The 230,686-nt window shown below is 50.6% G+C and carries 198 protein-coding genes and 1 pseudogene (1 of these 199 cut by a window edge); 114 read left to right on the top strand and 85 right to left on the bottom strand.

The genetic code is table 11. The annotated features are described in order from the left end of the window. Positions 1 to 949, top strand: the final stretch of a protein-coding gene (locus L9G74_RS05880; RefSeq protein WP_238895373.1) for a TonB-dependent siderophore receptor. The gene continues 1,151 nt to the left of window position 1, outside the view; only the last 949 of its 2,100 coding nucleotides appear in the window; its start codon lies off the left edge, out of view; its stop codon occupies positions 947 to 949. Between the two features lie 43 nt (positions 950 to 992). Here the strand turns inward: L9G74_RS05880 and L9G74_RS05875 are convergent, their stop codons facing one another. From L9G74_RS05875 to L9G74_RS05865, 3 genes are all read right to left on the bottom strand, one after another. Continuing rightward, complete coding sequence (locus tag L9G74_RS05875; RefSeq protein WP_238895372.1) at positions 993 to 1,706, bottom strand: hypothetical protein; 714 nt, start codon at positions 1,704 to 1,706, stop codon at positions 993 to 995. Between the two features lie 72 nt (positions 1,707 to 1,778). Continuing rightward, positions 1,779 to 3,392, bottom strand: a complete 1,614-nt coding sequence (locus L9G74_RS05870; protein ID WP_238895371.1) for an alkaline phosphatase — start codon at positions 3,390 to 3,392, stop codon at positions 1,779 to 1,781. Between the two features lie 19 nt (positions 3,393 to 3,411). Further along, the gene (locus tag L9G74_RS05865) at positions 3,412 to 4,935 is read right to left on the bottom strand and encodes an alkaline phosphatase family protein (RefSeq protein ID WP_238895370.1); all 1,524 of its coding nucleotides are present in this window, start codon (positions 4,933 to 4,935) and stop codon (positions 3,412 to 3,414) included. A gap of 461 nt (positions 4,936 to 5,396) precedes the next feature. On the opposite strand from L9G74_RS05865, the gene L9G74_RS05860 reads away from it, so the two are divergent. Continuing rightward, the gene (locus tag L9G74_RS05860; RefSeq protein ID WP_238895369.1) at positions 5,397 to 6,050 is read left to right on the top strand and encodes a DUF6198 family protein; all 654 of its coding nucleotides are present in this window, start codon (positions 5,397 to 5,399) and stop codon (positions 6,048 to 6,050) included. Positions 6,051 to 6,315: 265 nt separating this feature from the next. Further along, positions 6,316 to 8,040: a ubiquinone-dependent pyruvate dehydrogenase gene (gene poxB, locus L9G74_RS05855; protein WP_238895368.1), complete on the top strand. Its 1,725-nt coding sequence runs from the start codon at positions 6,316 to 6,318 to the stop codon at positions 8,038 to 8,040. A 178-nt stretch (positions 8,041 to 8,218) separates the two neighbouring features. Here poxB and L9G74_RS05850 read toward each other — a convergent pair whose 3' ends face one another. From L9G74_RS05850 to L9G74_RS05840, 3 genes are all read right to left on the bottom strand, one after another. Continuing rightward, entirely contained in the window at positions 8,219 to 10,093 is a 1,875-nt protein-coding gene (locus tag L9G74_RS05850; protein WP_238895367.1) for a DEAD/DEAH box helicase, read from the bottom strand. A gap of 236 nt (positions 10,094 to 10,329) precedes the next feature. After that, positions 10,330 to 13,155 carry an excinuclease ABC subunit UvrA gene (gene uvrA / locus L9G74_RS05845; RefSeq protein ID WP_238895366.1) on the bottom strand — a complete coding sequence of 942 codons (2,826 nt, stop codon included), beginning with the start codon at positions 13,153 to 13,155 and terminating at the stop codon, positions 10,330 to 10,332. A gap of 132 nt (positions 13,156 to 13,287) precedes the next feature. After that, complete coding sequence (locus L9G74_RS05840) at positions 13,288 to 14,160, bottom strand: LysR family transcriptional regulator (protein WP_238895365.1); 873 nt, start codon at positions 14,158 to 14,160, stop codon at positions 13,288 to 13,290. Between the two features lie 159 nt (positions 14,161 to 14,319). On the opposite strand from L9G74_RS05840, the gene L9G74_RS05835 reads away from it, so the two are divergent. The 22 genes from L9G74_RS05835 (at position 14,320) to L9G74_RS05730 (ending at position 38,252) form a co-directional block, all read left to right on the top strand. Next, a complete protein-coding gene (locus L9G74_RS05835) occupies positions 14,320 to 15,435 on the top strand; it encodes an NADH:flavin oxidoreductase/NADH oxidase (RefSeq protein ID WP_238895364.1) in 1,116 nt (371 codons plus the stop codon). A gap of 315 nt (positions 15,436 to 15,750) precedes the next feature. Further along, complete coding sequence (locus L9G74_RS05830) at positions 15,751 to 17,118, top strand: MFS transporter (RefSeq protein WP_238895363.1); 1,368 nt, start codon at positions 15,751 to 15,753, stop codon at positions 17,116 to 17,118. Between the two features lie 39 nt (positions 17,119 to 17,157). Beyond that, complete coding sequence (gene ssb, locus L9G74_RS05825) at positions 17,158 to 17,850, top strand: single-stranded DNA-binding protein (RefSeq protein WP_238895362.1); 693 nt, start codon at positions 17,158 to 17,160, stop codon at positions 17,848 to 17,850. 547 nt (positions 17,851 to 18,397) lie between these two features. Then, positions 18,398 to 18,760: a hypothetical protein gene (locus tag L9G74_RS05820; protein WP_238895361.1), complete on the top strand. Its 363-nt coding sequence runs from the start codon at positions 18,398 to 18,400 to the stop codon at positions 18,758 to 18,760. A 199-nt stretch (positions 18,761 to 18,959) separates the two neighbouring features. Continuing rightward, the gene (locus L9G74_RS05815; protein WP_238895360.1) at positions 18,960 to 19,466 is read left to right on the top strand and encodes a MarR family winged helix-turn-helix transcriptional regulator; all 507 of its coding nucleotides are present in this window, start codon (positions 18,960 to 18,962) and stop codon (positions 19,464 to 19,466) included. Further along, a complete protein-coding gene (locus L9G74_RS05810) occupies positions 19,463 to 20,932 on the top strand; it encodes an efflux transporter outer membrane subunit (RefSeq protein ID WP_238895359.1) in 1,470 nt (489 codons plus the stop codon). Before L9G74_RS05815 ends, L9G74_RS05810 begins: the two co-directional genes overlap by 4 nt. Positions 20,933 to 20,953: 21 nt before the next feature. After that, positions 20,954 to 22,147, top strand: coding sequence for an HlyD family secretion protein (locus L9G74_RS05805; RefSeq protein WP_238895358.1), 1,194 nt, complete (start codon positions 20,954 to 20,956; stop codon positions 22,145 to 22,147). 9 nt (positions 22,148 to 22,156) lie between these two features. Continuing rightward, positions 22,157 to 23,656 (top strand): DHA2 family efflux MFS transporter permease subunit, encoded by a 1,500-nt coding sequence (locus tag L9G74_RS05800; protein WP_238895357.1) that lies wholly within the window; start codon positions 22,157 to 22,159, stop codon positions 23,654 to 23,656. Between the two features lie 629 nt (positions 23,657 to 24,285). Continuing rightward, a complete protein-coding gene (locus L9G74_RS05795) occupies positions 24,286 to 24,627 on the top strand; it encodes a hypothetical protein (protein WP_238895356.1) in 342 nt (113 codons plus the stop codon). A 151-nt stretch (positions 24,628 to 24,778) separates the two neighbouring features. After that, positions 24,779 to 25,030, top strand: a complete 252-nt coding sequence (locus L9G74_RS05790) for a hypothetical protein (RefSeq protein ID WP_238895355.1) — start codon at positions 24,779 to 24,781, stop codon at positions 25,028 to 25,030. A 450-nt stretch (positions 25,031 to 25,480) separates the two neighbouring features. Continuing rightward, complete coding sequence (locus L9G74_RS05785; RefSeq protein WP_238895354.1) at positions 25,481 to 25,885, top strand: hypothetical protein; 405 nt, start codon at positions 25,481 to 25,483, stop codon at positions 25,883 to 25,885. 148 nt (positions 25,886 to 26,033) lie between these two features. Beyond that, the gene (locus L9G74_RS05780; RefSeq protein ID WP_238895353.1) at positions 26,034 to 26,195 is read left to right on the top strand and encodes a hypothetical protein; all 162 of its coding nucleotides are present in this window, start codon (positions 26,034 to 26,036) and stop codon (positions 26,193 to 26,195) included. Then, positions 26,182 to 26,799 carry a Fic/DOC family protein gene (locus tag L9G74_RS05775; protein WP_238895352.1) on the top strand — a complete coding sequence of 206 codons (618 nt, stop codon included), beginning with the start codon at positions 26,182 to 26,184 and terminating at the stop codon, positions 26,797 to 26,799. Before L9G74_RS05780 ends, L9G74_RS05775 begins: the two co-directional genes overlap by 14 nt. Positions 26,800 to 27,274: 475 nt before the next feature. Further along, complete coding sequence (locus tag L9G74_RS05770) at positions 27,275 to 30,484, top strand: TonB-dependent receptor domain-containing protein (protein WP_238895351.1); 3,210 nt, start codon at positions 27,275 to 27,277, stop codon at positions 30,482 to 30,484. Between the two features lie 138 nt (positions 30,485 to 30,622). Further along, the gene (locus L9G74_RS05765) at positions 30,623 to 32,530 is read left to right on the top strand and encodes an alpha/beta hydrolase family protein (RefSeq protein WP_238895350.1); all 1,908 of its coding nucleotides are present in this window, start codon (positions 30,623 to 30,625) and stop codon (positions 32,528 to 32,530) included. A 307-nt stretch (positions 32,531 to 32,837) separates the two neighbouring features. After that, positions 32,838 to 33,806 (top strand): Fe-S cluster assembly protein NifU, encoded by a 969-nt coding sequence (gene nifU / locus L9G74_RS05760; protein WP_238895349.1) that lies wholly within the window; start codon positions 32,838 to 32,840, stop codon positions 33,804 to 33,806. Further along, a complete protein-coding gene (gene nifS / locus L9G74_RS05755; RefSeq protein ID WP_238895348.1) occupies positions 33,796 to 35,034 on the top strand; it encodes a cysteine desulfurase NifS in 1,239 nt (412 codons plus the stop codon). The genes nifU and nifS overlap by 11 nt, the downstream gene beginning before the upstream one ends. A 34-nt stretch (positions 35,035 to 35,068) precedes the next feature. Continuing rightward, positions 35,069 to 36,253 carry a homocitrate synthase gene (gene nifV, locus L9G74_RS05750; protein WP_238895347.1) on the top strand — a complete coding sequence of 395 codons (1,185 nt, stop codon included), beginning with the start codon at positions 35,069 to 35,071 and terminating at the stop codon, positions 36,251 to 36,253. Further along, positions 36,240 to 36,515, top strand: coding sequence for a nitrogenase-stabilizing/protective protein NifW (locus tag L9G74_RS05745; RefSeq protein WP_238895346.1), 276 nt, complete (start codon positions 36,240 to 36,242; stop codon positions 36,513 to 36,515). The genes nifV and L9G74_RS05745 overlap by 14 nt, the downstream gene beginning before the upstream one ends. Before the next feature lie 19 nt (positions 36,516 to 36,534). Then, positions 36,535 to 37,023, top strand: a complete 489-nt coding sequence (locus tag L9G74_RS05740; protein WP_238895345.1) for a nitrogen fixation protein NifZ — start codon at positions 36,535 to 36,537, stop codon at positions 37,021 to 37,023. Further along, positions 36,996 to 37,826 carry a peptidylprolyl isomerase gene (locus L9G74_RS05735; RefSeq protein ID WP_238895344.1) on the top strand — a complete coding sequence of 277 codons (831 nt, stop codon included), beginning with the start codon at positions 36,996 to 36,998 and terminating at the stop codon, positions 37,824 to 37,826. The genes L9G74_RS05740 and L9G74_RS05735 overlap by 28 nt, the downstream gene beginning before the upstream one ends. Positions 37,827 to 37,907: 81 nt before the next feature. Beyond that, positions 37,908 to 38,252 (top strand): hypothetical protein, encoded by a 345-nt coding sequence (locus L9G74_RS05730; RefSeq protein ID WP_238895343.1) that lies wholly within the window; start codon positions 37,908 to 37,910, stop codon positions 38,250 to 38,252. Positions 38,253 to 38,303: 51 nt separating this feature from the next. Here the strand turns inward: L9G74_RS05730 and L9G74_RS05725 are convergent, their stop codons facing one another. After that, a complete protein-coding gene (locus L9G74_RS05725) occupies positions 38,304 to 39,764 on the bottom strand; it encodes an RICIN domain-containing protein (RefSeq protein WP_238895342.1) in 1,461 nt (486 codons plus the stop codon). Between the two features lie 425 nt (positions 39,765 to 40,189). Here L9G74_RS05725 and L9G74_RS05720 point away from each other — a divergent pair, with 425 nt between their 5' ends. The 6 genes and pseudogenes from L9G74_RS05720 (at position 40,190) to ppnP (ending at position 48,714) form a co-directional block, all read left to right on the top strand. Then, positions 40,190 to 41,137: a ketopantoate reductase family protein gene (locus L9G74_RS05720; protein ID WP_238895341.1), complete on the top strand. Its 948-nt coding sequence runs from the start codon at positions 40,190 to 40,192 to the stop codon at positions 41,135 to 41,137. 304 nt (positions 41,138 to 41,441) lie between these two features. After that, a pseudogene (locus L9G74_RS23515) lies at positions 41,442 to 42,206 on the top strand (PAS domain-containing protein); the annotation flags it as partial. A 6-nt stretch (positions 42,207 to 42,212) separates the two neighbouring features. Next, on the top strand, positions 42,213 to 42,737 hold the full coding sequence (locus L9G74_RS23510) for a methyl-accepting chemotaxis protein (protein ID WP_438944553.1): 525 nt from the start codon (positions 42,213 to 42,215) through the stop codon (positions 42,735 to 42,737). Between the two features lie 44 nt (positions 42,738 to 42,781). Continuing rightward, complete coding sequence (locus tag L9G74_RS05705; protein ID WP_238895340.1) at positions 42,782 to 47,245, top strand: PAS domain-containing hybrid sensor histidine kinase/response regulator; 4,464 nt, start codon at positions 42,782 to 42,784, stop codon at positions 47,243 to 47,245. Further along, positions 47,242 to 48,219, top strand: coding sequence for a diguanylate cyclase (locus L9G74_RS05700; protein WP_238895339.1), 978 nt, complete (start codon positions 47,242 to 47,244; stop codon positions 48,217 to 48,219). Before L9G74_RS05705 ends, L9G74_RS05700 begins: the two co-directional genes overlap by 4 nt. A gap of 180 nt (positions 48,220 to 48,399) precedes the next feature. Then, entirely contained in the window at positions 48,400 to 48,714 is a 315-nt protein-coding gene (ppnP, locus tag L9G74_RS05695) for a pyrimidine/purine nucleoside phosphorylase (RefSeq protein WP_238895338.1), read from the top strand. 76 nt (positions 48,715 to 48,790) lie between these two features. Here the strand turns inward: ppnP and L9G74_RS05690 are convergent, their stop codons facing one another. From L9G74_RS05690 to nifL, 5 genes are all read right to left on the bottom strand, one after another. Next, the gene (locus L9G74_RS05690) at positions 48,791 to 49,342 is read right to left on the bottom strand and encodes a nitrogen fixation protein NifQ (protein WP_238895337.1); all 552 of its coding nucleotides are present in this window, start codon (positions 49,340 to 49,342) and stop codon (positions 48,791 to 48,793) included. Further along, complete coding sequence (locus L9G74_RS05685) at positions 49,339 to 49,611, bottom strand: 4Fe-4S dicluster domain-containing protein (protein WP_238895336.1); 273 nt, start codon at positions 49,609 to 49,611, stop codon at positions 49,339 to 49,341. Before L9G74_RS05685 ends, L9G74_RS05690 begins: the two co-directional genes overlap by 4 nt. Beyond that, positions 49,589 to 50,929: a nitrogenase cofactor biosynthesis protein NifB gene (gene nifB / locus L9G74_RS05680; protein WP_238895335.1), complete on the bottom strand. Its 1,341-nt coding sequence runs from the start codon at positions 50,927 to 50,929 to the stop codon at positions 49,589 to 49,591. Before nifB ends, L9G74_RS05685 begins: the two co-directional genes overlap by 23 nt. Before the next feature lie 161 nt (positions 50,930 to 51,090). Further along, on the bottom strand, positions 51,091 to 52,662 hold the full coding sequence (nifA, locus tag L9G74_RS05675) for a nif-specific transcriptional activator NifA (RefSeq protein ID WP_238895334.1): 1,572 nt from the start codon (positions 52,660 to 52,662) through the stop codon (positions 51,091 to 51,093). A 7-nt stretch (positions 52,663 to 52,669) separates the two neighbouring features. Beyond that, entirely contained in the window at positions 52,670 to 54,199 is a 1,530-nt protein-coding gene (gene nifL / locus L9G74_RS05670; protein ID WP_238895333.1) for a nitrogen fixation negative regulator NifL, read from the bottom strand. A 414-nt stretch (positions 54,200 to 54,613) separates the two neighbouring features. Here nifL and L9G74_RS05665 point away from each other — a divergent pair, with 414 nt between their 5' ends. From L9G74_RS05665 to L9G74_RS05625, 9 genes are all read left to right on the top strand, one after another. Beyond that, the gene (locus L9G74_RS05665; RefSeq protein WP_238895332.1) at positions 54,614 to 55,624 is read left to right on the top strand and encodes an alpha/beta fold hydrolase; all 1,011 of its coding nucleotides are present in this window, start codon (positions 54,614 to 54,616) and stop codon (positions 55,622 to 55,624) included. 293 nt (positions 55,625 to 55,917) lie between these two features. After that, positions 55,918 to 56,493: an electron transport complex subunit RsxA gene (rsxA, locus tag L9G74_RS05660; RefSeq protein ID WP_238895331.1), complete on the top strand. Its 576-nt coding sequence runs from the start codon at positions 55,918 to 55,920 to the stop codon at positions 56,491 to 56,493. A gap of 12 nt (positions 56,494 to 56,505) precedes the next feature. Next, the gene (locus L9G74_RS05655) at positions 56,506 to 57,036 is read left to right on the top strand and encodes an RnfABCDGE type electron transport complex subunit B (protein ID WP_238895330.1); all 531 of its coding nucleotides are present in this window, start codon (positions 56,506 to 56,508) and stop codon (positions 57,034 to 57,036) included. A 9-nt stretch (positions 57,037 to 57,045) separates the two neighbouring features. Further along, positions 57,046 to 58,524, top strand: a complete 1,479-nt coding sequence (gene rsxC, locus L9G74_RS05650) for an electron transport complex subunit RsxC (RefSeq protein ID WP_238895329.1) — start codon at positions 57,046 to 57,048, stop codon at positions 58,522 to 58,524. Next, positions 58,521 to 59,519, top strand: coding sequence for an RnfABCDGE type electron transport complex subunit D (locus L9G74_RS05645; protein ID WP_238895328.1), 999 nt, complete (start codon positions 58,521 to 58,523; stop codon positions 59,517 to 59,519). The genes rsxC and L9G74_RS05645 overlap by 4 nt, the downstream gene beginning before the upstream one ends. Further along, positions 59,516 to 60,154 carry an RnfABCDGE type electron transport complex subunit G gene (locus L9G74_RS05640; protein WP_238895327.1) on the top strand — a complete coding sequence of 213 codons (639 nt, stop codon included), beginning with the start codon at positions 59,516 to 59,518 and terminating at the stop codon, positions 60,152 to 60,154. The genes L9G74_RS05645 and L9G74_RS05640 overlap by 4 nt, the downstream gene beginning before the upstream one ends. Next, complete coding sequence (locus L9G74_RS05635; protein ID WP_238895326.1) at positions 60,141 to 60,857, top strand: electron transport complex subunit E; 717 nt, start codon at positions 60,141 to 60,143, stop codon at positions 60,855 to 60,857. Before L9G74_RS05640 ends, L9G74_RS05635 begins: the two co-directional genes overlap by 14 nt. Positions 60,858 to 60,867: 10 nt before the next feature. Then, positions 60,868 to 61,137: an RnfH family protein gene (locus tag L9G74_RS05630; protein ID WP_238895325.1), complete on the top strand. Its 270-nt coding sequence runs from the start codon at positions 60,868 to 60,870 to the stop codon at positions 61,135 to 61,137. Positions 61,138 to 61,360: 223 nt separating this feature from the next. Beyond that, positions 61,361 to 61,897: a flavodoxin gene (locus L9G74_RS05625; protein WP_238895324.1), complete on the top strand. Its 537-nt coding sequence runs from the start codon at positions 61,361 to 61,363 to the stop codon at positions 61,895 to 61,897. Positions 61,898 to 61,968: 71 nt separating this feature from the next. Here L9G74_RS05625 and L9G74_RS05620 read toward each other — a convergent pair whose 3' ends face one another. Together L9G74_RS05620 and L9G74_RS05615 are read right to left on the bottom strand one after the other, a co-directional pair. Next, entirely contained in the window at positions 61,969 to 62,391 is a 423-nt protein-coding gene (locus L9G74_RS05620; protein ID WP_238895323.1) for a hypothetical protein, read from the bottom strand. A 336-nt stretch (positions 62,392 to 62,727) separates the two neighbouring features. Then, complete coding sequence (locus L9G74_RS05615; RefSeq protein ID WP_238895322.1) at positions 62,728 to 63,003, bottom strand: DUF3861 domain-containing protein; 276 nt, start codon at positions 63,001 to 63,003, stop codon at positions 62,728 to 62,730. A gap of 80 nt (positions 63,004 to 63,083) precedes the next feature. Between L9G74_RS05615 and L9G74_RS05610 the strand changes: the two genes are divergently transcribed. Further along, complete coding sequence (locus tag L9G74_RS05610; protein WP_238895321.1) at positions 63,084 to 63,503, top strand: MarR family transcriptional regulator; 420 nt, start codon at positions 63,084 to 63,086, stop codon at positions 63,501 to 63,503. 194 nt (positions 63,504 to 63,697) lie between these two features. Here the strand turns inward: L9G74_RS05610 and L9G74_RS05605 are convergent, their stop codons facing one another. From L9G74_RS05605 to L9G74_RS05595, 3 genes are all read right to left on the bottom strand, one after another. Then, the gene (locus L9G74_RS05605) at positions 63,698 to 65,962 is read right to left on the bottom strand and encodes a TonB-dependent receptor (RefSeq protein ID WP_238895320.1); all 2,265 of its coding nucleotides are present in this window, start codon (positions 65,960 to 65,962) and stop codon (positions 63,698 to 63,700) included. A 92-nt stretch (positions 65,963 to 66,054) separates the two neighbouring features. Next, on the bottom strand, positions 66,055 to 66,525 hold the full coding sequence (locus tag L9G74_RS05600) for a PA2404 family protein (protein ID WP_238895319.1): 471 nt from the start codon (positions 66,523 to 66,525) through the stop codon (positions 66,055 to 66,057). Further along, a complete protein-coding gene (locus L9G74_RS05595) occupies positions 66,525 to 67,691 on the bottom strand; it encodes a PepSY-associated TM helix domain-containing protein (protein ID WP_238895318.1) in 1,167 nt (388 codons plus the stop codon). Before L9G74_RS05595 ends, L9G74_RS05600 begins: the two co-directional genes overlap by 1 nt. A gap of 335 nt (positions 67,692 to 68,026) precedes the next feature. On the opposite strand from L9G74_RS05595, the gene L9G74_RS05590 reads away from it, so the two are divergent. Then, entirely contained in the window at positions 68,027 to 69,952 is a 1,926-nt protein-coding gene (locus tag L9G74_RS05590) for a S9 family peptidase (protein ID WP_238895317.1), read from the top strand. Between the two features lie 85 nt (positions 69,953 to 70,037). Beyond that, on the top strand, positions 70,038 to 70,718 hold the full coding sequence (mtgA, locus tag L9G74_RS05585) for a monofunctional biosynthetic peptidoglycan transglycosylase (protein ID WP_238895316.1): 681 nt from the start codon (positions 70,038 to 70,040) through the stop codon (positions 70,716 to 70,718). A gap of 40 nt (positions 70,719 to 70,758) precedes the next feature. Here mtgA and L9G74_RS05580 read toward each other — a convergent pair whose 3' ends face one another. From L9G74_RS05580 to crp, 6 genes are all read right to left on the bottom strand, one after another. After that, positions 70,759 to 71,190 (bottom strand): FKBP-type peptidyl-prolyl cis-trans isomerase, encoded by a 432-nt coding sequence (locus tag L9G74_RS05580; protein WP_238895315.1) that lies wholly within the window; start codon positions 71,188 to 71,190, stop codon positions 70,759 to 70,761. A 101-nt stretch (positions 71,191 to 71,291) separates the two neighbouring features. Further along, a complete protein-coding gene (locus L9G74_RS05575; protein WP_238895314.1) occupies positions 71,292 to 71,906 on the bottom strand; it encodes a glutathione S-transferase family protein in 615 nt (204 codons plus the stop codon). 188 nt (positions 71,907 to 72,094) lie between these two features. Continuing rightward, positions 72,095 to 73,429, bottom strand: coding sequence for an ATP-binding protein (locus L9G74_RS05570; RefSeq protein ID WP_238895313.1), 1,335 nt, complete (start codon positions 73,427 to 73,429; stop codon positions 72,095 to 72,097). Between the two features lie 3 nt (positions 73,430 to 73,432). Continuing rightward, positions 73,433 to 74,104 carry a response regulator transcription factor gene (locus tag L9G74_RS05565; protein WP_238895312.1) on the bottom strand — a complete coding sequence of 224 codons (672 nt, stop codon included), beginning with the start codon at positions 74,102 to 74,104 and terminating at the stop codon, positions 73,433 to 73,435. Then, the gene (locus L9G74_RS05560) at positions 74,085 to 74,399 is read right to left on the bottom strand and encodes a PepSY domain-containing protein (RefSeq protein WP_238895311.1); all 315 of its coding nucleotides are present in this window, start codon (positions 74,397 to 74,399) and stop codon (positions 74,085 to 74,087) included. The genes L9G74_RS05565 and L9G74_RS05560 overlap by 20 nt, the downstream gene beginning before the upstream one ends. A 130-nt stretch (positions 74,400 to 74,529) precedes the next feature. After that, positions 74,530 to 75,165, bottom strand: a complete 636-nt coding sequence (gene crp, locus L9G74_RS05555; protein ID WP_037442706.1) for a cAMP-activated global transcriptional regulator CRP — start codon at positions 75,163 to 75,165, stop codon at positions 74,530 to 74,532. A 370-nt stretch (positions 75,166 to 75,535) separates the two neighbouring features. Here crp and L9G74_RS05550 point away from each other — a divergent pair, with 370 nt between their 5' ends. Next, complete coding sequence (locus L9G74_RS05550) at positions 75,536 to 76,318, top strand: tetratricopeptide repeat protein (protein ID WP_238895310.1); 783 nt, start codon at positions 75,536 to 75,538, stop codon at positions 76,316 to 76,318. Positions 76,319 to 76,457: 139 nt separating this feature from the next. On the opposite strand, the gene L9G74_RS05545 is transcribed toward L9G74_RS05550, so the two are convergent. From L9G74_RS05545 to L9G74_RS05520, 6 genes are all read right to left on the bottom strand, one after another. Next, positions 76,458 to 77,387 carry a phosphoribulokinase gene (locus L9G74_RS05545; protein ID WP_238895309.1) on the bottom strand — a complete coding sequence of 310 codons (930 nt, stop codon included), beginning with the start codon at positions 77,385 to 77,387 and terminating at the stop codon, positions 76,458 to 76,460. Positions 77,388 to 77,496: 109 nt separating this feature from the next. Continuing rightward, the gene (locus tag L9G74_RS05540) at positions 77,497 to 77,751 is read right to left on the bottom strand and encodes a YheU family protein (RefSeq protein ID WP_238895308.1); all 255 of its coding nucleotides are present in this window, start codon (positions 77,749 to 77,751) and stop codon (positions 77,497 to 77,499) included. Next, on the bottom strand, positions 77,745 to 78,707 hold the full coding sequence (locus L9G74_RS05535; protein WP_238895307.1) for a hydrolase: 963 nt from the start codon (positions 78,705 to 78,707) through the stop codon (positions 77,745 to 77,747). Before L9G74_RS05535 ends, L9G74_RS05540 begins: the two co-directional genes overlap by 7 nt. An 85-nt stretch (positions 78,708 to 78,792) precedes the next feature. Next, positions 78,793 to 79,362 (bottom strand): hypothetical protein, encoded by a 570-nt coding sequence (locus L9G74_RS05530; RefSeq protein WP_238895306.1) that lies wholly within the window; start codon positions 79,360 to 79,362, stop codon positions 78,793 to 78,795. A gap of 68 nt (positions 79,363 to 79,430) precedes the next feature. Beyond that, positions 79,431 to 79,874 carry a DUF2390 domain-containing protein gene (locus tag L9G74_RS05525; RefSeq protein ID WP_238895305.1) on the bottom strand — a complete coding sequence of 148 codons (444 nt, stop codon included), beginning with the start codon at positions 79,872 to 79,874 and terminating at the stop codon, positions 79,431 to 79,433. Positions 79,875 to 79,916: 42 nt separating this feature from the next. Then, positions 79,917 to 81,827 carry an ABC transporter ATP-binding protein gene (locus tag L9G74_RS05520; protein ID WP_238895304.1) on the bottom strand — a complete coding sequence of 637 codons (1,911 nt, stop codon included), beginning with the start codon at positions 81,825 to 81,827 and terminating at the stop codon, positions 79,917 to 79,919. A gap of 143 nt (positions 81,828 to 81,970) precedes the next feature. Here L9G74_RS05520 and L9G74_RS05515 point away from each other — a divergent pair, with 143 nt between their 5' ends. The 7 genes from L9G74_RS05515 (at position 81,971) to L9G74_RS05485 (ending at position 89,926) form a co-directional block, all read left to right on the top strand. Continuing rightward, positions 81,971 to 82,171 carry a YheV family putative zinc ribbon protein gene (locus L9G74_RS05515; protein ID WP_438944549.1) on the top strand — a complete coding sequence of 67 codons (201 nt, stop codon included), beginning with the start codon at positions 81,971 to 81,973 and terminating at the stop codon, positions 82,169 to 82,171. A gap of 196 nt (positions 82,172 to 82,367) precedes the next feature. Continuing rightward, positions 82,368 to 86,045, top strand: coding sequence for an ATP-binding protein (locus L9G74_RS05510; protein WP_238895302.1), 3,678 nt, complete (start codon positions 82,368 to 82,370; stop codon positions 86,043 to 86,045). Then, positions 86,042 to 86,680 (top strand): hypothetical protein, encoded by a 639-nt coding sequence (locus L9G74_RS05505; protein ID WP_238895301.1) that lies wholly within the window; start codon positions 86,042 to 86,044, stop codon positions 86,678 to 86,680. Before L9G74_RS05510 ends, L9G74_RS05505 begins: the two co-directional genes overlap by 4 nt. A gap of 1 nt (position 86,681) precedes the next feature. Continuing rightward, complete coding sequence (locus L9G74_RS05500; protein ID WP_238895300.1) at positions 86,682 to 87,899, top strand: phosphoenolpyruvate carboxylase; 1,218 nt, start codon at positions 86,682 to 86,684, stop codon at positions 87,897 to 87,899. Positions 87,900 to 88,174: 275 nt separating this feature from the next. Further along, positions 88,175 to 89,311 carry a transglutaminase domain-containing protein gene (locus tag L9G74_RS05495; protein WP_238895299.1) on the top strand — a complete coding sequence of 379 codons (1,137 nt, stop codon included), beginning with the start codon at positions 88,175 to 88,177 and terminating at the stop codon, positions 89,309 to 89,311. 16 nt (positions 89,312 to 89,327) lie between these two features. Further along, positions 89,328 to 89,636, top strand: coding sequence for a mercuric transporter MerT family protein (locus L9G74_RS05490; RefSeq protein ID WP_326521506.1), 309 nt, complete (start codon positions 89,328 to 89,330; stop codon positions 89,634 to 89,636). Between the two features lie 5 nt (positions 89,637 to 89,641). Next, positions 89,642 to 89,926: a heavy-metal-associated domain-containing protein gene (locus tag L9G74_RS05485; protein ID WP_238895297.1), complete on the top strand. Its 285-nt coding sequence runs from the start codon at positions 89,642 to 89,644 to the stop codon at positions 89,924 to 89,926. A 370-nt stretch (positions 89,927 to 90,296) separates the two neighbouring features. On the opposite strand, the gene L9G74_RS05480 is transcribed toward L9G74_RS05485, so the two are convergent. After that, complete coding sequence (locus tag L9G74_RS05480) at positions 90,297 to 90,725, bottom strand: CBS domain-containing protein (protein ID WP_238895296.1); 429 nt, start codon at positions 90,723 to 90,725, stop codon at positions 90,297 to 90,299. Positions 90,726 to 90,942: 217 nt separating this feature from the next. On the opposite strand from L9G74_RS05480, the gene L9G74_RS05475 reads away from it, so the two are divergent. The 8 genes from L9G74_RS05475 (at position 90,943) to L9G74_RS05440 (ending at position 99,215) form a co-directional block, all read left to right on the top strand. Further along, a complete protein-coding gene (locus L9G74_RS05475; RefSeq protein WP_238895295.1) occupies positions 90,943 to 91,992 on the top strand; it encodes an endonuclease/exonuclease/phosphatase family protein in 1,050 nt (349 codons plus the stop codon). A 738-nt stretch (positions 91,993 to 92,730) separates the two neighbouring features. Continuing rightward, positions 92,731 to 94,506, top strand: a complete 1,776-nt coding sequence (frdA, locus tag L9G74_RS05470; protein ID WP_238895294.1) for a fumarate reductase (quinol) flavoprotein subunit — start codon at positions 92,731 to 92,733, stop codon at positions 94,504 to 94,506. Next, entirely contained in the window at positions 94,506 to 95,231 is a 726-nt protein-coding gene (locus L9G74_RS05465; protein WP_238895293.1) for a succinate dehydrogenase/fumarate reductase iron-sulfur subunit, read from the top strand. The genes frdA and L9G74_RS05465 overlap by 1 nt, the downstream gene beginning before the upstream one ends. 12 nt (positions 95,232 to 95,243) lie before the next feature. Next, complete coding sequence (gene frdC, locus L9G74_RS05460; protein ID WP_238895292.1) at positions 95,244 to 95,627, top strand: fumarate reductase subunit FrdC; 384 nt, start codon at positions 95,244 to 95,246, stop codon at positions 95,625 to 95,627. A 12-nt stretch (positions 95,628 to 95,639) separates the two neighbouring features. Further along, positions 95,640 to 96,005 carry a fumarate reductase subunit FrdD gene (gene frdD, locus L9G74_RS05455; protein ID WP_238895291.1) on the top strand — a complete coding sequence of 122 codons (366 nt, stop codon included), beginning with the start codon at positions 95,640 to 95,642 and terminating at the stop codon, positions 96,003 to 96,005. Positions 96,006 to 96,172: 167 nt separating this feature from the next. Then, positions 96,173 to 97,864, top strand: coding sequence for an ATP-binding protein (locus L9G74_RS05450; protein ID WP_238895290.1), 1,692 nt, complete (start codon positions 96,173 to 96,175; stop codon positions 97,862 to 97,864). Then, a complete protein-coding gene (locus L9G74_RS05445; protein ID WP_238895289.1) occupies positions 97,833 to 98,534 on the top strand; it encodes a response regulator in 702 nt (233 codons plus the stop codon). Before L9G74_RS05450 ends, L9G74_RS05445 begins: the two co-directional genes overlap by 32 nt. 189 nt (positions 98,535 to 98,723) lie before the next feature. After that, positions 98,724 to 99,215, top strand: a complete 492-nt coding sequence (locus L9G74_RS05440; RefSeq protein WP_238895288.1) for a glutathione peroxidase — start codon at positions 98,724 to 98,726, stop codon at positions 99,213 to 99,215. 88 nt (positions 99,216 to 99,303) lie between these two features. Here the strand turns inward: L9G74_RS05440 and L9G74_RS05435 are convergent, their stop codons facing one another. Both L9G74_RS05435 and L9G74_RS05430 read right to left on the bottom strand, forming a co-directional pair. Beyond that, positions 99,304 to 100,488, bottom strand: coding sequence for a M56 family metallopeptidase (locus L9G74_RS05435; RefSeq protein WP_238895287.1), 1,185 nt, complete (start codon positions 100,486 to 100,488; stop codon positions 99,304 to 99,306). Then, complete coding sequence (locus L9G74_RS05430; protein ID WP_238895286.1) at positions 100,485 to 100,862, bottom strand: BlaI/MecI/CopY family transcriptional regulator; 378 nt, start codon at positions 100,860 to 100,862, stop codon at positions 100,485 to 100,487. Before L9G74_RS05430 ends, L9G74_RS05435 begins: the two co-directional genes overlap by 4 nt. A gap of 313 nt (positions 100,863 to 101,175) precedes the next feature. On the opposite strand from L9G74_RS05430, the gene L9G74_RS05425 reads away from it, so the two are divergent. Then, complete coding sequence (locus L9G74_RS05425) at positions 101,176 to 101,463, top strand: hypothetical protein (protein ID WP_238895285.1); 288 nt, start codon at positions 101,176 to 101,178, stop codon at positions 101,461 to 101,463. 23 nt (positions 101,464 to 101,486) lie between these two features. Here L9G74_RS05425 and L9G74_RS05420 read toward each other — a convergent pair whose 3' ends face one another. Beyond that, the gene (locus L9G74_RS05420) at positions 101,487 to 102,266 is read right to left on the bottom strand and encodes an EAL domain-containing protein (protein WP_438944552.1); all 780 of its coding nucleotides are present in this window, start codon (positions 102,264 to 102,266) and stop codon (positions 101,487 to 101,489) included. A 414-nt stretch (positions 102,267 to 102,680) separates the two neighbouring features. Here L9G74_RS05420 and L9G74_RS05415 point away from each other — a divergent pair, with 414 nt between their 5' ends. Then, complete coding sequence (locus tag L9G74_RS05415) at positions 102,681 to 105,995, top strand: ankyrin repeat domain-containing protein (RefSeq protein ID WP_238895283.1); 3,315 nt, start codon at positions 102,681 to 102,683, stop codon at positions 105,993 to 105,995. Between the two features lie 210 nt (positions 105,996 to 106,205). Here L9G74_RS05415 and L9G74_RS05410 read toward each other — a convergent pair whose 3' ends face one another. Continuing rightward, the gene (locus L9G74_RS05410; RefSeq protein WP_238895282.1) at positions 106,206 to 106,754 is read right to left on the bottom strand and encodes a hypothetical protein; all 549 of its coding nucleotides are present in this window, start codon (positions 106,752 to 106,754) and stop codon (positions 106,206 to 106,208) included. Between the two features lie 498 nt (positions 106,755 to 107,252). On the opposite strand from L9G74_RS05410, the gene L9G74_RS05405 reads away from it, so the two are divergent. Continuing rightward, the gene (locus L9G74_RS05405; RefSeq protein ID WP_238895281.1) at positions 107,253 to 107,675 is read left to right on the top strand and encodes a hypothetical protein; all 423 of its coding nucleotides are present in this window, start codon (positions 107,253 to 107,255) and stop codon (positions 107,673 to 107,675) included. A 469-nt stretch (positions 107,676 to 108,144) separates the two neighbouring features. Here L9G74_RS05405 and L9G74_RS05400 read toward each other — a convergent pair whose 3' ends face one another. From L9G74_RS05400 to L9G74_RS05355, 10 genes are all read right to left on the bottom strand, one after another. After that, the gene (locus L9G74_RS05400; protein ID WP_238895280.1) at positions 108,145 to 108,474 is read right to left on the bottom strand and encodes a hypothetical protein; all 330 of its coding nucleotides are present in this window, start codon (positions 108,472 to 108,474) and stop codon (positions 108,145 to 108,147) included. 9 nt (positions 108,475 to 108,483) lie between these two features. Next, positions 108,484 to 109,002, bottom strand: coding sequence for a hypothetical protein (locus L9G74_RS05395; protein WP_238895279.1), 519 nt, complete (start codon positions 109,000 to 109,002; stop codon positions 108,484 to 108,486). 350 nt (positions 109,003 to 109,352) lie between these two features. Then, complete coding sequence (locus tag L9G74_RS05390; RefSeq protein WP_238895278.1) at positions 109,353 to 110,576, bottom strand: ankyrin repeat domain-containing protein; 1,224 nt, start codon at positions 110,574 to 110,576, stop codon at positions 109,353 to 109,355. 54 nt (positions 110,577 to 110,630) lie between these two features. Continuing rightward, positions 110,631 to 111,374, bottom strand: a complete 744-nt coding sequence (locus L9G74_RS05385) for a hypothetical protein (RefSeq protein ID WP_238895277.1) — start codon at positions 111,372 to 111,374, stop codon at positions 110,631 to 110,633. 63 nt (positions 111,375 to 111,437) lie between these two features. Continuing rightward, positions 111,438 to 113,234, bottom strand: a complete 1,797-nt coding sequence (locus tag L9G74_RS05380; protein ID WP_238895276.1) for a hypothetical protein — start codon at positions 113,232 to 113,234, stop codon at positions 111,438 to 111,440. 21 nt (positions 113,235 to 113,255) lie between these two features. Continuing rightward, positions 113,256 to 114,365 carry a VWA domain-containing protein gene (locus L9G74_RS05375; RefSeq protein WP_238895275.1) on the bottom strand — a complete coding sequence of 370 codons (1,110 nt, stop codon included), beginning with the start codon at positions 114,363 to 114,365 and terminating at the stop codon, positions 113,256 to 113,258. Beyond that, a complete protein-coding gene (locus tag L9G74_RS05370; protein WP_238895274.1) occupies positions 114,350 to 116,572 on the bottom strand; it encodes a DUF5682 family protein in 2,223 nt (740 codons plus the stop codon). The genes L9G74_RS05375 and L9G74_RS05370 overlap by 16 nt, the downstream gene beginning before the upstream one ends. Beyond that, positions 116,560 to 117,615, bottom strand: coding sequence for an AAA family ATPase (locus L9G74_RS05365; protein WP_238895273.1), 1,056 nt, complete (start codon positions 117,613 to 117,615; stop codon positions 116,560 to 116,562). The genes L9G74_RS05370 and L9G74_RS05365 overlap by 13 nt, the downstream gene beginning before the upstream one ends. A gap of 88 nt (positions 117,616 to 117,703) precedes the next feature. Further along, positions 117,704 to 121,423 carry a DUF4132 domain-containing protein gene (locus tag L9G74_RS05360; RefSeq protein WP_238895272.1) on the bottom strand — a complete coding sequence of 1,240 codons (3,720 nt, stop codon included), beginning with the start codon at positions 121,421 to 121,423 and terminating at the stop codon, positions 117,704 to 117,706. Between the two features lie 224 nt (positions 121,424 to 121,647). Beyond that, on the bottom strand, positions 121,648 to 122,154 hold the full coding sequence (locus tag L9G74_RS05355) for a GFA family protein (protein WP_238895271.1): 507 nt from the start codon (positions 122,152 to 122,154) through the stop codon (positions 121,648 to 121,650). Between the two features lie 198 nt (positions 122,155 to 122,352). Between L9G74_RS05355 and ggt the strand changes: the two genes are divergently transcribed. Then, a complete protein-coding gene (ggt, locus tag L9G74_RS05350; protein ID WP_238895270.1) occupies positions 122,353 to 124,137 on the top strand; it encodes a gamma-glutamyltransferase in 1,785 nt (594 codons plus the stop codon). A gap of 78 nt (positions 124,138 to 124,215) precedes the next feature. On the opposite strand, the gene L9G74_RS05345 is transcribed toward ggt, so the two are convergent. The 5 genes from L9G74_RS05345 to L9G74_RS05325 all read right to left on the bottom strand — a co-directional run bounded on the left by L9G74_RS05345 (position 124,216) and on the right by L9G74_RS05325 (position 127,003). Next, entirely contained in the window at positions 124,216 to 124,683 is a 468-nt protein-coding gene (locus tag L9G74_RS05345) for a DUF2127 domain-containing protein (RefSeq protein WP_238895269.1), read from the bottom strand. A gap of 242 nt (positions 124,684 to 124,925) precedes the next feature. Then, positions 124,926 to 125,318: an SMI1/KNR4 family protein gene (locus tag L9G74_RS05340; protein ID WP_238895268.1), complete on the bottom strand. Its 393-nt coding sequence runs from the start codon at positions 125,316 to 125,318 to the stop codon at positions 124,926 to 124,928. A gap of 48 nt (positions 125,319 to 125,366) precedes the next feature. After that, a complete protein-coding gene (locus tag L9G74_RS05335; RefSeq protein WP_238895267.1) occupies positions 125,367 to 125,882 on the bottom strand; it encodes a M23 family metallopeptidase in 516 nt (171 codons plus the stop codon). A 39-nt stretch (positions 125,883 to 125,921) separates the two neighbouring features. Further along, positions 125,922 to 126,206, bottom strand: coding sequence for a hypothetical protein (locus tag L9G74_RS05330; protein ID WP_238895266.1), 285 nt, complete (start codon positions 126,204 to 126,206; stop codon positions 125,922 to 125,924). Positions 126,207 to 126,376: 170 nt separating this feature from the next. Beyond that, entirely contained in the window at positions 126,377 to 127,003 is a 627-nt protein-coding gene (locus L9G74_RS05325; protein ID WP_238895265.1) for a hypothetical protein, read from the bottom strand. Positions 127,004 to 127,917: 914 nt separating this feature from the next. Here L9G74_RS05325 and L9G74_RS05320 point away from each other — a divergent pair. Continuing rightward, positions 127,918 to 128,967, top strand: coding sequence for a DUF3626 domain-containing protein (locus L9G74_RS05320; RefSeq protein ID WP_238895264.1), 1,050 nt, complete (start codon positions 127,918 to 127,920; stop codon positions 128,965 to 128,967). Positions 128,968 to 129,035: 68 nt separating this feature from the next. On the opposite strand, the gene L9G74_RS05315 is transcribed toward L9G74_RS05320, so the two are convergent. Further along, the gene (locus tag L9G74_RS05315) at positions 129,036 to 130,604 is read right to left on the bottom strand and encodes a DEAD/DEAH box helicase (RefSeq protein WP_238895263.1); all 1,569 of its coding nucleotides are present in this window, start codon (positions 130,602 to 130,604) and stop codon (positions 129,036 to 129,038) included. A gap of 280 nt (positions 130,605 to 130,884) precedes the next feature. On the opposite strand from L9G74_RS05315, the gene cydD reads away from it, so the two are divergent. Both cydD and cydC read left to right on the top strand, forming a co-directional pair. Continuing rightward, positions 130,885 to 132,687, top strand: a complete 1,803-nt coding sequence (cydD, locus tag L9G74_RS05310) for a heme ABC transporter permease/ATP-binding protein CydD (protein ID WP_238895262.1) — start codon at positions 130,885 to 130,887, stop codon at positions 132,685 to 132,687. Beyond that, positions 132,687 to 134,408 (top strand): heme ABC transporter ATP-binding protein/permease CydC, encoded by a 1,722-nt coding sequence (gene cydC / locus L9G74_RS05305; protein ID WP_238895261.1) that lies wholly within the window; start codon positions 132,687 to 132,689, stop codon positions 134,406 to 134,408. Before cydD ends, cydC begins: the two co-directional genes overlap by 1 nt. 53 nt (positions 134,409 to 134,461) lie before the next feature. Here the strand turns inward: cydC and L9G74_RS05300 are convergent, their stop codons facing one another. Continuing rightward, positions 134,462 to 134,638 (bottom strand): helix-turn-helix domain-containing protein, encoded by a 177-nt coding sequence (locus L9G74_RS05300; RefSeq protein ID WP_238895260.1) that lies wholly within the window; start codon positions 134,636 to 134,638, stop codon positions 134,462 to 134,464. A 239-nt stretch (positions 134,639 to 134,877) separates the two neighbouring features. Between L9G74_RS05300 and L9G74_RS05295 the strand changes: the two genes are divergently transcribed. Then, complete coding sequence (locus L9G74_RS05295) at positions 134,878 to 136,107, top strand: dicarboxylate/amino acid:cation symporter (RefSeq protein ID WP_238895259.1); 1,230 nt, start codon at positions 134,878 to 134,880, stop codon at positions 136,105 to 136,107. A gap of 63 nt (positions 136,108 to 136,170) precedes the next feature. Here the strand turns inward: L9G74_RS05295 and putA are convergent, their stop codons facing one another. The 4 genes from putA to L9G74_RS05275 form a co-directional block, all read right to left on the bottom strand. Continuing rightward, a complete protein-coding gene (gene putA, locus L9G74_RS05290) occupies positions 136,171 to 139,347 on the bottom strand; it encodes a bifunctional proline dehydrogenase/L-glutamate gamma-semialdehyde dehydrogenase PutA (RefSeq protein WP_238895258.1) in 3,177 nt (1,058 codons plus the stop codon). Positions 139,348 to 139,596: 249 nt separating this feature from the next. Further along, on the bottom strand, positions 139,597 to 140,175 hold the full coding sequence (locus L9G74_RS05285; protein WP_238895257.1) for a TIGR04211 family SH3 domain-containing protein: 579 nt from the start codon (positions 140,173 to 140,175) through the stop codon (positions 139,597 to 139,599). Positions 140,176 to 140,303: 128 nt separating this feature from the next. After that, positions 140,304 to 141,572, bottom strand: coding sequence for an inorganic phosphate transporter (locus L9G74_RS05280; protein WP_238895256.1), 1,269 nt, complete (start codon positions 141,570 to 141,572; stop codon positions 140,304 to 140,306). 28 nt (positions 141,573 to 141,600) lie between these two features. After that, on the bottom strand, positions 141,601 to 142,281 hold the full coding sequence (locus L9G74_RS05275) for a TIGR00153 family protein (RefSeq protein WP_238895255.1): 681 nt from the start codon (positions 142,279 to 142,281) through the stop codon (positions 141,601 to 141,603). Positions 142,282 to 142,485: 204 nt separating this feature from the next. On the opposite strand from L9G74_RS05275, the gene L9G74_RS05270 reads away from it, so the two are divergent. Beyond that, complete coding sequence (locus L9G74_RS05270; protein WP_238895254.1) at positions 142,486 to 143,472, top strand: CYTH domain-containing protein; 987 nt, start codon at positions 142,486 to 142,488, stop codon at positions 143,470 to 143,472. A 19-nt stretch (positions 143,473 to 143,491) separates the two neighbouring features. Here L9G74_RS05270 and L9G74_RS05265 read toward each other — a convergent pair whose 3' ends face one another. From L9G74_RS05265 to L9G74_RS05230, 8 genes are all read right to left on the bottom strand, one after another. Beyond that, positions 143,492 to 144,310 (bottom strand): ion transporter, encoded by an 819-nt coding sequence (locus L9G74_RS05265; RefSeq protein WP_238895253.1) that lies wholly within the window; start codon positions 144,308 to 144,310, stop codon positions 143,492 to 143,494. Positions 144,311 to 144,373: 63 nt separating this feature from the next. Then, the gene (locus tag L9G74_RS05260) at positions 144,374 to 144,703 is read right to left on the bottom strand and encodes a hypothetical protein (protein ID WP_238895252.1); all 330 of its coding nucleotides are present in this window, start codon (positions 144,701 to 144,703) and stop codon (positions 144,374 to 144,376) included. 6 nt (positions 144,704 to 144,709) lie between these two features. Beyond that, complete coding sequence (locus tag L9G74_RS05255) at positions 144,710 to 145,363, bottom strand: hypothetical protein (protein ID WP_238895251.1); 654 nt, start codon at positions 145,361 to 145,363, stop codon at positions 144,710 to 144,712. Between the two features lie 2 nt (positions 145,364 to 145,365). Beyond that, complete coding sequence (locus tag L9G74_RS05250) at positions 145,366 to 146,058, bottom strand: PspA/IM30 family protein (RefSeq protein ID WP_238895250.1); 693 nt, start codon at positions 146,056 to 146,058, stop codon at positions 145,366 to 145,368. Positions 146,059 to 146,069: 11 nt separating this feature from the next. Then, on the bottom strand, positions 146,070 to 146,483 hold the full coding sequence (locus L9G74_RS05245) for a YjfI family protein (protein WP_238895249.1): 414 nt from the start codon (positions 146,481 to 146,483) through the stop codon (positions 146,070 to 146,072). A gap of 79 nt (positions 146,484 to 146,562) precedes the next feature. Further along, a complete protein-coding gene (locus L9G74_RS05240) occupies positions 146,563 to 148,281 on the bottom strand; it encodes a polyamine aminopropyltransferase (protein WP_238895248.1) in 1,719 nt (572 codons plus the stop codon). A gap of 3 nt (positions 148,282 to 148,284) precedes the next feature. Then, positions 148,285 to 149,184 carry a DUF350 domain-containing protein gene (locus L9G74_RS05235; protein WP_238895247.1) on the bottom strand — a complete coding sequence of 300 codons (900 nt, stop codon included), beginning with the start codon at positions 149,182 to 149,184 and terminating at the stop codon, positions 148,285 to 148,287. A 24-nt stretch (positions 149,185 to 149,208) separates the two neighbouring features. Next, on the bottom strand, positions 149,209 to 150,159 hold the full coding sequence (locus L9G74_RS05230) for a hypothetical protein (RefSeq protein WP_238895246.1): 951 nt from the start codon (positions 150,157 to 150,159) through the stop codon (positions 149,209 to 149,211). Between the two features lie 222 nt (positions 150,160 to 150,381). On the opposite strand from L9G74_RS05230, the gene glnE reads away from it, so the two are divergent. Together glnE and L9G74_RS05220 are read left to right on the top strand one after the other, a co-directional pair. Beyond that, complete coding sequence (gene glnE, locus L9G74_RS05225) at positions 150,382 to 153,243, top strand: bifunctional [glutamate--ammonia ligase]-adenylyl-L-tyrosine phosphorylase/[glutamate--ammonia-ligase] adenylyltransferase (protein ID WP_238895245.1); 2,862 nt, start codon at positions 150,382 to 150,384, stop codon at positions 153,241 to 153,243. Positions 153,244 to 153,415: 172 nt separating this feature from the next. Next, entirely contained in the window at positions 153,416 to 154,222 is an 807-nt protein-coding gene (locus tag L9G74_RS05220) for an N-acetyl-ornithine deacetylase (RefSeq protein WP_238895244.1), read from the top strand. A gap of 61 nt (positions 154,223 to 154,283) precedes the next feature. On the opposite strand, the gene L9G74_RS05215 is transcribed toward L9G74_RS05220, so the two are convergent. Continuing rightward, a complete protein-coding gene (locus L9G74_RS05215) occupies positions 154,284 to 155,195 on the bottom strand; it encodes a L,D-transpeptidase family protein (RefSeq protein WP_238895243.1) in 912 nt (303 codons plus the stop codon). A 417-nt stretch (positions 155,196 to 155,612) separates the two neighbouring features. On the opposite strand from L9G74_RS05215, the gene L9G74_RS05210 reads away from it, so the two are divergent. After that, positions 155,613 to 157,340, top strand: coding sequence for a potassium/proton antiporter (locus L9G74_RS05210; RefSeq protein WP_238895242.1), 1,728 nt, complete (start codon positions 155,613 to 155,615; stop codon positions 157,338 to 157,340). Between the two features lie 8 nt (positions 157,341 to 157,348). Here the strand turns inward: L9G74_RS05210 and L9G74_RS05205 are convergent, their stop codons facing one another. Next, complete coding sequence (locus tag L9G74_RS05205) at positions 157,349 to 158,275, bottom strand: LpxL/LpxP family Kdo(2)-lipid IV(A) lauroyl/palmitoleoyl acyltransferase (protein WP_238895241.1); 927 nt, start codon at positions 158,273 to 158,275, stop codon at positions 157,349 to 157,351. A 105-nt stretch (positions 158,276 to 158,380) separates the two neighbouring features. Here L9G74_RS05205 and hldE point away from each other — a divergent pair, with 105 nt between their 5' ends. The 7 genes from hldE (at position 158,381) to L9G74_RS05170 (ending at position 164,167) form a co-directional block, all read left to right on the top strand. After that, positions 158,381 to 159,811, top strand: coding sequence for a bifunctional D-glycero-beta-D-manno-heptose-7-phosphate kinase/D-glycero-beta-D-manno-heptose 1-phosphate adenylyltransferase HldE (hldE, locus tag L9G74_RS05200; RefSeq protein WP_238895240.1), 1,431 nt, complete (start codon positions 158,381 to 158,383; stop codon positions 159,809 to 159,811). Further along, a complete protein-coding gene (locus L9G74_RS05195; RefSeq protein ID WP_238895239.1) occupies positions 159,812 to 160,660 on the top strand; it encodes a hypothetical protein in 849 nt (282 codons plus the stop codon). A gap of 109 nt (positions 160,661 to 160,769) precedes the next feature. Further along, positions 160,770 to 161,243: a TetR family transcriptional regulator gene (locus tag L9G74_RS05190; protein WP_238895238.1), complete on the top strand. Its 474-nt coding sequence runs from the start codon at positions 160,770 to 160,772 to the stop codon at positions 161,241 to 161,243. Positions 161,244 to 161,341: 98 nt separating this feature from the next. Next, entirely contained in the window at positions 161,342 to 161,896 is a 555-nt protein-coding gene (locus tag L9G74_RS05185; protein WP_238895237.1) for a hypothetical protein, read from the top strand. Between the two features lie 10 nt (positions 161,897 to 161,906). Beyond that, entirely contained in the window at positions 161,907 to 163,007 is a 1,101-nt protein-coding gene (locus tag L9G74_RS05180; protein ID WP_238895236.1) for a rhomboid family intramembrane serine protease, read from the top strand. 175 nt (positions 163,008 to 163,182) lie between these two features. After that, the gene (locus L9G74_RS05175; protein ID WP_238895235.1) at positions 163,183 to 163,527 is read left to right on the top strand and encodes a hypothetical protein; all 345 of its coding nucleotides are present in this window, start codon (positions 163,183 to 163,185) and stop codon (positions 163,525 to 163,527) included. Positions 163,528 to 163,576: 49 nt separating this feature from the next. After that, positions 163,577 to 164,167: a CBS domain-containing protein gene (locus L9G74_RS05170; protein ID WP_238895234.1), complete on the top strand. Its 591-nt coding sequence runs from the start codon at positions 163,577 to 163,579 to the stop codon at positions 164,165 to 164,167. 76 nt (positions 164,168 to 164,243) lie between these two features. On the opposite strand, the gene pntB is transcribed toward L9G74_RS05170, so the two are convergent. Beyond that, a complete protein-coding gene (gene pntB / locus L9G74_RS05165) occupies positions 164,244 to 165,728 on the bottom strand; it encodes a Re/Si-specific NAD(P)(+) transhydrogenase subunit beta (protein WP_238895233.1) in 1,485 nt (494 codons plus the stop codon). Positions 165,729 to 165,739: 11 nt separating this feature from the next. Beyond that, entirely contained in the window at positions 165,740 to 167,266 is a 1,527-nt protein-coding gene (locus L9G74_RS05160; RefSeq protein WP_238895232.1) for a Re/Si-specific NAD(P)(+) transhydrogenase subunit alpha, read from the bottom strand. A gap of 415 nt (positions 167,267 to 167,681) precedes the next feature. Between L9G74_RS05160 and L9G74_RS05155 the strand changes: the two genes are divergently transcribed. The 3 genes from L9G74_RS05155 (at position 167,682) to L9G74_RS05145 (ending at position 171,978) form a co-directional block, all read left to right on the top strand. Then, positions 167,682 to 169,469 (top strand): assimilatory sulfite reductase (NADPH) flavoprotein subunit, encoded by a 1,788-nt coding sequence (locus tag L9G74_RS05155; protein ID WP_238895231.1) that lies wholly within the window; start codon positions 167,682 to 167,684, stop codon positions 169,467 to 169,469. 66 nt (positions 169,470 to 169,535) lie between these two features. Then, positions 169,536 to 171,230: an assimilatory sulfite reductase (NADPH) hemoprotein subunit gene (cysI, locus tag L9G74_RS05150; RefSeq protein ID WP_238895230.1), complete on the top strand. Its 1,695-nt coding sequence runs from the start codon at positions 169,536 to 169,538 to the stop codon at positions 171,228 to 171,230. Next, on the top strand, positions 171,223 to 171,978 hold the full coding sequence (locus tag L9G74_RS05145) for a phosphoadenylyl-sulfate reductase (RefSeq protein ID WP_238895229.1): 756 nt from the start codon (positions 171,223 to 171,225) through the stop codon (positions 171,976 to 171,978). Before cysI ends, L9G74_RS05145 begins: the two co-directional genes overlap by 8 nt. A gap of 318 nt (positions 171,979 to 172,296) precedes the next feature. Here L9G74_RS05145 and L9G74_RS22375 read toward each other — a convergent pair whose 3' ends face one another. Together L9G74_RS22375 and L9G74_RS05135 are read right to left on the bottom strand one after the other, a co-directional pair. Continuing rightward, positions 172,297 to 173,718, bottom strand: a complete 1,422-nt coding sequence (locus L9G74_RS22375) for a S41 family peptidase (protein ID WP_238895228.1) — start codon at positions 173,716 to 173,718, stop codon at positions 172,297 to 172,299. 143 nt (positions 173,719 to 173,861) lie between these two features. Further along, a complete protein-coding gene (locus tag L9G74_RS05135; protein ID WP_238895227.1) occupies positions 173,862 to 174,782 on the bottom strand; it encodes a phospholipase A in 921 nt (306 codons plus the stop codon). A gap of 249 nt (positions 174,783 to 175,031) precedes the next feature. Here L9G74_RS05135 and cobA point away from each other — a divergent pair, with 249 nt between their 5' ends. Beyond that, positions 175,032 to 175,856 (top strand): uroporphyrinogen-III C-methyltransferase, encoded by an 825-nt coding sequence (gene cobA, locus L9G74_RS05130; protein ID WP_238895226.1) that lies wholly within the window; start codon positions 175,032 to 175,034, stop codon positions 175,854 to 175,856. A gap of 66 nt (positions 175,857 to 175,922) precedes the next feature. Here cobA and L9G74_RS05125 read toward each other — a convergent pair whose 3' ends face one another. Beyond that, the gene (locus tag L9G74_RS05125; RefSeq protein ID WP_238895225.1) at positions 175,923 to 176,765 is read right to left on the bottom strand and encodes a TIGR03899 family protein; all 843 of its coding nucleotides are present in this window, start codon (positions 176,763 to 176,765) and stop codon (positions 175,923 to 175,925) included. A gap of 241 nt (positions 176,766 to 177,006) precedes the next feature. On the opposite strand from L9G74_RS05125, the gene hemG reads away from it, so the two are divergent. From hemG to L9G74_RS05110, 3 genes are all read left to right on the top strand, one after another. After that, entirely contained in the window at positions 177,007 to 177,528 is a 522-nt protein-coding gene (hemG, locus tag L9G74_RS05120) for a menaquinone-dependent protoporphyrinogen IX dehydrogenase (protein WP_238895224.1), read from the top strand. 9 nt (positions 177,529 to 177,537) lie between these two features. Continuing rightward, entirely contained in the window at positions 177,538 to 178,053 is a 516-nt protein-coding gene (locus tag L9G74_RS05115; protein WP_238895223.1) for a cytochrome b/b6 domain-containing protein, read from the top strand. A 176-nt stretch (positions 178,054 to 178,229) separates the two neighbouring features. Beyond that, positions 178,230 to 178,847 (top strand): LysE family translocator, encoded by a 618-nt coding sequence (locus L9G74_RS05110; RefSeq protein ID WP_238895222.1) that lies wholly within the window; start codon positions 178,230 to 178,232, stop codon positions 178,845 to 178,847. 12 nt (positions 178,848 to 178,859) lie between these two features. On the opposite strand, the gene L9G74_RS05105 is transcribed toward L9G74_RS05110, so the two are convergent. Next, a complete protein-coding gene (locus L9G74_RS05105) occupies positions 178,860 to 179,753 on the bottom strand; it encodes a LysR family transcriptional regulator (protein ID WP_238895221.1) in 894 nt (297 codons plus the stop codon). Between the two features lie 124 nt (positions 179,754 to 179,877). Between L9G74_RS05105 and L9G74_RS05100 the strand changes: the two genes are divergently transcribed. Beyond that, entirely contained in the window at positions 179,878 to 180,894 is a 1,017-nt protein-coding gene (locus tag L9G74_RS05100; protein WP_238895220.1) for a zinc-binding alcohol dehydrogenase family protein, read from the top strand. Between the two features lie 101 nt (positions 180,895 to 180,995). On the opposite strand, the gene L9G74_RS05095 is transcribed toward L9G74_RS05100, so the two are convergent. Beyond that, on the bottom strand, positions 180,996 to 181,319 hold the full coding sequence (locus tag L9G74_RS05095; protein ID WP_238895219.1) for a DUF3144 domain-containing protein: 324 nt from the start codon (positions 181,317 to 181,319) through the stop codon (positions 180,996 to 180,998). A gap of 105 nt (positions 181,320 to 181,424) precedes the next feature. Then, positions 181,425 to 181,814: a tautomerase family protein gene (locus L9G74_RS05090; protein ID WP_238895218.1), complete on the bottom strand. Its 390-nt coding sequence runs from the start codon at positions 181,812 to 181,814 to the stop codon at positions 181,425 to 181,427. Between the two features lie 148 nt (positions 181,815 to 181,962). Here L9G74_RS05090 and ung point away from each other — a divergent pair, with 148 nt between their 5' ends. The 6 genes from ung to L9G74_RS05060 all read left to right on the top strand — a co-directional run bounded on the left by ung (position 181,963) and on the right by L9G74_RS05060 (position 187,102). Next, on the top strand, positions 181,963 to 182,631 hold the full coding sequence (gene ung / locus L9G74_RS05085) for a uracil-DNA glycosylase (RefSeq protein ID WP_238895217.1): 669 nt from the start codon (positions 181,963 to 181,965) through the stop codon (positions 182,629 to 182,631). A 24-nt stretch (positions 182,632 to 182,655) separates the two neighbouring features. Next, on the top strand, positions 182,656 to 183,360 hold the full coding sequence (folM, locus tag L9G74_RS05080) for a dihydromonapterin reductase (RefSeq protein WP_238895216.1): 705 nt from the start codon (positions 182,656 to 182,658) through the stop codon (positions 183,358 to 183,360). A 28-nt stretch (positions 183,361 to 183,388) separates the two neighbouring features. Continuing rightward, entirely contained in the window at positions 183,389 to 184,099 is a 711-nt protein-coding gene (locus L9G74_RS05075; RefSeq protein WP_238895215.1) for a 16S rRNA pseudouridine(516) synthase, read from the top strand. Between the two features lie 727 nt (positions 184,100 to 184,826). Beyond that, entirely contained in the window at positions 184,827 to 185,825 is a 999-nt protein-coding gene (locus L9G74_RS05070; protein WP_238895214.1) for a FlxA-like family protein, read from the top strand. Positions 185,826 to 186,247: 422 nt separating this feature from the next. Then, positions 186,248 to 186,688, top strand: a complete 441-nt coding sequence (locus tag L9G74_RS05065) for a hypothetical protein (RefSeq protein WP_238895213.1) — start codon at positions 186,248 to 186,250, stop codon at positions 186,686 to 186,688. Positions 186,689 to 186,745: 57 nt separating this feature from the next. After that, on the top strand, positions 186,746 to 187,102 hold the full coding sequence (locus L9G74_RS05060) for a hypothetical protein (protein WP_238895212.1): 357 nt from the start codon (positions 186,746 to 186,748) through the stop codon (positions 187,100 to 187,102). A gap of 76 nt (positions 187,103 to 187,178) precedes the next feature. Here L9G74_RS05060 and L9G74_RS05055 read toward each other — a convergent pair whose 3' ends face one another. Together L9G74_RS05055 and L9G74_RS05050 are read right to left on the bottom strand one after the other, a co-directional pair. Next, positions 187,179 to 189,260: a methyl-accepting chemotaxis protein gene (locus L9G74_RS05055; RefSeq protein WP_238895211.1), complete on the bottom strand. Its 2,082-nt coding sequence runs from the start codon at positions 189,258 to 189,260 to the stop codon at positions 187,179 to 187,181. A 29-nt stretch (positions 189,261 to 189,289) separates the two neighbouring features. Next, positions 189,290 to 190,453 (bottom strand): ABC transporter substrate-binding protein, encoded by a 1,164-nt coding sequence (locus L9G74_RS05050; RefSeq protein WP_238895210.1) that lies wholly within the window; start codon positions 190,451 to 190,453, stop codon positions 189,290 to 189,292. A 245-nt stretch (positions 190,454 to 190,698) separates the two neighbouring features. Here L9G74_RS05050 and L9G74_RS05045 point away from each other — a divergent pair, with 245 nt between their 5' ends. From L9G74_RS05045 to fdhE, 10 genes are all read left to right on the top strand, one after another. After that, a complete protein-coding gene (locus L9G74_RS05045; protein WP_238895209.1) occupies positions 190,699 to 190,977 on the top strand; it encodes a DUF3601 domain-containing protein in 279 nt (92 codons plus the stop codon). 426 nt (positions 190,978 to 191,403) lie between these two features. Beyond that, positions 191,404 to 195,183 carry a S8 family serine peptidase gene (locus L9G74_RS05040; protein WP_238895208.1) on the top strand — a complete coding sequence of 1,260 codons (3,780 nt, stop codon included), beginning with the start codon at positions 191,404 to 191,406 and terminating at the stop codon, positions 195,181 to 195,183. Positions 195,184 to 195,546: 363 nt separating this feature from the next. Beyond that, positions 195,547 to 196,077: a hypothetical protein gene (locus tag L9G74_RS05035; protein ID WP_238895207.1), complete on the top strand. Its 531-nt coding sequence runs from the start codon at positions 195,547 to 195,549 to the stop codon at positions 196,075 to 196,077. Between the two features lie 170 nt (positions 196,078 to 196,247). Beyond that, on the top strand, positions 196,248 to 198,152 hold the full coding sequence (locus tag L9G74_RS05030) for a peptidase U32 family protein (RefSeq protein WP_238895206.1): 1,905 nt from the start codon (positions 196,248 to 196,250) through the stop codon (positions 198,150 to 198,152). Positions 198,153 to 198,558: 406 nt separating this feature from the next. Continuing rightward, on the top strand, positions 198,559 to 198,888 hold the full coding sequence (locus L9G74_RS05025; protein WP_238895205.1) for a hypothetical protein: 330 nt from the start codon (positions 198,559 to 198,561) through the stop codon (positions 198,886 to 198,888). A gap of 135 nt (positions 198,889 to 199,023) precedes the next feature. After that, positions 199,024 to 199,629, top strand: a complete 606-nt coding sequence (locus L9G74_RS05020; RefSeq protein WP_238895204.1) for a HupE/UreJ family protein — start codon at positions 199,024 to 199,026, stop codon at positions 199,627 to 199,629. Between the two features lie 1,289 nt (positions 199,630 to 200,918). After that, positions 200,919 to 203,936: a formate dehydrogenase-N subunit alpha gene (gene fdnG / locus L9G74_RS05015; RefSeq protein ID WP_238895203.1), complete on the top strand. Its 3,018-nt coding sequence runs from the start codon at positions 200,919 to 200,921 to the stop codon at positions 203,934 to 203,936. 2 nt (positions 203,937 to 203,938) lie between these two features. Continuing rightward, entirely contained in the window at positions 203,939 to 204,847 is a 909-nt protein-coding gene (fdxH, locus tag L9G74_RS05010) for a formate dehydrogenase subunit beta (RefSeq protein WP_238895202.1), read from the top strand. Then, a complete protein-coding gene (locus L9G74_RS05005) occupies positions 204,844 to 205,473 on the top strand; it encodes a formate dehydrogenase subunit gamma (RefSeq protein ID WP_238895201.1) in 630 nt (209 codons plus the stop codon). The genes fdxH and L9G74_RS05005 overlap by 4 nt, the downstream gene beginning before the upstream one ends. Positions 205,474 to 205,475: 2 nt before the next feature. Further along, positions 205,476 to 206,375, top strand: coding sequence for a formate dehydrogenase accessory protein FdhE (gene fdhE, locus L9G74_RS05000; protein ID WP_238895200.1), 900 nt, complete (start codon positions 205,476 to 205,478; stop codon positions 206,373 to 206,375). A 68-nt stretch (positions 206,376 to 206,443) separates the two neighbouring features. On the opposite strand, the gene L9G74_RS04995 is transcribed toward fdhE, so the two are convergent. The 6 genes from L9G74_RS04995 to L9G74_RS04970 form a co-directional block, all read right to left on the bottom strand. Further along, positions 206,444 to 206,884, bottom strand: coding sequence for a SufE family protein (locus L9G74_RS04995; protein ID WP_238895199.1), 441 nt, complete (start codon positions 206,882 to 206,884; stop codon positions 206,444 to 206,446). Between the two features lie 5 nt (positions 206,885 to 206,889). Further along, positions 206,890 to 208,113, bottom strand: coding sequence for an aminotransferase class V-fold PLP-dependent enzyme (locus L9G74_RS04990; RefSeq protein WP_238895198.1), 1,224 nt, complete (start codon positions 208,111 to 208,113; stop codon positions 206,890 to 206,892). Between the two features lie 105 nt (positions 208,114 to 208,218). Then, positions 208,219 to 209,256: an NADP(H)-dependent aldo-keto reductase gene (locus L9G74_RS04985; protein WP_238895197.1), complete on the bottom strand. Its 1,038-nt coding sequence runs from the start codon at positions 209,254 to 209,256 to the stop codon at positions 208,219 to 208,221. A gap of 86 nt (positions 209,257 to 209,342) precedes the next feature. Continuing rightward, entirely contained in the window at positions 209,343 to 209,909 is a 567-nt protein-coding gene (locus L9G74_RS04980; protein WP_238895196.1) for a GNAT family N-acetyltransferase, read from the bottom strand. A 114-nt stretch (positions 209,910 to 210,023) separates the two neighbouring features. Continuing rightward, on the bottom strand, positions 210,024 to 210,554 hold the full coding sequence (gene yjjX, locus L9G74_RS04975; RefSeq protein ID WP_238895195.1) for an inosine/xanthosine triphosphatase: 531 nt from the start codon (positions 210,552 to 210,554) through the stop codon (positions 210,024 to 210,026). 5 nt (positions 210,555 to 210,559) lie between these two features. Beyond that, positions 210,560 to 211,009: a GNAT family N-acetyltransferase gene (locus L9G74_RS04970; RefSeq protein ID WP_238895194.1), complete on the bottom strand. Its 450-nt coding sequence runs from the start codon at positions 211,007 to 211,009 to the stop codon at positions 210,560 to 210,562. Between the two features lie 214 nt (positions 211,010 to 211,223). Here L9G74_RS04970 and L9G74_RS04965 point away from each other — a divergent pair, with 214 nt between their 5' ends. Beyond that, entirely contained in the window at positions 211,224 to 211,448 is a 225-nt protein-coding gene (locus L9G74_RS04965; protein ID WP_238895193.1) for a hypothetical protein, read from the top strand. A 25-nt stretch (positions 211,449 to 211,473) separates the two neighbouring features. Here the strand turns inward: L9G74_RS04965 and L9G74_RS04960 are convergent, their stop codons facing one another. Further along, a complete protein-coding gene (locus tag L9G74_RS04960) occupies positions 211,474 to 211,902 on the bottom strand; it encodes an META domain-containing protein (RefSeq protein WP_238895192.1) in 429 nt (142 codons plus the stop codon). A 120-nt stretch (positions 211,903 to 212,022) separates the two neighbouring features. Continuing rightward, the gene (locus L9G74_RS04955) at positions 212,023 to 213,000 is read right to left on the bottom strand and encodes a GGDEF domain-containing protein (RefSeq protein WP_238895191.1); all 978 of its coding nucleotides are present in this window, start codon (positions 212,998 to 213,000) and stop codon (positions 212,023 to 212,025) included. A 137-nt stretch (positions 213,001 to 213,137) separates the two neighbouring features. On the opposite strand from L9G74_RS04955, the gene L9G74_RS04950 reads away from it, so the two are divergent. The 3 genes from L9G74_RS04950 to L9G74_RS04940 all read left to right on the top strand — a co-directional run bounded on the left by L9G74_RS04950 (position 213,138) and on the right by L9G74_RS04940 (position 214,670). Next, positions 213,138 to 213,656 (top strand): GNAT family N-acetyltransferase, encoded by a 519-nt coding sequence (locus tag L9G74_RS04950; protein WP_238895190.1) that lies wholly within the window; start codon positions 213,138 to 213,140, stop codon positions 213,654 to 213,656. 26 nt (positions 213,657 to 213,682) lie between these two features. After that, positions 213,683 to 214,033, top strand: coding sequence for a hypothetical protein (locus L9G74_RS04945; RefSeq protein ID WP_238895189.1), 351 nt, complete (start codon positions 213,683 to 213,685; stop codon positions 214,031 to 214,033). A gap of 166 nt (positions 214,034 to 214,199) precedes the next feature. Next, positions 214,200 to 214,670 carry an energy transducer TonB gene (locus tag L9G74_RS04940; RefSeq protein ID WP_238895188.1) on the top strand — a complete coding sequence of 157 codons (471 nt, stop codon included), beginning with the start codon at positions 214,200 to 214,202 and terminating at the stop codon, positions 214,668 to 214,670. Positions 214,671 to 214,820: 150 nt separating this feature from the next. On the opposite strand, the gene L9G74_RS04935 is transcribed toward L9G74_RS04940, so the two are convergent. Both L9G74_RS04935 and L9G74_RS04930 read right to left on the bottom strand, forming a co-directional pair. Further along, on the bottom strand, positions 214,821 to 216,329 hold the full coding sequence (locus L9G74_RS04935) for a fumarate hydratase (protein WP_238895187.1): 1,509 nt from the start codon (positions 216,327 to 216,329) through the stop codon (positions 214,821 to 214,823). Between the two features lie 67 nt (positions 216,330 to 216,396). Further along, positions 216,397 to 217,800, bottom strand: a complete 1,404-nt coding sequence (locus L9G74_RS04930; RefSeq protein ID WP_238895186.1) for an anion permease — start codon at positions 217,798 to 217,800, stop codon at positions 216,397 to 216,399. Positions 217,801 to 219,034: 1,234 nt separating this feature from the next. Here L9G74_RS04930 and L9G74_RS04925 point away from each other — a divergent pair. The 8 genes from L9G74_RS04925 to L9G74_RS04890 all read left to right on the top strand — a co-directional run bounded on the left by L9G74_RS04925 (position 219,035) and on the right by L9G74_RS04890 (position 230,633). Then, entirely contained in the window at positions 219,035 to 220,690 is a 1,656-nt protein-coding gene (locus tag L9G74_RS04925; RefSeq protein ID WP_238895185.1) for a ribulokinase, read from the top strand. Continuing rightward, entirely contained in the window at positions 220,690 to 221,382 is a 693-nt protein-coding gene (locus tag L9G74_RS04920; RefSeq protein ID WP_238895184.1) for an L-ribulose-5-phosphate 4-epimerase, read from the top strand. Before L9G74_RS04925 ends, L9G74_RS04920 begins: the two co-directional genes overlap by 1 nt. Before the next feature lie 35 nt (positions 221,383 to 221,417). Beyond that, positions 221,418 to 222,920 (top strand): L-arabinose isomerase, encoded by a 1,503-nt coding sequence (gene araA / locus L9G74_RS04915; RefSeq protein ID WP_238895183.1) that lies wholly within the window; start codon positions 221,418 to 221,420, stop codon positions 222,918 to 222,920. A 573-nt stretch (positions 222,921 to 223,493) separates the two neighbouring features. Next, positions 223,494 to 224,078 carry a beta-phosphoglucomutase family hydrolase gene (locus L9G74_RS04910; protein ID WP_238895182.1) on the top strand — a complete coding sequence of 195 codons (585 nt, stop codon included), beginning with the start codon at positions 223,494 to 223,496 and terminating at the stop codon, positions 224,076 to 224,078. Positions 224,079 to 224,319: 241 nt separating this feature from the next. Then, positions 224,320 to 225,396: an aldose epimerase family protein gene (locus L9G74_RS04905; protein WP_238895181.1), complete on the top strand. Its 1,077-nt coding sequence runs from the start codon at positions 224,320 to 224,322 to the stop codon at positions 225,394 to 225,396. Positions 225,397 to 225,511: 115 nt separating this feature from the next. Next, complete coding sequence (locus L9G74_RS04900; RefSeq protein WP_238895180.1) at positions 225,512 to 227,443, top strand: glycoside hydrolase family 97 protein; 1,932 nt, start codon at positions 225,512 to 225,514, stop codon at positions 227,441 to 227,443. A gap of 13 nt (positions 227,444 to 227,456) precedes the next feature. Continuing rightward, complete coding sequence (locus L9G74_RS04895; RefSeq protein WP_238895179.1) at positions 227,457 to 229,286, top strand: family 43 glycosylhydrolase; 1,830 nt, start codon at positions 227,457 to 227,459, stop codon at positions 229,284 to 229,286. Positions 229,287 to 229,994: 708 nt separating this feature from the next. Further along, positions 229,995 to 230,633 carry a hypothetical protein gene (locus L9G74_RS04890; protein ID WP_238895178.1) on the top strand — a complete coding sequence of 213 codons (639 nt, stop codon included), beginning with the start codon at positions 229,995 to 229,997 and terminating at the stop codon, positions 230,631 to 230,633. Positions 230,634 to 230,686 lie beyond the last annotated feature (53 nt).

The raw sequence follows: 230,686 nt of genomic DNA, 5'->3' as shown, positions 1-230,686 counted from the left end.
CGTGGTGGGGCTCAGTTATCAAGATCCGCAGTATGGCGTTACCGACCCAGACAGCTACAACATGCGTTTGGCCGGTGATAACAATACCGAAGCGCTGCGCTACGGTGTCTATCTGCAAGATCAATGGCGTATCACTGAAGCGTGGGATGTGACGGGCAGCGTCAGCCTCGACGGGTTTAATGATGAAGCACAAGATCACATGGCGGACTCCGAAGAGAAGTTTAACGACCAAGGTTTCTCTTACCGTTTGGGCAGTACCTACAAGATCAATGAGCACTTCCATCCGTACTTGAGTTGGGCTACCGGCTTTACGCCACAAACGGTTTCATCCCAACTGGCAACCAACGGTGGCCCATTTGATCCCGAAGAGAGCAAACAAGCGGAGATCGGTTTACGTACCTTCTGGTTTGACGACGCAGTTAATATTAACTTTGCCGGTTACCACATCGTGCGGGAAAACATTTTGCAGGTAGATCCGAACGATACCGACAAGCAGCAAGCGTTAGGTAAAGTGCGTGCGCGCGGTTTTGAAGTGGATCTGATGGGCGATGTCACCGATAACTTAGTGATCAACGCTAACTACGCCTATAACGACACTGTGGTGAAAGACGCCGTTGATGGTATCAGCCGTGCGGTGGGTGACCGTTTTGCTAACGCGCCACGTCATCAGTTTGGTTTGTGGAGCCGATATGATCTGAGTGCGATTAACTCGTCTATCGCGTTCGGCGCGGATTATGTGTCTGAGCAGTTTGACCAAGATGGCGGCAAGATTAAGCCGTACACCGTGTTTGACCTGTCATGGCAAACGCAGTGGCAAGCGTGGCAGTTCCAGTTGAACGTGAAAAACTTGTTCGATAAAGAATATGCCGTCAGCGGTTTGTTGAATCGCACCGGCTTGTATCCGGGCGAACACCGCCGTGTGTATGCCTCGGTGTCTTACGCGTTCTAAGTGCTAACAACGCCGAGCATTGCTCGGCGTTGTTGTCTCTAGCTTAGTGCTGATGCGCGCCCTGTAGCGGTTGGCCTTGGCTGTTGTACACCGCATGTTCGCTGTGTTCGACAAAGCCTTGGTTGATCATCTGCGCGAGGAACGGATCAGTCTCGTTGTCACCAATATCGGCGTAATCCGTATCGGTAAACTGTTGCCATTGTTGCAGTTGCTGCGTGACTTGTTCACCACTTAACACGGCAGTGGCTTGCCATTGCTGAGTGCGGTCATTACGGCGGGTGCTGAGTGACAACGGCAGCTGCAAGCTGTTACTCCACAGCAACTCATAATGCACGCCTTGGTAATCGCCTTGATAGCGTTGGCTGTCAGCACATGCACCATCACCCACTAACGTCAGTTGTTGGCGCAAGTTGTTAGCGGCAAAGCTTTCAATCTCGGTTTGTGACACGTGGATATTCAGCGTGCGCAGATCGCCGGTGTAATAGTCGATGCGGCGTTGCTGCTGGCTAAACACACGGTAGAAGTTGGGATGGCTAGCTTGCTTGAAGTCCCACCATTCGCCGACGCCATTATCAGGGTTGTAGTAAGCGGTTTGCGCGTGGCTGCGCAGCAGTTGCAAGTTGCCCTGTTGTGCACCTTGCAACTGATATTGCAGGCCGAAATTTTGGCTGTCGGCCACTGTTGGGCAAAAATCAGCGGCACTGGCGTGACCGCACCACAGCGCGAGTGCGCCGACTAAAAATAGGTTACGTGGCATAAAGCCTCCTTAAAACGAGTGGTCGAGCAAGGTGCGATGTACGCGCACCTTGCTGACACCGGCGACAGCGGATTACTGCTGGTTCGCTTCGGCGCGATTGACCAGATCGGCGGCATAGTTCATCACATGGAACAGCATATTTTGCTCCACTGAACCGGTGACTAACTGCGCACCCGGGCCGCGAGCGTATACCGCCACGTCTTCACCTGCGTGAGTTTCGCTGTCCATCGGCACGGTGGCTTCTTGACGGAAGTTCACGTCAGTGACGTTGTACAGGTTGAGATCGGGGCGATAGCTGTCGCTGTTGATGGGGTCGTTACCAAAACCAAAGCCCGGGCCGTTGGCATAACCTAAGGTGGTGTACGGCATGCCGTTGCTGTCGGTGCTGTAGGTGGTTGAGGCACTACCGTTGTCATCCACACCGCGCACTAAGCCGAGGATCGGGTTACCACGCACCGGATAACCAGCAATGGTAAATACGTGGCTGTGGTCGGCGGTAACCAGAATCAGCGTGTCGTCATCAGCTTTTTCCATCGCGACGCGCACCGCTTCAGACAAGGCTACCGTGTCTTGCAATGCCCGAGCGGCGTTACCGGCGTGGTGGGCGTGGTCAATACGACCTGCTTCCACCATCAGGAAATAGCCTTTGTCGTTCTGCTTGAGCATGTCCAACGCACGGCTGGTCATCTCTGCCAGCGAAGGCTCGCCCGCCACATCATCTTGACGGTCGGCTTCATACTGCATATGCGAGTTTTCAAACAACCCCAGCAGATGTTTCACGTTACGAGTATCCACCGCGAGGAACTGCTCGCGGTTCCACACGTAGGCGCTGTCGCTGTATTTGCTAGTCCACTCACTGGTGAGATCGCGGCCATCGTTACGGCGACCATTGCTGCCGTTTTCTGGGTCAGTTGTGCCGTTTGCCATAAAGTAGGTGCGGCCGCCACCTAAAGCGACTTCAATGCCGTCACCGTAAGGAAAGTCGATCAATTGCGCGGCAATATCGGTACAACCGGCATCAATCGCGGCCTGTGGCATGTTGCTGTCAGCTTCCCAGTTACGTTCTACTGCATGAGCGTAAGTCGCTGCTGGCGTGGCGTGGGTTAAGCGTGCAGTTGACACTACACCCGTACTCATACCGGCAAGCTCTGCCAGTTGCAGCGCCGACAATACCGACTGGTTTTGGCCAGAGGCACAGTTACCACGAATCGCTTGGTCATCAATGCCGATGATGCCGTCTTTAGTTTTTACGCCAGTGACAATCGCCGTCATGGTCGGGGCTGAGTCCGGCGTTTGTTGGTTGGCGGAATAAGTTTTCACTAAACCAGAGTAGGGAAAGGTTTCAAAGCTGAGGCGGTTTTCTTCACCGCTATGGCCTTGCTGTTGCCCTTGATAGATGCGTGCGGCGGTGAGGGTAGAGATACCCATGCCGTCACCCACAAACAGGATCACGTTCTTCGCTTTGCCAGCAGGGTCGCTGACGCTGCGTTGGCTGGCTTGGCTCACAGTGGCTTGGCCTTCGACAAACCATTGGTTAACGGCGGTGTAATCACGGCCATTTTCACCGGTGCTACCATCTTGTCCAGCGGGACCGGCCGCGCCAGTATCACCATCATCACCACAACCGGTGAGCGCTAGCGCCGCAAGGGCGGTGGTCATCGCCAGTACAATTGCATTCAGTTTCATTATTGGCATCCTTTCTAAATTAGTACTTAGTCGCGCCCAGTGCGGCAGCTTGGTTAATCACATGGAAGATCACGTTCTGCTCAACAGAACCTTGGAACAGATACGCACCCGGACCGGCGGCATAAATCGCCACATCTTCAGCCGCGTGGGTTTCACTGCTGAGTGGCACTTGCGCCTGCTGCAGGAAATTCACTTCGGTGGTATCGATGGCACTAAGATCTTCGCGGGCGCCGGTTTTGGCGCCGGGGCCGTTGGTGTAACCCAGCGTGGTGTATGGCAGTCCATCAGCAGCGAGGGTCGGATTGGTGTCGATCTGTTCATCGTCAGGCGCGTGGACTAACCCTAGAATCGGGTTACCACGTGCTGGATAACCGGCGATAGTAAAGGTGTGGCTGTGGTCGGCGGTAACAATGATCAGCGTGTTGCTCATATCCACCTTGTCCATCGCTGCTTGCACCGCATCAGAGAGCGCCACGGTATCTTGCAGGGCGCGTGCGGCGTTACCGGCGTGGTGGGCGTGGTCGATACGGCCCGCTTCGACCATCAGGAAATAACCTTTATCGTTTTTGGCTAACAGGTCGATGGCTTTGTTGGTCATCTCGGCCAGTGATGGCTCGCCACCCACGTCATCAGCGCGGTCAGCTTCGTACTGCATATGCGAGCTTTCAAACAGACCGAGCAAGTGATCAACACTGGCGGTATCTACCGCATCAAACTCGGCTTTGTTCCACACATACGCGGCGTTGCTGTAGTTGGTCGTCCATGCGGAGGTGAGATCTTTGCCGTCGGCGCGGCGACCATTGCGGCCTTCACCATCCACGACGGTATTTGGTAAGAAGTAACCACGGCCACCGCCAAGTGCTACTTCCAGACCATCGCCAGGGGCTTCCATTACCATTTGATACGCAATGTCATGGCAACCGTTGGCAAGTGCTTCGGCGGGCATGTCGCTGTCAGCTTCCCAGTTACGCTCAGGTGTGTGCGCATAAGTGGCGGCTGGCGTGGCGTGAGTTAACCGAGCGGTAGAGATAATGCCGGTCGATTTACCGGCTTCCTCGGCGTATTCCAGCGCGGTTTTCAGCTCGTGGCCTTGGCTGGATAAACAGTTACCGCGAATCGCATCGGCTGATACTGACAACATGCCATCTTCGGTTTTCACGCCGGTGACCATGGCGGTCATGGTTGGCGCTGAGTCAGGCGTTTGCTGGTTAACTGAGTAAGTTTTGGATAAGGCGCTATAAGGGAAATTTTCAAAGCTTAAACGGTTTTCTTCACCGGTGTTGCCAGCGGCTTGCCCTTGAAAAATGCGCGCTGCGGTCAGGGTGGAAACCCCCATGCCATCACCAACGAACAAGATCACGTTTTTGGCAGTACCGCTATTACGGGCGGTGGCGACCTTGGCGGCTACCGCCTCTGCGCCAGCGGTATACCAGCTACTTTGGCTTTGTGATTCAGGTAACACTGCGGCATTGGCGCTATGGCAGACAAACGCTGCGGCAATAGCCGTTGCTATCGCGGCCTGTACGTGGGGTAGGGTTTTCATTGCTTTCCTCGCGTTATTATTCCTGTAGGGTGGAGCCGATGGCAGCTGCTTCGGCCTGGGCAAGATTGTGCGCAAGGGAAATGACAGAAATGTTTCTTAAAGGTTAATTTTTATGTGCGGCAAGATGGTGGTTTTTCGCAGCGGGCTTAAAACTCCAGTGCACGCACCATTTGAATACGACTATGGCAGGGTGTAACAACAAGTTTACATGGTACAAAGGGGTGAACATAATGTGAACAATGTTGCGCAACCGTGCATGTTGATTGAACTTTTTCTGAGATACGACCAAAGGCGTAGTTGGCATGTGCCAAGACTGTCCATGAATCATTCCAGTCTGCCGCAGTGGCTGGCGCAGTTATTTATCGATACTTGATTGACTAATATATGCCTGATGGCGCATTTAATGGGTGAAAAACAAAAAAATAACGACCCCCCATTAAATTTATCTTAGGTACCTTGCTATGAAGGCTGAACAATCGATAAAGGCTGACCATTCAGTGAAGCGTGATAAAACAATAACAAAAACAGTAGGGCATTCGGTTGTTGAAGACGTAACCGGTTTGTTTGTCGGCTGCTGCTTCGTATCGCTAGGCGTGTTCTTTCTGCGTCAAGCGGGTTTGCTCACCGGCGGCACTGCGGGAGCGGCGTTGCTGTTGACGCATTTGAGTCATTTGAGCTTTGGTACGCTGTTTGTGCTGCTCAATCTACCGTTCTTTTGGTTGGCGTGGGCTCGCATGGGCAAAGATTTCACCGTCAAAACTTTTATCTGTATTGTGGCCGTGGGCGCGATGACCGATGCACTCGGCTTAGTGCTGCATTTTGACTATATCAATGTCATCTACGCTGCGGTGATGGGCGCGTTGTTACTTGGCAGTGGTTTGCTGATCCTGTTCCGCCACAAAGCTAGCCTCGGCGGTTTCAATATCTTTGCGTTGTACATGCAAGACCGTTTCAACATCCGTGCCGGCAATATTCAGATGTTGCTCGACTCGGCCATTGTGGTGGCGTCGTTCTTCATTATCTCACCGTGGTTATTGGCATTGTCGGTACTTGGGGCAGTGATCACCAATATTGTGCTGACCTTCTACCATAAGCCAGGGCGTTACACTGCCTAAGCTGTCGAGCGGTGGTTAACGCCGTTCATGCCAAAAAGTTATGCAGGCCATTCATGGGAATGGCCTTTTTTATTCCCTAATGGCATCTATCCGGCCGATTTTAGAAGAACATCGCCTAACTTAGGTCTAAGTTTGATATTGATCACAATTTTTTAGCGGAGGATACTTTGTATTGTTAGCTTAAAAGGTATTTTTTCAATCAGCATATTTATTAATTGCCACATAAATTACTAAATATTCTGATTCAGACAGTGGAGTATGTTGTATGAGTCAGAGCGTTGCACACTTTATTGCAGAAACCCTGGCGCAAGCTGGTGTTAAACGGATGTGGGGAGTCACTGGTGACTCGCTCAACGGCATCAGTGATAGCCTACGTAAACTCGGCACCATCGAATGGATGGGCACTCGTCATGAAGAAGCCGCAGTATTTGCCGCTGGTGCAGATGCGCAAATCTCAGGAGGTTTGTCGGTATGTGCTGGTTCCTGCGGTCCAGGTAACATGCACTTAATCAATGGCTTATTTGATTGTCACCGCAACCGCGTGCCAGTGCTTGCCATTGCTGCCCACATTCCCTCTGCCGAAATCGGCACTAACTATTTCCAAGAAACCCATCCGCAAGAGCTATTCAAAGAATGCAGCGTGTTCTGTGAGCTGCTGTCTAACCCTGAGCAGATGCCCTACATGCTCGAAACCGCGATGCGCCAAGCGATTTTACACCGTGATGTGGCGGTGATTGTGCTGCCGGGCGATGTGGCCCTAAAAGCGATGCCAGAAGGCGTAAAACCTAAATGGAGCCTGCCCGCCCCTGCAATTTACACACCTGCGGCGGCGGATATTGAAACCTTAGCGCACGAGCTTAATAGCAGTAGCAAGGTGACCATTCTGTGTGGTGCTGGCTGTGCTAACGCCCATGATCAAGTGGTCGCGCTAGCGGCTAAACTGCAAGCGCCGATTGTGCATGCACTGCGCGGTAAGGAGTACGTTGAGTACGATAACCCGTACGATGTGGGTATGACGGGGTTGATTGGTTTTGCCTCTGGTTATCATGCGATGGGCCAAGCCGATACCGTACTGCTACTCGGCACCAGCTTTCCGTATCGCGCGTTCTATCCTGAAAAAGCCAAGATCTTACAGGTCGATAATAATCCTGCGGCGTTGGGCCGCCATGTGCAGATTGATTACGGCGTGCTGGGTGATATCTGCGCCACTTTGGATGAACTGGTGCCGCAGATCAACGATGGTCGCTCGCGTGCTCACCTCGATCAATGTTTGAAGAACTATCATGAAGCGCGCAAAGATCTTGATGATCTGGCCAATGGCAAAACCAGCCATAACTTGATTCACCCACAATACTTGGCGCGGCTTATCAGTGAAAAAGCGGCCGATGATGCGGTGTTTACCTGCGATGTGGGCACCCCCACCGTGTGGGCAGCGCGTTATCTGCAAATGAACGGTAAACGCCGTTTGATTGGCTCGTTTAACCACGGCTCGATGGCTAATGCGTTATCACAAGCGATGGGCGCACAGGCAGTTGATCGTAACCGCCAAGTGGTAGCCATGTGTGGCGATGGTGGTTTTTCTATGCTGATGGGGGATTTGCTGTCGCTCCGGCAGTTAGATCTGCCGTTGAAAATCGTGGTGTTTAACAACCGCTCACTTGGTTTTGTGGCGATGGAGATGAAGGCTTCTGGCTATCTCTCTAGCGATACTGATTTGGATAACCCAAGCTTTGCCGAGATTGCTAAAGCCTGTGGTTTACATGGCATTCATGTCAGCAAACCAGAACGGTTGGAAGGCGCGATTTGCGAAGCGTTTGACCATCCCGGCCCGGTAGTGATTGAAGTGGATACCGCTAAACAAGAGTTGGCGATGCCGCCGCAAATCAAGTTTGAACACGCCAAAGGCTTTAGCTTGTACATGATGAAAGCCATTATCAATGGCCGTGGCGATGAGCTGGTGGAACTGAGTAAAACGAATTGGTTTAGATAGGGGGAGATGCGAGTTGCGAGTTGCGAGAAGCGAGACAGGTAGCTAGAAACCCGTAGCTCGTAGCTCGAGCGGTAAGCTGTAAGCGATAAGTTGTAAGTTCAAAGCAACGGCTAAAAGCATAAGTAAAAGAGCAAGCCTAGGCTTGCTCTTTTTTGGTCAACCGATGTCGGAGACGGGCTTATTTGCTGTCGCGACGACGTGGTTTACGCTCACCACCTTCGCTGCGGCGTTCACGGCGTTGGCCATCACGACCTTCGCTGCTACGGCCTTCACTGCGACCTTCGCTACGACGTGGTGCACCACCGTCACGGCGTGGACGACGAGCTTGGGCCGCTTCCACTTCGCTACCCGCTTCACGGATATTGATTGGACGACCACACACGCGCACGTTACGCAGATGGCTCAATACTTCTTTTGGCATGCCGGTAGGCAGGTCAACAGTACTGATTTGATCCAGCAGTTGGATCTGACCGATGTAACGGCTGTCGATGTCGGCTTCGTTAGCGATAGCGCCAACAATGTTACCTACACCCACACCGTGGTCACGACCTACTTCAATCACATAGCGGGCCATCTTGATGTCTGGATTGTCTTTCAGCTGTTCAGCGCTACCCAGCTCACCCGTTGAACGTGGACGACGTGGTTTGCGATCGCTATTACGGTCGCCACCGCGATCATCACGACGACTGCTGTCACGGCCTTCACGGCTATCACGGCTATCACGTACGCGTTCTTGAATTGCTGGTGGTTGCAGTGGACGTTCTTGCTGTACCAAGTACAACAGTGCCGCAGCCAGCGTTTCGGTTTCAATTTCCAGCTGTGAACTCAGGGTACCGATAGCACTCTGCATAAAGTCCAACTGTTCATTGTTGATCACAGTGCCGATCTGCTCGCCCAAGCGTGACAGACGACGTTCTGCAACCACTTCTGGACCAGGGATCTTCATCGGTGAAATACGGCTGTTAGTGGCGCGCTCGATGGTGCGCAGCATGCGCATTTCGCGGTTGGTCACAAACAGGATCGCCATACCGTTACGGCCAGCACGACCCGTACGACCGATACGGTGCACGTAGGCTTCGGTATCGTATGGAATATCGTAGTTGATAACGTGGCCGATACGTTCAACGTCCAAACCACGGGCGGCAACGTCAGTCGCAATCAGAATATCCAGCTTGCCAGATTTCAGTTGTTCAACCGCACGCTCACGCGCTTGTTGGTTCATATCACCGTGCAATGGAGAACTTGCATAACCACGGGCTTCCAGCTTCTCAGCCAGTTCCACACATGAGTTACGAGTACGCACGAAGATGATGATACCTTCAGTGTTTTCCACTTCCAGTACACGTACCAGTGCTTCCAGTTTGTTGTGCTGCGACACTTGCACAAAACGTTGTTCGATAGAATCAACGGTAGCGTGGCTAGCAGCAATACTAATGTTCACTGGTTCGTTCAAATGTTTGTTAGCCACACGCTTGATCTGCTCAGGCATGGTGGCGGAGAACAGCGCCAGTTGGCGTGTTGCTGGAGTGTGCTCAAGAATCCATTCAATGTCATCGATGAAGCCCATTTTGAGCATTTCATCGGCTTCGTCGAGCACTAAAGCTTGCAGATTTTCTAGTTTAAGAGTGCCGCGACGCATATGGTCCATCACGCGGCCTGGGGTGCCTACAACAACCTGAGCACCACGACGCAGAGCTTGCAACTGTTGATGCATGCTTTGACCACCATAAATAGGCAGTACGTGGAACCCTTTGATGAATTTTGCATAGCTGGAAAAGGCTTCGGCAACTTGTACAGCAAGTTCGCGTGTTGGTGCCAGTACCAGAATCTGCGGGGCGTTGAGGTCACGTTTGATTGCGTTCAATAACGGCAACGCAAATGCACCGGTTTTACCGGTACCAGTTTGAGCTTGACCAAGGATATCCTTGCCATCCATCAGCGGTTTGATACTCGCTGCTTGGATAGGGGTTGGGTGCTCGTAGCCTAGCTCGTTAAGCGCGACCAAAAGCTCCTCGGACAAACCGAGTTCACGGAAAGTAAGTTCAGATGACATTGAATTTTGTAGCCTTGTGGATGTGTCATAATTGACACAGGAATGGTTTCACACAGACGGAAAATCCGACCCCGCGCCGACTTTTCCGTTAAAAGGGGGCGGATTATAGCGCTGTGACCAACAAATATCCACAAAATTGTAGTGCAAACCGTTAAATTTACCAGTTTGCACTACAGATAACTGTCATTTTTGCTGTACTAGCTTAAACAATTAACTAATTGTTTAAGCGTAAAAAATCAGTCCAGCATTGGCTTCAAAAATCGCGCTGTATGCGATGTTGGGTGTTGAGCCACTTGAGCCGGCGTTCCTGCCGTTAAAATGGTGCCACCACCTGCGCCGCCTTCTGGGCCTAAATCGACAATCCAATCTGCCGTCTTAATGACGTCAAGATTGTGCTCAATCACCACGATGGTATTGCCTTGGCCTTTGAGACGGTGCAGTACGTCCAGCAGCAATTGAATATCGGCAAAGTGCAGACCGGTCGTTGGCTCATCAAGGATATACAGCGTTTTACCGGTATCGCGTTTCGACAGCTCTTTGGCTAGTTTGACCCGCTGCGCTTCACCACCCGAAAGGGTTGTGGCGCTTTGGCCGAGTTGAATATAAGACAAGCCCACTTCCATCAGCGTTTGCAGCTTACGGGCAATGGCCGGTACCGCATCAAAGAACCCACGGGCTTCTTCAACGGTCATCTGCAGCACTTCGTGAATGCTCTTGCCTTTGTATTTCACTTCCAGCGTTTCGCGGTTATAGCGTTTGCCTTTACACACATCACATGGCACATACACATCCGGCAGGAAGTGCATCTCCACTTTGATCAAACCATCGCCCTGACACGCTTCGCAGCGGCCGCCTTTAACGTTAAACGAGAAACGCCCCGGCTGATAACCGCGCGTACGCGACTCTTGCGTGGCGGAGAACAGCTCACGGATCGGCGTGAAAATGCCGGTATAGGTGGCTGGATTAGAACGTGGCGTTCGGCCAATCGGGCTCTGGTCAATATCGACTACTTTGTCGCACTGCTCCATGCCTTCAATGCGTTCATACGGCGCCGGTTCGTTGACCGTCGCGCCGTTAAGCATCTTATGGGCGATGCGGAAAAAGGTATCGTTAATCAGTGTCGATTTACCTGAGCCAGACACACCGGTAATGCAGGTGAGCAGGCCGATAGGAATTTCCAAATCGACGTTTTTCAGGTTATTGCCGGTGGCGCCGAACAGTTTGATCATCTTGTCGGGATCGCACGGTGTTGGCAGCGAGCCGACCTGAATTTTCTTTTTGCCTGACAGATATTGGCCGGTGATCGAATCATCGCAAGCGATAATCTTGGCCAAATCGCCCGCACACAATACTTCACCACCGTGCACACCCGCGCCGGGGCCGATGTCGATGATATGGTCGGCCATGCGAATTGCGTCTTCATCGTGTTCCACCACAATCACGGTGTTGCCGAGATCGCGCAGGTGGGTCAGGGTGCTCAGCAGGCGTTCGTTATCGCGTTGGTGCAAACCGATTGACGGCTCATCCAGCACGTACATCACGCCCACCAGACCGGCGCCAATTTGGCTGGCAAGACGGATACGCTGTGCTTCACCGCCGGACAGGGTATCGGCCGAGCGCGACAAACTGAGGTAGTTCAAGCCGACGTTGACCAAGAAACCTAAACGATCGCCGATCTCTTTCAGCACTTTTTCGGCAATCTGGGCGCGCTGTCCTTCAAATTGCAGTGTGGTGAAATAGTCACAAGCTTCGGCAATTGACCAATCACTGACGGTAGGCAAGTTGATGTTGCCGATAAACACGTTACGTGCTTCTTCGCGCAGACGTGAACCACCGCAGCTGGCACATGGGCGAGTGCTAATAAATTTGGCTAGCTCATCGCGTACTGTGCTGGATTCGGTTTCGCGGTAGCGACGATCCATGTTGTTGAGGATGCCCTCAAACGGATGATTACGCACCACTACATCGCCGCGATCGTTGATGTATTTAAAGGCGATGTTTTCACTGCCGGAGCCATAAAGCACCGTTTGTTGGATCTTATTTGGCAGCTCAGCAAAGGGCGCTTCCACGCTGAATTTGAAGTGCTCACCGAGCGATTTCAACATCTGGAAATAATAGAAATTACGCCGATCCCAACCACGAATAGCGCCACCCGCTAGTGACAGCTCATCGTTAGTAATCACCCGTGCTGGATCGAAGAATTGCTGCACCCCTAAACCGTCACAGGTTGGGCACGCGCCAGCAGGGTTGTTAAAGGAGAATAAGCGTGGTTCCAGCTCGGCCATCGAGTAACCACATTGCGAGCAGGCAAAGTTAGCCGAGAACAACAGCTCAGGCGCCTTTTCGTCGTCCATGCTCACTACGGTGGCGATACCGCCAGACAGCTCTAGTGCCGTTTCAAACGATTCCGCCAAACGTTGTTGCAGGTCATCGCGCACTTTAAAGCGGTCAACCACCACCTCAATGGTGTGTTTGATCTGTAACTCCAGCGCCGGTGGATCGGACAGATCGCACACCTCGCCGTCGATACGGGCGCGAATATAACCCTGTGCCGACAGACTTTGCAGCAGCTTAACGTGTTCACCTTTACGTGCTTGTACCACTGGCGCCAGCAGCATTAAACGCTCGCCTTCTGGACGGGTCAGCACTTGGTCAACCATCTGGCTCACGGTTTGCGCCGCTAAGGTTTCACCGTGAGTAGGACAGCGCGGCTCGCCCACACGGGCATATAGCAAGCGCAGGTAGTCATACACTTCGGTAATGGTGCCTACGGTGGAACGCGGGTTATGCGAGGTAGATTTCTGCTCGATCGAAATGGCTGGGCTGAGGCCTTCAATATGATCGACGTCAGGCTTTTCCATCATGCTGAGGAACTGGCGCGCATAGGCTGACAGTGACTCAACGTAGCGACGTTGCCCTTCGGCATAAAGTGTATCAAAGGCTAACGACGACTTACCCGAGCCGGATAACCCCGTGATAACAATCAGTTTATCCCGAGGAATGGTCAGATTGATATTTTTTAGATTATGGGTGCGGGCACCGCGGATCTCGATGTTTTCCATGTTGAAAAGACTGTTACTGCTAGCTGGAGGAAAACGAGCAGTATTGCATAAATTCAGCGCAGCTGATAGCGGCAACTGTAACGAAAATAGGCAAGCTGGTAACAGAACAACGCAGTGCCGTGGCGCAATTTTTTAGCAGTTAAGCTGGCTACGCAGATAGGCAACCACGCGTTCGGCGCGGCTGGAAAGGGGCCATTCACAGCGATGGATCAGCCATAAGGTATCGACCACCGCCACATCGGTTTTAACCACAGAAATCGCCTCTTGCTTGGCAAAACTGCTGCGGGCGAAGTGTTGCAACACGGTAAAACCTAAACCGCGCGCTACCGGTTCCAGCAGTAGGCTGACTTGGTTGCTAAAACCGCTGATCGGCAAGCTGCTGATGCCGGGATTTCCGGGAAAGACCCGGCTTAGCAGGCGTGTTGCCATGGCGCGTCCATCGGGATGATCGATAAAGCCTAAATTAACTAAGTCTTGCCAACTGTTGATGTTCTTGCCCGCTGGCACAATTAGCTCGAGCGGTTCCTTGGTAAAGCAGCTGGCGCTGATGCGTGAATCGTCGGGTTTGACGCTGGTGATGCCCAACTCAAACTTGTTGCTAAGCACCGCATCGAGCACTTCGGTATCAGGGGCAAAACGATGGCGTAATACTAAGCCTGCATGCTGTTGCTGCATGTCTAGCAATAGCGGGTACAGCCGTAAACCGATACTGCCGGTCGATACCAACCCCACATCGCCACGGGTGGACTCGCAGGCGGTTAAACGGATCTGCAACCGATTTTCGGCATGTTGTAACTCCTGTTGATATTGCAGCAACGCCATGCCCGCTGGTGTCATGGTCATTTCGCGGCCTCGGCGCACCAGCAGTTGGCCGTACTGCTGTTCGAGCTGACGCATCTGCTGGCTTACTGCCGCTTGAGTAATGCCCAACTGCTCGGCGGTGCGAGTAAAATTTTTCATCTCACTGAGCACCGCAAAGGTGTGCAGCCATTGGGGATTAATCATAAGTAGAATTTATCGAAACAATAATTTATCGGCAGTTCATATTATAGTTGCAGCAGCATACACTGTGGCAAATCCTTTTCTCCTATCGCTGTGGTGCAGGGCAATGCGCAGCGAGGGGAACTGGCTATCTCTGTTCTGTTGTCAAAACGAGGAAGCTTTATGTCTGCTATTTTTCAGCCGTACACGCTCAAAGGCGTGACTTTGCGTAACCGTATCGCTGTGCCACCTATGTGCCAGTACAGCGCAATTAACGGTTACACCACGGATTGGCACCAAACTCATTATGGTTCTATTGCCCGCGGTGGGGCGGGATTGGTGATTGTGGAGGCTACCGCCGTATCGCCAGAAGGTCGTATCACGCCAGGATGTACTGGCCTGTGGGAAGATGGTCAAGTGCAAGGCATGGCGGCGGTGGCGCAAGCCATCAAAGCGGCGGGAGCAGTGCCGGGGATCCAAATCGGCCATGCTGGCCGCAAAGCCAGCGCTAACCGTCCATGGGACGGCGATGATCATATCCCATCAGATCAGCCAGACGGTTGGGATACCATTGCGCCATCGGCTATCGCCTTCGGTAGCAATTTGCCGAAAGTACCGCAAGCAATGACCATTGCTGACATTCAACGCGTGAAAGCCGATTTTGTTAGCGCCGCTAAACGTGCGCTGGATGCGGGCTTTGAATGGCTCGAACTGCATTTTGCCCACGGTTATCTGGCGCAGAGCTTTTTCTCTCGCGAAGCTAACCAACGTACTGATGAATATGGTGGCGATGCGGCTGGCCGTGGTCGCTTTTTGCTGGAAACGCTGCGCGCCGTGCGTGAAGTTTGGCCAGAAAATCTGCCGCTGACCGCCCGTTTTGGGGTGATTGAGTTTGATGGCCGCGATGAACAAACACTGGCGGAGTCGATTGAGTTAGTGCGCCAGTTTAAAGCGTCCGGGCTGGATATGCTCAACGTGAGCATGGGCTTCTCTACTCAAAAAGCGGATGTGCCATGGGGCGCTGGTTTTCTGGTGCCGTATGCCGCACAAGTGGCTCAGCAAGCAGCGATTCCAGTGGCCACCGGTTGGTGCATTGATGATCCAAAACTGGCTAACCAAGCCATTAGCGATGGCAGCCTTGAGTTGGTGATGATTGGCCGTGCGCACTTGGCAAATCCGCACTATCCGTTACAGATCGCACAGGCGCTGGGTGAAGAGCAACCCACCGCGGTATTGCCTGAGCAATATGCGTACTGGTTAGCACGTTATCACGGCGCCGCAACCTCTACGGCGCAGTAATTTCCCGCTAATTGCGTTTGATAAAAGCACTCTAGCCAGAGTGCTTTTTTAATGGGGAAATAGCCACACGTCAGCACCATGCAATGGTGAACGTTGTGCCGGTGAGTGAGCGTGTACCGCATAAATCATCACTTAACGTGAGCACTGGCCTGCTCGATTAACAGAATTTAATTCAGCTATCTAACTGATAAATTAAGTTTTAATTAATTTTTATTGTCGCGACCTCGCAACTGACAGATTTTGCTTTTGGGCGGAGATTAGCCTCGTGTTAACATTTGCTTTATTAAGTTTTTAATTATTAAAAGGCATTAGCAAATGGCCAAAAACGGGCTTTCCGGGACCGAGAAACGGGTCGCGTTTTCGCTCGCGAGTGTGTTTGGATTGCGGATGATGGGGCTGTTTATGATCATGCCTGTGTTCGCACTCTATGGTCAGCACCTGCAGGGTTTTACTCCATTTTGGGTTGGTATTGCGATTGGCGCATATGGGCTAACTCAAGCGATTCTACAAATTCCGATGGGCATGCTCTCCGACAAAATCGGCCGTAAGCCGGTGATTTTGGGCGGCTTGCTGCTGTTTGCCTTTGGTAGTGTGGTGGCGTGTATGTCGGACACCATTTACGGTGTGGTAGCTGGCCGTGCATTGCAAGGCATGGGTGCCATCGCCGCCGCGGTGTTGGCCTTGGCCGCTGACCTGACCCGCGACGAGCAACGCACCAAAGTGATGGCGATTATCGGCATGTGCATTGGCGGCTCGTTTGCGTTGTCTTTGCTGGCGGGGCCGGTAATTACCCAATATTTGGGCTTGTCGGGGCTGTTCGGCTTAACCGCCGGTTTGGCGCTGATCGGCATGCTGATCATGTATCTGTTTGTGCCCAATCCTGTGGCGTCGGCACCGAGTGGTGATACTACGGCTGACGCTGGCAAACTGCTGAAAATGCTGCGCGACCCACAGTTGTTCCGCTTAGATGCGGGCATCTTTTTACTGCACTTAACTCTAACGGCGGTGTTTGTGGCGTTGCCGCTCGATTTGGTCGATGCGGGCTTAGCTAAAGAGCAACACTGGATGTTGTACTTCCCGGCATTTGTGCTGTCGTTTCTGATGATGGTGCCAATGATTATCATCGGCGTTAAACGCAACAACACTAAACAGATGTTCCAAATCGCCTTGGTGATTATGCTGCTGGCGCTGACCATTATGGCGCTATTTACCCAGTCGCTGATTGCGCTGTGCATCGCCATTGTGGCGTTCTTCACCGCCTTCAACTATCTGGAAGCATCACTGCCAAGTTTGATCTCTAAATTCTGCCCGATTGGCGCCAAAGGCTCGGCCATGGGCGTGTACTCGACCAGCCAATTTTTAGGGGCGTTTTGTGGTGGTGTTTTAGGCGGCGGCGCTTATCAGTTGGTTGGCGCACAGGGCGTTTTTTGCGTTGGCATCGTACTGATGTTGCTCTGGCTGTCACTTACCTTCGGTATGAAAAATCCTAAACTGCTAAAGAGTTATACGCTGCAGGCTAAGGTTTCTGGCCGCGATGAAGCGCAAACCATGGCGGCACAATTATCCCAGCTAAACGGCGTGGCAGAGGCCATTGTGGTGCTGGAAGAGAAGGTCGCTTATCTCAAGGTTGATGACGAATTTGATTTAAGACAAGCGCGAGCTGTGTTAGGCTCTGCCAGTTAAAACGATTCAGCACAGCTAAGCAAAATTCAGGAGAGTTAAATGGCCAGTCGTGGTATTAACAAAGTCATTCTGGTAGGTAATCTGGGACAAGATCCAGAAGTCCGTTATATGCCAAACGGCAATGCTGTTGCCAATATCACGGTCGCTACCAGTGATACATGGAAAGACCAGCAAGGTCAGCAACAAGAGCGTACCGAATGGCACCGTGTGGTGTTCTTTGGCAAGCTGGCTGAAATTGCAGGCGAGTATCTGCGTAAGGGTTCCCAAGTTTATCTGGAAGGTAAACTGCAAACGCGTAAGTGGAAAGATCAAAGCGGTCAAGATCGTTACACCACGGAAATTGTGGTCGATCAAGGCGGCACCATGCAGATGCTGGGTGGTCGTAACCAGAACCAAGGTGGCGGTCAACAAGGCGGCAACATGGGCGGCGGTTACAGTGCACCACAACAAGGTGGCGGCAACCAATACAACGCGCCACAACAATCTGCGCCAGCGCCACAATACAACAGCGCACCACAGCAGCCACAATATAATGCGCCGCAGCAATCTGCCCCTGCTTACCAACAGCCACAGCAGAACAGTGGTTATGCACCAAAACCGCAACAACCAAACAGCGGTTATGCGCCTAAGCCACAGCAATCTGCGCCAGCGCAACAAGCACCGGCACAGCAGCCACAACAAAACTACACACCAGATTTGGATGACGGTTGGGACGACGATATCCCGTTCTAGTCGTTATCAATGAAGCACTTGCTTCATTGCACTGGGTGAAAACAAAAAAAGCCACTGGTCGCAGTGGCTTTTTTGTTATGTGACGGCTTGCGGTTATGGTTGTGCTGATTCGCTCTAGCAGCATCTTTACCGTTGCGCCTATATCCACACAGCATAATGCGGCTTATTGGGCAAGTTTTGTCAGAAAGCAAATCGCTGCTCTAAAGGTCAATAACGATAACGCATGGTATGTGTCGCAGATCGTTGAGTTTTTGGCTTCAATTTTCCAACAGGAGCTTAAACATCTTTAGCTCAGCGTGTATAAAGATGGCTCTGCGCCAGACATTGATGGCTGCATATTTGAAACCGGCGGTGGCTATTTCTTTGAATTACAGCAAAACGGCCGCAAAGCTTGAAGTGATTGCTGGGCAATACAGCATTCTTTAATGTAAACCGTTCTGTGTAAGCATGTTGGCATCAGCTCTAAGACCGGATTAAACCAGCGTAACCAGAGTGATCAGCAGTAATGGGTGATACCGCCAATCTTCGTCGTTGAGGTAAAAGTAAAATGCACCGAAAAGGACCACCGTATGCCGTAGCGTTTGGTGCCGAAGGCGCTATTCCACCGCCATATGTTCGCGCTATAGCTGCTGATAAAGTGCTATTGGCGGGCAATCTGCAACCGCTTGGTCTGGCCGCTGAGCTGTCATTCCCTGAGACTAATGCACTTGATAGTAACCCAGCGTTAATCGACATTATGCTGAACCTTAACGCTATGGGCGTGGTGTTTAGTTACGATCCTAAGGCTGCTGTTTCACCGTCATGGTTTATGGCAAATCTGCAAGATAAAGGGTTACTGATTGAATCCTATCAAGAAATTTCGTGGCGAAGTCCCAAACTATGGCATCTGACCACCTATGAACTGTTGTAAAACGCACAGCAAGCATCTGTTGTGAATTAACCACCTAAAAAGATCGCTGGCGCAAGCGCGCTTGAATCATTCGCAAAGCTCGTCCAATCCACAAAGCTTGTTTTATTAAAATAGTCTTAAGAATTGATTGACTTCCTGACGCGAGATCTCTACATTTAGTTGCTTAGTCAACAGTTGCGCTAGCAACTAATGGTGGTGAATGATGTCAACTCAACCTGAAACGTCGGAAGAAGTTCCATTAATACTTGATAATATTGGTTTTTTAATCGGTAAAACGGAACACATTAAAGATCGCTTGCTGGAAAAGTACTTAGCGTATCCTGCGTTGGAGGAGGAGTTGACCTCGTCTCAGGCCAAGGTGCTGTTTCAAATCCACAAGTTTCAGAGTTATCGCCCATCAGATATCGGCAAGATGCTGAATGTCGATAAAAGCAATATCACCCGCATGGTGGAACGCTTGGAGAAAAAAGATCTCATCGAGCGTCACCCCGATCCAGACGATCGCCGTTCATTTCTGCTGTATCTCACTGACAAGGGCCGCGCTACGGTAAACCGCGCGATGCCGTTGGCGGTCAATGCATTGGCGGAACTTGAGCAGGCACTCACCGATGAAGAAAAAGCACAACTGCGGCACTGTTTGCGGAAGATTGTCACTGCCGCTATCGACGAACAATGTTTGGCACAATTATTAAAAGGAACAAAATGAGCAAACTAACGGCTCTGGCTGCATTGATTCCTGTAGCCATGCTCTACGGGTGTGCGGCACCCGGAGACATTACCCCCACTAATCAGCTGAATGATAAAAGCGTACTGCAACACAGCGTCAGCTTGGCATCGTCCGATTTTTCTGCAGCTAACTGGCCGCAAAGCGACTGGTGGACGGCACTGAATGATGCGCAGCTTAATGAGTTGATCGAGCAGGCGCTGCAACATAGTCCCACCTTGCAGCTGGCCAATGCCAACCTGAGCAAAGCTTCGGCGGCGGTGATGGCGGCCGATGCGCAGTTTGATCCGCAGCTAGCGGCCAACGCTGGCGCAACTCGCTCGCGCTTATCCCGCTCGGAAGATTACAGCTTTCAAGGCAATCAGTACGGCACCATCTACAACTTGGGCCTGAGCGGCAGTTATAACGTGGATTTATGGGGTGGCGAACGTGATGCATGGGAAGCCAGTGTTGATGCACAGCGCGCCGCACAAGTGGATCATCAAGCGGCGCGGATTTCGCTCTCCAGTGCGATTACCAGCAGCTATATTCAACTCGCCAACGCCTACCGTTTGCTGGACATCGCCAAGCAAGATCAAGCGCGTACTCAGGGCATTGTCACGATTACTCAACGATTGCTGGATAACGGGTTGACCTCAGATGACCGCCTTTATACGGCGCAGAGTAATGCTGCTCGGTCACAGCAGACGGTGAAACAGCGTTTACTGGCGATCAAACAACTTAACAATGCATTAGCCACTATGGTCGGTGCTGGTCCCGATTTAGCCAACACCATTAAACGCCCTACGGCGTTGATGAATACTGCATTGGCATTACCAACTGAGTTACCAGCTAATTTACTGGCTCATCGTCCCGATCTGGTCGCGGCTAAATGGCGCGTAGAAGCTGCCAGCAAAAATATCGCGTCAGCGAAAACCAAGTTTTATCCCAACCTGAACTTAACCGCTATGGCGGGATTTAGATCGGTATTAGGCGACGCCATGTTTGAGGATGTCAGCCGCCAATGGCGTGTGGCTCCGGCGATTTCCTTACCGATTTTTACGCGTGACCTAACCGCCAACTTGATTGAAAACACCGCCGAGTACGACGCCGCAGTGGCGCAATACAACCAAATTCTGGTGACCGCCCTTGGCGACGTGGCCGACACGGTATTAGCGCTGCAATCGGCCGAGCAGCAGTTGACTGATGCACAACAGAGTGTGCGTTTAGCCAGCCAAAGCTATCACATTACGGAAAAACGTTATCAGTCGGGCATGGGCAGTCAGTTGGAGGTGTTGATGGCCGAAAATCAACTGCTGCAAGCGGAATCGGCCCTGACCACGCTGGAAAACCAGCAACAAGAAAAGCAAGTGACCTTGGTGAATGCCTTAGGCGGCGGTTTTTACAACGCGCCTGTTAACGGCTCATCAGACATTTCATCAGCCAATGGCACTGCTGCCATCCAATAAGTTTTCTGAGGTTTAAGAGATATGCAACAACATCCTAGTGACAACGCGTCTGCTGACAATAAAAGCAAACGCAAAAAAGGCCTCACCATCTTTGCTGGCGTGCTGATCGCCGCTGCGGCCTGTTCTAGCTACTATTACTTCAACTATGTGGTTGGCGAAGAGAGCACCGAAGATGCTTATGTCAGCGGCAATTTAGTGCAAATTACGCCAGAGATCACTGGCACCGTCACCCGCATTGATGTGGACGATGGCGACTATGTTAAACAAGGTCAGCCGCTGGTATACCTTGATGATGCCGACACCAAAATTGCCTTTGAAAGTGCCGAAGCCAATTTGGCACAAACGGTGCGCCAAGTGCGCGCATTGTTTAACGACCTTGAACAAGCCAAAGCCGTGGTACAAACCCGTAGCATCGCCTTAGCGCAGGCCAAAAGCGACTATGAACGCCGTAAAAACATGGTGGAAGCGGGCGGTTTGTCACGCGAAGAACTCAGCCACGCCCGCGACGTGATGAACTCTGCCAACCAAGATTTGGTAGCCGCCAAGCAGCAACTGCAAGCGCGCGAAGCGGCGGTACATAACACCACGGTGGCCACTCACCCAATGGTGAAAGCGGCCATTGCGCAAGTGAAACAAACCTATCTGGCGCAGCAACGTACCGTGCTGATGGCGCCGGTGTCTGGCTATGTGGCGAAGCGCAATGTGCAGGTGGGACAACGTATTTCGCAAAACTCAGACTTGATGGCCGTGGTACCGCTGCATCAAGTGTGGGTGGATGCCAACTTCAAAGAAACCCAGCTGCAAAATATGCGTATCGGCCAAAAAGTGGCGCTGATTTCTGATTTGTACGGCGATGACGTGGTGTTTCACGGTGAAGTAGAAAGCCTCGGTATCGGTACTGGCAGCGCGTTCTCCGTGTTGCCTGCGCAAAACGCGACCGGCAACTGGATTAAGGTGGTGCAACGTTTGCCAGTACGCATCAAATTGCATGACGATGAACTGAGCGCTCACCCGCTGCGTATCGGGTTGTCGATGGTGGCTGAAGTGAATACTGAAGATCAATCGGGTGCCTTGTTGCCACAACACAGTGAGACCAAAGCCTTGTACAGCACCAATGTTTACAGCCAGACATTGGCCGGAGTGGATTCGCTGGTGGCGCATATTATTGCCGCTAACGATGCCAGCGATAACGGCTACATAGCCAAAAAATCATAAGGTTCGGCAATGAGTGAACAGCAACAATTTCGACCAGCGAACATGGCATTGTGCGTCTTTGCCATTTCGCTCGGCGTATTTATGCAGGTACTCGACTCGACCATTGCTAACGTGTCGCTGCCGACCATTGCCGGTAACATGGGCGTTAGCCTTAGCCAAGGCACTTGGGTCATTACCTCGTTTACAGTGTGTAATGCCATTGGCTTACCGATCACTGCGTGGTTGAGTCGCCGCGTAGGTGAAGTGCATCTGTACGTGGGCGCGTTAGTGCTTTTTAGTTTGATGTCCTTCCTCTGTGGTGTATCGCAATCGATGGGTGAGCTGGTGCTATTCCGTGCCTTGCAAGGCTTGGTCGCGGCGCCACTGTTCCCGATGAGCCAAGTGTTGTTGATGTCGATTTTTCCCAAAGAGAAACGGCACATGGCGTTGGCGCTGGTTAGCATGGTGGCAGTGGTTGGGCCGATTTTAGGGCCGATCCTCGGTGGTTGGCTAACCTACGACTACAGCTGGCCGTGGATCTTCTTTATCAATCTGCCAATCGGTGCATTTACCGTGATGGTGGTGCTAAAGCAGCTCAAAGAACGGCCTCACAAACCAGAGAAAGTGAAACTGGACGTGATGGGGCTGGCAACCATGGCGCTGGGTGTCGGCGTGCTGCAAGTGGTGCTCGATAAAGGCAACGACTTAGACTGGTTTGCCAACTCGTGGATTGTGGCGGGGTCAATCTTCGCCGTTATCATGCTGACCTTTATGGTGATTTGGGAACTGACTGACGATAACCCCATTATCAACCTGAGACTGTTTAAGAACCGCAACTTCTGCATCGGCACTATTTTGCTGACGTTAGGTTATGCTGGATTCTTCAGTATCAACCTGATTTTGCCGCAGTGGCTGCAAAGCCAAATGGGCTATACCGCACTGTGGGCGGGGTTAGCGTGTGCACCTATGGGCGTGCTTCCGCTGTTTTTGACACCAGTATTGGGGCGCTTTGGTCATAAGATGGATATGCGCATGTTAGCCGCTGGTTCGTTTCTGGTGATGGGGCTGAGTTGTTATGCGCGCGCCCAATTCAACTCCGAGGTGGATTTCGGTTCGATTGCCATGGTGCAGTTGTTTATGGGCATCGGTATTTCGCTGTTTTTTATGCCGATAACCACCATTTTGCTATCGGATTTGTCAGGGCCAGAAATTGCGGACGCTGCGTCGCTATCGACCTTTATCCGTACCATTGGCGCCAGCTTCGCCTCATCGTTAACCACTTGGTATTGGTCGCATGATGCCAGCTTGCATCACTCGGTACTGGCGGAACATATCTCCAGCTATAACCCGTTGGTTGCTGGTGATATTCAGCAGGGCGGATTATCGTTCCTTGAGCGTATCAACGGTACTATTACCTCGCAGTCATTCATGATGTCGACCATCGACCTATTCACTTTGTTGATGGGCATGTTTGTGCTGTTGGTGCCACTGATTTTCTTGACTAAGAATATGGCCGCCGCGCGCGCTTGATAGCCAGCACGACTTAAAACCACTGCATTGTCAGTGGTTTTTTCTTGCCGTCATTCCTGATTGCGCTGCTCGCCATGGACGGCGCAACGCGATAGATTTTGGCGATATTTATCGTCACTACATGGAGTATCAGTGGCAATATGGACACTTATATTATTTACTTAGCACCGCACTAGGTGTGGATTGTGCGCCGCGCGGGTAAATGTTTTATCCGCTATGATGCGGGTGCACATGCTAACATCTGGCGTGAAGATGAGATCGCCGCTGCTGACGCCGAGGCGATTTTATCCGCCGCTCCAATACCGTGATGGGCGCGATAACCAAGGTGCTGTGGCAACTGCAACAACAGCAGGTTAACGCACCCAAGTCCAATTGGTTGAGAGAATAGCTGTTGCTCGATCCGGTGATGGGCTTAAGTCGCGTGTTTTAATTAAGTGCGCTGCGTTGCCCCTCATACTATTTACATCCCTTTTTCGAGGTAACCATCCTCGTTAACATTTGGCGGTTGCGGTTTGACGTTGGCTATTGATTTGTGATTCAGTGACGCGCTTAATTTGGTACGCCGTTAATAAGCCAGAAATAACACAAGGAGTTATTTGCGCTTGGTGTAATCATTAAAAGGGAATCCAATGAGACACTTTACTGCGATTTGTATCGCCTTGCTGTTTGCGTTATTTCTTACTGCCTGTGGGCAACCTGTGCCGCCAGAGAAAGCTGCTTATGTCGGTGAGTGGCAGAATAAAAGCATGTATTTACTCATCACTGAAGACGGTAGCGTCAGTTATCAACGTCTGAAAAACGGCGGCAATGTTTCGGTAGATGGCCCATTGAAGGAGTTTACCGATGAGGGCTTTGAAGTGGGCATTGGCCCGATGAGCACCACTTTTGTGGTCAATCAAGCGCCATTTCAACAAGATGGCGAATGGCACATGATGGTAGATGATGTGTTGCTTATCAAAACCGCCGATTAAGGACTTTCCGCCCAGCGGTCTATCACTAACCAACAAGTATTGAGTAACATCATCGAGTGGACAGTTGGCTTCGGTCAGCTGTTTTTTTATGAATCTTGAGGCAATTTAACGTGAAGCGGTGCCAAACCGGTTTGACTGCGCGAATGTGACTATGGCACAACCCAACAAAAAACTCCCCACCCGCACCGTTGATATCAGCTGCGCCAAATGTAACGCCGCCATTTTTAAGTACCATAAAGGTGGTAAAGGCGCGTTGGTAAAATGTTTTATCGAACGGATTGCCGAGAATTACACCGAGCAAGCCTGCCATTGTCCCGGTTGTGGTCAAGCATTTGCCCGCGAAACGCTGATCCGTGGTGCGCCTGCCTATAAAATCATTGGCGGCAAAGTCCGCATGAAGTAATACTGCCGCTTAAAAGTCGTTGTTTCTTCGTACGGTTGCCAACATCAACTGATTGAATTTTTTAGTCATTTACCCTCATCAGCGATTGTGTAGTTCACAAAATACTTATATTCGTTACTCACCTCACAACCACGCAATAAACCCTTTAGTGCGCCTATTAGCCAATGGTCTATAAGTGACCAATATCGCGGAATCAACATGGAAAAAGGCGTCTACTGCGACCACACTTGAGGTGGCAATAGATGTAAGCATTAAGTGATTGATGCAGTATGGCATTTTTATCGGTTTTCGCCGTTTAAACGGGTTGAGATTGACAGGAATTACCGAATCAAGGACGCACCAAATGCCATGTAGCCACAAGGTTTGTGTCGTGGGGACACAAGCTGACTCAGACGATGGGCAACATTTCTTATGTTCTTACGCCAATTGGGGTTGGCATTTGGAGGATATATGACAGTAGGTAAAGTTCTGGCCGCAGTTTCACCGGTTTTTTTGGCGCTAACACTCACAGGTTGTGGTAACCAAGTACAAAGTCAATTTAACGCAGCGGATATCTGTAAGGGCAGCATGGCAACTGCACTGGAAAAAAATGTTAACGACATTACTGTGGTGGACCGTAATGGTCGTCTTATTTATTTGAAATACACCAACAAAGAGGATTGGAAAACCGATTTCTATCGTTGCCGTGTTGATGATAATCATGTGGTTTGGGGCCCCAACAAAGGGGAATGGCAAAATGAGAAAACGGGCATCATCACCGTTAGTGGTAACCGCGATCAGTTAACTGTGACCGAAGCGACTGAGCAAGGTGATGTGACCAAGCAATACAGTTTAGATGAACTGCGCGGCTCATAATTTTTGAGCTAATGAGTAGGCTAAGAAGGCAACCAGCGGGTTGCCTTTTTTATTGGCCAATCGCCACTGCTAAGGCGTTGTGCCGCGGCCAGTGCCATGACAAATAGCGCCATTTGACGTATAATTTAGCAGCAATTTAGGAGGCTATATGACAGCAAGCGCTACGGCGAAATCCCCTCAAAGCAAGACCAAATTTACGCCGAACATGGAGAATTATAAAACCAGTTTGATGTACGAAGGACTAGCCCTAAACAAAGCCGATGAAAACCTCACCATTGAGGAGCTAAAGCGGAAATATGCAAAGACATGATGTGGCACAAGACAAGTATGGCGTCGCCCAAGACAAATACTGTTATCCCAACTCAGGCGTATTAATCAACCTGCTGCATATTCATCGCGCCGATGAGTTGGCTGCTGCCGAAGCGGCATTCTCCGCTGAACGTTACCGCACTTACAATGCCCCAATACTTACCATTGAAGATTTTACCTTTCATCACCTGTGTGAATTACACTATTACCTCTTTCACGATGTGTACGCTTGGGCTGGCAAAATCCGCGATGTCGATATTGCCAAAGGTACTACCCGTTTTTGCCATTGCGACCGCATTGCGCCAGAGGCTGACAAACTGTTTGCCCAAATCCCATCATTAGCTTTATTGAGTTATTCCAGCACCTTGATTGAAGCGATTGCCGATCTCTATTGTGAGATCAACTTGTTGCACCCATTCCGCGAGGGCAACGGCCGTGCACAGCGATTCTTTTTTGAAGAGATGCTGTTCTGTTTAGGCTTTGAGGTGCACTGGCCTCATATCACCAAAGCGCAGTGGGTGGACGCCAATATTGCTGGTGTCCATCTCGACCTTGGCCCCCTGATTGAGATCTTCGAGCAAAGCGTCACGCCGTTGGTAGATTAACTGCACTGTACTCGTTCAGTGGTATCCACTAGGTAACAGCTTAGCATTGCTTATCAATCCCACATCCAGCGAACAGGAAGGAGTGTTTTCCCTTGTTCGCACCTTCACTAGATCCTCCCATCTCTTTGTTTATAGCTCTTCATTATCAAATATTTAACAAAGTTCACTAAACTATTTGCCTTTTCGTTGTTGGGTAAACTGGATTTATGTGTGAATACAGCAAGATAGTAATAGGTTTCTAGCTTGGTGAAATATGTATTTTGTTAAATATCAATTAGTTAATCTTTTCTGTTTTTCGGGTATTCGTTTGGCTATTTCGATATTTAACAAATGTATCATTTGTTATCAATTGGTGTGTTTTTGTTAAAAATACGACGTTCACAATGCTAGTTTGAGCACGTTTTCTCCTAATGCTCATGCTGGCGAAACACAAAAAATAAAAGTGAAACCTATAACTTGTGGGAAGGTGAACGATATGTTTAGGACAAGCATGCTCTCAACCGCAGTCCGCTACTCGTTGCTGCTCGGCTGTGTTGGTGGCTTTTCTGTCTATGCGGCGGAGAACGACGCGGCAGTCGAAAGAACAGCAATGGCTGCAACAGCTGATGCGGCAACACCAATGCTAGAAGAAGAGCCAATTGAAAAAGTAGTCGTTACTGGTAGCCGTATCCGTAAAGCGGAGTTTTCCGAAGCATCGCCAGTACAAGTGATCGATGGTGACATCTCACGCGATCTGGGGATGTTTGACGCGGCATCTATGCTGCAAAGCTCAACCCAGATTGCTGGTGTGCAAATTGATAATACCTTCGGTGGTTACGTCACCGATAACGGCCCTGGCGCTGCAACCATTGGTTTCCGTGGTTTGGGAGCGGAGCGTACCTTGGTGATGCTCAATGGTCGCCGTATGGCACCAGCGGGTATTGGTGGTGCGCCAACATCGCCAGATCTGAATATGATCCCTGGGGTGATGATCCAGCGGATCGAAAACCTGTTTGACGGCGCGTCTACCGTTTATGGTTCGGATGCGGTGGCTGGTGTGGCCAACGTTATTCTGAAAAAAGACGTGCAAGGCTTTGATATCACGGCTTCTCGTTCACAACCGAAAGGTGATGGCGGCGAAGAAACTGTGCTATCTGCTATGTGGGGCTCTACCTTCGATAATGGTTTCGTTACCATTGGTGCGGAATACAACGATCAAAAAGCGATCTCTCGCGGCGGTTATGACTTTACTAAAGGCTGTGAAGAGCGCATTTGGGAAACCGAAGATGGTCGTCGTATCACTCGTGCTAGCGGCTACGGCCCGACCGCTCGTGGCGATGTTGATACCTGTGACATTTTCCCGCTGACCAACCGTGTTCAGTTTGATAACTTCTTCGGTAGCCTTTATGCCACACCGGGTTATACCAACGTGGATGTGCCGGGCTTCTCTGAGAGCAACTTACCTAATGCTTACGCTGGCTACATGCCAACATGGGTAATGGCTGACTCCAACGGCGATGGCATTCCTGATGCGGTGATTGTTGATGGTAACGGTGATGGTTACACCGACGTTGATCTACAAGATCCGTTCTACGCCTTCCAGAACTCTGATTACTACAAATCTGGTGATTATCGCTCGCGCAACAAGCGCTATTCCTTCATGTTGAATGGGGAATATAACTTCCAAGACGCCAATAACACCACGGTTTATTACGAAGGTTTATACGCTAAGCGTAAATCGCCAACCTTTGACCCAGGCGCGCAGATCTTTGAATGGGTACCAGATAGCAACCCGTTTAACCCATGTGGCGTCTACGGGGTTAACTGTATGGCCGCTGCGGGCACTGATTGGGGCCCAGTGTGGGCTCGTCCTATCATCAACATTCGTGGTGACCGTGATCGCTCTGACATTGAGTTAAGCCAGTATCGCGGTGTGGTAGGCGTGACCGGTGACTTGCATGCGCTGGAAAATATCGGTCTGCAAAACTGGTACTACGATACCTATGTTTCTTACAGTGCCTCCAAAGGTACTAACAACATGATGGGGATCAGCGAAGAACGTCTGCTGAACTCTCTCTATACCACAGTCGTCAATGATGACGGCTCAATCACCTGCGGTGACGGCACCGACGGCTGTGTGCCAGTGAACCTGTTTGCTAGCAACATCTACCAAGCCGGTGGTGGTACGCTGACCGATGCTGAATACGACTACCTAATGGTAGAACGTAAGATGGAAACCAAGGTAAATCAGGCGATCGTCAACGGCTACGTGGGCGGTGATCTGTTCCACCTGCCTTGGAACAACGAAGCCGTATCCTCCGTTTTCGGGGTGGAATGGCGTCGTGATGAGATTGAAACCAATGCCAACGACGTCGCCTCGCAAGGCTTGTTGTGGGGCTGGTTTGCTGATGCCGGCGCTGACGGTTCACGTATTCTGCGCGAAGCTTTCTCTGAAATGGAATTTCCATTACTGAAAGGCCAACCGGGCGCGGAAGAGCTGACCTTTACCGCTTCTGGTCGTATGTCGAAAGAGACCTATTACAACACCGCTAAAACTTACAGTTTGAAAGGTGTGTACCGCCCGGTGGATTGGTTTACTATTCGTGGTACCAAAGGGACTTCGTATCGTGCGCCTAACCTGCGTGAGCATTTCCTCAATGGCCAAACAGGTTTCAGCACGTTGATGGACCCATGTGTGGTGCCTGCCGATGCGCGCGTCTCTGATCCACTGAATTCAAACGTGCCAGCCACCTATGATCCAAGCTTAGACGAGCGTGATGCCGCAGTCCTGCAACGCTGTGTCGCTTCTGGTGTTGACCCAACCTCATTGGGCTTAGGCCAAAACGGTGAAACGTCATTCAGCAACTCTTACAGCACTGAAGTGACTAGCGGTGGTAGTGAAGAGTTAGACCCAGAAACTTCAGTCGCTAAAACCTATGGCTTTATCTTTGAACAGCCATTTACTGATGCGTTTGAGCTGACCTTGTCTGCCACCCGCTTTGATATCGAAGTGACCAACAGTATTGCCGAGCCAAGCGCGAGCTACAGCATTGGCCAATGCTACTCAGCTGACGGTAACGCGGCGTTCTGTGACCGTTTGAGCCGTGGTGAAGACGGTACCTTCGACTTCATCGACTCAAGCTTTATCAACATCGGTTTGATTACCTCTAAGGGTTACGATTTCAACCTGTACTACAAAAAAGACGTAGTGCTGTTTGATAACAACCTGCAGATCGGCTTGGATGTGACCGCCACCAAGATGACTGAGTCAGTCTACGACGTGCTGGGCACAGTGGATGACAACGTTGGCGAGCCAGACTATCCAGAATGGCGCGGTAAAGCCCTGTTGACCTTGCGTTATAGTGACTTCTTCATGAACTGGCAGACCGTGTATATCGGCAAAGGTGAAGAGGATGATCGTGGTGAGTTTTTGGAAAACACCATTGGTTGTACCGGTTTGTATAACGACGATGGCAGCCCGTTGCGTTGTCGCCCTGTGGCATACACCGATGATTACTGGACGCACAACCTGTCGATGGGCTACGAGTGGAACAACTACACCATCAACTTAGGCGTGCGCAATGTATTCAACGACAAGCCACCAAAAGTTGACCCAGATGGTACGTTGTCTAACACCAACATTCCTTTGGGTGTGGGTTATGCCTCACCTAGGACGGTGTTCCTGAACTTGAATGCTAAGTTCTAACCCACTAGTTCCTGAACTTGAACGCTAAGTTCTAACCCCTAGTAATACCTATCAATGGCCCTGCAAAGGGCCATTTTTAGTAAGGACGGTGCGAATAATGTGAGCTAATGCTCTCGCATCCTCTTAAGGAAGATTAAAATGAGCGGTTATTTGAAATTTCTGATGTTATTCGCGCTGGCATTTGCGGTATCTGCGGGCGCCAATGTGGCTACTGATAATGTGGATGAAGTTGAGCGTTTTGCGACGCTGCCGTTCATCCGTACAGTGAATGTTTCCCCTGATGGCAAGCACCTTGCCGTGATTCGTTCTACCTCGAAAAATGGCGATTATGTCATTGAAATTTATGATGCTAACAACCTCAAGCAAGCACCTGTCACCTTAGGTGCGAACAAGATGTTGGTCTCCAGTGTCACTTGGCTGAATGACCAGCGCATTGCGGTAAACTTTCGGCAGATCCTCGAAGATCGCGCCCACCGATTTTGGGTAAGCAAACTAGCCATCACCAGCATTGATGGCAAAAGTGATTGGTTAGTGCCATTTAGCAAAAATACTCGAGCGGGCTTTCAACTTTTGGATGTGCTAGCCGATGACCCTCAGCATGTTTTGGTTTATGGCGACGCCAACGATAACTACATCCCTGACGTAATAACGCTGAACGTTGATACCGGCAGCAGCGCTATTGTACTGCGCGGTTCCGACAAGATTAACGGCGGCTTTATGACTGACCATACTGGTCAAGTGCGCGTTGGACAGGGTTGGAATCTCGCCAATAACACCATTGATATCTATGTCAGAAAATCGGCCAGCGATGAGTGGTTATTGTTAAAAGAGGTTACCGCCACCAGCCGAGAAAACTACAGTGTGGTGGGCTTCAATAAAAGTAATCTCAACCAGCTGTATGTGCTGATGAACTACGGCGAAGATACTGTTGGCTTGTATCAATACGATATTGATAAAGGCGTGTATTCCGATCGCTTATATGGGCTGGAAAACGTTGATATTGATGCGGTGCAATTCAATAAGCAGCACGAATTGATCAGTTTTAGCTACACCGAAAAGCAGCCGGTCAGTTACTTTATTGATAAGCAAGAGGCAGCACTAAACCAACAGTTATATCAGTTGTTCCCGCGGCAATATGTGCGTATTAGCAGCCGCAGCGTTAACAATGATGTATTGGTAGTGAGTGTGTCTGCAGACAAAAATCCCGGCGAATATTATCTGCTTAACCGAGGTGGCCAACTGCAAAAAATCGGCCCGACTCGGCCACTGCTCACAGAAGAGATGCTGTCGTCGGTGAAATATATCGCCTACGAAGCACGCGACGGTAAAAAGATCAGAGCTTATGTCACGGTGCCTAGCACTGGCAAAGCGCCTTATCCAACGGTCGTTCTGCCGCACGGCGGGCCGTGGGCACGGGATGTGGTGGTGTTTGACGAGTGGTCGCAGTTGCTAGCACATCATGGCTTTTTAGTGGTGCAAGCTAACTTCCGTGGCTCCACTGGTTACGGTTTAGACTTTTGGAAAGCTGGCGATAAAAACTGGGGCTTAAAGATGCAAGATGACCTCGATGATGCCGCCGAGTTTCTGGTCGAAAAAGGTTTGGCTGATCGCAATAAATTAGCCATGTTTGGTTGGAGTTACGGTGGTTATGCCGCATTTGCTGCGTCGATGCGAACGCCGAACATATACCAGTGCACCATTGCTGGCGCAGGGGTGAGCGACCTGAGCCGTATCAATGCCACTCTCAATGACAGTCGTTATTTGAGTCTCTTACAAGAACCCACCATCAAAGGTGTTTCACCTATTGAACAGGTGCAGCACGTCAATGTGCCGATTATGGTCGTGCATGGTGACATTGATAGCCGGGTGCCGATTGAGCACAGTCGGGCATTTGTCAAAAAGCTCAAAGATTTCCATAAAGACTATCAATATATTGAGCTAAAAGATGCTGACCACTTCTCCGATACCTTGTTCTACGATCACAAAGTGGAACTGTATAACGGCATACTGAGTTGGTTAGATAATAAATGCGGTTTTAAGTCTTAGACGGTGCGAGCAAGTTTTCGCTATCAACCGTTGTCAGCACGCTTGTCGAGTATGCGACAAGCGCATCCCCGACAAAATTGTTGGCTTTACAACAAAATGATGACATTGCACAAAACTTCAACATTGACCTCATTGGCATACGCCAAAAAAGTTTGATGAATGTCGCATTTATTCAATCAGTTAGTCCCTGCATAAAAAATAAACTTGGCTGGTGTGCCATTTGCACTAACCCCTAAACCAATGAGAAATCGGTGCAGCTTGTGAGCAAGCAGTAGCTAGCACGTTACCCAGGTTAGGGAGTGAGTATATGTGGGACTATTCAGAAAAAGTGAAGCAGCATTTCTTCAATCCGAAGAACGCAAAATTGGTGAGTGACGCCAACGCGCGTGGCGATGTCGGCTCAATCAGTTGTGGCGATGCGCTCAGTCTGAGCCTCAAAGTCAACCCTGACACCGAAATCATCGAAGATGCAGGGTTTCAAACCTTTGGCTGCGGTAGCGCGATTGCCTCATCTTCCGCGTTAACTGAAATCATTATCGGCAAAACCTTAGATGATGCATTAAAGGTCACCAACCAAGAGATTGCCGATTTCCTCGATGGTCTGCCTCCCGAAAAAATGCACTGCTCAGTGATGGGCATGGAAGCGCTGCACGCCGCTGTGGCGAACTATCGCGGTGAAGTCATGGAAGACGACCACGAAGAGGGCGAGCTGATCTGTAAATGCTTCGCTATTGATGACTTGATGATCAAACGCGTCGTCAAAGCCAACGGCCTGCAAAGCATTGAAGAGGTGGTTAACTACACCAAAGCGGGCGGTGCCTGTACTTCTTGCCATGAAAAAATTGAGTGGGTGCTGGACGAAGCCTTAGCCGAAACGGCCGAAGCAGGCATTGATGTTGCCGCGGTTGCGCGTGCTAATCAGAAAGTTGCCGCCGTACCGCAACCCATTGCCGCGACTGCCAAACCGAAAATGGCAGTGGTGAGTGAAACCAGCGATCCTGAACACGCCAAACGGCTAGCGTTGATCGAACAAGTGATCGATGAAGTGCGCCCCGCGGTACAAGCTGATGGCGGCGATATTCAGCTGGTGGATGTGGAAGACCATTTGGTGTTTGTCAGCATGTCGGGCAACTGCTCTGGCTGTGGTTTGTCTGGCCTGACGTTAGCGAATTTGGAAATCAAAATTTCTGATGCACTCGGGGAAACTGTGACGGTATTCCCGCTGCAACCAAGCAGCGAAGATGCCGAGAAAAAGGAGGCCACTTATGATCTATGAAGCCGTTAACACCGAGGCGTTGCCAAAAACTGTTTATTTGGACAATAACGCCACCACCCGCATTGATCCCAAAGTGCTGGAAACCATGTTGCCATTTTTGAGTGATTATTATGGCAATCCATCGTCTATCCACCAGCTGGGCGCCACCGTTGGTCATGCCATGGCCAAGGCGCGGGAACAGGTGCAGATGTTATTGGGCGCCGAACATGCCACCGAAGTGGTGTTTACCTCCTGCGCCACTGAAGCCACCGCTACCGCGATTATGTCCGCCGTTGAAGCGATGCCAGAGCGCAAAGAGATCATCACCTCTGTAGTGGAACATCCGGCCACACTGCAACTGTGTCAGCACCTCGAGCGTAAAGGTTACAAGGTGCATTGGATTGGGGTGGACAACAAAGGTCGTCTCGATATTGATGCCTTCCGCCAAGCGCTGAGCGAGCAAGTTGCGGTGGTGTCGATCATGTGGGCCAACAATGAAACTGGCACGCTGTTCCCAGTCGAGATGCTCGCCAAACTGGCCAAATCTGTTGGCGCGCAAATGCATGTCGATGCGGTGCAAGTAGCGGGTAAATATCCGATTAATGTGCAGCATACTGATATCGACATGATGTCGATTTCCGGTCACAAGTTTCACGCCCCTAAAGGCATCGGTGCCTTGTATCTGCGCCGTGGCACCCGTTTCCGGCCACTGCTACGCGGTGGTCACCAAGAGCGTGGTCGCCGTGCTGGCACAGAAAACGCCGCCTCGATCATTGGCTTAGGCATGGCGGCGGAGATCGCTTATCACGTGATGGCCGGTGAAAACGCCCGTCAATCTATGCTGCGTGACCGCCTCGAACAAGGCTTGCTGGCACGTATTCCTAGCTGTTTTGTCACTGGCAATCCGCAGCAGCGGGTCGCCAACACCACCAATATCGCCTTTGAATATATCGAAGGGGAAGCGCTATTGCTGATGCTCAATCAGGTTGGCGTGGCCTGTTCATCTGGCTCTGCCTGTACCTCGGGTTCATTGGAGCCATCGCACGTGATGAAAGCGATGAACATTCCGTTTACCGCTGCCCACGGCACGTTGCGGTTCTCGCTGTCGCGTTTTACCACCGACGATGATATCGACGCCGTGCTTAACGAGTTACCCGCCATTGTCGCGCGGCTGCGGATGTTATCGCCTTATTGGGATAATGATACCAACACTGGCTCCGCCGAGATGTTTGCTCCGGCATATGCCTAATGGGTTGGTCATGGATGGTAATGAGGGTGAGCGAATGAGCCATACGCTGCCATATGTACGAGTAAACGACACCACGCTGCGTGATGGTGAACAAACCCCCGGCGTGGCGTTTACTACCGATGAAAAAGTGCAGTTAGCCTTGCTGTTGCAAGCTGCGGGGGTGCCGGAGTTGGAAATTGGTATTCCCGCCATGGGCGCTGCCGAGCAGCAAACCATGTTGGCGATCACCTCGGCACTGCAAGCAGCCAAACCTAAGACAACGCAAACTATGGCGTGGTGCCGCATGACCGAGTTTGATATCAGTCAGGCGGTCAATCTTGGCTTGGATTGGGTTGATCTTTCCACGCCGGTGTCGCGCCAGCAGATCCGCAGCAAGCTCAATAGCACGCCGGAGCAAGTGTTAGCGCGCACTGACCGTTTGGTGAAACACGCGCTCGATTTTGGTTTTCGCGTATGTGTCGGCATGGAGGATGCCTCGCGCGCCGACATGGATCTGCTGTGTGCCGTCGCCGAAGTCGCCGAACGTGCTGGTGCCAGCCGCATTCGCTTTGCTGATACGCTCGGGATTCTTGAGCCGTTTCGCACGCAGCAAATGATCAGCCAACTCCGTGCCCATACCGGGTTGGAGATTGAGATGCACGCCCATAACGATCTCGGCCTTGCCACCGCCAATACCCTCGCGGCGATCGACGCTGGCGCCACCTCCATTAACACCACTACCAACGGGCTAGGCGAACGCGCGGGCAATGCGCCGTTGGAAGAGGTGGCGGTGGCGCTCAATGTGCTTAGCAAAGGCACGACGGGCATTGACTTGTTACAACTGCCGCACCTCTGCCAATACGCCTTGCAAGCCTCAGGGAGGCAAGTGTCGCTACAAAAAGCGATTGTCGGTGCCGGAGTGTTTACCCATGAGTCCGGCATACATATCGACGGTTTATTAAAGGATATCAACAATTATCAGGGTTTTTCCCCAGCATTAGTCGGCCGGGAGCACACGCTAGTGCTGGGAAAACACTCTGGTGTTAACGCCATTAGCACTGTGTATCGTCGCCTTGGGATTGAGCTGGACAGCCAACAATGCCAACAGCTGCGTACTACGCTGCGGCAATGGTCAGAAACTCACAAATGTAGCCCTGATGACGTTGCGCTGCGGGCTTTGGCGCAATCGGTGGCGATCCTCGGTGTCAGCTCAGTAGGAGAAGAATATGGAAGCAACTAATACCGATGTTCTGCCAGAGAATTTGCAAACGGCGGAAGATTTTCTCAACTTCTTTAACGTCCAATATGACCCCGAAGTGGTGCAAACCAAACGGGTGCAGTTACTGCGGTTATATCACGGCGTATTGGAGCGTTACGATCCGCCACTGACCATTGAGCACTATCGCAAAGCGGTGCGCATTGCCTACGGCAGCATCAAGCTCGGCCAAGAGTTGGCGTTTGCCGATATGGGCTGCGGCACTTGCAGCGGTTGTGACGTGTAATCAGCGCGAGGAGATCCGCATGGATGAAGTGCGTTTTGCCCCCGGTGCCGAGGTGCGCGTGGTACGCAATGTGCGTAATGACGGCAGCTTCTTTGGTATCGACAAAGGTGAACTGATCGTCGAGGAAGGTAGCATCGGCGTGGTGCGTAAACATGGCTGGTTTCTGCAAGAGCAGATCATCTATGACGTGTTTTTTCCTGACACTGGGCGGCTGGTGGGGCTGCGTGATGTGGAGGTGATCGATGCCGCATTACCGTTTACGCCGTGCCGCTTTCACTTGCTAGATTACGCCTGTTTAACCTTGTCCTTAGTCAGCCAAGGTGAGTTACTGGCACGCAAGGGTGACCGCGTGCAGGTTACGTGGATTGATCGTTCGCTTGATAGCGGCGAGTTGCAGTTTACGGTCAGTATCGGTGACACCGAAGTGACCGTACCCGATCGGGCGCTGGAAGATGTGCCGCCGGAGCAAGAGGGAAACCGATGGAGACGCAAAAGCGCCGTTATCTAACGGCTAAAGTCGCGACAGAGATGTTTAAACTCAACCCTGAGTTTTTAAAACCTGAACAACAGCAGCAAGTGGCTAGCCAAGTGCAGCGCGTGATGCAGTTGCAACAAGCGATACTCGGCAGCCGTGAAGCGGCGGAGATTAGCGTCTCGGCAGCGCAGCTGGAGCAAACTTGGGCGCAATGTTTAGCGCAGTTTGATGGCGAAGCCAGCTTGGTGCAGTCGCTGCAAAACCAAGGTCTTGATGCCGAGGGATTACGCTCAGCGCTGTATGATGAACTGCGCTGTGAGCTGGTGCTTGATCGAGTCTGTGGTGATATTCCGCCGCTGGCGTTGGAGCAAGCACAGGCCTATTTTGCGGGGCATCGTCAGGAGTTTAGCCGGGCGGCAATTTGGCAACTGAGCCAGATCCTCATCACCGTGAATCATGATTATCCCGAGAACCGCCGCCACGCGGTGTTAAAGCGCATCTGCCGAGTGCGACATCTGGCACAAACGCAAGATTTCGCCGCGCTGGCACTGCAACATTCCGAATGTCCGAGCGCGATGGAGCAAGGTTTTCTCGGTTGGTGCGAGCAAGACAAACTCTACCCACAAATTGCCGCGGTGCTGCCAACGCTGGCACACATGCAGGTGAGCGACCCGATTGAAACCGAGTTGGGTTTTCATCTGGTGCGTTGGCATCAATATAAACCCGCTAAAGTAGCCAATTTTGATGAAGTGCTGCCATTATTGCAGCAACGCCATCATGAACGGGCGAAAAAGTATCTGCAAAAGCAGTGGCTTAACCGTGTCTTAACCAACTAACACTCACGCTAGATGCGGGTTGGTTTGCGCTTAGCTGCATGCTAATCTGCGCTGGCTGTTACTTTTGCGAAGTTGGATATTTTGAACCGTTTCTTTTTGTGGCGTTGGCTGTCTTACCTTGAAGCGCCGCTGATCAGTCTATTGCTGCTAGGCGTTGTTATTCCCATCGCGTTGCCCATCTATCTGCAATCGCTCGACATCCACTATTGGCTAAAATTGGCGATTAATGCGCTGCCGCTGGTGGGCTATGTCTGCTTCGCGATTGGCTACGCTCCATTGAAGCATAATCGTATGCTCGCATGGTTTGATGATCCGTTGGGCCGTCGGCCGCAGGAGAAAAAGGCGGGATTAGGCATCACCATGGCGATGGCGCTAGGCATGGTCACCCAGTTTATTTCGGTAGTGGTGTTAGCCTTCATTGCTTAATTGTTGGCGCTGAAAACAGACGGCGCAGTGACGCGCCGTCTGCAGTATGGGTTAGTCAACGTAGTTCACATTCCAAAGCTGACCATCTCCGCCCCAAAAGTCCCACTGCACCACATCTGCACCGTTGTCGGTACTCATGTTGTACACATCGAGCGTTAATCCGCTCCAGTAACTGTAAATGGCGTAATGGCCGTTGCCCGCATATTGCAGCAGCCAACGTTGGCCTTCGCCACCCCAGAAATCCCATTGGCGGATCTCACCGCCATTGACGGTACTCCAATCATAAACATCCATCGACTTACCGCTGAGCACATTGATGATGCTGTAATAACCGCCGCCGACATGCACTATATCCCACTGCTGATTGGTGCCGCCCCAGTAGTCCCACAGGATAATGTTGTCACCATCATTAAGGCCGGCATTGGCAACTTCTAACGCCTTGCCACTCAACACTGAGCTAATACGCACGCGACCATCACGCAAGCGGGTATCGGTACTCAGATTGTAGTTACGGTTAAAGTACGGCCAGCCATCATTACCAAACTGGATGCGCAACAGATCGAGCCTTGCAGGCCAGCCAGTTGAGGTGGTGCCGTCATAATAGTGAATGCTGGCTAAGTCTTGCGAGCCGCGGCGAATATAACCGAAGTGACCGGGGCCGATATAATTGCCTGAAGTTGATAGCACGGTACTGCCACCGTAATTCCACATATTGACGCCGTTTTTATCAAGAAACGGCCCCGTAGGAGAGGTGGAGCGACCCATTACAATGTAATAGTTGCTATCGCGCCCTTGGCAACAATCGGCAAGGTTGGCAAACATGTAGTAGTAGCCGTTGAGGTATTGCACCTGCGCGGCTTCAAACTCATGCCAATTGCCGTTATTGCCGACCACCGCATAACGGTTATTGTTCGCCAGCAATCCGGTATCGGGATTGATTTGGCGCACATAGATCCCCGCATAATGTGAGCCATAAACCATCCATACTTTGCCGGCCGTATCGCGATATAACCCCGCATCAATGGTGTTTACCGCAAAGCCACCAGAGGAGTGCGGGTCATCCACTGTGGAAACCACCATACCGAGATCGCGCCAGTTCGGGTTATTAAGTGAATCCGTCACCATCACCCCAATGGCAGAGTGCATGCCACTGCTGTCGGAAAATGCTGAGTAATACAGGTAATATTTGCCCTTCATCTCAATCAGATCTGGCGCCCAAAAGTTGCCATCAAAGCCCGGCACTTTAGCGTTAATCCAGCTCGGATAACTGTTGGGTGCTATCGGTGAGACACCGCGGTGCCAGTTGACCATATCGGTAGAATACAGCGCATTGATTGGCATAGTGGACGCGCCGCCACCAGTGCCAAAGGTCCAATACACACCATCTTCACGGACAATGGTGGACGGATCGTGAATATCCGTGGTGCCAGTTAAAACAACATTAGCGTTAACCAGGGTGCTTACTACCACACAGAGTAAGCCAAGTAGATAGGTAAGTGATTTACTTATCATATTGTTATTCCATTATATTTTACTGTTCATCATGAACTAATTTGGCTCGGTACTGACAAGTGCTTTTACCAATGCAAAGCAGGCAATAACTTGTTGGTTCAGTGTGTTAACGCCGACATACCCCAATATGACTCACGTTAACGGTTTACCTCTCCATCCTGCTTCTGGTCACACTTGTGTGTCCCTCGCTGAGCCCCCTGAACGAGCACAAGCAACGATCGTTCGCGCTAAAGATAGTTCAACTTGACCAAATTTGTATGATAAATACGTGTAAAGGTTGATGCGGTGGGGCGGCAATGGCTAAACGGTTTGCTATTGCCAACGCAGAGCACGCACTGGGCAGCCTTAGCGTTTGACTATTTATCCACAGCCACGTTGGCTAAATAGTGCTAAGTTAAGCCATCAGTAATGCAGGGAGCTAATGAATGAGATTTGTGGTGTTAGGTGCTGGTGGCATTGGTTGTTACTACGCGGCCAGATTACAGGCGGCAGGCCATCGTGTGGTGCTGGTCGCACGTGGCGAACATCTGCAAGCGATGCAGCAACAGGGGTTACGTGTTGAGCATCCGCAGTTTCATTTCCAACAAGCCGTGGTCGCCACCGATGTTGCCGGGCTGATCAGTGAGCATCCCGCCACCCGTTTTGATTGGGTACTGCTCACCGGTAAAAGTAGTGCGACTCAGCCGATGATGCAGCAACTGGCACCGTGGCTGGCTGATAACGCCGCGCTAGCCGTGGTATCGCTGCAAAACGGCGTGGATAATGAAGCGCATATCGCTGCCGCAATCGGTAAACAACGTACGGTTGGCGGCTTAGCGGTGAAGATTGGCGCCCATATTGTGGCGCCGGGGCTGGTGAGTGCGACGGGTATCGCGCAAGTGGATTTTGGGGCTTGGCCTAAAGCAAGCGAAAACCCGCTATTACAAGCCAAGTTACCGCTGCTATCGCAAGTGTTATCTGAAGCCCAAATTCCTAACACCATTTATGACGATGTCAGCTACGCCTTGTGGCGTAAGTTAGTGATTAACAATGGCGTGAATCCTCTGACCGCATTAACCCAGCTCGACACGCGTGCGCTGACACAACATCCAGTATTTACCCAAACCGTCAAAGCGATGATGCAGGAAACTGGCCGCGCCGCCAATGCCGAAGGTGTGCCATTGACCGACACCGATATCGAGGAGATGTATCAGCTAATTTGTAGTTTTGATGCCATTAAAACCTCCATGCTGGTGGATAGGCTTAAAGGCCGCCCCATGGAGTTAGCCGACATCTGTGGCCCCGTGCTCCGCGGTTGCCAGACTGCCGGACAGCCCGCCAAAACCACCGAACTCATTCAAGCCTTGCTGCTCAATGCAGTAACGCCTGTCTAATGCTAGCGGCTGTCTAAACCTGCCGTTGTTTGCTGTATCTTCGCAGCGCTTTTCCTGTCTATTTGCTCGCTAATGTAGGCGCGTCGTCCGCTACAGACCATGGCGCGGGATGCGATCAGATTGCACTAGCAATCAATGAATTACCTATTGCTACAGCTTTGTTATTCCTGTGCTATAACTTTCTAACGGGGATTTTTTGTACAGAGACTCGTTATGCGCTCGAACAAAACCACTCCGAGGTGAGGATCTGCTCAGTTGGGCAGACGTTGTTATCAGAGATTTATTGTTGGTAGGGGATAAACCTATGTGGTTTGGTCAAGGCGCAAATAAAGCTAAAAACGTTGCTATTGTTGAGGAAGGCAGTAAAAAAGCTTTTGAACTCAAAGCTATTCTGGAACACACCGCTTATATCAGTTTTACGCCAGACGGCACCATTTTAGATGCTAATCAGAACTTTTTAAGTGTGGTTGGGTATGACCGCAACGCCATTGTGGGTCGCCATCACCGCATCTTTTGTGAGCCAAAATATGCTGAGTCAGAAGCATATCGCCAGTTTTGGAAGCATTTAGCCCAAGGTCGTGGCGAAAGCGGTTTGTTTAAACGGCTCAAAAAAAATGGTGAGGTCCTCTATCTGCAAGCCAGTTATTTCCCAGTGACTGATGACAATGGCGTGGTCATTCAAGTGTTTAAGATTGCCAGCGATGTCACCAAAGATACGCTCCAGCGAAAATCCCAAGAAGCGATTCTCACCGCGTTAGATATTTCCTTAGCGGTCATCGAATTTGCGCCCGATGGCACCATTATTGATGCCAATAAAAACTTTCTCGACATCATGGGCTATAAGCTCAGCGATATTAAGCAGCAGCACCACCGCATGTTTTGCTTCAAAGAGTTTTATCAAGAATTTCCGCGCTTTTGGGACACCTTGGCCCGTGGTGAGCATTTGTCTGGCCGCTTTAAACGTAAAAATGCGATGGGGCAAACCATTTGGGTCGAAGCTACCTACAATCCGATTTTTGATGAAAATGGCAAAGTGAGTCAAGTGATCAAGTTTGCTACCGATATTACGGATCGCATGACCAAGGCCATGCAAGCGATTGAAATGGCTGCGGCCACATCGGAGCAGACCTCACAAATTACTACGTTAGCGATTCAAGTTTTAGAAGAAGCTGTGGATACGTCTGACAGCATTGCCAAAGAGGTTGTCGCCGCCAGTAGCATTGGGCAGGAGTTACAAGTGCAATCGCAAAGTATTGACAATATCGTGACTACGATTCGTGGCATCGCCGACCAAACCAACTTGCTGGCGCTTAATGCGGCGATTGAAGCGGCGCGTGCCGGCGACCTTGGGCGCGGCTTTGCGGTGGTGGCTGATGAAGTGCGTAAGCTGGCACAGCGTTCCTCGACCGCCACGGAAGAGATCACTCGAGTTGTGAGCGGTAACTCCAACAAAATTGCCGACATCGACCGACGGCTACAGCTGATCAATGGCATCGCGTCCCAAGGACAAGAGAGTATTCATAATGTGTCGATGGGGCTGACGGATGTCGGTAGAGGGGTGGAACGGTTTGTGGAAATGGTGGAACAGTTGAAACCATAACACTAAAGGTCAACAGCCGCTGGCAGCTCAGGGAGAACAACATAGTGGGTTTATGGCTATCGCGTTTGCATCATCACCGATGGGTAATTTCCACCTTGATCAGCGGGTTGCTGCTGACATTTTTTGCATCGTTTACCATCCGCGATCTTAACCAGCACCATATTAATGAAGCGGTACTTGATAGCGCCAATCCATTGTTTGAACGCATCACCGACCGTTTCAACCGTTTCAACTATGGTTTGCAAGAGGCGCGTACTGCGGTGCTTGCTGGCGGCGCACGTTATGTCGCGTTGGAAGATTTTCGTCGTTTTGGGCAAACGCTCGATTTAGAAGAGAGTTTTCCGGGTAGCCGAGGTTTTGGTTTTATTCGGCGCGTGCCCGCCGACGAGTTATCGGCCTTTATCGACGGTGCTCGGGCGGATGGTCGGCTCGATTTTAAGATACAAGAGTTAGCGCCGCATACTGGCGATCATTTTGTACTGCAATATCTCGAACCTTATCAAATCAGTACCAACTATCAAGCCATTGGTGTCGACATTGCTTCTGAACCTAGACGACGCGAAACCGCATTAGCCGCTATGTTGTCCGGTGATGTGCGTATCACACCCACCATTGAATTAAGTTTGGACGATAGCCGTGCTCAAAATTCATTTCTGATGCTGATGCCGGTGTACGAACGTGGCGTCACTCCAGCGAGTTTTGAGCAACGTAACCAAGCTTGCTTTGGCTGGTTGGTGGCGCCGATAGAGTCAGATCGTGTCTTGGATGATCTGGCGCCTGATCCCCAAATGCTGCGGTTTTTGCTATCTGATGCCACCGAAGGTACTGACGTCGAGCCATTTTATAGTAACAGCGACATAGAGGGCGAATATCCGCTAGAACGGGATATCGTAATGATGGGGCGCGTATGGCGTTTTCATCTCAGCGTAACGCCGCAATACGTTAAACAGCTCCATCTGTTTCCGCAACTGCTTATCACGGTGGTGGGGATATTAATCAGTATTCTGGCGGCGGTATCGGTCAATCTGTTCATCGACCAACTGCGCAGTCGGCAGCGGTTAACGCAAGAGCAAACCAAGCTGCATGCCATTGTGGAAAGCTCCGCCGACGCCATCATCGGCAAAACCATTGACGGCACCGTGATGAGTTGGAATAGCGGCGCGGAAAAAATCTTTGGTTACAGCGCCGATGAAGCCATAGGTAAGCCTCTTAAATCATTGATTATTCCCGAACGGTTGCGGTTTGAAGAAGATGAAATTCTCAGCCGCATTCGCAAAGGGGAAAACGTCAACGTCTATGAAAGTATGCGCCGTTGCAAAGACGGCCATGAGATCCCGGTCGCTTCAACGGTATCGCCCATTTTTGCTTCTGATGGTCGAGTGATCGGCGCCGCTAAAACCGTGCGCGACATTTCACGCCAGAAAAACGCCGATGCCAAAATCCGCGAACTCAATACCAACCTTGAACATCAAGTGGCGCAACGAACCGCTGAGCTGGCCGAGGTTAACCTGCTATTTAAAACCGTGTTAGCTGCTGCCTCTGAGTTTGGCATCATTGCCACCGACACCCGCGGTGTGATCCAATTTTTCAACCAAGGTGGCGAGCGCATGTTGGGTTACAGTGCCGCAGAGTTGGTGGGCATTCGTACGCCAGAGATTTTTCATGATAGGCAAGAGTTACAAAACCACGCCAAGCGATTACAGCAAGAAGTGGGCGAATCGGTGAGTGGCTTTGATCTGTTTGTTTATAAAGCCAAAAATGGTCGTCGTGAAGCGGAATATCAAGAGTGGACGTACATCGCTAAAAATGGCCGACGTTTCCCTATCCGCCTAGTGGTTACCGCCATGCGTGATGAAAAGAACGATATTGTTGGTTATCTTGGTATCGCCTCTGATATTACCGATGAAAAGGCGGCTCAAGCGGCGCTGCATGAAGCGCAAGAGCAGCTAGTGACCTCTTCACAAACCTTGCTTACTGCCTCGCGCACTGCGGGATTGGGGATTTGGCAGATCCAATACAGTGACTATTCGGTCACTTGGAACGACAAAATGTATGAGCTGTACCATCAGCAAAATAGTGTCGAACCAATGACTTTTGCACGTTGGTCGGCGATGGTACATCCCGACGATATTGAGTCGGTACTGACGTCGCTCAAAAATGCGTCGGAGGAAGGGGTGGAATACACGCTCGCCTTTCGCGTGCAGTTAGAGGATGGCTGTGAACGCATCTTCCAAGGCGCTTCGACCATTGAATGCAGCGCCAATGGCACCCCGCTGCGCATGATTGGTATCAATATCGACATCACCGAAGATCGACGCTTAAAACAAAGCCTGATTGAAGCCAAAGAACGTGCCGATGCTGCCAGTGAAGCCAAATCGATGTTTTTGGCGAACATGAGCCATGAAATTCGCACGCCGATGAATGCGGTGCTGGGCATGTTGCAATTGCTGCTGAAAACGTCACTACAACCCAAACAACGGGACTTTGCCGCCAAAGCCCGCATGGCCGCGACATCACTGCTCTCTCTGCTTAACGACATCTTGGATTACTCGAAAATTGAATCAGGCAAATTAGAGATAGACCCCTATCCATTTGATTTGAATGAGTTGATGCAGCACCTCGCGGTCGTTATGAGCGGTAATCTACGTGATAAGTCGATCGAGCTGCTGTTCGACTTTGATGAACGTATGCCACCTCATCTGGTTGGCGATGAGCTAAGGATTCAGCAAGTGCTGATGAACCTGCTCAGTAATGCCATCAAATTCACTGACGAGGGTGAAGTGATTGTGAAAACGCGGCTGGTAGATCTAGATGAGGGCAACGCCACCATCACCATCAGCGTGAAAGATACCGGTATTGGGATTTCGGCGGAGCAACAAGCGCGCATTTTTGATGGTTTTACCCAGGCGGAAGCCTCCATTACTCGGCGTTACGGTGGCACCGGTTTAGGGCTCGTCATCTGCCGTCAGTTGGTGGCGTTAATGGGCGGCGAGTTGCTGCTCTCCAGCGAGTTAGGCAAAGGCAGTTGTTTCAGCTTTACGCTAACGCTGCCAGTGAACAACAACATCGACTGGCAACCTGAGCGCATTGCCAGCCAGCCTAAATTGCTGGTGGTGGATGATAATCCGGTATCGCGTCGGCTGGCGACCGAATCGCTATTACGGTTGCAAACCAAGGTTGATGCGGTGGATAACGGTGATGCGGCGTTGCACTTGCTTAAACAAGCAGAAACCCAAGGCGAACCTTACGATTGCGTGTTGTTAGATTGGCTAATGCCGCAGATGGATGGCGTCACATTAGCTGGCAGTATTCGTGAGTTGTTGGCCCCACAAAATCTACCCAAAATGATTCTACTCAGTGCGGCTAATCATGAAGATCTGCCCACCTTGTCTAACAGTAGCCCATTTGATCTGGTGCTATCCAAACCGATTACCATCTCTCATCTTGCGCAAGCGGTGACCAATGTACTGGCCGGCATCAGCATGATAGAAGCCGATATTGCCCATGAAAGCCCAAGCGCCAGCTTGCAGGGGCTGCGCGTATTGCTGGTGGAAGACAATAGCTTTAACCAAGCGGTGGCAACCGAGTTACTGACGGGCGAAGGCGCGGAAGTGACGTTGGCGGTTGATGGTCAAGATGGGGTGAATCAGTTACGGCAAAATCCCAGCGCATTTGATGTGGTATTGATGGATATGCAGATGCCAAAAATGGATGGCCTCACTGCCACTCGGCTGCTGCGACAAGATGAACGCTTTGCCAGTTTGCCGATTGTGGCGATGACCGCCAACGTCAGTCAGCAAGATCAAGATGCCTGCCGCGCCGCGGGCATGAACGAACACCTCGCTAAACCGTTAGATTTTCCTGAAGTGGTTGCCACCTTGCAGCGGGTGACGGCGCGCGCCCTTGTGCCAGTGAGTGATGCAGATGTTGCCAAAGACCCTTTGACGAAAGTGTTGCAGCGTTTTGGTGGCAATACCGCGCTTTATCGAAAATTGCTGGTCGAATTTAAGCAGTCATTTACCGAGTTGTTACAGCAGTTGGACGGCGCGATTAACGCGCAGCAGTGGCCGCAAGTTCAGACTATACTGCATACCATGAAAGGCACGTCTGGCACGGCGGGATTGGTGTCGCTGTATGACGCAGTGGTGGAATTGGAGCGCCATAGCAAACAGCAATCAGCGGCGGAGTTGCCATTGACCATGGCGGACTGTGTGGCGCAACTGACCAGCTTATCGACGCAGGAATACCAACAGTTGCAGCAGCAATTAGCTGCGAGGGCCGAGCAAGACAGCGGTCCAGTGGCAGAGGTTGAACTGTCGCAGCTGCTGGAGGAGCTGTTGGAGAGTTTGCAGGCGGGCAACATGAAAGCTATCGAGCTGGCGGAGCAACTCGTGGCTCAAATCGATGACTCGCAGCGTGATGCGGCGCAGCAGCTATTACACATGACGGAGAATCTGCAGTTTGACCTAGCGTTACAGCAACTTAAAGCATTGATGGAGCAGTTATGAAACGTAATGCCGTGATTGAGCAATATTACCGTAATGGATTAAGGCCAGTATTGCTGGTGGTTGACGATCAACCGATTAATATCCGCGCGTTACATGAAGTCTTTAAAGCGGATTTTGATGTGTTAATGGCCACCAACGGCGAAAGCGCCATTCAACAAGCGATTCAACACCGCCCCGATGTAATTCTGCTCGACATCGTTATGCCGGGAATGGATGGCTACCAAGTGTGCGAAACGCTCAATCACACCGAAGCTACCCAAGATATTCCGGTGATTTTTGTCACCGCCGAAACCGAATCCGACGTGGAAGCGCGCGGTTTTGAAACCGGCGCGGTCGACTTTATTACTAAGCCGTTCAATCCGCTGATTGTCAGCGCGCGGGTCATGACCCATCTCACCCTCAAACTGCAAATGGACCTGATGCGTAACATGGCCTTGGTCGATGGTCTAACCGGACTCTACAACCGCCGCCGCTTTGATGAAGCGTTAAACATCAATTGGCACCTGTGTTTACGCGAGCAACGTAGTCTGGCGTTGTTGATGCTTGATGTGGATTTTTTCAAACGTTATAACGACAACTATGGTCACCTCGCGGGCGACCAGTGTCTGCGTAAAGTGGCTGATGCGATCAAGCAATCGGTGCGCCGCTCGGCGGATATCTGTTGTCGTTACGGCGGTGAAGAGTTTGCTTGCTTAATGCCATTTACTGATGCTGTCGGCGCGCGTGCCTGCGCACAACGTATCCTTACCAATATCGCCGCATTACAGTTACCTCACGAAACCTCCGATGTCTGCTCCATCGTGACCGTGAGTATCGGTATCAACTGCGTGACCCCCAACGAAGCCATGAACGCCGCGCAACTATTGCAGAACGCGGATTCGGCCTTGTATCAAAGCAAACAGCAGGGGCGTAACTGCATCAATATGTGGTCTGGTCCTGCGGCTGACCAATGCTTAGCAGTATCATCTCACTGATAATGCACCGCTATCTTTAAGCTTTTCCCTATTAAATGTTCGCTTTATTGGATTATGTTCAGTAAAGTCGGTTTTTTATTGTGTTATGGCAGCGGCGCTATTGGCGGTCATTGATGGCTACGGCACACTGCTGCGCGATAATGAAGCAATAGCTAACTTGATAACTTTTGGGGAGTGGTAATGTCGCAATTTGAAAATGTCAGCGTGACCAAACAGGCCAATGTGTATTTCGATGGTAAGGTCACCAGTCGCAAAGTGACCTTTGCTGATGGTACGGTAAAAACCTTAGGCATTATGCTGCCGGGCGAGTATGAGTTTGGCACCGCTGCTGCTGAGCTGATGGAGATCACCGCAGGCGAGCTGGAGATTTTGTTACCGGGCAGTAGCGCATGGCAACAAGTGGTGGGTGGCGAAAGCTTTAACGTGCCAGCTAACGCCAGCTTTAAACTGAAGATCCATCAACTGACCGATTACTGCTGCTCTTATCTTGATTAATTCGCCGCACTGCACGTGCATTCGTGCGTAATGCGTCCTGCTTAAGCCGCCAATAGTCTCATGGGCTGTTGGCGGTTTAGCTTTCTGGCCCAAAACATTCGGCATAGGTGCTGCACTGCTCACAACTCGGTGCGCGACAAACATAGTCGCCGCCGCTTTCACATAGCTGTTTATACAAAAAGCGTTTCCAACGCATATTGCGATCATTGCGCTGAAACAGGGCTGGAAAATACCACGCAAATAGTTGGCTTAATCTCGGCCGCTCAGGCAGACCGAGATCTTTCCACAGATGCTGGCTTCCCAAACAGCCGTAGGCAATGACCGTGGCGGCTAACTGCTGATAATGGGCGTCGGGGTTGCTGTGTTGATGCAGTAAATCTAATAACTCCTGCAGCTCCGGTTCACGCATCACCAGCAAGTCATTGCGCAGGCGGCGCACTGGGCTGTGATGTTGAGCGGTATCGACAATCACAGTGAGTCCGACACTGGCAAAGTCATCGCACAAGGCTTGAAAGCCCTCAGCACTGAGGCCTAAAAATGGTGGCAGTACCGTTAGCCCTTGCTGGTAACTGTGGCAAATTGGCTGCCAAAACTGGCTTAACTCTTGGGCGCGGGTCAATGCGGTCATTGCGCTCTCCCAACATGCAGCGGCACGATGCCGGTTAAACTGCCAATGGGATTCACGGCAATCATCAATTCATCCACAATGGCGGTTTCTACCGGGCAGATAGTGGCGCATTGCGGTGTGTCATATTGGTTTTCACAGCCCGTGCAACGGCGTGGGTGGATCATAAACTGCTGCGGCTTATCTGGGTCAGCAAACACCGCATTGTTGGGGCAGACCAAGGCACAAGCATGGCAGCCAACGCATTGCTCAGTAATGGCATACTTCATCATTGCTCTCCTGTGGTTGGCTAGGTTGCTGTTGCCGCGCCAACCGCTGCAGCGCATCGCTAATGGCCTGATAGGCAAAGTCGACATTGGGCGTGACGCCCATCTGTTCTAATGTGCGCCAAGGGCTGATGCCAATACGGGCGCTCAGTACAATCTGACAATCGCTAATGGTGTTAAACAGCGCTTGTTTATCATTTTCCTCTTCCGGGCATTCGCTGGCGCCGCTGCAATATTGCGCCACTTGGCGGCGTTCGAGCAGATAGAACTGACCACTAGCTTGATCAAACTGGTAGATCTCAAACTGGCGTGCATGACCAAAGTGGGTACTCAGTAGCGGCTCACCATTGGTGGCGACCGCCACACGCACGAGTTTGTCCGCTGTGGCGGGAGTGTCGTCGCTTGCCTCGCTGCCGCAGCCACCTAAGGTGCCCACCGCATCGGCGCGGCATTGCTGGCAATGGGTCATCTGCGCCATAAATTGCCCTGAAGCGTTGCGGGCGTTAGTGAGTTCAGCTTCGGTCGGGCCGCGTTGGCCGGTCATGCCAAAATAGGTGCCGTGTTCGGCGGCAGAAATCAGCGGCATGATGTTGTGTAGCAATGCGCCGCGCGCTTTTACCGCGTCCGACAAGGCGGCAATGTGCTGGTCATTAATACCGGGGATCAGCACGGTATTGACCTTGACCAACATGCCCAGTTTGGCGGCGGCTTCCAGTCCAGCCAACTGATTGCTGATCAATCGCTCTGCCGCGGCCAAACCACGTAACCTCTGGTGATCGTAATAAACCCACGGATAGATCTTCGCCGCCACATGCGGGTCAATGGTATTGATAGTAATCGTCAAATGATGCACGCCGTGGGCGGCGAGTTCGCTGGCGTACTCGGCCAACATCAAGCCGTTAGTGGAAATACACAGCTGCGCCGTTGGGTCTGCTTCACGGATCAGTTTTAGCGCACTAAAGGTGGCTTTTGGATTGGCCAGTGCATCGCCGGGGCCAGCAATGCCAACCACGGTCAGATTGGGTGCGCGCTTTTTAATGGCGCGAAACTGTTTTAGTGCGCCGTGCGGATCAACCAGATGCGATACCACGCCGGGGCGGGATTCGTTGCTGCAGTCATATTTGCGGTTGCAGTAATTGCACTGAATATTACACGCCGGAGCGACCGGCAGATGCATGCGAGCATATTGATGCGCCTGTTTGGAATAACAGGGATGACGCTCGATCTGTTGTTGTATCTCCTTGGGTAGCAAGTGACTCACCGAACCGCCTTGATTGGCGCCTGTGGCACAAGCTGACTTACGCTCATCGACGTGATGTTCCATAAAGACCTCTGGCATGCAAAAAACACTATACATCCTCAGGTTGCAAGCCCTGTTCCGTTATACCTGCTTATATAAATCATGCAGTTAGCTCACTTTGTCGGTTGTTGTGTCGTGTCCGTTGATGACAATTGTCGCAAAGGCGACAAGTACTCAAAACAGGCTTACAACTCCTTCATTTCGATATCCATTATCTGAATGCGATAAGCGATTTGCCGTGGCGTCATGTTGAGTAACCGCGCCGCTTTGGCTTTGACCCAACCTGAGCGCTCCAAAGCATCAATGACCTGCTCGCGTTCATCCAATACCCGCTCCCGCACCATTGGTGCGCCATTGTGCGCGCTGGCAGGCAGCGGCGCTTTGCCAATACTCGATTGGCTGGGGGCTTCTAGCTGACTAAAACTGACCAAATCGGGGCCAATAACTCCAGATTCACTCAACACCGATGCGCGCTCGAGCGTGTTTTCCAACTCGCGTACGTTGCCGGGCCAGCTGTAGGCCATCATGGCGCGCACCGCGCTATCGGTGAGCGACAGTTCACGCTGCTGCGCCATACCTAAGCGTTTGATCATGTGTTCCGCCAGCTCGGGCAGATCTTCGGTGCGTTCGCGCAGTGGCGGCAGATACATCGGCATCACGTTGAGGCGATAGTAGAGATCTTCACGAAACGTGCCCTGACTCACTTCCTCTTCGAGGTTACGGTTGGTGGCGGCGATAATCCGCACATTGACCGATATGGTGCTGGTGCCGCCGACCCGTTCAAACTCTTTCTCCTGCAATACTCGCAGCAGTTTGGCCTGAAACGCTGGGCTGGTTTCGCCAATTTCATCGAGGAAAATGGTGCCGTTGTGTGCCATCTCAAAGCGGCCTTTGCGCTGCTTAACCGCGCCAGTAAAGGCGCCTTTTTCATGACCAAATAACTCAGATTCCAGCAGGTTATCGGGCAGGGCGGCGCAGTTGAGTTTGATAAACGGATTGTTGGCACGTGGTGAGTTGTAGTGGATTGCATTGGCGACCAACTCTTTGCCGGTGCCGGATTCGCCGCGCAGCAGCACGGTGGAGTCCCAGCGTGAGACGAGACGGATCTGTTCAAAGATCTGCCGCATCGCCTTGGTGTGGCCGACCAGATTTTTAAAGCTGTAGTTGTTGCGTACTTTGCGGCGCAGGCCGTCGCGTTCATCCACCAGCTGTTTTTCTTTGGTTTCGACTTTGTAGGCCAGTTGCACGTTTTTGGCGATCAGGTTGGCGACCATCTCCAAAAAGCGTGATAGTGCGCTGAGTTCGGCGTCACCACACATTGGCGGCTGTGCCGACAAGGCACCAATCACCTTGTTACTGCCGTCGCGCAGTGGCACACAAATGTACGGTTTGTCGTAGTCGTACAGCGCTAACTTGTCGGCAAAGCGCGAGTCGTGGCCGATTTGGCGAATCACGATGGCGCTGCCGTGTTGCAGCACTTCACCAACAATGCCTTCGCCCACTTTGTAGAACACCGCTTTGTCTGCGCATGGTGAAGACTGGCTTGGGTTGTGCAGCGACTTAATCATCAAAATGTCGCGTTCTTCATCCAGCAAGGTCAACATGCCACACAATAACTTGCATTGATTGTGCAGTATTTTCAGCACGTTATTGGTTGACTCAGCATAGTTTAAGCTGCTGTTTAGTTCGCTGCTGATGCTGTACATCGCCGCTAGCAGTTGGCGCTCTAGGTCGAATAAAGAGATCTCTAACCCCATATGCACCTCACCAGCTATGTTTTGGGAATGTTAGGCAGATACTGGCGCCGCCGAGCTGGTGACTCTCAGTGATTGAGATGGTCGCCGAATGCTCGTTCAGCACCTGCTGCACAATGGATAAGCCGATGCCGCGACAGCCAGATTGATGCCGCGGTTTAGTGCTATAAAACGGTTGAAACACCTTGAGGCGGATCTGCTCATCCACACCGGCGCCGCTATCTTCCACGATGATGCTAATGTCGTTGTCGTCTTCGATGGTGCTGATAAGCAGCGTGCGCTCATCCTTTTTCGACGCTTGAATGGCATCAATGGCGTTGTCGATGATCTGTTTGAGCGCTAACACCAAGCGGTGCGGCATGCCAGAAATCGACGCCAATGTGGGCGACAGGGACAGTGCTAAATGGGTGCTGGTCAGCAGTAACTCATCGGTGCTGATGGCGGTGGCATCACGCACCACTTGGTTGATATTGACCGGTTGAAACGCCTCGTTACTGCGCTCGGGGATCGCTTGTTTGATCTCGTTCATGGCATCAACGGCGTTGATCATCGCCTCATCCATGGCGGTCAGCCCTGGGCAGGCGTGGCTGGTTTTCTTGAGAATTTTCACCGCCGATTCAATCATATTGAACGGGCCTTGTAGCTGATGCAGCGTTGCCATTAAGGCTTCTTGCATGGCGTGCACGTAGCGGTTGTCGCTGGCCATCAGTTTGACCGAGTGAATGCGACGCTCCTCCACCAGCAGTTTTTCTTTGGTGCGGTCGCTAATCGCCACGACGTTGTAGTATTCATCGGCGGGATGGAAATAGGCCTCGGCGGTGGTGTCTGTCACCGGAATTTTTGCCAGCGCATAATCAAACCAGCGCTCGCCTGATGGCGCATCTTGCTCAATGTGAATCCCTTTGTAACGGCTGGGGCGTGAGCCGATGAAGGCATCAATACTGCTGATACCGCTTTCTTCTTTGAGGCTATCCGCCAGCAGGGTAATCGGCGATTGTTGAATACTGCTGGCGAGCTGTTCAAAGCGCCGGTTGCTGAATAGCACATTGTGTTGGTTGTCGATCATCGCGATGGCAATCGGCACCGAGTTGAGCACCGCTTGGAACATGGTGAACTGGTTTTTTTGATGAGTTTGCAGTTCGTGCTGTTCGGTAATGTCTTTATGAATCGAGTAATACAGCTGTGAGCCATCTGGGCAACGAAAACCGGAAATGGAGATGTCGGCAATGTAAGGTTGGCCGTTTTTGCGGCGGTTGATCAGTTGGCCGTGCCAATGTTCACCCCGAGTAATGGCGCCCCATAAACTCTCGTACACGCTGCGCGGGGTGGCTTTGTAAGACAACATTGAGCAGTTATTACCAATCAGCTCATGTTGTTGATACCCGGTGATATCGGCAAAGGTTTTATTGATGCGCAGCAACTTACCAGAGCGATCGGTAATGCTGATGGCAATTGGCGCAAACTGCAGGATCTGCTCGAAGGCCTCTAAACCGATTTCCGGCGTTTGCAACAGTTGCTGCATGTCATTGGGTTGTTCCATTAGCCTTCCTTATGTGGTCGCGCTCGCTGATACGACAATAAGTGCATAAATCAGACCATTATCTGAACAATGCTTGGCTAACATGCTGATCTACATGAGTTAACGCGGATATTTATCCATTGTTTGATTTAGCACAATTTTGCTTAGCCAAAATGACTTTGTCGTAAACCCGACAAAACTATCTCTCAGCTCGGTTCAGGTGATTTGAACAGCCGTAGGCACAAATTTTGTGCGGGTAATGAGCTGGATTGGTGCAAAAATGTACTGAGCGATAGCGAGATCGTCGACAGCCAGCAAGCGTTATCCTTTTGGACTGATGCGTATCTTGCTAAGCTAATCTGCTAAATTAGCTTTCATCTTCGGCTAACCTGTGGGCGTTAGTCTGTTCCCTCCCAGTAACCAAGGAGCTGTGTAATGTTAAGGAAATGGCGAGTGCTGTTGGCGTTGACCCTTTGGGCAAGTTTTTCGAGTCAGGCGGCGGAACCCGCCGTGTATGGCGCTGAATTAGAAGGCTTTGATTACCCTTGGCCGGTAAAACAGTTTCAATTTGAGTCACAACGCACTCAGTTGCATATGGCGTATATGGATGTGCCCGCCAAGCAGCCGAATGGTCACACGGTGGTGATGTTGCATGGGAAAAACTTTTGCGCCGCCACTTGGCAAGACAGCATTACCGCATTGACTGATGCTGGCTATCGGGTGATTGCCGCCGACCAAATCGGCTTTTGTAAGTCGAGCAAACCTGAAGCTTATCAATACAGTTTTCAACAATTAGCGGCGAACACGCATGCGCTGCTGGCGTCACTCAACATTGATAAAGCGATTGTGATGGGTCACTCCACCGGCGGCATGTTAGGCATCCGCTATGCGTTGCTTTATCCCGAAGCGACTGAGCAGTTGGTACTGGTGAATCCCATCGGCTTAGAAGACTGGAAAGTCAAAGGTGTGCCATTTAATGATGTTGATGCGTGGTATCAAAGCGAGCTGAAGAAGACCGACACTGGCATCCGCAATTATGAGCGCAACACCTATTATGCTGGTGAATGGCGTGATGACTACGAGCCGTGGGTGCAGATGTTGGCGGGCATGTACCGTGGTGATGGCAAAGAGATTGTGGCGTGGAACTCTGCCTTGCTGTACGACATGATCTACACCCAGCCAGTGTATTACGAGTTTGAACAGCTCAAGGTGCCGACGTTATTGATGATCGGTGAGAAAGACACCACCGCGATTGGTAAAGCGTTGGCGCCAGAGCCGATTCGCAAAACCTTAGGTAACTATCCGGTATTGGCGCGCGAAGCGGCAAAACGTATGCCGCAGTCCACGTTAGTGTTGTTCCCTAACTATGGTCATGCGCCACAGATGCAGGCGCCCAAGGAGTTTCATCAAAAACTGTTAGCGCAGTTGGTCGGCAATAAATCTTAATCACTGAATCGCCCAGGCGGATGATTCTTGTAGCTTAAACTCATCGCCACAGGCGGCCACCTCGGTCGCCTGTTTTTTTATATCAGCCCAGCGTTGTGTTATCTCGTCTTCCGTTGCCCTCATTGGCTGTCGCAGCTTTGTTACCTTTACGACAATTTCTGTGTTGTTTAAGCCTTGGTGTGATTTTATAAAATATTTAAATAACAGTTTGTTACGTCTATTTGTGACCTAATTTTTCACTGGCATAGGCTATGCAGTTAGCCTCTGCAAGTGACGTATTTGGGAGATAGGCAATGTCTGACGGGCTGTTAATTTTTCTTGGTGCTGCCTTTGTCAACAACGTGGTGTTAGCCAAGTTTCTGGGACTATGCCCGTTTATGGGGGTATCCAGCAAGGTTGATAGCGCGGTTGGCATGGGGCTCGCCACCACATTTGTACTCACCTTAGCGGCCATGCTCAGCTGGTTGCTGGAGGTGACAGTGCTGCAACCACTGAACCTGCAGTTTATGCGCATCATCGTGTTTATCTTGGTGATCGCCGCCGTGGTGCAGTTGACTGAACTGTACGTGAAGAAAAGCTTTCCCGCGCTTTATCAATCCCTTGGTGTGTTTCTGCCGTTGATCACCACTAACTGTGCGGTGCTCGGTGTGGCGTTGTTGGCGGTGCAGGAACAACTCAGTTTCATGCAGACCTTTATGTACAGCTTTGGCTCCTCCATCGGTTTTATGGTGGTGCTAGTGCTGTTTGCTGGGCTACGTAGTCAGCTCAGTCTCAATCGTGTACCCGCTGCGTTTAAAGGCAACCCGATTGCTTTTATTACCGCGGGATTGTTGTCAATGGCCTTTATGGGCTTTGCCGGCATCGTATAACGGGAGCGACAGATGATGATAGCAACGGTGATTTTCTTTGTACTGCTGGGGGCGGTACTCGGTGCGGCGTTGGGTTATGCCTCACAGGTATTCAAAGTGGAGAGTAATCCGCTGGTAGACAGCATTGAGGCGATTATGCCTGGTGGTCAATGTGGCCAATGCGGCGTGGCGGGGTGCCGACAAGCGGCCGAAGCCATGGTACGCGGTGAGCTTAACCCTAACGCATGCCCGCTTGGTGGGCAGTCATTAACGCAGCAAATTGCTGACATGCTCGGTGTGTCGGTCAGCATGAGTGACGATGACATAGAGTGGGTGGCGCACATCCAAGAAGCGCAATGTTCCGGCTGTGGTCGCTGTTATAAAGCCTGTCCATTTGATGCCATTGTGGGCGCGGCTAAGCAGATGCACACCGTCATTAGCGATGTGTGTACTGGCTGCAAACTCTGTACTGAGAGCTGCCCGCAAGGATGTTTAACTATGGTGCAAGTTGCGCCTGATACTCGCACTTGGTTCTGGCCCAAACCGCAAGCGTCGGCGGCTTAAGGAGGCGCTATGTTGAAGTTTCTCAGTCGTCGTTTTCGTGGTGGTATTCACCCAGAAAGCTATAAAAATCTCACTAATGCGCAGGGAATTGATCAGCATTTTTGGCCGCGCAATGTGTTTCTGTCGTTGCAACTGCGCAATGGCGCAATGTTAATGCCGTTGGTCAAACCCGGTGACACCGTAAGCCGCGGCCAGTTGGTAGCCAAAGGGCGTAATGACATGGTGGCGCCGATACATGCGCCAGTAAATGGCGTGGTCACAGGTATTACCCAACACTTTAGTTCGCATCCAGCCAAGCTGAAATGCGACACCATTATCATCCGCGCTAATGGTGATCGCCGTTGGGGCGAGTCGCATAAGCCGCAAAATTATCTGTCGCTTGATGCCGAAGAGATCATTGCACGCGTGCGCGATGCTGGCATTGTCGGCTTGGGCGGCGCGGGGTTTCCTACGGTGGCGAAGATCCAGTTTGCCCGTAAAGGTGGCGCGCACACGCTTGTGATCAATGGCGGGGAGTGCGAACCCTATTTGACCTGTGATGATGTGGCGATGCAGCAATATGCCGCCGAAGTCATCGCTGGCGTAAAACTGCTGCTCAAAGCCAGCGGCACGCACAAGGCGCTAATTGGTGTGGAAGACAACAAACCTGCAGCGCTAGAGCAACTGCGACTGGCGGCCGCCGAGAGCGATGAGATTGAGGTGCATGCAGCACCGAGTATCTATCCCATGGGCTCTGAGCGGCACTTGATCAAATATCTCACTGGCGCCGTGGTGCCCGCCGGTGGTCACGCGGGCATGTTGGGCATTCTGGTGCATAACATCGCTACCGCGCGTGCGGTTTATCAAGCGGTACGGTTTCAACGGCCATTGGTGAGCCGAGTGATCACTGTATCTGGCAAAGGTATTGCTGCCCCGCGTAACGTCGAAGTGCCGATTGGTACACCGGTGAGTGAACTGCTGGAATACTGCGGCGGCGTTAGCGATAGCACCGCGCGGCTGCTGTTCGGTGGGCCGATGATGGGGCAGGTGATCTCCTCGCCCTATATTCCGATTGATAAAACCGTGGGTGGCATTCTGGCGCTGACCGAAGAGGAAGTACGGCCACGACCCCAAAGTGAATGTATTCGTTGCGGTCAGTGTGTGCGCGCTTGCCCAATGGGCTTGATGCCGTTCCAAATGGCAGCCTATGCACGCTTGTCCGATTTCAGCAAAACCGAAGCGCTGGGGGTGGGCCATTGCCTCTCTTGTGGCGCTTGCAGTTATGTTTGTCCATCAGCGCTGCCGCTGGTGCAGTATTTTCAATTTGCCAAGGGCTCGATCAACGCCAATCGGCTCAAGGCACAACGCTCGGCCACCGCCAAACAACTCAATGAAGAACGGGTACAGCGGCTTGCCAAAGAAGCCGAAGCCAAGGCCGCTGCGAAAGCTGCCAAAGCGGCTGCGCGTAAACGTCCCGCCAGAGCGACCGCACAGGAGAGCGAATCATGATTGATTTTGAACCTAAATCTGGGCCGTTTGCTCATACCAGCAATAGTAGCAACCGCATCATGTATACCGTGGTGCTGACCTTGTTGCCAGCGGCGTTGATGGGCGTGTATCAGTTTGGCTTAGCCAGTTTGCAAACCTTGTTGGTGTGCAGCGTGGTGGCGATCATCGCTGAATATATCTGCCTTAAATTGCTCGGGCGGGCAACCAGTGCCTGTTTGGATGGTTCGGCGTTGCTGACCGGCTTGTTATTAGCCATGAGCCTGCCCGCGACCGTGCCGATGTGGTTAGCCGCGTTTGGTAGCGTGTTTGCCATTGTGGTTGGCAAACAGATCTACGGCGGCTTAGGGCAAAACTTATTTAATCCCGCGATGTTAGCGCGAGTGATGCTGCTGATCTGCTTTCCGGTGGAGATGACCACTTGGGCGGTGCCAACACCGATTGATTTCAGCGGCAACCAAGTCACCGTACCGCAAGGCTGGTTGCAGTTTGATGGCGTCACTGCCGCGACCTCGCTCAGCGGTTTGCAGCATGAACCCGTGTCGTTAGCAGCGCAGTTCTTCGGCAGCATTGGCGGCAGTTTAGGGGAAACCAGCGCATTGCTGATTTTACTCGGCGGCTTAGTGTTGCTGTATCGCCGCATCATCCATTGGGCGATCCCGGTGTCGTTTATCGCCGGGCTGTGTGTGCCTGCGGCCATCGCTGCGCTGATTGCGCCTGAAAGCTTTGCTTCACCATTGAGCCAACTACTCAGTGGCGGCGCCATGCTCGGCGCGTTCTATATCGCCACCGATTTAGTCACATCACCTACCAGCGTGCGCGGACAACTGATTTACGGCGCCATGTGTGGCTTGTTGATCTGGCTGATCCGCAGCTTTGGTAACTATCCAGAAGGTGTCGCCTTTGCGGTGTTGATGGTCAATGCGGCCAGCCCGCTGATCGACCACTATCTGCGCCCCAGCATCTTTGGCAGTAAATCAGCGGTGGAGAAATCATGATGCAGTTAGCTCTATCAAAATGGAAAGCGCTGGATAAGTGGAAAGACTCCATCGGCTATCAAAGCGGCTTGCTGGCGACCATTTGTGGCCTCGCCGCGCTGTTACTGATGACCATGGAGTTATGGACGCGGCCGCTGATCAACCTGCGTATTGAGGAAGACCAAAACGCCTTGTTGGATGAAGTACTTAATGGCGCCAGTTATGCCAATAAGGTGTTTAGTCAGTCGCAAAAAATCACGCTGCAACAGCGCCAATACGAGATTTTTACCGTGAAAGATGGTGCTGGTGGCACCACTCACTATGTGGTGCGCGGGTCGGAAGAGGGCTTTAGCGGCAGCATCAGTTTTCTGGTTGGCGTTGATACGGACGGTGTCATCACTGGCGTACGGATTATCAACCACACCGAAACGCCGGGGCTGGGCGACAAAATTGAGTTAGCCAAAAGCCCGTGGGTGAAGGAGTTCAATCAGCATTCGCTGGCGAACACTCCGCTGTGGGGCGTGAAAAAAGATGGTGGCAGTTTTGATCAATTTACTGGGGCGACCATTACGCCGCGGGCGGTAGTGAATGGCGTACATATTGCCATGCAGGCGTTAGCCAATAACTTAGCAGGAGCAGGCCATGATGCACCATGATACTCAACCACCAGCGGCAGCGGCGCATCGCAATCGGCAGATCTGGGCCGCTGGCCTGTGGGATAACAACATCATCCTCAAGCAGTCGCTGGCGCTTTGTCCATTATTGGCGGTGACCAGCAGTGCCACCAACGGTTTAGGTTTAGGGCTGGCTACAATGGTGGTGATGGTGGCGGCTAATCTGCTGACCTCCATGGCTAAAGGCATTATCAGCAAAGCGGTGCGTATTCCCGCCAACATCATCATTATCGCCACCTTGGTGACGTTGATTGATGCCTTGCTCAACGCGTGGCTACATCCGCTGCACAAAGTGCTGGGGCTGTTTATTCCCTTGATCGTGACTAACTGCGCCATTTTGGGGCGGGTGGAATCCTTTGCCAGTAAGTCAGCGTTACTGCCATCAATGCTCGATGGCTTAGCCATGGGGCTGGGTTTTACCTGGGTACTGACCATGCTTGGTGGCATTCGCGAAGTGATTGGCAGCGGCACTTTGTTTGCCAACGCTTCGCTGTTGTTAGGTCAGCATTTTGCCTTTTTAGAAACCACAGTTATCCCTGAATATCGCGGCTTGTTATTGGTGATTCTACCGCCGGGGGGCTTTTTGATCTTAGGCGCCGTGTTGGCGATTAAGCAGAAAACCGAGCAAGTGTTGGCAGAACGCCGTGCCATAGCCGCCGCGGCAGTGACCGGCGCGCAATCATGAGGAGCAAGCCATGAAAGTTAGCGTGGTGTACGCCAAACCCGATGAGCAAGTATGGCTGCCAGTGAATGTGGAGCCACATGCCACCTTGTTGTCGGCCATTGAAGCGTCTGGCGTGTTAAGGATGTTTCCCGCCATTCGGCTCGATCAACACAAAGTAGGGGTTTTTGGCAAAATTTGCCCGTTGGATACCGAACTTACCGCGGGCGATCGGGTGGAGATCTATCGGCCGATCACTTGGGTCGCTCCCGACGATGATGATGACGAAGACGACGATGATTAACCCGAAATGCATCGTGCAGAGAGGTGTGAGCTTTGGCAGCCCGTTCGTTATGGTGCGCTTTGTCGGTGGTTCACAGCAATTGTCAGCTTTACGACAATTTTGTCGGTAGCGTAATGAGTTGGAATTAAAAAATCATTATTTTTCATGGTTATACATCAGGAATGCGAATTGCAGTTCAGCAAGTGAATGTTCAGTGAATATGGATTTTGGCAAGGGGGGCAACATGGCACAGATTGGAATTTTCTTTGGTAGCGATACCGGCAGTACCCGCAAAGTGGCAAAACAACTGCAAAAATTGTTAGGTGACGATTTGGCCGATAAACCGGTCAATATTAACCGGGCCGATGCCGCAGCGTTAGCGGCATATGACATACTGATCCTCGGCACGCCAACCCTTGGGGATGGACAGCTGCCCGGCTTATCGGCCGACTGCCAAGAGGAAAGTTGGGAAGAGTTTATGCCTAACTTTGATGAGTTAGATCTGGCCGGCAAAAAAGTCGCCTTGTTTGGTTTAGGCGATCAAGTCTCCTACGCTGATGAGTTTGTCGATGCACTGGGTGAGTTGTATGACGTGGTGGTGGAATGCGGTGCTGAAGTGGTCGGCAGTTGGCCACTGGATGGTTATGACTTTAACCAATCGGCGGCCGTGGTGGATGATCGCTTTGTTGGCTTGGTGCTCGATAAAGACAACCAAGCCAGCTTAACCGACGACCGCGTGGCGACCTGGGTGGCACAACTGAAAGCCGAACTTGCGCTGTAGTGAATGCCTGCGTTAGTAAGCAAAAAGCCACTCACCAGTGGCTTTTTTACGGCTATAGCGTGATGGCTGAGTTATTTCCCCGCCATCTCTGCACTTATTACTTCACGTGAAGTTGCTATCGTGCGCCATTTCCCCTGCTCATATACCTGCTTAAAATCGTAGAGTATGCCATCATGGGTTTGACTTATCTTACGCACATCACCATCTTCCACGTGGGCGAAATTTTCGGTTGCAGATGCCGCAGGATTGATGGGCATTATCGGTGTAGCACTGCATTTATCTCGTTGAAAAATCACTTGTATCGGTTGGCTGCTATCGAGCATATTTTCGAATTGCTCATCGGGTTCGAGTGACTTAAACAGCGCTGGATCACTGTTGTTGTAGGTCAGTTCTGCCTTATAACAGTTGTTGAATAATGGCTTTTCCGCTGCGGCCATCGCGCTGCAAGATAATGATAAAAATATAACGGTGGTTAATGATGGGCGTAAGTTCATGCGTCGTCCTTGAGCTGAAATAATAATGGGGGCTTGTTACGCTTTAGTGTGTCATTTTTTGATATTCAATGCGTTATAGGTGCAGTTCAGTCGGTTCTGCTTAGCCAGTTAAGCTGGTCGGCTGCAATAGAACATGGTGCCTAATTGCAGATGACTTATATTCAGCGTTAGACATTTAACTGAGAGTGACCACACTCCGCCTAGCCTACATCACATGATGTCAGTTGCAAAAATGATCATCAAAAGTCAACAGCCCCTATTAATAGCATCCCCTGCTAATTTTTTGAACAAAAACTGCTACCCTCGGCAACATACTATGAGTCGTTTACGACGTTTTTACTCACCTCGTTTCAGTTTTTTCATAAACTGTTTCATCTGTGGCTCTAGCTCCTCAAACAGTGGGTGTTTACGTTGCTGCATAATGACTTCACCGAACAGTTTTAAGCCGATGATAAAGCTTTTGGTTTGTTCATCGGTAAAGTCAAATTTGCCGTCAACCTTGCTGAGGATATTAAAAATATCGTCATGGTTTTCGGTTTCAAAGCTCAATGCTTGGGTGGTTTGTTGTTGCTCATCGAGTTTCTCGAGGGTGATACGGTATTGATGTCGCATAAATACTCCGGAGTGATTGGCGGTGGATTAGTTAGTTGATAAAATCAATTAAAATAAATTTGATTGATAAAGTCAACTATATGAGCATTCAACAGCAACTTTTTATGGTGCTAGAGGCGTACAAAAGTGCGCTACAGTCACAGTTTTCACAGCATTTACCCCAACTATCGTTATCGCATTTTCTGGTGATGCGCCTCATCGGTGCCGAGGGGACGGTGACGCCATTGCAGGTGGCGCAGCGGTTACGGCGTGATAAAGCACAGATCACCCGTTTGTTAGCGGAGTTGGTGGATAAAGCGTGGCTGCTGAAACAACCGCATCCGCAAGATCGGCGCAGTGTGCAGTTATTATTAACCCCAGCAGGGGAGGCGTTGCTACAGCACGCGACCGCATTGGAGCAGCAACTGTCACAGCAGATGTTGCATGGCATGGCCGATGCGCAGCAACAGCAGTTAGCCGCAGGGCTGGAGGTGTTGTTACATAATTTGCGCCAGTCGTGATAGCGCTGACAATTGAAAAGCCCGCCGTTGATGGCGGGCTTAAGAGCTACGAGTTGCGAGCTACGAGCTACGAGCTACGAGCTACGAGTTGCGAGCTTCGGGTTACGGGCTTCGAGCTTAGAGCTTAGAGCTTCGAGCTTCGAGCTTCGAGCTTACAGCTTAGCGCTTAAAGCTTAAAGCTTATAGTCTCGAACTTACCAACGCGCTTCGACACCGATCCCGACGACACGTGGCGCACCAATGATGCCGTCCTGCGCATTATTCGCTAAACGAATGTACTGCACATAATCGCGGTCAAACAGGTTTTGTGCAAACACATAGGCGCTCCAGCTGTCAGCATCATAAGCGACACGGGTATTGAACAGCGTCCGTGATGGCAACTGAATGCGGTTGGCCGAGATGTCGTTATACACCTTGCTGCGATAGTTGGCGTTGATATTCCAACTTAGATTGTCGCTGAGGAAGATGTTCACCCCCGCTGATGCGGTATGGTTAGGGGCGTAGTTAAACTCTTCACCAGAGTAGTTACTCACCGTCGCGCCGCTGACTGTCTCAAATTGATCAAACTGGGTTTTGCTGTAGCCATAGGACAGATACCAGTCCACATCGCTGCTCAGTTGCTGTTTAAACGACGCTTCTACCCCATATAAGTGGGCTTTACCTGCGTTCACTACATGGGTGTCGTAACTGTTTAAGCCAAATGCGGCGGTCACTTGTTTATCTTGCCAGTCTACATAGTAGATGTTGGCGTTAAATATCGCGTTTAAACCGGTGAGCGATTGCCGCCAAGCAATCTCATAGTTATCGGTATATTCGGGCGCGTATTCAAATGCTTGGCTGCGAGCGATGTTGAAGCTTGTGCCGCCAGAGCGATAAGCCTTCTGGTAGGTTGCGGTGATGGAGGCATCATCGTTGAAATGATAGCGCACACCAAATTTAGGCAAAAAGGTATCGTTGGTGGTACTGGTTAACGGGTTATCCCCCGCAGTTTGTGACACTAAACCAAGCACCGCATTGTTGATGCCGCCCACCAGTTGGTTGAGTGTGCTGCCGCTTGGCGCAAAGTCGTCTGGGTTGGGTAGGGTGCCAGTGAAGGTGGCGCCGGTGACCGAACTATAGTCGTACGTTTGGTGATCGTATCGAAAGCCTAACTGCACGCTCCAGCTATCAGTCAAGCGATAGTCTAGGTCAGTAAACAGCGCTTGGTTTTCCGATTTAGTATCGTCAACAGACTGATAATCTAACGGAATGATGGGTAAGGCGGCACCATAGTTGTTGGCAACTGTGGTGGCAGTATCACTATCCAATCCATAACTTTGCAGTAATGCGTTAATGGTTGAAAGCGGCGTAACTATGCTGTTAAGCGTGGCGAGGTGGGAGCTGGTCTTGTGCTGCGAAGCGTATAAGCCGATGACAGCGTTGAGATCTTCACCTTGGTAGTTCGCTCGAAACTCTTGTGTGAGGACTTTGAAATCTTCCACACGATTGGCCCAGCCGATGCTTTCTGCACGTAGGTCAACATCATAACGGCGCAGCACATCTGACTGGCTGTAAGAGGTATTGGACGACAAACGCCAGAGATCGTTGAGCTGATAGTCGACGTTCAGCGCCACCAAATCGGTTTGGGCATTGGAGCGGTTGGCATAGTCAGAGGTGTTAACTCTACCGGGCAAATCGAGCCGATTGTAGGTATACATGTACGGGCCGTCACGGTCATCGCGGGTGTAGCTCAGTTTGACTGATAGGCCCGATATTGCACTCGGCGTCCATAGCAGTTTACCTCTCAACATCAATGAATTGAGGCGATCTTCTTTACTACCACGGGTCGGGTTGTCGGTATAACCTTCAAACAGATGTTTGTCCGCAGCAAAACGGAAGGCTAACTCGTCTTGGATCAGCGGCCCGCCGGTGGCAACCGACAGGCGTTTATCATCGGGATCAGACCATTGCACTCGCGCCTTACCGCGCCAATCCATGGAGGGATCTTCCGTATTAATTACCACCGCACCGGCAAGGGCGTTTTCCCCTTGAATGGTCGACTGTGGTCCACGCAATACTTCCACTTGCGCCACATCCCACAAATCACTCGGGCCGGTATCGGCAATTTGGCTTGGTAGCGGCACACCATCAATGTAGATGGTGGTCAGTGGGTTCACCGCACCCGCTTCATCGCTGATCCCACGAATGGTAAAACCACGGTTGCCATACATCTGGCTCACATTGGGCGTTTTACTCAAAATATCGTACAGCGATTGAATGTTTTCCTGCTCGATTTGCCACGCCGTGGTGACATCAACGCTGGCGGCGGTATCTTGCATACTGCGACGGCCTTTTTCGCCCGTAACAGTAATCTTTTCAATCGCTTTGTCGGCCTCGTCGGCGTGAGCTGCGTTGTGCGATAGCAACAGTGAACCGACGACCAAAGGCAGTAATGCCTGTCGATATGGCAGAGTAACCATGATCTTCTCCGTAAGATTAAGGAAATAACGGTTGGGGGGAGGTGGGGAAGATACCCATGAGTGCGCGTATCTTCCCTCGCATCAATGCTGGGCTAGTGCGCTAACCACTGTGCTGGAAGGGACCACGAGATGGTGTTGAGTTCACCCTGCCAATTTTCAATGGTGAGCCAAATGCGGTCGTTGGCGCTAAACGTTTCCGGCGCAATCGCATGCACATGTTTGCCGTAACGACTACCGTGCAGAATGCCCAAGTCACCATCTTGTAAGGTTGCAAGGTCAAGCTGGGCGGGGCCGATACTCATAAAGGCTTGGCGAATATCTTCAGGATTGCCTTGATTGAACAGCACCATAAAATCTTTGATATAGGCACCATCGTGCTGATAAGAACTTTCCAGATCGAGTGGCATTGGCGCTACTTTAAACGCGCCAATCTGTTGCTCTTGCAAGCTATCAGGAAAGCTTGGATGCAGTGACTGGTACAGGTAATACACCGGTAACAGCAGCAGTAAGCCACTCAATTTGAACTTATTTCGGTGCCAAAACGTCGCTTTTAATCGTGCCATTAGAGTGATTCTCCAGCGGTAGTAGCCTTGGAAGCAGCGGTGGATGCTTTGGTTTTCGCTTCTTTACGAACAGCAATCAAGCGTTTGCTCCACATCATGAAGCCAGTGATTGACATGCCCGTCAGTAATACACCAAACAGGAACCAGATGATCTTGGTCCAGATACCACCAATCGTACCGTAGTGCAGCGGGTCAACCACGTGCATCACGGTTTGCACCGCATCCATGGAGTCTGGGGCCAACTGATGGCTGATATTACCACTCCACGGGTTGACTGAGACTTGGTAGGCGTATTGGTCGTAAAACGGGTTAGCGCCACTGCCATACAGGTGATAGTTGTCACGGTTATGTTCAGGCAAGCCCACATAACTTGGCTTGAAATCAGGATACAGTTGTTTCGCGGTGTCTAGCGCTTGTGCCAAGCTCACAGGGAATTTTTCAGCAGGTTGCGCCGGTAGCTCACTGATCGCCACCAACGGTGCGTGAGGCTCAACCTCCACGTCAGCATGCATCAGAATGCCTTGGACGAGATACCACAAGCCAGTGAGGCTCATGATCGCCATAAACCAGATAGACCACACGCCCGCAGTACGGTGCAAATCGGCCAGTAAGGTCTTTGCCCCTTGGTTGAAACGGATGCGTGGTTGGGTGAACGATTTCCAAAAGTTTTTATAAATCATCAAACCGCTGACCAAGGCACCGAGTAACACAAAGCCCATGGAGCTGACGAGGTAATAACCGATGCTGTATGCGTGTTGCCAAGGAAACAGCAACCAACCATGCAGAGTGCGCATGAAGCCAGTAAACGTAATCCCTTGGTTGACCTCTTGGATCTCACCGGTGTATTGGTTGACGTAGGCAACGGCGCTAGGCACGTTCTGGTCACTAAAAATCACCGCCGAGATCATGTACGGTTCATACTGCAGTACGCCTGAAATATCCGCTGTGGGATGGGCTTGCTGCACAATTTCGGTTAGCTCAGCGGTACCTTTGGCGGGCAGGTTGTCAGGGTTAAGCGCGCGGGAGTTGGCGTTGGTCAGCCAAGTCAGCTCATGGCTTATCGTTGCCACTGTGCCTGTTAAGCAGATAAAGCAAAACAGCACCCAGATTGGCAATGAACACCAGCCATGAAAAGCAAACCAAAAACGGTTGGACAACTTACGCATAACCTACTCCCAGACTTAAGAGCTATGGATGCTAATAAAAATGAGAAACGTTATCAATATGTCAAAAGTAAATCTTGGTCTTGGCTCACATATTTGGCTTTTGCTTAGGAGAGCGACAAATCGTAGCGGATAAGACTAAGGTATTAATAACTAACATCTATTGTGATTTGTGAACTGCTGCACATAGGTCGTATTCTCGCCACTTGAAATAGTATGATAATTTGTAACGGCTTACGTCGTAATGCCTGTTAAATCGCCATAACACAACAAAAGGAGTTGTTGATTCATACCATCAAGCGTTGTTGGGGATGAATGGTTGGATCAAATATATCACCATGAATAAAACCTATTTTTTGGCGCCGCTGGCGCTGTGCGCTGCACTACTTTTACCCACCATGACTTTTGCCGAAGCCAATCCGCCAGCCACGCTCGGTGTCGAGTCATACGGCAGCCTACCATTTTTGAGTCAGTTTGATTTGTCGCCCGATGGGCAACGCTTAGCTTATGTGCAAAACCAACATGGTCAACTGACCTTAGTGGTGTATGACCTGAACACTAAGCAGAGTGAATACGTGGTGCAGTCTGATAATCTCAAAGTGTTTTTTAACGGCTTTGAGTGGGCCAATGACCACACCCTGTTAGTTGGTGTACGTGATGTGCGTGGCGAGTGGGGCGTCAGTTATAACATCACGCGTTTGATGACCTATGACGTGACAGGGAAACGCAAGTTAGAACTCACCGTCAAACAGCGTGACGGTGAACGGGTGGCGCAGTTCCAAGATAACATTATCAGCCTGCTACCAGAGGAGCCTGACCACATATTGATGGCTATCGACTATGAGTTAGTTGGCCAACCTGGCGTCTACAAGGTCAATATCTATAACAACAGCCGCATACAAGTGCAGCGTAACACGCCATATGTGATGGATTGGATTGCCGATCGCCAAGGTCATGTGCGCATTGCGGTAGGCCGCGAGGAAACCACTTATTTCTATGATCTGCTGAAAGATGACGGCACCCGCGAGCGCTTATTTGAGTTTGATGTCTTTAGCCCTGAGAGCGTGACCATCAAAGGTTTTGCTAAAGACCCAAACATTATCTATCTCACCGCGCTGCATGATGGCAAAGATGCGCTATATAAGATGGACTTAACCACGCGCCAGCGGCAATTAGTGCACGCTGATAAAGATTATGACGTGGCCGGTTCACTGCTATATTCCGACCAAACTGGGGATGTTGCTGGCTTTGTCACCGCCAATGCACAGGACAGCCGCATCTATTGGGATAGCAACTACCAACAGTTACAGCAAGCGTTAGCTAAGGCGATTCCACATGCCTACAACGTCGTCATGGACATGAGTAAGGACGGCAATAAATATCTACTGTATTCGGAATCTAACGAAGATAGCGGCAGCTTTTTCATTGGTGATCGCCAAGCTGGTCAGTTGGTGTATATCGGCAGCGAATATCCCGATGTCACGCCAGAAAAAATGCATAACAAACAGCTAGTGAAGTTTAAGGCGCGTGATGGCTTAGAGTTGGAAGGCTATTTAACGCTGCCCGCTGATTATCAAGCCGATGTGGCAACGCCGACAGTGGTGTTACCTCACGGTGGCCCAATGTCGCGTGATTACGATGGTTTTGATTACTGGAGCCAGTACTTAGCGGAGCAAGGCTATATTGTCTTTCAGCCCAACTTTCGCGGTTCTACCGGCTATGGCTATGATTTCGCTATGAAAGCGATCCAAAAGTGGGGCCAAGAGATGCAGGATGACTTGCAAGACGCGGCGCATTATCTGGTCGATAATCACTACACCGACGGTAAACACACCTGTATTGTCGGCGCCAGCTACGGCGGTTATGCGGCGCTGATGGGCGTGGCTAAATATCCTAAAGACTTTCAATGTGCTGCCAGCTTTGGTGGCGTCACCGACCTTACCTATTTGGTGAGCCAAGCACGCTTCTTTACCAACGTCGATGTGGTGCGGAAACAGTTTGGTCGCGATGCTGAAAAGCTCGATGCCGCCTCGCCCGTTAGCTATGCTAAACAGATTGAACGGCCGGTGCTGTTGATCCACGGTAGTGATGACAACGTGGTGTCTGTGAAACACAGTTTATACATGGATCGTGCATTAGAAAGTGCCGATAAAAAAGTGCAGTTTATCGAGTTGGAATACGGTGATCATCACTTGTCCAACCAAGATCACCGTTTAAAAACCTTGGCAGCGATCAAAGACTTTTTGGACAAAAACCTGCGTTAGCATTTTTCGCTGTTTCCGCAGTATCATGTAGCAAAGCCGATATTACATCGGCTTTTTGCTACCAAAAATAGGGAGATTGGCGACTATGTGGAAAACCATCAAACGTTGGCTCTGGCGCATTGTTATTGCCTGTTTGCTGTTGTCCATTGTGCCGGTGGTGATTTTACGGTTTGTCGACCCGCCAACATGGAGCTGGCGTATTGCCCGTTACATCGCCCCACCTGAACCGATTGCACAAGTGTCGCAGCAGTGGCGACCGCTGTCGCAAATTTCCCCCAACATGCAGTTAGCGGTGATCGCTAGCGAAGATCAACGCTTTCCCGAGCATTTTGGCTTTGACGTCAAACAGATTAAAAATGCCATTGCAGATGCGCAAAACGGCGAGGGGCTGCGTGGTGCCAGCACCATTAGCCAGCAAACCGCTAAAAACCTGTTTATGTGGCCGTCACGCAGCTTTATTCGTAAAGGTTTAGAGGCGTGGTTTACGCTGTTGTTGGAGGTGTGTTGGGACAAACAGCGCATTCTCGAAGTGTATCTCAATATTGTGGAGTTCGGCCCCGGTATATATGGCGCCGAAGCGGCGGCACAGCACTATTTTCACAAGCCAGCAGCCAAACTTACCGCCTACGAAGCTGCCAGCTTAGCCGCCTTGTTGCCCAATCCGTGGAAGTTGCGCATTGGCTCCAATTATATGCAGCAGCGCAGCAGTTGGATCCGCCAGCAGATGCGGCAACTGGGGCAGATCACCTTGAATAAGTTGGAGTAACAACGGCAATTCGCTCCCGCTGGCTGAGTTGGCTTGGCCGCTAAAAGAAATCGACCAAGCGCACATCCATCTGCATCACCGCATTGGGGCCGATTTTGCCGCCGTTGCCTTTGCGGCCCCAGGCCAAATCTGGCGGGATAACAAATTCGTAGCGCGCGCCTTTGCTCATCAGTTGCAACCCTTCTTGCAAGCCTTCAATCCCTTCGGCTAAGGCAAACTCTTCTGGCAACCCCTTGCGATAGGTGTCATCAATCACGCTACCATCGGCGAGCAAAATACGTTGGTGAATTTTGACGGTATCGAACTCGCTCGGCTTAGCGCCGTCAGCATCTTCGATAATACGGAAGTACAAGCCGGAGTCTGTTGCGGTAACCCCGGCTTTTGCGGAGTATTTCTTGATGAACTCTTCGGTCAAATTCCTGTTTTGGCCGGTGGAGCCTTTGGCAGATTTTTTACTGTTATTACGAGCCATGAGCGCAAACCATAATCAAGAGTGAGCGCCTTGAACACGCTCACTAGACAAAATGATGGCTATTCTAGCCCGTAGCGCTGCCAAGTGCACGCCAGCAAGGCTTACATGCTAAAGCTCGGGCGCTGAGCCAGTTGCTGATACCACGCGGCAATTGCCGGATATTGCTGCTGTATCGGCAGTGCTAAGCGGCTTTCGCTGAACAACACAAAAATCCATGCGCTGATATCTGCTACGGTAAACTTATCGGCAGCAACGTAGGTCGATTCACTCAACCGCTGCGCCAGCTTGGGCAGAAATTCGATGACACGTTGTTTACTCTCTTCACCCCACGCGGGCACACAGCGTTCGCGGTCTTGATAAACGCCAGAGATATTGCGGAATGCCTGAAAAGCAGTAATTAAACCGTCGCACTCGATGATGCGGTTCCACATCTCCACTTGGGCGCGCTCCAGCGCACCAACGCCAAATAGTGACTGTTCCGCAGCTGCTAATTCATCAAAATAGCGACAAATTGCCACGCTTTCGCAGATAAAGGTGCCGTCGTCCAGTTGCAGTGTTGGCACCTTGCCATTGAGGCTTTTGGCAGCAAAATCAGCACTGAGATTTTCGCCTGCACGTATGTCCACATGCACATGTTCTAGCTCAATCCCTATCTCTTTTAAAAAGATGTTCACGCGGCGACAATTTGGCGTGGCAGCCATTTCAAACAGTTTCATTGTGAAACACTCCAAGTCTAGTAAACAAGCTGATGAAAATGCCGTTGAGAGTAGCACTGTAGGGAGATATGTCCGTTAGCGTCAAGCGACTTTTGCAAATGCAAAATGGGGGGCAACACGTAAGATCGCTGCATTTAACAAGCCACGGCCATGCGTGCTGCACATAAACTGGAGCGTGATGACGCTGACTAGGCGTTAGATGATGTATGGGTGAGCATGATCCGCAAACCGCCGAGCGCTGGGCTGCGATCAAAGGCGATTTCCAACTGATATTGCTCGGCAATGTCCTTCACAATTGACAAGCCTAACCCATGGCCAGCCACTTCTTCATCTAAACGTTTCCCGCGGCGGGTGAGTTTATGCAGGTCGGCTTCGGCCACGCCGGGGCCGTCATCTTCTACGGTGAGCATCAATTGTTGTTGCTGGCGCCAAATACGCAGCAATACCTGTGATTCGGTCCACTTAAAGGCGTTGTCCAGCAGATTTCCCAGCAGCTCCATGCCATCTTCTCGGTGCATTGGTAGCCGAGTGATCTGCGGCGCAATATCGTATTTCACTTGGACTTGCTTGTAGTGGTACACCTTGCACAAGGTATTGCGTAAGGCATCAATATCGCGCGGCACCACCATTTGCGCCGCCGGTAGCATATCGCCTGTGGCGCGGGCGGTGGCAAGTTTGCGCTCAATCATATTGTGGATCTGCTGCAACTGCTGCTCTAACACTTGCGCCGTTTCTGGATCTTTTAAGCCAAGCACTTCCACTTGTTGGCGCATCACCGCTAGCGGTGTTTTCAGACCATGGCTCAAGTTGCCGAGATTATTGCGGCTGCGTTGTATCTGCACGCTGGTGTATTCCAACAGGCCGTTATAGGTCTCCGCCAGCGGTTTAATCTCTGCTGGCATCTGCTCAATATCGAGCGAACTGGCTTCCCCTTGGCGCAGCTTGGCGAGTGCTTGCTTGACTCCCGCAATCGGTTTAAACGAGCTGTGCAGGATAATAAAGATACCGACAATCATGGCGATCAGCATCGCGAGGTTGCCGAGCAGTTTTGAGCCATAAACTTCACGAAACACTTTGCGGCCGATACTGAGATCTTGCGCCACGGTCAGCGTGGCAACGCCGTTGTCATAAGGGATGCCGAGTGACAGTAATTGAATATCGTGCTTTTTCGGGCCCTTGGCTTGCCATACGCGGGTTTCACCAGCTTCAAGCTTGGCAACGTCTAAGTGTTGATCCCATAACGAGCGGGAGCGGAGTTCTAACTCGCCAGCATTCAACTGATAATAACGACCAGAGTAGGCCGGTTTATAAAAGCCTGATAGCTCTTGGGTCTGAATGCTAATCTCGCCATTATTGAGGTGGGTGACCAGCTCAACTTCGCTGATATCTTCATGCAGGCGGTCGATAATTGAATCATGAAACGCTTGGCGCAGCATTGATTCCATATAAATAAGGCTCACCAATGAGCTGATGAGTACCAGCGAGGTGAGCCAAATCGTCAGTTTGAGGCGAATCGACATCATGGCTTATTCAAGGCCATGAAAGATGTAGCCTTGTCCGCGACGGGTTTCGATGGCGCTTTTACCGAGTTTTTTGCGCAGATGAGTCACGTACACTTCAACCACGTTACTCTCTTTCTCATCATCAAACTGATACAGCTTGTCGCTCAATTGGTTCTTAGATAACAGTTTTTTGGGGGATAACAGGAAAATACGCAACAGGCGAAACTCCATTGCCGTCAGCTCAAAACGCTGTTCGCCAACTTCGACCGTTTGCTCTGATTCATCCAGCGTAATGCCACCAAAACTCAGCTGTTTGCTGGGCGATAATGCGCGGCCATTGCTGCGCGAAATTACCGCTTGCAAGCGGGCCAGCAGCTCTTGGGTATGAAACGGCTTGCCGAGATAATCGTCAGCGCCAGCATTAAAACCTTCAACTTTTTCATGCCATTGGCTGCGGGCGGTCAACATGATCACTGGCGTGGCAATCTCTTGCTGGCGCCAATGTTGTAACAGCTCAAGGCCATTACCATCAGGCAAGCCGATATCCAAAATGACACAGTCATAAGGGCTTTCTTTCAGTAAGTAATCGGCATCCATTGCACTGGCGGCAACATCGGTCACATAGCCAGCGGCCTTGAGTTGCTTGGTGAGTTCTTTAACCAACAACTCATTATCTTCAACGAGCAGTAGCTTCATCGGGTAAACAATCTCCTGGTAGTTTGTCTGGGCTGATTAGCGCAGCATTACTCGCGTCGACTAATAAGCTCTGCACTATGCCTTGACGAAACTTGATATACAAATCATAACGCCATTGTCCATCAGATTGATACAGATGAGCGTCTAAAAGCTCTGCATCACAGTGACGCAGTAACTCGGTGAGGGTTTGATCGAGTGAGCGAATTTCGCCAGAGGCCACCAAGGCTTTGGCAAGCTCATGATCGGGTTCGAGCGGATATGAGGGTTCGTGGGCGAGCGTCTGAAGTGGGGCCATTAGCAGGCATGTTAGCAGGCTAAAAATCGCAGCCCGATAATGTCGTGTCATGGTTGCTCCACTTACAAAAATGGCCAGAATTTTCATTCCGGCCATTCTATGGAGACAGCATTAACTCAAGCTGAAGTTGTTAGCGAGTGCCATAAACCACAATGGTTTTGCCGTGTGCTTGGATGAGGTTTTGCTCTTCCAGCATCTTTAAAATACGGCCAACAGTTTCGCGTGAACAACCAACGATCTGACCAATCTCTTGGCGAGTGATCTTGATCTGCATGCCATCTGGATGGGTCATTGCATCGGGTTGTTGCGCAAGGTGCAGCAGGGTTTGTGCGATACGGCCTGCTACGTCCAAAAACGCCAAGTTACCAACTTTCTGGCTAGTGTTTTGCAGACGGTGGGCCATCTGTGCTGCCAGTTTCATCAGAATTTCGGGGTTGACTTGAATGAGCTGTTTGAATTTCTTGTAAGAAATTTCAGCAATCTCACATGCCTGTTTTGCTCGTACCCAAGCAGTACGTTCAGCTTGTTCTTCAAACAAACCTAATTCGCCAATGAAATCACCCTGGTTCAAATATGACAGGATCATCTCTTTGCCTTCGTCGTCCTTGATCAGTACGGCGACAGAACCTTTTACGATGTAATACAAAGTATCGGAGTCTTCGCCAGCATGGATCAATGTACTCTTGGCTGGATATTTATGAATGTGACAGTGAGATAAAAACCATTCCAGCGTTGGATCTGGTTTTGGCTTACCAATCAGAGCCATGCCTGTGTTCCTCGATTGATTGAAGTAAAGTTAGACTATTCTAAAGTTCTCAGTGGAGTCAAATAGTAGACAAATATACTTATCTTTCGAAAACTTGCCTTCATTGACTTACTTCTGATACTGAATTGTCAGTTCATGCAACTATTCTGATACTTTAGTGATATATGTCAATAAATACCTATTTAAAACAGGGAGTAGGATTCGCGTCTTGCAGGGCAAGTCACATAGCACCGGTTTAACGCCAGCTTCTACCGCACATTTGCTCCGCTAAAATCCCCCATTATCACTGAAATTCCGCCGTGTCGCGCTCGACATTAACTGGCAAATCTGGCTAACTGATGGGCATTAATCCGTTAACGGAGATGCAGTTTTGAGATATTCAGCGTTAATCTGCGGCGCCATTAGCAGCCTGTTGCTGGCTTCCACTCAAGTGGCCGCGTTTAGTTTGCCGCAGCCGCAGCAAGAGGTGGTGGCGGGGCGTATTGCTCTGATTGAAGTTAACGCCGCCCAGGGCGATGCCTATTCAAAATACCTACTGGGGTTGATGTTTGTTTCTGGTCGTTATCAAACGCAGAATGTTGAGCAAGGGCTGCAATTACTGCAACAAGCCGCCAATGAAAACGTCCCTGACGCACAACGCGCGCTGGCCGATCTTAATTTTGAAGGCCGCACCGTGCCGCGTGATCTCGCCGCGGCTGAGCACTGGTATTTGAAGCTGGCGCAAAGCGGTGATCACTGGGCTAAATTCCGCCTAGGTTTTGTTTATGCTGCCGGTGGCAGCGGTGTATCGCGCGATTGTGGTAAAGCGGTGCAGTTTTTCTCTGACGCCGGTGACAAAGTTTCGATGGGCAATGTGGCGTGGATTTTAGCGACTTGTCCCGAGCCGCAATTCCGCGATGGTGAGCGGGCTGTGGCACTGGCAACTGAGCTGTTAAAGTCTAACGATGCCGATCCGACTTACCTTGATAACTTGGCCGCCGCTTATGCCGAAATGGGCGATTTTGCGTCGGCAGTCGCGACACAAAAGCGCGCGTTAGCACAGCTCGAAACTGCCACTAGCCAACAGTTGCAGGGCAAAGCAGATGAGTTTCGTCAGCGGTTAGATGATTACCGCAATCATAAGCCATATCGGGAAGTGTTACCGCTGGAATAACTGAGAAAGGGATGATGACATACTCAGTTAAACAGACAGATTGTGGTGGGGGAATCCGGTCAAGCTGAGTATGTCATCTATCAGTATTTCGCTGAAATCCTGATGCTGCTCAGCATACGGAGAACGACTTAACCCAACATTAATTAGGGTCTTGCTGCTGCGGTTTATTTTGTGCTTGTTGTTCAAGCGCTTCCATCGCCAAACAGGCTTGGCGTCGTTCCATCAATGCCCGGATCAGTGGAGTTAAAATCAGCTCCATCGCTAATGCCATTTTGCCGCCCGGCACCACTAGCGTGTTAATGCGCGACATAAACGAGCCTTGGATCATTCTGAGGTAATAAGGAAAGTCGACATTATCCATGCCACGAAAGCGGATCACCACAAAGCTTTCATCCAAACTCGGAATATCTTTCGCGCTGAATGGGTTTGAGGTATCGACAGTTGGCACCCGCTGGAAGTTGATATGGGTGCGCGAAAACTGTGGCGTGATGTGATTAATGTAATCATCCATCGAACGCACGATTGAACTCATCACTTTCTCTTTGGTGTGGCCGCGCTCAGAGGTGTCGCGGATGATTTTTTGAATCCACTCCAAGTTGACGATAGGTACCATGCCGATCAGCAAATCCACATGTTGCGCCACATTGTGTTCCGGCGTGACCACGCCACCATGCAGCCCTTCGTAATAGAGCATGTCGGTATTTTCTGGTAGCGGTTGCCACTGGGTAAACGTGCCCGGCATCTGGTTATAGGGCACGGCTTCATCAAACGTATGCAGGTACGCGCGGGTTTCGCCCACGCCACAATGACTGTAATCGGTAAAACACTTTTCTAGCCGGGCAAAGTCGTTAGCCTCGGCCCCAAAATAGCTAATGTTGCGGTTCTCCGCTTTGGCTTTGCGGATCATCACTTCCATTTCGGCACGGGTGTAATGATGAAAACTATCCCCTTCGACAAAGGCGGCGTTAATGCCTAGCTGTCTGAAGATATGGCTAAACGCTGTGGTGGTGGTGGTGGTGCCAGCGCCAGAGGAACCAGTAACAGCGATAATTGGATGTTTTACAGACATTGTTAATACCGTATGTTGTGAAACTGCAGCAGGGAGGAGATATTGCTTGATGGGCAATACAGCAAATCAGGCGCTATTAATTTATAAGGTACCGCACGGCTCAGGTCAATCATTCGCTCATGGGCGTACGGCGGTGGATCTCCTCGCGGCTACGAATGGCGATAGATTCATCTTCTTCGCTGTATTCCACTAACAGCTCTTTTTTCTTCAACATCATCATGCATTTAGCCGTTGCTTGTTGAATCGATTCATCCCCCAGTTCGACAAAGCTGCCATCTTCCACTTGTGAAAATAGGTACTCGCGGATCAGGTTGTCTAGGGTTTCCTTGGGTAAGGTTTGTAACGCTTCAAACGGCACTAACATTGCGGATACTCCTGCAAAAAATTGAGCACGCGGCTTTCTAAATAATAACGTGGCCGCCACGGTGTGCCACCGTTGATAAAACCTACATGGCCGCCGTGCGGCGCTAACTCATAACGTACCGCAGTGGGCAGTGTTGTCGGCTCGGGAATCACTGATGCGCTCATAAATGGGTCGTCGGCGGCATGCAAAATCAGCGTCGGCACGCTAATTTTTGCCAACAACGGCTTAGCGCTGGCACGTTGATAATAATCATCGGCACCGGCAAAGCCGTGCATCGGTGCAGTAATGCGGTCATCAAAGCGATAAAAGGTATTCAACGAGGCTAAGTCGGGCATGGTCAATGACGGATGACGTTGCTGTTTTAACTGCATTTTGCGTTGTAGTTGCCGCAGCAGATGCCGTTGATAAATGCGTGAAAAACCGTGTTCTAACTTGCGGGCGCAGCCAGCGAGTTCTAATGGCGCAGACACTACCGCTGCCGCTTGCAGTAAGCAGTTTTCGCCCTGTTCGGCGAGGTACTTCGCCAACATATTGCCGCCTAAGCTGTAGCCCACCGCCCACAAAGGTTGTTGCGGGGCCGCTTGTTTAATGCTGCTGAGGGTGGCGTGCAGATCGGCGGTATCACCGCTGTGATAACTGCGCGGTAAGCGGTTGTCTTCACCAGAACAACCGCGATGATGATGCACTACTGCGTTCAATCCTAAACGCTGGCATTGCTGCAACATGCGGCGCGCATAATGAGATTGGGAACTGCCTTCTAAACCATGTACCAGCACCAGCGTTGGCGCCGCGGCAATGTGAGGTGTTAGCCAATCGAGATCGATAAAGTCGCCGTCCGCCAGCTCTAACCGTTGCCGTTGTAGTTTTGGCAAACGGTGTTTTGTCATCACCGGTAAGATGGTTTGCACGTGGGGATTGCGCGCCCACCAAGGCGCACGGAACTGGCTGGCGGTCATAGTTTAGTCAACGTCGGTCTCTCGAATTATCGCGCTGTACTTTATCAGTAAAGCGCTGCGCCACATAATGGCTTATTCCAATTGGCTAGGGCTTATTGGCGATATTGAAGACAAATTGCTCGTCTCGTGGATCTTGGTAGCCGTCAAACTTGGTGACAGCCACACAATTTAACCAATAGCCCAATTGTCCGGTGAGTTGATGCTTAAGGGGGGTGATCTCTACCTGATAATCGCCGCGTGCTAACGTGAAGCGACCCGCCTTATTCAGCGTTTCACCGGTCCATGTTTGGTAGTCCATCACGTCGATATCAGCACTAAAATTGGCGGCTTTCCAGCGATTCATCATGCCGGAGGTAACCGCCCACAGGCCGCCATCATCGGCGACACTGAGATTAAACGCGGCGAATGTTGCTAAACGTTGCCACTGTTCCTCTGGTGGTTGTTGGCAGAAGATACGATAACGTTGGGCGTTGATTTCTGTCATCGGCAACCAAGCACCAGCCGCAAGGCTGTCGAGGTAGAGTGAATGGTTATCACTGAAGAGATCCAACAGCTTCTGTTTACGGATGCGTTTTGTTTTGAGGAAGTTGGCTAACGCGGCGGGGTTGAAGAATGCAATGCCGTAATCGGCGAGGGTAAGCTCAAATTGCTGCAAAAGAATCTCCTGTTCTTTTAAAACGAAAAAGCCGCGATTTAGGCGGCTTTTGATGGGGCGGTGGCAACTTACGCTTGTAACTGCGGAAATTGCTGCTGATCGATGTTAAATAGCGACAGGTAATCGCTCAAGTTGCTGTTATCTTGCGAAATCTCCGGTGCGATGACTTCGAGTTGGTGCGAGACAAACAGCTGACCTTTGCGCTCTAGCAATAGCTCGACATCGAGCATTTGCTGATATTCGGTAGCGGCCACATTACTTTTGGCTAGCTTACGCAAGCGGCGAAACGGCGTCAGTACCCGAGATTGCCAACCATCAACCTGTTGATGCAGTTCTTGCCACGTATCATGTGGCAAACCAATTTGCTTTTTGTCGAGCACAAAGGCTAATAACAGCAGATTGGCGATCAACCCATATTGATCTTGCAGTTGCAGGCAAACCTGCTCCAGTGTTGGGTATAAAGACTCACATTCTTCCCATAGGGCGGGATTAAATACAGACACTTGTGTCACCTCGTATAATTCCTTCTATCGTGGGACTGTTGAACTTTAGTCTTATGAAATATCTGCTTGTTGCTCAATATTGTCAATCTGCTCTTGCAAGTCTAGCCATTGCAACTCGCTCTCTTCCAACTGCTGTTGTAGCGTGGTGCGTTCGTTGAGGATCTCGGTCAACGTCGCTTTATTTTGCGCTTCGTACAAGCTGGTATCTGCCAGTTTCTCTTCTAACTCGGCCAAGCGGTCAGTGAATTTTTGCTGCTGGGTTTCAAACTTAGCTTGTTGTTTTTTCAGCGGTGATAATTTTTGGCGCAGCTCGGCTTCCAAGCGCTTTTGCTGCTTTTTATCTTGCTGTGGTTTGCTGTCGTCGCTACTGACGGGCGTCGCTTTGGCCGCCTTGGCGGCATCGAGTAACCACTGATGATAGTCATCCAAATCACCGTTAAAGCTCTCTACATCGCCGTTGTCTACTAAGTAGTAATCGTCACAGGTTAACCGCAGCAGATGACGATCGTGCGACACAATCACCATCGCGCCTTCAAACCCTTGCAGCGCTACCGTCAGCGCATGGCGCATATCTAGGTCTAAGTGGTTGGTGGGTTCGTCAAGCAGCAGCAGGTTAGGGCGTTGCCACACCAACAGTGCCAATACCAAACGGGCCTTTTCACCGCCAGAAAACGGTCGCACTGGCGCTAATGCCATATCGCCGTGGAAGCCAAAACCGCCAAGGAAGTCACGCAGCTCTTGCTCGCGGGTATCTGGCGCTAAGCGTTGTAGGTGCATCAGCGGCGTGTCATCTAAGCGCAGATATTCGATTTGGTGCTGGGCAAAGTAACCGATTTTCAGGCCGGGATTAGGCTCATATTTGCCGCGCTGTGCTTGTAGCTCTCCGGCCAGCAGTTTGATCAGCGTGGATTTACCGGCGCCGTTACGGCCGAGCAGGCCAATGCGCGCGCCGGGCACTAAGTTCAAATGCACCGAGTTGAGAATAGTGACATCGCCATAACCGACGGCAACTTTCTCCATCGCCACCAACGGATTAGGCAGCGCGTGTGGCTCTAAAAACTCCATGTGGAATTCGCTATCGGCCTTGGCCGGCATCAACTCAGCCATCTTTTCCAACGCTTTTAGGCGGCTTTGTGCTTGGCGCGCTTTACTCGCCTTGTAGCGGAAACGATCGACAAACGATTGCATATGGGCGCGTTCACGTTGCTGGCGTTCAAAGGCGATCTGTTGCTGTTCCATGCGTTCGGCACGAATGCGCTCAAAGGCGCTGTAGTTGCCTTTGTAGTAGTTCAGTTGCTGGTTTTCTACGTGGATGATTTCACCCACTACGCCGTCGATAAAATCGCGGTCGTGGCTGATGAGTACCAGCGTGCCTTGATAGCTTTTGAGCCAGCTTTCCAGCCAGAACATGGTATCTAAGTCTAAGTGGTTGGTGGGTTCGTCTAGCAGCAGTAAGTCTGAGCGACACAACAGCGCCTGCGCCAAGTTCAAGCGCATGCGCCAACCACCGGAAAAACTTCTCACCGGGTTGTTTTGTTTCTCTTCGCTAAAGCCAAGCCCGGCCAACAACATGCCCGCGCGGGCACGAATGCTATAGCCACCCACGGCATCCAGCTTACCGTGCAGATCGGCAATTTTATGGCCGTCGTTGTCGGCTTCGGCTTGTGCCAACTGTTGTTCAAGTTGACGGAACTCTCGGTCGCCATCCAGCACATATTCTAAGGCAGACACATCCAGCGCCGGTGTTTCCTGCGCTACCGTGGCAATCTGCCATTGGCTTGGCACTTGGATTTCGCCCATATCCAGCTGCAACTTGCCCATGATCAACGCCAGTAGCGATGATTTACCGGTACCATTGGCGCCGACCAGACCGACTTTGTGGCCGGGGTACAGTGTCATGGAGGCGTCATTGAGCAGTGTTTTACTGCCACGGATCAGTTGTGCTTGGGAAATGGTGATCATCTACGGCGTCAAATTCATGGTCTGGAAAATTGAGCGCCGATCATAGCCTAGACGCCGCTAGCAGTGCTACCGTTGCGCGCAAGGAAAAACTGCCGTGGCCGCGATGAATGTGGCAAAATGTGCCCATTCGAATGTTAACGCCCATGATAAACATGACCAGAAAACGATTTGTTGCCGGAGCGAAATGCCCCAAGTGTCACGCGCAAGACAGCATAGTGTTGTTTAAAGAAAACGGTATTGAGACCGTGGAATGTGTCGAGTGTGACTACCGCGAACAACAAACAGAAGCCAAAGTCAGCCAAAAAGCCAAAAGCGAAGTGATCGGCTTGTTTAAGCCCGATTAACCCGCGCTGTTCATCTCGTTAAATTTCAGCATCAAAAGCGAGCTGCCAGTGCAGTTTTCCGGTGATTGCGTTGCTAACGTTTAGGGTTTTAAGTACTTTAGGAAGCTTGCGTTTATGGGCGGCTTCAGACCGTTTGCGAAAGATGACACCGTAAAAACAAAAAGGAACGTCATCTTTTTGAACAATAAGGATAATTATGCCAAGCCTTATCAGAATTATACTGATTGATACTCACTTGCCCGGCGTGGTGGAACTGCGCCTTGATGGCCATACCAACATTTGTGGTACCAACGCCTCCGGTAAAACCACTTTGCAGCGTTTGGTGCCAGTATTTTACGGCGAATACCCCAGCCGCGTAGTGCCATCAACCCGTGACAGCTTCGAGCGTTGGTATCTGCCACACGAAGCCAGCTACATCATCTACGAATACCAAAAAGCCGACGGCCACTACTATCAAGCGATTATGGCCTCCGCTGGTGACGGCAAAGGGGTGAACTACCGCTTTGCTGCTAAAGCGTTTGAGCTAGAGGATTACGTTAAAAGCCGCAACGGCGACACCATTTTGTGTCACACCATGGCTGAACTGCGTAGCGTATTTGGCAAGCTCAACGTGCCGTACACTAACTTGCTCAACACTCGCGAATATCGCGCCATCATTCAGAACGATCGCAGCCTGTTAAGCACTGGCAGCAACCGCACTGAACTGCGCAACTACGCTCGTACGTTCTCGCTGTGCGATGCCGAACATTCGCTGCGCCACATTGAAAAACTGGCTAAAGCGGTGCACTCGAAAGAGGGCAAAATGGAGACGATCAAATCGATGATCGCCGCTATTTTGGAAGAAGACGGCGTTAATCCGCCGACCTCCAGCATCAACCCGCAACGTGTAGAAGCGTGGATCCGCGAAAGCCAGTTGATTGCCGGTTTCGATAAGATCCGTCCAGAATATGAAAAGCTGGAGCAAGAGTTCAACGAGCTACAAGCGGCAGAGCTGCGCTTAGCCAGCCTTGCTGGTGGTTTCCGCAGTGATGAAGTGCTGCAAACCGAGCGCGCCGAAAAAGAACAAACCCGCGCGCAAGAGCTGAACCTGCAACTGAAAATGCTCGACGAGCAGTGGAAAGAACAGCGCGACGAGCTGAGCTTAGACTTATCCGCCGCCAAAGGCGATGCCAGCAATCTTGAGCAAGAGCTCGACAACATCGAGAACCAGCAAGCCGCCTATCTGGATGCTGACATTGAGCAAGCCAAAGCCGATTTGGAGCAACTGCCGCACTGGCGGGTTGACCTCGAAAACCTCGGCGAACGCCACAAGCTGCTGACCGAAAAACACCAAGACGTCGAAGCGGCCTACAATGCGCGCCGTAGCAAAATTGGTGAACAACTTAACCGCGAGCTGGAAAAACTGCACAGCGAGCAGGACGATCAACGCGCCGCGCTCGACAAGCAAAAGCAACTGGCGAGCGATGATTTAGCCGAGGTGGATCGCTACTGGCGCGAACAGATGGATGCTGGCAAACAGCGCCATCAACAGCAGCAATATGATCTCAAGCTGCAAGCCGCCGAGCTGAAACTCAAAGTCGACAGCGTGACTTACACCGAAGACGAGAAAATGTCGCTGGCGGTGTTTGATGAGCGTATCGACCGCGCCGATGCCGAGCAAGAAGCCGCCAACCATAAAGTGGAACGTTTGAGCAGCGACGAGCGCAAGCTCAAAGCCGCCCGCGAACAAGCCACCGAAACGCTGCGTCTGGCGTCGTTGCGCGTTAACGATCGCCAAAGCGAGCTGGAAGAGATCAAACAGATGCTGTTCCCGCAGTCGCACACGCTGCTGGAGTTTTTGCGCCGTGAGCAACCGGGTTGGGAGCAAGCGCTGGGCAAAGTGATTAACCCAGAACTGCTGTATCGCACGGATTTGCATCCGGTAGCGGGCGACATGACCGAATCGCTGTTTGGCGTGCAGTTGGATCTGAAAGCGATCGACTTACCCGCTTATGCCGCCAGTGAAACTGAGCTGCGCATTCGTCTCGCCAGTGCCGAAGAAGCACTGAGCAGCGCTGAAGAATCTAAGCAGCAAGCGGAAGAGCAACTGGTGCAAGCTAACGCTGCGCTAGAACAGCTCAACCGCGAGCTGACCTTTGCCCGTACCAGCTATAAAAACCTGCGTGACGATGTGCGCCGCCTGTTTGAAGAGCGCCGCAACACCCAAGCGGAAATCAACAAAGCACTGGCGGAGCGTAAAGCGCAAGCTGGTAAACGCCTGACCCAAATTGACCATGAGCTGAAGCAACTGCACAACCAACACTTAGATTGGTTAGAGCAGCAAAAAGAGCTAGCGCTCGAAGCGCGCATGGAAAAGCAGGTGTATTGGCAGGATGTTACCGGTGCCATCGAGCAACAGCTACAACAACTGCGCGACAGCATTAACCAACGCCGCGAACGTGCCAAAGAGGAGCAGAAAGCCTGCGAAACTTGGTATCGCAACGAGCTGAAATCGCGCGGCATTAACGAAGACGAAATCGTCGCACTCAAACGCCAAATGCGCGACCTTGATGCGCAGATCGCCAAAGCCGAGCAGCGCCGCAGCGAAGTGTTACGCTACGAAGATTGGTATCAACATGTGTGGTTGGCACGTAAGCCGAGCTTAGTGACTGGCCTTGCCAAAGCCAAACAAGCGGTGTCGGATCTGGACGCACAGTTGAAGCAGCGTGCTAACGAAGTGAAACAGCGTCGCCAAGAGCTGGAAACTGCCCGTCGTCAATCGGATGCGGCGCAGGTGGAAGCTTCTGAATACCTCACCAAACTGCGCAGCTTGCTGCGTAAACTGGCGGACTTGAAACTGCCGCGCACCAGCGAAGAAACCCCAGGCAGCTTGGCGGAACGCCTGCGCCAAGGCGAAGATTTGCTGCTGAAACGCGAACATATGCTCACCGAAGTGAAGCAATATGTGGATCACTTTGACCAAGTGATCGCCAGCAAATCTGGCTCGAGCTTGTCAGAAACCTGGGAGCGCTCGCGTGAAGGCGCAGCTTACCTGACCGACAAAGGTATTCGCCTGCTCAACTACCATAAACTGGTGCCAGAGCTGGGCCTGCTGCTGAACGAGATGGTGCCGCAAGTGGTCACTGGTCTGCGTGAACAGGGGCGTAACTTTGGTTTGAACCTCAATGCGTTTTACGACGTGCTGGCGGATATTGACCGTCGTATTGCCTCGCAAAGTGCACGTATTACCCGCGAAGTAGGCGAAGAGCTGTTCCTCGATGGCGTTTCAGATTCTGCGGTGCGCATCCGTTCACGCATTAGCGAATTGGAGTTCTGGCCGGAGCTGGAAACCTTTGTGAAAGCGTTCCGCGCGTGGAAAGCCGATGGCTTTAGCACCCTGCCAGATGAGCATTACACCGACAGCATGCGCCGCGCGCTGGATATTATCGGCCGCTCCGCGCTGACCGGCGGCATCGCCAAACTGCTGGAGATTGAACTGCGCTTGAAAGAGGGCAACTCTGACTTGGTGATCCGCACCGATCGCCAGTTAAACGAATCGTCCAGTCACGGTATGGCTTACCTGATTTTGTGTAAGTTTCTGCTGGCGTTTACCCGCTTGCTGCGTGGCAAAGCCAACGTCACCATTCATTGGCCGATCGACGAACTGGGCACGCTGCACCACAGCAACGTGAAGAAGATTTTCGATGCCTGTGAGAACAACGACATCAACGTACTGGGCGCGTTCCCGAACCCTGAATCTGAAGTGCTCGGCCTGTTTGCTAACCGCTACATCATCAATAAACAGACGCGCAAGCTGCAAACGGTGAAGCCGAAAATTGACCCGATTGCCGAACTGCTGAAACAACGTCAAGCCGCTGAAGGAGTTGCACAATGAGTGAAATAATTGCTACCGGTGAGCTGATTGAACGTCTGTTGCGCGGCGAGTTTATCTGCCGGACCACCTTTGAAGATGGCTGGCGTGCGCTGAAAAGCCCGGCCACGTTAGACAAAGTAGAAAACTACTTAAACCAGATTAATCGTACCGTGGCGCAAGCGGCGGAAGGCGAAGTGTTCTTCGCGGGTTACGTCAATCTGGGTGACAACGAGCGTAAAGTGATTTCGGCGCAGTTCCGCGAGATCTGCCAATCGCTGATCCCGCTGGTGGAATGGTTGGTGTTGGTGCAAGAAGCTAGCGGCCAAGATGCGCCGTTATCGCAAGGCGCACCAGTGCGGTTAACTGAACTGCAAACCCGTATTGAAGACACGCCAGCGTTTCGTGAGCAACTGGCGAAACTGAGCCAATACCGTTTGTTTGGCTCTAGCGCCAGCAGCGTTGATGGGCAGATCAAACTGGTGTTTAAGCGCTTGGTCGATCTGGGTTATCTGGTTAAACCCAACCCTGAAAAGCAGATTTTTATCGCCACCGGCAAGCTGGATTATCTCTACGAAGTGATCCGCTTTATCGACGAAACCGAAAGCCTGAGTTTGGAAGCACAAGCAGAAACCGCCACCCAACGGGAGCTGATCTGATATGAGCAATAACCTGCATCAATCCGGGGTTAAGCTGCTCAGATTGCTCGGCCGCAACGCCGAGCTGGTGATGGACGCTTACCTCAACGGCAGTGTGGATGAGCAAAACTTAGAGCCTGCGGCGGTTAATAAACTGACCGAAAGCGGCATTCTGTGGCGGCCGGAGCCGAACGAGCCACTGCGTTTGTCGCGCAATGTGCGGGCGTTGCTGGAAGATGGCCTCAAAGATGAGCGTAACCGCCAGATCAACGCCAACGTCGGTTCGGCCTTGGCGACCATTAAGACCATCGCCGGTCACTATCGCGAAGCCCGTGCCAGCGTAGATTACAGTGCCGCTGAAGCCTATTTGGCTGACTTATCTGAGCAAGTCTATAGCTTCACTGAAAGCTTGCGCTACTCAGTGCGGGTGCTGTGGGGCCGCATCAATAACGAGTTCGGTTATGTTGGCTCGCTTAGTGCCAAAATCCGTGAAAACGAATTAGCTCAAAGCCAAGTGACTGACTTGCTCAACGGCTTAGAGATGTTTGAGTTTGCTGAACTCAGCGAGCTGGCGGGCGATATTCGCGAGCTGCGCCGGTTGCTGGTGACCAGTTTGCAAGAAACCCTGACCAATTGCGCCCAAGAGTTGAGCGTGGTGCAAAGCCGCTTGCTGGAGTTGCTCGGTCGTTTCCGCCAAATCCAAGGCCGTACCCGCTTACTCAAAGGCTGGTTGCTGTTTACCGATCTGCACCCAGAATATGAAGTGGCCGACCATGTGGCGCACAAGCAGGTTCCTGTACTGTTCAATCAAGCCGAAGCCTTGTTAGCCCCAGCGGCCGCCGATGTGAATAACATTCACCACGAGGCGGATCTGATGCAGGTGGTGGCCAGCATCCGCACCATCAGCCGCGAACAGCAAGCGCTGCCAGTAGCCGAGCCAAGCGTGGTTGAAGTGGGCGCTACCGAGGAGTTTGATATCCCCGATAACCCACTGAAGCAGGCGGTGGAGCAGTATTTCTGCGCGGTGATTGAATCGGGTCAAAACCAGTCGGCGTTGGATTACCTCAGTGAACAAGGTTTGCCGTGGGACCGCGAGAGTTGGATCTTCCAAGTGATTGGTGGTTTTGAAGGACTCAGCGAAGAGCATAAGCAGTTTTTCGCGCTTGAACCGCTCGGTCACGAGCACGAAATTTATGATGGTAACTTTATCATCCAAGACGTGGAGATCGGCTTACGTTAATGGCGGGATGCTGCTGCTAGCGCTATTTAGCCTTAACTGAAATGTGATCTAGGCACGGTTTTAAAAGCAGTAAATGCGACAATTTGTCCTAGGCTGCTTATTTAGCTGTGGCTAATGTCATTATTTCTCTTTTTGACAGTGTTTTTTGTTGGTGTTGCTCGTTAGCCTATGCGCGAAACAACAGCAAATTTTCGCCTGTTGGCGGTTTAGCTGCGGCTAGGCTGCCAAGGGCACAAAAAGATGAATAGCAAAGATTCAGAATTAAGGATTGAGTAATGCTAAGACGTGAATTTTTAAAAGGTGCTGCGATTATGTCAGCTGCTGGCATGGTAACACCTGTGATGGCGAGTGCTGTAACCTCTGGTGCAGCTAAGCAAGATACTGTTGCTGCTCGTCGTCGTTTCACTTTGGCTCAAGCATACGACGTCAAGCCACCTCTGGGATCGGCTGGTAAAGTAAATCTGTGGATTCCATTGCCAGAAGATACCGTATTCCAGAAGCTGAATCATATGGATGTGAAAGGCAATCATGATGATGCGTATATCACGGTAGAAAACAACTACGGTGCTAAAGCCTTATTGGTGACTTGGAACAAATCTGACAAGCCAATGACAGTGAATGTTGAGCTGGATATCTCTACTGAAGATTGGGAGCCAATGGCTAGCGGTGCTTTAGATCTGTATCGCACGCCAAGCAACATCGCTTATCCAACTGAAGTACAACGCTTCCTGCAAGCTACTGCCCACATCCCAACTGACGGTATCGTTAAAAAGACCGCCGATAAAATTGTTGGTGATGAAACTAACCCACTGAAAAAAGCCCATAAGATCTATCTGTGGGTCAGCGAAAATATGGAACGTGACAACAGCGTTATCGGCTGTGGTCAAGGTGATGTGCGCGCCATTTTGGAAAGCGGTAAGTTGGCAGGTAAATGTACCGATACCAACTCAGTATTTGTGGCGTTAGCTCGTGCTGCTGGTCTACCAGCGCGTGAAATGTTTGGTATTCGTTTGGGGCAAGCGATCAAGATGGGGCAATACTCATCGGCCTTTGGTAGCGCTAAAGATGGCGTAGCCAGCGAAACCGGTGGTCAACACTGCCGCGCCATGTTCTTCTTGGCAGGTTTTGGTTGGGTGCCGGTTGACCCTGCTGACGTGAGCAAAATGCGTTTGGCAGAAAAAGCCAAGCACACCGATGCTAACGTGCAGGCAGTAAACAAATACCTGTTTGGTAACTGGGAAATGAACTGGGTTGGCTTTAACTATGCACGTGATTTTGAGCTGGCCCCTGCTGCTGCCCAAGGCCAAATGAATAACTTCGGTTATCCATACGCTGAAGTTGATGGTGATCCACTGAACTACTACGATCCAAAAGCCTTCGCTTATGACTACCGCTCAACCGAGCAACGCTAAGGGATTACTGGCGACCATGGTGGCAGCCGTTGCTGCGGCCGTGGCGTCGAGCTTATGCTGCATTGGCCCACTCATCTACTTAGTGTTTGGTGTGTCGGCGGCCAGCGTGGCAGGACTTGCGCAGTTTGACTGGCTGCAAGTGCCGATGTTATTGCTATCGAGTGTCTTGATTCTTGCAGGTTTCTGGCGGCTGTATCTGTCTAAGCGACCGGTGTGCAGTGGCCGTTTGAGCCGTAAACGCATGTTAGTGCTGTACTGGATAACGGTGCCGATAGTATTAGCATTTCAGCTATACCCTTACGTGTTACCTTGGTTGTTGGAGTGATGTTGATGAAACGCTTACTGTTATTGAGCTTGTTGCTGGTGTCGCCACTCACTTGGGCGGCCAACGTCAAGGTGGTGATTGATATTGCCGCCATGCACTGTCCATTGTGTATCACTATGGTGAACAAGGCATTACGTTCAACCGACGGCGTCATTAGTGCGAAATCGTCGCTAAAAACGCGTCAGGCTGACGTGGTAGTAGCGGAAGGTTATGACACCGATAAGTTGCTGCAAGCGATTGCGACGACTGGCTATGAAGGCGTGATTAATCATACCGAGCCACAAGCCTAAGGAAGGTGCGAATAAGTCCCGTGTGTGCTCTGCGTGAGCATACAGCTTTCAGATGCAAGGCCGCAGTTTGCCGCGAATGGTGAGCCCTTTGCAAAAACTGCAACGTAGCAGATGAAGCTGTAGGCCACGCCCTACGGGGATTTGTAAGCTCATGCATTTCTTCGTTAGCTAACTTTGCCATGCTCCAGCATGCCCGCAGTTAGCTGCCTTGAACTGCTATGGCTTACAAATCCAGAGCGTCGCGAAGACTTGTTCTCACCTTCCCTAAATTCGGCTCATCCAAAAGAAAAGCGATGTGAATAACATCGCTTTTTTGTGTGTGTCTTAACGGCGTTGGTGCGTTAAATTGCACGGCGAGAATGCTGGTGGTTTATTCGGCTTGTTTGCTCAGTAGCGTTTTACACAGGCTGACAAAGTCAGACGAGGTAACAATGCCCAGCACTTTGCCATCGGCATCAGACACCGGCAAACAGCCAAATTTGTTATCAATAAAGTAGTCGACCACATCCAGCAAGGGTGTATGAGTAAACAGCAGCGGATATTCGGTATCAATCAACTCAGTCAACGGTTGATGGCGTTCTTTGCGATCCAGCGCGCCAGCACCATAACGGTTATACAAACTCATCACGGTGGCGATCATCTTTTTATGGGTGAGTACGCCAACCAACGTGCCGTTTTGCTCTGAAATCACTGGCAGGTGGCGTACGCCACGACTTTGCATCAGTAAGTGCGCATCATGGATAGTAGCGGCATCGCTGATACAGACCGGATCTGGGGTCATTATGTCTTCAACCTTCATGATGTTTCCTTTTTGCATCATAGTGTTTGTCTCATTATAGGTGGCTGCCTGTAAAAAAATAGTCGGTACGGCGCGCCTATGTTGTTGCTTGCTAACACGGTTGTTGGGGATTATGGCGCTAACAGATAGTTGGCGTGACAGATTCAATGCTTAAAAATCAGTGACTTTACAAATCTTGCTCGCCGCATAAGATCAATAGAGGATTTTCTTGCACAACATGGCCGTTATGAGCGCTGACGTCAATATTGCTACCCTAAATTTGTTTAACTATGCCGAGCCGCCGCTGGCGTATCACGAGTTCGACAGTATCTACAGCCAGTCACAGTGGCAGTTAAAAACTCAGTGGATCGCCGATTGGGTCGCGCAAGCTGCGCCTGATCTATTAGGCATGCAAGAGGTGTTTAGCCCACAAGCGTTGCAACAGCAGTTGGCTGAGCAGGGTTTTGAGTATTTTGCCGTCGCCGGTGAGCCGAGTATTGACGGTTATGTCGCCCATCAAAGTGTGGTGATGCTCGCTAGCCGTTATCCGATCCTTGAATCGACTTCGGTGCCGCTCGACTTTACCTTGGCCGCCCGCTTTGGGGTTAGCGAAGGCTTTAGCCCTAGCCGCGAGATGCTGCGTGCCACGGTGCAGTTGCCAGAGATTGGAACCACCGATGTGTATGTGGTGCATCTCAAATCTCCCCGGGCGATGCTCGGCCATCAAGACGTTAATCTGGATGGTTTCAGCGCTGCGTTAGCTGGCAGCGCGTTAGGGCGTTGGGCCTCGGTCGTCAAGCGTGGCACCGAAGCTATGCTGCTGTATCAAGCGATTTTAGAGCGACGGGCGCAAACCGGTTACGCGGTAGTGGTGGTGGGGGATTTCAACGCCACCATTGATAGCAGCGAATTGCGCGGTTTACTCACGGCGCCGAATCAGTTGTATCGCGGTGACTTACATGCCACCGGACTGCTGGCGTTGAATGAACAAGAGCGCTTGTGCCACCTGCGTCATTTTCAACTGCAAGAGGCACAAACATTGGCGCTGGCATGCGCCCCAGAAAAGTCACGGCGTGTGAGCCATTTCCACGGCGCACATGGCTCGATAGTTGATCATATTCTGCTGAGTCAGGAGTTTGACTGTCAGCAGCAACATAGCCTCGCCAGTGTTAGTTGTTATCAAATTTTTAACCAACATCTGATCAAGCCTGAACATCCACACGATGATTACGCCAGCGACCACGCACCCGTGATGGTCAGTCTGGCATTACGCCATCCGACAACATAATTTGAGAATTGGAACCCGCCAGATAATGTGCAGCTATTTGATGTTCAGTATTTTTAATTTTTACTGGAACGCAGAGCGTTAATTCTGCTCATGTTAGTGAGTAAAATTTAGTCGTTTCATGCTCATATTAAAGCGCTTATTTGACGCACTTACACGAAAAACTCTCATCATGGCTGCTGTACCGCTTTGCAGCGCATTTTGTCGTTTTGAACAAATCCGTGATCTGCTGCATAACTTTTATGGTCAACGCCTGAGAGGTCGGTCACACGCTGGCATTTCTCATGAAAAACATCACCGTTTGATATACGGTAAATAGGCCGCTTTTGTTAAGCTATTTCGCTGTGTTTTATGGTTAACTTAATGATTTTTAATAAATAAATTAATATTATCAAAGCAATTATAAGTTACAAAAGTACGACTTAGTTTCAATGTAACCCGTCCCAACTTTCCATTTTTTTGCCGTTGTTATACTCGCCTCGAAAGCTGAAGGAGGTGAGTTATCAAGGTGCCAAGTCACTGCGAACTCATCAACGAAAACCCAACCAATTGTGCATGCGGACACAGACACAACTGCTAAACCTCAAACGAATATGAGCAGCAGCGCTGGGTTTTTCAACCGGATTCTGAGAGTGGTCAGGCAAAACAGATATTTCATTCCCTGATGCACTCGCGAGCAATGACAAGTCGAGCCAAGAGGCTCGCTGGAACCGAATTTTACATCCTGCTGGAGGGTTGATTGTGAAAACGATAACCACAGATATAGCGGTCATTGGTGCTGGTGGTGCCGGTTTACGTGCAGCGATTGCTGCTGCTGAAGCGAACCCAGAACTGAACATCGCACTGATTTCCAAAGTTTATCCAATGCGTTCTCACACTGTTGCGGCCGAAGGTGGCTCAGCGGCAGTGGTTAAAGAAGAGGACAGCCTCGACAACCACTTTAACGACACAGTTGCTGGTGGTGACTGGTTGTGTGAGCAGGATGTAGTTGAATACTTCGTTAAAAACTCCACCCGCGAAATGATCCAAATGGAACTGTGGGGCTGCCCATGGAGCCGTAAAGAAAACGGTGAAGTGAACGTACGCCGTTTCGGTGGCATGAAAATCGAACGTACTTGGTTCGCGGCCGACAAAACCGGCTTCCACATGCTGCACACCCTGTTCCAAACCTCTATGAAGTACCAAAGCATCGTGCGTTACGATGAATACTTCCTGCTGGACTTGGTGGTAGTAGAAGGCGAGGTACAAGGTGCTATCGCAGTCTCTATGGCCGAAGGCGAGCTGGTGTGCTTCAAAGCTAAATCAGTCATTCTTGCAACCGGTGGTGCGGGTCGTGTGTATCACTTCAACACCAACGGCGGCATTGTAACCGGTGACGGCATGGCCATCGCTTATCGTCACGGCGTACCACTACGTGATATGGAATTTGTGCAATATCACCCAACTGGTCTGCCAGGCACAGGTATTTTGATGACTGAAGGTTGCCGTGGTGAAGGCGGTATCATGGTCAACAAAAACGGCTACCGTTACCTGCAAGACTACGGCCTCGGCCCAGAAACACCAGTGGGTCAGCCACAAAACAAATACATGGAACTGGGTCCACGCGACAAAGTTTCACAAGCGTTCTGGCATGAACAACGCAAAGGCAACACCATCAAACATCCGCTGGGTGATGTGGTGCACTTGGACTTGCGTCATCTGGGGGCTGACTACCTGCACGAACGTCTGCCATTCATCTGTGAATTGGCTAAAGCGTACGTCAACGTTGACCCTGTGAAAGAGCCAATCCCAATTCGTCCAACCGCGCACTACACTATGGGCGGTCTGGAAACTGACCAAAACACTGAAACCTGTATCAAAGGTCTGTTCGCGGTCGGTGAATGTTCATCAGTGGGTCTGCACGGTGCTAACCGTTTGGGTTCTAACTCATTGGCTGAACTGGTGGTATTTGGTCGTCTGGCCGGTGAAACCGCAGTGCAACGCGCTGCTGAATTCAAAGGTTGGAATGCAACAGCGTTTGAAGAGCAAACTCAAGCCGCTGAAGCGCGTATTGATGCCTTGCTAGCGCAAAAAGGTACTGAAAACTGGTCTACCATCCGCACCGAAATGTGCATGAGCATGGAAGACGGCTGCGGTATCTACCGTGATGAGGCCGGCATGCAAGCCACTGTGGATAAACTGGCTGAGCTGCGTGCGCGTTACAAAAACATCGAAATCACTGATAAGAGCAAAGTGTTCAACACTGATCTGCTGTACGCGATTGAAGTGGGCTTTGGTCTGGATGTGGCTGAAGCGATGGCACACTCTGCTATCAACCGTAAAGAGTCTCGAGGCGCGCACCAACGTTTGGACGAAGGTTGCACCGAGCGTAACGATAAAGATTACCTGAAGCACTCTTTGGCTATCTATCAAGGCGACACTGCGCCAGCCATCAAATATGGCGATGTGAAAATCACTAAGTCTCAACCTAAAGCACGTCTCTACGGTGATGCTGCCAAACAACAGGAGAACGCGTAATGGATAAGTTGCAAACTGTTAACGTCCTTCGCTACGACCCAGCCAAAGATGACGAGCCGTACTTAGAAGCGTTTAAAGTGCCAGCCAATGACACTACCTCAGTACAAGATGCATTGGCTTACATTAAAGATAACTTAGACAAATCATTGTCTTACCGCTGGTCTTGCCGCATGGCGATCTGTGGTTCATGCGGTGTGATGGTTAACAAGGTGCCAAAACTGGCCTGTAAAACCTTCCTGCGTGATTACCCACAAGGGATGACACTGGAGCCATTGTCTAACTTTGCGATTGAAAAAGACTTGGTGGTCGACAAGAGCCCATTCTTGGAGCGCTTGGAAGCTATCAAACCTTACATCATCGGTAACGATCGTAAGCCAGAAGACGGTACTAACCTGCAAACGCCAGCGCAGATGGCTAAATACAAACAGTTCGCTGGTTGTATCAACTGCGGTCTGTGTTACGCAGCGTGTCCTCAGTTTGGTTTGAACCCAGAGTTCATCGGCCCAGCAGCACTGACGCTGGCACACCGTTACAACCTGGACAACCGTGACCACGGTAAGAAAGAACGTATGAAGCTGATCAACGGCGACAATGGCGCTTGGGGTTGTACCTTTGTGGGTTACTGCTCAGAAGTTTGTCCAAAACACGTTGACCCAGCAGCCGCTGTTAACCAAAGCAAAGTGGAATCTACTAAAGACTTCCTGATTGCCATGTTGAAACCATAGGAGACACATAAGATGCAAAACCGTAAACCTTATGTTCGTCCGATTCACCGCACCTGGTGGGCTGAGACTAGCCGTTTCAGTTTCTACATGGTACGTGAGTTGACCATCATTCCGTTGATTCTATTCACTTTGAACCTGTTGGTGGGCTTGTACTCGCTTACCTCTGGTAAAGCGGCATGGGAAAGCTGGGTCGCTTTCTCAGCTAGCCCAGTGGTACTGGTAGTGAACCTGTTGGCTTTGGCTGGCGCGCTGTATCACGCGAAGACCTTCTTCAGCATGATGCCACAAGTGATGCCAATCAAAGTGGGTCAGAAAACCGTATCCAAAGGCATTGTGGTTGCAGTGCAATGGTTAGTGGTACTGGCGTTTTCTACCGTTGTGATGTTGTTGGTTTAATAGGAGGCCATCATGCTTAATTACTCTCCAAAACGTTCTGATGAGCCTATCTGGTGGAGCTTGTTTGGTGCCGGTGGTGTGTGGTTCGCTATCGTTACCCCCATCACCGTGTTGCTGATGGGGCTGTTGTTGCCACTGAATGGCTTAGGTCTGGTTGACCTGAACTACGACAAACTGTCGGCCTTTGTGGCAAGCCCTGTAGGCGCAATCTTTACCGTACTGACCATCGCGCTGCCAATGTGGCACGCCATGCACCGTGTCCACCACGGTCTGCATGACCTGAAATTCCACGTGGGTGCGGTAGGTAAATACCTGTGTTACTTCGTCGCGTTGGTATTCACCGTGCTGTCAGTCATTTGGGTACTTGACCTAATGTAAATATGTGGCGGAGGCAACTCCGCACATTCGTTGTCCCTGAGGGGGCGTTTTTCGGCCGTTAAATTTGTGTGTGAATGGGTCGGAAAACGCCCCTTTTTATTATGTTAGCTATGCCTGTGTTATGCTTGGCGCTCTGGCTAACTTAGGGTGAAAGGCAACCAAATTCGATGAATGATTCCGGTGTAGTGGCACGAATTTCGGCGCTATTGACGTTTAATCGCAAACGCCCGATGAAATTAAAACGGCACTTTATTACCAGCATTTTGTTAGCTACCGCGTGGATGCTAACACTGATGTCTTTCACCGTTTTTCATCTGCTCAAAACTACCCATGATGAAAGTCTCGAACAGCGCAGTTTAGAGATGGCTAGCATCATCGCCTTAGATCCGGTGGTGATCAATGCGGTGCAAGAAGCCAATCAACATAGCGGCGTCAGTATTCGGCCGTATATCGAAAGCCTGCGCGAGCAAACCGAAGTCACCTTCATCGTGGTGGTGAATAAGTACGGCATTCGCCTAAGTCACCCTGAGCTGGATCGTGTTGGGCAGAAGTTTGTCGGCGAAGATCTGCAACCGGTGTTGCAGCATGGCACTAAACTGAGTAACTACGCCATTGGCTCGCTTGGTAAAGCGATCCGCAGTTTTGCGCCAGTGATCGTTGATGGCAAAGTCGAAGGGGCGGTGTGTGTCGGTATCCTAAACGAGGAAGTGGCGCACCTGTTTATCCAACAGCACTCACAATTGTTGATTGTGGTGTTGATGGTGCTGTTGATGGCCATCATGTTGATTATCTCACTGTTATCTAAGTTAAAACGCACCATGCAGGACTTAGAGCCTGAAACCGTGGTGAACATGTTTTTGGAACACAAACGCATCTTCAATGCGATTCGTGATCCGATAGTGTCAGTCGATAAATCGTTAAAAATCACTGCCATTAACGACATTGCGACTAAGATTATTGCCATGGGCAGCATGGCGGCGCAGGAGTATATCAATCAGCCGCTGTCGCGCTTTGCCTCCGGGCTGAGCAAGATTATTGAGTCAGGCACGGGTAACGAATACACTGGCACCATTCGGCTCGGCAAACTCGACTATCGGGTGTTTATCTACCCGCTGCAGTCTGGTGCAGAGCAGCAGGGCTACGTGATTATTTTCATGTCTGACATGCAGCTCAACGAGCTAAAGAAAGAGCTGATTTACTATAAAAATTATGCGGAATTGCTGCGCAGTAAAACCCATGAATATTCAAATAAACTCAATGTGTTAAGCGGTATGCTGCAGCTACAGCATTACGACGATGCCATCGAGTTTATTGACCGCGAGAGTAAAGGCCACCAACGGATTATTGGCAATATTGTGCGTTCGATTCAAAACAGCACCGTCGCCTCATTATTGCTAGCCAAATACAACAAAGCCGCTGAAGCCGGAGTGAAATACCTGCTCGATGAAGACAACATGTTGCAGGATTACAGTAAGCCTGTTTCTGAAAAACTGGCGACCATTTTGGCGAATTTAATTGATAACGCTATTCTAGCGGCGGGTAACAACAAACATAACGCGGCACCGACAGTGCAGATCTATGTGAGTGATCGCAGTCAACATGTTATCCTTGAAGTGCAAGACAGCGGTGCTGGGATAGCCCCTGAAATCGCTGCACACATACTCGATTTTGGTGTCAGCAGTAAAGATGAACAGGAGCAAACTGGGGTCGGTTTGTATCTGGTAAACGAGCTGGTAACGCAGTTGAACGGCAGTATCGACTGGGAACGCACCGAAGATAATACTACCCTGTTCTCCATCTACCTTGATAAAGGTGAAATCAAGCGCTATGAAGAAGAAAGTCACTACCATGATTATTGAGGATGATCCCAGAGCAAGCTATGCACTGGAATCAACCATTAACCAGCACACCGACTTCGAAGTGGTCGCCGTTAGCGAAACCTATGCTGACGCACTGATGCAGTTTGAACTGTACAAGCCACAGTTGGTGTTTGTTGACATTACCTTGCCAGACGGCAGTGGCTTAGATGTAATCCAAAAACTGCGCCGCGATGGTGCCAACTGCTATTTTATTATGACCACTGCCGAGCGTGATGCGTCCACCGTGGAACACGCGGTACAGTTGGGTATTAGCGACTATTTGGTGAAACCCGTGCGCATGTCGCGGGTGCGTCAAGCGTTGGATGATTACAAAGTTTACCGCCAAAAATTGGCGTGCCACGACACGGTAGATCAAGGCGCTATCGACCTGATCTTGGGTAAACGCACCACCAATGCGCCAGTGCGTAAAACGCCAAAAGGCATCGACGCCACCACGCTTGAATCGCTCAAACAGATCCTCAAAGAGGAACAACTGACCGATTTCTCTGTGGATGATATGAGTGACCGTATGAATGTCAGCCGTATCACCGTGCGCCGTTATCTAGAATATCTAGAAACCGAAGGTGTGGTGAAAATGGTGCTGAACTACAAGACCGGTGGTCGTCCACGGCGCTTATATCAACTCACGGATATTAGCCTGCTAGATTAAGCCCCTGGGCAGCAGGTTGGTAATAGCGCCAGCAGATGCTACGCAATATTCGAAAACCCCAGCCATTTCGGTTGGGGTTTTGTTTTTCTGTCTGCCGCATTTCGCTGAATGGCAGCACTTGCAGTTAACCCACTTATTGATAACAATAGTGCGCAATATAATTGTGCGAAATATTTTAAGGATAACCCTATGACTGCGCCGATCTACCAGATTGATGTGACTGATATCAGCGGACAGCAGCGCTCATTAAATGAGTTTCAAGGCAAGGTGCTGTTGATTGTGAATACTGCTAGCAAATGTGGGTTTACACCGCAGTATCAAGAGCTAGAAGAACTGTATAAAACGCTGCAGCCGCAAGGATTGGAAATTCTTGGTTTTCCGTGCAACCAATTTGGTCATCAAGAGCCGGGTAGTGACAGTGATATCAGCCAGTTTTGTCAGCTGAATTATGGCGTAAGCTTTCCAATGTTTGCCAAGATTGACGTCAATGGCGCCAATACCCATCCGCTGTACAAGCTACTGAAAAAAGACGCTAAAGGCGTGCTGGGGTCGCAAGGGATTAAATGGAACTTCACCAAATTTTTGGTGGATAAACAGGGCAAGGTGCTGGAACGTTTCGCGCCGACGACCAAGCCATTACAGTTAAAAGCGCAGATAGAGCAGCTGCTGCAAGCTAACTAAGTCACCGCTGCATTGGTCGCTGAGCGTCGATAATAGATCGCGGCCGTCGATCTATACACGCTTGGCGAATGCTGGCACTGAACGTCGCTTATTGCTGCGCTGTCGGCTCTAACTGAAACGCCAATTGCACCATCATATCTTTCTGCTCTGCGCCTGAAGCTGGATATTGCCATTGCTCAAGAGCGACGGTGGCTTCATGGTCAAACATGCCTTGTGGTTGTGAATCGATCACCCGCACGTTAGTGACGTTACCTGCGGCGGTGATATCAAACTTAAAGCTGACATGCCCTTCAATACGCTGCTTAGCTGCTTCGAGCGGATAGTTAGGTTCTACGCGGTTGATCGGCGTTGTGGCTGTTATGTCCGCACTTGACGTATCAGCCATCACTTGTTGGTTGAGCAGCGCAGCACTCAAGCCACAACTCAAGGTCAACATTGCTAAAATGACGCGTTTTCTTCCGTGGGGTTTATGCTGCTGTAGTTGCATAATTCTCTCCTTCAAGGTGTGTTTATTGCCGTAATGCGTGTTCATCACGCTTAACAAGGGTTGCTGCGAGTAGTGCAGCAGGGTTTCGCTGTAGCGAATGCGTTGCTGGGACGACATGCTAGTCGTGGCGTCGGCGTCACAGGCGAGTTCTTGGTCATCACGAAAGCGACCATAGGCCAACCAAGCCAGCGGGTTAAACCACTGCATGCTCAGTAGCAGCCAAGCCAAAGTATTGCTGAGCAGATCGCCGCGTTGCTGGTGGCGCAGTTCGTGTTCAATCACGCAGCGTTGGGCGTTAATCTCTAGCTCGGCGAAATTATGCGGTACTAAAATCATCGGCTGGAACACGCCAGATAACATCGGCGAGTTAACGGCGGCGTGCTGTTTAATTGGCAACGGCGCGCTAAACGATAGTGTGCAAGGCAGGGCGTTGCGCCTCAGTTGGCGCAGATAAATGCCGTGGCCGAGCAGCAGGGCCAGCATGGCGCTGACGCCGATAAGATACACACCACTGAGTAAACTAAAGCCTGCCAGCAGTTCCACATCACCTACCGCTTGCTGCATATACACCCGAAATACCGCCAGTTGCGAAGGTTGCGCACTATGGCTGAGCCACTGTTGGCCAGCTTGAATTAACCAAGATGATGCTGGCAGTAGCAGCAGAGAGAGCCACAACAGATAGGTATAGTGAATGCCGAGCCGCTTTAAGTTACTGCGATGCAACAGCAGCAACACGCTGGCAAGTAGGCTGATGCCAATAGTTTGCGAAATTAGCCACTGACTCATGATGGATTGTCCTTTTTCCATTGATCAATCAACTGCTGCAGCTCGTTGACGTCTTGCTCAGTCAATTTTTTCTGTTTGGCAAAGCCAGCTACTAACGGCGCGACTCGGCCGCTGAAGAGGCGTTGAATAAACGACTCACTCTCTTTGAGTTGATATTCGCTTTGTTTGATCAGCGGATAGTAGGCGTAAGCGCGCCCCTGTTTATCAAAGCCGATGGCTTGTTTGTTGACTAAGCGATTGAGCAGCGTTTTCACGGTTTTGTCTTGCCAATCGTTGGCGCTGGCAAGCTGCTCAATAATCTCTTGCGCTGACTGCGGCGCACGTTGCCATAGCAAGTTCAAAATGGTCAGTTCGGCGTTGCTTATCTCTTTCATGCTGTTAGCTCACTTTTTCTGGACATCATGACCGATTACAGTTGTAATTTCAAAATTAAGATTACATTTGTAATCAATGTGGTCAAGCATTTTTGTTTAAAAAGAGATCAAATTAATGGCTGAATGGATTGTTAATTGCGCTAATTAGCTGTTTTTATGTTGATTATTGTGGTGATTCGTTATGAACTTTGTGGGTAATAAGCTAATCGAGGAAGCCGCTATTGGCGTCATAGTGATGATGCGGCATTATGTTGCGCTTAGCGCGCAAGCGACAGGCGAAACACGCTCAACTGCATGGTAAGGACAAACCACAATGACAAGTACGGACGCTACGGATGTTGCTGCACTGCTGCAGCAACTTATTGAATTATTAGACGGTGAGCCACATTGGCAACGTCAATTTCGCCAAGCCTTAGGGCAATATCAGCGCGGTAATCATCTCGCCGCAGCTAACACAATTAACGCGACTGGCGGTGGTATGGGCAGTGCCAACGATGTCGCACTGGCGGCGACACCGCAGCTCAGCATAGCTGAGCGCAATCAACACTATCAGCAGGCTTTAGCGCAGCTGTATCAGTGGAGTGCGCAGCAACGCGGCTGAATTTTGTTGCTAGCTATGTGTTGCTACTCAATGGGCGTAAGCGCGCTAACATCGGCGCTTGGCAGGTGTTCAAAGCCCGGCTTGGCAAATAAATAACCTTGCATAAACTCAACACCAGCGGCTTGCAGCCACTGCGCTTCCGCCGCGGTTTCAATGCCTTCAGCCAATACACTACAACCTAATTCATGCAGCATGGCGATGGTGTGCCGCACAATGATTTGGCGGGCAGGGGACTGATCAATATCTTTAATCAGCGTCATATCCAGTTTAATCAGATCGGTCTGTAAGTCTGTGAGTAGTTCAAGGCCAGAGTAACCCGCGCCAAAATCATCAATGGCGGTGCGGAAGCCCAGCTCTTTATAACAATTGATAATCGATTTCAGGTGGCTTGAATCGGTAATGCGCTCGTTTTCAGTAAACTCAAACATGAGCAACTTAGTTGGAAACTGACAACGTTCGGCGGTTTTGAGGGTGGCACGGATACAGCGCTCAGCTTGATAAACCGCATTGGGCATAAAGTTGATACTGAGCATTTTATCGAGCTTTAGCTTGCTGGCCCATTCAATGGCGGTCACACGACATTGCTGATCAAAGCGATACAGGTTGTCATTATCCACTTGCGCAAGCACTTGCCCCGCCCCTTCACCGTTTACGCCGCGAACCAAGGCTTCGTAACCAAAGATCTGTAATGTCCTAGCGTTAATGATCGGCTGGAATGCCATGCTAATCGCAAAGGGTAAGGTAGGATTTTCGCGGCACTTGGCGCAGGCTGGCGGGGTAATATCAGTCATCTGTGCATACATCATGTAAATAGTAGACCCTCACTATAAGGTATTAAGCGAGCAATCATATAGGCAAGCACACAAAAAGAGCCAATGACGACGCCAGCGTTAAGCGTGGTCGTTGTTAGTGTGGTGGCTTTGCGATGCGGTGCCGCAGTAAATACTCACGTTTGGTGGTGCTGCTTTGCCGAGTGCACTACTGGCGGTATGCCACCTCAGTAGCAATAGTTATGACATTTTATGTCTTTAAGCCAGAGTTATGTTAAGCTTGGCGGCCACAAACAAGTGCGGTCTGTCGCTGAGGTCATGCATAGGGAAAATGCCACCCAGCAGCTAAAAGAATCCACCGGCAGGTCGGCGCTATTCATCGTTTTAAGTTATTACCGCAAGGCGCGAACATGCCTTGTGTGATTAAAAAGCTCACATGGAGTACGTATGCTTTTTACCCCTTTCTCAACGCTTATTTCGCTTATTCGTGGTGGCAATGTCAGCTCGCTATCCACCATGCTTTCCTTTGAGAAAAATTACCACGCGACCGATGAAGACGGCCGTGGACTGCTGTATTACGCCATCCATCACACCCAAGCTGAGATTGCCGCCATGTTGCTGGAAGCCGGTGTTGACCCCGCCTCAGGTGCCGAGCGTCCGGGCCAACCCGTGATGGAGCATGTGGTTGCCAGCTTATCGCAGCGGCTACTGCGGCTGTTTTTGGCACATGGTGAGACATTGCCGAAATATATTGATGGCCTACCGGTGCTGCATTACGTGTTGCAGTTTAAAGAGGTGCGGCGAGATTACTTGCAAGCCTTATTGGAGTTTGGCGTCGATATTAATGAGATCGACGCACGCAATACCGGCTTAACGGCATTGGCATTTTATATTGGCAACGATGATGTGATGCCTCAGCCCAGAATGGTGCGCACGCTGATTGAACTGGGCGCCGATGTTAATTTAGGCAATAAGCAAACCGACACGCCGCTGTGCCAAATGCTGACCAATCCGCTGTTGGCCGATAGCCACTCAATGGATGAGCCTCGGCGGGTCGCCATTCCGTTTATTTTGCAGGAGTTGCTCGATACTGGTGATTTACAGGTGCGTGAACCTGAAAGCCCAGCAGAAGGCTTTGACTCGCTACCAACCATCGCCTTAAAAAATAAGCGTTTTAATACCTTCCTGACGCTACTGGAGTTGGAAGTTGCCATTCCTAAATTTGAACTGGAAGATCTCACTCCCTATTTCAACTTCAACAATTTCCCGACAGAAGAGATGCGGATGAATTTGCTGGCGTTGAATGCGCAGTATCAGGTGGGCTTGCCTTTGGGGATTTTGTTGCATCGTAAACGCGACTATCTCAATGTCATCAGCAGCCAGCCAGATGGTGCGCCCATTTTGGACATGTATTTCACTGAGTTGGTGGTCGCCACCAATGTGGAATTCGATTTAAAACAACGCTGCTTAACCGTATTGCTGCATAAAGGTGTCAATATTGATGTCACCACTAAATGGTATGGTCGTCAGCTCACCAGCTTACAAATCTTAATCTGTGGTTACGATGAATTGCCCGAGGCCGACTTATTGGTTTCATGGTTATTGGAGCATGGCGCGGCGCTTGAAAGCCACGGTCATTCCGCCTTTTTGTTTGCCGTTTGGTATCAACGCATCGCTTTAGCATCGATGCTGGCCGATCGCGGCGCCGATCTGTTTTATCAAGAGCAAGATAAATCAACGCTATTCACCAAGCTGTTTACCCGCAACTTTCACGGTAAAAAATACTCCGCCGAAGAGCTTACCGATACTTTGCCGAAGTTAAGCCGCCTGTACCAAAGCCACGGTGCCGAGTTGCCGTTAGATACGCCGTTCTATTACAACATGTCGCGCAACGACAGCATGACCGATTGCCGCACCTTGGCGCATCTGACAGTGAATATCAGTGGCGACTATGTGTTTATGATGTTGGCTCGCGCGCTGCTGCAAGTGGGCTGGGATATCAATAAACGGGTGAAGCCTGACAGTGTCGGCAACCTGATCACCTATTGGTGTCTCAACGCTAAAGCGGGCGATGATATTAGCCCACTACTGGAGCAACTTCCTGAGTTAGATGTAGAAAGTGACGAAGCTGGTCCGCTGCTGCGAGAGGCTATCAGTAATAAAGTCGCGCTGCCGACCCTGCGTTGCTTACTGGCACGTTGTACTGACGTCAATCGCCTGTATAAACGTCATCCGACCGACGAGAAAATCATCTCTGAAGCGTTGACGTTACTGCTGATGGTGCTCGATTGGCATAACGGTGACAGCGCCATGGCGTTAACCTCATTGCTGTTAGAAATGGGCGCCGACCCGAACATTACTTTGCAGCGTGAGTTGGTGCCGGGGGCGGGCGATGCTGACTTATTCCGTTGGGAATTGAGCGCATTGGAGACAGCGACACGCGGCGATAATCTGGATGTGGTTGAGCTGCTATTAGATAACGGCGCCGATCCGCATCAGCCTATCAGCGGCAATGGTGAACACTATGTGCATTTCTTGATGAACAGCCGCAGCGGATTAAGCCAAGAGCGGGTGTTGGAATATCTGCAACTGTTGCAGCGCAAAGGCATGTTGGACGTGACTGAGCGTAACGAAGCCACGAAAGCGACACCGTTGGTGTTTGCCTCAGTTAACTCGCGTTTGCTGTGGATGCGCTATCTGCTTGACCTTGGCGCCGACCCGAGTGCCAGCGGCGGTTGGCCACCACAAAGCTGTTTACATAAGGTGATTGACTATGAAACTACTGAGCCGCAGCGGCGTTTAACTGGCTTGAAAATGCTGTTAGATGCGGGCGCGGATATCAATGCTGTTGATGAAGATGGCGATAGTCCACTGCACCTTGCTGCCGCATTAGGCGAAAACTTGGTGGTGGCCGAGTTACTTGGTCGCGGTGCCAACGTCGATATGTATAACGAGCAGGGCAACACGCCGCTTATTCGCGCTTTGATGAACAATCGCGCTGTAGATATTGAGATAGACAGCGAACTGCCAGAAGAGGAGCAACTGGCACTGCAAGCCGCCGAGAAGATGCAAACGCTCAATCTGCTGGTGACTGGCGGCGCTAATGTTAATCTCGCCAGTCAAAAAGAAGGCTTCACGCCGTTGATGTTAGCACTGTATCGGCCACAGCTGGCGTTAGTGCCGCATTTAATCAAACTCGGCGCGTCGCTGGCGACCCAAGGTGAGGGGCCGTCACTGATCTGGTTTGCCCTGCGTTATACCGGCCATGAAGCGCAGCAATTATTACTGCAATACCTCAATCTGGAAGAGGTTGCTAACACCGTAGAAGCCGACGGCGATAACCTGCTGCATGCAGTCGCACAACATGCCGATTTCGAGTTGGCGAGCAGTTGGTTCACGCTGTTGCAACAGCAGTTTAAGGTGCCATATCAAGCCAATAACTGGGGCATGACTCCGCTGCATTTGGCCGCCTATCAAGGCAATGTTGCTATCGTCAAAGCCGCATTAAGCCAAGGCCATGACGTCAACCACAGCGATGAACGTGGCAACACGCCGCTGCATTTCGCCACCTTCTTCCGTGGCGATGAACAGCACTACGAAGCCTGCGTGAAACCAGTGATCATGGCGTTAGTCCTTGGAGGTGCCGATCCACTTGCGCTCAACGAGCAAGGCCAATCACCGCTGGAAGTTGCCAAAGAGCGGCAGATGGCAGATTGCGTCGGCATGATGCAACTCGCCGCCGCCCGTGGGCCAGTGAATTAACTCCAGCGCACAACTAAGAAAAAACAGGCCTGCAAATGCAGGCCTGTTTGTATTTAAAAATATTTCTTTGAATTGTACACAAGTGATGACTGTGCTGACATTTTTGCTTTGAGAACAACAGTTTTGAGGCACTGGCGATGAAACGACCATTTAAATAGTTATTAACATGCAGAAATCGCGTGTTTAACGGCGTCTGCAATCATCCTTAACTCAATCCTCAGTCAAATTTCGCCCCAAAAATGGCGCTACAATTGGCTTTGTAGCGTGATCTGACTCAAACAGCGATATGCTGTTTCGCTCGCCTATCTCATGTTTTGTCTCTTTAAGAGATTGTGGTGTACCATCCCCCCAAAAGGCTAGCTTGAACTCTTCCAAATAGCCCTGACCAAAACAGACGATAACTTTTGGCTTAAACTCGTCAACCAAGGCGTGTAGAAGCTTGAACCGATTTTGGGCGCAATATGTTCGGTAATGGTACTTAATTCGAGTTTTGGTCCGTTCAATATGCGCATCTGACCATTCGTCAATGCTTTTTGCCGGAAGAGGAAATAAGTTTACTTTAAACTCGCTCGAATCAGCTTCACAGTATTTATTGCGCATATAATCCCGATAATGACCTTCATAATCAGTTATATAAAATGATAATTTCGAGATCTTTTGATCAAACTGCCATTTTAAAAGTCCTGGATTTTCGCTTTTCCAACTCTTTGATAAATATGGCACAAGATAATTCGACATGGCGTAGGTAGGTCTAGTCATCTCCGCTGTTATCTTTTCATCGGAAGTCCCCCACTCCAAGCCAGAAAACCAAAGCGGGGCGCGAATATTGCCACCATCGCAACCTATTAGACTCCGTTCTAAAGAATTGTAGAATCATCCATGAATGTCCCTTGTTCAAATCCAGTAACATTTTGATTATTAAGGTATGGCTGATGAATAAATCGGTCAAACTTCATTTTTCAACCGACGTACAGAGCATGCAACTGCTCAACACAAACGAAACTGAGCTAATCGATTTGCATGTTGAGTTATTAACATGCAAAAATCACGAGTTAACGCTCTCAGATTGTTGTAATTATGCTCATTTTCCTTTAGTTTTGGGCTGATTCTACTTGCTTATTTGCTCCTTCTAGCACCAATTATGTGACATGCGGCTAACTCTTCTAAAGTAACATTTACTAAAAATTTAGAAAGGCTGCATATTGGTCTTAGTATTATTTTTGATTAATGTTATTTAAATTTCAAGGATTAGAAAAGATGACTAAATATTATGTTGTCGCATTATTAATTTTATTCGCTGGAAATGCTTATGCAGACAAAGTTCTTCAAAATGGTGTGATTAAGGATATGACTTGTGCGGCTATTGAGTATGGCGAGCAAGGAGTGGTAGAACATAATTTTGATAAGGAATATTTTGGAAGAGATTTTCATTTTTCAATTTTTGTCGACAATAACAAATTACTTAAAATGACTACTGGGTTATACTCGGGGGTGTTTTCGTTAGCTAATCCGTCTAGATTTAAAGATAATGGACGAGCTATATTTTCTCAAAACTATAATGATGGAGCTGAAGTCGTGACGATTGTTTTTGACTTCAACTCAAGTGTTGTGACATATACAAATACCAATGGAAACTTTTATAATAGATTGTGTACCAGTACATTTTTGCCAGAAACCTGATGAAAAATATAAAAAATTACACTAACTCATCATCAAATATAATGTAGAAATATGTCAGTGATAATTCTTGATGTTCTAATATGTTATCTTTCATGGCGAGTTAGTGAGTTTATTAATACTTAATACTAATCAATAGTATCAAGTTAGTGAATCGCCAGTTACGCCTTTTTATTGAAGCGCCATTACTTCGCTAAATCACTTTTAGGCTCATAACCAAGCAGATGATAAGCGAAAGCGCAATGTAGCTATCGAATGTTGAGACAAGCAACAGCATTTTCACTTTAATATGTATTAACTGTCAAAAATTAGGCCACTACGCTGACTTACCCGCAAATGAAGATGAACCATAACCTCGCTTAAGCTATTGCTTTGAATGTTCAATATAACTCATCTGGAAACTTGCTATCTTGCAACAGATTGAACACTTCAGGGGAAATGATTTCGGTGAGGCTAGCCTGAATCCCATCACTCAAAAAATCCGTGGTACACCCGGCTGACGATCGCTGGCGGCTTCGTTCTTGGCGATAAGTTCTAGCAGGCGTTTAAACTTGTCGGCGCGTGGGTCTTGCACAGCTTCTAGTACGGTAATTGCTTGAATAAAGCTGAGCAGGATTTGTTTGGAGACCGTCGACGCAGTTGTTAACTGCTCAGACTTTTCTGCTAAGGCGGTATACAGCGCATCAAATGCGTCACTAACAAACATTTGCCGCGCCAGCCACGGGCCAATGGCGGCATCAAGATGCGCTTTTAGCGCTAAATCAAAATGGTTCGGCTGTGATGGCGGGGCAAAGTCTGTCATGGGGATTCCTTAATTACTGCTGAGGCCAGCGAGTACGGCGGCGTTGGGGATATTCTGCCAATTCATAAGCTCTTGCTCCAATGCTGGGCCATGTTGTTGCAACCAAGCACTCATATCATCCCCGACATTTTCACCGTAAACGCGATGTGAAACCACAATTGCGGTGCCGATGTCGCCATCAAGACGAATACGTGCCATCGCCATTTCTAAAAACGCTTCGGTACCCAATACCGCCACAACGAGGTGCTCTGCGGGGCTGGTGTCTGTGCGTGGTACCGAGGCGGTGTTAATGATCATACCGTGCTCTTGGTAATGCTCGAGAATATTGTTGGCAACCGCTGCCAAGGTGTCACCGTCGGTGACTTGCGGCAATACATTGATGGTGATCATGTCTTGCCATTGTTCTAAATCGGGCTGGTCAGCAGGGGTGAACTCATGTTGGCCATTTTCGCCCCAACGATATTGATAATCGGTGTTGTTGAATTGAAAGTCGGTAGATGTCGTCTGCGTATTGTCTTGAATAGACATAATCTTCCTTTTTAGTTGCTGTGCTGTGCTGCGCTTGGCCTGAATGGATCAAACGCATCGTGGTTAATCAATGTTGGAGCATCGTTTAAAGCTCCATTGATGCTTAGACTCGTTATCGGAGTTTGCTAGAGAAGGTGCGAATAAGTCGCGTGCGTGCTCTGCCTACCGCAAAAATGACCCGCAACAGTCAGCACCTAGTTATTGATCTTACAGCCTATTTGGTACTTTTAGCTGGCAATAAGTTCAATGTTTGCCATTGGTTATCACCAAACTGCGACCGTGGTGACAATCGCGTGCCTTCACTGCGCGCGGTCAATGGTAGGGAGATAACGTTACCGCGCTGGTACGGTTTATTTGTCCCACGCCTTAAAAATGGCTTTGTTATAAGATTTTCTCACCTTGGTAATCATGTCGGCCAAGGTCTGCCCTTGATAGTTTTTAATGCTCATGTCCATCGCCTGCTGATGTTGCTGCAGCAGGGCCATCATCTCGGCGAAGTTATCGCTCGACCACTGATAACTGATGTAGCTCATTATCGGCGTATTGCCTTGGTTGTCTTGCGTATTGAACTCCAGCGTTGGGCTCGCTAATAGCACTTTTACTAACGGCAGATTCTTGCTTTGCAGCGCGATTGCGAAGACGGATTCGCCGCGGTCGTTGATATCATTGATATCGGCGCCATGTTGCAACAACAGTGCGCTCAGTTTGGCGCGCAGTTGGTTATTGACGGCAACATTGGTACCGTAGGGGCGGTTACGTGCATCTGCCACTAAGGCGAGTGCGGGATAACGGTCTTTGGCATAGCTGGGATCGGCGTTCTTGGCGAGGTAGCTAACAACCGCTTTTTCATAAAAATCATAATCATCCAACGTCGTGCGCCCATCATTTACGGCATTGTTGAGCGTGTTCCACATGCCGCGACTTTGCGGTAAGTCATAGTGTTCTGCTACGTCTATCTGGTGTTCTGCCAATAGTTGCTTGAAGTGATCTTGAAAGCGTTGTTCGTGAGCCCAATCGTCAAGCAGGGTCGCCAAGGTGTGGTCAACGTTGTTGCGGTAATTAAGGCGTAAATCTTGGTGGGTCAGTAAGGCGTTGGTGGCTGCGGCGACCCGTTGATAGCAGCCATCACGAAAGATTTCTTCAATGGAAACCAACAGCAGCATCAGCGGTGTCGAGCGATAGTAGTTGTCGCGAATATTTGGGTCGAGCTGGGGTTGTTTCAGTAGCAAAGTGACCAACGATAGATCGGTGGCAAATGTGGGCTTTTGCGTTTGTCGGTCATAACCTTGGCGAACACACAGGTGTTTAATCGCGTAATGTGCCGCAGTGTAGCCGTACTTATCGCGAAGATTGGGGTCAATTTCGCCTTTGTTAAAGGCGAGCGTTAACGCGACTTGCTGATCAATATCGCGTTTGTCTCGCCAAGCGCTACCGTCAAAGATGCGGTGTAGTAACGTTTGGCCGTTTTCATCTTGAGTGAGCCAATCTTCTGCGGCGCTGCTGGGCAGAGCCACCAGTGACATTAGCGCCAACAGCAGGGAAAATATGCGCTTGGGAGTGGCTAATAATGGCATTGAATCAGTCCTTTATATTGCATGTTGCTATCCGTGTTCTCTGTTTCAACGGCACTATTTAGGCGCTGGCGAGGCGATAAACGAGATAATCTTGCCTTGGAAGTGATAGATCTTTGGAAAATCGACCATAGATCGGGGTAATTCACTCACTTGAGTTTTGCTGGCATCCACGCCTTCGAGGTTGATAAAGGTGCTGATGCCGTTGACGGTAACTCGCTCACCATTGGATAACAGTAGCAGTGTCGGGGCAAAGCCCATGCGGATTTCTTGTGCCCAACCGCATTCGTGACGTACCGCTTTGGGCAGCGCATATGGGCTGGCGCTGATGGCGGCAATCTCTGACGCTAGCTGGTAATCACGGTAGTCTTCCACCGGTGCATCGCGTTGAATGACCACTTCGGCAAACGGATATACCGTGCCATCTTTGGTGGTGACTTGGCAGGGGATCGCGTGTGCTTGGCGCCGATCTAACGTATTGCAGTTTTCTATTGCGGCCAGCAGTTGGTATTGCTCAGCGCTGAGGGTTAATGCTTGGTCGTGCCAAGCGCTCACTAACGGCAGTTTGTCGGCCGAGATATGGGCTAACATGCGTTGTTTGCTGTCGAGATACCAGCGCTCATTACAGTGTTGGCAGCAATAGATATCGCCCGCTTTTAATGCCCGTTCGTGGTGTAAATTTGCCAGCATGATGCCGTATTCACTGTCTTTGGCTTGCTCGTGCATGATCCGCCAGTTAACGGTGAGCAGTTTGCCTGCATGGCAAACCGGGCAGGGGGAATCAATTGATAATGTCTTCATAAAAATCTACAACTTCCTTGTAAACAGTCCCTAGCCTAATTAGCGTGACTTAACACAAGCTTATTATGGCTGCGAGTGCCGTAAAATCGGTTTTATCGCGCTTAATTGCAACAATTGTTCGGCACAATAACTGGCTTGTAAGCGATGTTCAACCTGTGTGCCGTTGAGTTGTTTGGCTAAGGTGAGCAGGCCTAACTCATGCGCCAGCTTCGCCAGCTCGGGGTGTGGCATCTGCGGTGTTTGTGCCAACTCATCCACCGTCTTCAGCAACAGTTGCTGTACTTGGCTGCGTTGCGGCGCGGCGAGTAGTGGCGGCTTCTTGGCATATTTGCTAAACCAGCGCGAGACAAAGTGGCTGGTTTTCGCGGGAAGCGAATCAAAGTACAAGTTAAACCAATCACCGAGTTTTACCGCGATAGGGCGCAGATGCCAATGCATACTGTCTCGCTCAATTTTGGCGATAATCAGTTGTGGCAATTGCTGTTCTAACAGCGCCATATTGGCGATCGCTTTTTCATTGAGTGGCGACCACGGCAGGCTAAAACACAGCGCATTGTCGTGCACGTCGCGATAACTCAAGCGCATCACTTGCGCCGCTTCATCAAACTGCTGCTGGTGGAATTTACGCGGGGCAAAGCACAGGTAATCCGCCTGCCAATCAATGACATCAATATCGCTAATGGCTAACGGTGTGAGTGGTCGCTTACTTGGGCTGAGGTGGGTGTCTTGTAGCTGGCGTAACCGATTCCAACCATTGAGTTCCGCCGCGAAAATATCATAGCTGTGCCCGAGCCAAGCACTGCCAGCAGGCGCACCGTCTAACAGTTGGCTGCTGTGCCAGACACCGCGATAGTTCAGCCGCTGCTTGGCGCTGGCGCGGCTTTCGGCCAAGGTGACAAAGCGGCCCTGTTCATCCTGCAATACCAAGGTTAAACCGTGCGCGCCGCCGGTCTGCTGCCACGGATAACCGCCAAGGCACAGCAGTTGTTGCGGCGGTGCTTCTGGTGGCTCATCGCGGCTAAGCTGCTCATCGCGCTGCAACATGGCTAACAGCTGTGCCATGTGACTTAGCACTTGGCGGTTGTCACGAATATGCTCGCCGCTGATGTAATGCGCCAAACTGCCGCATAAACGTTTTAAGGCACCAACGGCAAAGCCTGCTTTTTCCATCGGAATTTGCAGCAGCTCGATCTCTAATAACGATTCCTGCCGCAGTTGTGCCAACGGCACTTGCGCCAAACTGAGCAGTTGGCTGAGACATTGTTGCTGGAGTTGCTGGCGTGACTGCTGCAACAGATCTTGCTGGCGCTGCTGCTCTTGCAGTAACCATTGCGGCCATGCAACGCTTTGCGCTTGTTGTTGCAGCCACAAGTAGACCGCCAACAGGGCGTACTTTTGGCTGGCGCTGCTAAATACGATATCGCTAAGCTGGCTGACTTGACCAAAGTGGATGTTGTGGCCGTCGACGTTAACCTGAACTTGGCGGCCATCACTGCTGATTTCTGCCTGCCAACGCAACTGACTTTGCCGATACAGCTGGCGCACTTTGACTTTGCCGGCGCTGGCGAGCAGCGATTCCATATCGACGCTGATGCCCGCTTCGCTGTCGGCGTCATCTTTGGTGCTGGTTTGCTGCCAAGCGTAAAGCGTGGCGGCAATAATGTGTTTACACACACCGCTGGCGGCACAGTCGCAACGGCTGTGGCTAGGATTGACCAGATCGAGCGTGCCGCATTGTCCTTCAAACTGAAACGCTACCGGCGCACTGCCGCTTAGCTCGGGCGTTGATTTTTGTAACGCCTTTTCGGCGCGGCGCACTAAGCCATCACTGGCGAGGGTGGCAAAAATACTGCTATCCATGAAACATTATCCTGCTGCGATTCACTGCTGAAAACCCATGGTTTTTGCTAACCAGTTGGCAAAATGATCGGGCGTGAGCGAAGCGATCTGCATGTTTAATCTGCTGAGTTGCGCGGTGGCATTGCTGTCGTAAAACGGCACTGATTCGGGGCTCAAGGCGGTCATCCCCAGCATTTTTACGCCGCTATCAATCAACTGCTGTGCTTGTTGGTACATGGCACGCTCTGGCCCGCCTTCGCAAAAGTCCGATACAGTGGCAATCACCGTGCGCGCTGGGGTTTCAACTAACTGCTGGCAATATTGCCACGCCTTGGCAATCAAGGTGCCGCCGCCCAATTGTGTCGCCAATAGCACCTTGACCGGATCGTCCGCTTGCACCGACAGATCAACCACTTGGGTATCAAACACCACCAGCGACAGCTTGACCGTCGGCAGGCGGGTGAGAATACCGGCGATCACCGCCGAGTAGATCATCGATGCCGACATGGAGCCTGATTGGTCGATACATAAAATCACATGCCAAGGCAGTTGCGGCTGTTGCCGTGAGTGAAAATAGATGCGCTCAAACCGCACCCGTTCGCCATCGAAATGTTTGAGGTTTTTACGAATGCTGGTGTGCCAGTCTAAGTTGGCGAGCCGTTTTTGCGGACTGTGCGCTTGGCGATTCAAGCGTCCGCTAAGTTTGTTGTTAAACCGGGGCTGCAGTTGCTTAAACAGCTCATCTACCACGCTGCGGATAATCTGCTGTACTTGCTGCGCTAGCTTAGGATTGGTGTGCGCATTGATGCTCATTAACTGCTTCAGCAGCCCCATCGACGGCGAGATGTTGTCTAACACTTTAGGTTGTTGCAGTAACTCGGTGACGTTGAACTGTTCCAACGCTTGATGCTGTAGCGTGTCGTTAACACTTTTGGGAAACAGCCGCTCGGCACTGTCGAGCCACTCAATAATCGGCAACTCGCTGGCACCTAAACCGCCCGAGAGATGAAAGCCGCGCTGCTCCAATCCCAGTTGGAACAGGCCATCGAGCACTTTATCTTGCTGTTGCTGCTGCGGTGTGAGTTGGTTATCTAGCGACTCGGCGTAGCGGCCGAGCACCAAGCGCCAACGCTGTTTTAGTGAGTAATCCATGCGCGCAATCCTTGTTGTGTCAGCGTTTGTTGCAGTTGCTGCTCTAGCGCCATGCCTTGCTGTACCGCCTGCTCGCTAATGCCATCGTTGAGCCAATTGAGCGCCTGTTGCCATTGATTTAACTCGCCCAGCGTGTGGCTGATGCCATCAATCTGCCGCGCATCCATGGCACAAAATAGCTGGCGCAGCTTGGGCAGTTGCTCGACAAAGTCACGGTCGTCCAAAGCCTCAAGGCTATGATTGAGCACCGGCAACAAGCCATCGGCGCGGTTGAGCCAGTGCGGCACCACGGTGATTAACGCGTGCAGAACGGCAAAATGATCGCCGCTGTATTGCTGTAACTCCGCTAACAGTGGTGCCGGGCTGGCGTTGTCCAGATCGAGCGCTAACGCCTTGAGCGCAAACCATAATGTGGGTTTGTGTGGATTGTGGCCGATAAGCCACTGCAAGCGTTCACGCCATGGCTGTTGCAATGTTTGCTGTTGCTGGCGGGCAATGGCCTGCAGCGATAACAGCAGTTGCAGCGCCTCGGCATCTTCTAGCTGGTTTAAGGCGGGCAGATGAAAACTCAGTTGGCGCCACAGCGGCGCTAACAAGTCACTCAAGGTTGCGCCGGTAAACAGCGGATGTTTGCTCAAGCTAAACAGCTTGATAAAACAATCGGTCAGCGCCTGAATGCTGCTGCAATCATCAATGTATTGCTGTAGCAACTGACTATCGACTGCGTCAGCAATGCCAAGCTGCAGTGACAACACCAGTTTATCGAACAGTTGTGGCAGCGTGTCGGTGGGCAGAGCTGTTAAGTGCTGCCGCACAATGTCATCCAAGGTCGCGCCTTGGCGGCTAAGGCCAATCAGCGCCACTTCCACCGCTGGCGTCCATTGATACTGCCAGCTCTCGTGTTTTCCGGCGGTGTGGATGTTATAAAACGCGCCGAGGCCGTGCTCATAACTGGCAAAGCCGAGATTGAGCACCAACAGCTGGCTCAGTAACTGACGCCGTTGCCGTTGCGGGTCGGTCATTTCATACAGCGCAAAGTGGCTGCGGCTAGTGCCACCAATGGTTAATTTGGCTTGTTTGCAGCGCTGCATTACCTCTTCCACCAGCGGCAGTTGGCGGCTATCACTGGGCAGTTCGCCAAGGTTATTGCCACGCAGTTGCTGTTGCCACGGTTGGTAATCGCGGGCGCTGCTTTGCTGTTTCAGCAGACAACTGCCCAACGAATCAAACAGGTCGAAACAACTGGCGCGCTGCACGCCGCGCAGTTGGCACAGTTGGCGCAGGTGCTCAAAGGTATTTTGCTTGTCGATATAACTCAGCTTGGGCATTTGATTGAGCAGAAACAGCGTCCAATCTGCGGCGTTGCTGTGTCGCTGCTCAAACAGCCAACGGCAGAAAGCGGGATAGGGCATGCCTGCATCATAGCCGCGGTGAGCGTCCAGCAGTTCATCGGTGTAGCGGATCAAATAGCTGTCGTCGGCGTTGTCGCTGATCGCCGCAGTTTCGTCGGCATAATCAAACAAGGCGCTGGTATGAAAACCACCAGTGAGCACCGCAACCCGTTGATATTGTTGCTTGGCGGCTTTGATGCTGGCGCGCATCTGCTGCTCACGCGCGACATCGCCGAGTTGCGCGAGCGTGTCATCGTCGTAATACAAGCGACTGGCGGCGCAAAACAGTAGCACCTGCCGAAAGAAGTCTGTGGCGCTGGCAAAGGTTTGCTGTTCAAACAGCCGTAACCATAATTCATCGCGATCACGACAACCTAAGCTTTGCTGCAATTGACGGCTGTACTCGGAGCTTAAAATGCGCGCATCGCTCCAGCGGCTTTGTGGCTGTTCATCATCTTGGTCGCTACTGTCGAGGTCGATAAACTGCACCGGCAGTTGTTGCTCGCCCGCCCAGCGTAGTGTTTGCCATTCTGGGCTATTGAGCGCCAACGGAAAGTAGCTGTGCGCTTGATAAATCGCGATCGGCGGTACCACTTCTGGCCGCTGTAATTGCGGCAGATGTTGGCTAAAACTGCGTGGCCCTTCAATCAGCACGATATCGGGTTGAAACTCGGCCAAGCGCGTTAAGGAAAACGCCGCGCAAGCCGGACTGTGGTGACGCACAGGCAACCAGCAGATATCCGAGCGATCGTACTGCTGACTAATATCGGCTAAGCGCTGCTGAAAGGCGTGACTGCTGCTGATTACTTCATCCACAACGCTTTACCCGCATTGAAAAACGCGCGCCACTCTTTGCGTTCACGCACCACGGCATCAAGGTAGTGCGCCAGCTTTTTCACATCATCGGCTTTGTCTTTGATCAGGGTGCCGTGCATCTGCTGCGCGAGCTGTTCGGCGCTCATCGGTGTTTGCCAGTAGAGGCTGTGCAGCGCGCAGGAGTGCACAATATTGACCGCTTCGGCAGTGGATAGCGTGGCATCCAGCGCTTGCGCGCCGAGGTTGTGGCGCAGATCGTGAAATACTTGCACCAGCAGTTGCACTAACTCTTCATCCAATTGCGGTTTTTCGGCGGCATCGGCGAAGCGCGCATTAACTTGGTTGAGGATCAACTCACGCTCTAGCGCGACATCGTTGAGCACTGGTACGGTTTCAAAATTAAAGCGGCGTTTGAGTGCGCTGGACATCTCGTTGACACCACGGTCGAGCAAGTTGGCGGTGGCGATGATATTAAAGCCGGGCTTGGCTTGAATGGCGATGCCAAGCTCGGGAATGGTCAGCGTTTTTTCGGACATCAGCGAGATCAATACATCTTGGATCTCTTGCGGGCAGCGGGTGATCTCTTCAATGCGCACCAGCTTGCCTTGCTCCATCGCCTGATACACCGGGCTTTTCAGCAAGGCTTCTAGGCTTGGGCCATTGGCTAGCAGCATGGCAAAGTTCCAGCTGTATTTGATCTGTTCTTCGGTGGTGCCTGCCGTGCCTTGGATCAGTAACTCGCTGGTGCCACTGATCGCGGCGGCGAGCAGCTCAGACAGCATCGATTTAGCGGTGCCCGGCTCGCCGACCATCATTAAGCCGTTGTTGCCCATAATGCTGACAATCGCGCGTTCAACCAGCGCATCGTCGCCATAGTATTTGCGTTTGATGCCCAACTTGGCATCGCCGCAGATAAAACGTTTTACCGCCGCAGCCGAAAGTTGCCAGCCCGCAGGGCGCGGGCCGCTATCCGCCTCGACCAATTGGGTTAATTCCGTTTGATACGCCTGCTCGGCGCGGGCGCGCATAATGGTGTCACTCATTAGGTACTTCCTTTGTTATCACCTAATTGGTTCACCAATGCCTAGCTTGTTGAGGCAGCAGCTACGCATTGGCCTTATCGGTTTGCGGCTACCAAGGTAGCTTGCTTTCCCACTCGGGGTCGGCGTGGCATTTTTTGGCAACGTCTTCATAATCCAGCGCAATGGCATTGAGCAGGTTGGCTGGTACTTGGTTGAGTGGCAGTGTCTGATAACGCTGCCAGCCGCGCGCGTTCGGAATAATCTTCAGCACGCTGATGTGGTAAATGGCGGCGGTGACATTCTCTTCGGGTACGCAGTTGCCGCTGAAACTAAATATCACCCGTAGCCCTAAGTTATCAAATGACTTGAGGTAATGGTCGAAGAACCCCGCATCTTCTGGCTGACCTTGTTTGTAGTCTTTTTTAGTCAGCAGCCCGCGTAGCGTATAGGCATCGGTCAGTAAACCATGGTGATGATCCAGCGTGGTCTGCTCGGGCGTTAGCGTAACGGTAACTTGCTTGAGTTGCTCAAACAGCGGTTTGATTTTGTAGTCTTTCAGGTGCGTTTGCCATGCTTTGGCGCTGGCGTTATCCAACTGATTACCGCTGACGAGGCGAATGCTGGCGGTCGCGGGCAGTTCCAGCTCTTCATCATCCAGATCGATCAATGCGCCATCTTCGGTTGGGCGGAAGCTGTGCCAGCCATCGGCCAGTTCAACTTGCCACAGGGTGCGTTGCAGCAGACGGAACATCACTGGATGCTGATGCAGATACTCTTGCCAATCACTGGCAGGCCAGTGGCGTTCGGTCGCCATGGCTTCATAGAGGCGCGCCGTTTGTTGTTCGATAATCTGTTTGAGTTCTTTTTTACAGCTGCTAAACCATTTTTTGGTTTCTTTGACGGACTCTTCATCATCGTCTTTGCGCGGCTGTGGCAAGGCTTTGAGTTCTTTGCCGTCTTCATTGAGTAGTTGGAACTTCAAATCATCGCTCAGTTGCAACGACAGTGTGCGTTTGCCGTAGCTGAACGGCGTGGGCCCTTGGGTGTGTTCAAAACCGGCAGTTTGAATGGTGCGGTCGGCTAGCTCATCGGTGGTCCAGTGATTGCGGGTGGCGATCTGCTCCACTAATTGGCGTGCTAACTCTTGTACCGATGCGGTGCGGTAGCGTCGTGCTATCGACAACACAAACTGGATCGTCACCGGATCATCAATGCTTGCCACGGCGCTAATCATCGCTTCAATTTGGGCGCGACGGACATAATGCTGCTTCATAAACGGTTGGATCAGCGCTAACAATTCGTTCGGCTTGCCGCCAGCAATCAGTGCCAGTAGACCTTTCTCTTTGATGGCGCTGCCAAACAGTTGCTTTTTACGTGTTTGAAAACAGGCGTTGTAGGCATCTTCCAAGGTACGTTTTTGGTAGTCCGTGCCCCAGTCGTACTGCGCCCAGCGTTGGTACATCGCAAACTCATTTTGCTTGTTGGCTTCCGCATATTCGTGCGCTTCTTGGTCGCTCGGGCCGCGCGTATCTTGGCTGATAAACGCCGATAACAGGAAGTGCGCCAGTTGCGCTTGGCTGGCATTGTCGAGCAATGACAGATACAACCGCAGCAGGTTGTTGCCTGCGGGTTGATTCAATTTCACCGCCAGTACACACCACCAGTAAATGGTGCTTGGGGCGGCTGGCTCGCCATCCGCAAATTGGCACGCGGGCAGGGCGCTTTGCTGCAACCACGCCATGCTTTTCGGTGGCGCTTTTTTCAGGCCTTGAGCCGCTTCGGCGGCTAACGCATCTGGTGAGGTAAATTCACTGATATCCCCACCACACAGCTGTAACGCTGCTAACAGTTGCGCGCGGGTGGCGAGGTCTTTGTCTTTTTTGATGGCTTGCTGCAATGCGGTTTGCGCGTCAGATAATTGCAGCTTAATCAACCATTGGGCGGCGATGCCTCGGGTCTCTTTGCTGCTTGATTGCAGCCCTTCGGTCACTTTATCGGTGATGATGCCGTGTTGCTCAGCGGTAAGCTGTGCTTGTTGACGCACCTGTTTGCGGCCATCAAAGGCCAATTGATACACCCGCTGCAACCAGTGTGCTGGCACTTTAGGAAAATCGGCCAACAGGAATAGCGCTTGCGCGGTGACGCTGGTTTCATCGTAGTTATTGTTGTTATTGAGGCGATCAAGGATCAACGGCGTACTTTTAGCCTGCGTTTGCGACTCGGCGGTCAACTGGCCCTCTAAGGCGTATTCCATGGTTTGTGGATATTCGGCAAACAGCGGCCACAGCGGCAATGCTTCCAGTGCCGGTGGCAAGACGCCGGTAGGGTTACCATGTAAATTGAGCAATTGATTAGTGAGTGCTGTGGCGGGGTAGCCAAACTCTTGTAACAACGGCAACAGCTGCCGCACATCGCTAATGCTGTCTTGAATGAGCTTGCTGGGGCTATCGCTATTGAGCAAGCTATACAGCCAGCGGTTTTGCTCAGGCACGAGCATGAAAAAGTGCGCTAGCTGTACATTGGGTTGCTGCAATAGCTTAGCTTGATTAATGATGGCGTAGATAATGGTGGAACTTGGCGTTTGTCCATCTGCTAGCTGTTGCAGCCATTGTGCGACTTGGCTGCGGGTAATCGTCTGGTACAGTTTTAACCTGTCTTGATACCTGTCGAGTTGTTCAGCCCAGTAACTGCCCGCTGCAGCGCGTTCAGTATTTTTGATATCGGCTTCGCTCTCGGCGATGAGCTGCTGCACCGCTTGCATACAGTCATCGAGCCAATGGGACTGAAAGGTTTTATCAAAGGTCACGGCGCTGTAGCTGGGTAACTCCCAGCTAAAATTTTCGCTTTGTTGTTTGAGCTGGCATTGCTCAATCGCTTGGGCGAGAAGCTTTTTCACCGAGGCGACTTTTTCAACGGCGAGCCAAGCTTCGAGTAACGGCAAGGCTTGTTCGCCATCAGCCGCAACGGCAACCCAATAACCGCGAGTGGCGCTGTTTGCCTCGGGGAAGTGTTCGGTGAGGTAGTTAAGCCGCGTGGTTTCATCAATTCTATTGAGGGCGCCGAGGGCGGACTTGCGTACTTTATTGGACTTATCAGCCGCGAGTTGCAGTAGCAATGGCAGTAAATCACTACTGAGCTGTGCTTGTTCGGTAAGCGCATTGCACAGGGTGTTACGTCCTTCAGCATGCAGTTGTGTCAGTTGTTGATAGTAGTCAGGCTCGGCGCAGATAGTAGGCCAATCCGCCTGTTTCAGCAGGTAGTTGGCATAGTCATCGCCGTAGCGCCAGTGAGTACGCTCAAGAATGTAGGCATCGATATACCATTCGGGCAATTCAAACTCGCGCAGTGCTGCCAGTAATTCTTGGCGGTTAGGTAGCGCGGCGATTGCAGCTTCATCGTTGACGGCTTCCACATGTTCATTAAGAAACACCAGCAGATAGGCAAACCAGCCATCAATGGTGGATTCGAGATGGCGGAAATAAACCCGTATCCCCAGCGCCTGATTGACCAGCCCCATACGATGTAAAAATGCAGGCTGGTGTGTTAGCTCGTCAGCAAAGGCCTGCTGCATCGCGGCCAAGATGTGTTTATCTGGTGAATACGCGTTGTCGGGGGCATATTGGCCGGGCATGTTACTGCCGCGCCCTGATGTGAGCTGGCCCAGTGCGTTAAGACATTCGGCACCTTCGCCGCTGCTAAGATAGTGGGCGACCTTGCTGGCTAAGCCTTTTTGGGTGGCATCGTAGCCCTTGCACGCGGTGGTGAGCAGTGTGTCGAGATCTGACGCTGTGGATTTGCCAAACAACTTGTTGGTGAACGTCTTAAGCATGAACAACTTCCTTGCATAACAACACGCTAATGCGTGTTCATTCCTGATGATACGGTAAACGCCCGTTGGACGATGAGCGGCAAACATAACCAGCTACCGTGCTGAAAACAACCCTAAATTGGTAAAGATGGCGCTTGAGCAGGCTTACAGCAACGTGGCGGGATAAAGCTGTCCCGCGCGTTGTGAATGGTTAGGTGTATTGTTAACGAGATTTGTTGCAGAGGTTACTTTTGGGTGGCGCGCCACGCACTGATTTGCGGTTGCAGCCGTTGCCAGCGCTGTAAACTGGTGTCACGCCAGACTTGCTCACGGTCGTAGTAAATCTCAAATGCTGGCACATCAGCGGGCAACTGTACCCAAGGCAATTTATCGGCAGTAAAAATATGCACATCGGGCGGCAGTTCACTAGCTTGTAACAAGGTGCCGACACGCACAAACTTGGTCAGCGGGCCGCTACCGGCATAATGGCTCCATACGGCCACATGGCATTTAGGGCAACGGGCTATTTGCTGGCCTTTACCGCTGTTAGATGGGGTGTTGATTAACACTGGTTCGCCGCTCAGCAGTTGAACTTGGTCAGCCTCAATCATGGCGTTGATGGCAAATGCCGAACCGGTTTCGCGGCGGCACCAGCTACAGTGGCAGCAGTGCACTACTAACGGCGGGCAATTGAGTTGGTACTTTATGTGGCCGCAGGTGCATTGCCCGCGCAGCGGATAGAGGCTGGTCATGTTGGTCGTTCCCTGTCACAAAACATCGATTGAGTATGCGACTGGACGGGCGAGATCGCTAGCGAGAATGATGGTGGAAGATATGCGGTCGTGATGTGTCCTAGCGTTTTAGTCGGCTAATCCCACGCTTTGTGTTGCTATTTTGCTGGCGGTGCCATAGGGTTGAGCGTTATTGCGTAAGAGGTTTAGGAAACTCAAATGTATGATAAAAAACGCCTAATGCAGGCATCCTTACTGGCAGTGTCGCTCAGTGCCACTGCGGCGAGCTTTTTCAGCTCAGCGGCATCTTTGCCTGCGGTAGAAGCGAAAAACGGCATGGTGGTGTCTTCGCAGAAGTTTGCTTCTGAAGCGGGCGTAGAGATTTTAAAAATGGGTGGTAACGCAATTGATGCGGCGGTTGCCGTGGGTTACGCCCAAGCGGTCGTGAACTCTTGTTGCGGTAACATCGGCGGTGGTGGCTTTATGACGCTGCACATGGCTGATGGCTCAGATCACTTCATCGATTTTCGTGAAATGGCTCCCGCAGCGGCTAGCGCCGATATGTACCAAGATGAGCAGGGCAATCTGATCCCTCATGCCAGCACATTAGGTTGGGGGTCTGTAGGCGTGCCCGGCACGGTGCGTGGCATGGAGTTGGCGCTGCAAAAATATGGTTCAGGCAAGCTGACCCGCGCACAGATTATGGCACCAGCCATTAAACTCGCCCGTGAAGGCTTTATTTTGACTCGTGGCGATACTGACGTTATCGACACCAGCCTTGAAAAAATGCGCGGCGACAAACAAGCCGCGAAAATCTTCCTGCGTCCTGACGGCAGCCCATTGCAACCGGGTGACCGGTTAGTGCAGAAAAATCTGGCGAAAACGCTCGATTTGATTGCAACTAAAGGCCCAGATGCGTTCTACAAAGGCGACATTCCTAAAGCGATTGAACAAGCATCAAAAGCTAATGGCGGCTACCTGACGGTCAAAGATTTTGAAAACTACGTTGCCAAAGAGCGTGAGCCAGTGCGTTGCTCCTATCGTGGTTATGACTTTATCTCAGCGCCACCGCCAAGTTCAGGCGGCACCACCATGTGCCAAATCCTCAATGTGCTTGAAGGTTATGATTTGAAATCGATGGGCTATGGCTCAGCGGATGCGATTCACTACACCGCCGAAGCGATGCGCCATGCGTTTGTGGATCGCAACAACCTGTTGGGCGATCCGGATTACGTCAACGTGCCGATGGATAAACTGCTGAGTAAAGAGTACGCCGCAGAGATCCGTGCCAAGATCGATCCGGTTAACGCCACCCCATCAAGCGAGTTGGGCGCGGGCGTGCCACCGCACGAAAAACCACAAACTACCCACTATTCGGTGCTGGATAAAGCGGGTAATGCGGTATCGACCACCTACACCATCAACGGCCGTTTTGGTGCCGGTGTGATGGCGCCGGGCTATGGTTTCTGGATGAACGACGAAATGGATGATTTCACCTCGAAAGTGGGTGAGAAAAACATGTTCGGGTTAGTACAAGGCAAAGCGAACGCGATTGCGCCGGGCAAACGTCCGCTGTCGTCGATGTCGCCCACTATTATCACTAAAGATGGTAAAACCTTTATGGTGGTAGGTTCGCCTGGTGGTTCGTTGATCATTACCATCACCTTGAACACCGTGATGAACGTGATTGACTACGGCATGACGCTGCAAGAGGCGGTTAACGCGCCACGCATTCACCAGCAATGGTTGCCAGATGTGGTGATTTACGAAACCCGCGGGATTTCACCAGACACGCTGAAAATCTTGAAAGAACGCGGATATACCATGGTCGAGAAAAAACCATGGGGCGCGGCCGAAGCAATTATGGTCGGCTTACCCAGTGTGATTAAAGAGGAACAAGCCTCCAACCTGAGTGACTCAGCGGTATCAGGCAAAGTGCGCGAAGGTTACATCTACGGCGCTAACGACGCTCGTCGCCCACAAGGGGCCGCGGTAGGTTACTAAGCGCGTTGTCTAACGAAAAGAACCCAGCCAGTGCTGGGTTCTTTTGTCTTTGAGACCATATTTGGTCAACGGTTAAGATCATTCCAATGCTTCTGTGCGTTTTTGCGTAAACAGCACGCGTGCCATGTACCACACCACCGCGATGTTCACTGCCAGTACCACGACGGTTAGCACATTGGTGCGGACAAACAGCTCATAAATTTCAAAGGGTAGATAGATAGCACCACTGGCTAAGGCGAACCATTCTGTCCAGAGGTAAGCTTTCCATAAGCCATAGGCTTCAATAAAACGGATAGTCGCATAAGCAAATGCGCCGATGGAAACCAAGCCCACATCGTGATTTGGTATGTCGCCGACAGTTTGAATAAACACGCGCGGCAGATGGCTGGCGGGGTTGAGGTGCGCATGGGTGACTAATGACTCGGCCAACTGCTGTAGGTTGCGTCCAGCCAAGACATGCAGACCGAAGCCAACCAGCAACGACAGAACCCCTTTAAACGCTTCTAACGCGGCAATCACTTTTAAGCCACTTTTGCTCGACGCCATCTTATATCCTCGAAAGCTGGGCATATATTCGCTTTGTCTATTTTATGTCGAGTTAGCCGTAAACCACCATTAACATCGCCACTAGCGATGGTTAAATCGAGTTTAATAATGCTCAAATTTAGCGCTTGTTCGCTTTGGTGACGCTGGTTTTTAGCTCATCAACAGAGTGGGGAAGCTCGAACTGTAGTTGAGTAGCTTGGCTGTTGTGGTCAGCAGTTTTATTACCTGTATGCCGTGCTGTATTAAAGCCGGTCAATTTCGCTAAATCGCTCGGCGAGTTGCTGTAGTTCGCCAGTTTCATGGCGCCAGAGGTAAACGGTATCTTGATATTGCCCATGTGCTTTGAGTAATACCATTTGATCGCCAAAGCCGTTATGGGCAATAGCGAGGGCATCAGTAGGAAAGTTGCCATACCGCTGGCAGACTGCGGTTTCATGCAGAATGTGATGACAACTGCGTGACAGGCGTTTTTTGTCCGTCGTATCTTTGATGGGATAAAGCTCCCATTCATCTTCAGCGGTTTCGGCTTCACCGCCGTTGGCTTGTTTCATCGCCTCGCGATAATCGCTAGGTAATCGGCAAGCTAATGCTTGTTCGGTCAGTTGCAACTGTGCTTCTGCTAGGTCAAATGCCACTGTTTGCTCCTTATTATGAGATAGTCGTCGCTAACGGCATAAACGACACTAACTGTTGTTGTCGGTCAGATAGCTGATGGGGTTTAAATAGAACGCCTTTTTATAGCCCTGTGATGTTGCGTCTATCAACCAAAAATAGGGCACTAACGACACAATACTGTAGTGCAGATGCGGCGGTTTACCTTGGGCGTTGCCCGTGGCGCCAACGGTGCCGATTTTACTGCCGCTAGCGACGAAATAGCGTCCATCGGTGTCGATGCTGGCGAGGTGAGCGTAGTAGTGCAGTCGCCACTTTGGCCCTAACGCGAGTACCACGTTGCCACCTTTGCTCCACTGCCCTTGATATAAAATCAACTGATGGCTGGCGCTTTGCACCGTTGTGCCTTGTTTGGCGAAGATATCAATGCCTTTATGAACGCCCGATGTGCCCCATGGCTCATACCAAAAGGTGTTGCTGTTCCAATCGGCGCTGGTGGCGTGTTCGACGGGAATCACGCGCGGTTCGGGAATAGCGAAGCCTAATAAAATCACTACGCCGAGCAGCAGTAGTATGCGTTTGATCATGCTGATGCATCCTTGCTATGTCATGTGTTTAAGGTGTGGTTAGCCGTTGTTACTGCTGGCTTTTGTGTGGTGCTGCTGGAGATAAGCCACTACCTCGGCAAAGACGGTGTGTCCCATGCACTTAATCACTTGCGCATTTAGCTGCCCAGCCAAAAACTCGCTGACATGGACGCTGCTGGCACCTGCGGCATGGGCAAACCTGCCTGCGGTTAACCACACTTGGTCATCATCGGTGATATACAGACAATACAACTCACCATCGGGAATATCATTGCGCCACTGTTGCAGCTGTTTAGGTGGTTGGTAAGTGTTATTGGACGCCATAACAAACTCTCTCAATGGGGACTCTCTCAATGGGAACAGCATCAGATGGTAGCAAAAGGAGTTATCAGCACACTAATGTCTTTGGCAAACATGGTGTTATTTAATGGCTTCGTGACCTGCCGATAACCCCGTAGCTACATGCGCTGAAGCGACTTGCGGCAATCCTATTGTTAGATAAGCACATACTTGGTTTTGTTACCTGCCAACGCATCATTGGCGATGTCAACCAACCCCTGCCATGACGAAGCGGTGCATTGTTGTAAAAAATCGCGAGTTAATGTTGCGGGCCAACAGTAACAAGCGGCCGCAATATAACATCTCGGGGTGATAACTTGCCCTTCATTCTGAACTCTGTCTGCCACTGCATCGATAATGTCCGCGATGTCAGTGGTGTTCGGCGTGTAGCCTGCGAACAGGATGGCGGCACATGCACCGGCAAGTAACTGGTCATTCGATGTATCAAGGATGCTACGCGTATAACTAAGCTCATCAGCAGGTAAATCTTGTAGCAGGAATATCGCAAACGCTAAATCGCGATAAAGCACGGTGGCGGCAAATTTCTGGGTAGCCAGTTCTTTTAAGTATGGCAATGACCTGTCTGACCCCGTGATACCTAGCGCTTTGATAACGGCTGACTGCGCTTGCCATGACTTGGTTTTTTGCATTAACACTGTTAATGCCGTCAACAGCTGTGATTCGTAGCCCACGAGCTTATCTTTGGCTATTTTGGTCGCAGCTTTCTTTATTTGGGCTGCTGAGGTTGAGTTCAATACTGCGGTAAATTCTGTTTCTTCCATGGTGAGATAAGCTTCCTAAGATATTTGCTAGCACTAGAGGTTGTTGGAGAATAATGACACGGCACATCATCAGCCTTGCCTAAATCACCGCTCTGCCAGCTGCAAAAACAATCAGTAAAGATAAACAGCCTCTATATGTACGGATCGTGTGTAGGGATTATCGAAACTCAACGTCAACCCACGTTTGATTATCGTTAAGTATCTCCTGCAATAGCGTCCATAGTGAACTTTCATGGTGATTACTCTGTTGGTAATTGAGCACTTCTTTGCATCGACTACTCCCTAACAGGACGAGTTTATATTTGTCCTCCGGCCAAGAAAGAAAGTCATTAAAGGCATCCAGATTACCGTTCCAGTGTCCACCTAAAGGGTTTATTAACATGGTATTGAAAATATGAATGAATTCTTCGAAATCGTTAATCTTGCTACAGTCAATAATCACCATATCACACCAAATCCTCAGCAATGGACCGTTCTTGGAGAGTCCACGACATTGGCCTGTTAAGCAGCAGTTTACTCGCCCTAAAAGTGAACTTCATTGAAGATGAGACCTAAAACGTGACTGAGGACGATGGTATAACTCCTTGTTGGGCAGAGAACTTATCACCTTTTCCTCTATGACTCTACGTGGTACTACCCGCCGACATGATTTTTAAAGCGGTTATTTAACAATCAGATAGCATAATGTTGCTGCTGGTTCTGTCGCGTCATCTATAGCGCATGATTGATAATGTGTAGCGTTGTCCTGAACCCTCAAAGCATCGCCAATACCAACCTTGAACTGAGTCGCGTGATGCATGCTGCCGCGTCTGTATAAAAAAATCTGTATGACCGCTGAAGAATCCTCTGCGGCAGCTAACAAAAATCCTGTTAATGCAGTATCTTGATAAGATTCAGCACAGCAAAGGCGATATATGAGCGCGATCGATTTTATTCGGCAGCAGGTGATGGTAGATCGGGAGGCGGCACTGGCGTTAATTCGCAATGTGCAGCTGATGTCGGCTATTGAAACTGCGCGCTTAAACCATGCCTTGCTCAATCTGGCCGAGTTCGGCCGCATCGCATTTCACTTCCATCCAGATCATCTTGATACCCGCGGTTGGCCGGTCATTGCTGGTTTGCTGCACGATGGTGTTTACCGCACTCAATTTGAAACCCGGGTGTCTACCGCTAAGTTGTCGCCACAGCTCGGTGGTGCGCGTGACCATTGGGAAAACCAACAGTTTGGCAACTGCTATGTTGGCGCCCGTAATCGGCCGAAATATGGCGCGCTGGATGTGGGATTACATCAAAGTGGCGCGGCGGCGCGCTTCGGCAGTTGCTATCTGTTATCGACGCCAGAGCTGATGGAACAGTGCAGTTTCTGTTATCTCGACTCCTGTCGTGAGCCGCGTGAACGTGGCACCTTGAACAGTTTCGAAAGCGTGTTTGCTGCGTTGTTTAACGAGAGTTTTGAACGTGATACTGCGCTGGGGAGTTACCCGTTGCGACCTGCGGCGCTGGTGGAATATCTGTGTGACCAACTACCGCAAGGTGTTGCCGCGCGATTTGCCCACCCATTGAGTACCGATTTAGATCATTATATTGAGGCGCAATATCACGGCGAACTACAGTTAGCCCGCGATGTGACCCATTTAGTGGCTGACAGTTGCTACAAGGGCACCGAGATTGGCGAGCAAATGGCGCAGTTGTGCCAACGCTACAACTTGCAACTGGGTTGGCATCAAGGTTATCGCATGGCGGTCGCTGCCGTGCCGAAGGATTTCCGTGGCGCACATATGCCTGCGTTGGCGGCTAAAGTTGCTCCTGAAGGGGAGTTAACGGCGGCGGCCATTGGTGCTGCTGCGGCTGCGGTTGGGCGTCAACCTAAACAATGGCGCGAGTTTGGTAGCCAAGGTGAAGTGATGCAATTACTCAAATTGCTGTGGCATGTGTTGGTGCGTTATGGCGCAGCGCCAGCTTAATGAGATAACACGCGCAATGAAAAAGGGAACCTGACGGTTCCCTTTGACGTTTAAGCGGCACTTAGCAATTAACGATTGGGCTTATTGGCGCTGCCGTTGTTTATTTTCGCTGGGCGATTAGGGCTGGCCGGACGCGGATTGCTATTGCGTGGTTTAGCACCATTGTTATTGCCCGCTTGGTTATTATCGCGTGAACGACGGTTATCGTTACGTTTAGCAGACGGTTGGCGCTCGTCGGTGCGGCCTTGGCTGTTGTTGCCATTGCCAGAACGTGGGTTATTACGGCCACCATCGCGCTGCGGTTTACGCTCGCCATCACGTTGTGGCTTACGCTCACCGGCTTGATTAGCGGCACGGTTTTCGCCCTGCGGTTTACGCTGTCCGCCGTTGCGGTTGGCGTTCGCCGGTTTAGCTGTGCCATCCAATAACACGGTTTCTTTTGGCTTTTTCGGTTTCTTCGGCTTTTTCGGGCCATCGGCACGCAGGCGAGTTTCTGCCAGCGGCGTGCTGGCTTTAAAGCCGGCTAACTCTTCACGTGGAATATGTTGGCGCAGCAGGTTTTCAATGTCGGCCAGCGATTTTAGCTCTTCATCACACACCAATGAGATAGCATGACCAGAAGCGCCGGCGCGGCCAGTACGGCCAATACGGTGCACGTAGTCTTCAGCCACGTTTGGCAGCTCAAAGTTCACCACTTGTGGCAGTTGGTCGATATCCAAACCGCGGGCGGCGATATCGGTCGCTACCAACACGCGTACCGCGCCAGATTTAAAATCGGCCAATGCTTTGGTGCGCGCGCCTTGGCTTTTGTTGCCATGAATCGCGGCGGCGGTGATGTTGGTTGATTCCAACTTTTTCGCTAAGCGGTTAGCACCGTGTTTGGTGCGCATAAATACCAACACTTGTTGCCAATCTTCATCATTGATCAGCTTAATCAATGCATTGGTTTTGTGGCCTTTATCCATCGGATACAAGGTTTGAGTGACGCGCTCAGCGGTGCTGTTTGGCGGTGTAACCGATACTTCAATCGGATTATTCACAATGCCTTTTGCTAGCTCGCGGATCTCGTTCGAGAAAGTGGCACTGAACAGCAGGTTTTGCCGTTTAGCAGGTAACAGCGCCAAAATACGGCGAATGTCGTGAATAAAGCCCATGTCCAACATGCGGTCGGCTTCATCCAAAACCAGCATTTCGAGCTGATCAAATTTAATGGCGTTTTGCTGATATAGATCGAGCAAACGGCCAGGCGTCGCCACCTGAATATCCACGCCACGGCGCAGTGCCATCATCTGCGGATTGATCGACACACCACCAAACGCCAACGCGTGACGTAGGCGCAGATTCTTACTGAACAGATCGACGTTTTCGGCAATTTGCGCTGCCAGTTCGCGGGTTGGTGTCAGCACCAAGGCGCGGATATGGCCCGCAGCAGGGCGGCGGCCTTTATCTAGCAGTTGCAGCATTGGCAGGGCAAACGCAGCGGTTTTACCTGTGCCAGTTTGTGCCGCGGCCATCACATCACGGCCTTCAAGGACCGCTGGAATAGCCTGTGCTTGGATGGGCGACGGTGTGCTGTAACCCATGTCATCGATTGCGTTAAGAATTGGTGCGGATAAGCCGAGAGAGGCAAAACTCATGCAGAATACTCATTTATTGGCGCGAGCCGGGGAATCAATCGCCCTGTATTAGGCGGGCGGCAAGTGTAGCCTAAAAGCCGTGGCGACGCCATGTCAGCGCGTGCGTTACTTGGCATTATTTATAAAATCTGCCGCCAAAATAGTTGCTAAGGTTTATTCCACCGTCAATGCCTGCGATACTGACGCCTACCGAATCTAAGGCGGATGGTCAAGTGTATCGAACCGATGCGCAGCTTGGCGGTCATAGTCTCAATAACATGCTGTTTTGATGTCATAATTCATGGATAAATCCCTCGAAAAACAACTCGCGAAATGGTTGCGTGACCAACAAGGCGCGTGTGGCGCTTATCTTAAATTTTCAATGTGCTTAGGTGTGTTTAATGGGGCGTTGCTGGTGGCACAAGCGTGGCTACTGGCAACCGTGTTGCACGGCGTGATTATCGACGCGGCACCTAAAGCGCAGTTTGGCTATCACGTGGTCGGTTTGGCGTTGTTAATTGCCTTGCGCGCCGCCGTGGCCTTTGTGCGTGAACGGGTCAGTTTTGAAGCCGGTAAACGGCTGCGTACCGAGGTGCGTGCCGCCGTGCTGAACAAGCTTGATCGTTTGGGACCTGCGTTTATCAGCGGTAAACCCGCCGGTGCTTGGGCCAGTATTGTGTTGGAGCAGGTGGAAGATCTGCACGATTTTTACGCCCGCTATCTGCCGCAGATGAGTTTGGCAGGGTTTATTCCGTTGATCATTCTGTGCTGCGCCTTTCCACTGAACTGGATGGCCGGGCTGATTTTATTGATCACCGCGCCGTTGATTCCGCTATTTATGATTTTGGTGGGCATGGGCGCCGCCGACGCTAACCGCCGTAACTTCAGCGCTTTGCAGCAGTTGAGCGGTCATTTTATGGATCGCCTCAAAGCGCTATCAACCTTAAAGCTGTTTAACCGCGCCGCGGCAGAAGAACAAGCCATTGCCAAAGCATCGGAAGAGTTTCGTGAACGCACCATGGCGGTGTTGCGCTTGGCGTTTTTAAGCTCGGCGGTGCTGGAATTTTTTGCCGCAGTATCCATCGCCGTGTTGGCGGTGTATTTCGGTTTTAGTTATTTAGGTGAACTGAACTTTGGTCACTACGGCGTGCCTATCTCGTTGTTTACCGGCATGTTTATTTTGATTATGGCGCCGGAGTTTTATCAGCCGCTGCGCGATTTGGGCAGCCATTATCACGCCAAAGCGCAAGCGATTGGTGCCGCCGAAGCCTTGATGGAACTGCTCAATGCTCCGGAGCCACTGGCAAATGGCGCACAGCCATTACCTGTGGGTGATATCACCATTCGCGCCCACAACCTCAAGGTGTTGAGCATGGATGGTGTGCAACTCGCTGGGCCGTTGTCATTCACCATCGCACCCCAGCAAAAGGTGGCGCTGGTGGGGCCAAGTGGTGCCGGTAAAACCAGCTTGCTCAACGTGCTGCTGGGCTTTTTGCCGTATGAAGGTGAGCTGACCGTCAACGGTGTAGCACTGCGTGAATTAGATATTGCCGCATGGCGCACACAACTCGGCTGGTTGGGGCAAAGCCCGCAGCTGTTTTATGGCTCGATTGCCGACAACTTGCGCATGGGCAATGAGCAACTGAGTGATGAGCAGCTATGGCACTGTTTGGCACAAGCGCACGTGGCTGATTTTGTACGGGCGCAGCCTGAAGGCTTAGCGCATCAAATTGGTGAATTCAGCGCTGGATTGTCGGTCGGCCAAGCGCAGCGACTGTCGCTAGCGCGCACCTTAGCCAAGCAAGCGCCGCTGTTGCTGCTCGATGAACCGAGCGCCAGCTTAGATAGCCAGAATGAGCAATGGGTGTTGGCGGCACTGCAACAAGCGCTGAGCGACAAAGCCTGTTTGATGATTACCCATCGGTTAGATCAACTCGCCAGCATGGATCAAGTGTGGGTGTTGGCCGACGGTGCCATTGTGCAACAAGGTACGGTGGCGCAGCTCAGTGAACAAGAGGGCGTGTTCCAGCGCATGCTGCAAGAATTACCGCTGCAAGCCTCGTTGGATGATGACGAGCTGACCTCAGCAGGAGGCATACAATAATGAAAGTCTTACTGCCGTTTTTGCGTTTGTTCCGGCGCCAATGGTTGATGATGAGTATCGGCATGTTGCTGACGGTGATTACCTTAGCCGCAGGCATTGGTTTGTTGTCGCTGTCGGGCTGGTTTCTCTCGGCTGCTGCGGTGGCAGGGTTAAGTGGCGTCGCGATGAACTACTTTACCCCCGCCGGTGGCGTGCGCGGGTTTTCTATCGCCCGTACCGCCAGCCGTTACGGTGAGCGTTTGATGACCCACGAAGCGACCTTCCGTATTTTGACCGACTTGCGCCAATGGGCGTGGAAGTCACTGCTGCCGCTGAGTGAGCGTAATCTAGCGGGCATGCGCCGCGCCGATCTGCTCAATCGCTTGGTAGCCGATATCGATACCTTGGATCACCTGTATCTACGGTTGTTAACGCCGTTGGCCGCATTTGTGGTGATGTTGCTATGCCTGTTCGGTTTCATCGGTTGGCTGGATTTGACACTGGCGCTGATCTTGTGCGGCGGCTTGCTGAGCGCTTGGCTGGTGTTGCCATTAGCGTTTTATCGTTTAGGCAAACAACCGGGCATGGCGGTGTTGAATGGCCGCCGTCAGTATCGTATTGGGTTGTTGGCATGGCTGTCAGGGCAAGCCGAACTGGCATTGTTTGGTGCTAGCAAAGCGCAGCGAGCTAAGCTAGATGCCGATGAACAGCGCTGGTTAGCGAGCCAACGCGCCATGGCGGCGGTAACGGGGTTGAGCCAAGCGGCGCTGATTGTGTTCCATGGCACGATTTTGTTGCTGATGTTGTGGTTTGCCGCCGATGGTGTTGGTAGCCATATTCCGCCGGGACCGATGATGGCGGTACCGGTGTTTTGTGCGTTAGCGGTGTTTGAAATGATGATGCCACTGGCGGGTGCGTTCCAACATTTGTCGTCGTGTTTGCTGGCCGCAGAGCGGGTGAGTGAACTGACGCAGCAGCAAGCCGATATTGTATTTCCAGTCGAGAGCAACGCCCACGTCAGCCACGGCGATATTCAACTGCAAGGCATCGAGTTTGCCTATCAGCCACAACAGCCGATTTTGCAGCAGCTTAATCTGCATCTTCACGCTGGTAGTAAAGTGGCCCTGTTGGGCAAAACTGGTTGTGGTAAATCCACGTTACTGGCGTTGCTGACGCGGCAGTGGCAAGCGCAAGCTGGCAAGATCCTACTGGATGGCACGCCAGTGGAGCAGTTCACAGAAACCCAGTTGCGTGATGCTATCACGGTGGTGAGTCAGCGGGTGGCGCTGCTGGCGGGTACGCTGCGCGATAACTTGCAAATGGCATCACTGAGCAAAATCAGCGATGAGCGTTTAGCGGCGGTGCTGGAGCAAGTGGGTTTGGCGCATCTGCTGCAAGGACAAGGGCTGAATAGCTGGATCGGTGAGGGCGGCCGTCAGTTGTCGGGTGGTGAACAGCGCCGCATCGGCGTGGCGCGAGCGTTGCTGCGTGACGCGCCGATTCTGCTACTTGATGAGCCAACCGAGGGGCTAGATCGCCGCACCGAGCAGGAGATCCTCAAGTTGTTATTAGCCCACGCGGCCAATAAAACTTTGTTGATGATCAGCCACCGTTTGACCGGCATGGCGCAGATGGATCAAATCCATTTGCTGGATGGCGGTCAGATTGTGGCGTCGGGTAGCCACACTGAGCTACTGGCCAACGAGCCTGCCTACAGCGCACTGTATAAAAAACTGCATTAATAGATAACGCAAAAGGACGCCAATTGGCGTCCTTGTTGTATCGGCAGTGACAGTTAGCCGAGTTTCTTGGAGAACTCTAAATAACGATGCACCTCTTCGGCGGGAAACATCAACTGATCGTTCTCCTTGACGCTACTAAGCAGGTTTTCACGGGCGTAGCGTTTAATTGTGGTTGGTGTCTTGTCCAAAAGCGCGCAGACCTCTTCCAGCGTCAGCATAGCGTTACTCATAAACTGTCTCCTGAGTCGAGAATGTCTGCGAAAGTATAGACAGGCAATGTTGGCTTTGCGCAATTGCGCCAAAAATTTCCTATCACATACCAACCTACACCTAATACGAAACAGTGATGTTAATCTTTTGATACGGGATTTTGGTGCTATTGGCTATTTTTCTGTGTTAACGTCTGGGCTTGATCGCATTGGCCGATATCCTACACGGCCGCAACAATAACAACTGGAAGACAATAATAATGAATTTTAAGAAGTTACTTAGCAGCATTGGCATGCAAGTGGTGATTGCCATGCTGATTGGTGCCGTGGTTGGCCACCTGATGGGCGCTGATGCTGCCGTTTTCGCACCGCTCGGTACGCTATTTATCTCCTTGATTAAAATGTTAGTGATCCCACTGGTATTGGTCGCGATTATTGTTGGTGCAGCCAGCTTAGGCGATAGCCCATCGGCGGGGAAAATTGGCATTACCACCTTTGCTTTTTTTCTGATCACTTCAGCGCTGGCCGTGGTGCTCGCATTGTTGCTGGGCTACTGGTTCCAACCGGGAGTCACTGCCGATTTCTCAAGCGTGACACCAACCAGTGACATGATCCAAGTGACTGCGGCTGACGGCCACATCGCTGGCCCCGTCGACACCATTATCGGCATGATCCCGACCAACGTGTTTGAGTCGATGACCAGCGGTAACATCATCCAAATTTTGGTGTTCAGCATCTTCTTCGGCATTGCGCTGACCAAAGTGAAAGGCGATGGCGCCAAACAGGTACAAAAAGGCCTGAGCACTGTGTTAGAAGCCTTGGTATGGATGATCACCAAGGTGATGATTATCGCGCCATTGGGCGTATTTGGCTTGATGGCAGAAGCGGTCGGCACCTACGGTTTTGAGCGTCTCGAAGTGGTGCTTAACCTGTTCTGGATCTACGTAGCAGGTATTTTGATTTTTGGCTTTGTGGTTTATCCGCTGCTGGTGCATTTTCTGTCGCCAGTCTCGGCCCGTCGTTTTATCTTCTTGATGAAAAAGCCACAGGTGATGGCGTTATCAACCGCATCATCCATGGCGACGTTGCCCGTTAACATGCAAACCGTGGAAGAGGAGCTGAAAGTCAGCAACGCGACCGCGTCGTTTGTGTTGCCGCTGGGTGCCACCATCAACATGAGCGGTAACGCCATTTATTACGGTTTGGTGGCGATTTTCTTCGCACAGATGTACCAAGTTGATCTCGGCATTATGGGTTACGCGGCGATCATTTTGACCTCAACCTTGGGGGCGATTGGGCAAGCAGGCGTGCCGGGGCCAACCTTCTTGGTGGTGGCGGTGTTGATGTCTGCTGGGATTCCGATTGATGGCCTGCCATTGCTGTTCGCGTTGGACCGTATCTTTGACATGATCCGTACCGCGCTAAACATCACCGGCGATGCGGCATGTGCGGTGATTGTGGATAAGTTCGCGCCAAAAGATGTTGCGTAAACATCGCCCATTACCGTAACAAAAAGGCCACCGCATGCGGTGGCCTTTGACTATATAAAGCTTTTATTCTTCGCTATCACCCAACGCCAGCAAGGTGGCATTACCACCAATGGCGGTGATGTTGTTGGTGCGAGTTTTCTCGGTGACAAAGCGTTGCAAGTAGTGTGGGCCACCGGCTTTTGGACCGGTGCCTGACAAGCCTTGGCCGCCAAATGGTTGCACACCCACCACCGCACCAATCTGGTTACGGTTAATGTAAACGTTGCCTACATTCACTTTATCGGCAATTTGCAGCGCATGGGTTTCGTTGCGGCTGTGAATGCCCAACGTCAAGCCGTAACCGGTGCTGTTGATTTCATCGATCACCTGCGCCAAGTCTTCGGCGTGATACCGCACAATGTGCAGAATCGGGCCAAACTGCTCTTTCTCTAGCACTTTGATGGAGTCAATCTCTACCGCCGTTGGGGCGACAAAGTGACCGTTAGCGCAGCTTGCTGGCAGCTCCACTTGCTTGAGCAAGCGACCAACTTGTTTGATGTGTTCAATATGACCGTTAAGGTTCGACTTGGCAGTAGCATCAATCACTGGGCCTACATCGGTTTTCACATCGCCCGGATAGCCGATGGTCAGTTGGTCCATGGCACCTTTGAGGATCTCTTCTACGCGGTCGGCCACGTCATGCTGCACGTACAGCACCCGCAGCGCCGAGCAACGTTGACCCGCGCTGGTAAATGATGACGCGACCACGTCGTTAACCACTTGCTCTGGTTGCGACGTTGAATCCACCACCATGGCGTTTTGGCCGCCAGTTTCGGCAATCAGCGGAATAATCGCGCCATCACGGTTAGCGAGTGTGCGGTTAATCGCTTTGGCGGTACCGGTTGAGCCGGTAAAGCACACACCACCGATGCGTTCATCGGCAGTTAACTTAGCGCCAACGCTGCCGCTACCTGGCAGATATTGCAGTACATCTGCTGGAATACCCGCTTGGTGCGCTAACTGCACGGCGCGGAAACCGATCAAACAGGTTTGCTCAGCAGGTTTTGCGATAACCGTGTTACCCGTTGCCAACGCGGCGGTGATTTGGCCTAAGAAGATTGCCAGCGGGAAGTTCCACGGGCTGATACAAACAAACACGCCACGGCCTTGCAGGAACAGTTCGTTCAGCTCACCGGTTGGGCCTTGCAGCAGTTCGGGTTTGCTCATCATCTGCTTGGCGTTGATGGCGTAATAACGGCAGAAATCGACCGCCTCGCGCACTTCATCGATACCGTCTTGCAAGCTTTTACCCGCTTCGCGAGTACACAGCACGATCAGTTCGTCGCGGTGTTCTTCCAGCAAGTCTGCCAGTTTTTGTAGTGCAGCGGCGCGTTGCTCCACTGGCGTGCGGCACCAAGCGGGAAAGGCCGCTGTGGCGCCAGCTAACGCTTGTTCAATCGCGTTGTCAGCCGCCAGTTTGACTGTGCCCACCGTTTGGGTGGTGTCGTATGGGCTTAATACGGTTTGCTCTTCGCCACTGAGTAACTCGCCATTGACCAGTGGGCCAGCTTGCCACTGACGTTCACTAAAGGTCGCGAGCGCTTTAAAGAATGGTGTCGATTCTGAAATGATGTTCATGTTTAATCCCTTGGAATTTTTACGCTGCGCACCGTAGATGTCGGCGGGTAGGGCGATTTTGTTATTAGCCAGGGTGGTGTATTTGCTGATGCTGAGCAATGGATGCTGCGTCAGCGATTCAATCGGCGTTTTCGGGTCAACCAGCTTGTGCACAAATGAGCTGTTAGCGCCGTTTTCCAACAGGCGGCGAACCAAGTACGGCAGCAGTTCTTTGTGGGCACCAATCGGCGCGTAGATACGCACTGAGCGCTGCTTATTCTGCGCTAATAGCGTGTCGTATAGCTCTTGTCCCATGCCGTGCAGGCGTTGGAATTCAAAGGCGCGTTCACCAGCGATATCGCTAATGGCGGCCACGGTTTGCGCGTTGTGAGTGGCAAACTGCGGGTAGATGGCGCCCTTGGTTTTATCCGACAGCAAAAAGCGCGCACAGGCCAGATAGGAGATATCGGTATTGGCTTTACGGGTGTACAGCGGATAGCCCGCTTCGCCCGCTTGTTGAGCCCATTTCAGCTCGCTGTCCCAGTAAGCGCCTTTCACCAAGCGTACTGGAATGATATCGCCTTGGTCGTGCGCCAGTTTGTTAATCCACAACAGCACTGGCAGTGCACGTTTTGAATAGGCTTGTACCACTAAGCCCAGCAACCCCCAGCCTTTGGCGGCATCCGAGGTGTAGAGCTTTTGAAACAGTTCCAGTGACAATTCCAGCCGGTTTACTTCTTCGGCATCGATCTGAATACCGACGTTAAGGCGACGGGCTTGCTCAATCAAGCTGATAACGGTTTGATACAGCTCGGTCATTACGCGGTCTTTATTAGCAACTTCGTAACGTGGGTGCAGCGCCGACAGTTTGATCGAGATGGTTGGCCGTGGAGATTGGCTTTCATCGTACTGATTAGCACCTAGCTCGCTGATGGCGTAGCTGTAATCTTCATAGTATTTTTTGGCATCTTGCGCCGTCAGCGCCGCTTCACCCAACATATCGTAGGAGTGGGTGTAACCCAGTTTCCGGGTGGCTTCACTGTTTTTAAGCGCTTCTTTGACGGTGCGACCGAGTACAAACTGCTTGCCCATGATCTTCATCGCGGCGTACATCGCCTGACGGATCACTGGCTCACCAACACGGTTCACCAAGCGCTTGAGTAAATTACTTGGTTTACCATCAATGTTGCGGTCGAGTTGGATGATTTTACCGGTCAGCATCAGGCCCCAAGTGGAGGCGTTCACTAACACCGAATCACTCTTTGACAGGTGTTCATCCCACTTAGCGCCTGAGAGTTTATCTTCAATCAACGCATCGGCGGTGGCGGCATCGGGAATACGCAACAGCGCTTCGGCCAGACACATCAAAATGATGCCTTCTTGGGTTTCTAAACTGTATTGCTGTAAAAAGGCATCAATGCCGACATTGAGGCCTTTTTTGTCATATTGTCGCACGCTGGCCACTAAATCGTGGGCACGTTGAGTGACGCGAGTTACGGTCGCATCATCGGCAGGAATAAGGGTGATCAGCTGTTTAAGGTAACTATCTTCATCGACGATGTAATTGTCGCTGATGGCGGTGAAAAGCTGGTCGAGAGTGGCATTGTCATAATAGCCAGCAAGGACTTCGCTCGCTTTAAACATAATTTTATCCATCCAAGCCATTGAGGCATTAAAGGCTGCTAAACATCTCAATCGCAATTGCGCTTATAGTTTTTATTGACCATCTGGCGCTTGCGCGCAGCGATTATACTCATAAATTGTGATCTACCACACTGTGCGAGAGGTTATTGTGCGCATTGTTTGGTTACTAAGTTTTTCAATTTGATTTACATGACAAAAACAAAAAAGCAGTGTTTGAAAAACACTGCTTTGTCAGTAAATCTATACGGCTTAGAACCAGCGATCGCGCTTCTTCGCTCGTGGCCTTGGTAAGTACACCAATACCACCGCAATCAGAGCACCGATGGCAGCAATGACTCCACCTTCACGCCACATCTCGTACTTTGCATTATCATGCAGCGATGCTAATGCCTTCTTGGCATCGTCACGTTCTTTGCTGGCACGTTGTAACGCCGCTTTAGCATCCGCTAATTGAGAACTGAGATCATCAACTTGACTGGTGGCGCTACCTTTATCACTTAAGGCGGCTTGCAGCTGTTGTTGCTGCTGTTTAAGTTGCTCTTGTAGCGCTGGCAACTGAAAGCGTAGTGAAGGTTGTTGTGTCAGTGTGTCGGTTTTTACCCAACCATCACGGCCCTTGTGATCAACAATGTGGCTGTAATCGTCTTGAGTTTCACCCATCAGCGTGACTTTTTGCCCAGCCTCAATACTGCCAATAATGCGGTACTGATTGCCTGGTCCACCATGGATATAAATAAAGATATCGTCAGAAATATAGCCAGTCTGTTCCTCTGCCACAGTGGTAGATGCGAACAGCAGGGCTCCAATGAGTAAAATCCCTCTCAGCACGGGTATGCTCTCTCTTTGTCAGTGTTGGGCCCATGCTAGGGGATCTTGCCTTACAAATGCAAGAGGGAAGCCATTGGCTTCCCTCTTTATCAGTTTGATTTATCCTGATTTTGCGAGCGATGAATCGCTTAGCTGAACACACCTTTGATGGTGAAGAAGAACAGGATAGATAACCCCGCACCGGCAGGCAGCGTGACCACCCAAGATACGACGATGTTACGCACAACACCGATGTTGATTGCCGCAATACCACGCGCCATGCCCACACCTAGCACCGCACCAACTAACGTTTGGGTGGTGGAGATTGGTAAACCTGTACCCGAAGCGATAACTACAGTACTGGCCGCTGCCAGCTCAGCCGCAAAACCACGGCTTGGGGTCAAGTGAGTGATGTTTTTACCAATGGTTTGCATAACGCGCTTACCAAAGATAGCCAGACCACACACAATACCAAAGGCACCCAGTGGCAGAATCCACCACACCAAGGCTGATTTACTGGCAATTTCACCGCCGCTGCTTACTACAGATACGACCGCCGCCAATGGGCCAATGGCGTTAGCAACGTCGTTAGAACCGTGGGCGAATGCCATACAACATGCCGTCACAATCATCAGCACGCCAAACACGCGCTCGACGTTGTTATAGTTAGCTTGGCGGCCAGATTTATCGCTCATTTTCAAACGAGAGATAACAATCTTACCGATAACGCCAACCACTACAGCAATGGCTAATGCCATCAGGTAGGATTCTGTTGGCGACAGTTTCAAACCAACGTGCTTCAGACCTTTGGTGATAGTCACCAAAGACATCACAAACGCGGCGATGCCCATGTAAAACGGCACATATTTTTTGGCGTTTTTCAGTGGATCATCAGTGTTGAAGATCAACCGTTGTACGCTTTGGAAAATCGTAAATGCGATGAAACCTGAAATAGCCGGGGTGATAATCCAAGAGCCGACGATGCCGACAACTTGCCCCCAAGAGACTGACTCGTAACCCACACCCACTGCCGCAAAGCCGATGATGGCACCAACAATAGAGTGCGTGGTTGATACTGGCCAGCCCAGTGCTGATGCTGCAACCAACCAAATACCCGCTGCTAACAGCGAGGCGATCATACCGTACACCAACAGCTCAGGTGAGTCGGTAAAGTAATGGGAATCGATAATACCGTTGCGAATTGTGCTGGTGACTTCACCCCCTGCGAGGTATGCCCCAGCAAATTCGAAGATCATGGCAATAAAAATCGCTTGCTTTATGGTTACTGCGTTGGCACCTACTGAAGTGCCCATCGCATTCGCTACGTCGTTGGCTCCAATACCCCAAGCCATAAGAAATCCAAAGAGCGCAGCAATTCCGATCAACCATGGACCGTTAGTTACTAATACCTCAACCATACTGTAACCTTGTGAAAGTTATTCTTTTTTAGACGCGAGCGAGCATTAGCTCGAGACGAGAACCAACGCGTTCCGCGAGATCTGCAAGATCCCCGACCCACTCAATGATCTTGTACAGGAACATCACGTCAACTGGACTTAAGCCTGCTTCAAGCGCATAAAGTTGCCGGCGAACCTGAATTTGCAGTTCGTCAGTATCTTCTTCAATGACATCAAGCTCGCTAATCATTTTGGCAACCAGCTCGACTTCACGGCCACGAAAGCCCGCTTCAAGCAGATCGTCAAGTTCATTAATCGCTTCTTTTGCCAAGGCAACAGCATCGAGACAGCGCTGCAGATAGGCGATGAAGGGAGTTTGGATAGCTTGCGGGACAAGCAGTTGGCGGCCGATAATTCGACCTGAAATATCTTTAGCCTTGTTGGCGATTTTGTCCTGCTGGGTCAATAGTTCCAACAGATCAGTTCGTTCAACAGGCATAAACAAACCACCGGGCAATGTCAGGCGGATTTCACGCTTCAAGGTATCAGCGTCTTTCTCTTCCTGACTGATGGTTTTGCGGATGGTGAGTGCACTATCCCAATCACCGGCGATAGTAGCCTCAAAAAAAGGTACCAGCAAAGAGGCACAATCGTATACTTTGTCAATGTGCTCTTGCAGCGGTTTAATTGGCGACTTGGCGAACACGCCTAAAATAGAGTTTACTGGCATAGCCGTTTACCTACTCAGCTTATTCCACAATTGGAAACGCGGGCGAATGTTACCCCATGCGTCCGCTTATTGAAACTGTGATTTTTACTACCGAATAACAGTTTTAATGTATTTGGGTTATATATCAAGGTCGCAGAGCGTAAGACAGTTTTATGACAATTGTGTGACATTTACCGATCTATATGACAGTTGCATGAATATTTAATGATGAAATGGGCTAAGAATCGCATGCCAAATGAACAACAACTACAAGAAATTGAACTCAAACTCATGCTCGAACCTGAGCAGGTTTCCTCTTTAAAAGCCGCTATAAATCAATTGGCTGGAACAAACCAAGGGCAAGAAAAGTTACTGGTTAACCGCTATTTTGATACCCCCAATTTGGCCCTGCGCCAACTTGAGATGGGCTTGCGCGTCCGCGGCTGTAACGGGGCGCTAGAACAGACCATAAAAACCGCAGGGCAGGTGATTGGCGGTTTGCATAGCCGTCCTGAATATAATGTCACCATTCACGATGAACAGCCGCAACTGGCGTTATTTCCAGCAGAGATCTGGCCGGCTGGCACCGATATTTCGCAATTACAGCAGGCACTAAGTTGCCTCTTCAGTACAGATTTTCAGCGCACTACTTGGCTCATTCAACAGCAACACGCCCAAGTTGAGGTGGCATTTGACCAAGGTGATATCCGTGCTGGTGCGCAACAAACGCCGATTTGTGAAGTCGAATTTGAATTATTTAGTGGCGAAGCTAGCGCGTTATTAACGCTAGCGATGCAAGTGGCCCGTGCGGTGCCCGTGCGTTTAGGTCGCGCCAGTAAAGCACAGCGCGGTTATCGCTTAGCCGGACAGCAAACCTTGGCAGCACCCAAAGCTCCGCAATTTGAACAGCTAACCGTGGCAAGTTTGTTGGCTGAGTGGCAAACGTTGGAAGAGGCGATTTTTGCTTTTGCTGACGATACAGGGAAGTCGCAGCAGTATTGGCTGTGGCTGGCGGAATTGCTGGCACAACTACCACGAGTATTGCAGCAGGATGCCTTAGATGAGGCAATTGCCGAACAGAGCTTATGGTTGATTGGCGAGTTGCAGGTGGATAGTGAGTTAACCGCCGCTGCGCGGCTTAAATTGCTACAACAGCAGCTGTATTATGGTCAGTTGCAGTTGCGCTTGTTGGCGTTGGTGTTAGCGGCTTAATGCTTAGCTAATGTGCTGATCAGTTTGACGATGGAGGTTGCTGTTCCGATGGCGTGGCTTGGTAAAGCGCCGTTTTCAGTTCAGCAATCTCTTGCATCATCTGCTGCTGATTGTGTTCCATGCGTTTGAGCACCACATCCATCTCTTCGCGCATCTCTTTACGCTGTGATGCCAACTGCTCCTGTTCGTCAGGCGCGACAAAAATCGACGCCATATAACCCGAAATCACCCCGAAGAAACTCACACCGCAGACAATCACCACCCCGCCAATCACATGACCAACCGTGGTCACTGGGTAAAAATCACCGTAACCGACCGTGGAGATGGTCACTAATGACCACCAGATGGCATCTTCTGCTGATTTTATGTTGGCACCCGGCACACCATTCTCAACCAACAGCATCAGCACTGATGAAAAGGCCATGATGGTAACCATGGCAACCATCAAGCTAGCTAAGGTAGCTTGGCGGCGCTGTTTAACCAGCATGCCGATCAGTGAGCGGCTCATGCGGATCAGGCGTATTACACGCAGGATTTGGAATAATCTGGCTAGGCGTAGTGGCTCAATCGCCGGAATACTGGCAATGAAATCAATCCAGTGCAGTTGTAGATATTTGATTTTATGGTCGGCTCGAATCAAGCCGACGAAGAAATTGAGCAGGAAGATGACACAGATACCACTATCAATCAGAAACAGTAACCGCTTAGTTTCCTTGTCCATCGGCACCAACACCATCACCAAGATTAAGATGACGGAGATAAACGACAACAGCATCATCGCTAACTCAAAGGGGCTGACGAGTTCTTTACCAATGTTCCAGCGATGTTTGGTGGCCATAAGTTGTAGTGTTTGTGTCGGGTAAAACTAGGTTAGAAATTATTAGCCTAACTGTAAATGAGTTTATTTTTGTTCGTTAACGTAATCGACCAAATCTTCTAACACACGTTTTTTGATATCCAGTTGCGCATCGGCAGGAAGACCATATTTTTCGGCGAGCATGACGTAATCTTCAGCACTGAGCGAGACGGTAAGGCGAGGACGTTTGGGGCGGCGTGATACGCTGAGCCCCAAAATCATGCGGATTTGATCTGATGGGCTGACCCCCCGATCCAACGCGGCTTTGCGGATGGAATACTGGAAATGTTCATCTAGGTCAAACGCGACCTGGGTGGCCTTGGCGGCTTTTTGGTTTTGCAGCCAAGTTTCCGGTAATGGGTGGTCTTTACTCATTCGTCTCTAATCTCCGGGCCAATATTCTCGAATATCACTCAACGGTCGATAGAGCGTCAGCATGACATCTGTGTCACCGCCTTCATACACTTCGATCTCGATGGCGTGAGATTCTTGGCTATCCAATAACTCATAGGATTCAAAGGGTTCACCGGGATTATTTTCCACATATTGCGAAGGTTTACCATTGCGGTAATCTTTTTTGTGGAAATATCCAAACCGTGCGAACCCTGTTTGGTAGTACTGCTCGCCCAGCCATTGTGCAAATATTTCACTGTCTTTGGTGAGTGGCAGCGGAGTTAGCTCAGCTTCTCCTGGCTCTGCAAAAATCTCAGCAAAGGCATCCATATCGAACAAGGCTTCTACATCAGCACGCGGCAGTTTTATGGAGAAACTCAACCAGACTTCATCGTCATCATCGAGTCCCATAAACAGAGTATCACCAAGTTTCCCTTTGAGCACCCATTCCGGAGTGTGTTCGCGTTCAAATTCGTAAGTATTGACCATCTCAACGCGCAATTGCTGCCCCCGCAGCTGCGGGGGCAGGGCAAAGCTGTCATCGAGGGTGATCATGTCACCCACGTTGAGTTGTGATGGATGATTCAGCTTCCGTGCTGGCGGTTCATCATCGTTACCAAACAGCTTGCCAAAGAAGCCCATCCTTAGGCTCCTTTCTTAGCTTTTAAACGTTCCAGCACGTCGTTGGCACTGCTTTTTTGTTCGCCGATGCCAGCTTCAGCCAGTTTGGCTTTCAGCGACTTGTCACTGTTTTCGTTTTCCAGCTCTTCAGACGCTTTCAGACGATCATCAAACTGTTGCTGACGTGCTTTGATGCGTTCGAGCGAGTCTTTTGCATTCAGCAGCTTAGAGTTGCTTGACGCAAATGAGTCAGTGATTGATGCCGTGGCTTTTTGCACGCTTTCCGTGGTTTTTACCATCGACAGCTGACGTTGGTAATCGGCCAACTGACGTTCGGTTTTCTTCACTAGCTCTTTCAAACGGGCTGCGTGGTCGCTAAAGCTTTGATTAGCAGTGGTCTGCTCTTCCAGCTGTTGTTCCAGCTCAGCAATTTTGGTGGCAACTTCCAACGCCAGCGACTCATTGCCTTTTTCCAGCGCTTGAGTGGCATAGCCTTCATGTTCAGCGATAGAGCGTTTCAGGCGTTCGATTTCGCGTGCCGCTTGCATCTCTTTCGCCATCACATCGGTCAATTCACGTTTGGCTTTGGTGAGATGTTTCTCAGCGTCGCGAATCTCTTGTTCAAAAATACGTGTAGCGTTTGCGTCGACAATGCTTTGGCCAACTTCAGTGGCGCCACCGCGGAATGCAGTTAAAATTTTATTTAGAATACCCATGATGTGGATCCTTATTTCAAAAAGTCGACCATTTCGTCGATAACTTCCAGACAGTTGTCTGACAGTACGGACAATTCTTGTTCAATCTCCAGCATGCTGGATGCGAGCGACAACGCACCAAACAGTACGTATTTGTCGTCAATTTTTGCGAATGAAGATAGTGGCATCGGAATGTTAAAGGTCAACATCGTCTCAAACATTTCGGTCCGTTTCTCTGGAATTACTTCCTCTTCACCCCACAGATAACTAATGCATAGCACTTGGCTTTCGGTTACCGAGACAAAAATGGGTAACTCTTCACGGCCAACCACATTTACTTGCAATACTTCCACGTCCCCATCAATGGGGTAGCAGTCAAACTGAAAGCCAGTAGAACTGCCGTCGCCAATCCCGTTAAGATGGTTGGCAATAGTGTGAATATTCATCTCTTTCCTCGCTGGACATAATATGTCTGTGGCTTAAGATAACACTGAGACATAATATGTCAAGCGTTATCTCGACTATTTAAAATGTGGCAATTCCCTGCGTATCTTTCCACGCTTGCAGGTGATAATGGTACAGCTGCATCGAGCCTAACTCGTTCACCTTCACTTGGTCCAACTTGCTGTAAAAACCTTTGGGGAATGCAAAAGACGCCCGGATTAAGTCAGGTGTTAACCACGAGTCCTCTACTGGCAGCACTTGCATCGGCCATAGGCGTTGCTCCGCATTTTGCCCTTGTAAGGTGCCAATCGTCCAACCCCATTCACCAAAACTTGGTACGTTGTGATGATATTGCTTCACGGCAAAACCCGCACTCGCCAATGTTTTGCCGACAGATAAGAAGGCTTTAGTGGCATGGTACGGTGAGGTGGATTGAATGGTTATCGCACCATCGGCACTCAGCAGTTGCCCTAATTTACGATAAAACATATCGGAATAGAGCTTATTGAGGTCAGGGTGCGATGGGTCGGGCAGGTCGACAATCACCGTATCGTATTTCTCGCCTTTGGCAATCAGCTTGTCGACGCCGTTAAAGGCATCATCAATCATCACATGCACGCGCGGATCGTGAAACGCATTACCGTTGAGTTGCAGTAGTGCTTGGCGTAAACGTTGCGGCATATCCTCTGGCGGATCGGAGAACAGCTTAATCATTTCCTCGTCCAAATCCACCAAGGTGATGTGCTTAGGTTGCCACTTGAAGATCTGTTTTAGCGCCAAACCATCGCCGCCGCCAATCACCAGAACATTATCGTGGCGCGCACTGGCGGCCATGGTGGGATGCACCAAATAGGCGTGGTAGATATGTTCATCAATCGACGAAAACTGTAAGCGGCCATTGAGATATAAGCTGTACACCGGCGGGAGATTATTGCCCATCAGACGCTCGGTGAAGTTGATCTGTTGAAAGCGGGTCGCTTTGGCGTAAATCACATTGTCTTGATACAGCAGGTTGTTGAAGCTCTGCTCCCAGAATGGGCCTTTGGTGGCGAGCAGCAGCAACACGCCCGCAGCAAAACTGTGGCCAAGCAGCAGCCATTTTGCCGCCTTGATGCGCTTACGGAAACGCAGAATAAACACTAGCCCTGCCAACAGGTTGAATGCGGCGGTAATCGACGCGGCTAGTTGGGTATCCAGCGCCAGCATAAACGCCACCCAAATGGCGGCACCGATACCGGCACCAATGTAATCTGCGCCATAAATGGTACCGGCGTTATGCAGCAGGTGTTCCTGCGACAGTGCTTGACGCACCCGCGCGATCAGCGGAATTTCCATACCGATCATCAAGCCGAGCAACACGCCCCAAACATATGGTAGGTACACCGCCCACTCTTGAAAACTACCAATGAAACCGCCGTTAGGCAGTTGATCTGGCGGCAAGCCGAGTGTTTCCGCGACGATTTTAGGTAACGCATGACCAAAGCCGATGATGGCAGCGGTAACCAGAATGGCTAACGAGCCCATCAGCGCTACGGTAAGTTCGAGAATGGCAAAGCCAGTAAAGGCGGATTTGATGTGGCGCGCCGCAAAGGCTCCAAAGCCCATCGACACAATCATCAAACCGATCATGGTGTAGATGGCGGCTTCTAAGGCGCCAAGCACGCGCCCGGCATAATGGGACAGCAGATATTCGTAGATTAGGCCACAGGCCGCGAGGATCCCCATGATGCCCAGCAGTAGGGCATCATCAAACCAGTGAGGACCACGCCGCGACTTCGCCTGCATGGTATTGTCGGCCATAACTTATGCCATCAAGCCAGTCATGATAACGGCGATAGAAATACTGATCGCCATCTCAACCGCGGCGAGGCCAATGTTTTGTTGGCGTTCAATTTCATCTGACAGATCAATACGCGCCAGCACTAGCTTTTTCACCACCCACAGCAGAATGCTCAATACCAGCAGCATCATCAGTGAAAATACAAACCAGCCAAACAGGTTGGTCACATAAGTGGTTGGGTCGTACACCATGAAATGACTCGCAGCGTTAAAGGTAAAGCCCATCGCTAGCATCGCGCCAGCGTGGCGCAGTGCCAATGCTGTGTTGCCTTCTTCCAGTGCTTGTTGCAGCGAATGGCCTTGGTTGCGGCGGCGATAGAAAATCTCCAGCGCGCGCGTCAGCACCACTAACATCAGTTGCGATACGGCAAAAGCGCTGAAGATGGCGATGAAGGTATTGACGGTCAAATCTTCGGCCCAAATCAGCACTGCGCGGATCACCAAGGCGGTTGCCATGGCGGCACCGGCATCGACGATAGCAACCGAAATGTTGCCTTTCAAAATGGCGGCGGTTTTATCCACATGGTTTAGCGCAATTTTATCGTGCACGAAGCGGCCGAGTTTAATGAGGATTAAACCGCAAATACCGTAAGAAGCCATGCCGATAGCTTCTTGCGCATAGCTGTGAGCCGCGGCACCGGTGATGGCGCCAGTGAGCACAATACCCAGCGCGCCGACGGCACCAGCGGTGCTAATGCCGAAGGCAAAGTTGTCGCGCACTGCCAGCTCATCACGGCTATTTACTTTTGCACTCCAGCCTTGCATGTAGCGCATCAGTGTTAACAGCAGTACGGCGATGCCGAGGTCGATGGCGAGGATAATCGCCAATTCCTGTGTAATACCGAATTCCTGAAAAAGCGTCATTGTTATTCCTTATATCTTTGTCAGTTATTTACCGCGGCTAACGCCACGGGAAGTGCGCGAACTAGAGTTTCTAAAACTGCTGTCCTTGGCGTAGTTAGAACGGAACGTACTGCCGCTGCTACGGGAGGCCGTGGGTGCGGGGGTACTGCGGCTTTGGCGTGATAGTGCGGTGGAGCCGGTGCGAGACTTCGCATATGGACTATCAAAGCGCTTGCCTTGGTTGCCGAATTGTTTTTTGGTGCGTTGGTAAACACTGTCTTGTGTTTGACGCTGTTTCGGTGAGGTATAGCGATAACGACCTACGTCGTTGTAATAACTGTAGTCGCGATGGCGTGACCAGCTATCGTAATAAATCGGGCGGTTGAAAATGTTATTGAACATCGAGTACATGCCATACCATTCCCAGAACGACATGCCGCTGCTGTTAGTTTGCCAGTGACCATAATTCGGGTTGCCGACTAACTGACTCCCCGCGCCAAAGTCTTCAGCATTGTTGGCGGTTTTAGATGCTGCCGGGCTGATGGCATTAACCCGCGCTAACTTGCCGTTAGACATATCAGCGATCACGTTGACAGGATCTGATAACAAGTCGTTAAACTGGCTCGGTTCAGTGGCATCGTAGATGTCTTTCAGTTCCTGCAGTTGCGCATTTTTATCGGGGAAGTTTGGCGTGTGCTTAGCATCTTCAAGCCGTTGTGCTAACGCCTTAAAGCTTGGACCATCTTTGGTCGCATCCAGCACGAGCTGATCCAGTAACGGGGCTAGATCACTACGTTCATTCTTTAAAATCTGCGCATATTGCTTTAGCAACATGGCATTACGAATTTCGTTGTTATCTAATTTTTGACTCAAACTGTTGAGCCGTTGATTATCGAGCTGCTGATATTGGGCAATATCTTCGGCAGTATTATCCCCGCATCCTACGAGGGACAGCAGCAAAAATATGCCGAAAACTCGGATTAACATCCTCGCCATGTAATCTCCATTTATTTTAACATTAGCCTAAACACACTGTTCTCATCCTGCCATAGGCTCATGCGTTGAGTTGGTGTAACCTGTCCGACTGGTACTCATTCATCGATAACTATACCAGCACACAATGTCGAGTTATGTGCATGATACAAACGAAGAGTACGCGGATCTATAACATATTTTGACATATTATGTCGAACGGAATTTAGCGGGGGCTAATTAGGAATGAATTCACAGCGCAACGACTATGATTCTGAGCTTGTTAATCAGGTAGCGGATAAACATCTTGCTCAGCTACAGCAGGCGTGGCCAGAGTGGGGGAAACTGCTGCCTGAGCAGTTAGCTAGCTTGCGCGCTGTATTGGGGCTGAGTGACTTTGTTGCCGAGCAACTATGCCGTCACCCCGAATGGATTAACGAGTTTTTTCAGCAAGGTTTTAATCGCCCCGAACGACAGCATTTTACTGCGACACTGCACGAGTTAATGCAGGAGGTGGGCAGTGAAGAGCAAGCCAAACAGGTGCTGCGTCAATTCCGTAATAAGCAGATGGTGCGCTTAGCGTGGTGCGATTTTCTCGGTTTGTCGCCGTTAGAAAACTCGCTGCTAGATCTCTCCGTATTAGCCGAAGCCTTGATTATCGCTGGCCGTGATTGGCTGTATAACGACATGTGTCAGTCGCTTGGTACACCTTGCGATAAACAGGGCACACCGCAGCCGTTGATGATCCTCGGCATGGGCAAGTTGGGGGGCCGCGAGCTGAATTTCTCCTCCGATATCGACCTGATTTTTACCTTCCCAGAACATGGTGAAACCGTCGGCGGCCGCCGCACACTCGACAATCAACAGTTTTTTATCCGCATGGGCCAACGTTTGGTCAATCTGCTCGGTCAAGTCACCACCGATGGTTTTGTGTTCCGCGTGGATATGCGTTTGCGGCCTTATGGCGAAAGTGGGCCGTTAGTGGTCAGCTACAGCGCGCTGGAAGATTACTACCAAGAGCAGGGGCGTGAGTGGGAGCGCTACGCCATGGTTAAAGCGCGCGCACTGGGGCCGTGGAACCACTTTTCTGATCAACTGCATGACTTATTGCGCCCATTTATCTATCGCCGTTACATCGATTTTTCAGCCATTGATTCGCTGCGGCGCATGAAACAACTGATTGCCCAAGAGGTGCGTCGCCGTCAGTTGACCGACAACATCAAGCTGGGTGCCGGTGGCATTCGTGAAGTCGAATTCGTGGTGCAAAGCTTTCAATTGATCCGCGGTGGCCGTGAGCCAGAGTTGCGCTGCCAAAGCATCTATGAAGCGATTGACGCCTTATATCATTTTCATCAACTGGATTATTTTGCCGCCGATGAGCTGCGCAGTGCCTATTCCTTGTTGCGCCAAGTGGAAAACCTATTGCAGGCGATTGGTGACAAACAGACGCAAACTTTGCCGGACAACGCCTTAGATTGGCATCGTCTGTGTTACGCCACCGACACGGCCAATGAAGCTGAGTTGCGCGCTAAGATTGAAGCGGCGATGACCAAAATCCATCGCCATTTCCGCGATGCGGTTGGCGGAGAAGAAAGCAGTGATGCGGTGTATGACTGTTGGACAGTTCAGCTGTGGTGCGCACCACATCTGGAAGATGCCAAACTACTGCTCACTGAACACGGTTTAGATGATGGCGCCCTAGCTGAAGCCTTATTTGCCTGGAAGGACACTGTGGCACGCCGTTCTATCGGGCCGCGTGGGCGTGAAACTCTCGATAAGTTGATGCCAAAGCTGCTGGAAGAGATCGGCCTGACCAATAATCCGGTCGATGCCTTCAATCCGGTGTGTGGCGTGTTGGAGCAGATCCTCACCCGCACCACCTATCTTGAATTGTTGTATGAAAACCCCGGCGCACGGCAACAACTGATCAGCCTGTGTAGCGCTAGCCCGTGGATTGCCTCCGAGTTAGCACGTTTCCCGATGTTGCTCGATGAACTCATTGAACCAGCACAGCTGTATAACACCACCTCGCTGGATGATTACGCCAGCGAACTGCGTCAATATCTGCTGCGCATTCCAGCCGATGATATGGAGCAGCTGATGGAAGGCATGCGCCAGTTCAAGCTGTCGCAGCAGTTAAAGATTGCCGCGGCCGATGTCACCGGTGTGTTGCCGGTAATGGAAGTGAGTGACCACTTAACCTTCTTGGCTGAGGCACTGATTGAGCAAGTGGTGCACTACGCATGGCAGCAAGTCACCGAACGGTTTGGTGAGCCGCAAGGTATTCGCGCTGGCGATATGGCGTTTGCGGTGGTGGGCTACGGCAAGTTAGGCGGTATCGAACTCGGTTACGGCTCCGATCTAGATTTAGTATTTTTGCATAATGCGACTGAGGGCAGCACCAACGGCGACAAACCGATTGAAGTCGGCTTGTTTTACGCCAAGCTAGCGCAGCGCATTCAGCATCTGTTTGCCACCCGTACCGTGTCTGGCATCTTGTACGACGTGGATTTACGCTTACGTCCGAGTGGCGCGGCAGGATTATTGGTGAGCAGTATCGACAGCTTTGCCGAATATCAACAGCAAGATGCGTGGACGTGGGAACATCAAGCGTTAGTGCGGGCACGCTTTATCTATGGTGATAACAGCTTGGCTGAGCGCTTTGCCGACATTCGTACCAGCGTATTGAGCATGCAACGTGAACCGCAGCAACTGGCCGAGCAAGTACACCAGATGCGGCTCAAGATGCGAGAACATCTGCTGAAAGTGCCCAAAGAGATGTTTGACCTCAAACAAAGTGCGGGCGGCATTGCTGATATCGAATTTATTGCGCAGTATTTAGTGCTGGCTAATGCGCATCAATACTCTGAGCTATGCATGTGGTCGGACAATGTGCGCATCTTTGAAGTGGCGGCGGAGCTGGAGTTAATCCCGGTGATGTGCGCGCAAGCGCTAACGCAAATCTACTGTCAGCTGCGTGATGAGAGTCATCATCTTACCTTGGCGGGTAAACCGACCCAGTTGCCGTGGGATCAAGTTAGCCAGTCTGCAACGCAAGTGGTTGAGATCTATCACGATGTACTGGGCATTAGCGTTGAGCCGAGCTAGACGCGGTTGACCTGTTTAAGTGAATTAAGGCGTGCTGGCTTAACTCCGTCAGCGGCATGGCAAACAAAGCCATTAGTCACGCATAACGTGAAAAATCCGCATGATGATTTGTAAGGCATAAAAATCGTGAGCTGTTAAAATGGCTGCGAATAAGTTCTAAGGAATGTGAAGGATGAGTCGCTCTCCCTATCAGCGTTACAGCTGGCAATCTGAAATTTTTACCTGTGAAAGTCATGACATCGAACGCTATATGGCGTTACTTGATGAAGAGTGTCAGCGACTGAATTTAAAACCCCGCACCTTAGGTAAAGTTGAAGGCCACCCAATACAGCTATTGCAGTCACCTAAAGCTTCTGCCGGTTTACCCTCAATTTTGATCAGTTCTGGCTTCCACGGTGAAGAAGCCGCCGGCCCGTGGGGCATGTTGCACTTTCTCTCTGGGTTGTCACCCGAGCTGTTTGAGCAGGTGAATCTGTCACTGTTGCCATTGAACAACCCAACGGGATTTATCAAAGGTCATCGCTTTAATATCTTCGGCGAAAACCCTAACCGTGGTTATCTCGCGGGTGTGGACGATGCCAAGCCTACGGTGGAAGGTAAAATCCTACTGGAAAGTGCCCAGTTACTGCAGGCCGCCAGTAAAGATGGCATCTTGACCTGCCACGAAGATGTGCTGCAAACCCGTACTTATCTCTATTCATTTGAACCACGGCAACAGCCAGGCAGTTTCAGCCAGCAGTTGTTGGCGGCGCTGGCCGAGTCATTTGATGTTGCTCAAGATGATGATATCGACGGTTGCCCAGTCGAGAACGGTTTCATCTTCAACCACTTCGATAGCTCGTTTGAAGCTTGGTTGGTGCGTAGCGGCGCTAAAGTCGGTGCGTGTAGCGAAACCCCTGCAACGCAAAACTTTGACCGCCGTATTTTGGCAAATAGCGCGGTGATGCAGCGTTTCGTGGATTACATTCTTGCGCATTAACTAAATGATTAAAAACAAAAAAGCCTGCATCGAGCAGGCTTTTTTTATGGGAAATCAATGCTTAGTTGATCTGAGTAGGAATACCACTGCGATCATCTAATACGCGTTTGAGCACATGCGATTGAGTGCTTTTGTCGGCAATAAAGCGCACCATTTTCGGTGTCAGTTGCAGCATTGAAGGGGCCGCAGAGTTGAACTCTTCTTGAGTTTGCGACAGTGGGTTGTGCACTTCGAGGTAGCGGCGGCCATCAGGTTCAACGGTAGCTTTCACTGGTTGATTGACGAACTGTACGCGAGTATCCACTGGCACAGACTTGAACAAATACTCAATGTCTTCATTACGCAAACGCACACAGCCGTGGCTGACGCGCAGGCCAATACCAAAACTGGCGTTGGTACCGTGAATCGCATACAGGTTACCCAAGTACAACGCAAACAATCCCATCGGATTATCTGGGCCAGCAGGCCATACTTTGGGTAATTTCTCACCGCGAGCGGCATATTCTTTATGCATCTTGGCGGTTGGCGTCCACGTTGGGTTGGCTTTTTTACGGCGGATTTTTGTCACCCAGTTTTCAGGGGTATCGGTGCCTAGTTGACCAATGCCGATAGGCAGTACTTCCACCACATTACGGCCTGGTGGATAGTAAAACAGGCGCATCTCCGCCACGTTGATAACAATGCCTTCTCTTGGTGCGTCAGGCAGAATCAACTGATGTGGGATCAGCAAGGTACTTTGCGGATGAGGCAAAAATGGATCAGCACTTGGGTTGGCTTCCAACATATTGGTCAACCCCAGTTGGAAATCGGCAGCGATCCCTTCGAGAGTGAGTTTTTTATGTGGTACAACAAAATACTCGTTATCGCCGATAAGGCGACCGCCATTGGCAGGTAACGGATATTCTTTGGCGACAAGCGCAGTTGAGAGAGTGGTGAGTCCCAAAAATAGGGCGCTGATAATCGACGTCTTCATACAACCTTTCAGCTTTTATTAATGCCTTTTATAGAACTCAGCGTAACCTGCCAAACTTAGGCCAGCCTGAACTGAGCACGAGGCCACTATTCTAGTGAAATCGCTAAAGAAACCCAACTGTATTCGTCGCTTTTTACACCTATGTTACTTTCATTAAAAAATGTTTGAAAAAACTTACCGATTTTAGCTAAGTCGCGATAAATAAACGGCTATTTTAAAAATTTGGTGCTGGTTGCTACTGATGATTGATGTAAATAACTCACTTAATTGATTAAATGTTACTAATTTGCGGGACTAATCTATCGATTTAGGTAATAAAAATTAATTAAAAATCATCCAGATAATCACTTTTTATGCTAAATTCTATGCTTATAGGTGTAATTACCCCGAGATAAGTTTGATGTAGAAGGAGTCGCCATGGATGCAAACACGATAAACAGCTTTTTTCTGGTCGGTGCTTTATTAGCTGCTATCAGTGTATTGCTCAGCCCACTCTCTTCGCGACTTGGCATTCCGATTCTGGTGGTGTTCCTCGGTGTTGGCCTGCTGGCTGGCGAAGATGGCCCCGGCGGTATTGTCTTTAATGATTACTCCACCGCTTATTTAGTCAGTAACCTCGCTTTGGCGATTATTCTGCTCGATGGCGGCATGCGCACGCGGGTTGCCAGCTTCCGTGTGGCCTTGTGGCCCGCACTCTCATTAGCCACCGTTGGGGTGGTGATCACCACCTGTCTTACCGGTTTACTCGCTAGCTATCTGTTTGGCCTCAATTGGCTGCAAGGCATGCTGCTGGGCGCCATTGTCGGCTCTACCGATGCCGCCGCTGTCTTCAGTTTGCTCAAAGGCCGCGCCATTAACGAACGGGTTGGCTCCACGCTGGAGATTGAATCGGGCAGTAACGACCCGATGGCGGTATTCCTCACCGTCACGTTGATCAGCATTCTGGCATCGAGCACTAACGATGTGTCGGCGAGCCAACTGCTGCTGAGTTTTATCAAGCAGTTTGGTTTCGGCGCGCTGCTTGGGCTTATTGGCGGTTGGCTGATTTGGCGTTTGGTCAACCGTACCAAATTGCCAGAAGGGCTGTACTCCATTTTGGTGCTCAGCGGTGGCTTGATGGTTTACGCCATTTCCAATGCCTTGGGTGGCAGCGGTATTTTGTCGATTTATCTCACGGGGTTATTCCTTGGTAACCGCGCCACGCGCAGTAAACATGCGATTTTGAGCGTGCTTGATGGCATGACGTGGGTCAGTCAAATCGGCATGTTCTTAGTATTGGGGTTATTGATGACGCCGACCGATTTGGAAGCGGTAGCATTGCCGGGACTGGTGCTGGCGTTCGGGATGATCTTTATCGCCCGTCCAGTGGCGGTGTGGATCAGCTTGGCGCCGTTCCGTCGCTTTCAAGCGCGGCAAATTCACTTTATCTCTTGGGTGGGATTGCGGGGCGCGGTGCCGATCATTCTGGCGGTATTCCCGATGATGGCGGGCTTGCCGCACGCGCAACTCTATTTCAACTTAGCCTTCTTCGTGGTGTTGGTGTCGTTGCTGCTACAGGGCAGTACGCTGACCTATGCGGCGCGGTTAGCCAAGGTGGAGTTGCCACCCAAACCTGAGCCGATATCGCGCTCAGGGGTGGAGATCTATCCCGCTAGCGAGTGGGAAATCTTTGTCTATAAACTCAGCGAGTCTAAATGGTGTATCGGTGAGCAACTGCGCCAGTTGAATATGCCCAACGATACCCGTATTGCCGCGGTATTTCGTGATGATCAACTGATGCATCCGTCTGGCAGTACCACGCTGAAAGCAGGCGATACCTTGTGTGTGTTGGCCAAAGAGGCGGATCTGGATGCGCTGAGCCGTATGTTTAGTGAAGCGCCAGAAAAACGCGATGCCACACGTTTCTTTGGTGACTTCTTCATGACCATGGATGTGCTGCTGGCCGATATGGCGGTGGTATACGGTTTCTTGCTTGACGAAGACCATCAACTGATGACGGTTGGCGAGTTGATTAAAGAACAGCTCGGTAGCTCGCCGGTCGTCGGCGATCACTTTATGTGGCAGGGTATCGGTTGGATTGTGTCAGAGGTACAACACGGGGAAGTCACTCGGGTTGGTATTCGTCTACCAACCCAAGCGGAATAACGGCAAGCTTATTTGTAGAGCGAAGGATCGCTCTTTTCTGGCCGAGTTTTAAAGCGACGATGCAGCCACATGTACTGCGTCATGTTGCGCGAGATCAACCCTTCAATGATGTGATTGCCACGGATGGCATCAGCCTCTTCATTTTCGCCCGGATAGTTATCCAGCGGTGGCTCAATCTCAATGGTGTAGCCGTTATCGTCAGCATTACGCTCCACAAAAAATGGCAAGACTTTGGCTTTGCCGAGTTTCGCTAGCGTCGTGCCGCCGGTAATGGTCGCGGCTTCTGGCACGGCAAAAAACGGAATAAAAATCGCACTGGAGCGGCCAAAATCTTGGTCAGCGGTATACCAAATCACGTTCGGGGCGCGCAGGCTGCGCACCATCTGGCGTAGATCGCGTTTCGGGATCAAGGCTTTGTTGGAGCGCAAGCGGCCTTTCACTTGCAGGTATTCCATCACCGGATGGTTATGTGGCCGATAGACGCCCACCCCCGGATTAAACTGACCAAAAATCCGTGCGCCCATCTCTAGCGGCAGACAATGCACCGCGAACAGAATCACCCCTTGACCAGCATCCAGCGTCTGCTGCACATATTCTTGGCCTTTGATGGTCATGTTGTTCTGAATGCGGCTGTCGGACCACCACCAAGCGTTAATGGTATCGAAAATCGCTTTACCAGTTTCCTCAAAGTTACGTTTAAGTAACTGTTCGCGCTCGGCTTCCGGCATTTGCGGAAAACACAGGGCTAAATTACGTCGGGCCGTGTGCACGCGACTCTTCGCAAATGGCATCGCCATACGACCAAACAGGGCGCCCAAACGCATCTGCCACTTCATCGGCAGCATTGTCAGTAGATGTGTTAAACCGACGCCCACCCATAGCAACCAGTATTTTGGATGCAGCAACTGTTTTGAAAATTGTGCTTTCTCGACCACGTTTCACTTTACCCACAATAAAAATTAGCGGCTATTCTAGCGCAAATTCACGCAAAAATTCGGTACAATCCCACACTTAATTTAGCCTAGTTCGGATTGTCTTAAATGAAAGTTACCCTGCCTCCGTTTGAAAAAGCTCGCGTATTAGTGGTCGGCGATGTGATGCTTGACCGCTATTGGGTAGGGCCAACGGGACGTATCTCTCCAGAAGCGCCTGTGCCCGTGGTAAAAATTAACCAGATTGAAGACCGTCCCGGTGGTGCCGCCAACGTGGCGCTCAACATTGCCGCGCTTGGTGGGCAGGTGGCGCTCAGCGGTATTGTCGGTACCGATGATACAGCGACGGCGTTGACCAATGGCTTGAAGGCGCAAGGTGTCAGCCCTGAGTGGTTGCAGGTCAACGACAAGCCAACCATTACTAAGCTGCGGGTGCTGAGTCGCAATCAGCAACTGATCCGCCTCGATTTTGAAGAGCCTTTCACCGCTGATCAAAGCAGCGCAATGCTGGCGCAGGCAGAAGCACTATTGGCCAACTGCAATGTGGCGATTCTGTCGGATTACGCCAAAGGCGCCATCGCCGATCCGCGTGCCTTTATCGCGAAAGCCCGCGAATTGGGCGTGAAAGTGTTAGTCGATCCAAAAGGTAGCGACTTTGGCCGTTACCACGGTGCCACTTTGATCACCCCGAACATGAGCGAATTTGAAGCGGTGGTCGGTGCAGTAACCTCTGAAGCCGACTTGGTCGCCAAAGCGCGCGGTTTGATTGCGCAATACGCATTGGAAGCCATGCTGGTGACTCGCTCAGAAAAAGGCATGACGCTGATCACTCGTGATGGCAACGAGTTACATATTCCTACCGTAGCGCGTGAAGTGTATGACGTGACCGGCGCGGGCGACACAGTGATTTCTACCTTAGCGACCGCATTGGCGGCGGGGAGCGATCTGCCACAAGCGTGTGCTATCGCCAATACTGCCGCTGGCGTGGTGGTGGGCAAACTGGGCACTTCCACCGTGAGCCGAATTGAGCTGATTGATGCGTTATCGGCGCATCAAGGTGAAAGTGGCTTTGGCGTGGTCAGCGAAGAGCAACTGGCGTACGCCATGGAGCAAGCGCATCTGCGGGGTGAGCGCATTGTGATGACCAACGGCTGTTTTGATATTTTGCATGCAGGGCACGTGTCTTATCTGAAAGATGCGCGTGCGCTCGGCGACCGTTTGATTGTGGCGGTCAACGATGATGCCTCAGTCAAACGCCTCAAGGGCGAAGGCCGTCCGGTCAATAATGTTGAGCGCCGCATGGCAGTATTGGCCGGGTTGGCAGCGGTCGACTGGGTGGTGCCATTTAGCGAAGATACTCCACAGCGGTTAATTGCCCGTTTATTGCCAGACCTGCTGGTGAAAGGCGGCGATTATCGGGTGGAAGAGATTGCTGGCGGCCAAGAAGTGATTGCCGCAGGTGGCAGCGTCAAAGTGCTTGGCTTTGAAGATGGCATTTCAACCACCGCCATCATCCAACGCATTATGGATAAACCCTAAATGTTGATGGCAGGGATGCTGGCAAGCAGTTTGTTCTGGAGTGAGGTGGGCGAGCGCCAAGCGTTAGTCTGCCCACCTGAGCAATACTCGCAATGTTTAGCGGTCGTCCCTGCCAAATATCAGCAGCGTTTCCCGTCACAATGGGCTACATTGCAGCGCCAACTCGGCTTGCGTGCCGCGATGGCGATGCCTGTCGACGATGAGCAGTTTGCTGGCATGATCCTGTGGGCGCCAGAGCGCCTCAATCACAGCATCAGCGCATTGTGGAATGATACCGTTTACCAGTTGCCGCTAGCGCAACAAGCTGAACTGACCTTGTGGCACGAACTGGGCCATTTGGAGATCTGTGCGTTGCAGCATGCTGGGCAGTTACCGACGAGCTTAACGCCGTTGGAGCATGAATGGTTGGCCGACTGTTATATGCTGTGGCGCAGCGTGCAGGAAACCGGTGAGCTGACGTTGGCGCGGCAGCAACTGGATCGCCGCAATATGGCGGTGTTTGCTGACATCGAAAACTTCTCCCACTGGACCGCGTTATATCTGGCACCGCAATTCGCCAGTTTTGATGCACAGCAGATGCAACGCAGCAGTTTTGCCGCATGGCTGCTGCCACTGTTTCACGCCACCAAACGTTATAACGAAGATGAGTTGCAGGAGTTTTCGGGTTTGCTACAACGGCTGTTCGGCATGGGCCGTTGGCAATCGCTGCCAGATTACCTGAGTTGGCGCCGGCCCGCGTTAGGCGAGGTCATTGGTACTACCTTACGGCGGGTGATGGGTGATGCAGCGGCAGAACAGTGGATGACGGAGCAAAATCTGCTGGAAAAACATCATGCTGCCTCAAAGTAATGGGATCTCACCAATTCGTAACTAAAAAAACTTTAAGCTGTTGGCTATTGGTTAAGCCGCTTTGTTAAGCTCAAATTCCCAATAAATTGAGCTTGTTAGAGGGCTGTTGATGGCCAAGCGTTCCAAAGTTGAAACGGCGCTGACAATTCGTCAAATTGAAGACGCAGCGTTACAGCAAATTTTAACCCTTGGGTATGATAACATGTCATACAGTACGCTGGCGCAAGCCACTGGCATTAGCCGCACCGGTATTTCGCACCATTTCCCCCGTAAGATCGATTTTCTGTTAGCGCTTAACAGCCGTATTGCTGCATTTTTTGTGTCCGCCTTGGATTTTTGCGATATCGAACAATTTGAACGTAGTTGGTTGACCGCGCTCGAAGCGGCAGAACGGCGAGCGGTGTTGCGTTTGTTCTTCAATTTCTGCGCTCGAGCCAGTGCTGAAGTGCCACAGTTTGAAGCGATTGAACTTACCCGCTCGCAAGCACGCCGCCACTTTGGTGATGCAGGCTGTCGCTTGGTCAGTGAACTGCTGGGTCGCAGTGCAGTAAAACTGCTGGCTGAGCAGCGCTTAGCCGCCTAATCCATTGCTGTCGTAGTCATGTTGTCACGTTTTCGCTAGTATATTGGCTCGCAAAATACAGCCGATAGTGGAGAAGTACGTTGAACGAGGGAACCAAGGTGGTCGAACGGAGTAGAACCGTGCGCCTCGACAATAGTGAATTGGCGCGAACCAGCTTTTGGATTAGCCAAGTGTTTATGATTGTTGCTACGGTAGCAGGCGTTTATCTCGCTGGCAGAGAAGGACTGAGCCAAGCCATTGCCTTTGACAACATCGATGATGCGCAAACCAATTATTATCTGCGCCGTTCACTGCATGATGAAGTCAGCGAGAATGTGAATATTCTGCTCGATTACGTCAAAACCACCCGCGAAAATCGGCCGCCCGATCTGCGAAGTGTTCACCCGCAGTTAGCCGACTTTGTTTGGACGAACATGAAGTATTCGCCCAATACCTTACAAACGCCCAGTGAACTGTTGACACCCATTCGGCAGTTTTATCTGCAAGTCGGCGTGTTGTTAGAGCGTATGGAAGCACGCCATATGCTGCGCAGCAAAGGCTTGGATGAGTTAGAAACCTTATGTTCCAAGATGCAGAGCGATGTGCTGCCCAAGCTGGAACATAACTACCAAGATCTTGCCCTAGAGCTCAAGCAAAGCAACGTCGGCGTATAGGAGTGACCACATGGCGGCACATTGTCCTAATTGTCGATTCGAACGCTTACAAGCGGCTGAGTTTCATGGCGAAAGTGTCGACCTTTGTGGACGTTGTGGTGGCATGTGGTTTGATGATGGTGAACTTGACCGTAGTCTCTCCAGCGCTGATAACGGCCACGATAAGGTAAAACTTGAAAGTAGCTTAGGCGACTTTATCGGCTATGACCGCCGTGCATGCCCTAAGTGTCGCTCGAAGTTAGGGCGCTTCTACTTGCTCAATGGCTTAGAGATGGAAGTGCAACGCTGTTTGGATTGCTCTGGCACTTGGGTGGAACAAGAGGCGAGAGCGGTGGTGGTCGATACACCCAACGCGGCGGAGTTTCTCCAGCAGTTACAAGGCAAACTCGGCATCGGCGCTTGGCTGTTCCAGTTCTTATTAAAACTCCCCTTAGAAACCAATCTCAAACCCAAAGGCCGACCTTGGGTCACGTGGGCGTTGATTGTGCTCAATGTGTTTATGTTTGCTTGCTATCAACTGCAAGTAGATTGGTTGGCGCCCTATCAAGCCGAGTTGCCATTAACTCCCGCATTGCTAATGCAAGGCGAGCAGCCGTGGTCGCTACTGACCTATATGTTTTTGCACGGTGGTTACTTGCATATCATCGGCAATATGTACTTTCTCTACATCATCGGTGACAACTTAGAGGATGTGCTCGGACGCACCCGTTATCTGTTGTTGTATCTGCTTTGTGGCATGGTGGCGGCATTTGCGCAAGTTGCGGCCGATCCAAGCTCCACCACGCCGATTATTGGTGCCAGCGGTGCCATTGCTGGGTTGTTTGGCATGTATATGTTGTGGTTTCGCAATGCCAAACTGTCATTCATGCTGCTGATTGTGCAGTTGCGTTTGCCGGTGCAGTGGTACTTCATTATTTGGCTTGGCATGAATGTTTGGGGACTCATGCAAGCCGGTGTTGGCGTGGCATATTGGGCGCACATCGGTGGTTTTGTTGCGGGCTTAGTGGTGGGCTGGCGCTATCGTGCGTCGGTGTTTGCCAATAATCCCATGGTAGCGTTATTGCACCAAGGCACGCTGCGTTGGCGGCGTGATGCGCGCCAGTCTAAGTAACTGACTAACCAATGGGTATTTCAATTTGTCGCCGTGCTAATCGCAATAACTTTCAGTTTTTTCGATTAGCTCAGTGCAAAAAATCTTTACTCGTTTGTCAGGGTTTTAGTTGCTCCCTATCGAATCTTCGTGCTAGTGTCAATCACATGGTGTAACTGTGAGTTAGATCACAAACATGCAGAATTGGCAAAGAAACACAGCACTCTTTATTCTCGGCGTTGCCTTGACGTTGGTGCTGGCTATTGCCTCTGCTACACGGATTAATCCGTTACATCAAACCGTTCTCAACTCTGATGAACATAGCGTTGCTCGGGCCCACATCCTGACCAGTGCTGGCGTAGTGCCTGAAAGTTTGTCAGAGTCATTCGAGCCGCTGGAGCCCCAAAGGCGAGCCAAACCGCAGGTGCGTTTTGCCCTGCTAAAAGAGATAGCGCCAACTAAGTTGGCCTCATCTCACCACTTTCTACCGCGCTACTTTATGGCGCCGAGCCGTGCACCGCCGCTGACTGGATTGGCCTAATCCAAATCAAGCGAACTTAAAAAAATGAAAATTTTTGCAGAGGTGCACTATGAAAACATTATCAACCTTTTGTTTGAATGCTAGCCAAACCTTAGCTCAGTCTACTGCGGTAACTGCGTTAACCGCTGAATCTCCTGCCACTGAAGCGATGATGTCTTTTGACCATCAACTGCGTATGGCGTTGCCCGCCAACATGCCAGCGCCAGAAGCGTTTAATATCATGGACGCCGAAAACAGCCAGATTAACTATGTGGTCAATGATCGCCATGAGTTTTTGGGCATTGTTGGCCGTAACTGGTTGTCGGCGGATAGCTTGGCTAAGTATGTCGATAAAGCGCACGGCCCATCCACTTGGACGGTATCGGATATGATGTTGCCACGTTATGAGATGCTGGCAGTAGCCGAAGAAGAGTTAGCTGATGCCACTGTAGCGGATGTGTTGGCGAGTTTTCGCAGCGTGCAACGTGACTTTTTGTTGGTGATTAATCAGCGCGGTAATGTGTGTGGTTTGTTGGCCGCAGAAGATATTTCGCAGCGGATGCGTCAGCAAACGAGCGCTAAGCACGAAGTGAATGTGCTGAATATTTTGCAGCAACTGCGCCAAAGCCATAACTTGGAAAAACAAGTGATTAACGGCTAATCCAGCACAGTAGCTAAAACAAAAGCCGATGCATGTTTATTTATGCATCGGCTTTTTTAATAGCGAAGCTAACAGCTTACAGCGCGTTAAGAATCGCAGTTACTGAGTCTTTCGCATCACCAAACAACATTTGGGTGTTGTCTTTGAAGAACAGTGGGTTTTGCACCCCAGCGTAACCGGTATTCATCGAGCGTTTGAAGGCGATAACGTTGGTCGCTTTCCACACTTCCAGCACTGGCATGCCCGCAATTGGGCTGCTTGGATCTTCAGATGCCGCTGGGTTCACGGTATCGTTGGCACCAATCACCAGCACGGTATCGGTGGATTCGAAATCGTCGTTGATTTCGTCCATCTCCAATACGATGTCGTACGGCACTTTGGCTTCTGCCAGCAATACGTTCATGTGGCCTGGCAGACGCCCCGCCACTGGGTGAATACCAAAGCGTACTTCAACACCCGCTGCGCGCAGTTTTGAGGTGATTTCCGCTACTGGATATTGTGCCTGTGCTACCGCCATACCGTATCCGGGAGTGATGATCACTGAACTAGAGTTTTTCAGCATCTCTGCCACTTCTTCAGCGGTGGTTTCGCGGTACTCGCCCATCTCTTCATCGCCCGTTGATACGGCACCATCAGTACCAAAACCACCTGCAATGACTGACACAAACGAACGGTTCATCGCCTTACACATGATGTATGACAGAATCGCACCTGATGAACCTACCAGCGCACCGGTAACAATCAGCAGGTCATTCGACAGCATAAAGCCCGCCGCTGCTGCAGCCCAACCTGAGTAGGAGTTCAGCATCGACACCACTACCGGCATATCCGCGCCACCAATAGACGCCACCAAGTGCCAGCCAAAGGCGAGGGCAATCAGCGTCATGATGATCACGGGCAATACGCTGCCAGCGGTGTTAACAAAGTACAGTAGCAAGGCGAATGACACGACCACCGCCAACAGGTTCAACTTGTGGCGATGCGGCAACATCAGCGGTTTTGAGGAAATCACGCCGCGCAACTTACCGAATGCCACGATAGAACCGGTGAAGGTTACCGCACCGATGAAGATGCCGAGGAAGATTTCCACCAAGTGGATGTTTAGCATCGCGCCAGTCAGCGCTTGATGTGACGCCGCCGCGGCCGCTTCTTCATAAGCTTCTTTAACCGCGTTTAGCGTGGTTTGCAGATCAGCGCCAGCGTTCACTACCACTGCTGAAGTTGCAGCTGGATGTAGATCAATCAAGCTGTTAAAGCCTACCAACACTGCTGCTAAACCCACGAAACTGTGCAGAATCGCTACCAGCTCAGGCATTTGGGTCATTTCAACTTTCAGTGCCAAACGCACGCCAATCGCGCCGCCGATCACCATCGCCAAAATAATCCAAGTTACGCCGCTGGTGGCAGGGTTTAAAATGGTGGCAATCAAAGCAATCGCCATGCCGATAACCCCTAAGTAGTTACCTTGCTTAGCGGTTTCTTGCTTAGATAAGCCAGCCAAACTCAAAATAAAACACAGCGCCGAAATAATATAGGCTGCTGTAACCAGTCCTTGAGACACGATAAACCCCCTTAACCTTTACGGAACATCTTCAGCATGCGCTGAGTCACGGTGAAACCACCGAAGATGTTGATGCTGGCAATCAATACCGCCACAAAGGCAAGCGCGGTCACCAATGATGAGCCTTGACCAATCTGTAACAGTGCACCCACTACGATAATGCCGGAAATAGCGTTAGTGACCGACATCAACGGTGTGTGCAGCGAGTGCGATACGTTCCACACCACGTAGTAACCCACTACGCAGGCGAGCATAAACACAGTAAAGTGCGACAGAAACTCTGCTGGAGCCACTGAAGCGACAGCGGCAAACGCCACCATGCCCGCTGCACCCAAAATGTATTTGAGTTTTGACGGTGGTTTTGGGGTGTCGTCTTTTACCGGTGCGGCTTTGGCCGCCGGTTTTTGTGGTGCCGCCGACACGGAAATCGCTGGTGGCGGGAAGGTCACTTCACCGGCTTTTACCACGGTCATGTTGCGCATTACCGTGTCTTCAAAATCGAGGATGGCATTGCCGTCTTTCTCTTTACACATCAGCTTCATCAGGTTGACGAGGTTGGTGCCGTAAAGTTGTGACGATTGTGCTGGCAGACGACCCGGCAGATCGGTGTAACCGATCACTTTCACGCCGTTGTCGGTGACAAACAGTTCACCCGGTTTGGTGTATTCGCAGTTACCGCCAGTTTGTGCCGCCATATCGACGATCACTGAGCCTGGCTTCATGGAATCCACCATCTCTTTGGTGATGAGACGCGGTGCTGGGCGACCTGGGATCAACGCGGTAGTGATGATGATATCCACTTCTTTGGCTTGTTCGGCAAACAGCGCCATTTCCGCTTTAATAAACTCTTCTGACATCACTTTGGCGTAACCGTCAGAAGATGAGCCGTCTTCGTCAAACTCCAGTTTGAGGAATTGACCGCCCATAGATTCAATCTGTTCAGCCACTTCAAGGCGGGTATCAAACGCGCGTACCACAGCACCGAGAGAACCGGCCGCACCAATAGCAGCCAGACCCGCCACACCAGCACCAATCACCAATACTTTGGCTGGTGGTACTTTACCCGCGGCGGTGATTTGACCAGTGAAGAAGCGACCAAACTCATGGGCCGCTTCAACGACGGCACGGTAGCCACCAATGTTGGCCATGGATGACAAAGCATCGAGTGATTGAGCGCGTGAAATACGCGGCACCATGTCCATCGCCATCACGTTGATGTTGCGTTGGGACAGCTTCTCTACCAGCTCAGGATTCTGCGCCGGCCAGATAAAGCTCACCAGAGTTGCCCCATCTTTGATTTGGCCAATCTCTTCTTCGGTGGGTGCATTGACCTTGAAGATCAGGTCGGCTTGCCATACGTCTGGCGCCACAGTGGCTCCAGCAGCTTCAAAAGCCTTATCATCAAAGCTGGACAACGCCCCCGCGCCCGCTTGAACAGTAACTTCGAAGCCGAGCTTTTTTAGTTGCTCAACGGTGGCTGGGGTCGCAGCGACCCGAGTCTCACCGGCGAGGCCTTCTCTCGGTATTCCAATTTGCATGACTATTCCCTGATTTTGAATAATTAACGCCTGTTTGGCGCATTTTATAGCGCAAAAGGCGATATGCTGTATAGGTCAGAATCAATCAATATACGCTTTGTAATCGATATATTCGACTGTTACTTGTCGCTCCGCATGAACGGAAAGTTGGATTGTGAGTGCGTAACTTTCCTTCATGGCACATTCGTGCTAGAGCCATTTTGGCAACTCCAGCATCGGAAACAAGCGCTGAATCGCAAAGCGGCGCTAATCTGAACTGGTCGGAGCAAAATCTTTGCGCCAGCACACATTTTTTTAACTTAAATAGCTTTAATCGCATATTCCAAATACGAATAAAAAAGTAAATTTTATTCTTTTTTAACCAAACGTAGCGGCGCTAAGCTTGCGTGCATACCTATAATTGAAGGCTGAGCTCATGTCACTTAACGATCTGTCATCTTTGGCGTCACCGTTGTCAGCACAACAGGTTGAGGCGCTTAAGCAATTGTCGGCGCAATTAACGCCGGTTCAACTCGCTTGGGTTAGCGGCTATTTAGCGGCGACTGCGAACGCGACCCCAACTGCTGTTGCTGCTGTTGAAACTAACAGTAAATTAACAATTCTTTATGGCAGTCAAACTGGCAATAGCCGTGGCGTTGCTACCGAGTTAGCTAACCAAGCTAAGGCGGCAGGTCTCGCGGTTAACTTAGTTTCTATGGGCGATTACAACAGCCGTAATCTCAAACAAGAAACCTTGTTGGCGGTTGTTGTTAGCACTCAAGGCGAAGGCGAAGCGCCAGATGACGCGATTGAACTACACAAGTTTTTGGCATCCAAACGTGCGCCTAAACTGGACGGCGTACGCTATGCAGTATTGAGTCTAGGCGATTCTTCCTATGAATTCTTCTGCCAAACCGGAAAAGAGTTTGATGAGCGCTTAGCTAAACTCGGTGCTGAACCATTACTGCCACGCGTTGATTGTGACTTGGATTACCAGCAAGCGAGCGAGACTTGGCAGAGCGAAGTGATTGCGGCGGCTAAGCCTTTATTAGTGCAATCTAGCAGCGCCAGCGCTGCCTCACCGTCAGTACCGTTCGCGGAAACCACGTCGCAGTACAGCAAACAACAGCCATACACGGCTGAAATCATGGTTAGCCAAAAGCTGACCAGCCGTGATTCGGTTAAAGATACCCGCCATGTCGAAATCGACTTGGGCGATTCTGGCATTACTTATCAGCCGGGCGATGCGCTGGGCGTGTATTTCAGTAATGATGATGTGCTGGTGGATTCACTGTTGAGCGCTTGGCAGCTCGATGGCGCTACGTCAGTGACCGTTGGCAAAGACAGCGTTAGCCTCAAGCAAGCCTTGCTGGAACAAAAAGAGCTGACGCAACTGTATCCCGGTTTAGTGAAATTCTGGGCCGAGCAATCACAAGCCAAAGAACTACTGGCGATTGTGGAAGATAAAACCCAAACCCGCGAGTTTGTTCGCAGCCACCAAGTGGCCGATCTGCAACAGCTGTATCCGCTCAGCAAGATCGAGGCGCAAACCTTAGTAGATGCGCTGCGGCCGCTGACGCCTCGTTTGTACTCGATTGCCTCCGCACAAAGTGAAGTTGACAGCGAAGTGCATCTGACCGTTGGCCTTGTCGCTGATGAACGCAATGGCGAAGTACGCTACGGCGGTGCGTCACGCTTCTTGAGCTACGCCGAAGAAGGCGCGGCGGTGAAGGTGTATGTCGAACCGAATAAACACTTCCGCTTGCCAGAGAATCCACAAACGCCAGTGATCATGATTGGCCCCGGCACCGGTGTGGCGCCGTTCCGCGCCTTTATGCAACAACGTGCCAGCCAAGATGATGCTGGTCAAAACTGGCTATTCTTTGGCAACCCACACTTTGAGCAAGATTTCCTCTACCAAACTGAGTGGCAGCAGTACCTGAAATCCGGCGTATTGTCGAAAATCTCGCTGGCGTTCTCCCGCGATCAACAAGAGAAAATCTACGTGCAGCATCGCATTAAGCAGCAGGGCGCCGAAGTATGGCAATGGCTGCAACAGGGCGCGCATTTGTACTTGTGTGGTGATGCTGACCGCATGGCCAAAGATGTGCAGCAAGCCTTAATTGAAGTCGTGGCCGAGTATGGTGAAATGGACCAAACCGCTGCTAGCGACTGGTTAGAACAACTGCGTGCCGCTGGCCGCTTCCAGAAAGATGTGTACTGAGTTAGGCCACGCTTGCAAAAGCACATTGAAGCCTAACCTGCTAACAGCCGAATAAGAGAGTAAGTCATGAGTGAGCAAAAACTAGCGGCAAACGAATATATCAAGGCACGTAGTCGTCATCTGCGCGGCACCATCGAGGAAGGCATCGCCGATCCTGTTACCGGTGCTATCAGTGAAGACGATGTGCAAGTGCTCAAGTTCCACGGCACCTACATGCAGGATGACCGTGACCTACGCAACGAGCGTAAAGAGCAAAAATTGGAACCCTTGTATAGCTTCATGCTACGTGCTCGAGTGGCGGGCGGCGTCTGTAGCGCTGAGCAGTGGCTGGCGGTGGACGATATTTCGCGGCAGTTGACCACCTCTAACAGCATCCGTTTGACCACCCGTCAGACGTTCCAATACCACGGTATTCCAAAGCGCAACTTGAAAGCCTTGGTGCAAGGTTTAGATCGCGCCACGTTAGATGCGATCGCCGCTTGCGGTGACGTTAACCGTAACGTGATGTGTAACCCTAACCCTGTGCAATCTGAGCTGCATGCTGAGGTGTATGAGATTGCCAAGCATCTGTCTGAGCACATGCTGCCGCACACTCAAGCGTATGCGGAAATCTGGCTCGACAAAGAAAAGCTGCTGAGCACCGAAGAGGAAGTGGAACCGATTTACGGTGACACCTACCTGCCACGTAAATTCAAAATGGCGGTAGCGATTCCACCTGATAACGATGTGGACGTTTACACCAACGATTTTGGTTTGATTGCCGTGGAAGAAAACGGCCAGTTGGTCGGCTTCAACCTGACCGCCGGTGGTGGCATGGGCTCAACCCACGGTGAAGTAGAAACCTTCCCACGTTTGGCCGATGACTTTGGCTTTATCAATAAAGCAGATGTGATCAAATTTGCTGAAGCGGTGGTGACTACTCAGCGCGACTGGGGTAACCGCGTTAATCGTAAACGTGCGCGTCTCAAATACACCATCGTCGATCACGGTTATGACAACTTCAAAGCGGAAGTCGAAAAACGCGCGGGCGTGAAGTTCCAACCGAAACGCGATGTGGTGCTGTATGACCGCGGCGATCGCTTTGGCTGGGTAAAAGGCATTGATGACCAATGGCATCTGACCTTCTTCATCGAGTGTGGCCGCATCAAAGATGAGCCAGGCAAAATGCTGCAAACCGGTTTGCGTGAGATCGCCAAAGTGCATAAAGGCGATTTCCGTATGACCGCCAACCAAAACATGATCATTGCTGGGGTGCCTGAGTCGGAAAAAGACCGCATTGAAGCGATGGCGCGTGAATATGGTTTGCTCGGTGATGTACTCACCACCACTCGTGAACATTCAATTGCTTGTGTGGCATTGCCAACCTGTCCGCTGGCAATGGCTGAATCTGAGCGTTACTTCCCAGAGTTTATGACCAAGGTGGAAGCGCTGCAGGCAAAACATGGCATCAGCGAATTACCGATTGTGGTACGCATGACCGGTTGCCCTAACGGCTGTGCGCGTCCATTTGCCGCCGAAATCGGCTTAGTGGGTAAAGCACCGGGGCGTTACAACCTCTATCTAGGTGCCAGTTTCGAAGGGACCCGTCTGAACAAAATGGTACGTGAGAATATTCAGGAAGCTGAAATTCTGGCCGAGTTGGACGGTTTATTTGGCCGATACGCTAGCGAGCGTAACGCAGATGAAAGCTTTGGTGACTTTGTCGTGCGTATCGGCGTTGTCAAAGCAGTAATTGATGCTGCTAAGGATTTTCATGGCTAATGCATCCCCCGTCAGCAGTGCCGATCTTGTCGCACTGCTGCAACAAGATAAAACGCAGCAAAAGCTGCAGTTGGAACAGATTAACCGCTATCTGCAGGAACTCACTGCCGAGCAGCGTGTGGCTTGGGGTCTGGCATATTTGCCGGGCGCTCATGCGTTGTCGTCCAGTTTCGGCATTCAGGCGGCGGTGATGTTGCATCTATTGAGCAGCCAGCAGTCCGATATTCCGGTGATCCTCACCGATACTGGCTACCTGTTCCCAGAAACGTATCGCTTTATTGATGAGCTGACTGAGCGGTTAAAACTGAACCTGAAGATCTATCGTTCAGAGCTTACACCCGCATGGCAGGAAGCGCGCTTCGGCAAGTTGTGGGAAAAAGGCTTGGAAGGTTTAGAGCTGTATAACCGCATGAATAAAGTTGAGCCGATGAAACATGCGCTGGAAGAGTTACAAGTCGGCAGTTGGTTTGCTGGTTTGCGTCGCAGTCAAGCATCGACCCGTGAAGCGTTGCCGATTCTGGCCATTCACGGTGAGCGTTATAAGTTGCTGCCGATCATCGACTGGACCGATCGCGATGTACATCTGTATCTGACCGATCACGAGTTGCCATATCACCCACTGTGGTATGAAAACTATGTCTCAGTTGGTGACACCCATTCGACCAAGCCGCTGGAACCCGGCATGTTAGAAGAGGAAACCCGTTTCAACGGTTTGAAGCGAGAATGCGGTCTGCACTACGAGATTTAACCGCTAAACGCCCACGCTAAGTTTGTTAAAAAATTATTAAATTTATTTTAATCAAATTAAATGAATAACTTGCGTGGGGCGTTGCCAGCTGTTCAATGTTAAAAAAACTGCGTTATACTCAAAAGTCCCCAAAGGGGAAATTTTAATGTCAGCTGTATCTGTTTTTCGTTTGAAAAACCGCCTCTGGCAGGCAGCGAATTTGGCATTGAGTTAACGGCGCAATCAGATGACTCGTTGGGGGTGATCTTGATGCAGTGACGCTGGCTTTGATTGACTTGTTAGCGCAGCATCAAAGTGTTGGCAATCCCGGAAGACCGCTTAAGGTTTTCCGGGATTTTGTGTTTCTGGCACCGCAGATTGCTGCTGATATTGGCGCAACGCCTGCAACAGCATAGGCCAATCGACACGCTGAGTGTCGGCCACATCAATATCCACCTGTGTGCCTTTGCCTGACAACAAGTGGCCGTAACGGTCATACGCCAATGAGGCGCTAATGGTCACATTCAGGTTACTCGCAGGCAGCCTAAAACTGTAACGGCGGCCATAATCGCCACTGGTGTTGGTGCCTAGCAGCAAGGTATTGGGCCAGTCGGCGGCGGCATGCGCCAACCATTCACACTCCAAGCGACAATCTGGGCCGATCAACAACAGCAATTGCTGCTGTGACACTTCCGGTGTTTGCTTGGGGCTCAGTAACGGTGGTCTGGCAAAAAAATCACTTAGCTCGGGTTGCGCCGCGTGTAACAGCGAGACTTTCAAGGCGGGAAACAAGGCGTACTGCGATAAAGCTTGGTAGCCATAGGCCGACAACACATCGTTGCGCAGCTTCGGATGGCGTTTATAACGGCCAAAACCCGATGGTTGACTTGACGGCGTGGCGTGGGATTTAGCTAATTGCAGCATCAAAGCGCTACTTAAACCGCTGGCATGGCGCAAATCAATCACTAAGGTGGCCGCTTGCTGCGCTTTTTGTAGGTCGAGTCGCAGCTGGCGATTATTTTCAAATAGATCGAGGTCGTTGGTCTGCAATAACTGCACCTCGGGAGAGAGCAGACGCCAACGACTCATGGGCAGTTGCTGGGCGACGCGTGCTGGCGTCAACGGTTTTAAGATCGAGCGCTGATGATGTTGCAGGTCGCTTAAGGTTAAGCGCACGTTAGCGGCATCAGGTAAACCAATTTGCTGGCGCAACAGGTAGGTATGGCTAAGCAGTTGTGCTAGTTGCTGTGGCGAGGCGTTATGCGGCAAAAATACTCGCGCAGCACTTTCCCAGCGGCTTAGCGGCACACCATCAATATGGGTAATAAACGGTAGCTCAGCATCAAGCGGCTGTTGATTGCTGTCCAAGGCTAACCAATGTTGATCCATCGGTTGCAGCGTGGCAGGCAAACGGGCTGCGGTGCGCCAGTTGCCGACACTGCTGCCGGGATCGTTGAGCAGCGCCACCATCTGGGCGATTTCTGCCGACAGTTGGAAGCGGCTCAGTTGCTTGGGGTAGCGTTGTTCAACGATGGCACGTTGCGTCGCCAACTGCTGCTTGAATTCCGGATTGAGCGTGGCAAAGGCGCTGTAATTTAACAACTCTTGCTCTAGCTGTTGCAGATCTCGCACAAGTTGCGCGTGGGTCAGAGTGGTGAGTTCGCTCGGGTCTTGCAGCAAAAAACGGGCGAGTTGCAGGGCGCTTACCAGCAGCGCCATCCAAAATAGATAGAGAATGACTTTAAAACTACTATTTGGCACTACGGTACTCGCGAGGTTATTAGGGGCGGTTGATCTTTGGCATTTAATTTTTGTTCAAATTAAGCGCGTGATAAACGAGGCGCGGCCTGAAAGCTTAGTCAACTAAGCAAGCTGGGCGCAGCAAAGTTCAACAGCCCCTAGTACTAAAGAAGATCGTTCAGTGAGATACCGATGCCGATCCGTTGTAAATGTACATTGTAGTCGATAAGGCTTTCACCATAGCCGTTAAAGTACTGAGTATATAGACGTAAATTGCCCACAAGTGGATAGCTCCAGGTAAACTGCATGGCGCCTTTATTGTCGCTACGCAGGTTATTACGCAGCATCAGGCTAAAACGATGCTTGTCTAAACCATACAGTGTGGTCACCTCAAAGTTGCCCATGTAGCGGTTGATGTCAGGGTTGTCGTCACCACGGGCATCGTTAATATCATCTTTTTCACTTTCGGGAATGCGCCACCAGGCTTTGAATTGCACCGCCCATGGGCCATTGTCAAAAATCATCTGGCCGTAAATACGGTTCCAACTACGTGATAGTAGCCCTGAACGGCCATTGGATTGATGCACCGCACCAAAGCCCCAAAATGAGTTGGTAAAGCCGCCAATTTCCCAATCGTTATTGAACAGCATGAACAGTTCGGGTTCGTGATTAGTTTCGCGAAACGGTGAGGAGATATCTTTGTTGTAAACCTGCCACCACGATTGGTTGGTATAGGCAAAGTACAGATGGCCGTTATCGCCAAATACGTTGTAGGCTAACGGGAATTTGAAGCTGATTTGAAACTTAGCTTCCATATTATCGAGTTCATAACCATCGCGTTCCATCTCCTCTTGAAATGGGGCTTCATTGACGGATGAGTTATAGGTAAATGGTAATAGGTAATTGACTTTATGTGGCGTGATAACAAAAGGTTGTTCTGAAGTTTTTAATTCCTGCTTAACACGTTTTTCTAGTAGTGATGGTCGCTCAGGCTGCTGCTCCTGTTCGTCGGCCGCCCGACTAGCATGGCTGAGCAACAGACTGGAAATAGCGAGACACAGCATAGATGAAAATCTAAAGCGCATAAACTGTTAACTCCCTTTTTAGTCAATGACTTGTATCTTATTTTTCCGGCGACAGTGTAGCATTGAGTTGCTCATCATGACACTGACAAGCGCATTTGAACAGTATTGTGTAATTAACTAATAGAGGGATTGTTAGCCAGTTGTAGCAGTCCGTATATCGCTAACGGTTATAAAAACTAATTAATTTATATTTATATGCGCTTAAATCTGTCGTTATAGTGCTGCTATTACTCGAGCGGAGAGATGGCGATGACCCTGCTACACCTGTCAGACAACCAAACAAAAGGCAAAGTTTACTTGCTGGGCGCAGGCCCGGGCGATGTAGATCTGCTGACGGTGAAAGCGTGGCGCTTACTCAAGTCGGCTGATGTGGTGCTGTACGATGCCTTAGTCAGCGAAGATATTCTGGCGTTAATCCCCAGCAATGCGGAAAAGATTAAAGTAGGCAAGCGCGCGGGCAAACACAGCGCAGCGCAGTCTGAAATTAATCGCCTGTTGGTGACCAAAGCCTACACCCGCTCGAAAGTGATCCGCTTAAAAGGTGGCGACCCGTTTATTTTTGGGCGCGGTGGTGAAGAGTTACAAGCGTTGATTGAAGCGGAGATCGACTTTGAAGTGGTGCCCGGCATTACCGCGGCGTCAGGCGCATCGGCTTATGCCGGTATTCCGTTGACTCATCGCGATTTTGTTCGGTCGGTGACCTTTATTACCGGTCACTGCCAAAAGCAAGGCCAACCGGTGGATTGGCACTATTACTCACAAGCCGATAATACCTTAGTAATTTACATGGGCATTATTAATGCCGCCACGATTCAGCAAGGTTTGTTAGCGGCTGGCCGTGCCGCTGATACGCCCGTAGCGATTATCTCTAAAGCCAGTACACCGCAACAGCGCAGCTTTATTGGTAAGTTGTCTGAGCTGGATGTGTTAGCCCAAGCGCCAGAGTTGCAGATGCCAGCCTTGATCATGATTGGTGAAGTGGTGAGTTTGTCGAACGAGTTGAATTGGTTTGAACAAAGCGCATCGGCTGCGGGCAACGGTGCCGCCGCACTGGCACAGCTGCAAGAAAACTGATCGGTTACCACGTGTCACCAGACGAAAACGCCGCAATCATCGCGGCGTTTTTGCATTTGTGAAGAATTACTCCACGCTAAAGTCTTTGGCGAATAGCGCCTTGATGGCACTGATATATTGCTCATCAATCTTGGGTGGCACTAACATCGCCAACTCTTCGCCCACAGGGCTTAGGCGGTAGTAGTTAAACAGCAGATAACCCGACTTAGGTTTCAAGGTGAGTTTGCTGGCAGGAAAATGCAGTTCTATTGGCGTCTTAGCGGGGAGTAGTCCGGTTTCAAAATCACCGCGATGTAACAAGCCCGCATCCACCAAGGTCAGCAAATGCGAGTAGGGCATGCCAAAATTCGACAAACCTAAGTTCACTGCCGTCTGCTTTCGAAAATACTGTCCAATCCCGCCCGAGAGACGATAACCACTCAACAGCTTGAGGCGCGATTCTTGATTGATTTTCACCGCCATGCCCAGCGCCTTTTCTAAAATATGCGCCTCTTTTAACGTCAGTTTGGTGAGCGTTTCTAAGGTGCGTACACTAAAGTTACCGGGATTGACCACCTCGCTGGCGAGAATGCGCGCCCATAAGTCTTGCATGGTGCGGTTGTTGATCTGCTCCGCCATCTGCAAATATTGATGTAACCAATCGGCATCCAGTTCGGCACCGGTAACATCGGAAGGGGTGTAACTCAGCGTGAGTGAATAGATGGTCTCAATATTATGCTGGCGTTGAATCAACTGCTTTTGCTGACGCATTTCTGCACGTTGCAATATTGAGGCATTAGCGGGTTGGTAATCCCCCTCAGACGCTAGCCCCAACTGCCGCCCTAAGCGCAAAACCTTTTTGCGGGCAGACATCTCTAACAGGCTGTCAACTTGCGGCTCACTGCTGTGTAACTCACTTTGGCTAGTCATGATGTCAGGGTCCCTTTTGACAACTTGTCGTGCAACACGTTGGGCGTAAACGTGCAGCGACAACATTTAGGCTACAGGTTAATAGTGTTACCTTAATGTTTCTACAGCTTTTTGTGAACTGGTCGGAAATTCGGTGGATTGCTATTCACCATCGAGGACGCTCGTGATCTGTTTCATAAAAATTATGGCACGATGCTCCTAACATAGCGTTAGTTAACTTTATGAACATGCAGGGGTTAAAGTGATTAACACACTGATTTTATACTCCACTGTCCACGGCCAAACGTTGAAAATCTGCAACACCGTGGCGCAGCAGCTACGCCAACGGGGCGAGCAGGTGACCATGGCAGCGATTGATGAAGCGCCAGCACTGGATGAGTTTGACAAGGTGCTGATTGGTGCCAGCATTCGTCACGGTAAACATCGGGCGAATGTGTATGATTTTATTCGTGAACACCAAGCACAGCTGGATAGCAAAACCACAGGCTTTTTCTCGGTGAGTTTGGTGGCACGTAAACCCGCCAAAAATACCCCAGAGACCAATCCCTACATGCAGGCCTTTTTGGAAAAGTCCGGTTGGAAACCCAAGCTGATGGCGGTGTTTGGCGGCAACTTGGACTATCACGGTTACGGTGCCATGGATCGCAACATTATTCGCTTCATCATGTGGATCACCAAAGGGCCAACCGATCCGAATACCTGTGTGGAATTCACCGATTGGCAAAAAGTGAACACCTTTGCTGAACAGTTTGCTGCGGCCTAGGAGAAAGCAATGAAACGGCTTATCGCGCTATTGCTGCAGTCAGTCCATTTGTTGACTATGGTGCTGTGTGCACTGTTGCTGATTGGTAGCACCAAGTTGATGATGTTACGGCGTATTCCCACCAATGCGAGCTTTTGGGATCTGTCCCATGTGTGGCTCGGCTGGCTGGTGGCCTTATTGTCGTTGTTGTTCTTGGGCAAACTATGTGTGCATGGTCGTTGGCGTTTGTATTTTCCATGGTTGGCGCTGCAATGGCGGCCGATTGTTAATGACATCAAAGGCTTGGGTAAAGGCAAAATTCCATCAGCCGGTGGTGCTGGCTTATTCAGTCTAATTGAAGGCTTTACCGTGCTGTCGCTGGTGGCAACTGCTGCGACTGGCGTCATGTGGTTTTTTACCCAAGGTAGCGCTGATGCCGCCAGTTGGCGTTTGTGGCATCACAGCGCGTCGCATTGGTTTATCGGTCTGCTGATTGTGCATGTGCTGTGTGCGTTGAGCCATTTGATCGATATGGTGCGCGATTAAAGGCCGCATCAGTCATTGTTCTGGCCGTTGGCTGCCACCTGCCTGCGACCGTTGTTGGCGTAAACCTTAGTTAACATTTTCAACGTTTTCATCCTACTACATATCTAATCCCGCCCGTTTCGACGTTAGTCGAGAATACGCTATAGTGCTTTCCTTACACTTATCAAGGACGTAGTATGAGTTTCAGTATGTGGCTGGGGTTACTCGCCATTTGTGCATTGGGGGCGGTATCGCCGGGGCCGAGTTTAGCGATGGTGGTGCGCCATACCCTTGGTGGTGGTCGTAGTCACGGTATTCTCTGTGCGTGGGCGCATTCAATTGGTATCGGCATTTATGCGCTGATCACCTTGCTGGGGCTCGCCGCATTACTTAAACATTATCCATTGGTATTCAATGCCATTGCCGTGGCGGGTGGCCTGTATTTGGCGTGGTTAGGTTGGAAAGCATTGACCGCAAGAGGCGGCATGCAGCAAAAGCTGGCCGCTGGCGCGCCGGTATCAATGTGGGCCGCCGCACGCGATGGCTTGGCGATTTCGTTGCTTAACCCGAAAATCATGCTGTTTTTCATGGCGCTGTTTAGCCAGTTTGTACTGGCGGCACAGCATAGCGGCGGCAAGAGTTTGATTGTGCTAACGCCAGTGATTGTGGATGGCTTGTGGTACACCATCATCGCTTTTATGTTGTCGCAGCCTAAAGTGCTCGACAAACTGCGCGCCAAGGCACAGCTCATCGATCGCATTACCGGCGTAGTGCTGATGTTGCTGGCAGTGCGAGTGGTGGTATCGCTGTTCTAACGCGGTTTTAAGTTAGGGTTGCAGGCGCTGCAGTAGAAACTGTCGCAGCGCCTTAATCAATGGCGATAATTGACGCCTATCTGGCACCAACATATTCAGAGGTGCCGCTTCTCCCTGCCACGCTTGGCATAACGGCACTAACCGGCCTGCGGCCAGATCATCGGCAACATCTAAGCGCGACTTATAAGCAATGCCGTGGCCTGCGAGCGCCCAGCGATGCACCATTTCACCATCATCGGCGCTACGGTCGCCACTGACTTCCACACTCAGCACTTCACCGGCGCGGCTAAACTGCCAGCGGTTATGCAGTCTGTCGGCCAACATAAAACACAAGCAGTTATGCTGGCTGAGTTCCAGCGGTGAGTTCGGCGCACCGTGGCGCGCAACATACTCCGGCGCGGCACAAAGTACACGGTGATTGTCGGGCACCAATGGCAGCAAGATCAGATTCGAGTCTGGCGGCACGCCGTAGCGGATCAGCAGATCCAGCGGTTGCCGATACAGATTGCTCAAATGATCGCTGACTTGCAGCTTGAGTGACACTTGCGGATACAGGGTTAAAAACTCATCCAGCAACCGCATAAATTGATGGCGGCCAAGGTCGGACGGCAGCGACAGTTGCAGTTGTCCTTGCAAGGTTGCCTGTTGCGAATGCAGTTGCGCCTCGGCATGAGTGAGGGTGGTGAGTGCCTGCTCACATTGCTGCAAATACTGCTCGCCTTGCGGCGTAAGCCGCAAACTGCGGGTCGAACGCACAAACAGCGCCGTGCCGAGTTGCTGCTCCACTCGCTTGATGGCGGCGCTGATGGCGGCAGGGGTCATATCCATTGAGCGCGCCACATTGGACAAACTGCCTTGGCGCGCGGTTTCTAGCAGAATGTGTAGATCTTGCAGCCCTTTGAGCATGAGTTCATTGCCAATCTATTTTCAAAAATTATTTGAAACTATTATTTAATTTTGACGGTTTTTCAAGGCGGTAATCCTCGTTAGATTAGCAACACTCTCCACTACTGCGATAAAGGACCACGCCATGAAAGCGATTGGCTATCAACAAAAGCACGCACTGGGTGCGGCACAGACATTAACGGATATCGAATTACCTACGCCAACCGCGGGCGCGCATGATCTGTTAGTGCAGGTGAGTGCCATCTCGGTGAATCCGGTCGACACTAAAATCCGCAGCAACGCTAGCGCCGATGATGGCAGCTACAAAGTGCTAGGGTGGGATGCGGTGGGTACCGTCACCGCCGTTGGCAGCGATGTGAGCTTATTCAAGGTGGGTGACCGCGTGTGGTATGCCGGTGATTTAACCCGTCCGGGCAGTAATGCCGAGTATCAGCTAGTGGATGAACGCATTGCCGCCAAAGCGCCCAACACCTTTAGCGACGCCGAAGCCGCCGCATTGCCACTGACGGCGCTGACCGCGTGGGAACTGCTGTTTGATCGCTTACAAATCGGTGCTGAAAATAGCACGCCACAATATCTGTTGATTGTTGGCGCTGCTGGTGGCGTGGGCTCAATCATGGTGCAACTGGCGAAAACGCTGACCGATGTGACCGTAATTGCTACCGCCGGGCGTGAAGCCTCCAAACAGTGGTTAACCGAACTCGGCGCAGATCATGTTATCGACCACCATCAAGACTTTGCACCGCAGCTAAGCGCGCTCGGTATTGAAGGTGTGCAGTATGTGGCTTCGCTTAACAATACCGACGATCACATCGAACGCATTGTCGCGGCGCTGAAACCGCAGGGCAAACTGGGGCTGATTGATGATCCGCAAGTGTTTGACCTCAAACTACTGAAGCGTAAAAGCTTGTCATTGCACTGGGAATTTATGTACACCCGCTCGATGTTCTCCACCGAAGATATGCAGCGCCAGCACGACATTCTCACCGAAATGGCGACACTGGCGGATAACGGTAAAATTCGCACCACAGTGACAGAGCGTTTTGGCAGCATCAATGCCGCCAATATTCTGCGAGCGCATGAGCTGTTAGAGAGCCATCAAGCGCGCGGCAAAATCGTGTTGAGTGGTTTTGAAGACTAACTGTGTGACCATCACGTCACGCATGCCGCGGTTATAAATCGCAGGCAAAATAAAAGGGGCACTACGATGTGGCCCCTTTTTTATGGTGTTATTAACGTCGCTTACGGCTGAAACTGCTGTACGCCGTTATCGTCTGACGCGCTATCATTCGCGGGAGCTTGCGGCGGATTGGCAATGTGATCTTGCAAGTTGTCTTGCAGCATTTCACGGTATTCGTTGCTAAACCATTCCAGTGCGCTGTCTTTTTCTTTGGCCAAATCAGAAGATTTGATGGCCGCTTCAAAGGCGTTGTAACGCGCTGCGGCAAAACGCAAGGCGGTGCCGACTTTGCCGACATCTTGCTCTGTTTGGCTTAGCTCATTGGCAAGCGCAATAAATTGATCGGCCAGTTCAAAAATGGTGGTGTCTTTTTTGGCGTCTGTCATCTGTCCGCTCTCTCAGGTCGTCATTACGGTTGTTATGAAAATTGCGCAATTCTAATGCAAAGCGCGGCATATCTCAGCAGATATTTTAGTGCTTACTTATGCTGGTTATAACTTGCCGGTAGCATATTGGGCTTCGCCCATGCCAAAACTCCAATCTTCACGGCTGTTGTTGAAGAAAGAGACCATCAAATCTTCACCGCGAATGCCACATTGCTCCTGCAGTTCTTCCGCTAAACGGCGCATAAACAGGTGCTTTTGCTCTTGTGGGCGAGGGCTGGTAAATACGCGTAGCACGGTCATTTGTCGCGAACGTTCAAAGCCAAGGCCGGTGTCTTCAATCACCATCAGGCCAGCTTTGTGTTCATTGACGATCTGGTAACGATCGCGCGCTGGTACTTGGAACACTTCTAACACCACTTGATGAGCGCAATCGAGCATCTTGCGCAGGTCGCTAACGTTTTGTCCTTCAACCACATCAAAAACTAACAACGGCATGGGTATTTCCCCCGTGTACTTAAAAAGGCATTGTACGGCCCACATCGCCGAGATGCACGTGCTCTAGCGCGAAACTTCGGGCTTGTATCCACCGCGTGGCATCTCTAAGCTACGGGCAAACAAATCGATGCTTGGATAACAGATCAACATGCAACAATGGGCTGACTTCATTGCCGCTGAACAGCAGCAGCCGTATTTTCAAAAACTCACTGAGTTTGTCGCTAACGAGCGTGCCAGTGGCAAAGCTATCTACCCGCCACAAGACGAAGTCTTTCGCGCCTTTGACTTAACGCCGCTGGAGCAAGTACGAGTGGTATTGCTGGGGCAAGATCCCTATCACGGCCCTAATCAAGCGCACGGATTATGTTTTTCGGTCAAACCCGGCATCAAAGCGCCGCCATCGTTAGCTAACATGTATAAAGAGCTGGCGACCGATATTGATGGCTTTGAGATCCCCAACCACGGCTTTTTGGAAAGCTGGGCCAAGCAGGGCATGTTGATGCTCAACACCGTATTAACGGTAGAGCAGGGCAAAGCTCATTCTCACGCCAAAGCCGGTTGGGAAACCTTTACTGACCATGTAATTGACCTGCTCAACGCCCATGAAACACCAAAGATTTTTGTATTGTGGGGCGGTCATGCGCAGAAAAAAGGCCAGCGCTTAGATGCTAGCCGTCATCGCATTATCAGCGGGCCGCATCCATCGCCGCTGTCGGCGTATCGTGGCTTCTTTGGTTGTCAGCATTTTTCTGAAATCAACCGCCAGTTGGTGGCATGGGGCCAAGCGCCTATCGACTGGCAGCCACAACTGCCGTAAGCAACCCAGTACAAGGAACCGACCATGGCCGCGATATTGATTACGGGGATTGGTAAACGTTTAGGCTTCGCCCTCGCGCAAGCGCTACTAGCGCAAGGTGAGCAGGTAATCGGCACCTATCGCAGTGACTACCCGCAGTTACAGGCATTACGTGATAACGGCGCTGAGTTGCATCAACTCGATCTGTTAGATGACGCGGCGTTGCAGCCGTTTATCGCCGATATACAACAGCGCCACAGCGCCCTGCGCGCCATCGTGCATAACGCTTCTGATTGGTTATCGGAAAAGTCTGCTGAACCAGCCAAAGTATTCGATGCCATGCTCGGCATTCATGCGCGGGTGCCGTATCTGCTGAATCTTGCGTTGGCGCCACTGCTGCAACAGGGCGATACTGCCAGCAGCGACATCATCCATGTCACTGACTATGTGGCGCAAAAAGGCAGTGCCAAACATCTGGCCTACGCCGCCAGTAAAGCCGCGCTGGAAAACCTGACCCAATCGTTTGCCGCTAAGCTGGCGCCGCAAGTGAAAGTGAACAGCATCGCCCCAGCGCTGATGTTGTTTAACGAGCACGATGATGCGCAATATCGCGCCAAAACGCTTACCAAAGCGTTACTGCCGAAAGAGGGCGGCGAGCAGGAGTTTATCGACGCGGTAAATTATCTGCTTGGCAGTGGTTACATCACTGGCCAATGTTTGCATCTTGATGGTGGCCGCGCACTGAAATGATCAACTATTGCTTACAGCGAAAACTCTCATGAACAGTAAACGCGGCCGCATCGACCGTTTTTTAGCGAGTCGATTACAAATCCCCAGCCGCCAAGCGCAGCAACTGATCCGCCAAGGTGAGGTGCTGCTCAATGGCACGGCGGCCACGCAGGTGGATATCATCATCAATGAATTCACCCGCATTGAATGCCAAGGACAGTTGCTGCAAGCGCTTGAACCAGCCTATTGGATGCTGCACAAACCGGCGGGCGTGGTGAGTGCCACTACGGATGCTGAGCAGCAAACCGTACTGAGTTTGTTGCCAGAGATAGCGCAAACACAGCAACTGCACATTGCCGGTCGGCTGGATAAATACACCACCGGCTTACTGCTGCTGACCAATGACTCGCGCTGGAGTGAGGCGATTGCCCAGCCATCGGCCAGCAAGCGCAAACATTATCGAGTGACCTTGCAAAACCCGCTGACAGAGGACTACGTTAACGCCTTTCGTGACGGCTTTTACTTTGAGTTTGAAAACATCACCACGGCACCGGCTGAGCTAACGATTGTCTCCGACTATGTCGCCGACGTGGTGCTTACCGAAGGCAAGTATCACCAAATCAAACGCATGTTTGGTCGCTTTCGCAATCCGGTAGTGGCACTGCACCGTTATCAGATTGGGCAGATTGAATTGGATGATAGTTTGCCAGAAGGGCAAGCGCGAGTGCTGACCGCGGACGAGATTGCCTCAGTCGGGTAAGTTGGTTGCCAAGGTCAATTGGAACGTTTTGTTAGGTATTGTCTACTTTGTGCTCTCTTACTGTAAAAATATCTTTACCTGCAACAAAGATTCGATATACGGGACCTTCACCATTACTAACAGGAGGAGCATCATTTCTTATTGGCTTCACTCCTATTGAAAATAACTCTTTCCCCAGATTTATGGCATCTTGTTCGCAATTAAAACATCCGACTATATGCCAATGCTGTTGTTTGGTAACAAGAGCAATGTACTTGGCCAACATTTCGCGGGGACAACCAGTCCGTTAGATACGTTATAAAGTAAGAATAATTCAGGCAATCTCTAGTATTACTAAAATTTGCTCAACTGACAGGGTGTAGAGCTAATTGTCAGCAGCGTCAATAACACACAATGGGGCAAATACGTGTTACATCTTTTTGGACAAAAGAGTGTCATTGGTTTTACTAATTTAATAAAAGACAAGATGTTGATAGCATCCAGATTAACGACCTTGATTCATTTCAGAAATTTAAGATCCTGTGCAAATCAAAGTCTCCCTATTCCAACACACCATTTCATTACTCCCATCAATTTCTACTCTGTAATCTTACCGTATTCCTTATGCTTTACCTGTTGAAACTTCGCACAAGTTTAGTATTATTTCCCACGAAATAAATGGGTTACATTTTGTACCGTTTTTATGGAGGCAGTGTGACCAAATAAGGACATTAAAAGGGTGTGTACCATGCAATTTTCTACGATTTCTCGCGCGCTGTTGGCCGTTTCTACAATGACGTTGGCGATGCCAACTCTTGCTATCAAACCCACCGAAAACCAGATCGAACTGGGCATCAATATACAAATCGCTGAAATGAAAAACTCTGGCGCATTTGCTGACATGGCGGCTTGCAGCGGCAAATCGGAAGCTACCATTCTTCAAGGCTTTCGCAAGCTTATGGATAAGTGTATGAGGGGCGATGAGAGCCAATATGAGCTTTGCTACAGCAATGGGGTGAAATCAGTGCTTGGGGTAACAGACGCACGCCTAGAAGCTTGTGCCGCTCAGTATGGCGACGATAGCGAAGACCGTTATTACGCACTGAAAGAGAAAGAAGAGAAGTTGCAAGCCGAGCTCGATGAGTTGAATAATCGCAATGACAATTCAGATGCGCACTGGAATAAAATCGATGCGCTAGAGAAGCAGCTTCAAGATCTCCATGCGGAGATGGAACCGCTCGAACAAGCAGAAGCGGAACGCACGCAGCGTGAATGGGAATTGGCGACAAATGAAGTGCGTAAAATGAACAAGAAACTCGCTCCGCTGAAAGAGCATTCCCCCCATAACCTACCCACTGGCCTTGATGAACCGTGGCGAGGCATGAAACCGAGCTTTGACCATCTCCCGCCTGAGTTAGCCTCAGCAAAAGAATCACAATGGATAATTTGTGCCCATATGGTCAACGACGTGACCTTATGGGCAGAAAGCATTGGTGCGGTAAAACATCAGCCAGAAGCGTACGGCATTAGCGATGAGCAAAATCAGCAAGCGCTACGCGAGATGTACAATGCTTCCAATGGCACCTTCCTCGATAAGATCGACGAGAAGATTGTTGAAATCAGCTTAAACGATTGGGAATTTGCCCATACGGAGAAAGGCATGTACGACATTTCTAAAAAGGCGTGGGACTGGTGTCAAGCGCAGCCCGCTGAGAATTTTGTCGACCTCGACGATTCTCGCCTCTAATCGACATAAAGACGCACCATCGAAAAAATAATGGGGTCAACTCTTACCTTTTGCCGCTCATTGCTTTTTGTATATCTAAAATTGCGGAGTGTCTGAATTCGTATTTCAAGGTATAACGCTCTTTGGGGCATAACCGTGTTAGACGTGCATGTCAAACAACAATGCACCAGTGGCTTTGCCTTTCCCCTGTCTTACGCAAAACTCCTTGCCGAGCTGTACATATTCTCTACGCTGTTTTGGCATAAATGTGCGTTAGATCAAATACATCGTTTATCGGCGGCGGCAAATGAAAACGTGATGCTTGTGACGATGGCGCTACCTTGGTTACTATCCGTGACTCGATTTTTTGCACTGCTGCTGGTGCCTGTTGCGCGCTGGTACTTACGTCAGCGCTGCAAGGTGGATTTAAGGATTGATGAGTTATGGACGCTGAAAATATCTATGAAATATCGCTCACGCACGGATTTGGGCCGATTAAGTTTGGCGCTGCGCCTAGTGAGGTGATGGCGGCGTGGGGTCAACCACTTTGCTACGAGGAGTGGATGGGCGGCAATCTGGAGAATTTTCTCTATTTCAAAGGGCTGCTGGTTGGCTTTCGTGGTGAAATAGCCGAGCAGCCAACCGAGGCTAGCCAAGTGTGCATGTTTCATCTGAAAACCGTGTGGCGTTTACAGTTGTGGGGGCAGGAAATCACCCATGCGACGCGAGATGAATTGGCGGCATTGTTGCAGCAACATCAGCTGGAGTTTCGGCTAATCGCTAATAGTATTTTGCAGTGCACCACTCGAGAATTGCAGTTCAAGTTCAATGAAGTGGGTGTGTTAGATGAAGTGTATTTTGCTAAGGCAAATACTCAAGAGTGAAACACATCGTCGTCGATGGTGGCGCTTGGCAACGCAGGCCAAGCGGATGGAAAGATAATGCAAAGTAAGACGGTAACTGAGACCGATAAACTCATCAGAAACAAGTTGTGGTGTGATTTTGAAGTGGCAAGTTTTACTGGCAGTGATGTGGTGATCCGTGGCGGCATCGATCTGTGTTATTCGTGGGAGTTAGTGCTCACGTTTAATCAAGTGGCTGGCTATTTTGGTGCATTTGCATGGCAATCTGATACATCAGCGGTGGTGTTTGATATGCCCGTCGGTGATGAGCTGTTAGCGTTAAACTTACGCTATGACGTTGAAATGGGTTACCAGATTTATCGTTTTACGCCTGAATATCACTCGCAGCCGATTATCATTATTGCGCAAGGCATGAGCTGTAAGCGCGTGGGGTGATAATCGGCGAATGCGGTAAGCGAACATTAACAAGGCCACAAACGTGGCCTTTTGTGTCACTTGATGAATCTATACATCAAAAACGAAAGCGATTGAGTGCTCGGTGCAAGTTGCTGGACAACACGCCGAGCTGTTCGGCCGAGGTTTTTATCTCATTGGCGGTGCCGCGGGTTTCTTCGCTGATCACGTTGATTTGTTCCACACTTTGCGCTGCTGAATGGGCGGCTTCATTTTGCGATTGTGTGGTGGAGGCAATGTGCTCATTAAGATCGCGGATCGACAGCACATTGTTGTTAATACTACTAAAAGCTTGGGCAACATCGCCGGAGCGTGCGACGCTTTCATGTACTTGGCTACGGCCTTCATCCATCACTTTTAAGGTGTTTTGTGCATCTTGATTGAACACTTCCAAAATATCGGTGATCTCTTTGGCTGACGCCTGAGTCCGACCCGCTAATTGACGCACTTCATCGGCAACGACCGCAAAACCACGGCCATGATCGCCCGCGCGGGCCGCTTCAATCGCGGCGTTTAACGCTAGCAGGTTGGTTTGTTCGGTAATGTCGCTGATCACGGTCAGTACGGTCATGACTTTGCGGCTGGTTTCGGTCAAACGTTCCATAGCTGCTACGCCACGTTCAATACGGTCCGCCAGTTGTTCCACCGTTTTGGCGGAACTGGTGACGGTGGATTGCCCTGCTACAGCCTCATCATAAGCCTGCTGAGTGGCGGCTAAGGCTTGACTAGCCGCCGAGGCGGAATCGGCAAAACTTTGCGAAAGCTGTTCTACTGCGGCGGCGACGGAGGTGGTTTCGCTGCTTTGGCGTTGAATATGTTGATGGCTGCGCTCTGCTATCTCTTTGGTGGCGGCAACGGTGTTGCTCAGTTGGCGTTCTACCTCGGCAACCGAGAGAATGGTATCTTGTAAGCGGCTGATAAAGTTATTGAAATGCTGCGACATACTGACGGCTTCTGCCACGCCAGACACCGATAACCGCCGTGTAAGATCGCCTTCACCTTGGGCAATATCGGCGAGCGCATCGGTGATGGTGTCCAGCGGTTTGGTCACAAAGCGAGTAATGGCGACGGAGGCCAACGCCAGCAGCACTATCACCACAATACACACCACGATGCTACTGCTGTTGAGGCGTTGAATGGTGTTATTGGCTTGATTGAAGGCTTGGCTGTTTTGCTGCTGAGCTTGACTCACTTGTTGCTGAGACAGTTCGCGCACTTGCTCGGCCAGTTTAGCAATGGCGAGGCTGTCATCCTGCATTTGCTGTTGCAATTCAATATTGCTTTTGCGTAGCGCTTTAATCGAGTTTTCGCCAAAAAGTTGCTGATAGAGTTCATCTTTTTCTTTACTGATCGTGTTTACCAAGGCTAATAGATCGGCATCTTCACCCGCAAAGCTTTGCAGCGTGGCAAGCTGGTCGTCGACCAAGCTGAGCAGCGGCGCGGCGGTATTCTTTTCTAAGTTGAGCAAGGCCGATTCTGTTGGGGCACTTTGTAGGGCAAAGGTGAGGGTGTTGAGTTTGGCAACAGCTTCAGTCAGTTTTCTGGCCGCGCTGGCGACTTTGTCAAAATCGCCTTCAATAAAGCCCATCATGCTGCTGGTTAATACACGCCATTGTTCGTTATCTGGGTTGCTGGGTAGCTGCTGATAAGCGCGTTTTAGCGTACGTTTTTCACGTTTATCTTGCAGCGATATTTTGCCGAGCAAACTGCCCGCCGAGGTTTGTACCATCTCTACTTGTTGTTCCGCTTTGGCCGACAAGTCAGCAATGGCTAAACGGTTTTTCAGCAAGTCTTGTTTTAGCTGATAGAGCGCCTGTTCGCTTTGATTAAACTGCAGTAATAACGCCGTGAGTTGCGGCTGTTGCTGGCTGATCTCGGCGTAGGTTTGTGACTCAGGGGCGGCGCCAAGTTGTTGTAATTCCGAGGCGGAACCTATTTTTAAGGTTTCCGCCAGCATTTTGGAGGCATCCTGTCCTAAATCAATCAGTTGTTCCGATTCGCCCGCGAAGCGGGTCATGGAATCGCTCAACGAACCTGCGACGTTACTCATCCAGAACATCATGCCTGCTACGACTATCACCGAGGTTAAGGCGGTAGCTGACAGCATCATGAGTAACAGTCTAATTGACAGTCGCAACATAGGTGCCTCCCGTGAAATAGAATAATTGACTACAGTTCGGACCAATTAAGGATTTCGTACTTACCGTTCTTGATCACCGTCGGCCATACTTTATGGCTGGCTTGATGACTGCTGGCGCTGAACGATACGGGGACATCGATACCGATATCTAACTGATTGAGACTTTCTAAGCCGTTGATAACGCCTTCACGATCCAGCGCTGGGGCTTTCTTCAAACCTTCGACAAAGATTTTTGCTAACAGGTAGCCTTCGAGTGAGACAAAGTCAGGCTGCGCGCCGGGTTTATAGGCTTGTAGGTCTTTACGATAATCGCTGACACCGGGCAAGTCGGCCTCATAATGCGGCACCACTTGGGTTACGATAACGCCATCGGCTTTATCACCAAGGGCTTTTAGTAACGGAATACTGCCCACAAATGAGACGTTTAAGAATTTGGTGTCGGGCAGATCTTGCTTGGCTTGCCGAATAAATGCGGCGCATGGGGCGTAGGCACCCACCATAATAATGGCTTTAGGTTCGACTTCGGCGTCCAGAATCGTCCCCAAGCCTTGCTCCACATTGGTGGTGTTACGTGGATAACGGCCATGTGCGAGTTTGTCAGTGTCGTTGAACCCTTCCGCTTTCAATGCGGCGACGCCACCGTTATAGCCCGCGTCACCATAGCCATCGTTTTGGGTAAAAAAGGCAATTTCCTCAGCTTTGATGCCGCTGGCAAGCAAGCCTTTGACCATCGCTGCTGTTTCTTCTGCATAGCTGGCACGATAGTTAATGATGTAACGATCTGGCGGACTCTTGCGTAGCACACCTGCGCCTGTGTAAGCGCCGAATAGCAAGGTTTTCTTGGCGTTGGCGATAGGCACGGTCACAATTGCGGTCGGTGTGCCTACGTTACCCAATACGGCGAGCACTTTCTCTTGATCAATCAGTTGATCCATATTGGGCGCGGCACGGTCTGGCTCATAACCATCATCTAACGCTGTCAGCGCAATCATATTGCCATTGATGCCGCCGGCGGCGTTCACACGTTTGAAATAGCTTTCAATGCCATCTTTGACGCCATTGCCGAGGGCAGACGCAGGGCCGGTTAATGCAGCTGACATACCGACCTTAATGGTTTCAGCAAAGGAATTGGCACTGGCAGATAACGCCGTTACTACAGCCACAGCAGACAACAGGGTTTTAATGCGATGCATAGTCATTACCTTTCGTTGACGATTATTAGGGGCGAGCTGTCAGTATAGAAGAGATTTTTTAGTTGCAACTTTGTCGCTCAGTTAGACGAAAGTGTTGTGAATACAGGTTTTGTTAGCACTGCAGCAAATCAATGTGGTGTTTTATCTCAGCGCTATCGATGTTGAGTGTTATGCTGATGGGTTACTATTAATTGATTAGTATCAATGTGTTATAGTTATCTTTCTTTGGGTTTATGGAGTAATGCATGGATAGCCGTCTATTAGATAAACAATATGCTCACCTTAACGCGGGACAAACCTACCGTGTGATGCAGACTTTTGTGGATTACGACAACGACACTTATCCCGAGGGCAGCACGCTGACATTTATCGGCGCTAACTTTGTGCCCTATGAAGATGGCCTGTCACTGTTTTGTGAGATCAACGGTCAGCAGCGGCAGATCAGATTGCAACTGCGGCCACAAGAACAACTGCACATCGTCAAAGCGCTGGCTCAATATTTACAGTGGGTTGGCGATGAGTAGCTGCGCTGTTTTTGCTTAGCAGGACACTTAATTGCCGACACTGAACATCCATCCTGCCGCTGCGGTTAAACTATCCTACCGCTCTATTTTTAACATCTCCTCTATGAGCAATAGCTTTATTGCTTGCACTTGTTAAGCCCTATTTTCTCTAGGCGTTTTACTCCTCATTTTATTTTTACCAATAGCACCAGTGGGTTGGATAAATTTCCACTTAAGAAATTGTCTATCCGCTACAAAACGCTACATCAATTTCATTGAGTTGCCATAAATGTAGCAATTATGTTGCTATCTTGGTTTTCTCGGTGCTTTCCTCGAGGAACGCCATTTGAGTCGTGTTGCTCTTACTTGGCCTGATGCTAGTCGGCCCTTTGTACCCTGAGTGGCATTTAAAACAGTTCAGCTAAATCCAACTAATAGGATAATCAAATGACCCCCAAGAATCGGCTCAGTCAACTTGCTGCAGTAGTGTTGACTGTGCTTGGCGCGAACGTGGTGGCAGTGCAGGCTCAAGCAGAGGCTGACACCGAACAAACAAGCGCAAAAAGTCTGCAGTTCACGTTGATCACCGGTGAAAAAGTTGCCGCTATTGCTAAGCCAGATGGCAAGCTGGCGGGTGTACGTTTGCTCAATGATGATGGTAGCGAGCAAGTTACCAGTATTTATGAGATTGCCGGTGAACAATACATCATCACACCTAAGTCTCAAGCGCTGATTGATTCGCGTTTGGTTGACCAAGAATTATTTAATATCAGCAAGTTATTTGCTGCTGGTTATGACGATGCCTCTACCGAACAACTGCCGGTGATTATCAAATATCGCAGCGGTACCTTAGCGGGTAGTGCGGTGCCTGTGGCGCCGATGGGCGCAGAAGTTAATAGTGAATATGAGCTGATCGACAGCGCCTCAGTTGGCATTAGCAAGCAAGATGCGGCGTCGGTGTGGCAGTCGCTGGCGGACGATGTCACCGTAGAAAGCGTATGGCTTGATGCCATGGTATACGGTGATAAAGCACCGGCCAATGCGGCCGTGTTAACGCCAACGGTGCCGCTTACCGGGGTGTATGGCCCTTTAGCAGCCGCCTATAACGGTTATGGTGTGACGGTGGCGGTATTGGATACCGGATACGACACCGAACATAACGATTTAGCTGGGCAAGTGATTGCCGCGAAGGACTTCACCTATTCCAGCAACGGCGTGGATGATATGAACAGCCACGGCACGCACACCGCATCAACCATTGCCGGTACAGGTGTGGAGTCTGGTGGCAAGTGGGTCGGTATGGCACCGGGCGCTAAACTGTTGGTGGGTAAAGTGCTGTCTAACACTGGCGGCGGTTCCACCTCGGGTATTTTGAATGGTATGCAGTGGGCGGTAGCTGAAGGCGCGCAAGTGGTGAGTATGTCACTCGGTGGCTCTGGCTCTGGCTCTAGCTGTAGCGGTCCATTGGTCGACATGCTGGAAGCTCTAAGCAATCAAGCACTGTTTGTGGTCTCTGCCGGTAACAGTTATACCCGTGAAACCATTGGTATTCCGGGTTGTGCGCCAAGTGCGTTGACGGTGGCTGCATTGGATCGTAACAACGAAACGGCGTTCTTCTCATCACGTGGCCCATCGCCTGATGGTCATTCTGCTAAGCCTGATATCGCCTCACAAGGGGTGGATGTTGTGGCTGCTGCTTCCGGTGGTTTTGGGGCGACAGGTTATCGCGCTATGTCGGGCACATCGATGTCAGCGCCACACGTATCAGGTGGCGCAGCGGTGGTGCTGCAAGCTCGTCCTGAACTAACACCGCTGCAATTAAAGCAAGTATTAACCTCATCGGCCGCTGCAACCACTGCACATGTGTTGCAACAAGGCGCTGGGCCGATGGACGTTAACCGTGCCATTAGTCAGCAGGTGGTTGCTGCACCTAACGTTGAGTTAGGAAGCTTCCCGTATGATACAGAGCAAGCGGCTACCGAAACCTTTGTCACGCTATCAAACATTGGCGATGAAGCGGTAACACTGCGGTTGAAAATGGACTTGATCGGCGAAGATGGCAGTACACAACTGCCCGCAACTCTGGCTGGCCTAGGCGTAAAAGAGATCACCGTGCCAGCGAACGGTACCGCCAATGTCCCAGTATGGATTGACCCAAGTGTGGGCCTGCGCAGCGGTGCCTATGGTGCCATCAGCGGCCGCATTATCGGTATATCGAACAAACAAGATGTTCGTGTGACCGTGCCAGTCTCGTTCTGGATTGAACCGCCACAAGTGGAAGTGACCTTTAACGTGACTGACCACATGGGCTTGCCTGCTACCTCATTCTCTAAGGTGTATATCATCAATGAAGAGGATGATTGGGGCCGCGTGGCATATCTAGATAACGGCACTGCGTCCGTAGCCTTGGCCAAAGGTAACTACAGCTTTATCGCTAACATCATGACCTTTGATAACGCCAGTACCAGCAGTGGTTTGGTAGAAACTGCGGCGCAGATGGCATATCTGGATTACAAAATTGATAGCGATACCCAACTGACATTTGATTCGCGCACTGCCAAAAAAGTGGAGTTTAAAGCGGCCAAGCCATTGGCAACTCAAGGTTTCTCTTTCGGTTTTACCTACGCGCTGGATGATAACAAAGTTGCTAAATTAGCCGCGATGGAGTTAGCACCAGATTACGTCAATAACTTCTATGCGTGGTCGCAAGGCCATGATGACCGCTTCCGTTCATTTGTGACGACGCGAGCCATCGCACCAGAGACCGTGATCAAAATGGCCAATGGTGACGTGCTGGATTACGTTAACCAAGGTCTGTCATTAGCCTTTAACGGTGAAGGCGAGGCACAAGTGGTAGCGGTGGGAGATGCAAGCTACAGCACCGATTGGAGCCAGTTTGACCTGCAAGGCAAAGTCGCACTGATCGCTAACCCGTACTATCTGACGTCTTACATGATGTCGAATGTGATGCAACGCGGCGCAGTTGGGGTGATTTTCTATCGTCCTGGTATGCCAGGTCGCTATAAAACGGCGATTACTGGCACCGCTAAGATCCCTGTGGTTGCCGTGAGTGCAGCTCAAGGTGAACAGCTGGCTGACTTGGTTGCAAGTGGTAAAGACACCGTGAGCTGGTCTGGCACCGCGGCAGAATATTCGCCTTACGCATACTCAATCAACCACATCACTGATGGCCGTATTCAGGCTGGGCAGATCCGTTTGCATGAAGCGGATATGCACAAAGTGGTAGCGCGTTATCATTCGCAAGATGATACCCGCCCGGTATGGACTGATGTCATGGCGATGACCAACAGTACGGGCGAGTTCTACTCAACAGGTAGCCCGCAGATGCTGATGGCACCCATTGAACGCGAAGAGTTCTACACCGCGACCAGCAAAAACATGTGGACCAACATTGTGATGCAAAGTAACACGCTGCAAGTGTACGGCGGTTACTTTGATGGCCCACGCATGATGACGGCGGGTGCAGTTGAAACCACAGACTGGCTCAAGCTTGGTCGTACTGGCAGTTTGAGTTCAGGCGGTTCAAGTATCGCCGCGCGTGATACCAACGTGCTGAGCTTTGGTTTTACCACCTACGGCGATGGTGCTGGGCATGATGCCGCCACGGGTATGAACGAAAGTGGCCTGTACGGTGTAACCATTGATGGTCAATCGACCTACCTAAATTCTGGCATGGTAACGGTACCGGATTACCCCGTCGAAGTGACGCTGCAACTGCGCTCTTATCCACGAGGTGTAGGCAAGCAATCACCATTGGCCGACCACTTAGGTTCGTACTTCCACGGTTTCTACAGCTTTACAACGGATGCCAGCAAGCAAGGTCCGCAAGCAGTACTGATGCCTAAGCTGGAAATCCCTGTTGCGTTGGACAATACCACTGCCGCAGGCGTGCCGATGGCTATCAAACTCTCAGGGTTATTGGATGGTGTAGGAGTAACAGATTTGGCCGAAGTAACTTTGCAATATGGCTATGGTCAGGAATGTACTTTGACCACGCCAAGCGTCGCGAACTACTGCCCAGTACCGAACAAGTTTGATCCATCAAGCTGGCAGGATGCAGAAATTATTCAGCAGAACGGTGAGTGGGTGGCTATTGTGCCAAACGCTGCGGCAGCCGGTGAGTTTGTTCACTTGAAAGTGACCATGGCTTATAACCAAAACAGCTCGGCTTCGCAGATTATGATGCGTGCCTACATGCTGAAATAGCCCTAAATAAGATGTGCTCTGCGTGTTGGCTTACTGCCAGTCATTGCGGGGCACATCTTTGAGAAAAGGTGTGTATCGGTTCTTCCCTTTTGACTCTTGTTTGTCTCTTGACCACTTAGTTTCCGGTATAAATGGTTTTTTATCTAGCGGTGCAAGCTGCTTACCATTCATTGATCTCTCACTACCGCGTTTTATCTGCCAGCTACTGTGTTCCTTCTAGCCGCAATTACTCAAGGATAATGTTATTCACATAAACTAATTATGTGATTGAATTCACTGTGATAATGGTGTTTTTAACGCCATGTTTCGTTACACTGGCCCGGTTATTTGGAACCTTGTTTAAACGGATTTAAGGAATACCTCGTGCGACATCTATTACTGCTAGCTTGCCTATTAACCCCGCTTGCCCATGCGGCACCCAAAACCGCTATCTCCATGGCATCGGGTGCGAGTGTTAACGACTGCGAGCAATATAACGCCTTACGCGCCACTGAAAACCTCGAAGAAACTACCGTCAACATGATGATTGCATCCGAATATCTCGAATGCTCATTAACGCCTGCGCCACAGCCCGTAGCACTACCACAAGTCGTGTTACAGCAGATTGCCGAGCAATTACCTATTCGCGCAATTCCTACCTCAATAGGCCGAAGGGCTGATAAAAACATGGTATTAAATGCCATGTTTACACTGAGCGACGAAGGCACTTTGCGCTTTAGTGAAGGGCAACACATCATCGACATTCGCCTGAAAGGGCAACTGAGTGAGCATAGCTATCTACTGTGGATTAGCGATGAGATCTTAGATCGCACCTACCGTGCATATTTCCCCTTTGTGGTGGAGCAAACGGACGTCGGTTTTAGCGCGCGGCCGTTCTACGCCAGCGGTTACTAGGTCAATCAGTGAGTGCTGCGTGCATGCAGCGTTCTGTGACTCCTAATCAGCGGAACGTTGGGGCACCTCGCAATACCGTCGTTGCCTGAGCCGTGCTACAAATTGTGATCTGTGTCATTGGCGGATTTTTGCTATACTCCGCGCCTCGCTAATATTGGAAACAGCTCAACATGGTGCAGATCTACACGCCAAGCAACGACATCATTCTGGATAACAAATTGGAATTGCTGTCACCTGCTAAAAACGCCGACTACGGTATTGAAGCCATTCGCCACGGTGCGGATGCGGTTTATATTGGTGGCCCAGCCTTCGGTGCGCGTGCTACTGCCGGTAACAGCGTGAGTGATATTGCCCGCTTGAGTGAGTTTGCCCACGGTTACGGCGCGCAGGTGTTTGTGGCGCTCAATACCATCATGTCGGATGCTGAGTTAGCCCAAGCCGATACGTTGATCCATGAGTTGTATGATGCTGGCGTTGATGCGCTGATTGTGCAGGACATGGGCGTATTACAGCTAGATCTGCCACCGATTGCGCTGCATGCCAGTACCCAAACCGATAACCGTACCCCTGAAAAGGTAGCGTTTATGGAGCAGGTAGGCTTTTCGCAAGTGGTGTTGGCGCGCGAGCTGAGCTTGCAACAGATTGCTGACATTGCCGCCACGGTAAAAACCCGCTTGGAGTTCTTCATCCACGGCGCGCTATGCGTGAGTTATTCTGGCTTGTGTAACTTGAGCCATGCGTTTTCCAAGCGCTCCGCTAACCGCGGTGAATGTTCGCAGATGTGCCGTCTGCCATGTAACTTGAAAACCCGTGACGGCGAGCAACTGGCAGAAAACCAGCACCTGTTGTCGCTCAAAGACAACAACCAAACCGATAACTTGGATGCGCTGATCAACGCCGGTATTCGCTCGTTTAAGATTGAAGGCCGTTTGAAAGATTTGAGTTACGTGAAGAACGTGACTGCGCATTATCGCCAGCAGTTGGACAAGATCCTTGATCGCAATCCATCGCTGCAAGCGGCATCCCATGGCCGCTGCGAATACACCTTTGTACCAAACCCAGATAAAAGTTTTAACCGTGGCAAAACCGATTACTTTGTGAATCAACGTCACGGTGGTTTGAACGACTTCCGCACGCCAAAATATCTAGGCCAGTCAGCCGGTAAAGTGACCGCCATTGGCAAAGACTGGCTGGAGATCGACCACAGCGGCAGTGAAGTTGAACAGCTGCACAACGGTGATGGCCTGTGTTACTTCACTATCGATTTCCAAAAAGCGATTCACTCTGATGCCAAGCTGAGTGGCCTGCGGGTTAACCGCGCTGACGGTAATCGCGCCTATTTGGCGAACCAGGTGCCGAGCGATCTGCGTGTGGGGATGGAGCTGTTCCGTAACCTCGACCACGACTTTGAAGCGGTGCTGAGCAAAGAGTCGTCTAAGCGTTTAATCAACGTCGATATCACCTTGTTTGATACCGACAGCGGCTTAGGTGTGCGCGTTAAAGATGATCACGGCCATCAGATTGAAGTCAGCGCCGCGCTGGAAAAACAAGCCGCCAATGACGCAGACAAAACCATTGCCCAACAACAAAAAGGCTTGGCGAAACTCGGTGGTACTCGTTATCACGCGCGCAAGGTCGAAATTGCCACTTCACAGCCGTGGTTTGTGCCAGCAGGGCAGTTAAATGCGCTGCGCCGTGAAGCGATTGACGCGTTTGAGCAATACCGCGTCGACAACTACCAACGGCCACCACAATGGCCACGTAGCGATGCGGCCACCTTCCCGCAGAAGCATTTGAACTTCTTGGGCAACGTACTCAATGACAAAGCGGAAAGCTTTTATAAGCAGCATGGCGTGATTGAGATTGACGCTGCGTACGAGAAAAACCAAGTGCTGAACGATGCGCCGTTGATGATCACTAAGCACTGCTTACGCTACAGCTTTAATCTGTGTCCGAAAGAAACTCCGGGGATCAAAGCTGAGCCAATGGTGCTCGAAGTCGGCAGCGATACACTCAAGCTGGTGTTTGACTGCCAGAAATGTGAAATGATGGTGGTGGGCAGTAACCGCCTGTAAGGGCAGTTGTCAGCCGTGTTATTGAAGCCGACCTTAGCGTCGGCTTTTTTACGGCTAACGGCTGACAGGCGTAACGAATATGCTAGATTAACCTGCTAATTACAAGTAAATACAAATAGTTAAAGGACAGCGTAGTATGTGGCAATGGATAGTGAAGTATCGTGTGTGGGTTGTTCTGTGGTGTTTCGTGCTGTTGCCGTTAATGGAGTCGCTACACCCCTTGACGCTTTGGGGATTGAATTGGCGGTCACCGACGTTTACTGCCTATTTGAAGGGCTATCTATTACTGATAAAACTGGGCATGTTATTTATTGTCGGGACTGTGTTGTTAGCCTTATATCCGTACATTAAGCCCAAACTGAAACGGCCAATAATTCCCGTTACCGTCTTAACTGGATTATGCCTCATGCAACTGCCGTTGGTGTTGCTGGGCGCGATGCTTAACATGCCAACGTCAGCCAATATTGAATATATCCATAAAGAGCTGGTGCTGAATGGACAGCAATTCTATGTTTACACGGCGGATCCTGGCGCTATTGGCAAGGCTTATCATTACGTCTACTTAACGTGTCCAAGACCGTGGGGACGCTATGAATTACGGTCACTGGGACGAGTTGATTGGATGCTCAAGCCACAATTTGAGCTGCAAGGTGATGAGTTGGTGATGACGGGGGAGCGTTATCCCAATCCGAATGTGCAAGAACGCCTGTCGTTAGCTGGCCATAGTTGTCGCTAGTTTCAGTTCAATTAAGACTAAAGTAGGTAATGATTCAGGGATAAAATTGTTCATTTTTTGAAGCAGGTCATACCAGTTGTAACAAAATACTTCTATGGTGTAGTTGTGTATCACAGGCCAAATAGCGAGGTATGTATGCGCACTTTAACTGCACTTGCTGAACATCCGTTCCGACTCCCTATCACTTTGTTGGTTTTGTCTTTATGTTGGTTTGCCTATGCGCCGGTGCTGGCTCCTGAGTTGCCGAACTTCCCAATTTGGCAATCCATCGCCACCGTACTATTTATGGTGGGCGTCGGCATCTGGGCTATGCAGATAGGCGGTCGCGCCCTCTGGGCATTACCCTTGAGCTTTTCGGTGCTACTTCTGTGTGGATTAGCCACACAACACACCACCGTCGCAATGATTTTTGCAGAAGAGGGAATGTTACTGGCGGTGTTTTTGATCGGTATGTTAGTGGCGGGTAACGTGCGTTGGTCGGTACACGGAGCAATAGCTTTAACGGGCGTGTTGGCATTTGCCTTCGGCTATAGCTTTGCTCATCTGAATCCACTTTCATCTAGCAGCTTAGGTGACCAACTTTTGTTACTTGGTGGGCCGTTGGTTACTGCTGGGATTTTATGTTGTCTTTTGGGTGAAAGTGCTTGCTATGCACTGGTGAAGACTCAGCATCGCAATATTGCACTTGGTTACGGAGGGGTTATGTTGGCCGCTGGCTTCTTGTTGGTGCTAATACGTTAACTTATGTGTCAATGGTGAAAAGACCGCTGCGGCGGTCTTTTTTTGCTTTTCAGATACGAGATACGAGTTGCGAGATGCGAGATGCGAGATGCGAGCGGGAAGCGGTAAAGCGATAAGCCATAAGCGGTAAGCTAAAAGCTCGCAACCTGAAGCCTGTAGCGCGCCGTTTGAAGCTTGATGCGAGACTCGAGATACGAGATACGAGACACGAGTTGCGAGTTGCGAGTTGCGAGTTGCGAGATGCGAGCGGGAAGCGGTAAAGCGATAAGCCATAAGCCATAAGCCATAAGCTGTAAGCCGTAAGCGATAAGAGGTAAGCCATAAGCGGTAAGCGATAAGCTCGCAACCCGAAGCTCGGCACTCTAAGCCCAAAACTCGTAACTCGTAGCTCGCAACCCGAAGCTCGAAACTCGCAACTGATGTAGTAAAAAAAATCACCCTAAGCATTACCTGATTTACGCAATGCTTAGGGTGTCATTACCCGGTGATGCTGACAAACTCGGTGCACTCATACTGAGTTTGTAGTTACACATCCAATTAACGCGACAGACTTTTGCGCCTGTTTTATAGTTCGCTTTCTATAAAGCAGTTAGTGTGCCAAAAAATAAATTTCAATAAATACAGTCCATTAGTGGTTTTTGTGGACGCTCAAACACCGACAGTGTGCACCAACTTGGTGAGTCCTGCATTGTTGGAGTGCATTTACTCTAATTTCTCCCAAAACAGCAGCTGATAAAACGCAGCGTCGAACGAAAATGCCGCAGATTTTGCTGTGGTGAGCGTGACCATTTTTGGTCGTTCGTCGCTGTTCATTACTGGTCTAAGCATCCCAATAACCGCTTAAATAATGCAAAGTTAGCTTAGTTCACACAATAAAAGTAAGGTAAATGAGAAGTGGCTCACAAATAAGGTTTTGCTAATTTTCGACCCGCTACTTCCCTGAAAGGGGGTAATTGGTGATGCATGTCACATATGTAAATTGCGGCACGGTAAATTTGAGGCAGAGTGGACATTTTTACCAGACAAAATGTCCAGACTAAAAAATAACCAAATAAGTTTTATATTCTGTTATTCGTTTTTATTTTGGATTTTGGTGTTTTGATTTTAGTATTTTTTGGTGTTTTGTTTCTATGAATTTTAAATGTGATACATATCACGTGTCGTTATTTGTCATCTATTGTCATTTTTATAGATACTTCGTGCATGAGTTAAGGCACCGCTAGAACTCAAGCCTGCGGCACACTCGCCGCAGTAGGAAAGCACATAAAAAGAGAGTGTGTGACATGACAATGAACAGACGACAGTTTTTCAAACTCTGTGCCGCAGGAGCTGCAACTTCTGCCATCTCTGCACTGGGCTTGATGTCTGAAAAGGCATTCGCTGCAGTCAGAGAGTTTAAACTGCTCAGAGCTAAAGAGACACGCAATAACTGCTGCTATTGTTCTGTAGGTTGTGGCTTGTTGATGTACAGCCACAGCAGCAACGGAAAAAATGCTGAACAGCACATCTTCCATATTGAAGGTGATGCAGATAACCCAATCAACCGCGGCGCATTATGTCCTAAAGGCGCTGGGTTGGTGGATTACGTGAATAGTCCTCATCGACTGAAATACCCAGAAGTACGCGCGCCAGGCAGTGATAAATGGCAACGTATCAGCTGGGATGAAGCGTTTAAACGTATCGCGCGTTTGGTGAAAGACGAACGTGACGCCAACCTCGTTGAGAAGAACGCTAAAGGCCAAACCGTTAACCGTTTGACCAGTTTGGGTATGATGACCTCGTCAGCGCAGGCTAACGAAGGCTGTTTCATGACTCATAAATTTGGCCGTGCCATTGGTATGCTGGGCTTGGATAACATCGCCCGCGTATGTCACGCGCCAACACCTGCCGCCATGGCTCCGACCTTTGGTCGTGGTGCAATGACCAACCACTGGGCCGATATGAAAAATACCGACCTAGCGATTGTGATGGGCGGTAACGCAGCAGAAGCTCACCCAGTAGGTTTTGGTTGGGTAACTGAAGCGATGGAACACAACAACGCACGTTTGATTGTGGTTGACCCACGTTTCAACCGTAGTGCGGCTGTGGCAGATACCTACGCACCACTGCGTTCAGGTACTGACATCACCTTCCTGTTGGGGATGATTCGTTATCTGCTGAAAAATAACCAGATCAACGTTGAATATGTGAAAGCCTACACCAACGCACCATTCATCGTGCGTGAAGACTTTGACTTTAACGAAGGTTTGTTCAGTGGTTTTGATGACACCACTAACACTTATGACCAATCTTCTTGGTTCTATGAGTTGGACGACCAAGGCTACGCTAAAGTTGACCCAACCATGACCAACCCTCGTTGCGTACTGCGTCTGTTGGAAAAACACGTTGAACGCTACGATCCTGCGACCGTTTCTCAAATCACTGGTACACCTCAAGATGCATACTTAGACGTATGTAAACAGATTGGTGCGACTCACGTAGATAACAAAGCGGCGACGTTCCTGTATGCACTGGGTTGGACTCAACACAGTGTGGGCGCACAAAACATCCGTACCATGGCGATGATTCAGCTGCTGCTGGGTAACATGGGTATCATGGGTGGTGGTGTTAACGCGCTGCGTGGTCACTCAAACGTACAAGGTGCCACTGACTTAGCACTGCTGTGCCAAGGTCTGCCAGGCTACCTGAAACTGCCACAAGATCAAGATATCAACCTTGAAGCTTACTTGAACCACTACACGCCAAAACAACTGCGTCCAGGTTCAACTAACTACTGGCATAACTACCCAGCATTTACTGTGTCACTGCTGAAATCTTTCTTCGGTGATCACGCAACTGCTGATAACGACTACGGTTATGAATGGTTGCCAAAATGGGACCAACAGTACGATATCAATAAACAGATCGACATGATGGTTCACGGTGAAGTTAACGGTTACTTCATCCAAGGTATCAACACCCTGAACTCTCAGCCAGATAAACAAAAAGTATCTAAAGGCTTATCAAACCTGAAATTCTTGGTAATCCTGGATGCACTGGCTAACGAAACTTCAAGCTTCTGGCGTAATGCAGGTCAGTTCAACGACGTTGATACTGCCAACATCCAAACTGAAGTATTCCGTCTGCCAACTACCTGTTTTGCTGAAGAAAGTGGTTCTATCGCTAACTCTGGTCGCTGGTTGCAATGGCACTTCAAAGGTGCGAACCCACCGGGTGAAGCGCTGTCAGATCCAGCCATTCTGTCTGGCATCATGCTGGAACTGAAACGCCTGTATCGTGAAGAAGGCGGCCGTCTGCCTCAACCTATCGAAGCCATTAAATGGGATTATGCAATTGAGCATGAACCTAGCTCAGAAGAGCTGGCGAAAGAGATGAACGGTTATGATCTGAACACTGGCAAACTGCTGAACAGCTTCACTGAACTGAAAGCTGACGGTTCAACTGCTTGTGGTATCTGGATCTACTCAGGTCAATGGACCGAGAAAGGCAACATGATGGCTCGTCGTGATAACAGCGACCCATCAGGTAAAGGTATTACTCCTAACTGGTCATTCGCGTGGCCTGCTAACCGCCGTATTCTGTATAACCGCGCATCATGCGACGTTCACGGTAAACCACGTGACCCAAGCCGCGTACTGCTCGAGTACAAAGAAGGCAAATGGCAAGGTATCGACGTACCTGACTTCAACGCTAAGTTGAATGCAGAAGACTCAGCCCATCCATTCATCATGCAAGCTGACGGTGTTGGTCACCTGTTTGCGCTGCGCGATTTGAAAGATGGTCCGTTCCCTGAACACTATGAGCCGTTTGAATCACCTATCGGTAGCAACCCGCTGCATCCAAAAGTCACTAACAACCCAGTGGCTCGTATGCTCAAAGGTATGCGCGAAAGCTTTGGTACTAACGAAGAGTTCCCATATGTAGGTACTACCTACTCTATGACAGAACACTTCAACAACTGGACTACACACTGTCGTTTAGCTGCTATCACTCAGCCACAACACTTTATCGAAATCGACGAAGTACTGGCGGCAGAGAAAGGCATTGCTAACGGTGATTGGGTGAAAGTGACGTCTAAACGTTCACACATCATCACCAAAGCGTATGTGACTAAACGTCTGCAACCATTGGATGTACAAGGTAAGAAAGTACACACCATTGGTATTCCACGCCACGGTAGCTACGAAGCGTTGACTCAGAAGAGTTATATCGTGAACGAGCTGACTTCAGCAGTGGGTGACGCGAACACGCAAACTCCAGAGTACAAAGCATTCCTTGTGAATATTGCTAAAGCGGAGGGCTTCTAATTATGGCTACTCAAGATATTATTCGTCGCTCTGGCACCACTGACATCACTCCCTCTGCGCAAGCGCGCATCGGGGCGGTGAAAGAAGTCACCAAACTGTTCGACGCCACTAAATGTACCGGTTGTAAAGCTTGTCAGGTAGCTTGTTCTGAATGGAACGACCTGCGTGAAGAAGTGGGCACTTTCCAAGGCAGCTATCAAAACCCAATGACGCTGACCCCAGAAAGCTGGAACATCATGCAATACCACGAAGTGGTAGATGATAATAAAAAACTGCGTTGGCAGTTCACCCACACAGCCTGTATGCACTGTGCTGACCCAGCATGTTTGAAAGCCTGTTCTACTGGTGGCGCTATCGTGCAACACGCTAACGGTACTGTGGACTTTGATTCAGACAAATGTATCGGTTGTGGTTATTGCGCCAGTGCTTGTCCGTTCAACGTGCCTAAAATCAGCAAAACAGATAACAAAGCCTACAAATGTACTTTGTGTTCTGACCGCTTGGCCGTGGGCTTGGAACCATCATGTGTGAAAACTTGTACCACTGGCGCACTGCGTTTCGGTACTCGTGAAGACATGCTGTTCTACGCAGAAAAACGCGTTGCTCAGTTGAAAGACCGTGGCTTCACCAATGCTGGTTTGTATAACCCAGAAGGCGTTGGCGGTACTCACTACATGATGATCCTGCACGATATCAATAAACCTGATACCTACGGTATGCCAGTTGACCCTGTGATCCCGGCAGCGACTGAAATCCGTCAGGATTGGCTGAAACCATTAGGTACTGCTGGCTTGTTGGCAACTGCTGGTTTCGCGTTACTGCACCGCATCACTGTGGGCCGTAACATCGTTGAGGAAGATCAGCCTGGCTACATCGATGCAGCGGCTGAAAAAGAGGAGGACAAACAATGAGTAACAACAAAGAGTTGATTGTTCGTCATAAGCTCATTGACCGACTCTGCCACTGGACCATCGTATTTGTTGGCTTGGTGACATTCTTGACCGGTTTTTCATTCTTCTTTCCATCGTTCCAGTGGATGAGTGGCATTGTTGGCACTCCACAACTGGCGAAAATCATGCACCCGTTCTTCGGTCTGGTGATGGTGGCTTTGTTGGCGGTGATGCTGATGCGTTACTACAGCCACAACAAATGGAACAAGTATGATTTGCCGTGGATGAAAGCTGTGGTGTGGGTTCTGCTGCAAAAAGAGGAAAACATTCCACCAGTGGGTCACTACAACCCAGGTCAAAAAATGCTGTTCCGCTCATTCGTGATTTTCGTTATCGCGTTCATCGTGACCGGCATCATGATGTGGCAGCCATACTTTGCACCAATGTTCTCAGCTGAAACTGTCAACTGGGCGACACTGATCCACTCAGCTTGCGGCATCCTGATGCTGATTGCGTTGGTGGTTCACGTATGGATGGCATGCTGGATTGAAGGTTCTATTACCGGCATGTTGTACGGCAAAGTGTCAAAAGCTTGGGCCCGTAAACATCACCCAATGATGTTAGAAGAAGACCATAAGGATAAATAATAATGATTGTTGCCAGCGAGATCCAAATGAGTTTTGCCGATAAATCACCGTTAGCCATACAGCCTTTGATTGCGGCTAACCCCAAGGAGATTTATCAACGCCGCGCAGAGCGTTTAGCCGAGCTTGCTAAGGATTCTCCGCTGGCAGATTATCTGGCGTTGTGCCGCCTAGTGGTATCAACCCAGCAAACCCTTTGCGATACCGAAATGGGGCCAGCGCCAGAGATTAACACCGCCGCAGCGATGCCATTGCAAGGTATTCAAGTTAACGGTTACTGGATAGCCCAACTCCAACTGCTACTCAGTGAACTGCTTGATACTGCATCAAGCAATGTCGTGCAGGTGATTCGGCAATTGATGCGCCAAACACCGGAACAGCTACAACAGTGGGGTAGCAGTTTGGTGCAAGGCAAATTTAGCCAAGTGCCTGCGGAATATCGTTTATTTTTATGGGCCGCGTTATCTGTTTATTGGAGCCATTGGGCACCAGCAGTGATCAGCCGTATGGACGTTTCACAAGTCAAACAGCAACCTATGTGTCCGGTGTGTGGGAGCCACCCAGTAGCCAGCGTTGTGGTTGATAAACCACGCGAAGGCTTGCGCTACCTACATTGCAGTTTGTGTGAAACTGAATGGCATTTTGTACGTGCTCACTGCAGCAGTTGCAATCAAGCGCAAGAGATGAGTTTGTGGTCGTTTGAGAAACATCAAGCGCCAATCCGCATCGAAAGCTGCGACGATTGCCACGGTTACACCAAAATGTTGTTTATGAATCTGGATCCGCGAATGGACGCTGTCGCCGACGACTTAGCCTCTATGGGCTTGGACGCTAAGTTATCTGACGAGGGGTTCCATGCAACTACAGTCAATCCGTTCGTGTTAGCCGATGAAATGACAATTTAACCTATCGTGGGTTAACGAGTTACCCATAAGCCATGACAATACTCTCTCCATTGTCATGGCTTTTTCTTTTATTGGGCACAGCGTTGAATTTGCGCCGCGAGGGCGTATAAACCGTTACTGCGTGATGGGCTGAGTTGCCCCGCCAAGCCGAGTTCTGCAAAATACGCGTTTGCATCAAATGCGAGGATCTCATTGGTCGTTTTACCATTGGTGGCCGCCAGTAATAACACGATTAAGCCTTTCACAATGCGCGCATCACTATCCGCCAAGAATAGGTGCAGGTCACCCAATGGAAAGTGAAACAGCCACGCCGCACTTTCACAGCCATCCACCAGAGCATCCTCGGTTTTGGCGGCATCATCAATGACAGGCAGTAGTTTGCCTAGCTGCATCAACAAACGATATTTGTCCTGCCATTGCTTGGCATGAGCCACTTTCGTAGCGGCGTCTTGTAGCAGCGGCGTACCTTGCTGATCAAACTCAAGAAACTGTTCGGCGGGTAACGGCATTCGGCTTAAATCTCCTCGGTGAGCAGCGCGATAGTTTGTTGCAGCGCCGCCAGAAAACGGGCGACATCTTGCTCATTATTGTAGATGCCGAGCGAGGCACGACAGCAACCGTTGAGTGCCATCAGCGACATCAATGGCATGGCGCAGTGATGGCCGCAGCGAATGGCTATTCCTTGCTGATCTAGCAATGCGCCGACATCATGATGATGTTCGCCGCGAATGTTAAACGCAATGGCACCGAGGTTGTCAGCGTGGGCGGCGTACAGCTCCACTGCGGGCATGGCGAGCAAACCGTCTCGTAGTTGCTGCAGCAAACGTTGCTCATGTTGGCGGCTGTTGGCATCAACAAACTGCGTCAGAAAATCCACCGCAGCGGCAAGGCCGATGATCTCGGCAATCGGCGGCGTACCGGCTTCTAAGCGATGTGGCAAGGCGCCAAAGGTGCTGCCACTAAAGCTGACGGTTTTGATCATCTCGCCGCCGGTCAGCATCGGTGTGAGTTGCTCTAGTTGGGCAAGCTTACCCCACAAAATGCCGACGCCAGTGGGGCCATACATTTTGTGGCCAGAAAAAGCATAAAAATCACAGCCTAAGGCTTGTACATCTACGGGCAGATGCGCCACCGCTTGGGCGCCATCTACCACGCTAATCGCCCCCGCGGCGCGAATGCGTTGGCAAAGGGCGGTGATATTGTTCACCGTGCCGAGCACGTTAGACACATGGCTCAACGCCACAATCTTGGGCCTCTTCGCTAACAGCAATTTGCAGGCGGCATCATCTAAACGCAGTTCTTCATCGAGTGGGATCGGCACCACTTGGGCACCGGTACGCAACGCCAGTTGTTGCCACGGCACAATATTGGCGTGGTGCGCGGCACTATCAACCAGAATCAGATCGCCCGCTTGCAGTTGCGGCTCAAGGCCGTAGGCCAACATGTTGAGCGACTCGGTGGTGCCGTGAGTGAAAATGACTTCTTGGCGCTGCTCAGCATTGATGAACCGCTGTAACTTATCGCGGCTGGCTTCAACAGCGGCGGTGGCGGCGGCCGATAACTGGTAGGAACCACGATGCACATTGGCATTTTGCTGGCGATAAAACGCATCCATCGCCTGCAACACCATCGCCGGTTTTTGCGCTGTGGCGGCATTATCTAAATAGCACAGCGGATAGTCCTCCTCCTGCAAGCAATTAAGCAGGGGAAACTGAGAGCGAATGGCGGCGTGATTCATGTTGGCTAGCTAAAGTCGCGATAAAATATTAGGCGGCAGATCTTCAAAGATTCTGCCGCCTAATGCAAGGGCTTTAGCCAATATGCGGCGTTGAGCGCCGACGAGCTATGGGCAGGGGATGCGAAACTCGGTGGAGATCGCTTCCAGCTCAGCGCGCACTTCAGCGTCGAGCGTGAGTTGCAAGCTGCCAATATTCTCTTCCAACTGGGCGACACTGGTAGCGCCAATGATATTACTGCCGACAAATGGGCGGCTATTGACCCATGCCAGCGCTAGCTGTGCCGGGCTGAGATTGAGCTTGTGCGCCAAATTGACATAAGCCTCGGTCGCCTTGATGGCTTGCTCGCTGCCAGTGTAACGTGAGAAACGTTCGAACAAGGTCAGGCGCGCATTTTCTGGTGTTTGGCCGTTGAGGTATTTGCCCGTCAAGGTGCCGAACGCCAATGGCGAATAGGCCAGCAGTGGCAGTTCTTCACGATGGCTGACTTCGCTCATGCCGACTTCATAACTGCGATTGAGCAAACTGTAAGGATTCTGCACCGTGACGATGCGCGGCAAGCTGTGTTTTTCTGCCAACTGCAGGTATTTCATCACCCCCCACGGGGTTTCGTTCGATACACCGATATAACGTACCTTGCCCATGCGGATCACTTCGGCTAACGCTTCCAATGATTCTAAAATCGAGGATTTGGTTTCACGCGGCTCGTCGGGATAGTACATCTCGCCGAAGAAATTGGTGTGCCGTTGCGGCCAGTGGATCTGATACAGATCGATAGTATCTATGCCTAAGCGCTCTAATGAGGCGTCCACTGCGGCGTGAATATTGTTCCAATCCAACGCCATATTGGGGCGGATATAATCGCACCGGCCGGGGCCCGCCACTTTGGTGGCAATGATCAGCTTGTCACGGTTTTTGCGGCTGCGCAGGTATTCACCGAGAATGGTTTCTGTCGCACCTTGCGTTTCGGGCTTGGGGGGCACCGGATACATTTCGGCGGTATCAATAAAATTAATGCCTGCGCCAATGGCACAGTCCAGTTGTGCAAAGGCATCGGCCTGATTATTTTGCTGCCCCCATGTCATGGTGCCCAAACACAACTGGCTGACATCGAGGCTAGTATGGGGGATTCGGCGATACTCCATTAAACACTCCCTTAGCTTAGGTGGGATCCCAAGCTAGCAAGTTTTTGGCAGGCTGCACAGAGAGTTAATGCTTGTCTGGTGGATTTTTATCCAGCGAGTAACGGCTTGAGCATGGGGATCTCGCATACACTGTGGCCGGTATTGCCAAGATGCTGTGGCAATTGGCGAAAACCAAGATGGAAATACAGCTGTAACGCCTCGGGGAGCAACTGAGTGGTTTCCAGATAGATCTGCTGGTAGCCATAATCACTGGCGAAGTTCATGCACAGTTTAGCAATCGCACTGGCGAGGCCGAGACCACGGATCTGTGGCAGAAAATACATCTTTTGCAGCTCGCAGGTGGCATCCACGCCAGCTAACGGCGCAACACCGCAGCCACCGACGACCGTGCCGTGCAGCTCTATCACTAAATAGATTGCACCTTCGGCCGCGTACACTTCAGCTAATTGATCGAGACTGGCATCGGCCACGCTGTAGCCTTTTTCTGGCGTCAACTCATATTCCGCAGACACCGCGCGAATAACCGCTGCCATGGCGGCATTATCTTTGCCGCTGATCGGGCGAATATTAATGCTGGGGGTAACGCGCCAGCGCCAAGCTTGTTTAGCGGGAACTAATGTCTTGGGCGGGATCGCATGAGTACGGTCGAACATGATGGCGGGTCAACATAAAAGGTGGCCGAATAGCAATCAACATAGTCTGAGATCCGCTTAAGCGCAATGGTTGGCACGCGCCGCCGCAAAACAATCTGTGCGGCGCCATTGCGGCTAATACAACTCACTAAATCTCAGTGGCGCACTGGCGAGGATCAGCGCAGAGGTGTAGATACTTTCACGGCTGGCATGGCCTTCGGTCAGCAGGCCAATGGCGCCGCCAGCTTGTTTAACGTTGACAGTGTTAAACAGTGCATCCATTAGATCGCCTAGCTCTTGTTCGCCCAATTTATCAAACACTTGTTGCGGTAACGGCAAGTGCGCCGTACGGCCAACACACAGTTGTTCCGCGGTGGCGATAGTGACATAGGCAAAGGTGGCTGGGCCTTGTTCAAACAGATCGACACCGCCTTCCATGCTGAGGTAGTAATCCGCTTGGTAATGTTCACGGCACCACTGCACCCGATTGATAGCGCCGAGCTTAGTTTCACTATCGGTCATCGGCTGATCGGCCACGCCAGATGGCGCTTTCACCGCTTGAACTTCAATGCTGCGGTCTGGATGCAGCGTGGCAATCACCGCCTTGGCGGCGTTCACTTTTACCGGATTGGTGGAACCCACCACAATCGTAATGACATCGTTCATATTGCTTACTTGACCTTTTCTTCAAACATCAGATAGTGGCTTTGCTCCATGCCGAGCGCTTGATAAGTGCTTTGCGCCACGAGGTTATCTTGCTCCACATAAAGGCGGAAGCTGGCGGCACTGCCTTTTTCTAGGGCAAGCTGCTTAACATGTTGATACAGTGCGCGGTATAAACCTTGGCGGCGGAAGGCGGGTTGCACATACACGCTTTGGATCCAGTAATAATCTTTAGCGCGCCAATCGCTCCATTCAAAGGTCACCATCAGCGAGGCGGCAATGTTGCCGTCTTGCTCTGCAACTAAGTAAAAGCCACGGCTGGGTTGTGCCAACAAGGTTTGCACGCCACGTTGTAACACCGCGCCATCTAGCTCTAACCCTTCAGTCTCAAACGCCATCGCCTGATTAAACGCCACAATATCGGCCAAATCTTGTGGGGTTGCTTTACGTATCAACATATTGCAGTTACTTCGACATATTTGAAAAAAGTGGCGCCAATCTAGCAGCCGTAGGCGGTTGCTGGCAAATCAGGATCTGCTAATTTTTATAGCTAATTCTTATTAGACTAAAGTCTATGTGGAAGTATAATCGCTCGGTAAATAGGCAGTGCTAGCGTGAGTGTTATCGGGGTGTTCGGTGAAAAGAATAATAAAATCAAAAGCAAATCAACGTTTGCTGGTTATTAACTTATTACATTTTGTGCTAACTGCAGCCACGCTTGGGCTGTGGGCACCGGTTTGGTGGTGGTGTGTTAACCGCGAAGCGATCAAACAGTCAGGGCTATTCCATCAGTTTGATAATGACTATTGGGATTATTTGGTTGAACGTGACGAACCGCCAGCAGCGCTGTATCCGACCCGTTTTGATCTCGCCGATGAAGTGCGCTTTGACGCGTAAACTTACACGTCTGCTGTCAGCGGTATTATTGTAATGTGCTGTTTGGCTCTTTGACGAGTTTCACCAGCACATTTCGATCACCATCTAACAGCAGTAATTTATTGCCCGATACACTGGCCTGTTGCACTTGTGGCAGCGTGCTATCTAACTGCTGCTGTTGCGCCATCAACGCATCCACGCAAGCCTTCATCGTGCCTTGATTCGCCGCGATCTGCAGTTGCTGACCATGCAACTGATAACTTCCCTGAAATTCGTTACAGCTATTATTGCCTGTTAAAACGCCATTGGCGGCAAATTGCAGATAGGCAGTGCTATAGGCTGGCGCTTTGTGCTGGTTAATATTGCTGATACGCCATTTGCCCAGCAGATCTTGGGAGTATTGACTGTCTGAGATAGGTGTCTGGCAACCAGCGATAATGGCTGACAGGGCAAGAATAACAAACGCTTTAACCATGACGACGAAGTAGAAATTAATGCTGGCCGTTAGTTTGGCAATTCTGCTACTAAAGTGGAAGCAAAAAACCAGATAAAAATAGGCTTTTTGCGACCTATCGTTGAAGATTTGCCGTAAACGTTAGGGGTTGTTGCCGTTTGGTTGAATTTGCGCGTCCGTTTGCTGCACCGTTTTTACTGAATTGAGCCCTGCCAGTGCCTCATCTAACATGGGCGCTAACTTCGCGGTGGAGTCGGGCGCGAAGAATTGGCTGCTGGCATCTAAGGTCATTGGCAGCGGCGACAGCGCAAATTGCTTTTGGACGCGGTGAATGATGTGCTCTAAATCGCGTTCCAAATCGACAAACACCAATAGCACAAATTTGTTGCTGTCATAGTGCGCAGCCATGTCGGCGGCGCGCAAGGTACTGAGCAATAACTGAGATAACTCGCGATGACCTTTGAGTTTGGTGTCCTTGTCGAGCGTGTCTTGGTAGCACAATTCAAAGAAGATAATGCCGCAGTGCGCGCCAAAGCGTCGGCCAAGGTTGAGTTGACGTGGCGCCATCATAATAAAACCGTACTGATTGAGCATGCCGGTGCTCGGGTCGCGCATCGATAGCGCCTCAATGCGGTGGTTTTGGCACAGCAGTGCTAAATCTTGTTGCAGCAGAATTTGAAATGGCTCCAACATCATCGGCGATACTTGTTGGATTTCGTTGGCGTGGGCATTCACCACACATAAACAGCCGAACTCGGAACCATCTGGCCATGCTACCGGACGCGACAACAGACACAGCGCATCATTGAACTCTTTCGGCAACGCGCCCACTTCGGTTTGGGTCAGATCTAAGTTGAGCCCTTCGGCCGCACTGCTGACCATTTGTTGCAACAAACCGCTATCTTGCTCAAAGTGTTTTCCCGGTACGAAGCGCATATGGGCATCGGCGGCACTGACAATAATTTCAAAGCCAGCATCAGTTTTTTGCAGCACAAAAACCCGATCTGCTTGATAATAGTGCTTCATTAACTCACATTGCTGCATCCAGCGAACAAGGTTTAAACCGTGAGAATCGGCTTCCAGCAGGCTTTTGCCCGGCTTCACTGTTTCTGGCAGCATGATGTAATCCATGGAATGTTGTTTAAATGTGATTAAGTGTGGTGATTTTATTGCATTTGTGCAACTTTATTCGCTGTTACACGCTGATAGAACTTCGTGGAATAAATTTTAATTATGGCTTTAAAAATTAGTACGTTATGCAAGTAAGAACCGCAGTTTTAGCCGATCTGGCAACCATTCAGAGATTAGAGCAGCAAGCGGTATTTGATGAATTTTCCGCGACAGAGTTGCAGCAAGGCATTTCCGGTGATTTTTTTAGCGAGTCGCAGCTTAAGCAACTACTGCAACTTCAGGCCATTTGGTTGCTGGAAATCGATGCCAAAGCCCAGGGGTACCTGATTATGGCACCGTTTTCATTCCACCAATCTGCACCGCTCTATCGGGAGTTAACCCGCCGCTGCGTCGCTAATGATGTGCTGCTCGATTGGCGCAATCTCAGCGTGTGTGGGCCAGTATGGCTGGCCACCGCAGCGCGTGGAACTGGCGCATTTAAGTTGTTGTACAGTGCAGCAAAAGCGCAAGTTGCCGGTAAAGTGATGGCGTTGGTGGCAGAGCATAATGAACGTTCGCTCAAGGCCCATTGCCAACATGCCAACATGCAGATCGTCGATTTTATGACCTTAGCCGGGCGTGACTTCTATCTGTTACAAGATTAGCTTGATATAGCCCAAAGGAGCGTCCCATGACTCAGACCAGTAACACCGCCTTACAAGGGCTGATTGCACAAGCCGAGCGACTGTCACTGTCGAGTTACGACATGGGCCGCTGGCTCTATTCTCATCTGGTACATCAGGGCTTTGCCCCACAGTTTAGCGAAGTGGAATTAGTCGCCGCGACGCGGCATCACCTGTTACTGCAACTCGATGAGTGCTGGTTAGATTGCGGCGCGGATAATGCCGCTAAAGCCAGTCTCGTGTTGTTGGAACCCGCGCAGATCGTGCAGCAAGTTGCGACGATTGACGTCGCAGTATTACCCGAAGCACAACTGGCATTTATGTGCATGGAAACCGCGCATTTTGATCATTGTTATTAAACCGCAACGTTAGCGCTTGCCGATTTTTTCCTGCTTGACAGAATTTTTAACATACTGTTACCACAGATATTTCTCTCTCTTGTATTAATATTATTATTTATTTGTTGTTTGTATTATCTTGATGCAACGACATGTAGATTCATTAGTACAATAAGGACATTGTGGTATGCAGAGTAAATATTGGTTGGCATTGGCTCTTGTCGCGCTTTCTGGCTGTAAGTCGGTGTCAGAGCAACCTGATCCAAACCAAATCAAATACGTCGATCTTAGTAGTGAGGCGAAAAAGGATCTCGTCGAACAATATTGGCAGGTGACTAAGCGGGTGGAGCCAGCATACAGCATTGACGCCGCGAAAAAGGGCCTGTCAGGTTGTGTTACCGCAACGGTAGGCATTGGCGCTACAGGCGAGATGGTAGGTTACAAAATTACCGATTCATTCCCCAAAGGTGTATTTGATTCCCAAGGGTTGGCTGCGTTGAAAAAGTGGCGTTGGCAGGCGACTGAAGCCAATGTAGACAAAGTGCCTGTGCTGACCTCAATTAAGTTGGATTTTATGGTACATGGCCCTGATTCGCGTGGTAATTTAGCGGCAGCCAAAGAACACTGTCAGTTTGGAAAGGCGCCTAACCAGTCATAAGTAAGTCTGTTTTGCCGTGTACATTCGCGGTTAGTTTATGAATGACAGCATAAAGAAAAGCCTACTGCACGAGCAAACTGCAGTAGGCTTTTTTGCGTTAAATGGTGAGCCGTCCAAGGGACGAGCGGCGGCTCACCCGCAATCACTAAATTACTTATTCATTTCAGCGATTTTCAGTTTCCAGATTTCTGGACCGGTTTTGTGTAGGTTGTTACCTTCGGAGTCAACTGCGACGGTCACTGGCATATCGACGACGTCAAACTCGTAGATCGCTTCCATCCCCAAATCTGCAAAGGCGACAGTGCGGGCAGCTTTAATCGCTTTGGCAACCAAGTACGCTGCGCCACCGACGGCCATCAAGTAAACCGCTTTGTTTTTCTTGATGCATGCAACCGTTGCTTCACCACGGTCGGCTTTACCGATCATGCCCATCAGGCCAGCTTGCTCCAACATCATGTCAGAGAACTTGTCCATACGGGTTGAGGTTGTTGGGCCTGCTGGGCCAACTACTTCGTCGCCGACTGCGTCTACTGGGCCAACGTAGTAAATGAAACGGTCTTTAAAGTCGACCGGGAAGTCTTCACCGCGTGCCAGCATGTCTTGAATGCGTTTATGTGCTGCGTCACGACCTGTCAGAATTTTGCCTGACAGCAGTACGGTTTCGCCAGCTTTCCATTCAGACACATCGGCTTTTTTCAGGTCATTAACGTTAACGCGACGGACGTTTTCGCCCACTTCCCAAGTCACTTCTGGCCAATCTTCCAGTTTTGGCGGGGTTAGATCCGCAGGTCCGGTGCCATCTAAGTGGAAGTGTACGTGGCGAGTGGCCGCGCAGTTAGGGATGATGCACACAGGTTTAGATGCTGCATGAGTCGGTGCCGTTTTGATTTTGACGTCTAGAATGGTAGTCAAACCGCCTAGACCTTGCGCACCAATACCTAAGTCATTGACGCGTTTAAAGATATCTAAACGCAGTTTTTCTTCTGTGGTTTCCGCGCCTTTTTCCATCAGCTCATGGATGTCGACTGGGTCCATCAGTGCTTCTTTGGCCATTACCGCGGCTTTTTCGGCGGTACCGCCGATACCGATACCTAGCATGCCAGGAGGACACCAGCCAGCGCCCATTACTGGCACCATTTTTTCTACCCAAGCTGCCACGTCGTCAGATGGGTTCAACATTACCATTTTGGTTTTGTTTTCAGAGCCACCGCCTTTTGCGGCAATCATCACGTCCACTTTGTCGCCTGGCACCATGTCGATGTGCACTACCGCAGGCGCGTTGGTTTTGGTGTTCTTACGTGTGCCGGCTGGATCTGCCACAACTGACAAACGCAGTGGGTTAGTGGTGCTGGTATACGCACGGCGGGTACCTTCATCCACCATCTCTTGGACAGTCATGTCGCTATCCCACTGTACATTCATACCGATTTTTACGAAGCAGGTAACAATACCGGTATCTTGGCAGATAGGACGTTTGCCTTCCGCGGCCATACGCGAGTTGATCAGGATTTGCGCGATGGCGTCTTTCGCTGCTTGGCTTTGCTCGGCGTTATAAGCTTTTTCCAGTGCTTTAACAAAGTCGAGTGGGTGATAGTAAGAGATATATTGCAATGCTTCTTCGATACTATCGATGAAGTCAGCTTTTTTAATAATAGTCATGACGTTCCCTTTGCTCATTTGAAGAACTTAAGCACCGAAGCACGCGCCTCGGTGCTGCTACATTTGATTAGTACAGACCAATCACTTTCCACCAGATACCGCCGACAACGGCCCAAATGAGCAGTTGCGCAATACCCATGACCAAGCCCAATCCCCACCATTTAGGCAGTGAAGTGTGGCCAGCGCCGAATAGGATTGGTGCAGGACCAGCACCGTAGTGCGTACCACAACCCATCAGGTTAGAGACGATACCGAAGATGATGGCAGCCATAACGCCCGGTGCGCCCATTTGCACTGCAACCGCCAAGAACACTGAGTACAGCGCGGCGACGTGAGCAGTTTGTGAGGCAAAGGCGTAGTGGATGAAGAAGTAGATAACCACCAGCGATGCCAGCGCCGTTGGCCAATCAAGACCCGTCAGTGAGGCAGCGATAGAGGTACCGAACCATTTGATCAAACCCAGTTTGTTCAAGAAAGTCGCCATCATTACCAAGGCGGAGAACCATACCAAGGTGTTCCATGCGCCTTTTTCTTTCAGCACATCGTCCCAGCTCAGCACATTGGCATTTACCAGAATAATCAAACCGATGAAGGCGGCAGTGGTACCGTCTAAGCCGAATGAAGGGCCACCGATCCACAGTGCGATCAAGGCGATGAACGTCCCTAGTGTTACCCACTCGGACATTTTCACTTTGCCCATCTCTGCTAGGGCTTTAGCAGCGATTTGTGGCGCTTGTGGTGTGGCAGTGATTTCAGGTTTGTTGAGCATGTAAGCCAGTAATGGCATGGCCAGCAAAGCCACAATCCCCGGCGCAATTGCCGCCAGTGCCCAACCACCCCAAGTGATCTCAATCCCCATGTCGCCAGCCAGTTTCGCTGCCAGTGGGTTAGCTGCCATACCGGTTAGGAACATCGCTCCGGTGATGGTGGTGCCGTGGAATACGGTAGTCATCAAGAAGCTCCCCAGTTTCTTCGATGTACCATCTTCAGCACGAGAGCCGTAAGCGTCTGCCACTGAGTTTGCTAGTGGGAATACAATGCCACCCGTACGCGCAGTGTTTGATGGAATAGCTGGCGCCAACAGGGTGTCGGTCAGCAGCAAGCCATAAGACAAGGTCAACGTACGTTTTCCCATCAGCTTCATAAAGATGTAGCCGATACGAGCGCCTAAGCCGCTCTTAATAAATGCACGAGAGATGAAGAATGCCATCACGATCAACCAGATGACGTTGTTTGAAAAGCCGGTTAATGACTCTTTGATTGTCAGCGTGCCGGTAACGGCTGTGGCGGCAATACCACAAATCGCTACTGCACCCATTGGGATGGGTTCAAGAATCAAGCCCAATACCGTGGCAACAAATACTGCTAACAAATGCCAAGCATTGGGATCTACCCCAGCAGGTACTGGAGTGAACCAGATCCCACACCCAACTGCCAATATAATCAGCCATGAGATGAGTTTTTTATTCATGGTAAGCACCAATTACTGTAGTTAAAATAATTAAATTAGTTCGTTCGTTTTTACACTAAACAGGTCGTTGAACCTGCGCCGCGTGGTAACAGTAACTGAATGGTGGATTGAAATTGGCGAGCCTAATTCATTAGTAAATTTGTTTGCTTTTGATGATTTATTACTAGTTTTGAAAGTTATTGATAGTTAACCAAGAAAGGTGTTGTGTCTGCGGTCTGTCTAGCTAAATATCTATTTAATTACTTGTTATTTATCATTTTTATTTTCTGTTGGTTTCCTCTCACTTACTCCTTCGTGCCGTTGCCGTTATTTTTTCAACAACATTTGTGTGACCGTGTTAACTAAAGCCTGACTAAAACACTCAGACTTGTTGCCGGGCAAAATTGAAAACTGTGAAAGGGATCGCTTGTTAAGCGCAGGGCAAAGGCATTGAGGCCAACCACGACAAATCACATATTGCGATTGATGGTTGGTGGGTAGGTAGATGGCATATCGTTGATGTCATACTGTTATGCTCATTGACGGTGAGGTTTGGTGATTGAGGGTTTTGCTTAGATTGAGCGTCGCTGGTTGACGTTCTGTGCCAATTCACGGCATCGCAGCCGACGCTTGACCAGACGGCTTGGGGCTGTTGCGCTATGGTGTTTGAAGTTTGTTCAAGTTAAACGTGTGATGAACGAGGCGCGGCCAGCTTGCTTCGTCCACTAAACAAGCTGGAGGCAACAAGGTTGTGGCGGTGTTTACAGGGACCGAGCTGTCAGCGGCAAAAACGCGTAATAAAGCACAACAATGCTTCATGCGAGATCACAAAACCCAGCAAAAAAATCCGCTGAATTATTTCGACGTTAATTATCATAAAATTATACAAATAAATTTCCATCTGCTATCAGTTTCACGGTAAAATCCGCGCTCATTATCTTCTGGGTTATTCATTGCATACTCCCCGTTGTGGCAAGCTTTTTCATCGTTCAAATCGATGCTAGTCATCGAAAAAGATCATCAATAAAATGCTGGTGATTTAGACGATTCTGGTGAAAAATTAGCATTTGCGAAAGCAACGGCAAGCCTTAAGCTTGGTCACAAAATGACATCGATTTTTGAGCTGGGTGGCAGTTTGGCAATAGCAGGATAATTCAAGGAGTACCTTTACAAGTATGCCTTGGTCTTATTATCATACAATTTGTTCAAGATTGACTTATTTCAGCCACTATTCAGTTTAAGCGAAGGGTTTGTTATGTCTCGTTATGCCTTAGGTTTGGACTACGGTTCAGATTCCGTCAGAGCCCTCTTGGTAGATACCGCTACCGGTGAAGAGGTTGCTAGCCATTTGATTTACTATCCAAGATGGTCCAAAGGCTTGTATTGCGAGCCGTCTAAGGACCAATTCCGTCAACATCCACTCGATTACCTCGACAGCTTGGAACAAGTTATCCAAGGCCTGTGGCAAGTTGCACCAGCGGGTGCCGCTGACCGTGTTATCGGCGTGAGCTTTGATACCACAGGTTCCACACCTGTTGCGGTGAATAAAGACGGCGTGCCATTGGCATTGACACCAGAGTTTGCCGAAAACCCGAATGCCATGTTCGTATTGTGGAAAGACCACACTGCGATTGCGGAAGCGGCTGAAATTACTAAAGCTGCTAACGAAAACTCAGTGAACTACCTGAAACATATGGGCGGTATCTACTCGTCTGAATGGTTCTGGGCTAAAGCACTGCACGTATATCGTAGCGATGCCAAAGTGCGCGAAGCCACCTACTCATGGGTTGAGCACTGCGACTGGATCACCGCCATTCTTGCGGGAACTACTCACCCAGAAAAATTCCGCATGGGCCGCTGTGCTGCGGGCCATAAAATCATGTGGAATGAAGAGTGGGGCGGTTTCCCACCGAATGAATTCTTTGTTGGCATCGACCCATTGTTAGATGGTCTGGCCGATACCCTGAACCCAGCAACCGAAACTGCGGGTGAAGTGGCTGGCCGCTTGACCGAAGAGTGGGCCGCTAAACTGGGTCTGCCAGTTGGCATCGCCATCGGTTATGGCGCATTTGACTGCCACATGGGCGCAGTCGCTGCCAAAGTACGTCCGGGCGTACTGACTAAAGTGATGGGGACTTCTACTTGTGACATCACTGTGACCTCAAAAGAGCAGCTGGCTGGTAAGTCAGTACGCGGTATCTGCGGTCAAGTGGATGGTTCCGTATTGCCAGGCATGATTGGTCTTGAAGCGGGTCAATCGGCATTTGGTGACTTGTATGCATGGTTCAAAAACCTGCTGCTGTGGCCAATCCGTGAAGTGTTGCCAACCATCGAAGGTGTCGATCAAGCCGCATTAGCGCAAGCGTTTGAAGATAAAACGCTACTGGCGATGTCAAACGCCGCTGCGAAATTGCCAATCAGCGAACACGGCATTACCGCATTGGATTGGGTCAACGGTCGTCGTACACCGGATGCTGACCAAGGCGTGAGCATGGCGATTACTGGCCTGAAAATGGGCAGCAGCGCACCGCAGATTTTCCGTGGTCTGGTAGAAGCTACCGCGTTTGGCGCCCGTGCGATTACCGAACGTTTCCGCGAAGAAGGCGTAAATATTGAGTCAGTGGTCACCATCGGCGGTATCTCTAAGAAGTCTGACTTCGTGATGCAGACCTGTGCCGATGTGTGGAACTGCCAAATTGAAGTATTGGAAAGTGACCAGAGCTGTGCGCTGGGCGCGGCAATCTTTGCTGCCGTAGCTGCGGGTGAGTTTGACACCGTTGAACAGGCGCAAGCAGTGATGGCGTCACCTGTATGTAAAACCTATCAACCTATTCCTGAAAATGCAGCGATCTACGACCGCCTGTATAAAAAATATCAGGCGCTGGGTCAGTACGTTAACGGAGCAAAATAATGAGTTACAAAGAACTCAAACGCCAGGCTTATGAAGCCAACATGGAGTTGCAAACCCGTAATTTGGTGATTTACACCTTTGGTAACGTATCTCAGATCGACCGCGACAAAGGTGTGATCGCCATTAAACCAAGTGGCGTATCTTACGATAAGTTACAGCCAGAAGATTTGGTGATTGTGGACTTGGAAAACAACATCGTTGAAGGCAAAATGCGCCCTTCTTCTGATACCAAAACTCACACGCATCTGTATCGCCACTTTGAAAACATCGGCGGTGTGACTCACACTCACTCTACCTATGCTACCGCGTGGGCGCAGGCGAAATTAGCCATCCCATGTTTAGGTACCACTCATGCTGATTTCGTATACGGCGAGATCCCATGCACTGCGGAAATGACCGCAGAGCAGATCACCCGTGATTATGAAGAAGAAACCGGTGTGCAAATCACTGATTGTTATAAAGACAAAGACTACCAAGCCGCTCCGATGGTGCTGGTAGCTGGTCATGCGCCATTTACTTGGGGTGCGGATGCAGCTAAATCGGTATACCACGCTGCGCTGCTGGAAGAGATTGCGAGAATGTCATATCTGACACGTACACTGGCACCACAAGGTACCTTGTTGAGCCAAGCAATCGCAGACAAGCATTATTACAGAAAGCACGGTAAAAACGCTTACTACGGCCAGAATTAAGCCAGTAAGTCGCTTTCAATTATATAGAGGTCGTTATGAATAGCATTGCAAATAAAGAAGTGTGGTTTGTTACAGGTTCACAAACTTTGTACGGACCAAAAGTGTTGGAAACCGTAGCTGACGACAGTGCAACTATCGTTGCTGGTTTGAACGAAGCGGCTAAACTGCCAGTTAAACTGGTATGCAAGCCAACCGTTAAAAGCCCTGAAGAGATCTTCAACCTGTGCCAACAAGCTAACGCTGATGCAAACTGCGTTGGTTTGGTACTGTGGATGCATACTTTCTCTCCAGCAAAAATGTGGATCGCTGGTCTGAGCGTACTGAACAAACCTTGGCTGCACCTGCACACTCAATTCCGTGCCGAGCTGCCTTGGAGCGAAATCGACATGAACTACATGAACACTCACCAGAGTGCTCACGGTGACCGTGAATTCGGTTTCATCGGTACCCGTATGCGCAAAGAGCGCAAAGTGGTTGTAGGTCACTGGCAAAACCCAACTGTACAGACTCAAATCGATGATTGGTGTCGTGCAGCACTGGGCTGGAACGAATCTCGTCACCTGAAAGTAGCGCGTTTTGGCGATAACATGCGTCAAGTAGCGGTGACTGAAGGTAACAAAGTGAGTGCACAAATCACTTTCGGTTACGAAGTGCATGGCTATGGTATCAATGACCTGGTATCGGTAATCAACGAAGTATCTGATGCTGACGTTAAAGGCCAAATCGAAATCTATCGTAACGATTACGAGGTGGCAGCAGCACTGCTGGAAGATGAATACCAATTCAAGATGCTGCAAAACGAAGCACGTCTGGAACTGGGTATGGCTCGCTTCCTCGAAGCTGGTAACTTTGGTGCATTCACCAACACCTTTGAAAACTTGACCGGTATGACTGGTCTGCCAGGCTTGGCGACTCAACGCCTGATGTCTCAAGGTTACGGTTACGGCGGCGAAGGCGACTGGAAAACTTCCGCGATGGTTCGCATCATGAAAGTGATGGGTCAAGGCCGTGACGGTGGTTGTTCATTCATGGAAGACTACACCTACAACTTCGGTGCAGTTGACCAAGCGCTGCAAGCACACATGTTGGAAGTATGTCCATCAATCGCTGCTGCTAAGCCAAAAGTAGAAATCCATCGCCACACCATCGGTGTGAAATGTGATACTGCTCGTCTGCTGTTCAAAGGTAAAGCTGGTGCCGGTGTTGCAGTATCTCCAGTTGATCTGGGTGATCGCTTCCGTATCATCGTTAACGAAGTAGACGCAGTGAATCCACCTGCTGATACTCCTAAACTGCCAGTAGCTTCTGCACTGTGGGAACCACGTCCAAACTTGGCTACCGCTGCTGCTTCATGGATCTACGCTGGTGGCGCGCACCACACTGCATACAGCCAAGCTGTAAACACTGACATGATCATCGATTATGCAGAAATGGCCGGTGTTGAATGTGCGGTGATTGACGCTGATACCACAGTACGTTCATTCAAGAACGAACTGCGTCATAGTGCAGCCTACTATCATCTGAGCAAAGGTCTGTAAGATCTGAGTTTAGAAAAGGCCAACTCCGGTGACGGAGTTGGCCTTTTTGTCGTTTTGGCGCAGAGGCGATTTGGCTCTCCTGCGTTGTTGGCACTTGCTCGCGTAGACCACTACGCGTCGCGCCCGCCGCCTAGCAGGAAAACCAACTCGCACTCTGCCATTGCTTGCACGATGGGTTAGAGCTAAAGCGAAAGCATTTAGGGCTAACGGCGATAAAAAGCATGTAGATAAGCAGGAAAACCAACTTGCACTCTGCCGTTGCTTGCACGATGGGGTGGAGCACAAGCGAAAGCGAAAGCATTTAGGGCTAACGGCGATAAAAAGCATGTAGATAAGCAGGAAAACCAACTCGCGCTCTGCCATTACTTGCACGATGGGTTACAAGCAAAAGCGGTGAGAGAAGCGGAAAAGCAAAAGAGCGAACAGCGAAAAACTGTAGCACAGAAAAACCTGCATTCAGGTTCGATATATGTTTAGCTGGCACACTTTATTTGCTGATATCAAGTTCGCCGGAGAGCGAACCCTATAATAAGCAACCCCCAATATTGCAGACACAAAATTAAGAGGTATTTGATGATCGATTTGAGCCAGTATCGCGGCATTATTTTTGATATGGACGGCACCCTGATTGACTCGATGGGCTCACACCAAGATGCATGGCGCGCGGTGTGTGAAGAGTACGGCTATCCATGGGATGAAGACTACATGTACAGCCTCGGTGGCGTGCCAACGCTGCAAACTGTGGTGGTACTCAACGAAAAATACGGTATGAGCCATGACCCCGTCGAAGTTGCCGCCCGCAAAAAATTGCTGTGGGAAGAGGGCGACCATACCCCTAAGGTGATTGCTGAGACTTTCGCCGTATTTGAACATTACCGCCCAAGTATGAAAATAGGCGTTGGCACCGGTGCCGAGCGTGCGCATGCAGTAGAGATGCTCACCGACACAGGTATCCTGCCAAGAATCGATGCGCTGGTAACGGCATCCGATGTCGAAAATGGTAAGCCTGCGCCAGACACGTTTCTGCAAGTCGCGTTACAGTTGGGTCTCCAACCCGCCGAGTGCGTGGTATTTGAAGATACGCAAATCGGTGCCAAGGCTGCCGCCGCAGCCGGAATGGATTATGTAATTGTGAAAGACGGCAAGATCCAGTGCTAAAAGCTTGCAACTTGCCGTTTATTTATAATATAAAACGATAAATTTACCATCAAAAAAAGGTATAGGCATGAAAGGACAAACAGAACAACGAGGGCAGGGTAAACCATCCCTACTGAGTTATTGCCTGAAGGCAGCTGGCTTTACGCTGGCAGGGATCGCGCTTGCAGGCTGCAGCCCTGCAGAACAGAATTCAGCCCCATCTTCACCTGCCAAACCTGCGACAGCCACGGAACAACCCGCTATGAATCAAACAAATGTTAGCGCTACTGAAAAAACCTATGGCACTTTGCCAGACGGTACCGAAGTTAAATTAGTGACGCTGAAAAACGCCAACGGCGTTGAAGTCGATGTGATCAGCTACGGCGGCATCATCACTAAGATGTTGACCCCAGATGCCAAAGGCAACATGACTGACATCGCTTTAGGTTTTGATAACCTGCAAGATTATGTCGCCTCTAAAACCAACAACGTTTACTTTGGTGCCTTGATTGGCCGTTACGGTAACCGTATTGCTGACGGCAAATTCACGCTTGATGGTCAAGAATACACCCTAGCAACCAACGACGGTGACAACCACCTGCACGGCGGTAGCCACGGTTTCGACCAAAAAGTATGGGGCATCAAACCGTTCGTTAAAGATGGCAAAGCCTGTGTTGAGCTGACTTACACCAGCCCAGATGGCGAAGAAGGTTATCCTGGCACGCTGGCGACTACCGTAGTGTATGAGCTGACTGCCGACAACAAACTGGATATGCAGTTTACTGCCACTACCGACAAGCCAACCATTGTTAACCTGACCCAGCACAGCTACTTCAACCTTGCTGGTGGCGGTAGCATTTTGGATCAGCAAGTGCAGATCAATGCCGATCAATACACCCCAACTCGCCCAGGTTTGATCCCAACTGGCGAAGTGGCATCCGTGAAAGACACCCCGTTTGATTTCCGTGAGCCAAAAGCGATTGGTAAAGATATCAACGTAGATAACGAACAGCTGACCATGGCTGGCGGTTTCGACCACAACTTCGTGCTGCGTCCACACGCGGATAATGAATTGGTACTGGCCGCCAAAGTGACCGACCCAGCCAGCGGCCGTGCTTTGGAAGTCTACACCAACGAACCTGCTATTCAGTTCTATTCAGGTAACTTCCTCGATGGTTCACTGAAAGGTAAAGGCAACACTTACAGTAAAAACAGCGGTTTTGCGTTGGAACCACAACATAACCCTGACTCACCAAACCACCCAGAATGGCCAACCACTGAGTTGCGTCCCGGTGAAACCTATCAGCTGCAAATCGTGTATCACTTCACCACGATTTAAGCGATAGCGTTACAGCGAATGCCAGTGTTTGCTGGCATTCGTTTTCTTTGAATCGTCCTTATTGCGTCGAGATGTTACGGCAGCAACTAAGGCAGCATGTGATAGGGATTTCAGTATGAAAGGTTATCTTAGCCTCAGTGCGGCAGTCTTGATGCTGGTTGCTGCTGATGCGCACGCTGCATGGCAAACGCGTTTTACTAGCCCAGATAAGCAGTTATCCGCCTCGCTCAGTCTCGATGACCAAGGGCGCTTGTGGTACCAAGTGTTTCACAACAATCAACCCGTGTTGAAACCTTCGCCGCTGGGGCTCAAGCTCAACAACAGCCAATTTACCCAATCGCTCAGTTTCAAAAAAGAGCACGGGCAAGAAGCGGTACACGAACAATATGAGCTGTGGACCGGCAAACAACGCCACGTGGATTATCAAGCTAACGACATCAAAGTCAGCTTTAGCAACCCACAAGGGCAAACTCTGACTGTTGAGATGCGGTTATCCGATGATGGTTTGGCATACCGTTATGTATTGCCCGAAAAATCAACCGATAGTCGCATTGTGATGGAAGAACTCACCGGCTTCCATTTCTTCCCCGAAACCAAAGCTTGGTTGCAACATAAAGCTGAAGCGAAATCCGGCTGGGAACGTACCAATCCGTCTTACGAAGAAGACTACAGTCAAAACATTGCGTTAGGCACGCCATCACCGACAGAGAACGGTTGGATCTATCCGGCGCTGTACCATTACGGTGATAACTGGATCGCCATCACCGAAGCCGGTAACGACGGCCATTACGCTGGCAGCAACTTGGCTCAGCAAAGCCCAGATGGCTTATACCAACTGCGTTTTCCGAGTCATGAAGAGGGGCTGAGCAACGGCAAATGGCTGCCAGAAGCTAAACTGCCGCTGCACTCGCCGTGGCGTATCATCACCGTGGGTGATTTAGATACATTAATGAGTTCCACCCTCGGCACTGACTTAGCCGACCCCGCCAAAATCAGCGACACCGCTTGGATTAAACCCGGCATCTCCGCATGGAGTTGGGGCTTACTCAAAGACGAATCGGTCACTTACCCGATTCAGCAGCAATTTATTGATTACGCCGCCGACATGCACTGGCCGTTCATTTTGATTGATGTGAACTGGGATCAGAACATCGGCTACGACAAAATGGCTGAGCTGGTGGACTACGCCAACAGTAAAAATGTTGGTTTACTGCTGTGGTACAACTCCTCGGGCGCGTGGAACGGCACCCAATACACCCCCAAAAGCCAACTGCTGACCCACGATGACCGCCAGCGCGAATTCGCCCGCCTACAAAAAATGGGCATCAAAGGGATTAAGGTCGACTTCTTCCCCGGCGATGGCTCATCGGTCATGCAGTATTACCAAGACATTTTGAAAGACGCCGCCGAACACCAACTGCTGGTGAACTTCCACGGCACTACCTTACCGCGCGGCTTACAACGTACATGGCCGAATTTGCTCACCGCCGAAGCGGTGAAAGGCTTTGAAATGATCACCTTCTTCCAAGAAGTGGCTGATCGCGAAGCAACCCATGTCGCCATGTTGCCATTCACCCGCAACCTGTTTGACCCAATGGATTTTACGCCGATGGTGCTGGGAGATATTCCCAATATTGAACGCAAAACCAGTAACGGTTTTGAGTTAGCACTGCCGGTGATCATGACCTCAGGCATTCAACATCTGGTGACCACACCAGAGCAGATGAAAGCACAGCCTGAGTTTGTAAAGCGTTACCTGCGCTCGGTACCCGCCCGCTGGGATGAGAGTCGTTTTCTTGGGGGATATCCCGGCAAATATGCGGTGATTGCCAGACGTGCAGGAAAACAGTGGTTCATTGCCGGTATTAATGCCGAAAAAGAACCTAAATCACTCGCGCTGGATTTGTCCTTTGTGGGAAATGGACAAGGCCTGTTAATTCAGGATGATGGCGAATCAACTCGCACCGTGGTGCAATCCAACGTTGATAGCAGCCTCAGCCAGCTAACACTGAAACCGTCTGCCGGTTTTGTGATGGTTTTTAATTGAGAGAAGTTGATAAATGAAAAACAGACTAAGCCCTAAGCTTGCACTGTTGCCACTGACCTTAGCGTTGGCCGCTTGCGCGACCACGCAACAGGACACCAGTAGCGCAACCACACCAACTGCACAAACCACCCCCAAGGGTAGTTTTACCAATCCACTGTTTCCTAACGGTGCCGACCCATGGTTGGAATACTGGGACGGCAACTACTACCTGACAACGACTACGTGGACGTCAGAGCTGGTTATGCGCAAATCGCCAACATTGGAAGGTTTAGCCAGTGCCACGCCAGTGAACGTGTGGTCATCCACCATGCCAGAAGCTTGCTGTAACTTTTGGGCATTTGAATTCCACCGCCTGAAAGGCCCGAACGGCTACCGCTGGTACATGATGTACACCGCTGGTCAAGATGGCACCTTGGATTATCAACACCTGAACGTACTGGAAAGCGCCGGTGATGATCCAATGGGCCCATACACCTACAAAGGTGCGATGATGCCAGACACTTGGAACATCGACGGTACTTATCTGGAAGTGAACGGCAACCTGTACCTGATTTACTCACAGTGGCAAGGCGACGAACAACGCAACATCATCGCCGCCATGGAAAACCCATGGACGCTGAAAGCCGACACCAAACACGTAGTGTTAACTCGCCCAGAAGCCGATTGGGAAGTCAGCGGCCGTAAAGTGACTGAAGGCCCAGAGATTGTGCAGCACGATGGCCGCACCTTCTTGATCTACTCTGGTAGCTTCTGTGACACCCCAGACTACAAACTGGGCCAATATGAATTGGTGGGCAACGACCCAATGGACATCAATTCATGGAAAAAATCACCGCAACCGGTATTTGAACGTACCGACAGCGTCTTTGGCCCCGGCCACAACGGTTTCTTCACCTCGCCAGACGGTAAAGAAAACTGGTTGGTCTACCACGCTAACGACAAAGTGACTGATGGCTGTAGCGCCACCCGTTCACTGCGTGCACAAAAATTCACTTGGCATGCGGATGGCACACCAAACTTTGGTAAACCGTTAACACCGGGCGTATTGGTGCCACCACCATCAGGTGAAGATGGCCCGCTGAAAACCGCCATCCAAGGCCAACGCTACCAGCTGCAAGATGGTAAAACATCACAATGTATCGCAGCCGGTGCTGGTGTTGCCGCATGTTCTGCCAGCAACAGTGGCTTTGTGCTGGATCCAACCACCAAAGGTTTCTTCCGTATCGCCAACAGCGATGACGGCCAGTTCCTTGGCGTGGTTAACGGCAAAGTCAACGAAGATGCATGGCACAACGAAGCGTTCCAAGAATGGCATTTAGATGTTGGCATGGGCGGTTACACGCTGATCAAACATCGTGACACTGGCAAATACTTAGCGTTAGCCAACAACGGCCTGACGTTAGTGGATAAGATTGATGATGCCAGCCAATGGCAGTTGAACCCAACCGGCGACGTGGCGATTGTGAGCCAACAATCCGGTAAAGTGGTGTCTACTGTGAAAGGTAACGTGGAGCAATCAGCTTGGTCTGATAGCGCTAATCAAAAATGGCACTTCAAAGCGACCGACAATGGTTTCTTCCACATCAGCAATGGCGATCAATGTATTGAAGCCAAAGATGATGCCGTGGTGCCAGGTGCGAACCTGATCACTGGTCAATGCCAAACCAAAACCTCTCACTGGCGTATTACGCCACTGGAAGGCGGCGGTGTTGAGCTGCACAACCGTTACACTAAGCAAGTGCTCGACCTGTCGAGCTGTGGTTTAGCCGACGGCACTAACTTTGCCCAAGCACCAGCTCTTGGTACTAATTGCCAAGTGTTCCATTTGCGTGAAACTAAGTAGTTAGTTTCACTTGTTGGTTGATTGGAAAGGCTCTGCGTTTGCAGAGCCTTTTTTGTTGGGCTTTGGGTGGTCGCCCAACCTTTGGGGCGATTGTTCAGCGCTCGGCTGAACGGTCAGCACGTTGTTAGTTGGCCTTTTCTTTTCATGTCGCACTGTACTGTGCTTAGAGTATTTAGTTAGTAAATCGCCTGCAGCGGGCTTATGCACACGCATCCTTGTGGCACGCTGGCAAGTACGTCCCTGTAAGCTCGACGCCAGCATCCATGCTGGCGACGGCCACAAGTCCGCATGTGCTGGGAATTCTCGGAGTACTCCTACGACATCGGCTTTGTTTTCAGTTATTTAGTATGTGTCTGGTTTGCCATTTCGTAAATCCCAGCCAACTCGGAATCCATTTCTCTGCGCGGAAGCGGCGAATGCTTCAATTGCTTGATGCCTGCCCAACGCTCCTCCGCCGCGTCGAAGGGGAATCAGCGTTGCCTGCTATGCCGAATGTGGTTCGAAAGTTCATATGTGCTTGGAAGCTGAATGTCATCTTTTCTGCCTAGTACCTGGCAGACTGTTGTTTTCACACTGTTATCTATGACGAAATTTGTTAATTTTTCTATTGTGCTTAATGAGATATGCGCTTAGTTTTAGACGTTAAATATGAGCCAAAAGTGGCACAACGTCGTCTAATGAACAGGGATAACAACAAGGACGGTACTATTGAATAATCAAACTATAGAGCAAGAAACATTAGTAAAAGAGCCATTTAAAATACAAATAACGGCTAGCTTTAAGAATAAATCTAAGAGATTCAGAAGTTATAGTTCTATTGTCCAAGGAGAACCTTTCTCATGGGGAATAAAAATCAAGAATATAGATACTAAGGCTACTCCAGAAGCAAATATTGTCTCTGCTGGGATTAAAGATTTAAATGATAAATTCTTTCAAGATATGGAATATGATGAAATATTTGTCAGATCTTTGAATCCAAATGAAGAAATCTTTATTGAGATAGATAAATGCCTAATTTTTTTAGAAGGGATGCAATGGTGTTATCTCACTGTAGTACCAAAGGATGAAGATAAATATTTTGAAACTTATCAATTTGATGATAGTCAAAAAAAGTCTATTAAATTTGGTATAGATGAGGAAGATGATAACAACTGGATGGATCACCTATACATCCAAAAGAAGATGGAACTACTCCAATCTAGAACTAATAATTACATTCTTTTATTAACTCTAGTAACAGTTTGGGAATCTGTTTTTGGAATTAAAGATAGTTTGAAAAATTTGGCAGAAATTCTCTCTTTATTTTTTAATTGGGTAGCATATCAGGGTGAGAGCATGAATGCCTAAATATCACTCAACGCATTTAAACCCGCTGTTAGTACCAGCTCTAGGTAGTCAGT

It is taken from the genome of Shewanella electrica (assembly GCF_022321485.1).
GTDB classification, from domain to species: Bacteria; Pseudomonadota; Gammaproteobacteria; order Enterobacterales; family Shewanellaceae; genus Shewanella; species Shewanella electrica.
Note: the sequence above shows the minus strand (reverse complement) of the source record. Positions and strands in the feature narration are given on the sequence as shown.

Bases quoted from the DNA above. Each gene is read 5' to 3' on its own strand.
- L9G74_RS05030 (WP_238895206.1), top strand. From the start codon at position 196,248: ATGGTGCAGATCTACACGCCAAGCAACGACATCATTCTGGATAACAAA.
- L9G74_RS05125 (WP_238895225.1), bottom strand. From the start codon at position 176,765: ATGACTAGCCAAAGTGAGTTACACAGCAGTGAGCCGCAAGTTGACAGC.
- L9G74_RS04980 (WP_238895196.1), bottom strand. From the start codon at position 209,909: ATGTTCGACCGTACTCATGCGATCCCGCCCAAGACATTAGTTCCCGCT.
- L9G74_RS05690 (WP_238895337.1), bottom strand. From the start codon at position 49,342: ATGACCGCATTGACCCGCGCCCAAGAGTTAAGCCAGTTTTGGCAGCCA.
- L9G74_RS05780 (WP_238895353.1), top strand. From the start codon at position 26,034: ATGACAGCAAGCGCTACGGCGAAATCCCCTCAAAGCAAGACCAAATTT.
- putA (WP_238895258.1), bottom strand. From the start codon at position 139,347: ATGTTTAAAGCGAGCGAAGTCCTTGCTGGCTATTATGACAATGCCACT.
- L9G74_RS05535 (WP_238895307.1), bottom strand. From the start codon at position 78,707: ATGACCGCCAGCCAGTTCCGTGCGCCTTGGTGGGCGCGCAATCCCCAC.
- L9G74_RS05875 (WP_238895372.1), bottom strand. From the start codon at position 1,706: ATGCCACGTAACCTATTTTTAGTCGGCGCACTCGCGCTGTGGTGCGGT.
- L9G74_RS05480 (WP_238895296.1), bottom strand. From the start codon at position 90,725: ATGAAGGTTGAAGACATAATGACCCCAGATCCGGTCTGTATCAGCGAT.
- L9G74_RS05725 (WP_238895342.1), bottom strand. From the start codon at position 39,764: ATGATAAGTAAATCACTTACCTATCTACTTGGCTTACTCTGTGTGGTA.
- L9G74_RS05510 (WP_238895302.1), top strand. From the start codon at position 82,368: ATGCCAAGCCTTATCAGAATTATACTGATTGATACTCACTTGCCCGGC.
- L9G74_RS05065 (WP_238895213.1), top strand. From the start codon at position 186,248: ATGGACGCTGAAAATATCTATGAAATATCGCTCACGCACGGATTTGGG.
- ppnP (WP_238895338.1), top strand. From the start codon at position 48,400: ATGTCGCAATTTGAAAATGTCAGCGTGACCAAACAGGCCAATGTGTAT.
- L9G74_RS05025 (WP_238895205.1), top strand. From the start codon at position 198,559: ATGCAACTGCCGTTGGTGTTGCTGGGCGCGATGCTTAACATGCCAACG.
- L9G74_RS05295 (WP_238895259.1), top strand. From the start codon at position 134,878: ATGAATTTTAAGAAGTTACTTAGCAGCATTGGCATGCAAGTGGTGATT.
- L9G74_RS05540 (WP_238895308.1), bottom strand. From the start codon at position 77,751: ATGTTAGTGCCGTTTGAAGCGTTACAAACCTTACCCAAGGAAACCCTA.
- L9G74_RS05390 (WP_238895278.1), bottom strand. From the start codon at position 110,576: ATGCCATTATTAGCCACTCCCAAGCGCATATTTTCCCTGCTGTTGGCG.
- L9G74_RS05800 (WP_238895357.1), top strand. From the start codon at position 22,157: ATGAGTGAACAGCAACAATTTCGACCAGCGAACATGGCATTGTGCGTC.
- L9G74_RS05870 (WP_238895371.1), bottom strand. From the start codon at position 3,392: ATGAAACTGAATGCAATTGTACTGGCGATGACCACCGCCCTTGCGGCG.
- rsxA (WP_238895331.1), top strand. From the start codon at position 55,918: ATGTCTGACGGGCTGTTAATTTTTCTTGGTGCTGCCTTTGTCAACAAC.
- glnE (WP_238895245.1), top strand. From the start codon at position 150,382: ATGAATTCACAGCGCAACGACTATGATTCTGAGCTTGTTAATCAGGTA.
- L9G74_RS05570 (WP_238895313.1), bottom strand. From the start codon at position 73,429: ATGATGTCGATTCGCCTCAAACTGACGATTTGGCTCACCTCGCTGGTA.
- L9G74_RS04930 (WP_238895186.1), bottom strand. From the start codon at position 217,800: ATGAATAAAAAACTCATCTCATGGCTGATTATATTGGCAGTTGGGTGT.
- L9G74_RS05490 (WP_326521506.1), top strand. From the start codon at position 89,328: ATGGTGGCAGCCGTTGCTGCGGCCGTGGCGTCGAGCTTATGCTGCATT.
- L9G74_RS05395 (WP_238895279.1), bottom strand. From the start codon at position 109,002: ATGTCTATTCAAGACAATACGCAGACGACATCTACCGACTTTCAATTC.
- L9G74_RS05050 (WP_238895210.1), bottom strand. From the start codon at position 190,453: ATGCATCGCATTAAAACCCTGTTGTCTGCTGTGGCTGTAGTAACGGCG.
- poxB (WP_238895368.1), top strand. From the start codon at position 6,316: ATGAGTCAGAGCGTTGCACACTTTATTGCAGAAACCCTGGCGCAAGCT.
- L9G74_RS05095 (WP_238895219.1), bottom strand. From the start codon at position 181,319: ATGACAGACGCCAAAAAAGACACCACCATTTTTGAACTGGCCGATCAA.
- L9G74_RS05180 (WP_238895236.1), top strand. From the start codon at position 161,907: ATGGCGGCACATTGTCCTAATTGTCGATTCGAACGCTTACAAGCGGCT.
- L9G74_RS05215 (WP_238895243.1), bottom strand. From the start codon at position 155,195: ATGAAGACGTCGATTATCAGCGCCCTATTTTTGGGACTCACCACTCTC.
- L9G74_RS05005 (WP_238895201.1), top strand. From the start codon at position 204,844: ATGAGTAACAACAAAGAGTTGATTGTTCGTCATAAGCTCATTGACCGA.
- L9G74_RS23510 (WP_438944553.1), top strand. From the start codon at position 42,213: ATGACCAAGGCCATGCAAGCGATTGAAATGGCTGCGGCCACATCGGAG.
- L9G74_RS05250 (WP_238895250.1), bottom strand. From the start codon at position 146,058: ATGGGTATTCTAAATAAAATTTTAACTGCATTCCGCGGTGGCGCCACT.
- L9G74_RS05615 (WP_238895322.1), bottom strand. From the start codon at position 63,003: ATGCGACATCAATACCGTATCACCCTCGAGAAACTCGATGAGCAACAA.
- L9G74_RS05075 (WP_238895215.1), top strand. From the start codon at position 183,389: ATGAACAGTAAACGCGGCCGCATCGACCGTTTTTTAGCGAGTCGATTA.
- L9G74_RS05135 (WP_238895227.1), bottom strand. From the start codon at position 174,782: ATGCGCTTTAGATTTTCATCTATGCTGTGTCTCGCTATTTCCAGTCTG.
- L9G74_RS05790 (WP_238895355.1), top strand. From the start codon at position 24,779: ATGGCACAACCCAACAAAAAACTCCCCACCCGCACCGTTGATATCAGC.
- L9G74_RS05415 (WP_238895283.1), top strand. From the start codon at position 102,681: ATGCTTTTTACCCCTTTCTCAACGCTTATTTCGCTTATTCGTGGTGGC.
- crp (WP_037442706.1), bottom strand. From the start codon at position 75,165: ATGGCTCTGATTGGTAAGCCAAAACCAGATCCAACGCTGGAATGGTTT.
- L9G74_RS05090 (WP_238895218.1), bottom strand. From the start codon at position 181,814: ATGCCGTTGTTAGTTTTTGATGTGGTTGAAGGACAAAACGTTAGCGAC.
- L9G74_RS05605 (WP_238895320.1), bottom strand. From the start codon at position 65,962: ATGGTTACTCTGCCATATCGACAGGCATTACTGCCTTTGGTCGTCGGT.
- L9G74_RS05335 (WP_238895267.1), bottom strand. From the start codon at position 125,882: ATGATCAAACGCATACTACTGCTGCTCGGCGTAGTGATTTTATTAGGC.
- L9G74_RS05330 (WP_238895266.1), bottom strand. From the start codon at position 126,206: ATGGCGTCCAATAACACTTACCAACCACCTAAACAGCTGCAACAGTGG.
- L9G74_RS05320 (WP_238895264.1), top strand. From the start codon at position 127,918: ATGAGCGCGATCGATTTTATTCGGCAGCAGGTGATGGTAGATCGGGAG.
- frdC (WP_238895292.1), top strand. From the start codon at position 95,244: ATGCAAAACCGTAAACCTTATGTTCGTCCGATTCACCGCACCTGGTGG.
- L9G74_RS05815 (WP_238895360.1), top strand. From the start codon at position 18,960: ATGATGTCAACTCAACCTGAAACGTCGGAAGAAGTTCCATTAATACTT.
- L9G74_RS05195 (WP_238895239.1), top strand. From the start codon at position 159,812: ATGTTGATGGCAGGGATGCTGGCAAGCAGTTTGTTCTGGAGTGAGGTG.
- L9G74_RS05255 (WP_238895251.1), bottom strand. From the start codon at position 145,363: ATGGGCTTCTTTGGCAAGCTGTTTGGTAACGATGATGAACCGCCAGCA.
- L9G74_RS05640 (WP_238895327.1), top strand. From the start codon at position 59,516: ATGATGCAGTTAGCTCTATCAAAATGGAAAGCGCTGGATAAGTGGAAA.
- L9G74_RS05630 (WP_238895325.1), top strand. From the start codon at position 60,868: ATGAAAGTTAGCGTGGTGTACGCCAAACCCGATGAGCAAGTATGGCTG.
- L9G74_RS05235 (WP_238895247.1), bottom strand. From the start codon at position 149,184: ATGACGCTTTTTCAGGAATTCGGTATTACACAGGAATTGGCGATTATC.
- araA (WP_238895183.1), top strand. From the start codon at position 221,418: ATGAATAGCATTGCAAATAAAGAAGTGTGGTTTGTTACAGGTTCACAA.
- L9G74_RS05740 (WP_238895345.1), top strand. From the start codon at position 36,535: ATGGATGAAGTGCGTTTTGCCCCCGGTGCCGAGGTGCGCGTGGTACGC.
- L9G74_RS05495 (WP_238895299.1), top strand. From the start codon at position 88,175: ATGCTAAGACGTGAATTTTTAAAAGGTGCTGCGATTATGTCAGCTGCT.
- L9G74_RS05795 (WP_238895356.1), top strand. From the start codon at position 24,286: ATGAGACACTTTACTGCGATTTGTATCGCCTTGCTGTTTGCGTTATTT.
- nifS (WP_238895348.1), top strand. From the start codon at position 33,796: ATGATCTATGAAGCCGTTAACACCGAGGCGTTGCCAAAAACTGTTTAT.
- L9G74_RS04940 (WP_238895188.1), top strand. From the start codon at position 214,200: ATGCAGAGTAAATATTGGTTGGCATTGGCTCTTGTCGCGCTTTCTGGC.
- L9G74_RS05410 (WP_238895282.1), bottom strand. From the start codon at position 106,754: ATGACTAGACCTACCTACGCCATGTCGAATTATCTTGTGCCATATTTA.
- L9G74_RS05805 (WP_238895358.1), top strand. From the start codon at position 20,954: ATGCAACAACATCCTAGTGACAACGCGTCTGCTGACAATAAAAGCAAA.
- ung (WP_238895217.1), top strand. From the start codon at position 181,963: ATGCAACAATGGGCTGACTTCATTGCCGCTGAACAGCAGCAGCCGTAT.
- fdnG (WP_238895203.1), top strand. From the start codon at position 200,919: ATGAACAGACGACAGTTTTTCAAACTCTGTGCCGCAGGAGCTGCAACT.
- L9G74_RS05380 (WP_238895276.1), bottom strand. From the start codon at position 113,234: ATGGATAGCAGTATTTTTGCCACCCTCGCCAGTGATGGCTTAGTGCGC.
- L9G74_RS05735 (WP_238895344.1), top strand. From the start codon at position 36,996: ATGGAGACGCAAAAGCGCCGTTATCTAACGGCTAAAGTCGCGACAGAG.
- L9G74_RS05280 (WP_238895256.1), bottom strand. From the start codon at position 141,572: ATGGTTGAGGTATTAGTAACTAACGGTCCATGGTTGATCGGAATTGCT.
- L9G74_RS05685 (WP_238895336.1), bottom strand. From the start codon at position 49,611: ATGATGAAGTATGCCATTACTGAGCAATGCGTTGGCTGCCATGCTTGT.
- L9G74_RS05175 (WP_238895235.1), top strand. From the start codon at position 163,183: ATGCAGAATTGGCAAAGAAACACAGCACTCTTTATTCTCGGCGTTGCC.
- L9G74_RS05425 (WP_238895285.1), top strand. From the start codon at position 101,176: ATGACAAGTACGGACGCTACGGATGTTGCTGCACTGCTGCAGCAACTT.
- rsxC (WP_238895329.1), top strand. From the start codon at position 57,046: ATGTTGAAGTTTCTCAGTCGTCGTTTTCGTGGTGGTATTCACCCAGAA.
- L9G74_RS05300 (WP_238895260.1), bottom strand. From the start codon at position 134,638: ATGAGTAACGCTATGCTGACGCTGGAAGAGGTCTGCGCGCTTTTGGAC.
- nifB (WP_238895335.1), bottom strand. From the start codon at position 50,929: ATGGAACATCACGTCGATGAGCGTAAGTCAGCTTGTGCCACAGGCGCC.
- L9G74_RS05565 (WP_238895312.1), bottom strand. From the start codon at position 74,104: ATGAAGCTACTGCTCGTTGAAGATAATGAGTTGTTGGTTAAAGAACTC.
- L9G74_RS05420 (WP_438944552.1), bottom strand. From the start codon at position 102,266: ATGTATGCACAGATGACTGATATTACCCCGCCAGCCTGCGCCAAGTGC.
- L9G74_RS05850 (WP_238895367.1), bottom strand. From the start codon at position 10,093: ATGTCATCTGAACTTACTTTCCGTGAACTCGGTTTGTCCGAGGAGCTT.
- L9G74_RS05170 (WP_238895234.1), top strand. From the start codon at position 163,577: ATGAAAACATTATCAACCTTTTGTTTGAATGCTAGCCAAACCTTAGCT.
- L9G74_RS05820 (WP_238895361.1), top strand. From the start codon at position 18,398: ATGCACCGAAAAGGACCACCGTATGCCGTAGCGTTTGGTGCCGAAGGC.
- L9G74_RS05385 (WP_238895277.1), bottom strand. From the start codon at position 111,374: ATGAAGACATTATCAATTGATTCCCCCTGCCCGGTTTGCCATGCAGGC.
- L9G74_RS04960 (WP_238895192.1), bottom strand. From the start codon at position 211,902: ATGGTTAAAGCGTTTGTTATTCTTGCCCTGTCAGCCATTATCGCTGGT.
- L9G74_RS05810 (WP_238895359.1), top strand. From the start codon at position 19,463: ATGAGCAAACTAACGGCTCTGGCTGCATTGATTCCTGTAGCCATGCTC.
- hldE (WP_238895240.1), top strand. From the start codon at position 158,381: ATGAAAGTTACCCTGCCTCCGTTTGAAAAAGCTCGCGTATTAGTGGTC.
- L9G74_RS05625 (WP_238895324.1), top strand. From the start codon at position 61,361: ATGGCACAGATTGGAATTTTCTTTGGTAGCGATACCGGCAGTACCCGC.
- L9G74_RS05450 (WP_238895290.1), top strand. From the start codon at position 96,173: ATGAATGATTCCGGTGTAGTGGCACGAATTTCGGCGCTATTGACGTTT.
- L9G74_RS05745 (WP_238895346.1), top strand. From the start codon at position 36,240: ATGGAAGCAACTAATACCGATGTTCTGCCAGAGAATTTGCAAACGGCG.
- L9G74_RS04925 (WP_238895185.1), top strand. From the start codon at position 219,035: ATGTCTCGTTATGCCTTAGGTTTGGACTACGGTTCAGATTCCGTCAGA.
- L9G74_RS05405 (WP_238895281.1), top strand. From the start codon at position 107,253: ATGACTAAATATTATGTTGTCGCATTATTAATTTTATTCGCTGGAAAT.
- L9G74_RS05115 (WP_238895223.1), top strand. From the start codon at position 177,538: ATGAAACGGCTTATCGCGCTATTGCTGCAGTCAGTCCATTTGTTGACT.
- L9G74_RS05055 (WP_238895211.1), bottom strand. From the start codon at position 189,260: ATGTTGCGACTGTCAATTAGACTGTTACTCATGATGCTGTCAGCTACC.
- L9G74_RS05475 (WP_238895295.1), top strand. From the start codon at position 90,943: ATGGCCGTTATGAGCGCTGACGTCAATATTGCTACCCTAAATTTGTTT.
- L9G74_RS04955 (WP_238895191.1), bottom strand. From the start codon at position 213,000: ATGCTGCCAGAAACAGTGAAGCCGGGCAAAAGCCTGCTGGAAGCCGAT.
- L9G74_RS04905 (WP_238895181.1), top strand. From the start codon at position 224,320: ATGAATCAAACAAATGTTAGCGCTACTGAAAAAACCTATGGCACTTTG.
- L9G74_RS05045 (WP_238895209.1), top strand. From the start codon at position 190,699: ATGGATAGCCGTCTATTAGATAAACAATATGCTCACCTTAACGCGGGA.
- L9G74_RS05440 (WP_238895288.1), top strand. From the start codon at position 98,724: ATGACTGCGCCGATCTACCAGATTGATGTGACTGATATCAGCGGACAG.
- cobA (WP_238895226.1), top strand. From the start codon at position 175,032: ATGACCCTGCTACACCTGTCAGACAACCAAACAAAAGGCAAAGTTTAC.
- L9G74_RS05435 (WP_238895287.1), bottom strand. From the start codon at position 100,488: ATGAGTCAGTGGCTAATTTCGCAAACTATTGGCATCAGCCTACTTGCC.
- L9G74_RS05860 (WP_238895369.1), top strand. From the start codon at position 5,397: ATGAAGGCTGAACAATCGATAAAGGCTGACCATTCAGTGAAGCGTGAT.
- L9G74_RS05375 (WP_238895275.1), bottom strand. From the start codon at position 114,365: ATGGATTACTCACTAAAACAGCGTTGGCGCTTGGTGCTCGGCCGCTAC.
- frdD (WP_238895291.1), top strand. From the start codon at position 95,640: ATGCTTAATTACTCTCCAAAACGTTCTGATGAGCCTATCTGGTGGAGC.
- L9G74_RS05100 (WP_238895220.1), top strand. From the start codon at position 179,878: ATGAAAGCGATTGGCTATCAACAAAAGCACGCACTGGGTGCGGCACAG.
- L9G74_RS05590 (WP_238895317.1), top strand. From the start codon at position 68,027: ATGAATAAAACCTATTTTTTGGCGCCGCTGGCGCTGTGCGCTGCACTA.
- L9G74_RS05155 (WP_238895231.1), top strand. From the start codon at position 167,682: ATGTCACTTAACGATCTGTCATCTTTGGCGTCACCGTTGTCAGCACAA.
- L9G74_RS05595 (WP_238895318.1), bottom strand. From the start codon at position 67,691: ATGCGTAAGTTGTCCAACCGTTTTTGGTTTGCTTTTCATGGCTGGTGT.
- L9G74_RS05325 (WP_238895265.1), bottom strand. From the start codon at position 127,003: ATGGAAGAAACAGAATTTACCGCAGTATTGAACTCAACCTCAGCAGCC.
- L9G74_RS05445 (WP_238895289.1), top strand. From the start codon at position 97,833: ATGAAGAAGAAAGTCACTACCATGATTATTGAGGATGATCCCAGAGCA.
- L9G74_RS04990 (WP_238895198.1), bottom strand. From the start codon at position 208,113: ATGAATCACGCCGCCATTCGCTCTCAGTTTCCCCTGCTTAATTGCTTG.
- L9G74_RS05345 (WP_238895269.1), bottom strand. From the start codon at position 124,683: ATGGCGTCGAGCAAAAGTGGCTTAAAAGTGATTGCCGCGTTAGAAGCG.
- L9G74_RS05720 (WP_238895341.1), top strand. From the start codon at position 40,190: ATGAGATTTGTGGTGTTAGGTGCTGGTGGCATTGGTTGTTACTACGCG.
- L9G74_RS04995 (WP_238895199.1), bottom strand. From the start codon at position 206,884: ATGCCGTTACCCGCCGAACAGTTTCTTGAGTTTGATCAGCAAGGTACG.
- L9G74_RS05610 (WP_238895321.1), top strand. From the start codon at position 63,084: ATGAGCATTCAACAGCAACTTTTTATGGTGCTAGAGGCGTACAAAAGT.
- L9G74_RS05355 (WP_238895271.1), bottom strand. From the start codon at position 122,154: ATGACCAGCCTCTATCCGCTGCGCGGGCAATGCACCTGCGGCCACATA.
- L9G74_RS04900 (WP_238895180.1), top strand. From the start codon at position 225,512: ATGAAAGGTTATCTTAGCCTCAGTGCGGCAGTCTTGATGCTGGTTGCT.
- ggt (WP_238895270.1), top strand. From the start codon at position 122,353: ATGTATGATAAAAAACGCCTAATGCAGGCATCCTTACTGGCAGTGTCG.
- L9G74_RS05145 (WP_238895229.1), top strand. From the start codon at position 171,223: ATGGCTAATGCATCCCCCGTCAGCAGTGCCGATCTTGTCGCACTGCTG.
- L9G74_RS05070 (WP_238895214.1), top strand. From the start codon at position 184,827: ATGCAATTTTCTACGATTTCTCGCGCGCTGTTGGCCGTTTCTACAATG.
- nifV (WP_238895347.1), top strand. From the start codon at position 35,069: ATGAGCCATACGCTGCCATATGTACGAGTAAACGACACCACGCTGCGT.
- L9G74_RS05775 (WP_238895352.1), top strand. From the start codon at position 26,182: ATGCAAAGACATGATGTGGCACAAGACAAGTATGGCGTCGCCCAAGAC.
- fdhE (WP_238895200.1), top strand. From the start codon at position 205,476: ATGATTGTTGCCAGCGAGATCCAAATGAGTTTTGCCGATAAATCACCG.
- nifU (WP_238895349.1), top strand. From the start codon at position 32,838: ATGTGGGACTATTCAGAAAAAGTGAAGCAGCATTTCTTCAATCCGAAG.
- L9G74_RS05270 (WP_238895254.1), top strand. From the start codon at position 142,486: ATGATGAAATGGGCTAAGAATCGCATGCCAAATGAACAACAACTACAA.
- L9G74_RS05360 (WP_238895272.1), bottom strand. From the start codon at position 121,423: ATGCTTAAGACGTTCACCAACAAGTTGTTTGGCAAATCCACAGCGTCA.
- L9G74_RS05560 (WP_238895311.1), bottom strand. From the start codon at position 74,399: ATGGCCCCACTTCAGACGCTCGCCCACGAACCCTCATATCCGCTCGAA.
- L9G74_RS04985 (WP_238895197.1), bottom strand. From the start codon at position 209,256: ATGGAGTATCGCCGAATCCCCCATACTAGCCTCGATGTCAGCCAGTTG.
- nifA (WP_238895334.1), bottom strand. From the start codon at position 52,662: ATGGGGTTAGAGATCTCTTTATTCGACCTAGAGCGCCAACTGCTAGCG.
- folM (WP_238895216.1), top strand. From the start codon at position 182,656: ATGGCCGCGATATTGATTACGGGGATTGGTAAACGTTTAGGCTTCGCC.
- L9G74_RS05645 (WP_238895328.1), top strand. From the start codon at position 58,521: ATGATTGATTTTGAACCTAAATCTGGGCCGTTTGCTCATACCAGCAAT.
- L9G74_RS05700 (WP_238895339.1), top strand. From the start codon at position 47,242: ATGAAACGTAATGCCGTGATTGAGCAATATTACCGTAATGGATTAAGG.
- L9G74_RS05770 (WP_238895351.1), top strand. From the start codon at position 27,275: ATGTTTAGGACAAGCATGCTCTCAACCGCAGTCCGCTACTCGTTGCTG.
- L9G74_RS05765 (WP_238895350.1), top strand. From the start codon at position 30,623: ATGAGCGGTTATTTGAAATTTCTGATGTTATTCGCGCTGGCATTTGCG.
- L9G74_RS05230 (WP_238895246.1), bottom strand. From the start codon at position 150,159: ATGGCGAGGATGTTAATCCGAGTTTTCGGCATATTTTTGCTGCTGTCC.
- L9G74_RS05315 (WP_238895263.1), bottom strand. From the start codon at position 130,604: ATGAGTTTTGCCTCTCTCGGCTTATCCGCACCAATTCTTAACGCAATC.
- L9G74_RS05580 (WP_238895315.1), bottom strand. From the start codon at position 71,190: ATGGCTCGTAATAACAGTAAAAAATCTGCCAAAGGCTCCACCGGCCAA.
- L9G74_RS05400 (WP_238895280.1), bottom strand. From the start codon at position 108,474: ATGACAGACTTTGCCCCGCCATCACAGCCGAACCATTTTGATTTAGCG.
- L9G74_RS05865 (WP_238895370.1), bottom strand. From the start codon at position 4,935: ATGAAAACCCTACCCCACGTACAGGCCGCGATAGCAACGGCTATTGCC.
- L9G74_RS05465 (WP_238895293.1), top strand. From the start codon at position 94,506: ATGGATAAGTTGCAAACTGTTAACGTCCTTCGCTACGACCCAGCCAAA.
- L9G74_RS05785 (WP_238895354.1), top strand. From the start codon at position 25,481: ATGACAGTAGGTAAAGTTCTGGCCGCAGTTTCACCGGTTTTTTTGGCG.
- L9G74_RS04920 (WP_238895184.1), top strand. From the start codon at position 220,690: ATGAGTTACAAAGAACTCAAACGCCAGGCTTATGAAGCCAACATGGAG.
- L9G74_RS05600 (WP_238895319.1), bottom strand. From the start codon at position 66,525: ATGGCACGATTAAAAGCGACGTTTTGGCACCGAAATAAGTTCAAATTG.
- L9G74_RS05665 (WP_238895332.1), top strand. From the start codon at position 54,614: ATGTTAAGGAAATGGCGAGTGCTGTTGGCGTTGACCCTTTGGGCAAGT.
- nifL (WP_238895333.1), bottom strand. From the start codon at position 54,199: ATGGAACAACCCAATGACATGCAGCAACTGTTGCAAACGCCGGAAATC.
- L9G74_RS05430 (WP_238895286.1), bottom strand. From the start codon at position 100,862: ATGAAAGAGATAAGCAACGCCGAACTGACCATTTTGAACTTGCTATGG.
- L9G74_RS05190 (WP_238895238.1), top strand. From the start codon at position 160,770: ATGGCCAAGCGTTCCAAAGTTGAAACGGCGCTGACAATTCGTCAAATT.
- L9G74_RS05265 (WP_238895253.1), bottom strand. From the start codon at position 144,310: ATGGCCACCAAACATCGCTGGAACATTGGTAAAGAACTCGTCAGCCCC.
- L9G74_RS05110 (WP_238895222.1), top strand. From the start codon at position 178,230: ATGAGTTTCAGTATGTGGCTGGGGTTACTCGCCATTTGTGCATTGGGG.
- L9G74_RS05105 (WP_238895221.1), bottom strand. From the start codon at position 179,753: ATGCTCAAAGGGCTGCAAGATCTACACATTCTGCTAGAAACCGCGCGC.
- cydC (WP_238895261.1), top strand. From the start codon at position 132,687: ATGAAAGTCTTACTGCCGTTTTTGCGTTTGTTCCGGCGCCAATGGTTG.
- ssb (WP_238895362.1), top strand. From the start codon at position 17,158: ATGGCCAGTCGTGGTATTAACAAAGTCATTCTGGTAGGTAATCTGGGA.
- L9G74_RS05620 (WP_238895323.1), bottom strand. From the start codon at position 62,391: ATGAACTTACGCCCATCATTAACCACCGTTATATTTTTATCATTATCT.
- L9G74_RS05245 (WP_238895249.1), bottom strand. From the start codon at position 146,483: ATGAATATTCACACTATTGCCAACCATCTTAACGGGATTGGCGACGGC.
- L9G74_RS05840 (WP_238895365.1), bottom strand. From the start codon at position 14,160: ATGATTAATCCCCAATGGCTGCACACCTTTGCGGTGCTCAGTGAGATG.
- L9G74_RS05545 (WP_238895309.1), bottom strand. From the start codon at position 77,387: ATGTCTGTAAAACATCCAATTATCGCTGTTACTGGTTCCTCTGGCGCT.
- L9G74_RS04950 (WP_238895190.1), top strand. From the start codon at position 213,138: ATGCAAGTAAGAACCGCAGTTTTAGCCGATCTGGCAACCATTCAGAGA.
- L9G74_RS05520 (WP_238895304.1), bottom strand. From the start codon at position 81,827: ATGATCACCATTTCCCAAGCACAACTGATCCGTGGCAGTAAAACACTG.
- L9G74_RS04970 (WP_238895194.1), bottom strand. From the start codon at position 211,009: ATGTTGATACGTAAAGCAACCCCACAAGATTTGGCCGATATTGTGGCG.
- L9G74_RS04945 (WP_238895189.1), top strand. From the start codon at position 213,683: ATGACTCAGACCAGTAACACCGCCTTACAAGGGCTGATTGCACAAGCC.
- L9G74_RS05020 (WP_238895204.1), top strand. From the start codon at position 199,024: ATGCGCACTTTAACTGCACTTGCTGAACATCCGTTCCGACTCCCTATC.
- cydD (WP_238895262.1), top strand. From the start codon at position 130,885: ATGGATAAATCCCTCGAAAAACAACTCGCGAAATGGTTGCGTGACCAA.
- L9G74_RS05160 (WP_238895232.1), bottom strand. From the start codon at position 167,266: ATGCAAATTGGAATACCGAGAGAAGGCCTCGCCGGTGAGACTCGGGTC.
- L9G74_RS05485 (WP_238895297.1), top strand. From the start codon at position 89,642: ATGAAACGCTTACTGTTATTGAGCTTGTTGCTGGTGTCGCCACTCACT.
- L9G74_RS05240 (WP_238895248.1), bottom strand. From the start codon at position 148,281: ATGGCCGACAATACCATGCAGGCGAAGTCGCGGCGTGGTCCTCACTGG.
- uvrA (WP_238895366.1), bottom strand. From the start codon at position 13,155: ATGGAAAACATCGAGATCCGCGGTGCCCGCACCCATAATCTAAAAAAT.
- mtgA (WP_238895316.1), top strand. From the start codon at position 70,038: ATGTGGAAAACCATCAAACGTTGGCTCTGGCGCATTGTTATTGCCTGT.
- L9G74_RS05060 (WP_238895212.1), top strand. From the start codon at position 186,746: ATGCAAAGTAAGACGGTAACTGAGACCGATAAACTCATCAGAAACAAG.
- L9G74_RS05830 (WP_238895363.1), top strand. From the start codon at position 15,751: ATGGCCAAAAACGGGCTTTCCGGGACCGAGAAACGGGTCGCGTTTTCG.
- L9G74_RS04935 (WP_238895187.1), bottom strand. From the start codon at position 216,329: ATGACTATTATTAAAAAAGCTGACTTCATCGATAGTATCGAAGAAGCA.
- L9G74_RS05365 (WP_238895273.1), bottom strand. From the start codon at position 117,615: ATGAGTGACACCATTATGCGCGCCCGCGCCGAGCAGGCGTATCAAACG.
- L9G74_RS05500 (WP_238895300.1), top strand. From the start codon at position 86,682: ATGAGCAATAACCTGCATCAATCCGGGGTTAAGCTGCTCAGATTGCTC.
- L9G74_RS05575 (WP_238895314.1), bottom strand. From the start codon at position 71,906: ATGAAACTGTTTGAAATGGCTGCCACGCCAAATTGTCGCCGCGTGAAC.
- L9G74_RS04895 (WP_238895179.1), top strand. From the start codon at position 227,457: ATGAAAAACAGACTAAGCCCTAAGCTTGCACTGTTGCCACTGACCTTA.
- L9G74_RS05220 (WP_238895244.1), top strand. From the start codon at position 153,416: ATGAGTCGCTCTCCCTATCAGCGTTACAGCTGGCAATCTGAAATTTTT.
- fdxH (WP_238895202.1), top strand. From the start codon at position 203,939: ATGGCTACTCAAGATATTATTCGTCGCTCTGGCACCACTGACATCACT.
- L9G74_RS05655 (WP_238895330.1), top strand. From the start codon at position 56,506: ATGATGATAGCAACGGTGATTTTCTTTGTACTGCTGGGGGCGGTACTC.
- L9G74_RS05275 (WP_238895255.1), bottom strand. From the start codon at position 142,281: ATGCCAGTAAACTCTATTTTAGGCGTGTTCGCCAAGTCGCCAATTAAA.
- L9G74_RS05260 (WP_238895252.1), bottom strand. From the start codon at position 144,703: ATGAGTAAAGACCACCCATTACCGGAAACTTGGCTGCAAAACCAAAAA.
- L9G74_RS05515 (WP_438944549.1), top strand. From the start codon at position 81,971: ATGATAAACATGACCAGAAAACGATTTGTTGCCGGAGCGAAATGCCCC.
- L9G74_RS05040 (WP_238895208.1), top strand. From the start codon at position 191,404: ATGACCCCCAAGAATCGGCTCAGTCAACTTGCTGCAGTAGTGTTGACT.
- yjjX (WP_238895195.1), bottom strand. From the start codon at position 210,554: ATGAACGATGTCATTACGATTGTGGTGGGTTCCACCAATCCGGTAAAA.
- L9G74_RS05505 (WP_238895301.1), top strand. From the start codon at position 86,042: ATGAGTGAAATAATTGCTACCGGTGAGCTGATTGAACGTCTGTTGCGC.
- L9G74_RS05835 (WP_238895364.1), top strand. From the start codon at position 14,320: ATGTCTGCTATTTTTCAGCCGTACACGCTCAAAGGCGTGACTTTGCGT.
- cysI (WP_238895230.1), top strand. From the start codon at position 169,536: ATGAGTGAGCAAAAACTAGCGGCAAACGAATATATCAAGGCACGTAGT.
- L9G74_RS04910 (WP_238895182.1), top strand. From the start codon at position 223,494: ATGATCGATTTGAGCCAGTATCGCGGCATTATTTTTGATATGGACGGC.
- L9G74_RS05210 (WP_238895242.1), top strand. From the start codon at position 155,613: ATGGATGCAAACACGATAAACAGCTTTTTTCTGGTCGGTGCTTTATTA.
- L9G74_RS05635 (WP_238895326.1), top strand. From the start codon at position 60,141: ATGATGCACCATGATACTCAACCACCAGCGGCAGCGGCGCATCGCAAT.